The organism is Clostridium muellerianum, from assembly GCF_012926525.1.
Taxonomy (GTDB): Bacteria; Bacillota; Clostridia; order Clostridiales; family Clostridiaceae; genus Clostridium_AM; species Clostridium_AM muellerianum.
In genome coordinates this window covers 1-176,383 of the sequence record NZ_JABBNI010000006.1, presented here as the reverse complement: position 1 = coordinate 176,383, position 176,383 = coordinate 1, and the positions used below count along the sequence as shown (strand labels likewise).

Here is a 176,383-nt window from a genome sequence, read left to right as displayed (position 1 = left end):
TAAGCTAGTAAGACCCCTTGAAGAACACAAGGTTGATAGGTCAGAGGTGTAAGCATGGTAACATGTTCAGCTGACTGATACTAATAGGTCGAGGGCTTGACCAAATAAATTCACTGTGCAATTTTGAGAGGGCAAATGTCTAAATGACAATTGCCGGGTAATTTAGTCACGGTAGTGACGTTAAGAATTACCCCGTGCTTTTCAAACAACTAAATAAGAATCTGGTGATAATGACGTAAAGGTAACACCCGTTCCCATTCCGAACACGATGGTTAAGCTTTATAGTGCCGATGGTACTGCAGGGGAGGCCCTGTGGAAGAGTAGGTAGTTGCCAGGTAAGAAAAAAAGTACTAAGTAAAAACTTAGTACTTTTTTATATATAAACTAATTTTATTAAAAAAGGCATCCGTAAGAATGCCTTTTAAAAAATTATTATACAACTAAAAAGTAATTTTAAATTACACTGTTTAAAACTTTACCGATGCTGTCGTGTATGACTATATTGGCTTTATTATCATATGGTGTAGATGATTTATTGATTAAAACTAGGTTAGGTCCTCTAAAATAATCTATTAATCCAGCAGCAGGATATACTACAAGGGAACTACCACCAACGATAAGTAAATCAGCATTACTTATATGTTTAATAGAGTTATTAATAACATCCGTATTTAAGCTTTCCTCATACAGTACTACGTCCGGTTTTATAGTTGATCCACAAACATCACATTTTGGTACAGATGTTTTGCTATTTATTATATATTCTAAATCAAAGAACTTTTTGCATTTACAACAATAGTTTCTATGAATGGAACCGTGAAGTTCTAATACATTTTTAGAACCTGCCATTTGATGTAGTCCGTCAATATTTTGTGTCACAACAGCAGATAGTTTCCCGATCTTCTCCAGTTCTGCTAAAGCATAATGGGCAGCATTAGGTTTAGCATCTTTATAAATCATTTTTGATCTATAAAAATCAAAAAAGTCTTCAGTATGAGACATAAAGAAGCTGTGGCTTAACATAACTTCTGGAGGATATGAGTAGTTATTTTTAGTTTTATATAATCCAGCTTCAGATCTAAAGTCAGGTATTTTTGATTCTGTAGATACACCAGCCCCACCAAAAAATACAATATTGTTACTGGAGTTTATTACAGATTTTAATTCTGAATAATCCATGTTATCACCTCTTGACTATTATTATATCATATCAGCTAATTTCAATTAAGTGTATAATAAGGTAGTTTTATATGGTAAAATATATTGACAAATATTAATATTAATGATATTATAAAAAGCGTTGGAAGTAAAATATATTTATGGCGCTATAGCCAAGTGGTAAGGCAGAGGTCTGCAAAACCTTTATCCCCAGTTCAAATCTGGGTGGCGCCTCCAATAAAAAACCTCACAAATTATTGTGAGGTTTTTTTTAATTTATAACACCGTGAAGTACGTGTATTATACCACTCTTGCAATCCAATTTAATTTGTGCACCAATAGGAAGAGTGAGCTTAGGGTAGGAATGCCCTGATTGAAAATTAAGCACAGTAGGCTTATTTAATGAGAGAATTCTATCTTCAATTACTTCTTTTAAGGTAAGGCTTCTTTCATAGTGTGGAAGAGAACAATTTGTAAATTGACCTAAAATAAATCCTCTGCACTGCTGAAGTTTTCCAGATAAAATTAATTGAGTTAGCATTCTATCTATTCGATAAGGTTCCTCAGATACGTCTTCTATAAATAAAATTTTGTTTTTTGTATCTATTTCGTAAGGAGTACCTAAAGTACTAGATATTAGAGCTAAGTTTCCACCTACAAGTTCACCTGTAATAGAAGGTACATTAGAAAAACATTCAGTATTAAAACCTTCAGGGTTTTTTATGTCATATGGATTGTATGCATTCATAATACTATATAAAAAGCTTTCAAGTGTAATTTTATCTGAAAAATTAGAGTTAAACATTGGAGAGTGAAAAGTTACCAGGTTGCATTTTGAAGATATGGTGTTTAATAAGGTAGTTATATCACTAAATCCTGCAAATATTTTAGGGTTTTCTCTTATAACATTAAAATCTATAAGAGGAAGAATCCTCATAGCACCGTACCCACCTCTTATGCATAAAACCATATCTATATCTTCATCTAAAAACATGTTTGTAAAATCTTCTGCTCTATCTTTATCATTACCTGCAAAGTAGCCATACTTATCATATATATGTTCACCTTCCTTTATATTAAATCCTAAACTTTTAAAAAAGCTAATACTTTTTTTTATACTATCAGGATTATCAGCTCCAGCAGGTGATACAAGACCTATAGTATCACCAAACTTTAATCTTTCAGCTATCAATTATTACACCCCCATTATTAAAATAATCCTTTTTTCTTCAATATGATTATAGCAATTAAACATAACACTCCAGATACACCATAAGCAATCCAAAATGCATGAGGATTTGAAGCCATAGGTATACCAATAAAATTCATTCCAAATGAGCTAAAAATCATATTAGGAATAGCCATGACTATAGTTATAGAAGCCAATAGCTTCATTACTATATTTAAGTTATTTGATATTACAGATGCAAAGGCATCCATAGTACCAGTTAAGATATTACTATAAATATTGGCCATTTCTATAGCTTGCTTATTTTCTATAATAACATCTTCAAGTATATCTTGGTCTTCAGGATATTTTTGAAGTAGTTCAAGTTTCAACATTTTTTCAAGTGTAATTTCATTAGATTTTAAAGAAGTAGAGAAGTAAACTAAGGATTTTTCTAAAGATAATAGCTGAATTAACTCCTTATTTTTCATTGATTTATGAAGTTTTTGTCCAATAAGTAAACTTTTTTTGTCTATTTGTCTTAAATAAGTTAAATAGTAGCTTGCTATCCTATATAATATTTGGAGAATAAATCTTGAACGTTTAAAAGTAAAAAATGATTTAACTTTGTTATCTATAAAGTCGGTAAGCATTTTGCTATTTTTTAAGCATACAGTTATTATAGAAGATTCCGTATGAATAATTGCTAATGGGTATGAGTCATAAGTTAACGAGTTATCTTCCATTTCACTGAAAGGTATGTCTACTATGACAAGAAGATTAGTATCCTCTATATCAATACGAGAGGTTTCTTCTTCATCTAGTGCAGCTTTTAAAAAGTCTAATGATACTCCTGCTTTTTTAGATACAATAAGTAAATCTTCTTCAGAGGGAGCTACTATATTAACCCAGCATCCTGATTCTATGGTATCAATAGATTCTAATTTTCCTGATTCATCTAAAGTTTTATAAATTGAAATCATATGTTCCTCCCAAGTAAAAATTAATTTTAAGTATTTATATTTATATTATATCTTATAAATACCGAAAAACAAAAGAGACTTATTAATTAGTCTCTTCCGTTTTTCACATTAAAAAATTCTTTTTTTACTTGATTAAGTAAAGAAGCATTTTCTATTAAATCTAATCCAGTTAAAGCAAGTGCTTGAGCAACTTTTATAATTTTATCCTGTGCATAATAGGAGATAGTAGCTTCAGAAAATTCTTTTGAAGAATATTCTATATTTTTATCTTCACATATAGATATATATGGATGAATACAAGGTACAACTTGGCTTACGGTTCCTAAGCTTAATCCAGAGTTAGTGTCTTTAGGAGGATCTATATCTATTATGCCGCTTTCCTTTAAGTTATGACTAAATATTCTAGATAAGTTTTTATTCTGTATTAACTCATCATAAGGCAGTTCATATAGACACACACTGCAATCTACATTCATTAAGTAACTGGTAGTTTTAACCAACTCCTGTACTTTTTTTTCTATTTCACAGGCCATAGACATTTTTGGACATCTAATGTAAAATTTTGATTCTGTTTCAGAAGGTAAAAGGTAGGGAGAATCACCGCCCTTTAGTATTATCCCATCAATAGTACAATTGTCTTCAAATCCTTTAGAAAGTAAGCTTAAAGTGTTAAAAACAAATAAACAGGCATCTAATGCTGTATGTTTCTTTGTTTTTCTATAAGTAAATCCAGATTTACTTTTGTAGCTTATTTTCATTGGTATTATAGCCATAGAAGAACCACTTTCAGCAGTAATTACATCTGGATGAGCCATTAGTACAACATCTATATCATTAAAAGTTCCTTGCTTAGTCATGGTAACTTTGGAACTACCTAAAAATTCACCAGGACATCCAATAACTACAACACTACCGCCTATTTTTGGTATTATCTTAGATAATGATAAGGAAGCAGCTATAGACATAGCAGATATTAAATTATGTCCAACAACATGGCCTAAATCTTTAACAGCATCATATTCACATATGTAACATATTTTAGGATGACCTGTACCATATTGTGCATAAAAAGCTGTTGGTATATCAAGGTAATGTTCTGTAATGTTAAAGTTGTTATTTTTCAACATATTTATTATATAATTATATGCTTTGAATTCATGAAAACTATCTTCGGGGTTTTCGTGAATGTATTTTGATAGATTTAAAATATCATCTTTTATAGTGCTTAAATAGCTTGATATTTCTTGCCTCATAAAAAGTACCTCCTAAGTTTTACGTAAGTCAATAATAAAAAAATGTGGTTGTAAATCTGCTAAAAATTATTTAAAATTAGATATATGTCTTAATTGGTAAATATGTCTTTAGTAAAAACTAGTGTGTAAAACAAATTTAAGGGGGAATGGTTTTGGTAAACTGCAAGTTAATGTTAAAAAATTTCTGCAAAGTTATGATTGTAACTTTAATTAGTATTAACACAACATCAAAAGTTTATGCTCAAGGAAACTATCAAAGATATGGTGGAACTGATAGGTATGAAACTTCTATGAAAATTTCGCAAAAGTTTGATACAAAGTCAGGTTATGCAATAATTGCCTCAGGAGAAAATTTTCCAGATGCTCTTTGTGCATGTCCCCTTTCTAAAAAGTATGATGCCCCAATAATACTTACTACAGAAAACAAGCTGGACAGCAAAGCGGCAGAAGAACTTAAAAGAAGTGGAATAAAAAATGTTTTTATAATAGGTAATTCTATATCAAAAGACGTAGAAACTAGCATTAATACTATGGGAATAACTTGCGAAAGAATAGGTGGTAAAGATCGATATGAGACAGCTATGATGGTTGCAAACTATGTAGGTGTAAAAGATAGAATTGTAGTAGTATCAGGAGATAATTATCCAGATGCATTGTCAATTGCACCAATTGCTGCAAGTATTGATGTACCTATAATACTTGTAGAAAAAAATTCAGTACCAGATGTAGTAAAAAACTCATTAAAAGACAAACAAGTTAACAATACTTATGTTATAGGTTCAGAAGGAGCTATTAGTAATAGTACAAAAGATGAATTTAAAAACGCAGAAAGAATAAGTGGTACGGATAGATATAGTACTAATTTGGCTGTAATTAGTAGATTTAGAGATACTTTAGATTTAAGTACTGTATATTTGGCTTCAGGATCAAATTTTCCAGATTCACTTTCAGGATCAGCTCTAGCACAAAAGACTAAATCACCTTTAATACTAGTAAGCGAAGACATAAATGAAAATGAAAAGAATGATATTAAACAGATAATAGCATCAACTAAAAATGTTTCTCTATTTGGATTAGAAGGAGCAGTTTCATTAAAGGCATTATATTTAATAGGATTAGAAAAAGAACCACCAAAACCAGCACAACAAGGAGTTCAGCCACCTGCGTGGACAAGTTCTTTTAATATTATGAATGCAGGAGAAAGTGAAAGGGTTTATATAAAAAGTAGTCCAAGTTCTTCAGCATCAAATATAGGTTCAACTTATGGAAGTCTTCCAGAGGTTAAAATTTTGGGTAGTAGCGGTGGATATTATTATGTAGAAGTATTGGATTATGACACTTTAAATTACATAAAGGGTTATGTATCTATGAGTATGGTTAATACAGTAACACCTTCAGGACCTTATAATATACTTGTAGATAAGTCAAGACAAAGAGTATATGTATTTAATGGAGAAACTGTGGTTAAAGAATTTATATGTTCAACAGGAAAAGACGAAACTCCAACACCATCAGGTAGATTTTTAGTTGGAGCTAAAGGACCTAGTTTTGCAGCATCTGATACTACTGAATGTTATTATTGGACAAGACTAGATAATAATTATTTATTCCACAGTGCTATATATACCTTAAGTGGATATGCAGTACAATCTGAATATAATAAGTTAGGTTCTAAAGCTTCACACGGATGTATAAGACTTAAAATAGAAGATGCTAAGTGGATTCAAGATAATGTTCCATATAGAACTTTAGTAACAATAAAGGACTAAAATTTGTAAATATTTAATATAGAAATAAACTCAATACAATTGAAATAAATTATATTGAGTTTATTTATGTGGACAAAATAAATTTTGCAGTGAACATGAATATTATATATAAAAGAGGTAAGAATTTTAGATATAAAAAATGGACTAGGAGGTATTAAATGGGGAAGCAGGTTTGTATTATATGTGGAAAGACTTTAAATAATGGTATAATGATATATGGTAAGGGGATTTGCCCATGCTGTGAGAAAAGGTTAATAAATATGGATAGAGACACTGATTTCTATGAATATTATAAAGAATGTATAAGAAAAAATATAGCTGAGTTAGTTATAAGGGAAGAGGAGATAAATTGTCAGAGTTACCGATTTTAGAAGGCATTTTAAAATATGTAGAAAAAGATAACATACGATTTTGTACACCTGGACATAAGGGTGGAAGAGGTTTTTTAAATACTCCTATTGGCAAGGAGTTTATGGAACATTTTTTAGCATGTGATATCACTGAAGTAGAGGGTACAGATAACCTTCACAACCCTCAGGGTATAATAAAAAAATCTTTAGAGCTTTTAACAAAATTTTATGGAAGTAAAAAATCTTATTTTTTAGTTAACGGAAGTACATCAGGAAATTTAATTATGATGTTTAGCAGTTTTAAAGAAGGGGATAAGGTATTAATAGAAAGAAATTGTCACAGATCTATTTTTAATGCCATAATAATGAGGAAACTTAAGCCTGTGTATGTAAATAATAAGGTAAGTGATAAGCTCAATGCTCCAGTTTGTATAGATTTGGAGCATTTTTTAAAAGTTTTAGATGAAAATAAGGATGCTAAAGGTATAGTTGTTACATACCCTAATTATTATGGTATGTGTTGTAATTTGAAATATGTAATAGAACAAGCAAGAAAGTATGATATAAAAGTACTTGTAGATGCAGCTCATGGAGCACATTTTGGAATACATAAAGATTTACCTAAAAGCGCAGTAAAACTAAATGCAGATATGGTAGTTACTAGTACACATAAGACACTTTCTAGTTTAACTCAAACATCATATCTTCATGTAAATAATAAGGAAGATATAGAAAAAGCAGATTTTTATGTAAGTGCATTTTCTAGTACAAGCCCTTCTTATTTATTTTTAGGGTCCATGGATTATGCAAGATATTATTTAGAAACTTGTGGAGAAAAAGAATATGAAAAGTTATTAAGTATGCTAAATTTCTATAGGAATAAGATAAATTTAATAGAAGGTATAAATGTAATTAGTAAAGATGATGTTAAACAAAGCAGTATTTACGATATTGACAATACTAGATATGTAATAAACTTAGAAAAAGGATACAGCGGATATTTATTAGGTGATTATTTAAGAGAAAATAATATTGATGTGGAAATGAGTGACCATTCTAATGTAGTTTTGATTTTCTCACCATTTAATGAAGAATGGGAAATTAAAAAATTATATAATGTACTTAGAGAATGTGATTTGAATAAATTGAAAATAGAAGAGTTTAATTTACTAAATTATGACATACCTTTAATGGCTTATATGCCTTTTGAAGTTATGGATAAAAAAAAGGAGTATGTAAATATAAAGAATTCATTAGGGAGAATTAGTGCTGTAAATGTGGTACCATATCCACCAGGAGTGCCTATAATAAATATGGGGGAAGTAATAAGTGATAGAATTTTAAATGCTATTTGTTATTACAAGGATAGAGGAGTAGATATTCTAGGATTGGAAGAAAATAAAATAGAAGTAATTGATGAATTTGGTGGAGGAAGAAATGAATAGAGGAATTGTAATAGTAATAGAGGGTTGTGATGGTAGTGGAAAGGCTACACAAACACAAAGATTATATGAAAAGCTTTTAAAGGAAAATTATAAAGTTAAAAAGGTGGAATATCCAAATTATAAAAGTGATTCTTCAGCCTTGGTAAAGATGTATTTAAATGGTGAATTTGGTAGCAATCCAGAAGATGTTAATCCATATGTGTCATCTACTTTTTACGCTTGTGATAGATTTGCTTCCTATAAGACTGAATGGAAAGAGTTTTATGAAAAAGGGGGTATAATATTAGCAGATAGATATACTACTGCTAATATGGTGCATCAGGCATCAAAAATTAGAAACAAGGAAGAAAAAGATAAGTTTTTGGATTGGCTTTGGGACTTTGAGTTTAGAATTTTTGCACTACCTATACCAGATTGTGTTATATTTCTTGATATGCCTCCAGAATATAGTAGGAGTCTTATGAAAGAGAGAGCTAATAAGATTACAGGAGATGCTCACAAAGATATACATGAAAAGGATTATGAATATTTGATACATTCTTATGATAATTCTTGCAAAATAGCAGAAAAGTATAAATGGAATAGAGTAAAGTGTGTAGAAAATGGAAATATAAAAAGTATTCAATCAATTAGTAAAGAAGTATTTGATATAATAAAAGGGGAAGTTAGTAAGTAGTTTATAAAATTATGTTAAAATTGATTTAAGAGGGTATAAGTTAATCTAATATTTGTATAATTAAGAAAATATAATAATGGGAGATGAGTTATATGAAATTAGTAATAGCAATTGTTCAAGATGATGATTCTGGAGATTTAGTTGAAGTATTAATGGAATCAGGATTTAGAGTAACAAGGCTTGCTACAACAGGGGGCTTTTTGAAAGCGGGAAACACTACTCTTATGATTGGAGTAGAAGAAGAAAGAGTAAATAAAGTTATATCTCAAATAGAGGAAATATGTAAAACTAGGCAGCAAGTTGTAGCAACACCTTCGCCTGTAGCAGGTTCAACAGGGGTTTATGTTCCATATCCTGTGGAAGTTGAAGTTGGAGGAGCAACTATATTTGTTGTGGATGTAGATAAATTTATAAAAATTTAAACTGGAGGGATTGTGTTGAGCTTTGATATGATAATAGGGCATGAAAATGTAAAATTCCAAATTAATAATTCAATAAAACAACAAAGGTTTTCTCATGCACATATTATTGTAGGTGAAGATGGTATAGGGAAAAGTTTTATTGCCAGGGAAACTGCTGTTGAAATTTTAGGTAAATGTGAGGATAAACAGTATGCTGATATAGTAGAATTTAAATTAGCAAAAGGTAAGAAATCAATAGGAATAGATGAAATTAAAAGTATAATAGAAGAAACTAATAAAAAGCCTTATGAGGGAAACAAAAAGGTAATTATAGTGTATAATGCAGATAAAATCACGGAGACTGCTCAGAATGCGTTTTTAAAGACCATAGAAGAACCACCAAAAGGAATTTTTATAATATTACTATGTGAGAAGTTGGAATTAATATTAGATACTATAAAGTCAAGATGTCAAACTTATAAACTCAATAGATTGAGTGAAAAAGAAATTATACAGTTTATAGAAAGCAAGTTTACTAATTTACCCGAGGAAGAATTAAAATCTATTATTGCATTTAGCGATGGTATACCAGGAAGAGCTGAAAAGTTTGTTAATGATAATTCTTTAAAAGAAATTAGAGATACTACTATAAATGTATTAAAAGCATTAAGTAAAAGTAATTTAGAGGAAATTCTGCACAATGAGGATTTTTTCGTAAAGTATAAAAATGAATGGCAGGAAGTTTTAACTTGTATGTTAGCCTATATAAGAGATGTACTTGTGTATAAAGAAACATCAAATAGGGATTTAATAATAAATATAGATAAAATTGAAGATATAAAAGATATGACTGAAATGTTTTCATTTAATAAGTTAAATGGTATTATTAATACTATAAAAGATACTAGAATAAAGATGGAGAAGAACGTTAACTCAATATTGGTTTTTGACTCTATGTTGTTCAAAATGCAGGAGGTATAGTATGGTAAAAGTTGTAGGAGTGCGTTTTAAAAAAGCAGGTAAGATATATTATTTTTCACCAGATGATTTGAATATAGAAAAAGATAATAAAGTTATAGTAGAAACAGCAAGGGGAATAGAATTCGGAGAATGTGTTATAGGGTGTAAAGAAGTGGAGGAATCTGAAATAGTTCCACCGCTTAAAAGTGTTATAAGAATAGCTAATGAAGAAGATATAAAAAGACATAATGTTAATAAGGAAAAAGAGACAGAAGCTTTTCAGGTATGTTTAGAAAAAATTGAAAAACATCAATTAAAAATGAAGCTTATAGATGTAGAATATACTTTTGACAATAATAAAGTTATATTTTATTTTACTGCGGATGGAAGAGTGGATTTTAGAGAACTTGTAAAAGATTTAGCAGCTATTTTTAGAACTAGAATAGAGTTAAGACAAATAGGTGTAAGGGATGAAGCAAAAATGATAGGAGGACTTGGACCCTGCGGAAGAACTATGTGTTGTTCAACGTTTTTAGGTGATTTTGCACCAGTGTCAATAAAAATGGCAAAGGAACAAAATCTATCCTTAAATCCTACAAAGATATCAGGAATATGTGGTAGACTTATGTGCTGTTTAAATTATGAACAGGAAACATATGAACAGATTAGAAAAAAGCTGCCTAAGACGAATTCTATTGTGAATACTCCTTATGGAAAAGGAGAAGTAATTTCAAATTCTGTAGTAAAGGAAGAGGTAAAAGTTAAAGTAAAATCTGAAGATGGAGAAGAAATATTGGTGGAAGTTCCAATAAATGATATAGAATTAGTATCTGGAGGATTTGAAGGAAGTATAAGTGAGGATGAAATTAAAATAGATGTAGACCAAGTTGAGGATGTAGAAATAATCAAAGAATTATTTAAAGACAATTAAGGAGGAAAACTATGAAGTCTGTATTGAAGGTTCACAATATGAATACAGCTGAAGATGTTAATATGATAAGAGCGGCAGTTTCAAGTAATGAAGGTGTAGTAGCTTGCCAAATAAATAAAGACAAAGGTGAGATAAATATTGTATACGATGATTACTTTGTGACTAATGATAGATTAGTTCAATCTATAGAGGATTTGGGGGTATATAGTATTTTAAAATTATCTTTAAAAATCTGTGTAAACGTGGTAAAATAAAAAATAGATGTGAAACATCGAAATAAAAAAGGAGGTGTTACATAATGGCTTACAAAATTACAGATTCATGCGTAAGTTGTGGATCATGTGCTTCAGAATGCCCAGTTAACGCTATAAGCCAAGGAGATTCTCTATTTGTTATAGATGAAAATACTTGCATTGATTGTGGAAATTGTGCTAACGTTTGTCCAGTAGGAGCACCAGTTCAAGAATAATATTTTTATTAAAAAGACTGCTTATTAGCAGTCTTTTTGTTTTGGACATGCTTAGAAGCATGAAATAGATTATTTTGCTTGATTTCAGTTTTTAAGATTAATATAAATGTATAATTTGTATAAAGATTGGTTTTTTTTGTTCGATTATTTATTATATAAAGCAAAATTGTTGAATGGAGGATAAAAATGGACATATCTGTTATTGTTTTCATTTTGGTTGGATTTGGATCCATCGTAGCAGGATTTGTAATAGAGAAAGGAGTAATAAGTTCTCTTTTCTTACTTGCGCCAGCTGTAATAGTATTTGGTGGAACAGCAGGAGCAGTTGGACTTACATTTCCAGGAGAAATTTTAAAGAGATTGCCTAAGATATTAAAAGTAGCTATAAGTCCTAAAAAAATAGATTTATCATCACTTGTAGTATATTTTAAAGATGTATCATATAAGACTAGAAAAAATGGTTTATTAAGTCTTGAAGGAGAAATATCTAGTGACCCTAATTTAGATCCTTTTATTAAGAAGGGACTTCAATTAGTAGTAGATGGTGTTGATCCACAAGCAGTTAGAAGTATTTTAGAGTTGGAATTGGAATCTACATCTGAAAGACATAAAAAGGGAGCCGCTATTTTTGCGCAGGCAGGTGGATTTGCACCTACACTTGGTATTATAGGTACGGTAATGGGTTTAGTTCATATTTTAGCTGATTTATCAGACCCAAATACATTAGGTCCTAAAATAGCATCAGGATTTTTGGCTACGTTATATGGTCTTTCATCTGCAAACTTATTATTTTTACCATTAGCTACTAGATTGAAAGCGTTAGACGAAAAAGAGTTTGGAGAAAAGTCTCTTATAATTGAAGGAATATTATATATACAGGAAGGAATAAATCCTAATACTATAGCAGAAAAATTGAAAGGATTCTTAAGCAAGGAAGAACTTGCAAAATTTGAAGGAATGGATGGTAAGTCAGCAGAATGAAGAAGAAAAAAGAAGAAGAACATGAAAATAGTGAGAGATGGCTTCTTAGTTACTCAGATTTTATGACTTTACTTATGATACTTTTTGTTGTGCTGTATGCTATGAGCAATGTGGACAAGTCAAAATTTAGCCAGCTTTCCCAATCTATGAGCATAGCAATGGGTAATGGAAAGATTTTGCAGGGTGGCGAAAATGCGGTTAATATAACACCAACTTCAAGTCCAGAAAGCAGTGCATCACAAGCTGCAACAGAATCATCTAAAATGGAAGATTTAAAACAAAAAGTTGATAGTTATTTACAAAAAAATGGAATGAAGGATAGTGCTAACACAGAAATAGATGAAAGAGGCCTTGTAGTAAGTTTAAAGGATACTTTGTTTTTTGACACTGGAAGAGCAGAGGTAAAAGCAGATTCACAAGCAAAACTTATAGAGTTAGGAAAAATATTAAATCAACTAGGCAATTCTATGAGAATAGAAGGGCATACAGATAATGTTCCTATACATAATGAGCAATTTAATTCTAACTGGCAGTTATCTGTGTCTAGAGCAGCTAATGTTACTGAATTACTTATATCTAGTAGTAATGTAGATGCACATAAGCTTTCAGCAGTGGGATACGGAGAATATAGACCTATATTGGATAATTCCACAGAAGAAGGAAGAGCAAGGAATAGAAGAGTTGATATAATTATAGTAAGTAGTAAATATAATAAAATAGAAAACAATGGAATTAGCAGCAATCCTATAGGTAATGTAAATATAGGAGATAAACCCATAGGTGATAAACCTATAGGTGATAATCCTGCCAATGTTCCAAATATAAGTACTAAATAAAGGCCTTAAGATATATTCAATCTTAAGGCCTAATTTTATATAAAACTTAAGTTTAAAGTAAAAAAATTTGACAATTTAATTTATATAAATGATAATTGGTGATAAACATGGATAACACAATTATTAATTATATTATTAAAAAATTATAATGTGTAAGGCAATTATTTAACTATAGAAGTGAGGAAAAAAATTTATGGATGAAAATTTTTTGAAAGAAGATGAGACGCTGGATGATTTACAGCTTAAGGGTATTTGTGTAATACAAAAAAAGGATGCATTTAGATTTGGCGTAGATGCAGTATTACTTGCTAACTTTGCTAATATCAAGAGAAATGCAACGGTTATAGATTTGTGCAGCGGTACTGGAATAATTCCATTTATATTAGCAGGCAAAACAACAGCTTCTCAAATAATTGGAATAGAAATACAAGAAGAGATGACTGAAATGGCCAACAGGACTTGTAAACTTAATAATCTTCAGGATAAAATAAAATTTGTTAATAAGGATTTAAAGGATTTAGAGTTTATAAAAAGTTTGCCCAAAGTGGATGTAGTTACAGTAAATCCACCATACAAGTTAAAAAATTCAGGTATTATAAATCCTAATGATAAAAATGCTATTGCAAGGCATGAAATATGTTGTACTTTAGAAGATGTTATAAAGTCATGTAAGAGCGTTTTAAAGGATAATGGTAGAATGTATATGATACATAGGCCGGATAGACTTGCGGACATTATATGTCTTATGAGGAAATATAAAATTGAACCAAAGCTAATAAAAATGATTCAACCTAATTTTAAAAAAGCTCCTAATATGATATTAATTGATGGTCAAAATAATGGTGGAGCTTTTTTGAAATGGGATGAGCCACTTTGTGTCCATAATTTAGATGGTAGTTATACAGAAGAAATTAATAAAATGTATGGAAGATAGATGTCAATGAAGCTTACTTAGTAAGAGTGTTACAGTAGATATCCATCAGATAAAATTAAGATTTAAGTTGGAGGAGCATATATGAGTATTGGGAAACTATATTTAGTGCCTACACCAATAGGCAATTTAAAAGATATAACACTTAGGGCATTAGAAGTATTAAATCAGGTAGATTTAATAGCAGCGGAAGATACGAGACAAAGTTTAAAACTTTTAAATCATTTTAATATAAAAAAGCCATTAATAAGTTATCATCAGCATAATGAACAAGGTAAAAGTGAAAATCTTATAGATAAACTTAAGGATGGAAAAGATATAGCTTTAGTAAGCGATGCTGGAACTCCAGGTATATCAGATCCTGGAGCAGTAATAGTTTCTAAATGTATAGAAGAGAATATAGATTTTGAAGTTTTAACTGGAGCAACAGCAGTAACTACTGCACTGGTATATTCAGGTTTGGATACAACTAAATTTATATTTAAGGGATTCTTATCTAGAGATAACAAAGAAAGAAAACTTGTAATAGAGGACTTAAAAAGTAGAAAGGAAACTTTAATATTTTATGAAGCACCTCATAGGCTTAAAAGTACTTTAGAGTTTTTAAAAAGTAATTTGGGTAATAGAAGAATAGCCATATGCAGAGAACTTACAAAATTACATGAAGAAATACTTAGATTAAATTTAAGCGAAGCTATAACTTATTATGAGGATAGGGATGTAAAAGGTGAATTAGTACTTGTAGTTCAGGGAAAGGATGAAAAAGAAATATTAGATGAAGAAAGGGCTGAATGGGAAGGCTTGGGAATTGATGAACATATAAAAATGTATATTAAAGATGGTATAAGTAAAAAAGAGGCTATAAAAAAAGTAGCTAAAGATAGAAAATTGCCTAAATCTGAAATATATAAGTATTCAATTGACTTATAGAAAGTTCAATAAATAAAAAAATTCTATATATATATATTCATATTAAAATGAAGGCCTTTAATTTTTTAATAAATTAAAGATTTTCATAGTATAATATTAACGATTTTAAAAAAATACCATCGTAACATTGAGATTTGACATAAATTAATGATATAATATAAATATGCAGCTTTTGGATGAAAGTTTATTAAAAAAATAATTTAATTATTTGACAACGATATCTTAAGGATAATAAATGTTTTTTTATAAACACAGATGTTTTAAGTATATATATTAAGGGGTATTTTAGCGAATATTCATATATACTTGAAACTAAAACAAAGAACAATAAAAAATATTTTTAACTAAGGAGGTTAACGTATTGAATAAAAGGACTTTATCTGTTGCTGTTGCTTTAACATTAGCAGTAACATTGAGTGGACCTGTTTTTGCTGCACCAACAAGTACTAATCCACAAATAGCTCAAGTTCAACAGCAGAAACAAGATTTAGAAACAAAAGTAGAAAAATTGGACAACCAAATAACAGAAATAATGAAGCAAATAGATGGTAATAAGAAAAGCATTGAAAAAACTACAGCAGATATAAAAGCAACTCAGCTAGAATTAACTAATGCAGAAAACAGCATAAAAGGACAGCAGGATGTATTTAATAAAAGAGTTAGAGCTATGTACATAAATGGGGCAGATAGCTATTTAGGTGTCATATTAGAATCTGACAATTTAAGTGATTTTATATCAAGAGTAGATACTGTAAAAAAAATAGTAGGTTTTGATGAAAAGGTAATAAATGACTTAAAACAAAAAAAGGATACAATATCAAAGAAAAAAGAAGCTCTAAACAATGAGAATAATAAGCTTTTAGCACTAAAAGCAGATAATGAAAAGAAATTAGCAAGTTTTAATAATACTAGAAGTGAGCAAAAAAACTTAATTGCAAGCTTAGATGCTAAAGAAAAAGCACTTAAAGCTGCAGATGTACAAGCAAATAGTTTAGTTGCTTCAGCTCAAAGTCAAGTTGAAAGGTATAGTGCAGCTTCACCTGCATTATCAAGAGGAGCATCATCATCAGCTAGTGCAATAGTTGCATATGCATCAAATTTCCAAGGTGTACCTTATGCTTGGGGAGGAAATGGTCCAAGTTCTTTCGATTGTTCTGGTTTTACTTGCTATGTTTTTGCACATTTTGGAATAAGTTTACCAAGAATAGCATCAGAACAGCAGGGTGTTGGACAGTACGTATCAAGAGACCAACTTCAACCAGGAGACTTAGTTTTCTTTGGATCACCAGCACATCATGTTGGAATATATGTAGGTAATGGATGTATGATTCATGCGCCACATACTGGAGATGTAGTTAAGATTTCTGAATTACATTCTGATTTCAGTGGTGGAAGAAGAGTAAAATAGAATATGATTATTAATAGTACTTGTAGTATGTATAAAAGCCTTACAAATTATTAATTTGTAAGGCTTTTTTCATGGAAGGTTAAATTTAATTGGTAAGTAAAAAAGCTCACATGAGTTTTCATGTGAGCTAAAAAATTATTTACTTTCTTTTAATTCTTTTAAACAGTTTTTGCAAATGTTCTTTCCTTTATAGTTTACAACATCTATTGCATCACCACAGAATATACATGCAGGCTCATATTTCTTTAATATGATTTGCTCACCATCAACATATATTTCTAAAGCATCCTTTTCTGCAATATCTAAGGTTCTTCTTAGTTCTATAGGAATAACTATTCTTCCTAATTCATCTACTCTTCTTACTACTCCAGTTGATTTCATTTATAAATCCTCCTCTAACTCCATAATTCGACATATGTTTAATTAAATAATAGCAAATATGACATTAAAAGTCAATATAATTTAAGAAATAAATTTACAAATTTCTTATTCACTTCCATCTATAGTTAATATACTACCAAAATATACAAATGTCAATATGTTTTTATTACAAAATACATTTTTTTACTGTACGATAGAATGCTGATAAATCAATGGATATAGAAAAAACACAATAAAATGTTATAACTAATTATGGAAAAAAAGGAAGTAATATTAAGAAAAAATAAAATAGTAATTATATGGATAATAAAAAGCTAAATGTCGAAAGCTATTTAAAACAACAGGAAATGACTAGTTAATAGTTCTAATTAAGAGTATATTTACATTGAGAAAGTAAGTGATAAAATACATAATTTAAAAACTAGAATATGTAGATAATTTATTTGTAATCATGGGATGAATTTTTATGATATGTTTCTTTGTATTATGAAAAAACAAGTAAAATTTTAATTTCCATATAATTGTGTGTGTATGATAAAATAATGAGGAGTAGGTGATAATAAGTGAATAGTGTAAATGAATTTTTAAAAGTATTAAGAAATAGTTTGAATGAAGTAGGAGGTGAAGCATACATAGTAGGAGAGTTTGTAAGAGAAAAACTTATAAATTTTAAAAATCAGCCCGGAAATTTAAATATTTTATATGATGGGGACATAAATAAATTATTGATATCCTTAGAAGATGTAAAATACAAATTTTTGCCCATACAAGATAATGACGAAGTTTATATATATGATGATGGAAATATTAATTTTAATATAGAAAGGTTAAAGGAAAAAGGTATCGAGGAGTATTTGGGAAAAAGGGATTTTTCTATAAATTCAATCTGTGTTAAAATTTTAGGAAACAAAATAATTGATCCGTTTAACGGGAGAAGGGCTATAGAATGCAGGATAATTAAACATATAAATGATACTAGCATCGAGCAAGATCCAGTCAGAATTTTAAGAGGTATTAGATTTTGTATAAAATATGGAATGCATTTTAATTTGGAGACTGAAAAAAAAGTAGTAGAAATGGCTTCTAAATTAAAGGATTGTGATAAGCGAAGCGTATTTAATGAATTTATGAATTTAGTACAAATAGATAGTAATGGAAAGGCTCTTGAATTTTTGGATAATTATAACATTTTAAAGTATATTTTTCCCTATGTAGAAGAGTTAAAAACTATTGGAAAGTGTAAGCATCATGCAGAAGATGCATTTACTCATATGAACTTAACTTATGAAATATTTAAAGATATTATTAATGGAAAAATACAAATTAAAGGTTTTGACTTAGGATGTTTAGAAAATTACATATCTAACTTTAAAATCAAAGATTATGTAAGTGTTGCATGTTTTTTACATGATATAGGCAAGTTTAAATGTTACAAAGAGGAAGAAGATAGTGTAAGTTTTTTAGATCATGAAAAGGAAGGATCTAAAATAGTTAATGATATATGTTTAGATATGAAGTTTCCTAAAATATCAATAGAACTTATGGTAAAGTTAGTGGAAGCGCATATGTGTCCACTGGGAATCTTTAAAATGGATGAAAGTAAAAGAAAAGAAGCTGCATATAAATTCTTTGATAAATACAATGAGTATGTTTACTTCATATTAATTCTTTCTTTTTGTGATAACTATGCAACCTATGATTATTTAAGTGGAGATTCAAAGCAAAATTATAAAAACTTTATTGAAGATATGATTAGAGAGTATGGAATTTATAAATTTAAAGTTAAGGAATAAATAGGAATTACATTTGTGTGAATTGCAGAATAGTAAAAATATAGGCTTAACTGGCTAAAAAATATGGTATAATTAAAAATATAATTATATATAGGAGGAATACTTAGTTATGAAAATATTTATTGATACTGCTAACGTAGAAGAAATAAAAAGGGTAGCAAAGTGGGGAATACTTGATGGGGTAACTACTAATCCTTCATTAATTGCTAAGGAAGGCAGAGATTTAAAAGAAGTTATTGAAGAGATTTGTTCTATAGTAGATGGTCCTATCAGTGCAGAAGTTATAAGCTTAGAAGCAGATAAGATGGTACAAGAAGGTAGAGAACTTTCAAAATTACATAAAAATATAGTAATAAAAATACCTATGTGTGAAGAAGGTCTTAAAGCAGCATCAGTCTTATCCAAGGAAGGTATAAGAACTAATGTTACTTTAATATTTTCAGCACAACAAGCTTTATTAGCAGCTAAAGCAGGAGCAAGTTTTGTAAGTCCATTTATGGGTAGATTAGACGACATAGGAAATGCGGGAATTACAGTTATACAGGATATAGCTGAAATATTTGATTTCTATGGAATAGAAACAGAAATAATAGCAGCAAGTATAAGAACACCAATGCATGTTTTAGATTGTGCAAAAGCAGGAGCAGATATATCAACAATACCATATAAAGTATTGATGCAAATGCTTAAACATCCATTAACAGATGCAGGTATAGAAAAGTTTTTAGCAGACTATAATAAGTCACAAAAATAAAAATAATTTTATACAACTATATAGTTAAGTAGGTTTTACCATATTATAAAATAAGAGCTGCGAAGTTTAGGATATCATCTTAAACTTCACAGCTCTTATTTTATAATATGAAACTTATTTTACATGAAGTTTCACATATTTGATATTTCAAATAAGTTTGCTATGTCTGTACTAATAAAAATTATAATCTAGTAATATGCGACATTTATTAAGTGATATTAGACAAAAAAACAAAGTTATCAACAAACAAAGTTATCCACATTGTGAATAAAAAAGCATGATTTTAGGCGAAAATCAACTATATCAAAGCATATAACTTATCCACAAAATCTGTGCATAAATTCGCAAAAACTGTGGATAAGTTATATTTCATGTGAATAAGCTTATAGTATTAATATACAAATTAGCTGGATTAAGTTTCATCTATACTCTGAAAAGTTGATACAATAAAATCAAATTCTTCTGGATCAGTAATTTCACCATAAGTATCTTCAGATATTCCAGGATAATAATGAAGTATGAATTTTTCTTTATTCATTATGTTCTGAATTATAATATACTTATTATCTAGTTCTACATCTTGAAGAGTTGATAAAACTACATAGTTATCATCTTCACCTGTTCGATTATTAGTTAAGCTTAAAGTAAAGCTATCATGTTTTGTAACATTTATTTTTTTATGATCACAAGAAACAATACGTGAGTTATCTTTACAGCCTAAACAGCTATCAAATTTGCAATTTGCAGTACAATTTAAACATTGACATTTACTACACTTTTCTAACTGAATTAAAGTATCTAAATTTTCATTCTTATATTCTTTAATTAAATCAGTATATTTGTCATTTTTAAACATACCTAGGAATCCACTTTTATTTAATTCAGATAATGCAGCATCAATAAGTTCCATATATTTTTTTAAAATATGAACCTTAGATACATATTTTCTAGATTTTAATGTGTTTTCATCTAGAAATGGTGAGATATTATTAATAGCATAAGTTATAGCTATATATACATTGCCATATTTATCTTTTTCTATTTTGAGAAATTCTTCAGCTTTATTCATAATAAACCCACCTTAATTCTGTTTGTATTTTTTTAACTCTTCATCAAGATCAGTTTCTTTTAATTTTTCAAATTCTTTCTCTAAAGAGTTATCTTCTCTTAGGTCTCCTAGGCCTTCTGCTAATGATTCCTTTTTCTGAATCTTTCTTTCTATATCATCTAAGTTTATTTTGTTGCTTCCAGCATCTACATTTGATAAAATTTCATTAACCTTTTTACTGGCTTCTGCATTATTAAATCTTGCTGAAGCTTCATCTCTATAAGTTCTAGTTTTTTCTATTTCATTTTCTAATTCTCTAAGTTTTGCTTTTAACGCTTCGGCTTTTTTACTAGCTTCTTCGTAACTAGTTTTTAATGAATCGTAAGTTTTATCACACTCTAGTTTTTTTGCGAGAGCCTTTTTAGCTAAATCTTCATTACCCTTACTCATAGCAAATTTAACTTTTTCATCAAATTCATCTGAGTCTCTTTTAGCATTAGCCATTTTTTTCTCGATTTCATGTACATTACCTAAAATTTGAGCGGAAGATAATTTTGCTTTATTCAAACTTTCTTCCATATCTCTAATCTTTTGATCTAAAAGCTCTATTGGATTTTCAACTTCATCCAAAGCATTATTAACCTTAGCCTTAAACATATTAGATATTCTTGAAAACATTCCCATAATATAAAATCCTCCTTAAAATTACCTTCTTTTATTTTTTATTAATTTAATAATAAATAAGATTATTATTATAAAAATTATAAACTTAAATATGCTTCCTAACAAGCTGCCTGTCCCATGACCATAGCCATAACTAGATCCATGTCCCCAAGGTATAGGTATAGGTATTGGAATAGGGAAAAATGACCGTTTACTACTGCTGTTGTAATTACCGGATGTACTATTGCTTGTATTACTATTTGATGTTTGTGATTTATAATCTCCCGAAGAAGATTTAGGCGAATTTGAAAAACTTCCAGATTTAAAATCTCCAGTTGAAGATTTAGAGCTTCCAGAAGAAGAATTAGGTGAAGAAAAACTACCAGAACTACTGCCGGAACTACTAGAAGAAGATTTAGGTGCAGAGAAGCTTCCAGACTTAAAACTTCCACCAGAACTCTTGGAGTGTCCTCCCCCTTTAGCATAAGCTACAATGTAGTTATTGTTGTTCATGCCTAAAGTACTTGTTAGTTCAGGACTAAAAATATCTACAGACATAAATAAGAAAGCAAGTAGTACGCAAATAAACAATCTTTTTTTATTTATTTTGTTCACCCCCCAAGAAAATAGTATTACTTTTTATTATATGTTAGCATATTATAACTCATTATTGGATAGAAATAATAATAAATTTCTTAGAATTAACTATAAGAGCATTATACAGTATTGAATACTTCTTAACAATATTTAAATTAACCTGTTTTAACAGCTTTTAAACTATTTTTATAAGTTATTAAAAGTAGAGGTGCGTGTATCTCCATATATCTTCGTATTTCAATGCAATATGAAGTAGTATCGTATAATATTTAAGTTGTAAAAGGTTTATATTAACCTTATAATATAAGTGTAAACAATTATATATAGACTATAAAGTATTGTAAAATATGTTAATAATAATACTAATCAATAAATTATAAAAGAAAGGTGGTGAAGATTTGGTTCCTAATTTATGAATGAACATGAATTAAGAATCAAACTGTAAGGATGGAAAAGAATGATTTTGGTATAGAATATATAAACGAAGTTGCCAAGAAAATATCTAAAAACACTATAGTATCTTATGAGGATTTGCCAAGGTATGATCTATTCTTATCACAGGTTATAGATTATCTTAATGACAAATTTTTAGATGAAAAATATACTAATAATATAGTTCAAAACTATATTAAAAATGAAGTTATATCAAAACCAGAAGATGGTAAAAAGAGGGGGTATACTAAAGTCCATTTAGCTCAATTGGTACTTCTTAGCTATATGAGGCCTATACTTACTACTGAAGAGATAAAAAAGGTATTTAGATTAGCTTTTAATGAAATAAATGATAGGGATGATGATATTATATCCTGGGAAAAAGCTTACAAAAATTTTTCGGATATACAGAAGGATAGTTTTGAAGAATTTATAGCCAAACAACATTTTAATGAAGATAAAATTCAAAACATAGTAAAAGGTATGAACTTAAAAAATGAAGAACAAGAAAGAATAAAAGTTTTCTTTGTAGTGATGACTCTAATTTGTCAGGCTAGTGCTATAAAAAAATTAGTACAGGATATAGTAGATAATTATGATAATGGGGAAGGGTAACACGAATTTTATATGATTTAAAATTTATAATGCAAATGTATATATTTAAAAACACCTGGTAAATTTATCGGGTGTTTTTTATATAATAAATAAATTTGTGATATTTTTTTCGAAGGTAGTGGGCGATATTGACGTATAGTATCATTAAAAGTAAAATTAAATAAAAAGATATTGTGATGTGGTGTATATTTGGAGATGATAACATATGGATTTTCTTAGGGAAATGTTAAAAAAGGAGATAATCAAGGAAATATCAGTCTTTATGTTTTTGTTAATACTTTTTTATCTTTTAAGAAATATAATAGACCTGTTTTTATTAACATTTTTATTTACATACTTAATATATAGTTTAGAAAAGGTTATTATAATGGAGTTAGGAAAATACATAAAGATAAAAGAAGTATTTATAATTATAGCTCTATATTCTGTTATTTTTATATTTTTAACATATTTTATGTACAAGTATTTGCCGTTGATAGTAGATCAAGGAATAACAATAATAAATGAAATAGTTGGAGGAAAATCTCAATCTGTAACAAGCAAAATAGAGCAGTATTTATATCCTTTAGTAGGGAAGGTTGATATAGGGAGTTATGTTAAAGGTGAAGTGAATAGTATATTTCAAGTTGTTAGGAGTTTGGGCAAATGGGGTATAAATATAATTTTAGCTTTAATATTAAGTTTGTTTTTTATAATTGGACGAAAGACAATTAAAAAGTTTTTATACAAGTTTAAAGCTAGCAAAATTTCAATGATGTATGGATATATAGTGTTATTCGGAAAAGATTTTTTAAATTCCTTTGGTAAGGTTATACAGGTACAGATATTAGTTGCTGTTACTAATACAATTATTTCATTAATAACATTAAGTTTTATGAACTTTCCTGAACCAATTGCACTAGCCTTTATGATATCTATGTTTAGTTTAATTCCTATTGTAGGAATTATTATGTCGTTAATTCCTCTTTGTATTATTGCTTTCAATATAGGAGGAGTAGTTAAAGCTATATATGTATTCTTAATAGTGGCGCTTTTATATGTAGTTGAAAGTTATGTACTAGCTCCTAAATTTATGTCTTCAAAAACACAAATACCTGTATTTTTTATTTTCCTATTTTTAATAATATCTCAGCGCTTTATGGGTATGTGGGGACTATTAATGGGAATACCTTTATTCATGTTTATTTTGCATATGCTTGGTATAAATCTTAATGAAAAATGAGAAGTGCAGTAGGTACAATGTATTGCTGCATTTCTCATTTTTTATTAAATTTCTTTAAGTAAACAAACACTTTGTGCAGATATGCCTTCTCTCCTACCTGTAAAACCTAATTCTTCTTCTGTAGTTGCTTTTACACTTATTCTATCAAGATCTATTTTTAAGGCGTCTGATATGTTTTTTCTCATACTATCAATAAATGGTGATAGTTTAGGAGATTGAGCAATTATAGTAGAATCTATGTTTTCAACTGTAAATCCCTTCAACGCTATAAGCTCGTTTACTTTTTTTAGTAGGGTTAAGCTGGAAATATTTTTATAAGAAGGATCTGTATCAGGAAAATGCTTTCCTATGTCTCCTAATGCTAATGAACCTAGTAGACTGTCCATTATTGCATGCAAAAGTACATCTGCATCAGAATGGCCTAATAGACCTTTAATATGAGGGATAGTTACTCCACCAAGAATAAGAGGTCTATCTTCGACAAGTTTATGTACATCATAACCTATTCCTATTCTCATAATAAAACCTCCAAAATTTTTTAATTATATTTTATCATATAAATAAAAAAGGTGCCAAAATATTGCACCTTAAGATATATCTCTGTTATAGCGAATTATTTTTTTTGTATCATTTGGGTCAGATGGATTATTTGTAGAGCTAAATATCTTTATAAAAAAATTTTTCAATATAGATAATAGAGAATGTTTTTTTCTTTTTGTTTTAGTTTTAGTGAAATCTACAAAAATAACTTTATCTCTCATAATATTCCCACCCTTCATAAAAATACATACTATACTAAAATAATAGCATAAAAAAATGGAAAAGTTAAGAAAATTCAAAATAATAATATTAAAAATGCTTTAAAAGTTATATCTCATAATATAGCATAAGCTTAATCACCTAAAGTATGCATTAAAAGTGTAAAAAGATATTATAAATATATGCTAAGTGTCATATAACTGGCAGTTATAGAATTTAAATAGTAAAGTTTTAATGGCACTTAGCATTAAGAAAAAAAGATCAAGTAATTCAGTAAATAGGCTTTGCATAATACATTATATGATTTGAATATTATATGTGTTAAAATAAACTTAAAAAATTAATTTTCTTATATTTAAAGTTATCCACAAGTTGTCCACATAATTGTGGATAATGTGTATAAGATTCAGTGGCTTTTATGAAAAATTTATTGGATTTATTAATTAGTGTATAAATATTTAACAAAATCTTGTGAATTTCACAAGTTATGAACAAGCCATCTGTGGATAATGTGCATAAGTTAAAAAACATGGGGAAAAAGAAAAATTGATAATAAAACTATTATATGTTCAAAAATAGTAGATAATTTGTTATAAATTGTGGATTAAGGAAAAGTAGTAACAGAGTATAATGTATTATTTAGTAATATAAATGAAAAATAAGAGTAACTAATACTAACAAGTTATCAACATATAAAATGAAGACAATGTGGACAAACCAATAACTAAAGTTTACATGTTTATAGTACAAATAAAGGATGATTTATATTATAATAAGATTTATCTATAGAATACGACAGCACTTTGTAAGATAAAAGTAAAATTAGGAAAGAAGTGAAAGTATGAATAAAAAGTATAAAAAGGCAACATTATTAATTGTTATTGTTCTTATGATGGGCTTAATTGGATATAATTTTGTTAATGAAAAAAAGGCAAAATCCCAAGATCAAAAAACAACAAAGCAGCAGATTAATAGCACTAAAGAAAATGATAGCTCCAAAAATAAGGTTCAAACTGTAGCTAATAATGAAAAAAATAGAGAATTTAAAAATGTACCACTTAAATATAATAATAAATCTGTACCTGTGATAATGTATCATTCTATTGATTATGAAGAAGGAAATGAGCTTAGAGTGCCTAAAGAAAAATTTAGAGAGCAAATGAAATATTTAAAAGATAATGGATATACAACTTTAACTCTAGAAGAATTGTACAATTTTATGTACAATAATAAACCTATTCCTGAGAAATCTGTAGTTTTAACTTTTGATGATGGATACAAAGATAATTATGAGAATGCTTATCCTGTATTAAAAGAATTCGCATTTAAGGCTACTGTATTTATTATTACTAACTGTATAGATAAAGATAAAGGTTTTCTAACATCAGCTCAATTAAAGGAAATGGATAAAAATGGTGTAGACATAGAAAGTCATACTTTAGGCCATGATAAATTAAGTGAATTACCATATGATAAGCAGGTAGAAACATTAAAAGGTTCTAAGGACGTATTAGAAAAGCTTCTTAATAGAAAGGTAAAGTATATAGGGTATCCTTATGGAAAGAGTAATAGTGAAACTGTAAAAGCAGCTAAAGATACGGGATACAATATGGCCTTTACTACTGAAAGTGGCTGGTCTAATAAGAATCAGGGGATATATACATTAAATAGGGTATATATTTCGGCAAATCATAGTATTAAAGAATTTGAAAGAAGGATAAGTGATTCTAACTATAATATTAGTGTTTCTAGCAATGAAAAAAAAGTTAAAGTTCAGTAAATAGGGGCTTCTTTATCCGAAAAATTAATTATCGGATGAAGAAGCTTCTTCAGTTTTTATAGAATTAGAAATTAACTTATTTATAGTTTTAAGTTCATCTGAAGTTAGGTATCTCCATTTGCCTATAGGAATATCTTTTAATGTTACATTCATTATTCTAATTCTTTTTAGATTTAATACATTATAGCCCAGTGTTTCACACATTCTTCTAATTTGTCTATTTAAACCTTGTGTTAATATTATTCTAAATACATGGGAACCTTCCTTATACACTTTACAAGGTTTAGTTACTGTATTCAATATACTAACTCCAGATGCCATTTCCTTTAAAAATGAATTTGTAATACATTTATCCAAAGTAACAATGTATTCTTTCTCATGATTGTTGCCAGCTCTTAAAATTTTATTTACAATATCACCATCATTAGTTAAAAATATTAATCCTTCCGAATCTTTATCCAGTCTTCCTATATGGAATATTCTTTTAGGATAATTTACAAAATCAACTATGTTATTTTTAATTTTTTTTTCGGTAGTACATATTATTCCTGCTGGTTTGTTTAGTGCAATATAAACTTTGTCATCTTTTTTAGTAAGAAGTTTACCATTTACTCTTACTTCATCCACATGGGTAACTCTAGAACCTAATTCTGCAACAGTACCATTTATAGTAACTCTTTTTTCTTGGATTAATTTATCAGCTTCTCTTCTAGAACATATACCTTTTTCACTTATAAATTTGTTTATTCTCATAGAATCTAAATTCTCTTTATGATTTATTATATTCTTGTGCAACTGAACAAAACCTTCTTTCTTTTCATAGTGATTTAATTATGTGCAAATTTTAAACTTTTATTTATAAATAATATCAAATTTTTAAGTTAATTAGCAAGTTTTATGCAAATTAGACGAATATTCATAATGTGGGCAGATAAAAGTTGCATAAATAAGTATGAAAGTTTATAATATATTATTATATGGAAAAAAATGGAGGAAGGGTTATGAATAAAAATATAAAAATGTTTATCCTTACTATGGTGTGTTCTTTAGCTATTGTTACTACTAAAGTTTCAGCAGAAGATTTATCAATAGGAAGTCCAAAAGTTAACATTGTTACAAGTAAGGAATGGACTGTAAAGTTTAATGCCCCTTTAAAAGCTGATACTGTAAATAACAAAAATATAACTGTAAAAGATGAAAATAATAAAGTTATACCTGTAAGTATAAGCTTAGGAAAAAATTCTGATACTGTAATAATAAGTCCACAAGCTTCAGGTTATGACCCAAATAAAAAATATAGTTTGACAGTAGGATCAGATGTACAATCAGAATCAGGTAAGAAGCTTAAAAATTCGTTTCAAATGCAATTTTCTATCGACAACAAATATGAAGACGGTAGTAACTATGAAAGCTTACCACAAATAACTTCTTGTAAATTTCAGTATTCTCCACTTTTACCTACTCAAAATCAAGGTTTTATTTTAAATACGAAAAATGGACAAGATGTTGAGTATAGAATTTTTGTACATAGCTATTCTACGGATAAAGATAGTTATACAGAAATCACCAACGGTTATACTAAATCTTCAGATGGAAAAATAACAGCAGTTAAAACTTTAGACGCAGGATCAAGTGGTCAAAAATATAAAGTTTTAATATATGTTAAAAGATCAGGAAATTTAGGAGCACATAAAGATATTAACACAGATTATGATAATTATTATGTTGATTACTTTAGGTGTGTAAATGCTGTGGATACAAATAATAATGAAGATGAGAGTTATAATGTGTCCCTTGATCAGATGGTGGACACTCAAACAAAGTTAAATGATAAATCTGTATTTGTCGAAACTAATGATTTTAATAACGAAGCAAGCAAAAATCAAATTAAATATTATTTAGATCCTAATAATTTTATGGATTCCTATGGAAAATATCAATTTTTAAAATTGAGTTATACAGATGGAATGAGTGTGGATGATGTTAACAATATCTTAAAAGGTAAGGGAATCTTGGAAGGAAAAGGACAAGCATTCTTAGATGCAGCTAAAAACAATAATATAAGTATAGTCTACTTAATTTCTCATTCTTTATTAGAGACGGGAAATGGAACATCATTATTAGCCAATGGTGGACAAAAGGATAGCAGCGGTAAATATATTTTTGGTCAGCCTGTATATAACTTTTTTGGAATAGGTGCATATGATAAAGATCCTAATTATTATGGAACTAAGACAGCTTATGATAATAAATGGCTTACACCAGAAGATGCTATTAGTGGTGGTACGCAGTGGATTGCTTCAAAGTATATAAATAATCCTAGTGGAAAACAAGATACTTTATATAAAATGAGGTGGAATCCTTCTAAACCAGGTGAGCACCAATATGCTACAGATGTAGCTTGGGCTTATAAACAAATTCCTAATATGATAAATGGAATAAAAGACATTATAAATAATGTAAAAAATATAAAATTAAATTTTGAAATACCCAAATTTAAATAAAAGCTCATATTGTAACTAATTATAATAAAAAAGTCACTATTGAATTTATAAAATTCAATAGTGATTTTTTGTAAAAGTTAAATATTAATTTTTTACGAAAAATAATTTTAAAAGAGGGTTTTATTACTCAAGTAATCCTTCTTCTTTTAATATTATTTCTAATTTGCTTACTTTTTCTGTAAGAATCTTGAATTTTTCTAATATTACTTCTTTAGGAAGGTTTTCTTTACATAAGTTTTCTTCCATGTATTGAATGGTGTTTAAAGCCTCATCGATGTCCTTTTGAGCTAATTCTAAATTTCCTTCTTTCATTTATGATTCTCCTTTAGTTCAATATATTTTTAGCTTTTTTTAAACTATCATCATCTATAAATGGAGCACAAAATTCAAAACTCTTTTCATGTCCACAATTAGAACATATACAAGAGCATATGTCATATGGAATATCATCTATTATATTAATTTTTAAGTCTTCTGCTAAATATTCACCACCACATATTTCACAAGGAGTATCATTTATAACAGAATACTCACTTTCTATATACTGCATTATTTCCTTAATGGTCATTTCAAACCTCCGATTCTTAAAAAGTTACACATAATATAAATGGTAGCACTATTAAATTTTAATTTCAATAGTAATAATAACTTATAGCATCGTAACTGTAAAGTTAAATTTTTATTATAGTAAAAGTTGTAGATAAAAAAATAATTAAGCAATTTCAATGCAAATTAAACATATATATTAATGAGCTAAATAAAATCAATTAGTGTACAAGTATTTACACTAGATATGAAAAGGAGATAAGTAGATGATAAATTATATATGGTTTTTTATTTTAGGATTTGGAATAATGTTAGGTATTTTCAATGGGCGAGGGGCAAATATATCCAGGGCAATAGTGTCTTCTACAGAATCTACAGTAAAACTAACTATAAGTTTATTAGGCATAATGTGTTTATGGTGTGGAGTAATGAAGATTGCTGAAAAAAGCGGACTTACGGATAAACTAGCAAAGGTTTTAAAACCAATATTAAAGTTGATTTTTAAAGAAGCGTCTAAAGATGAAAAAGCAATGGGAGCTATAGTAATGAACTTAACTGCAAATATGATGGGACTTTCTAATGCGGCTACTCCTTTTGGAATTAAAGCTATGGAGGAATTAGATAGATTAAATAAGAAAAATACTTCAGCTAGTAATGATATGGCATTGTTTTTAGTAATAAATGCAGCGTGTATACAATTTATACCTACCACTGTTATATCAATGCGTGCAGCAGTAGGATCCCAAAATCCAGGAGAAACTATATTGCCCGGGATAATAGCTACTGGTACTGCAGCACTACTTGGAATAATATTTTGCAAAATATTGCAACGATATTTTTAAATTAAGTAGTGTTTAGCACATATAAAATTAAATGGAGGTGTAATTTTGGATTACATAATAAAGTCAATAGTTCCTATAATTATTATATCTATAACTGCGTATGGAATATTTAAAGGGGTTAAGGTATATGAATGTTTTGTAGAAGGTGCAAAAGAAGGACTTGCTATATGTGTTAGAATCTTTCCATACTTATTAGCTATGCTAGTAGCAGTGGGCGTTTTCAGAGAGTCTAAAGCTTTAGATTGCTTTATACTTATTATAAAACCTTTTGTCAAGATTATAGGGCTTCCACCGGAAGTTGTACCATTAGTATTAATAAAACCTTTATCTGGCAGCGGTGCTTTAGGTATTTTTGCGGAAACTCTAAATAAATTTGGAGTAGATAGTTACATAGGGAGAGTTGCTTCTATAATTATGGGATCTACAGAAACAATATTTTATACACTTACAGTGTATTTTGGTGCTGTAGGAATAAAAAAGATAAGACATACTCTTTGGGCAGCAGTTATGGCAGATTGTGTTTCAATTGTCATGGCAGTAACTTTAGCAAGGATTATGTTTTAGAATTACAAATTAAAAATAATGTGACATATTATTTTTAAGAGGACAATTGACAGAGGACAGAGGACAATGAAGGTAAGTTTTCTTCCTTACGTCAGAAAACTAATTTATTTTAAAGCCTCTTTTGCTAATGCAAAAGAAGCTTTAAATTTATATAAATCAGCAATGTTTTGCTTTATCAAAACGAGCATTCAAAAATTTAATTAAAGATTTTTTGTAGTGTAGCGGAGAAAAATCATCCTTCACTGTCCTATGTCAATTGTCCTATGTCCTCTAAAATGTTTTGTCGTATTGTACTTGTTTTGAAAGTGATCTAAATTTTCGTTTGAATAGAATAGCCATTACTATACCTTCAAATGCCCATTGAATAGTAGTAATCCACCACACATATACTACAGAAACTTTTAGTATATAAACGAAATAAAACATTAAAGGTAGTCTTAGTACCCAGCTAGAAACTAATGAAATAAGAAAAGGCGTTTTTGTGTCACCTATACCTTTAAGAGCACCCCCAAGTATCATGGAAATTGCCATAGGAATTTGTTCTGCAGCAGCTACCATAAGGCATAAAGTACCTAATCTTATAACATCTTTTTCTTTTGAATTTATAAAAAGATTTATAAAAAAACCAGGAAAAATTATATATAAAATAGCGCAAAAAGCCATTAAGATAGTGCCAAGTATCATACAAGTGTAAGCATATTCTTTAGCCCTTTTAAAGTTTTTTTCTCCAAATTTATGACCTGCTAAGGTAGTACCAGCTACAGCAAAACCCCATCCAGGCATATAAGAAACTGATTCTATAGTAGTTACAATTTGATTAGCTGCAAAAGCTATATTTCCAAGGTGCATAATCATAAATACACATAGTAATCTACTTGTAGAAAAAGCTGCTTCTTGAAAGGAAGCGGGAATACTAAGTTTTAATAACTCTTTTAACCTTTTTAAATTAAGATTGGTTATATATTTAAGTTTAGGCTTAATTTTAGATTTTTTTATTGTATAGAACAATATAAATAAAAATCCTGAAATTTGGGCAGAACAAGTAGCTATTGCTGCTCCTTTAACACCTAACGCTGGGAAGCCATAGTGACCGAAAATTAATAGCCAGTCCAAGCTTAGATTTACTATATTAACTAATATAGAAGCAATTAAAGGAGTCCTGGTGTTTTTACATCCTCTCAAAGTTGCATTTAATACATTCATAAGCATATAAAATAGAATTCCAAAGGAAGCTATTTTCATAAATACTTTTCCTGTATATATTACCTCACCTGTAGCACCTGCTACTTTTAGTATGTTATCACAAAAGAAAAATGTTAATAAAAATATAACAACAGATATTATTAAGGCGAGTAGAAAGCCTATGGATAAATATTCTTCTGCTAAATCAAGGTTTTTAGCGCCTATTTGTCTAGCGACTAAGGAAGTAATACCTACGGATAAACCCATAGCTATAAAAATATTGGAAAATGTATAGAGTATTTCCGAACCTAGTCCTACAGAACTTACAGCTACATTGCCTCCATATTGTCCTACCATCATAGTATCAAATACCCATATCATCATATATAGAATCATTTCACCTACTGCAGGAAATGCAAGGTCTAATACATCTTTTATAGTACTGCGGTCAAACATTTGTTACCTCCATAAGACATTTTTATAAATAATTAAATTATTATTCCAGTTAAATAAAGTTTTATAATAATATTATTATATGAAATTTAAGTAGTCATTTATCAAGTGATTTTTAAACTGAGGTGGAGTTTGCTTGTGAGGAATAACTTATTTTTAGGGCCAAAGTTTGTTAAATTACTGTAGTATAATATAAATGGTACTTTATTTCATAAAATAAAACAACATTATAATTTAAAGTTTGTTTTAAATATAAAATTTAAATACAATATAGATATCCAACTTGAAAATTTTAATCTTGTTATAGAATCAAAATTAAATTTTAGCATTTATCGAAGTAATGCAAGATTTAATTTTGATGTTGTATATCTATATTTAAAAAGTAATTTTAGATAATAACTATGGATGAGAGGTGGACAATTTGCTAAAGTGGAGAGAGTTGTATGACGAATGTATACAGTGTCACAAATGCAATTTAGGAGATAAAAGAAATAATGTGGTATTTGGGGATGGAAATCCAAGGTCAAAAATAATTTTTGTGGGAGAGGCTCCAGGAGCGGATGAAGATAGAATTGGATTGCCTTTTGTAGGTAGAGCAGGACAGCTTTTAACAAAAGGACTTACAGCGTTAAATTTAGTAAGAGAAGATGATTATTATATATGTAATATATGCAAGTGTAGGCCAGATAATAATAGAGTGCCTTATGAAGATGAAGTTGAAGCATGTTTACCATATCTAAGGAATCAGGTAGCTTTGGTTAAACCTAAAATTATAGTATGCTTAGGATCAACTGCTATGAAACATATTTTAGGAAATGATTTTAGAATAACAAGAGATAGAGGCAAATGGATAGAGAAAAAAGGATGCTATATTTTGGCTACTTTTCACCCAGCAGCTTTATTTAGAGATGAGAGTAAAAAAGTGTTGTTCTGGCAAGATTTAAAATCTGTGAAAAAAAAGTATGATGAAATTGAAAAAGGGTAAAATATATTAAAATACTATTGACATTATTAAACACATGGAATATTATAAAAATTGAAATGCTGAGAAGGAAAGAGTAGTAAATGAAAATATCTAAAGAGAGTCGGATTGGGTGAAAGCCGATGATAAAATAGTTTATGAACATGGCTCCAGAGCATGTTGATTGAAATTATAGTAAATTAACACGGAAGCAACCGTTATAGTGCAAAGTAATAAAAGACTCTTATAGTAGTTTGAGTTACTTATTGAGGTCTTTATTGTGAAATAAAGATAAAATAGAGTGGTAAAGTGTTACATACACCTCTATATGAAGAATTACTTCATATAGAGGTTTTTTATATTTCTTATTTAGAAATAATAAAAATAAGTTTTATATTTGGAAATTTGTAAATTTTTGAGGAGGAATAGGAAATGTGTAAAAAACCGTATTATATTACAACACCAATTTATTATCCATCAGCTAAGCTTCATATAGGAAACACATACACTACAGTTGCTGCTGATGCATTAGCAAGATTTAAAAGACTTACAGGACACGATGTAATGTTTTTAACAGGTTCAGATGAGCATGGACAAAAAATTCAAAGATTAGCAGAAGCAAAAGGTGTAACGCCTAAAGCTTATGTTGACGAAATAGTTGCAGGTATAAAAGATCTTTGGAAAATGATGAATATAAGCTATGATAAGTTTATAAGAACCACAGATGATTATCATATAAAAGCAGTTCAAGATATATTTAAAAAGTTATATGATCAAGGAGATATATATAAGGATTCTTATGAAGGCTGGTATTGTACACCTTGTGAATCTTTTTGGACAGAAACTCAGGCTGTAGATGGAAAGTGTCCTGACTGTGGAAGACCTGTTGAAAAAGCTAAAGAAGAAGCATACTTCTTTAAAATGTCAAAATATGCGCCTAAGCTTATAGAGTATATAGAAAATCATCCAGAATTTATTCAACCAGAATCAAGAAAGAATGAAATGATAAATAATTTCTTAAAACCAGGATTGCAGGATCTTTGTGTTTCAAGAACTTCTTTTGACTGGGGAATACCAGTAACTTTTGATGAGAAGCATGTTGTATACGTATGGGTAGATGCTTTAGCAAACTATATAACAGCTCTTGGATATGGAAGCAGTAATTCAGATTTATATAATAAGTATTGGCCAGCAGATGTTCATTTAGTAGGTAAAGATATATTAAGATTCCATACAATTTATTGGCCAATTATGCTTATGGCATTAGGTCTTCCACTACCAAAGCAGGTATTTGGCCATGGATGACTTTTAGTAGATGGGGGAAAAATGTCAAAATCTAAAGGAAATGTGGTAGATCCTGTACTTTTGGTAAATCATTTTGGCACAGATCCTGTAAGATATTATCTATTAAGAGAAATACCATTTGGAGCAGATGGGTTATTTAATAATGAAATATTTATAAAAAAGATAAATTCAGATTTAGCAAATGACTTAGGAAATCTTTTATCAAGAACTTGTGCTATGGTAGAAAAGTATTTTGATGGAATAATTCCAGCTTCAACAGCTAAGGAAGCATTAGATGATGATCTTATACAAATTGCACTAAATACTCCTAAAGCTGTGGAACAGTGTATAGATAATTTGAGAATTCCAGAAGCACTAGATAGTATATGGGAGCTTATTGGAAGAGCAAATAAATATATAGATGAAACTACTCCTTGGATACTTGCAAAAGATGAAAGTAAAAAGGAAAGGTTAGGAACTGTACTTTATAACTTATTAGAATCATTGAGAATAGTTTCAGTATGCTTATCAGCATTTTTGCCTGAAACTAGTGAGAAGGTAAATAAACAATTAAATACTCAAGTTGTAACTTGGGATAGTATAACATCTTTCAATGGAACTAAAGCAGGAAAAAAAGTAAGCAAAGGAGAGCTTTTATTTCCAAGAATAGATGTAGATGAAAAAATTGAGGAATTAAATAAACTTAAGGAACAGCAAGCTGCAGCTAAAGGACCAAAAATGCAGCCAGTGAAAGAAGAAATAACAATTGATGATTTTGAAAAATTAGATTTAAGAATAGTTAAAGTATTAGCTTGCGAACCAGTAAAGGGAGCTAAAAAACTTCTTAAATTGAAAGTAGATTTAGGTGGAGAAGAGAGACAGGTAGTTTCAGGAATAGCAAAATTCTATAAACCAGAAGAATTAGTAGGTAAAAATGTAATACTTGTAGCAAATTTAAAACCTGTAAAACTAAGAGGAGAACTTTCTCAGGGAATGATATTATCAGCAGCTACAGATGATGACAGTAAACTGTTTACAGCTACTATTGAATCAGAACTTCCTACAGGTAGTATTGTAAGATAATTTTAAAGGGAGCATGATATCAAGTGATTCTTAGGCTCAGGTGGAGTTTGCTTATGAGAAATACAATCGTAACCTGAACCTTAGAAGAACTTATCTAGGCGCGTAAAGTGCTTATCTCCCACTTTGATAGAAGGTAGGGGTTTTAGCAATGGTAGCGATCAGATAAGAATTTAAATTGAGTATTGAAAATGACTATTTATTTTAGCAAAATTTGAAATAAATAGTCATTTTTAAATTTTTTTATACTTATTTATTATTAATGTCATAAAAATTAATATGATTGAGTAAAACTTAGGTTTTCTCAGAAAAATGGACTATATTATAATAGCAAAGGGTTGACTATAAAATTAAATGTAATAAAATGGAAATATGCAATTGCAAATTTTTAATCATCAATATTCAATATTAAAACAAATTGAGTGAGGTCTGGTTCAGTTAAATTTATCTAGTAATTTAGCTAATATAATACTTTGCTTAATGAAAAATAAGGTTGATTTACTTAGATATATAGGATAAAAATTATACTTAAGTATTATAAATGGAGAGATACAATGGATAACAGTGTAGAATTAACTAATAAGAAAATAAGAATATTTGATGCTCATGCACATTATGATGATGAACAATTTGATGAGGATAGACAATCCATAATAAAAGAATTGAGACAAAATGAAATAGTAGGAGTTCTAAATTGTGGAGCATCTATAGAGGGAAGTAGAGCTTCTGTTGTGCTAGCAGATAAGTATGAATCTTTTTATGCAGCGGTAGGCATTCATCCTGAGTATGCTGATAAATTAACAGAGAAAACTATATTTGAATTAAAACAATTAGCTAAAAATATTAAAGTTAAGGCTATAGGAGAAATAGGTCTTGATTATTATTATGAAGAAAACCCTGATAGAGAAATTCAAAGAAATGCATTTATAAAGCAGATAGAACTTGCAAGGGAACTTAAACTGCCTGTAATTATACATGATAGAGATGCGCATAAAGATACATTAGATATTATAAAAAGTTTCCCTGAAGTTAAAGGAGAAATACATTGTTTCTCCGGTAGTGTAGAATTTGCAAGAGAGTGTTTAAAGCTAGGATATTATATAGGCTTTACTGGGGTAGTAACATTTAAAAATGCAAAAAAAGTTATAGATGTAGTAAAGGAAATTCCGTTAGATAGGATATTAGTAGAGACTGATTGTCCCTATATGGCACCGGTTCCTTTTAGAGGAAAAAGAAATAGATCCGAATATATAGCTTGTATAATAGAAAAAATAGCGGAAATCAAAGGTATAAGTAGTGAGGAGGTGAGTTCTAAAACTATTTCTAATATCCAAAGGTTGCTAAATATAGTTTAGTAGTGTAAAATTAAATTGCATTTTTTAAATTTTTTATTAATTCCATATTTAGGTAATTATATGTTGATTTGTATCATATAATTATAATGAGTTTCATAAAAATTCCACCAAAAGTATTTTTTAGACTGTTAATAAAAATTGCTATCATATTATATTTTATAATTAAGTTTTATGCAAAAATTTGCATTAGACGGTCTAAAATGTTAAGGCGATATTTGACAGAATTCGTCACTGCACTTATAATAGGAATGTCGTTCTTACCAGGAGGAGGTATTTTTGTGGTGGAAAAATTAAAAAATTATTTAAAAAGTTATTTTTCCAATGGTCCTAAAGCTATGTATACGTACTTGACTTTAATAGTTTTAATAGTTTCAGTAGTATTAATTAGCAGCGCAAGAAAGACAATAACAGTTTCTGTAGATGGTAAAGATAGGAAAATTACCACTTTAAGTGGTACTTATAAAAGTGCATTAGGTAATAATGGAATAACTGTAGGACCAAAGGACAAAACTACAATTAGCCTTAATAGTAAAGTTGAAAATGGCTCAAAAGTATCCATAAAAAGAGCAGTGAGTATTCAAGTCGCTGTAGATGGAAAAAAATTGGATATAAAGTCTGCGGAAGATAATGTTGAAAAAATGTTGCAGGCAGAAAAAATGGGGATTCATAAATCTGATAAAGTATATCCAAGTAAAAATTCAACTATTAAGGAAGGACTAAAAGTAGTAGTAACAAGAGTTCAGACAAAAGATGTTAAGGAAATTAAAACATTAGATTATACAACAGTAGTAAAAAAAGATGAAGAAGCAGAACAAGGAACTAATAAAATAATACAAGAAGGACAGTCTGGGGAAAAAGAAACAATGACTAGAATTGTCTATGAAGATGGCAAAGAAATTTCAAGAAAAGTAATATGTGAGACGATAAAAAAACAGCCAGTGCAAAAGGTTGTAGCTATGGGAGCATTAAGTGTTTATACTCCTTCTCGTGGAGTTAGAATTCCATATACTACAGTTATTAAAATGAGAGCTACTGGTTATACTTCAGACTATGAGAGTACAGGAAAAGGTCCTGGTGATCCTGATTTTGGAATTACGACTTCAGGTACTGTAGCAAAAAGAAATGTAGGTAGTTACAGTTCTGTAGCAGTTGATCCAAGAGTTATTCCCCTGGGCACTAAACTCTACATTGAAGGATATGGGTATGCTGTTGCTGAAGATACAGGTGGAGCTATAAAAGGCAATAGAATAGATTTATTCTTCGATTCTAATTCAGAAGCAGAAAATTGGGGCGTAAAGTGGGTTAATGTGTACTTAGTTAAATAGGAGCGAAGGCTCCTATTTTTTTCTATGTAGTAAGAATTAATATAGTAAAGAAGGAGGATGTTGACTTATTATTTTTTAATTTTTAAGTCAATAAAAACTTATGATTAAAGAAGTTATTGTTGTTGAGGGAAGAGATGATATTACTGCAGTAAAAAGAGCAGTAGATGCAGAAATTATAGCAGTTGGTGGCTTTGGTATTAATGCTAAAGTTATAGAAAGAATAAAGGAAGCACAAAAAAGACAAGGTGTAATAGTTTTTACTGATCCTGATTTTGCAGGAGAAAAAATAAGAAGAATTATATCTAAAAGAGTAAAGGGAATAAAACATGCGTATATAGCTCAAGAGGATGGAACGAAAAATGGTGATATAGGTGTTGAAAATGCTGAGCCAGATGTAATAATAAGAGCTTTAGAAAACGCTAAGTGCGAGGTAAAAGAAAAAGTAGAAAATTTCGACATAAATGATATGATTTTTTTTGAACTCACTGGAAACAATAAATCAAAAGAAAGAAGAGAATTTCTTGGTAAGGAGCTTGGAATAGGGTATTGTAATTCGGCTCAATTTTTAACTAGACTTAATAATTATGGTATTACTCGAGAAGAATTTATACATGCAATAAATAAGATAAATAAGGAGAAATAATATGGAAAATTTGTCTACTAAAGATATAGTAAAAAAATATGGATTTAAGTTTTCAAAAAGTCTTGGACAGAATTTTTTAATAGATGATTCTGTTTTGCAGGATATAGTTGATAATGCTAATGTTAATAAAGATGATTTGGTAATAGAAATAGGTCCTGGAGTTGGAACTTTAACAAAGGAACTTTTAAAAAAAGCAAAGAAAGTTTATGCTATTGAATTAGATTCTGATTTAATACCTATTTTAAATGAAGAGCTTAAGGAATTTGATAATTTTGAATTAATACATAAAGATGCATTGAAAACAGATTTTAACGAGCTTATAGGAACAGAAAACAGTACTAAGGTAGTAGCAAACTTACCTTATTATGTTACTACACCTATAATATCAAAATTGTTAAAGGAAAATTATAAATTTGAATCATTAACTATAATGATTCAAAAAGAAGTTGGAGAAAGGATTGCGGCAAAGCCTAGTACAAAGGAATATGGAGCTCTTTCTATACTTGTGCAGTATTATTGTGATGTGGAGATAGTAAGAAAAGTAAGTTCAGATTCCTTTATACCTAGACCTAAAGTTGATTCCATAGTTATAAAATTAAATAAACTTTCAGAACCTAAAGTAAAAGTTAAAAATGAAGAATTGTTTTTTAAAATAGTAAGAAGTTCTTTTAATATGAGAAGAAAAACTCTTTGGAATGGTCTTAAGAGTATAGGGTTAAATAAGGAACAGTTAGAGATGGCATTTACTAATGCAGGTATTGATTCTAAAAGACGAGGAGAGACATTATCACTAGATGAGTTTGGAAAATTATCAGATTCAATATATGATTTACAATAAACTTTTTACAATATTATAACTAGTTGTTCACTTTTTGAATTTTACTTCATATATTATAATGAATAAGATATATGGAGGTATAGGAAGTTGGCTCAAAAAAAGAGTTATAGTAGGTATTTTATAATACTACAAGAAGATGAAAAAGGATATTCAATATCTTCCGATAAAGTAGCTTCTGGGTACACAAAATTGGAGCTAAAAAACGATAAATGTAAAATATCGTATTATGTACAAAATCTAAAAAAAGAGAGTGCTCCTTATTATATGCTTTTAATTTGTAACAAGAAGGATATAAGGAAAGTTATAAAAATAGCACAAATAAACATAGATGATTATGGCAGAGCAGATATTTGTCATGAATATTTGGCAGATAATATAGCTGGCACTGGTATATCTATGGATAAGATTTCTGGTGCGGCTATAGTTAAATTTTTAGATTCAAATATAATACCTGTTATGAGTGGATTTGCAAGCACTGAAATACCTGAGTGGAAAACATTTAGTGTAGTTGATCTGAAAGTTAAGGAAGAGAAAGAACAAAAACCTATAGAAGCTCCTAATAGTATATTTGACAAATATGAAGAAAACATAGAAAATCTAAAACAAGAGAATAAGCCTAAGGAAATAAAAAATGTTGAAAATTTACCTAAAGAAAATAATATGAAAAAAGAAAACAAGGCAATTAAGAAAGAAGACATAAAAGAAAAAGTAGATGTAAAGAAAAAAGATAATGTAAAAGAAGAAGTTAATATAGAGAAAAAGAATAACGTAAAACAAGAAGCTAGTATAAAGAAAAATGATAATGTAAAAGAAGAAGTTAAAGTAAATAATAAAGACAATATAAAAGAAGAAGTGGTTATAAAAAAACAAGATAACATGAAAAAATCTGAAAACCTAAATATTGAAAACAATATAGAAAGAAGCAAGTCAAATAATCAACATAGTCAAGAAGAAAAAAGTAACTTAAGCAAAGAAGATAATATAAATAAACAATATAATTTGAAAGAGGATAATAATTCAATAAGACAGCATAAATCTAAGGAAAAACCTAAGAAGGATATTAACATAAGTCAGGAAAGAATTGAGAACTATCCTGGTATGGATGAAAAAACATTTTTTAGAAATTTAGTACAAGGGTTTGAGTGCGAAGGAGAAGTATGTTCTGAAATAAAACGATGTAAGTGGTATAAGGTGCCTGTAGATTCTCAAAGATCTATGTACGATATGTCCGATTATAGTAGATATTCAATGATATATTATCCTATGATAAATTACTATCAGTATATAAAAAAGCATCAGCATTATTTGATAGGATATAAACTTGATAAAAATGAAGAAATGAAGTATTTAGTATATGCTATAGCTGGAACTAAATCTAAGATGGATCAACCATATGGAGGTAGGTCTGGATTTGTTACATGGATGCCTTTAAATGGTGAGGATAATAGAGAAGATACAATAGGCTATTGGCTTATGTTCTATGACTTTAGAACTTCTACTATCATAATACCAGTAAAAAAGTAGTATGGAAAAAAATTTAGCGCCAGAAATATTTAATATTTTTGGTGCTATTTTCATATAATTAAATAAAAACTCTTATTTAAAATATAAGGTGGTATTAAGATGAAAGTAATAATAATAAATAGGAAGAGGCTGGGAGTAACTATAATTATAATTGGACTAATGCTTATTTTATTTGGTTTGGAAAAAAATTTCGATGATAGACTTAAGTTTACTGCATTAATACAAAATAACATAAATTCGTTAACACAATATGAGGCTCTAGATAAAAAATTTACTTATAAGTTACCATCAGAATGGATTACTAAAGAACAAAAGTTTTCGGGTAATGAAATCGTATATCATAATGATTTTAATAGCAAAGATTTAAAAATTCATGGATTTGTAGAAGTGTGGAATCTAAATACTGATTTAAAAAATTTTCTTGAAGAAAGTAAAAAGATATCCAGTGAGCAGAATTTATATAAAAATTATGATATAAAACCAGTTCAAATAAATAATAAAGATGGTTATTTAGTTAACTATACTATAATAACATCCAATAATAAATACTATAAAGGATATGAATATTTTATAAAAAATAAAAGTAAGTTTTTTAGGTTTTCTTTTTTTGTAAGGGAAGATAATTTTAAGGAAAGTATGCCAACTATATTTAAAACTATAGTAAAGACATTTAACTATAAAGGAGAATGATAAGTAAACTATGATTAAAAAACTGCATTGCAGTTTTTTTTTATGCTATAATATTGTTAAGATTTTCAATTAAATTAATGCATTAGCATTCATGGGAGGTTAACATACAGTTATGAGACCAGTACTTTTTAAAATTCTTGGGACTAATGTCTATGGGTATGGTATGATGATTGCTATCGGAATATGTTTTGCACTTGTTCTCTTAAGGTATAGAGCTAAAAAAAGAGGATATGATGAAGACAGCATATTGAACATGTCAATTATATCTATAATTACTGGTATATTAGGAGGCAAGCTTTTATATATATTAACAGAAATAAAAAATATAGTTAGTAATATAAACATATTGAAGGATATAGGCAGTGGTTTTGTAATATATGGAGCTATATTAGGAGGAGCTTTAGGCATAGTATTTTATAGTAAAAAGAAAAGGTGGAACTTACTGAAAGTTTTTGATTTAGTAGCACCAACTGTGATTTTAGCACAAGGCTTTGGGAGAATCGGTTGTTTTTTAGCAGGATGTTGTTATGGAAAAGAAACTGCATTACCGATAGGTGTTGATTTTGGAAATTCACTTTTTGCACCATCAGGTATAATGAGACATCCTACCCAACTGTATTCCTCTTTTTTTGATTTTATGGTTGCGTTTTTCTTATTGTATTATGATAGGAAAGAAAGAAGTGATGGAAAAGTATTTTCTTTATATGTTATATTGTATAGTATAGGAAGGTTCTTTATAGAATTTTTAAGAGATGATCCAAGGGGCAATGTGGGTATATTTTCTACATCACAATTTATAAGTATATTTGCTTTAATATTTGGAGTAATTCTTTATAATATAAGTAAATTTAAGAGTAAAAGCATTTAGAATTTTTAAAGTTCGGGAGGTAATTTATTTGAAAATGAAAATAGGAAAAATGAGGAACAATAAAATCATGATTCTAGCTATGGTTTTAATGTTTTGTTTTGTTACATCAGGATGTAGCAAAATTGATGAACTCAAAGTCAAAGCTGGACTTAAAAATAATGATTTTGAATATATAAAACAGGGTAAAATAGAAACAATAGTAATACAAAATACAAGGGATCAAGGATTTAGATTTACAGTTACAGATAAAAATGTTATTAATGAGATATACGATGTACTGTCTAAAGCAAAGGTATCCAGTAAAAAATCTTCATTGGAGCCTGATTATACATTTGAAATGAAGGAAAGTAACAATAAGATTCATAAATTTAGTTACATTACAGGTTTGGATAAGAAAGATGCTGGTAACTTCTATAGTGATAATAAAACATATATTGTATCTAAAAGAATAGATAGTGACATAATAAATACGTATTGGAATATAAGAAAACCAAAGAATTTTAAAGAAGTGTATTATAAATCAATAATAGGTGTTTTAGATCAATATTTAAAAGATTCAAATAAAAATAAAAGTATAGGGGTAAACTTAAAAAGTGATGTAGATTGTGCTAAATTTATACTATCTACGGATTTGCAGGATTTTAATAGTAATTTAAGCAGTAAGTTTAAAACTGTAAAAGTAGCAGATAAAGATAAAGATAATTATGATATCTGGTTGACTATAAAGACTGAAGGATATAAGTCTACAATGTACAAAGCCACTGTAACGTTGTGGGATAAAGAAGCAAAAACTGAAAAAAAATATTATATAGATGATAATTATAAAACTGGAAGTTGGGATTTAAATATTACAAATACCAAGCCTGATAAGTTTTAATTTATTTAAATATATATATTAAAAAAATATTTTTATATTATAGGGGAGGAAATTTTTTATGAGTAATTGCGATAGTTGTTCCAGTAAGGGGAATTGTAATAGTGAAGGAACAGGATGTGGTGGAAAGTTAGAGCCAAAGTATGGCAAAATAAAGCATATAATAGGTATTATAAGCGGAAAAGGAGGAGTGGGTAAGTCAACTGTTACAGGAATACTAGCAACAGAGTTAAGTAAAGCTGGTCATAGTGTTGGAGTATTAGATGGAGATATAACAGGACCTTCAATGCCTAGATTCTTTGGCATAAATAATAAGAGAGCAGAGATGATCCAGGTGGGGGATACTGAGGAAATAAAATTTAGGCCTGTAAAAACTTCAAGAGGGATTAAGGTTATATCCTTAAATCTTTTAACAGAACAAGAAGAACAACCAGTTATATGGAGAGGACCAGTTATAACAGGAGTTTTAAAACAAATGTATTCTGATACTGAATGGGAAGAGTTAGATTACCTTCTTATAGATATGCCTCCAGGAACTGGAGATGTTGCACTGACTATAATGCAGGAGCTGCCATTAGAAGGTTTAGTTGTAGTTTCAACACCTCAAGATATGGTTTCAATGATAGTTAAAAAGGTAATTATTATGGCTGAAAAAATGGGTATAAATGTAATTGGTGCAGTAGAAAATATGGCTTATATTAAATGTGGCAAATGTGGAGAAAAGATAAATGTATTTAGCAAGAAGTCTGCTAAGGAGCATGCTGAACATTTAGGAATACCTCTTCTTGCAGAAATGCCTATTAACTTAAACTTAGTTGAAAGTATGGAAAATGGAACAGTGGAAAAATTTCTAGAAGAATCAAATGAATATGAAGAATTAATACATAATTTTAAAGATAGGATAATGTAGGAGAGAACCGTTTTAAAATTATATTTTAAATTAAAAAGCTATGAAATTAAGTTAATGCTTTAATTTCATAGCTTTAATTTATATACTGTATTTATTTTAATTTTGCGGGATTTTTTTAGTCATCATGGTAGACAATTGTTTTACAGGTAATGCAGCAATAATTACTACACAAATAGCACCTTCTATACCTATAAAAATGCCTTGTGATACAAGTGAATACACGATAGGTGATGTACCTTTTGGAGCAAAGCTTCCGAAGAATATCACTCCTGATATAAAATGACACAAGAAACGAGCAAATGCTGCCACAATTGTGGCTAAAACTTTATTTTTTCTAAAGTATCCTGCTAAGCCTAAAGCTATAAATGGTAAAGGATAATCAAATAAAACTTGAACTGGATGAAGAATATAAGGATCTAGAATAAGGGTTATAATACCATATAGAAAACCAGTAATAAAGCCCACTTCAGGTCCGTAAAGCAAGGCCATTAAAATTATAGGAATCATACTACCTAAAGTTATACTACCGCCTTGAGGAAGATGATATATTCTAAATATTTTAAGTATGGTTGCTAGGGCTAAGGCAATTCCTATTTGAGTAATAAGATGAGTATTAAATTTTACGTTCTTTACTTTTGCTATAAAAAGTATAATTAGTATTAAAGCTAAAAGAGCGAATAAAGATGTTGGGTGTGAAATAATTTCTAGAAAATTTTTATTAAGTGACATGAAAATACCTCCTTGGTGCTATGAGGTACCTGAATAGGGAAATAAAAAACGTATACAAATATAGTATATAATTTTTGCATAGTTTTATGTATATCGCTTTCCTACGCTGGTATTATCCAGGTCAGGTATAAGGGTTAATAAAACATTTTATCTCTCAGCCTCGATGAGACACCCCTAGCACTATATTAACATGATAATTATAACATGGGTTACCAAATATTTCAACAATCTCAATGTTTTAAAATAGGTTTATAAGTTTATCGTTTTTTAGTTCAATATTTTTAGGATTAAAATTTATAGTATCACCTATTTTGCAGTTAGGTGGCAAACTAGAAATTCCTATGTCTAATGTGGTCCCGTCTTCAAAACTTATAAATGCATCTGTAAAACTCATATCTATAATTTTGCCAATCATAAAATATCACCTCAATGATATTTTTAGTATTTATTCATTAATTATTCAAAAAGTAAAAAATATCTCATAAAAAATAAATATCAAATCGTAATGTATAATAAAAAACAAAAGAATTTAAAGATAGATAAAACTAAATTGTGGTAAGATACCATTAACCCTAATTTAAAAATTGCTTAAAAAGTTTTCCCATAGTATAATATCAAAGTGCTTAACACAATATATTGTAGTTTGGAGGAATGGTGTATGCTACATGTTGTGAAGAGGGATGGCAGGAAAGTAGAGTTTGATTCCATAAAAATAACTAATGCCATAAAAGGCTCTTCAGAAGAAATAGGTTATGATTTAAAAGAAAGTGAATTTATAGAGTTAACGCAAAAGGTTATAAAGCAGTTAGAAGAACTTAATGCTGATGAAATAAATGTAGAACAAATACAGAATTTTGTTGAAAAAACACTTTTGAAAAATAATTACAGAGAAATTGGGACAGCATATTGTAATTACAGAAAAGAAAGAAATAAGATTAGAGAAATAAAATCAGATTTAATGAAAGCTATTGAAAAAATAGGTGTAGAGACTGATAGGGATAATGCAAATGTGGGTAATAATTTTAGTTCAAAGCTACTTAGAATAGCAAGCGAATCAAATAAGTGGCATAACTTATCTATTATGCCTAAATATTTAGCTAAGGCTCATGAAAACGGCGACATATATTATCATGATTTAGATAGTTATAATTTAACCACAAATTGTTTACATATACCTACAAAGGAAATACTAACAAGAGGCTTTAATACAGGGTATGGAAATATAAGACCTCCTAGAAGAATAGAATCAGCAGCAGAACTATCATGTATACTTCTACAATCAACTCAAAATGATATGTTTGGAGGACAATCTCATCCCAATTTTGACAATGATATGGGAGTGTTTATAGAACCAACAAGACAGGAAATAAAGAAAGAACTTATAGATTTAGGTATGGATGATAAAAAATTAAGTAATATTATAGAAAAGAAACTTAGGAGAGCTGTAGAACAATCAATGCAGGGGATCGTGTACAATTTAAATACCATGCATTCGAGAGCTGGTTCACAAGTACCTTTTAGTTCTATAAATATAGGAATACCTGATTCCGATAATTCAGCATTAGTTTGTGAAGTATTTTTAACAGAATATGAAAAGGGTCTTGGAATGGGCGAACAGCCTATTTTCCCTAACATAATATTTAGAGTAAAAAAAGGTGTAAATAAAGAACCAGGAGATCCTTATTACTACTTATTTAAGTTAGCTTGTAGAGTGGCTGCTAAAAGAATGAATCCTACTTTTATGAATTTAGATGCAGATTTTAATAAGTTTTACTATGATCAAGGAGTAATTCCTGCTACTATGGGATGTAGAACTTATGTATGTGCTAATGTAAATGGAAAACCAGGAACAGAAGGCAGGGGAAATATAGCACCAACAACTATAAATTTGCCTAGACTTGGAATTGTAGCTAAAAAGGACATAAACAAATTCTTTAAACTTTTAGATAGTAAATTAGAACTTGCAAAAGAATCCCTAATGCATAGATATGGTGTACTTAAGAGATTACGAGTTAAGGATTTGCCATTTGTAGCTGGACAAGGACTTATGAAAGGATCAGAAAACTTGAAGCCTGATGATTCTATAGAACCAATATTAAAGCAGGGAACATGGTCCATAGGATTTATAGGACTTGCTGAAACTTTAATAGCTCTAACAAGTAAACATCATGGAGAAGATGAAGAATCTAGAGAACTTGGAGTAAAAGTAATTACTCATATAAGAAATTATACAGATAAATTAATAGAAGAAACTCATTTAAATTGGAGCTGTTATGCTACTCCAGCAGAAGGATTAAGTGGTAAGTTTATAGCTCAAGATAAAAAGATATTTGGAATTATAAAGGGTGTAACAGATAAAGATTATTATACTAATTCTTATCATATACCAGTAGGATATCCTATATCTATAAAGGATAAGATTGATATAGAAGCACCTTATCATAAGTTATGTAATGCTGGACATATAAGTTATATAGAATTGGATGATTACCCTTCAGCGGAAACAATAATGGATATATTAAATTATGCTTATGATAATACAAATATAAGCTATATGGGTATTAACTTCCATATAAGGTATTGTAGAAACTGTGGAACATATCTTCATGATGAAGAAAACTGTCCTAAATGTGGAAGTGATAATATACAAGGAATATCAAGGGTAACAGGATATCTTTCTTTAGATGAAAGATTTGGAGCAGGTAAAGTAGCAGAAAGGTCAGATAGGTTATCTCAGGGAAGTAATAAACACGTTTATTAAATTATATATTGATATATTTAAAAGGCAGAGAACTTATATCTCTGTCTTTTAAAGTAAAAATTAAATTTGGAGGAGTTAAGATGAGTTTAGATAAAAAGATAAAGTTAGCAGGAATAGCTTATGAAAGCTTAGTAAATGGACCTGGATTGAGACGAGTGTTTTTTCACAGGGTTGTAAGCATAATTGTAAAGGTTGTTTTAATCCAACTACTCACTGCTCAGATGGTGGCGAGTTTAGAAATATGGATGAGTTATTGGAAGATGTAAGAAAAAATCCAATATTAAAAGGCGTAACATTTTCTGGGGGAGATCCTTTTGAACAAGCGGGCGAATTTTCTTATATGGCTGAGAAAATAAGAGAAATGAACTTAAATATATGGTGTTATACAGGGTATACCTTTGAATACATATTGCAGCACAAAGATGAACATAGGGGATGGGAAGAGTTGTTAAATAATATAGATGTACTAGTTGATGGAAAATTTGAAGAGGATAAAAAAGGTCATAATCTTAAATATAGGGGATCTAGTAATCAGAGGATTATAGATGTAAAAAAGAGCCTAAGCACAAAACAGGTGATAGTTTTAGAATTTTAATTAGAGATACAGCATATCTCTAATTAAAATTTAAAATCTTAACAGTATTTTCACTCTCAAGTGGTCCTTCTATAATTAATTTATTGCTGCCAACCTTTTCACCATTTTTCATACAAGTTAGAAAGTTTTCTAAACCTTCTAGTTCAAATGAAAGTAGGGGAGTTTTATAGTGCATAGGAATAATAATAGAACTATTTATAGCTTTAGCTACTTTAGAAGCTTCCTTACCATTTATGGTGTAATTACCGCCTATCGGAATAAGCAGTATATCTATATGTCCTAAATTTTCAATTTCATCTTGAGATAAAACGTATCCTAAATCACCCAAATGACAAACTTTATAACCATCTACGTCTAAAACAAAAATTACATTTTCACCTCTTTTTGCACCTTTAACTTTATCATGATAAGAAGGAATTCCTTTTACTGGAATATCACATAAATTGAAAAATCCTGATTTATCTATTAAGTTATTAAAATTCACCTTTTGTGTATAATCATGATCAAAATGATGGTGGCTTATTGTAACTAGATCTACATTGCCTTCAAATACTTTATATCCAACACTCTCATCAAAAGGATCTGTTAGAATCTTTCTTCCGTGAGAATCCTCTATTAAGAATGATGAATGTCCAAGCCAAGTTATTATCATAAAAACAGCACCTCTTTTAAAAATTATTAGTATGAACTTTCTAATTTATAAATGTTTTGTGAAAGTCCATGTATCAGCTATATTATATTATTATAGCTCTTTTTTATCTATTATATTTATATGCAAAAAGTAACTACAAAAAAGTTTTTAAGTGTAAAACTAACTTTTTTATATTATAATAATAGATAATATATCATTTTAAACCCATATTATTCATAATGCGACAATAATAATACTGTAAATATTACATATAACATATGTAGTAAGTAAAGTATTAGAACATTGTTCAAAGTATGGGAAACCATTTTGATTTATAAAGTATGTATAAATGGTGTTAATATAAATTTGGAGGTGGTTGTTTGAAACTTAAATGGTCAAGCATATTTATAGTTTTTAGTTTTTTACTATTTTTAAGCTCATTTGTTGCGGCTACACATGTCCAGGCAGATGAGATAATTGGTAATGGCATAAAGTCTGATGTGGATACAAATAAGTCATGGACAATAAAATTTAACAAGGAATTGAATAAAAGCACAGTAAATGAATCTAATTTTGTGGTAAAGGATGAAAGTGGACAAACAGTTCCTATAAGTTTAACTATAGGTAGTGATAATAAATCAGTAATAGTTTCTCCTAAGACACAATATGGATGTGGAAAGGGATATAGTCTTACTATAAATAATGTAAAGTCAGTGACAGGCAAGCAATTAGCAAATTCCGAGAAAATGGAATTTTTAACTAAGAGCAGTAGCAAAAATAGTGCATATACTGTTTGTATTGATGCAGCACATGGAGGGTATGACCCAGGAAATATTTCGGCATCTGGATTAAAAGAAAAGGATATAGATTTAGCAGTTGCTTTGAAAGTGGGAAAAGTATTAGAGAATAATGGGGTAAAAGTAGTTTATACAAGGACTAGTGATAGTGTATCCTGGAATAAGGATAATGATTTAAAGACTCGTTTCGACATAGCAAATAAAGCTAACGCTGATTATTTTATAAGTATACGCTGTAATACTTATCCAGAGAAACCTACCGCAAAAGGTACAGAAACCTATTATAGGGATTCAGATGATATAGCACAAAAATTAGCTCAAGCAGTTCAAGGTGAATTTATTAGTAAAACTGGTTCTACAGATAGGGGAGTAAAGTCAGGTTTATCTCAACATGAAATATTAAGAGGCACCAAAGGAAATGCCATAATGGTTGAGCTTGGATTTATGAGTAATGTGGAAGAAAGCTCACTTTTATCAACAAATGATTTTCAAAATAAAAGTGCTAATGGCATAGCGGGTGGAATATTAAAATCATTAAGTTTAGTAAATAAAAATGTTAATATAAGTTCTGTTTCAAATATAAGTGCTTCAGTAGACCAAGGTGGAGCATATGATCTTCCTATTAGTGTAAGTGCAGCTATGAGTGATGGAAGTACTAAAAAGGTTCCAATAAGTTGGAATAGCAAAAAAGCAAATACTTCTAGTGCAGGAACTTATACTTATGAAGGTACAGTACCAGGATATAGTAAAGTTATAAAGCTAATGTTAACAGTAGCAGGAAAACCTGTTCCAGTACCATCACCAAGTACAGATTCAGGTACAATAGTATGTATTGATCCAGGACATGGTAGAGGAAAAGATACAGGAGCTACTGGAATAAATGGTCTTCAAGAAGATGATGTTACTTTATCAGTAGGCTTAAAAGTAGGAAAAATACTTGAAAATCACGGAATAAAAGTAGTATATACAAGAACAACAGATGAAAGATCAATACCTATGGATGTTACAACTAGTTTGCAAAAGCGTTGTGACGTATCAAATAATGCAAATGCTAAGTATTTTGTGTGCATTCATTGCAATTCTTTTGATTCAGAATCAGCATTAGGTACAGAAACTTTGGTAAATCAGGATAATCCAGAGGCAGCTAAACTGGCACAAGCTATACAAAGTAGTATTGTAAATGAAGTAGGTACGTACAATAGGGGGTTAAAGGATGGAAATTGGCTCTATGTTGTAAAAAATACTAGGGCATCAGCGGTATTAACAGAATTAGGATTTTTGACAAATCCTTCAGATGCTCAAAAATTAAGCAGTGATGAATATAGACAAAAATTTGCACAAGCTATTGCGGATGGAATATTACAGTGTGTTGGAAAATAGAAAAATTATTATTAAATAATTGACAACTAAAAAACCTTATAATATAATAAGAGAAAATTATAATTAAAATTTAGAATATATTAAATTAAAGATGTTGAACAGGAAAAGTATTTAAACTAAGTTACTTACAGAGAGTGAAGAGTGGTGAAAATTCACAGGAAAGTTTAAAGAAAATCACCTGGGAGTTAAAAGGCAGAATAAGTTTTAGTGCTTTAGTAAGTTTTTTCGTTATCCTGCGTTAAAGGATAGAGTATGATTGTACTTAAAATTTTTTACCCATAGGTGGTATAACGAATATAACTTCGTCCTATTTTGGATGAAGTTTTTTTATATTGTAAAATTTTATAAAATAGTATAAAAAAAATAAAATAGCAAAAAATTACCTAATAAATAGAAAGGGGCTAAAAGCATGTACAAAAAAATTGATAACTCTAGAAGTTTCGTGGATATGGAAAAAGATATAATGAAATTCTGGGATGCTAAAGATATAATTAAGAAAAACTTTGATTTAAACGAGGACGGAGAATATTTTACTTTTTATGATGGACCACCAACAGCTAATGGAAAACCTCATGTAGGGCATGTACTAACAAGAGTAATGAAGGATTTAATTCCTAGATATAAGGTTATGAAAGGTTACAAAGTATTAAGAAAAGCTGGTTGGGATACTCATGGACTTCCAGTAGAACTTGAAGTTGAAAAAACTCTTGGTATTTCAGGAAAACCTCAGATTGAAGAATATGGAGTAGAAGACTTCATAAAAAAATGTAAAGGCAGCGTTTTTACATATGTGAGTCAATGGGAAGAAATGACTAAAAGTGTGGGTTACTGGGTTGACATGGAAAAACCGTATATAACTTATGATAATAATTATATAGAATCAGTTTGGTGGGCATTAAAGAGCATATGGGATAAAGATCTTTTATATAAGGGCCATAAAATAGTACCATATTGCCCAAGATGTGGAACAGCTCTTTCTTCACATGAAGTTTCACAAGGATATAAAGATGTAAAAGAAACATCAGTTTATGTTAAGTTTAAAGTTAAAAATGAAGATAAATATATTTTAGCTTGGACAACTACACCTTGGACACTTCCAAGTAATATGGCATTAGTAATAAATAAAAAGTATGAATATGTGGAAGTTATAAATAATGATGAGCATTTAATTTTAGCAGAAGCACTTTTAGGAAAACTTGAAGGCGAATATGAAGTTTTAAGAAAGTTCAGTGGTGAAGAATTATTAGGTGTAGAATACGAACCTATGTTTAATTTTGTACCATTTGAAGGAAAAGCACATTATATAGCTCATGGAGATTATGTAACATTAACAGATGGTACAGGAGTAGTCCATACTGCACCTGCATTTGGTGAAGATGATAACATGGTATGCAAACAAAATAATATACCATTTATTAATCCTGTAGATACAGAAGGAAAATTTACAGATGAAGTTACACCATGGAAAGGTATGTTTGTAAAAGATGCAGATCCTAAAATTATAGAATACTTAAAGGAAAAAAATATATTATATAAAGCAGAAAAATTTACTCACTCATACCCATTCTGCTGGAGATGTGATACACCATTATTATATTATCCAAGACAAACTTGGTTTATAAAAATGTCATCTTTAAGAGATAAGTTAGTTAAGAATACAAATAATACAAATTGGTATCCTGATAATATTAGAACAGGAAGATTTGGAAACTTTGTTGAAAATGTTATAGATTGGGGTTTAAGTAGAGAAAGATATTGGGGTACTCCACTTCCAATATGGGAATGTGACTGTGGTCATAAGGAATGTATAGGAAGTATAGAAGAACTTAAGCAAAAAGGAATAAATGTACCAGAAGGTATAGAACTTCATAAGCCATATATAGATAATGTAAAATTGAAATGTCCACACTGTGGAAAAGAAATGACAAGAGTTACAGAAGTAATTGATTGCTGGTTTGATTCAGGATCAATGCCTTTTGCTCAGCATCATTACCCATTTGAAAATAAAGAACTGTTTGAGCAAAATTTCCCAGCACAATTTATTTCAGAAGCTGTAGATCAAACAAGAGGATGGTTTTATACATTAATGGCTATATCTACAGTAATATTTGATAAGAGCCCATTTGAAAATTGTGTAGTATTAGGTCATGTACTTGATAAACATGGTTTAAAAATGTCAAAACATAAGGGGAATGTATTAAGTCCTACTACAGTGATTGAAAACGAAGGTGCTGATGCAACTAGATGGTATTTTTATACTGCAAGTGCTCCATGGCTTCCATCAAGATTTTATGAAGAAGCTGTACAGGAAAGTCAAAGAAAATTCCTAGGAACTTTGTGGAATGTATATTCATTCTATGTACTATATGCGGATATAGACAAATTCAATCCTTTAGAGTATAAAGATTTTGTAAGTGATAATGTAATGGATAAATGGGTTATGTCAAGATTAAATTCATTAATTAAAGAAACAGAAGACCATTTAGATAATTATAGAATTACTCAAGCAGCCACTAATATTGGAGAATTTGTAGATGAACTTTCTAACTGGTATGTTAGAAGAAACAGAGCAAGATTCTGGAGTGAAAGTTTAACAGATGATAAAATAGGAGCATATATAACTTTATATAGGGTTATCACTACATTAACAAAGATAGCAGGTCCATTTGTACCATTTATGACAGAAGAAATATATCAAAATCTTGTAGTTAATATTGATAAAGATGCACCTGAAAGTTTACATTTATGTAAATGGCCTGAATATAATGAAAACTTTGTAGATAAAAAGCTAGAAGAAGATATGGCAGAAGCTTACAAGGTGGTTAGATTAGGAAGAAGTGCTAGAAATTCAGCTAACATTAAGAATAGGCAGCCTCTTTCAGAAATGCTTGTAAGTTCAAAATCTCTTCCAGAATACTATGGAGATATTATAAAAGATGAATTAAATATAAAAGAAGTAGAATTTGGAGCTGATTTATCTAAATACGTTAATTTTGATATTAAACCAAACTTACCTGTAATTGGTAAAAAATATGGTAAATTAATACCACAGATAAGAAAAGAAATTTCAGCAATTAACCAAATGGAACTTGCACAGAAAGTAAGAGAAGGAAAGACAGTAATAGTTTATGTAGATGATAACGAAATAGAATTAAATGAAGAAAATCTATTAGTTACAATGCAGGGACTTGAAGGTTTTGCATTTGCTGGAGAAGGAACTATAGGAGTAGTACTAGATACAAATATTACTGAAGAGCTAAGAGAAGCTGGAAATGTTAGAGAAATTCTAAGTAAAGTACAAAATATGAGAAAAGAAAGTGGATTTGAAGTAGCTGATAAGATAAAACTATATGTATCATCAAATCCAATGCTTGAAGGTATAATTAAGAAATTTGAAGAGGAAATAAAGAAAGAAACATTAACAGTTGAAGTTATATACGGTGAAAATAAAGAATATAATAAGTGCAAAATAAATGGTGAAGATCTTGATATGTTTGTAGAAGTTGTTAAATAAGTATTTTAATAATTAGAATTGAAATGTGTATAAGATATAATAAAAATCTTATACACATTTTTTATGAATGGTATAATATTGAAGAAATATTATAAAGTAACTTGTAATGATAAGGGTTTATAAGTATAATAAATAAAAGAAAATATAACAGGAGTTGATAAAATGGCAGCATCAATAAAGGATGTAGCAAAAGAAGCAGGAGTTTCTATAGCTACAGTTTCTAGGGTTTTAAATGATGTAGACGTTGTAAATGAAGAAACTAAAAAGAAAGTTTTAGAAGCTATAAATAAGTTAGGATATAGACCTAATATAGTGGCAAGAAGTTTAAAAACGCAAAAAACAAGCACAATAGGAATAATAATACCAGATATATCCAGCCAATTCTATCCAGAGATAGTAAGAGGAGCTGAAGATGTAGCTAACATATATAATTACAATATAATGCTATGTAATACAGATTTGGATCCTGAAAAAGAAATGGAATACTTAAAAGTATTAAAGGAAAAAATGGTAGATGGAGTTCTTTATATGAGTAATTCACTGGAAGATAATATAGTGGATCTTATAAAAAATTTGCAAATTCCTATGGTACTTGTAGAGACTACTAGTAAGGAAGGTAATATACCTAGTGTAACTATAGATAATGAAAAGGCAGCATTGGATGCTGTAAATTATTTAATAAAAAAGGGCAATAAAAAAATAGCTTACATAGGAACGCATGAAGATGCAGTTAATGCTAGTGCATTAAGATATGCAGGCTACAAAAGTGCATTATCACAAAATAATATAAGTTTAAATGAAAAACTTGTACATTTTGGAGGATTAAAAGTATCAGATGGTGATGAGGGAATAAATGATATTTTAAAAAATGAAAACATTGATGCAGTATTTTGCTCTAGTGATGAAATTGCTATGGGAGCTATAAATGCATTAAGAGATAAGAATATAAAAGTTCCTGAACAGGTGGATGTAATAGGATTTGATAATATATATTCTGCATCAGTATTTTATCCAAAGCTTACTACCATAGGACTACCTATGTATGATATGGGTTCTGTTGGAATGAGAATGCTTATAAAAGTCATAAATAAAAAAGAAGTGGAAAATGAAAATTATGTCCTTGATTATGAGTTAATAGAGAGAAATTCCTGTAAAAAGTAATCTTTATTAAAGTATATACAATTTATCAACATTTATTTAATATAAACTTAACAGAAAAGTCTCTTTAAATGCTTTATAATTGTACTGTAAGTGTAAAAATTTATGAGTAACATTGATAAATACTTTTAATAAAGAAAGGAAAACGTATGGTAGAAAGTTTAATAACTGCAGTTATTTTGGTTTTAGATAAACTTGGGTACATAGGAATTTTCGTAGGAATGGCACTAGAAAGTGCATGTATACCAATTCCAAGTGAGGCAATACTGCCTTTTGGAGGTTACTTAAGTTTTACAGGAAGATTAAATTTAATAGCTGCAATACTAGTTGGAACTATTGGTGGAACTGTAGGTTCAATAGCAGCATATTATTTAGGTAAGCTTGGTGGAAGGCCTTTGGTAGAAAAGTATGCGGACAAACTGAGAATATCTAAAAGTAAGATAGAAAAAAGTGATGAATATTTTAATAAATATGGAGAAAAAATAGTCTTTTATTCAAGGCTTTTGCCTATAATAAGAACATTTATATCACTTCCAGCAGGTATAAGTAAAATGGACTTTAAAAAATTTACTATATATACTTTTTTAGGATCATTAATATGGAGTGTAGTGTTAGGCTATGCTGGATATAAAATGGGTCAAAACTGGATTATGATTCGTTCCTGGTTCCATATAGCTGATATAGCCTTAGTAGTGTGTATAATTGGGTTTATAATGTACAAATTAATAATGAAACGCAGAAATGTAAATACAGAAAATTAGTAAGTAACTTACCTAAAAGTAAAATGTTTTATATAAAGAACACTTTTGCTTTTTAGGTAAGTTTTTTTGCTTAAAAGTTTGCAAAATAAACCTGAGTTTAGATAAATATAGAAAAAGCGAGAAAACAATAGCAAAATGAAGGCAAGTTATAGTAAAAAGATTTGGTTTAAAAAAACTCCCTTAAAAGGTATTAAAAAACTTATTGACTGGTATTATTCACGATGATATAATGAGTACATAATTTGGATGGGGGGACTTAATAATGAAAAGTTTAAAAAAGTTAGTTACATTAGCAATTTCTATGACAATGGTTTCTTCTATTTTTACAGGATGTAGTTATGAGGGAAAATCACTTTCTGATGCTTTTACAAAAACACAAAAAGCCACTAGCTCCGAATTTAAAACACAAATTGGATTACGATTTAATGCAGAAAATCTTTCGGCAGAGGAACAACAGGAAATTGGAAAAGCTATTCCTATGATAAATGCTTCAAAGTTAACTATGAATGGTAAAATGAATCAAAGCAATAATGGGAAGAGTGGAAAGATGCAGGCAGATATGGCAGTACAGGTAGGAAATATGCCAATAAACATGGGACTTTGGATAGATACAAATACAGCAAATGATAAAGTTGATTTTAAAGAAATATTAAAAATGCCAGATGCGCAATCATCAAAAATGAATGGAAAACAGTACATTGTTTTAGATAGTTCAAATATAAATGAAAATGGTGCAGTTGGGGCTGATCTTGCAAAAACTAGTCAGGATATGCAAAAGAAGCTTTCAGAGCTTACAATAAAGAGTATGGCAAGCTTTGATCCTAAATTTAAGCTTATTACAGATGAAGGAACTCAATACTGGAATCTTGCAGACGGAGCAAGAAATGTTCATGTTTATGAAATTAAATTAAATGATAAAAATTTTAAAGATTTAATAAAATATACTTCAAACAGTATAGTAAATAGTAAGGAGACTAAAGATTTCTTAAAAGATTATTTAACTACAGTTACGAAGGTTTCTGCTGATAAGGGGCAAGCAGCAACTACTCAAGCAGAAATAGATAAGTCATTTTCAGATTTTGAAAAAGGATTACCACAGTTTACAACTAACATGAATAAAGTATTAAATGCTTTTGATGGAGTAACTCTTGTTGGAGACAAAGGAATTGTAATTGACTATGCAGTTGATAGTAATGGATACATTGTTGGAGAAAAAGGTAATATAGATTTAGTATTTGATTCACCAAAATTTATGTCAGTAGTTCAGGATTTAAGTAATACAAAAAATAATAATGCAGCAAATAAACTTACTGGCATATACAAATTAGGTATTGATTTTAATACAAGTATCTTTAATATAAATAAGAATGTGGAAATAAAATTCCCAGAAATAAATAGCCAAAATTCTATTAGATATGAGGATTTAATTAGTCAGAATAAAATTAAATAATTATAAAATAGCAGGATCAGAAATAATTGATCCTGCTATTTTTTAGTTATTGTATTCTAATAGATAACAAATTTGCAAATAGTATTTACTGACTAAATTAAATAAAGCACTTGATTTAGAAATTATTCATTAACTATAATGTATATAGAAAGTATAAACAATTATAGAAGATATTTAAAATGAAATTATATAAGAAAAGAGGAAAATAAAAATGAAATTCAGCGATAAAATTTATGAAACATTAAAAGAATTAGTTGCTGTTCCAAGTGTGTCAGGTACAGAGAAGGAAAACTTGGCATCTGAAAAAATATATGATATGTTGTCAAATATGGCTTATTTTAAAGAGAATAAGGGCAATTTTGGTATAGAAGAAGTTGAAGGAGATTACTTAAAAAGAAAATTTGTATGGGCTATAGTAAATGGAAAACAAAAATCAAAAAATACGCTAATTTTAACAGGGCATTTTGATGTGGTTGGTATAGAGGAATTTGGTCATTTAAAATCTGTTGCCTTTGATATGGAAGAATGTACAAAGAGAATTTCTCAATTAAATTTGGACAAAGATGCTTTAGAAGATCTTAAATCGGGTAAATGGATTTTTGGAAGAGGAACTGCAGATATGAAATGCGGTATTGCAATAAATATAGAGTTAATTAGAAAATTTAGTGAAGACCAAGATTTTAAGGGCAATTTGTTATTTTTAGCAGTACCAGGAGAAGAAAGTAATTCTGAGGGTATGGTAGCTGCAGTACCATTTTTATTGAAACTTCAGGAGAAAATGAACTATGATTATTGTGGTGCCATAATATCAGAATGTAGTATACCGCAAAATAAGAATGAAGAATTTAAGAGATTATATATGGGCAGTGTAGGCAAAATAATGCCGTTATTTTTATGTGTAGGTAAAGAAACTCATGTTGGAGAACCTCTTAAAGGATTAAATCCTAATATATTAGTTTCAGAAGTAAATAGAATTTTGGAAAATAACCCTGATTTTTCTGATCAAGTTAATAACATTACAACGCCACTTCCTATGTGCTTGAAGCAAATGGATTTAAAAGAATTATATTCTGTACAAAGTCCTTTATATGCAGCAGCATATTATAATTTATTTACACTTAGTATGTCAGAAGAAGAACTTATGAATAAATTAAAGAATTTAGCTTTAGAAGCTTTTAATAATGTGTTATATGATATTAAAAATAAAAGAGAGCGTTTCGTAAAAAAGAGTGGGAAGGAATTTCAATGTATAGAAATTGAACCTTGTGTTATGACTTATGAGGAATTACTTTTTGAGGTTAAAAGCAAGGATAAAAATTTTGGAGATTATATAAAAGAAAAAGTTGAACTTTGGAAAAAGCAAAATAAGGATAATCAAACTATAGCTATAAACATAGTTAAAGAGACTTGTGAAAAGTATGAAGATAAAAAACCTATGATAATAGTTTCATTTATTCCTCCTTATTATCCTCATAAGTATTTAGAAGGAAAAGATGAAAAAAGTAAAAATTTTATAGGTGCTATAGATAAAACTATAGAATATGCTTATAAAGAATTTGACGAAAAAATTATTAAAGAAGATTTTTTTATGGGAATATCTGATTTAAGTTATACTGGTATAGAGAAAAATCAGAATTTATCTAATTTATCTTCAAATATTGTTGGATATGGTACAAGTTACAATTTGCCACTAGAAAGTTTAAGCAAGCTTAATATTCCAGCAATAGTATTTGGTGGTGAGGGAAAGGATTTCCACAAGTATAGTGAAAGATTGAATGTTCCTTATACCTTAAATGTGACACCGGAGTTATACAAATACATGATTTATTCTTTATTAAAATAAGTAGTATATGAAAATAGAAGCTATAAAATATGGAGATAAACTCTATATTTTATGGCTTTTTAATTTAAAAGTGAAAATAAATTGTATTAGTTTTTTATACTTAAAGCTTTATTTTTATAACTTAAATAAGTCTAAAAACGGTGTCATTTTAATATGAAATATGTTTAACGAAAGATTTGGACAATAGAAAATAAAATGGTATAATTTAACATAAAAGTAAATATATCTATAAGTACGGTGTGGGGTGAAAAAATGGATTATAAAAAAAAGTTAAAGAAATATTTTCATATCTACTAAGTGTAAAAAATTTAAATGAAAAAATAGTAAGGAATGTCTCAGAATACGAAAAGCTATATTGGGAAAATGATTTGATAGCTGTTGATGGCTGCAGTGTAAATAAGATATCAAAGGTAGAGTGGTGGCTAGAAGTAACAAAGAAATGTAAGTCTGTATATGATCAATTATTTAAACTATATTTAGAAGTTCAAAAAAAAGCAGAAGGTATAGAAATAGTATGGGGACATGCTCTTCTTGTTTGGAGAGTTGATAATGAAAAGATAGTACATCCAGTGGTTACAACTAGAATGAAGCTAAGTTTTGATGTTAAAGAAAGTATATTTCATTTAACACCAATAAGTCCAACCTGCTTAGAAACGGGAATATTTGAGGGAATAAATGTATCGAATTTACATAGTATAATGCAGATGGAAAATGAGATAAGTAGCACTAATGTAGATCCTAGAAGTATGAATAATATTAAAAATATATTGGAGGATATAATATCTTACTTAAGTCCTAGTGGAGAAATAAAGAGCTGTGGGATAACTATGGACAAGCTAAAACCAGGTAAAAATCCTCTTATCTGTGACAGTCCTGTGATTTTAGTGAGAAAAAATAATGTAAGGTTATGGCAAAAGGAAATTATTAATATTAATAATAAAATAGACAACGGATATGTTATACCGGAAACAGTAAAGGCATTAGTATGTGATAAAAGAATAGAACAAAGTGATGCTGATGCTAAAGAGTGGGATAGTGTTGGAGAAGACATACTGTTTCCACTTGATACAAATTTTGAGCAGAAACAAGTTGTTAAAAAGTTATGTGAAAATTATGGAGTTGTAGTACAAGGGCCACCGGGAACGGGAAAGAGTCATACTATAGTTAATTTAATATGTCATCTTCTTGCACATGGCAAAAGTGTACTTGTAACAAGTCAAACAGACAAAGCTTTAAGAGTGCTAGTTGACATGATACCTGAACATATTAAGCCTTTATGTATGAGTGTGCTCGGAAATGATTCAAATTCTTTAAAGGAACTTAATGAAGCTGTAAGAAAAATAACAGATAATTTGTCTGTGGATACTAATGTATTAAGTAAAGAAATAGAAACATCAAAAAAAGAATTAGAGGAGTGCAGAAAAAAACAAAATCATTTATACAACAGGTTAACAGAAATTAAGAATACTGAAAGTGAAAGCATAAAATATAAAGGTCAGTATTATAAAATGATAGATATTGCAAAGTGGGTAAGAGAAAATAGAAAACAATATTCATGGATAGAAGATGATGTTAAGTATCAGCAAGCTATGCCTTTAAGTAAAGAAGAATTTTTAAAGTTAAAGGAACTTTTAAAATCTATAGATAAAGAAGAAAAGTTTTATTTTGATAGCATAAAAGGTTTATTAGATAAGATACCTACAGGAACTGAAATTTATGATAAAGTATCAAGATTTAATGCACTTAATAAAAATTATAAAGAAAATATGAAATTATTAAATAACTGGAGAATACCAGATAATAATAGATGCGATTATGGAGCTCTTTTAAGTATGCTTAAGCAGTGTAAAGATGAAATGGCAGATATAGAAAATGGCGGATTTAAAAACATGTTAGAGCTTTATTATAGTAGTAAAATAGCTCATGATCAATTTATGGATGTAGTTTTTAGAGGTAATAATTACCTTTTGATGCTTAGTAAGGACAAAAATAAGTTAAAAAATTATAATATAGAAATACCAAGCGATGTAGACATAGATAAGTTAAGCAAAGATTTTGATGTTGTATATAATAATTTTAATTCTAAAGGCAAGATTAAAAAAATTTTTAGGATTATTCATTCTGAGTATAATTATATTTTTACACAGTGTAAGGTAAATTCTATTGAAATAGAGAATTTAGATCAGGCATCTGTATTAAAAGTATATATTCATCAGCAAAAAGTAACTAAAGATTTAAAGATATTGTGGAATGACATAGCAAAGGAATATGGAGATTCATCGCAAGGGTGTAAGGAGGAACTAGAAGTAATAAATGTGGAACAAAATATTAAAAAGTTAAATTCTATAATTGATTGGGATGTAAAATGCAAGAGCAAAATAATATCTTTATTGGGGAGAATTTCAGTACCAGAAGATATAAATTGGCATACCTCAAAAAGCTACGGTTATTTAATAGAATGCGTACAAGCTATTAAAAAAATGGATGAATATAATGAACTTAAAGCTTATATTGAAGTATTAAAAAAGCTAATTTTATCTACAGATAAGTTAGATGAATTATATAATGCAATTGAATTGATGGATGTAAAAAAAATAAGAGAACAATCAAAAAAAATAGAATACTTTAAAGTAATAAAAAGTGATTTTGTAAAATTAGATGAATTTATAAATAGAATAGCAAAAGTATGTCCTATTACGGCTGGAAAAATAATTGATTCCTGGGAGCATGGTTTAAAAAGCTTTGAAGACTTTGAATGTGCATGGAAATGGTGTGAGTGGAATAGCTTGCTTAAGGATGTTTATAAGTTGAATTTAGAATTTATAGAAGAAGCAATAGAAGAAAATAGGAGAAGAGAAAAAATAATTATAAGAGATATAGTATCTAAAAAAACTTGGTATAATCAAATACTTAGAACTACTGAAGCTGAAAAAAGAAGCCTTTTTGCTTGGCTTCAAGCCATCAAAAGAATAGGTAAGGGCACAGGGAAAATGGTATCGGAGTATAGAAAGATAGCTCAAGATGAAATGGAGAAGTGTAAAGAAACCATACCTGTTTGGATCATGCCTATGAATAGGGTAATTGAAAATATAAAATTATCAAGAAAGTTATTTGATGTTATTATTTGTGATGAAAGCAGTCAGAGCGATATATTTTCTATATGCGCATTGATGAGGGCAAAAAAAGCAGTTGTAGTTGGAGATGATAAGCAGATTAGTCCTGAAACTGTAGGAATAGATCATGGGGTTATACAAGGACTTATTAATAATCATTTAAAGGATATCCCTCAAAGAGAGTGGTTTGATTTACAAACTAGTCTTTATGATACTGCACTTAGAGTTTTTCCAAATAGATTAATTCTTAGGGAGCATTTTAGGTGTGTTCCAGAGATTATTGGATTTAGTAATATGCTTTGCTATTCTAATGAAATAAAACCATTAAGATATCCTAAGTTTTCGGAAGTATTATATCCTCCTATTATAGCTATTAAAGCTGAGAATGGATACAGGGAGCATAATAAGCCTATAAATGTTCCAGAAGCGGAGCTTTTGGTAAGTAAGATAGTTGAATGTTGTAAAGATAGAAAGTACAAGGGCATGACTATGGGAGTTATATCTTTGCTAGGGGATATTCAAAGTGAATTAATTGAAAATATGATAAGAGAAAAAATAGGAGAAGAGGAGATGATAAAAAGAAGGTTGGTATGTGGAGATGCTTATTCCTTCCAAGGAGACGAAAGAGACATTATGTTTTTATCAATGGTTATTGGAAATAACGTCAAATTTGCTCCTTTAACTAGAGAATCAGATATAAGAAGATTTAATGTAGCAGCAAGTAGGGCAAGAAATCAAATGTGGTTATTTTATTCTGTAGAATTGGAAGATTTAAATAAGTCTTGTGTAAGATATTCTTTACTTAATTATTGTCTTAATTATGAGAAATATAGAAAAAGAGATGAGAATTTAGAATGGGTTTTTCAGTCTAAATTTCAGAGAGATATATATAATGGCATAAAGGATAAGGGATATAATGTAATGCCTCAAATAAAGATAGGAGGTTATAAAGTAGATTTTGTTATAGAGGGAGAAAGAAATAGAGCTGCAGTTATTTGTGATGAAGGCATGGTAGATAAAAACATGGATGTAAAGAAGAATATGGAGACAAGGTTAAGCTTAGAAAGAATAGGCTGGTCATTTTTTAGAATAAGAGGAAGTGAATTTTACTATAATCCTGAAAAGGTTATGGAAAAATTATGCAATAGGTTAAACAGAATTGGAATTGGAAAATATGATATAAAAAGAACTTCAAATGAAGCTCTTAAAGTAGTATAAAATAATTTTAAAATAACACTTGCTTATATTTATAATTATTAAGTAGGTGTTATTTTTGTGTAAAAAAGGTGGTTTAAGGATGTTAACAAAATGAGTAAGGGAGTCCATGATATTGAAATTATGGCCTTTTTTTTAAGAATAAAACGTTACTAAATGAAAAAACTAACTAAGAAGAAAGGTTATATTATAAAGGGAGTGCTAAAAGATGAGTAAATCTAAAAAAAGTAATGTAAATGCAAGGGAAGTTAACATAGGAACTAAAAGAACAGAGGATAGCAAAGTATTAGAAAAACAACATAAAAAACAAAGAAAGGTTGATTAATATGAATAAGGTAGAGAAAAGAGATTTGCAGAATGACTTTAAAAAAACACACAATAAACCAGGAAGTTATTCTACACCTGAAGAAGAGGGCAGAGAAATTAAAAAAGATAGAAATAGCGTTAGAACAACGGATTAAATGGTTTTAAACGTAAAAAATTAATTCATGTATTAAGCATAATGTGACGTAAAGGTGCAGTAGTAGTTTGGATTTTAACTTTTACTCCATGATATATGGTAAGTGTTTCATCACTGCTAAATGTTTTAATTATTCTAAAGCTCGAAATTTTTGAAAGCCTAAGAACTTTGTCAAACTCGGTTCCCTCAAACAGGACTAAAGTTCTAAGGCTTTCAAAAATTTTGAACTAAGAATAATACTAAAACAATTTAGCTAATGTGATGAAACACTTACCATATATCACTACATAAAAGTTAAAATCCAAACTAGTAACTTCAAGCGTACGCATATAATTAAATTGTCATAAGTTATTTTCTATTTTGCATAAATATTTCGAAAGAGATTGATCATAATGTATTATAAGCAATTTTTAATATTAAAATTACAATAGTTACTACACAACTTTTTAGGTGGAGGGAGCTTTTATACACCATATATTCAATGCGGACTCCACCTAAAAAGTTGCTTCGCAATATTTTTAAATTTAGGATTAATATTTTAAAACTATTAAAATTTAATATATAATATATGTAGCAAGTGAAATTTTAATTTATTTGTGTTAGGATGACGATAAAATGAAAAAATTAAGCAGAGACTTTTATAATAGAGATACTCTTATAGTTGCAAAAGAACTTTTAGGGAAGAATTTGGTACATGAAATAGGTGGAAAAAAACTAGTGGGTAAAATAGTAGAAGTTGAAGCATATATGGGACCATTAGATAAAGCAGCCCATTCCTATAGTGGGAAAATGACACCTAGAACAGAACCTATGTATGGAAAATCAGGAGTTGCTTATGTATATTTTATATATGGTATGTATTATTGTTTTAACATAGTTACACAAGAAGAAGGAAGACCAGAAGCAATTTTAGTTAGGGCAATAGAACCCGTAGAAGGGTTAGAATATATGGTTTTGAATAGGTATAACAAAACTTATGAAGACTTAACTAGATATCAAATAAAAAATTTAGTAAATGGACCAGGAAAATTGTGTATTGCTATGGGTATAGATAAGACATTGAATAAAGAAGATTTGTGTGGAAACAAGTTATATATAGAAGAAGGTAAAGATAATAGCTTTGACATAAAAACAGCTAAAAGAGTAGGAATAGATTATGCAGAAGAAGCAAAAGATTACCTGTGGAGATTTTACATACATGGTAATCCTAATGTATCTGTAAAATAGTTTAAAAGGAAACTTTATATGAATTACGTTTATATAATACAATGTTCAGATGGAACTTTGTATACTGGCTATACTAACAATTTAACTAAGAGAATAAAGACACATAATGAAGCAAAAGGTGCAAAATATACAAGAGGAAGATTACCGGTTAAATTAGTGTATTCTGAAGAATTTGCTACAAAAAGTGAAGCTTTAAAAAGGGAATATGCTATAAAAGCGATGAAAAGAAAAAATAAAATAGAACTTATTAATAGTATTAAGTAAATGTATACAGATATTTTTCACAATTATATAAAGAGTCACATATTATAACAATATAGCAAGCGTAATTTGGAGTGAAAGTATTGTTATATGCACTAATTCTTGCAGGTGGTAAGGGAACTAGACTTTTTCCACTTTCTCGATCTAAAAATCCGAAGCAATTTCTAAAGGTTGTAGATAATAAAAGTTTTTTAAGAAATACCGTTGATAGAATAATGCCTTTGGTAAACAAAAATAATATATATGTAGTTACTAATAAGGAATATATAGACAAGGTATATATAGAGTTAGGTGATATAGATAAGAATAATATTTTTATAGAGCCTGAAAATAAGGAAACAGCAACCTGTATAGCTCTTTCTGCAGCAAAGTTATTTAAAAAAGATCAAGATGCTACAATGATAATTTTGCCATCAGATCATTATATTGAAAATGAAAAATTATTTAAAAACACAATTTTACAGGCTGTAGGAATTGCTGAAAAAAAGCGAGGGTTAATAACCATAGGAGTAAAACCTACAAGAGCAGAGACAGGGTATGGATATATAGAAATGGGTGAAGAAGTAAATCCTGATATTAAGGCTTTCAAAGTAGAAAGATTTTTAGAAAAACCTAATGCTGAAGTTGCAAAGGACTTATTAATGAAAGGGACCTATTTGTGGAACAGCGGAATATTTGTATGGAGGGCAGATGTGTTTTTGAGGGAAATGCAGAAGTATCTTCCTAAAATGTATAAAAGTATTATGGTTATATATGATGAACTGGATACTAGTAATGAAGAAAAAACTATAAAGGAACAGTATAAAATTATAGATGGAATATCTGTGGATTTTGGAATAATGCAAAAAACAAGAAAGGCATATGTTATAAAATGTGATTTCACATGGGATGATATGGGGACATTTGCTGCATTATCAAGATTTCTAAAAAAGTACAAAAGTAATAATGTAATGGGTAATGTGTTTATGGAAGCTAGTGAAAATTGTAGCGTCTTTGCTAAGGATAGGTTAATAATAACTTTTGGAGCTAAGGATTTAATAATAGTGGATGATGGAGATGTAGTACTAGTTATGGATAAAAATAAGGATCAAGAAATAAAGTATCTTGTAAATTTATTGAGAAGTGAAGATAGTATGGATAAGTATTTATAAAACCATAAGGTTATGTAAAAAATATGTCATTGGAATATTATTTTTATAATCACATTTAGAGTAACCAGTGTATTTATAGTAAAAGCTATGAAAATAAGTGCTAAACTTATATTTCATAGCTTTTTAAATTATAGTTTTATTATTCTATTATCATTAGTTCTTTATCATATTTATTAAGAACTTCACAACCATCCTCTGTTACAAGAACTAAATCTTCTATTCTAACACCTACTTCTCCTGTTAGATAAATACCTGGTTCTATAGAGAATATTTGACCTGGTTGAACTCTATCAGTATTTGCAGATGAAACATCACCGAAGTCATGGACTTCTATACCTATTGAATGTCCAGTTCTGTGAGTGAAGTATTTTCCATAACCGTGATCTTCAATATAATTTCTAGCAGCTGCATCAATATCGCAGAAACGAACACCAGCTTTAACTACATCTATAGCACGTTTATTGGCTTCTAAGACTATGTTATATACTTCTTTTGCTTTATCTGAAGCATGTTTATAAAATACTGTTCTGGTCATATCTGCACAGTAGGAATTCTTTCTGCATCCTATATCTAGAATTACACTGTCACCTTCTTTAACTGTGGAATTATCTATTTCATGATGAGGGTCAGCAGCGTTTGCACCATAAGCTATAATAGGATCAAAAGAATGTCCTTCACAACCTAAGTCTTCATAAATGCTTAACAAAAGTTGTCCCATTTTCTTTTCAGAATGTTTTTCAGGAATAAGTTTAATTAGTTTGTCCACTGATATATCGTTTATTCTTGAAGCTTCTCTCATAAGATCCTTTTCTTTTTCATCTTTACACATTCTAACTCTATCTAGAATTGCAGAACCATTTACAAATGTGCTACCACCTTTTAATTCCATAAGTCTTAAAAGAAAACGTGCAGGCCAGTTTTTATCAACTCCCATTGGTTTTTCTTTATCTACATATTTTGAAACTATTTCTACTGCGTCTTGAGTATCATTAAACCATATTTTTTCAACACCTAAATCGTCTTGTACTGGGAATAATTCGTTGATGAATAATTTATGTGATCCTTTAAGATTTATATAAAGAGCTAGCATTCTTTCGCCAGGATGAATCCATTTTCCAGTTAAATAGAAAATAGCAGCTGAATCGGAAACTAGCATTTGAGGTATATTTTGGCGTTCCATTTCTTTCAGTAATTTATTAAGTCTTTGTTTATTCATGAATATTTCCTCCTTTAGTGATGATATATTTATATATTTAATTATGGGTTAAAGTAATAAAAATTGCAAATATTGAAAAATATAACATTGGGCAGTACAAGGTATTTATATATTTATATTATTACTTAGGGTCCCGTTTCCTTAAAAATTTTATTTTTCAATTTAGTATAATGTTTAAACATTAAAGCGACATATGATAGAATAGCAAGTGAAACTTAATGTTTTCAAATCTAAAAAAGTGAAAAATGGCTATGTAAATTTAAACACAAAATAACTAAAATAATAAGGGGTTGAATATTTTGAAAATACTTTATTATGATTGTTTTTCAGGGATAACTGGAGATATGAATTTAGGAGCTTTAATTGATCTAGGTGTAGATAAACAGTATCTTTTAAAAGAGCTTTTAAAGATGAATATTGATGGATATAAAATAGAAATAAAAAAATAGCTTTAGATAATGGTGTAGCTATAACTGAAGTATATAGAGAGATATTTTCTAAAATTTAAGAAGTTGGGTTATATGTAATCTTAGATTTATAAAAATGTAAATGAAAACTTAAATAATGAAAATGCATTAATAATTAATAATATACATTAGAAAAGAGTGATATTGTGGATATAAAGGAAACTAGGGAACTTTTAGAAAGTGTAAAAAATGGTTCATTAGATATAGAAAAAGCATTAAAAAAGCTTGAAGATTTACCATTTAAAGATTTAGGGTATGCTAAAATTGATAATCATAGAGAACTCAGAGTTGGATATCCAGAAGTTATATATTGTGCTGGCAAAACGGTTGAACAGGTTAAAGGTATAGTTGAATTTATGATTACAAAGGGAAACAATATATTAGGAACTAGGGCTTCAAAAGAGATCTATGAGGCTGTAAAACTTATATGTCCTAAAGCAGAATATAATGATAAAGCAAGAACTATAACTATAAAAAATAAGGAAGTAGAAACTAGCAGCACGTATATAGCCATAGTTACAGCTGGAACTTCTGATATACCTGTAGCGGAAGAAGCAGTAGTAACTGCAGAGATATTTGGAAACAAGGTAGAGAGAATATATGATGTAGGAGTGGCAGGAATACATAGACTATTTGATAGGTTAAACGTAATAAGACAAGCTAAAGTGATTGTAGTAGTAGCTGGCATGGAAGGTGCATTAGCTAGTGTACTTGGAGGACTTGTAGATAAGCCTATTATTGCAGTACCAACTAGTGTAGGATATGGTGCTAACTTTGGAGGACTTTCAGCACTTTTATGTATGTTAAACAGTTGTGCCAGTGGTGTAAGTGTGGTAAATATAGATAATGGTTTTGGAGCTGGTTATTTATCTAGCATGATAAATAAGTTATAGTTCATAATTAGGCAGTTGAAAGAGAACCCTGATATTTTATAGACATAAATAAAATAAATATGTATATAATCTTATAAAGGAATATTTAACCAATACGGGTTATTGGATAATTTACCTAAGCTTAGAGGGAGAAACAAATTCCCGCTAAGTAAGATTCATTTATAATTGAGTCTATATATCATTACTTATCAGGGGGAATAGTAAATGAAGGTAACTGAAAGGTTAAAGAAAGTTGCTAAAGATACCTTGGTGAAAAGTGCATTAGAATTGCTAGAGAAGAATCCTGAAAAAAATATTGATAAGTTATTTGATCTAGTAAAAAAAACCGTTTATAAAGACAAAGAAAATTTAGAAAGAATACAGCAAGTAGAAAAATACTATAATGAAAATCCTGCTACACATGATTTTATAATAAATATGCTAAAGACTACAGATAAAAAATGTATGAACAAGTTTTTTGAAAACTTCTTATCAAATGCAATATGGTATGGAATGCCAAAGAGGCAAAAGTTTTTAGATGAGAAAGGTATAAAAATACCATTAGTAATACTTATAAGCCCATCAATGAGATGTAATTTAAATTGTACGGGGTGTTATGCAGCAAATTACAGCAAAGAAGATGACATACCTTATGAGGAAGTGGATAGGATTATAAAAGAGGCTAGACAGCTGGGAATTTATTATTTTATAGTGTTAGGAGGGGAACCATTTTTTAATAACCACATGCTTAAGATATATGAAAAATATAGCGATTGTATATTTACACCTTTTACCAATGGAACTCTTTTTAATGAAGAGCTGGCTAATAAAGTAAAACAACTCGGTAATGTGGTACCTATGTTTTCGCTAGAAGGGTTTGAAGAAGATACAGATACAAGAAGAGGAAAAGGAGTATTTAAAAAGGTTACTCATTCTATGGAATTGCTTAAGAAAAGAGGAATATTATTTGGCGTATCTACAGCTGTAAGTAGAAAAAATATAGATAGAGTTGTTTCTGATAAGTTTGTAGATATGCTTATAGAAAAAGGAGCTAAAATGAGCTGGTATTTCATATTTATGCCAGTAGGAAAGGAACAAGATGTTGATTTAATGCTTACACCGGAACAGAGAATCAATTTAGGAAAGAGAGTTAGACAAATAAGAAACTCAAAACCATATTTTATGATAGATTTTTTTAATGATGCTCCGTATGTGGGAGGATGTATAGCGGGTAAGTTTTATTGTCATATAAATTCCCATGAAGATGTTGAGCCGTGTGTTTTTGCTCACTTTTCAGTAGATAATTTGAAAAATAAAAATCTTATTGATGTATTTAAATCAGACTTTTTTAAAGAATTAAGAAGAAGGCAGCCTTATAATCAAAACTTATTAATGCCTTGTATGATGATAGATAATACTAATGTTATACGAGAAGTTGTAAAAAAGACAGGAGCTAAACCTACAGATGAAGGTGCTAGGATGATGATAGAAAATAAAGAATTTCAAAAATCTATAGATAAGGTGGCAGAAGAATTTAAGCCTTTGGCAGATAAAGCCTGGAAGGAAGACTTTGGATGTAAGGGGAATTATAAGATGTCGAAAGGATAAAAAGTAAATCCTAAAGGTTTTAATATACTATTTAAATCTTTAGGATTTACTTTTTGTGCTTAATTTTGTAACCAAAAACTAGTAAATAAATTGAAAAAACTAAATAAGTTTGATAATATATACTGGAAACAAACTAAAATGAGTAATCTATAGAAAAAGAATACTGTCTAGGACAGGGGAGATATTATGAAAAAGGGTATAAAAGTTTTAACCATGGCTGTTTTACTAACTATGATTACCTCTGCTATTTCTTGTAAAAGAAACAATTATGTATCAAAAAATACTGATGAGTTACAAGGAAAAGTTACAATATTAACAGATAAAAATCATGAGCAATCATTAAAGATGGCAGTGCAGAGTTTTCAAAAGTTACATAAAAAAGTAAATATAGATTTAAAAGTGGATGATAACTCATATGGAAAGTTTGAAGAGAGCGTTAAAAACAAAGATAAAACAATAGATATAATAACAATAGATGATTCATATACTCAATACTATTTAAACAAATTACCAGGTGCTTTTTTAGATGTATCAGATGATATGGGTAATTATAAAAATAAGGTATCAAAGGGCAAGGTTGGAAATTTAACTCAAAAAAGTAAAGTATATGGATTTCCATGGAGTACTTCTCCTAAAGTAATTTTATATAGAAAAGATATATTAGATTCAGAAGGAATTAATATGAATGATACTAAAACTTGGGATGATTATATTGAAGTGGGGAAAAAAGTTATTCAGGATAAAGGAAAAAAGGTTATTGGGAATGTAGAAAATGAGAACAGTGATATATATTTATTATTAGCAAATCAATTGGGAAAGTCATATTTTAATGAGGAAGGTAAACCTAGTTTTAATGATAAAGAATGGATTAGTGTTGTAGATATGGTAAAAAAAATGTATTCTCAGGGTACAGTTTGCGATTATAATACTAAAGAGGAACTTATTAATGCGGCTAAAAGTGAAGAAATAGTGTCATTTATAGCAAGTCCTAGTGATATAAGCTATTTTGTTAATAATGTACCTGATCAAAAGGGAAAGTGGAGTGTAATGAAGCTTCCATCTTTTGAACCTGGTGGTAACAGAGATACATCCTTAGGTGGATGTAACTTAATGATAAGTAAAATGTCCACTAATGTTAAATTGTCAAAGGAATTTATAAACTTTACCATAAGTGATAAGGAAGTTGATTTAGATTCTATGTTGAAATGTGGAAGTTTTCCCGTAGTTAATGATATATATAATTTAGAGAAATTTAATAAATTTGAAGACTACTTTAATGCTACAGTTTGGGATTTACTTGGGAATGTAGAAAATGGAGCTTATGCTGTAACATATACCCCATACTTTTTTAATATAAGGTATGATGTAAAAAATGCATTAGCTCAGCCTAATTTAGTTAATAAAGATACAAAGACGGTGTTAGATTCTATTCAAAAGTATGTGGAGAAAAAATAATGTGGAGTAATATACAAACAAAACGTTTACAATTTGTTAATTATAGTATATAATGTTTTATTATAAGGGTTTAATCATGGTGAATTTTAAAATATAAAAATGAAATCTCTTGACTGGGAACGGGGCAGTCAAGGGATTTTATTTTTATATTTTTAAAATTTTCTCGTAAGCTTCTAAGGTTTTTTCAGAAGTCTTTTCCCAGGAAAACTTAGCTGCCTGTTTTAAGCTTTTTGTATTTAATTTTTTTATTAAACGTTCACTATTTAATAGACGTTCTAAAGAATTCGAAAGACTTTCTACATCAAATGGATCTATTAAAATCCCAGCATCAGAAACTACTTCAGGTATAGATGAGATGTTAGAGGTTATTACAGCAGTTCCGCAGCTCATAGCTTCCAAAGGTGGAAGCCCAAAACCCTCATATATTGATGGATATACAAAAACACTGCAAGCGTTATAAAAAATAGGTAAATCATCTTCTTCAACGAATCCAGTAAACTTTACATTTGAACGTATATTCAAATCGTGGCTTAAGTCTTTGAGAAGACGACTATCATCTCTATTTGCCCCAATAATAACTAAATCATATTTTTGGGGAAGTTTATTGTAAATCTTAGAAAAGGCTACTAAAAGGGATTTAACATTTTTCCTAGGACTAAAACCACCTATATAAAGTATAAAAGGTTTATTTATATTATAGGTTTTACTTATGAATTTTTGGCATTTGGATTTGTCTAAAGGCTTATATTTTTTATCGGCGGCTAAAGGTGTTACAAAAACCTTGGATTCATCCATAGGGAAAAATTTTAATATATCTCTCTTTGAACATTCTGATACAGTTATAATTCCATCACAAGTTTCCATTATTTTTGGCATTTCTTTTAAAAATTTAATCAAATATCCTTTACCTACGGTTTCAGGAAGTATATAAGGTATTAAGTCGTGGATAGTAACGACTTTTTTACAGCTAATATTTGGAGAAAGACCAATACCATTTTGAGGAATATGATATATGTCTATATTTTCATTTCTTAAATTATTAGGAAAATAATATTGTTCAAAAAATTTATAGTATTTTTTTGAAGTCATTAATATTTTTGAATTCTCACTTCTGAAGGATTCATAATCACCACCAGACCAATACATGTGGTAAAGATTTTCTTTATGAGAGTTAATCATATATCTTAAAATTTTATCCGTATAGGTTCCTATACCAGTACCTTTATACCAGTTCACCCCTCTTGCATCAATTCCAATTTTCATATAGCTACCAACCTCCATTTAAAATAACTTTGAGGCCTTTTAAAAACTTATTGTATTATATATTATTAATATTACGTTCAAAGTGTGTCATTTAGCACATACATAGGTAATAATTCATATACTACATATATAGAATTGTTTTGGAGGAAAAGTTTTGGATTTATGTAGGATAAAAGAATTAGTAGAAGAAAATTATAAGCTTAATGTGGAACTTATAGAAAAGATAAAAAGTATATATAAAATTAAAACAAAGAATAAAAATTATTGTCTCAAATTTATTAAATATGATTTTGGACATTTTTTATTTATTATATCTGCTATAAAACATCTGCAAAACAATAAATTTGAATATATTCCTGAAATAATATTAACAAGTAAGCAAAAAGATCATGTGAACTTTCAAAATGAGTATGCCTATTTAACTCCCTGGATAGATTCAAGACAATTAAATTATAACAATCACCAGGATATATTACTTGCTTCATATAAACTAGCAGAACTTCATAAAAAAAGTAGTGGATTTGAAGTTACACCAGGTATGAATCCTAGGATAGGATGGTTTAAATGGATAAAAGTATTTGAAACAAGAAAAAATGAAATTTTTTCTTTTAAAAAAATAATAGACAATAATCAAAATCCTACAGAATTTGATTATGTTTATTTAAATGTTATGAAAGAAGAATTGGAACGAGCAGAGAGAGCTATAAAAAATCTTATAGAAACTAGGTATGTAGAAAGTATGGGGGAACAAATATTAAATAAGGGGTTCTGTCATCATGATTTTGCTAATCATAATTTATTGATGTCTAAAGATAGCAAATTAAATATTATAGATTTTGATTATTGTATATTAGATTCACATCTTCATGATCTTAGTAGTCTGCTCTTACGATGTATGAAATACGGAAAATGGAATATGGATACTGCATTAGATATAATTGATGCTTATAATTCAGTAAACGAAGTAAAAAGTGATAATATACCTATAATGGCATCATTTATGGAATTTCCGCAAGATTATTGGCAAACTGGAATACAATATTATTGGGAGAAACAGCATTGGGGAGAAGAATTCTTTTTAAATAAACTAAAAAGGATAGAGACGGATAGGCAGCAAAAACAAGAATTTATAGATGAATTTAGATTTAAGAAATATGATTAATTATTGCGGGAGGGTGAATTTATGGGAGGTAAAGAAAAATCTCATAAATGTATTAATGAAAATTTAAATGATATGGATCTAGAAAATTATGAAAATAAGTTAGAAAATTTGAAAAGATCTGTAAAGTCTTTAGAAGAAATTAAAAAAAGAAATAAGAAGATTTCAAAGCTGGAAAGAAAGCAAAAGAAAATATTGAAAGAAATAAAAAATAAAAGACATAAATAGCAATTCCAAGGAGGTTTGCTTGTGTATTATGAGAATGTTACAGAGTCATTCATAAAGTATTTGGAGTCAAAAGGAATCTATTGTGTAGAAAGTTTTTCAAATAGAATTAAATATAAAGATGTAAATGATGATATGATAAAAAATCAGGTTTATATAATAAGTGAATTTCATAGAAAAACTTTAGGATATACAGGATATATGAATAAAAGACTTAGTAACAATATTGGGAGAGTGGTGGAACAGTATAAAGTTAATATTAAAAGGCTTAATAAAGATCTAAAAAGGATACATCAAAATGGAGTAGATAATAAATTTGAAAAGGTACTTTTGAAAAGTGGTGAGTTTTATATAGATAGGGCTCAAAAGTGTATTGAAAGTATATACAAAAATGATTATATAGGTTTAATAATGAGAAGTACAAAAAGAATAGAAATGTGTATTGGAAACACTTATTTTAATAATTTAAGAAAATCAGAAAGTATAGAAGTTAAAGATATTGAAGGTTGCTGTTATAACATGGTTGAGATGGATTTAGCTTACCTCTTAAGTAAAATGAAAAGAAAGGGACTAGAAATAGATTTTAATAGTTTAACAAATGAGTTTTGCACATTAGAGAATCTTGATCAGAATAGTTCTAAGTTTATACTAGCAATTATATCATATCCATATGCATTTATGAAATGGTGTAATAGATATAGAGATAAAAGTCAGGAGTTTAATGAGGAAGAATATTTTTTGAAGCTTAAAAAAGCTATGAAGGAAGATGGAAATAGCTTAATTTAAAGAGGTGTTAAAATGGCAGACAAATATAATGAAAAAATGTATTTAACTAAATATGACCTATGTGTAGATTTATTTAACGAATTTGATTTAGTTATTAATGATGTAGTTCCTTTAAGAAGTGTTTATATGGTGTCTACGGATAAGGGAGAAAAAGTATTAAAAAAAGTAGAGTACACTGAGGAAGAATTAAAGTTTATATATAATGTAGCTAGTTATATAAGAAGTAAATTTCCAAGGGTGATGGATTTTGTAAAAAATAAAAGTAATGAAATTTACACCATATGGGATGGAAATATGTATTGTATAATGGATATGGTTGTAGGAACAGAATGTGATTTTAGCAGTCCTGTGGATTTAGACATTGCAGCAGAAGGTCTTGGAGAATTACATTTAGCCTCAGAGGGGTTTAAAACCAATTTATCCAATAGATGTAATACAGGAAAGCTTATAGATCAATTTAAGAGAAAAATTCAAGAAATGAATTTTTTCAAGAGCATAGCTAGTGCATATGAAAATAAAAGTGAATTTGATGAAATATTTGTAAAAAATGTAGACTATTATATAGAAGAAATAAATAAGAGTGTTCAAATGCTGGAGAAATCATACTACTATAAACTTTGCAGTGAGGAAGATAAAATAGTTGTATGTCATCATGATTTAGCACATCACAACATATTAATAAATCATGATAAAGCTTATTTTATAGATTTTGATTATGCCATAATAGATTTAAAAGTTCATGACTTATGCAATTTTATAAATAAAGTAGTAAAAAACTTTGCATTTGATATAGAAAAGTCAAAAAGAATACTAGAAAAATATTGTACAAAAAACACTTTGAACAAAAGAGAATTAGAAGTACTTAGTGCTATGTTAACCTTCCCGGATGATTTTTACAGTATATCTAAGGATTACTATACAAAACGTAAGGATTGGAATGAAAATGTGTTTTTAGAAAGAATGAAGAAAAAAAGCGGATATAAAGAAGATAGAGAAGAATTTTTACAACAATTTAAAAAGTTAGTTTAAAAGGTTAAAGAAGTAAGTTATATTTAAATTTACTTCTTTAACCTTTTAATGTATATTTATAAGTCTTTTTATTGAATTTGTAGAAGGCGTATGGTAAAATTTTAACAGTCAGTATTTATTATGAAACTGAACCTATATGTGTAATAAAAATTTTAATTTCCGACTTATATCCAATAATGGAATGAGAGCGAGGTAATGAAAGATGATTGAAAATGTTCTGTTAAGAGGAAAATTTAAGACTAGGCAGGTGACAATAATAGGAATGTTGTCTGCAGTAACTATAATTTTGGGAGCTACAGGTCTTGGATTTATTCCTATTCCACCGTTTAAAACTACAATTATGCATATTCCTGTTATAATTGGAGGTATAGTTGAAGGACCGGTAGTTGGTGCTTTTATAGGGTTGATGTTCGGGATTTTCAGCATTATACAAGCTATTAATACTCCAACCCCAGTATCATTTATATTTATAAATCCTTTGATTGCTATATTACCAAGAATGTTAATAGGAGTTACATCTTATTATGTTTATAAGTTGTTATGCAAAAAGTCCAAGAGCTTTGGAATAATATGTGGTACTGTAGTTGGGTCTTTTACTAATACTCTAGGCGTATTAGGACTGATTTATGTGATTTATATAAATGCTTATGCTAATGCATTGCATATAAGTTATAAAACCGCAGTAAATAGTCTTTTAGCTTTAGTTTTAAATGGCTTTATATCAGCAGGTATGGCTGTTGCAGTTTCTTTCCCAATAGTAATGGCACTAAAAAAGGTAAGAAAATAGTGTTGTTTAATTTTAAATTTTCATAAATAATACTGATATAAACGGCAAGCATATAATGTTTGCCGTTTCTTTTAACATGTCTACATTTTAATGATTTAAAGTTTTATCATATGCTAATAAGGTTTGTTTTGCTGTCTTTTCCCAGGTTAATTTTGAAGATCTTACGAGTCCTGAAAGAATAAGTTCTTCTCTTAAGTTTTTATCATATAATATTTTAAGCATGGAATTGCATAATTCATCTATATTATTAGGATCAATTAGTAATCCACTATTGCCAAGTACTTCAGGTACAGAAGTAGAATTAGAGCCTATTACAGGTATACCACAGGACATAGCTTCAATAGGAGGAAGGCCAAAACCTTCATAAAAAGAAGGATAAACAAATAATTTTGAAGCGTTATACAAGTAAGGTAAATGATCTATTAGAATGAATCCAGGAAAAATTATTTTATCAGATATATTTAATTCTTCCGCTCTTTTTTTATATAGTTCATAAGATTTACCCCTTTTACCTGCTATAACAAGTTTTATATCATTTTTGTAGTAGTTTAACAATTTACTAAAACCTTCAATAAGTCCGATAATATTTTTTCTAGGACTAAATCCACCTACATAAAGTATAAAATCTCCGTCTATAGAGTAGTTTTTTTTAATAATATTTTTACTTAACGCTTTATTTAAAGGCTTATATATATCTTCAGCTGCAAGGGGAGTTACATAAACTTTGTCTTCAGGAAAATTAAAAGCTTCTACAATATCTTTTTTTGAGTGGTTAGATACAGTAATTATTCCATCGCATTTAGAAACAATCATAGGAATTTGTTCAGAAAAGATTTTTAAGTATCTATGGCTTACTGTTTCAGGCATTTTGTATGGAATTACATCGTGAAGAGTAATAATGAAGCTACATTTTTTATCGTAAGGAAGACCCACTCCATTTTGTGGTATATGGTAAAGATCTATATCCTTATTTTTTAAAATGTTTGGAATGTTTACTTCATCCCAAAAACTACCTTCAGATTCTTCACTAATACTGCTTAGTTTAAAATTGCTTTTAAGAGGTATAGTGCTTTGTGAATTTTCGGGTGTAAAAAGTAAATAATCATTTGTATTATCAATTTTATTTAAACAATTAATTAATTGATAAGTGTAAGTACCTATGCCAGTTCCCCTATACCATTTCGCTGCCCGAGCATCAATTCCTACTTTCATAAGATTGTTCCTTTCAAATTTGTTATATTCTATTATATTAAAATCACTTTGAAAATGTTAATAATCTTCTAAATTACATTTCTACTTCATATAAATTTAATAGGGGTGATTAACATGATGAGAGAGTTTGAAATAGAAAGACAATTCAACATTAAAATTGAAAATATAAAGCCAAATAGGGGAGTATATCTATTAAAAAGTGATCAGGGTACAAAGTGTTTAAAAAAAATAAGTTATGGAACACAAAAACTTTTATTTGTTTATGGTGCTAAGGAACATTTGATAAAAAATGGGTTTCCAAATGTAGATAAATATTGTTTAAATGTAGATGGAAGTCCATATGCTATTATAAACGAGGATATATATACTCTTTCTGAGTGGATTCAAGGGAAAGAATGTGACTTTAAAAATAAAGAACATTTAATTAAAGCAGCTAAAAGTTTAGCACGTATGCACATAGCATCAAAGGGTTACGAACCACCTGAAAATAGTAAATTAAAAACAGATTTAGGTAGGTGGCCTAATCTTATAGAAAAAAGAGTAAAATCTATGGATAAAATGAGGGATATGGGAAGAAAAAAAAGCGTAAAAAGTAAGTTTGACTTAAATTATATGAAGACAGTGGAGTTCTATAAGGATCTTGGAAAAAGGTCTCTGAATGTAATTTTGGAATCAAGTTACATGGAATTATGCAGAATTGCAGAAGAAGAAAAAACATTTTGCCACCATGATTTTACTTATCATAATATAATAATTGATGAAAAAGATGAAATAAATGTAATAGACTTTGACTATTGTAAGAGGGAAATAAGAACTTATGATATATCGGCATTTATTATTAAAGTACTAAAAAGGTTAGATTGGAATATTGATTTTGCTAAACTTATAATTGATGCTTATAATGAAGTAAGTCCATTAAAGCATGAAGAGTATAGGGTATTATTTGGTTTCTTATTATTTCCTCAGCGATTTTGGAGGTTAGCAAATAGGTATTATTATAACGAGGTTAATTGGCCGCTGAATACTTTTAATAATAAGATGGAGGAATTGATTTCTGAACAGGAAAAGTATATTAATTTTATTAATCAGTTTAAAGATATGTATATTTAGGAAAAGGGTAAACTTATATAAAATTCATATTTAGGCATATAGCACATAGTAAATTAAAATATGATGCTAATATGTCTATTTATTTTTTCCAATTTATTAATGAAATTAACTAAGCTTAATAAAAATAGTAGTCATAAATGTATGATTTATGTAATATTCACCATTTATAAAAATAGAACATAGTATATACCATAGTCTTATATTGTGAGGGGTATATATGAAAGTAGATGATGTTGTTGTTAGAAAATCATATGGAAAAGATATTACTTTTAAAATTATAGATATAAATGAAGTTGATAATAATATTATTTATACATTAAAGGGAATAAACCTAAGAATAATTGCAGATTCTCCAGAAGAAGATTTAGAAATTGTACCTGATAATACGAAAACTCAGGAAGAAGAGGTGTTTAGTAGAAAGGTAAATGGATCAATTAAAAATGTTTTAGCAGGTAGAGAAGTAGTTGAAAGAGTTGAGAGAGGCTATAGAAGTTCAAGAGTATCTAGTACTTCTAACAAGGAACTTAAATTTGGAAGGCCAGGTAGGATATTACATGTAGATGGAGATGCAGAATACTTAGATGTATGTCTTAAAGTATATAAACAATTAAAATTAGATGTGGTAGGGAAAAATGTTGTTGAAAGTGAACAGCCTAGAATCATATTAGATTTGGTAAAAAAAGTTAAACCAGATATAGTGGTAATTACAGGACATGATTCTATAAGTAAAAATGTTAGAGACTATATGAATTTAGATAATTATAAAAACTCAAGGTACTTTGTTGAGTGTGTATCGGCACTTAGAAACTATGAAGCTAGTTATGACGATTTAGTTATATTTGCTGGAGCATGTCAATCATGCTATGAAGCTATACTAGATGCAGGTGCTAATTTTGCAAGTTCTCCTAAAAGAATATTAATACATTGCTTGGATCCTGTATTTTTAAGTGAAAGAATAGCTTATTCAAATATAGAAAAAGTAGTATCTATACAAGAAGCATTGGAAAACACTATAACTGGTACTAAAGGAATAGGTGGATTGCAGACAAGAGGTAAATATAGAGAAGGATTTCCTAAATCATCATATGTGTAAATTTTAGGGTTTTTAAAAATAGCTGTATATATGAGGAACTCTAAGGGAATAATACCTAAGGTATTAAAAAAATAAATATTTTAGTCAGTTAACAAAAAATTAATATTGACAAAACAAATTGTTAACTGATAAAATAAAATGTTTAGTTGACATTATATATGTTAGGATATATAATATAAAATGTGGAAAGAGGGTGTTTGTTGTGGAAAGAGGAAATGTATTGGCCTCCATAAAAAAAGATATTGAAGGTCATGTTGGCGATAAAGTAACTCTAAAAGCAAATGGTGGTAGAAGAAAAGTTTTTGTAAATAGTGGTATAATAGAAAAAGCTTATCCAAGTATATTTGTAATTAGATTAGAAAGTGACACCCAAAGGAAAGTGACTTATAGTTATTCGGATGTTTTGACAAAAACGGTTCAACTTGTTTTTGCAGTATAGTATTGGTACTAGGTTTTAGTACCAATTTTTTTTGCCCATTTTTAGAAAAATAAAAGATTAACTTAATGTGGAATACATAAATGAAATGCATATTTCTATTTGTGAGATGAATAAATGAATAGCTTTAAATTATAGATTTTAGATATTTACGCAACAAAAGAAAGATGGGTGGTTCCATCTTTCAACTATGGTATAAAAGGGTATTGAGAATTTATGAGAGGTTATATGGTCAACAACCATTTTTAATATTACCTGAAAATTTTGCAAATGTCAATATAGATAAACAGCATGCGACAGCATAAATTGAACAAAATATCAAAAAATGATGAATTTTGTAACAAATCAGCATAATCCCATTGCTTATTTGTTTAAAAACAATATAAGTTTTTATCATATTTTTTAGTTACTGTTTATATAAATAAATAGTAGGTTTTTATGGGAGGTAGATATAATATGGCTATGGAGCTGGTTAAAGAAAATATAGAATGTGAACAACTTTTAACAGAAAATTTTTGTGATACGGTAGTTAAATCAGAATATGTTATACCAGACACTCATCCGGATGTTATTCAAGTATTAATGATTAATGCTAAACCTAATATTACAAGCAAAGACGTAATGCAGGATAAAATTTTGGTAGAAGGTCAAATAGAGTATACAGTACTTTATTTAGCAAAGGAAGAAGAAGGAACGGGAGTTTACAGTACAAATTATACAGGTAGTTTTTCAAATTATGTAGATGTACCGGGAGCTGAACATAAGATGATATGCGATTGTGATTGTTATATTGAACATATAGAATGTGTAATAGTCAATGAAAGAAAGGTAGCTATTGAAGGAATCATAAAACTGAAAGCAGAAGTATTTAAAAATTATGATTTTAAGATAATAAAAGATGTTACAGGCTCGGAAGATATACAAATGTTAAAGAATCCTATGACTATGGATAAAATAGTTGGTACAGTTTCAGGAGATTTAATAGCTAAGTCTCATATAGAGGTTCCTATGGAAAATCCTCAGATAGGCAATGTACTTAAATGTGATGTTAAAGTTCACGATAAAGAGGTTAAGGTTCTAGACGAGAAGGTTTCAGTTAAGGCTAATGTTTTGGTATCGGTGCTTTATAGAGGTAAGGATTCTAAGGATATAGTTTATATTGAGAATAATGTTGACGTGGAAAAAGAACTAGACTTGAAAGAAGTAAGTCCTATGATGGATAGTTACAGCAGCTTCAAAGTTGATGCTATGGAATATAATGTAAAAGAAGACGATTTGGGAGAAAGTAGAATTGTTGATGTAGAGGCTATAATAAAATCAGATACAAAAGTTATGTATAAGGAAGAAATGGATATAGTTCATGATGCATATTCTCCTTCTGAATTAATGCAAATGGATAGAAAAGATTATCAAGTTAATGTTATACATGGACAATCCAGTTCAAAAAATCTAGTAAAGGGTACTATTGAATTAAGTAATAAACCTAAAGTTTCAAAATTAATTATGTGCTGTGGAGAAACATGTATTACAGATAAGAAGATAGTAGAAGATAAGGTAATCGTAGAAGGAGTTTTAAATGTAGAAACATTATATAAAACTTTTGATGAAGAAAATTATATATGTACAATTAATGAAGAAATACCATTTAGCTATGGGGTAGATATACCTGGTTGTAAAATTGATATGCAGTGTATAGCTAAAATGAGTCTTGAAAACTTAGAGGCATCTATTGAATTGGATAATATAGAAATAAAAGCTATAGTAGATATATATGCCAGAGTTAATTACTCAACGCATAAAGAGTTTTTAGTGGATATGGTTCCTGTAGAAGGAGAAATTCCTAAGAAAAAAGCTAGTCTTACTATTTATGTTGTACAACATGGAGATACACTATGGAAGATTGCAAAGAAATATTATACAACAATAGAATCATTAGTGGAACTTAATGATATAGAAGATGTAGATGCTATAAAAATTGGAGATAAACTTATAATACCAGGAAGAGCTGTAATATAAGCACATTGCGACACAACTTTTTCTAGAGGACATTTGACAGAGGACAGAGGACAGAGGACGGTGAAGGAGTATTTTTCTTCGCTGTGCTACGAAAAATCACATTGCATTGTCCTTTGTCCTCTGAAAAAATATTGTGTCACAATATTTTTAAATTTAACTACTAATTTACACTTTGTATGTATAAAGTCGTGGGTTTCCACGATTTTTTTCATATGCATAATAATTAAAAATGTGGTAATTATATAAGGTATCTATAAAGTACTACTTAAATCAGAGGTGAAATTTGTTTATGTGAGGTTTAATTTTGAAACAATTATTTAATTAGCAACAGTGCTTATCTCTCCGTTTTATAGAAAATGAAAATATTAAAAAACGGCTAGATGAAGAGGAGGCATATACTTTGGAATTAGAAGAAAAATTAGAAGGAAATTTAATAATAATAGGTGGTGCAGAGGATAAAAAGGGTCCTAAGGTGATATTAAAAGAAGTATGTAATAGGCTAGACAAAGAAAAAAGTATGTTAGTAATAGCTACTATTGCTTCAGAACTACCAGAAGAACTTGGAAGCGAATATACAAATATTTTTCAAAATTTAGGAGTGAAAAATATAAGAGTTTTAAACATAATGAATAGAAAAAGTGCTTTTGATAGAAATAATATACAAATGCTAGATAATGCTTCTTTAATCTTTTTTACAGGAGGAGATCAACTAAGAATAACAAGTTTAATAGGTGGAACACCATTGTATATGAAGATGAAGGAAATTTATGAAAAGAAGTGCATTTTTGTAGGGACTTCAGCAGGAGCTTCAGTTATGAGTGATACTATGATAGTAACAGGTCCTAATGAAGAATCTCCTAGAAAATGCACACTAAAGATGGCACCAGGACTAGGATTGATTAAGGGTGCAATAATAGACCAGCATTTTGCGCAAAGAGGAAGAATAGGAAGATTATTGGTGGGTATAGCAGAAAACCCTGAAAGCTTAGGAATAGGTATAGATGAAGACACTGCCATTGAAGTTTATGATAGTGGAAAGTTTAAAGTAATAGGCTCTGGAGCTGTATATATAATAGATGGAAATGGTATAACTTATAGCAATGTGTCAGAACAACATCCAGATGATATATTATCTATGTTTAACGTAAAATTACACATACTTAAGTGTGGAGATACATTTGATTTAATCAGCAAAAAACCAATTAGTAAATATGATATTTAGATATAGGAGGAAAATATATTCAAAAATGAAGATAGATGAGATTAAGGCTTTTGATGGTAGAAATATATATTCTCATAAAAAATGTATAAAAATTAATGTGGATTTGGAAGGATACAGTGATATTCCGACTAAAGAAATAAAAGGTTTTAATGAGAAATTAATTGAAATGATTCCTCAGTTGAAAGAACATAGATGCGGTATAGATGAAGACGGAGGATTTGTAAAAAGGCTTAAAGAGGGGACATATCTTGCCCATGTGTGTGAACATATTATAATAGCACTACAAAATATCTTGGGAATGGAAGTATCTTATGGAAAGGCTAGGGAAATATTTGGAGATAAATATTATATAATATATCAATATATATACAAAAATACAGCGGTGGAAACAGGTAAGGTAGCAGTAGGCTTAATAAATTCATTAATAAGAGATACAGCATTTGATTTAGAAAGTGATTTAAACTTGCTAAAAAGCATATTAAGAGAAGAAGAGTTAGGACCGAGCACGTTAAGTATAATAAAGGAAGTTAAAAAAAGGAATATACCTATTACAAAATTAGGCGAAGGTAGTATGTTTCAATTGGGTTATGGTAGAAATAGCAAAATTATGGAAGCAACAATTGATGGTAATACTAAAACTGTAGCGGTGGATATAGCTTGTGATAAGTTATTGACCAAAGAGCTTTTATATAATCAATGTTTGCCTGTAGCAGAAGGCGGATTAGTAAGAAATAGTTTAGAATTATTGACTAAGGCTAATAGGATAGAATATCCTGTTGTTTTGAAACCTAGGTATGGGAATCAAGGTAAAGGTGTAATTGTTAATATAAAAAATGATAAAGAAGCTATTAGAGCTTATAGAAGTTTATCTGAAAATTTCGACAACATAATAATCGAGAAAAACATATTTGGAAAAGATTATAGGGTATGTGTTGTGGATGGTGAGGTAGTGGCAGTATCTCAAAAAATACCACCTTACGTTATAGGCGATGGAATAAGAAGTGTAAAACAGCTTATAGATCAATTAAATAAAGACCTAAGAAGGGGAGAAGGGCATGAAAAGCCGTTAACTAAAATAAAAGTAGATGAAGAGCTAAAAATAACTATTCTAAAAAAAGGATATAATTTAGAAAGTGTTATAAGAAAAGGAGAAAAGTTAATATTAAGAGAGACTGCTAATTTATCTACTGGAGGAGAAGCCATAGATTGTACAGATGATATATGTGAAGAGAATATAGAAATGTGTAAAAGAGCAGCAAAAACTATAGACCTTAATATATGTGGTATAGATGTGTGCTGTAGCGATATAAGCAAACCTATAGGCAAAGATGGAGCTATAATAGAAGTAAATGCAGCACCAGGAATAAGAATGCACCATTATCCAAGTAAGGGAGCAAGTAGAAATGTAGCAGGGGCTATAGTGGATATGATGTTTAAAGATACTCCTAAAAGCACACCTATTATATCTGTAACAGGTACAAATGGTAAAACTACAACAACAAGACTTATAGCACATGTAATGAGTTTAGCAGGATATAATGTAGGTATGACTACTACAGGAGGAATATATATAAACAATAAGTGTGTAGAAAAAGGTGATACTACAGGGTATGATAGTGCTAAAGTTATTCTTAGCAGTAAGGAAATAGATGCGGCAGTATTAGAAACGGCCAGAGGCGGTATGATAAGAAGAGGCCTTGCGTATGATTTGGCAGATGTAGGAGTTATAACAAACATTACTGAGGATCATTTAGGTATAGATGGAATAGATACAATAGAAGATTTAGCGTATGTAAAATCATTAGTTGCAGAAGCTATCAAAAGTAAGGGATATGCAGTTATAAATGCAGATGATCCTGTTAGTGTTACGATTTTGAATAGAATTAAAAGCAGCATAATCATGTTTTCTAAGGATAAGTATAATCCTATACTTATAAATAATATAAAGCAAGGTGGATATGGCATATATACACATGAAGGAATTATATATGTTGAAAATCAGGATCAAATACTGCCTATAGTGAAAGTAGAAGATGTAATGATTACATTAAATGGTAAGTTAGCATACAATGTAGAAAATGCTATGGCTGCTTGTGCGGCACTTGTAGGGCTTAAGGTTAAATATTCTACTATAAGAAAAGGGTTAATTAGTTTTTATGGAGATGAAAATTGTAATCCAGGAAGATTTAACATATACAATGTAAATGGAGCTAAAGTTATATTAGATTATGGGCATAATATAGAAGGATATAAAGCTGTAATTAATGGTGCTAAAAGTATGAAACATAAGAGGCTAGTAGGAATAATAGGTGTTCCCGGAGATAGAACGAATAGTAGTACAGAATATATAGGTGAAATTTCAGGAGAAAGTTTTGATTATATCTATATAAAAGAGGATATGGATAAAAGGGGAAGAAAAACTGGTGAAATTGCAAGTATATTAAAAAAGGGTGTTATAAATTCCGGCTTTGATAAAAGGAAAGTTGAGGTTATATTAGATGAACAGGAAGCTTTAAGGAAAGCTATAGATAATGCAGTAATAGGAGATTTAATTATAATATTTTTTGAAAAGCTAGAGCCATTAGCAAAATTAGTAAAAGAAAAAGTAAATACAGATAAAAAACAGGTTGCAGTAACTATATAATTAAATGGTAAGTTTCAGAAAAATTAAAGCCGTGCCTTTGAAAATTTATTTTTAAAGGTATGGCTTTAATTTTAATCTTGTATTATACTATTTTTTAGTATTATATTTATATACCTCTGGAGGATAAAGATGTTAATAAAGGCTTATGCAAAGATTAATTTATCATTAGATGTAGTAGGAAAAAGGGAAGATGGATATCATATTTTAAAAATGATAATGCAGACTATAGATTTATATGATTTAATAAATATAAAAAAGACATGCAAAGGCATTAATATAAGTTGTAATAGACAATATGTGCCTACAGATGAAAGAAATTTAGCATATAAGGCAGCAGATCTTTTTATGAAAACTTATGATGTAAATGAAGGCGTAGACATATATATAAAGAAATATATACCTGTTGCAGCTGGATTAGCAGGTGGGAGCGCAGATGCAGCTGCGGTGTTAAAGGCTATGAAAAGCATGTATAGACCAGATGTAAAAGATGAAGAAATTATGCGGTTAGGATTGAATATAGGGTCAGATGTACCATATTGTGCTGTTGGAGGAACAGCGCTTTGCGAAGGAATAGGAGAAGAAATTACAAGGCTTAATAATTTTAAAAATCATATTTTAGTTGTTGTAAAGCCGCCTTTTGGAGTATCTACAAAAGAAGTGTATAAAAACTTAGATATAAATAAAATAAAAAGACATCCTAATACAAAGCTTTTAATATCAGCAATAGAAGAAAATAATTTGCACACTTTGGCAAGAAATATGAAAAATGTTTTAGAAAATGTTACTTTAAGTAAACATATAATATTGAAGGGTATAAAACAAGAAATGATTAATATGGGTGCAAAAGGTACATTGATGAGTGGCAGCGGACCTACAGTATTTGCATTCTTTGATGACATGTTAAAAGCTCAAATATGCTATGATAAAATGAAAAAAAGATATAGAGAAACTTTTATAACAAGAACTATTTAATATTAGTGTATAAGGAAATATGTGAAAGAAGAAATTAATTTCTTCTTTCACATATTTCCTTTATTTTTATATTGTGAATAAATATTTTTATAAAAGTTAAAAATAAGCTAAGATTACCTAAAAAGTTAGAGGTGATATGGTGAGAATAATAAAAATATTTAATTTGTATTTTTTAATACTAATGATCATACAAGGATTAGTATTAGCTTTTTTTGACTCTAAAAGTTTTGATAGAAAAAATTTAAGAGATACAGGTAAAAAGGCAAAGATTATGGGTATAGGTTTTATCATAATATCTATCTCTCTGTATTTAGTTAGTACATTTACAATTTGAGGTTATATTAATGAATTTAAGGAAGTGATAATTGTTGAAGGAAGAAATAAAAGATGAAATAGCTGAAAAGGTTGATGATAATATCTCTTATATAAAAGATTTATTAAAAGGAAGCTCTGATATAGTTTATAGAGAATTTTATATAGGAGAATTTAAATCAGCATTAGTATATGTAGATGGTATGGGAGATAAGTTACTGTTAGATGATTATGTGTTAGAAACACTTATGATAAGAGGAAGTAGGATAAAAAAAGTAGATGAAATAAAAAATAGAATACTAACAGTTTCTGATTTAAGAGAAGTAAGAAAACTTGGTGAAGGCATTAATGCAGTACTTTCTGGCGATACATTGATGTTTATTGAAGGACTTGAAATTTGTTATGTTATAGCTACTCGTTCATGGCCTGCGAGAGGGGTATCAGAGCCATCAGGAGAAACAGCAATAAGGGGAGGCAGAGATGGGTTTACAGAAACTATAAGATTTAATACTGCATTGATTAGAAGAAGAATAAGAGATACTAGGTTGATGATATCATCTAAAAGTGTAGGAACAAGATCTAAAACAGATGTAGTAATAATGTATATTGATGATATTGTAAATGAAGATGCTTTAAAGGAACTTTTGAAAAGAATAAATAACATAAATATAGATGCTATATTAGATAGTGGATATGTTGAGCAACTTATCGAAGACAGCACATTTTCTGTATTTCCACAGATACAAAGTACAGAAAGACCGGATGTGGTGGCAGCTGCGTTGTACGAAGGAAGAATAGCTGTATTGGTAGATAATTCTCCTTTTGTAATTATAGTGCCTGCAACTCTTCCTAATTTATTTCAGGCACCAGATGACTATTATCAAAGATGGATTCATGGGTCGGTAGTAAGGCTTATAAGGTTTTTTTCAATAATTATATCATTAATACTTCCGTCATTATATGTTGCAGTTACATCTTTTCATACATCTATAATTCCTACAAAGTTGGCTTATTTTATTGCATCATCTAGAGAAGGAGTACCTTTTCCAGCTTTTGTAGAAGCGTTAATTATGGAAGTAAGTCTTGCTTTTTTGCTTGAAGCTATAGCAAGATTGCCTAAACCAATAGGAGCAACTATTGGTATAGTAGGTGGCCTTATAATAGGTCAGGCGGCTGTAACAGCAGGAATAGTAAGTCCTATAATGATAATTATAGTATCAATTACTGCAATAACAAGTTTTACAACACCTAATTATGAAATTGTATCAGCCTTTAGAATATTAAGATTTTTACTGATAATAGCATCATCAATAGTAGGACTTTATGGAATGATGATAGGGTTAATATGTATTCTTATACATTTAGTAAGGCTTAGAAGTTTTGGAGTACCTTATTTAGCACCATTAGTTAACCCTCGAATAAGTGATTTTAAAGATATGTATGTAAGATTTCCATTAAAATACTTTAAGAAGAGACCGCAATACATGGATACAGGAGATAAAGTACGACAAAAATAGAGGTGAGTACATTTTATGAATAATAAAAATTTTATTACATCTTATGGATTATTTTCTACCATTGTTGCAGCTATTGTAGGAATAGGAGTATTTTCTTATCCCAGAGAATTAGCTTCTACTGTTGGTAATGATGGATGGATTGTAACACTATTGGTTGGAGTTATATGTTATGGATTAGCATATTTGATATATAAAGTAGTAAAAATTAATAATTTCAATAGATTTTACAATTTAATGGAGAATAACTTTGGAAAAATATTTGGAGCAGTTCTTTCAATAATTTTTGCAGCATATACTATTTTTTCAATGTCAATAGGAATGAGGTCATTTGTAGAAGTAATAAAAATGTATCTTTTAGAAAATACCCCTACAGAGTTTTTAATTATGATAACTATAATTACGGGAAGTTATCTTATAAGAGGAGAAATTGATAATTTAGTAAAATTTAATGAAATTACTTTTGCAATAATGTTTTTACCTATACTTTTGATTCTTTTATTAACATTGAATCATTTGGATTTTACAAATATTTTCCCAATGTTTATGAACACTCCGGTAGACTATTTAAAAGGTATAAATACTGCTGTATATACATTTACTGGATTTGAATTGATGTATTTATTTTTGCCATTTGTAAAAAACAAAGCTGGGGTAAATAAATGTATTTTAAAAAGTATTGGGTTTGTAACAATTTTTTATGCAATTATAGTAGTGTTTTGTATATCAATTTTTTCAAAGGAACAGACGAAAACGTTGTTATGGCCTACTATAACCATGATAAAGTCTATAAATATTCCTGGAGCTTTTATAGAAAGATGGGAAGGTATAGTAATGGCGATGTGGGTAATATTTTACTTTACAACCTTTATTAATTACTACTATTTTTCTGCAGATATAATTAAGGACGTATTTAGATTAAAAGATGTAAAATTATCAATATTAATTATAGTTCCTTTTATATATGGTATAGCAATGTATCCTCAAAATATATCAGAGCTTTACTATATAGGAAGAATAGGAACGCGAATATTTGCTTTGTATGTTTTAATTATACTTCCCTTACTTTTACTTTTAGTAAATAAACTTAGAGGAAGGCGAGAGAGGGAGGTTGAATAAAATGAAGCTTAAAAAGTTTGTACCTTTAATATTAATTTGCTGTATTTTTAGTGGATGCTGGGATAAAGTTGAAATAGATAGAAAAACCTTTATATCTATCCTAGGAGTAGATGCTGGAGAACAGATAGATAAAAAGCCTAAAGAGGTAAAGTCAGATGAGCCATACACAGGTATGAATGTAAAAAAGCTACATATCACTTTAGGAGCTCCAGATATAAGTAAATTAGGACCGGATAAGGGAGGTACAGCTGAAGATATATATATAGATACAGATGCTTATTCTATGGAAGATGCTATAAGTAAGGCTAGCGCTAAAAGCAGCAGAACTATAAAATTCAGTCACATAAAACTTTTAGTATTAAGTAATGAACTTTTATATCATCAAGATGCTTTAAAGGAGATTGTAGACTACCTACAAAGACAACCTTCATTAGATAGAATGATGATGGTGACTATAGGAAAAGGAAAAACAGAAGATTATATAAAATATAAACCTAAGATGGAAAAGAATGTTGAAAGTTATATCACTGGCTTGGTAGAAAATGATACGGGAAATGCTGTGGTTCCTGTAACATTAAATGAATTTCTTGTTTCACTTAATGAAAATGGCAATGCAGTGCTGCCAGCTATGGAAATAGATAAGGATAAAAAGGAGCTGAAGATAAGTGGAGTGGGTATAATAAAAGATTACAGATTAAAGGGATATCTATCACCTACACAAACTGCTAATTTGCAAATGTTAAAAGGTAAACTTCGTGGGGGGAAGAAAGCAATATATAAAGATGGGCATCCTATAGATGTTTCTTTTAACAGTACAGGTACAAAAGTAAGAGTGAAAGATGTTGATGGAAAACTTGTATTTAATGTGTATGTTAATTTAGAAGGAGAACTAAAGGAATATCATATAAATGGTAACTTGGATTCAAAGGATGAATTAAATCTTATAGAAAAAGATTTTAATAAATCATTAAAAGAAGAATGTGAACAGTTAATCAAGGTTACTCAAAATGAATTTCAGGTAGATCCAGTAGAATTAAAAGAATATGTAAGAAAGTATCATCCGGCCATATGGAGTCAAAAGAAAAATAATTGGCCTGAAACATATAAAAATTCAGTAGTAAATGTTGATGTAACCACGAAGATAAGAAGAATAGGAGTATCAAAATAAACAGAGTTCCTGGTATCAGATAAATAATGTTAAGGTGAATATAACTAAGATATATGGCAATAATACTAATAACAAATTATAAAATGGGGGATATAAATTATGAAAAGGTTTTTAATTATTTTTGTTTGTATTTTAGGTATGTTTTCCTTAGCTACTAATAAGTCAAATGTAAGCAGCGCTCCTGTTCAAGAGGATATAGCTTCTAAAATTATAAGGTTTCATGTAATAGCTAATAGTGATTCAAAAAGTGACCAAGCTCTTAAATTAAAAGTTAGAGATAAGGTTTTAGAATATATGCAGCCTAAATTAAAAAATTCTAAGAGTATAGATGAATCAAGAGAAATAATTAAAAAAAATAATAATGAAGTAATAGAAATAGCACAAAGTGTAATAAAAGAAAATAAATATAATTATACTGTTAATACAACATTATCTAATGAAAACTTTCCTGTAAAAACATATGGAAATATAACACTACCTCAGGGAAGATATGAAGCCTATAGAATAATCATAGGAAATGGTCAGGGGCAGAATTGGTGGTGTGTAATGTTTCCTCCTCTATGTTTTGTGGATGTTACAAAAGGTGAAGTTTCCTATAAAGAAACGGAAAAGGATATGAAGAAGGTTTTGTCTCCAGAGGAATATAAAATGGTGGATAATCAGATATGTAATTCTGGAGATAAAAGTAATATAAAAGTTAAACTTAAAATTTTAGAATTATTAAAAAACAAGAAAAATCCAGCTAAGTAATTACTGGATTTTTTAATTATTTGCAAAAATTTTAATTGCTGTTTTCATAAAGTATTCTTCAACAGATTTAAAAAATGTTTTAAGATTATTATCTTTGTAATAATCTTTATCAAAGTTTTTTAAACCGGTAACGTTATTGCTTTTTATCAAATATTCTATAAGTTCAACTATTTTATAACCACTATCAGGTTTTGAAAATTTACTACAGTTTGCTTTCATGACTGTTAATTTATCTTTAAATTCTAATAGGTTTTCTATAGTTTGCTGACACTTATTAGTATCGGATAGATTAATAGCTAAATTGTGGTTTAAAAGGAACTCTGCATTTTTTTCTTCCTGCCCTGGTATTGGTGAAAAAATACCTAAAGGTATTTTGCATATAAGAGCTTCTGTTATTGTAAGACCACCAGGCTTAGTTAACAGTAAGTCGGAAGCTTGCATATATTTATTAACTGTATCAGTAAAACCTATTATTTTGGTAGGTTTTGTAGAAGTTTCTTTTAACATTAACAGTTCGTTATGCAACTTTTCATTTTTACCTGTTATTACGATTATTTGAATATCCTTATTTACTTTGATTAACTCTTGATATACATCTGTAATTTTACCCATACCTAAACTACCACCCATAACAAGGATAGTAAACTTAGAGGTACATAAATCTAATTCTTTGAGTGTCTCCTCTTTTTTATATTTTTCTATAAAATTAGGTTTTACAGGGATACCCAAATCATGAATTGTGTTTCTGGGTATTCCTTTAGATACCATGTCTTCAACCATATCTTTGTTTGAAACTACGTGAGCATCTATGTAAGGATGTAGCCAAGAACCATGAGAATAATAATCTGTAATTATGGAAATAGCAGGTATAGTTAAGTTGTATTTAGCTTTCATTATGGATACCATTTCTGTTGTAAATGGATGAGTAGATATTAAAATATTTGGGGAAAGCTCATCTATTAATGGCATCAATTTGTAAGTCATAATTTCATTAAATTTAGCACTAATTGTATTGGCGATTCCATAGTCGCCTTCCGAATGATTGTATAATTTGCCATAAAGAGAAGGCGTAACTTTTAAAGTTTTTAAATAACTTCCAATTACTACCTTATCTATTATTGGATTTATATATTTTAAAGTATCTATAATTTTTATTTCTGATTCAGGAAATTTTAAATTTATATAATCTTTTAATGCTTCTGCAGCATGACCATGTCCGCCGCCTGCAGAAACCGAAAGAATCAAAACTTTCATTTAATCACCCTCTGGTTAAGTATGTAATAACATTATATAAAATATAAGAAGAATAATAAACAAGTTTGGCTAACAATTAAGAAAAAATTAATATAAGTAAGAAAAAGTTAATATTAAAATATCAAATTTTTAATATTTCCATATATATTGTAATGTCCAAATTTATTTTACAGTTATAATTTATTATTAACACTGAAATATGGCCTTATTCATAATTATTAAGAAAACAATTATATAATGAATAACAATTAATTAAATATAAATAATATAAATGAGTCTATATTTAAAAATAAATACTTTAGGAGGAGTTTTCATGAAGTTTACTAAAAAGAGAATAATATATACATCTGTAGTTGCATTGATAGTGGTTTTTTCCAGTACCTTTGCCATTCTTATGACTCTTGAAAGAACAGATTACAGGAATTATCTTCAAGGTGAATATAGCAAAAATATGTATGATCTTATAAGTTCAGTTCAAAATATAAGAGTGGATTTGGGAAAAGCAAATATAGTTGGATCTAAAGAACAAAGTATAGTTGTTTTTGAAGATATATTTAGATATTCATCTATGGCAAATGATAAACTTAATTCTTTACCAGTATCACAGCAAGTTACAGGAGATACCAGCAAATTTTTATCTCAAGTAGGTGACTTTTGCTATAGTTTAACAAAAGTATCTACTGAAGGAAGAGCATTAACTGAACAAGATTACGGTACAATAGATAGGCTAAAAAATCAATCTTTTACTTTAGAACAACAATTGAAAAAAGTATCTGATGATATAAATAATGGAAAGGTTAGATGGGGGGATATAAGAAAGAAAACTAGCAGTGTACTCGCTAGTAATAAAGAACCAGGAATAGGTGAAAAATTTCAAGGTATACAAAAACAAGTAACGCAATATCCTGCTTTAATTTATGATGGCCCATTTTCGGATAATACGTTAAAAATAAATCCTAAAATAAATTTACAGAAGGAAGTTTCACAAAAAGAAGCTGAACAAATAGTTATAAAGACTATAGGAAAGGATAAAGTTCAAGCTGTAGAATTAAAAGTGAGCACAGGTAAGCAAAATATAGATTCATACAGGTTTTCTGTAACAATTAAGGGAAGGAAAGATAACAATGTAATTTGTGAGATAAGTAAACGTGGTGGCAAAGTATTATATTTACTTGATAGTAGAAGTATAAACAAAACTAATGTAGATGTTAATAAAGCGGTAGATGTTGGAGCTAAGTATTTGGAGAACTTAGGATATAAAGACATGGTACCTACATATACGTTGAATTATGGAGATACTGCTGTAATAAATTATGTATATAGGCAGAAAAATATTATAATATATCCAGATCAGATTAAATTAAAGATAGCTTTAGATGATGGAAGCATAATAGGAATTGAATCAGAAAAATATCTTATGTCTCATGAAGAAAATAGAACTATATCTACACCTAAAATAAGTGGGGATCAAGCAAGAGAAAAAGTAGGAAAAAGACTTAATATAAGAAATGAAAGACTTGTTATAGTTCCAACAGAAATGAATAAAGAAGTACTATGCTATGAATTTTCAGGGAATTATAAAGAAGACAATTTTATAGTATATATAAATGCAGAAACAGGATATGAGCAGAAAATAGTTCAAATTATAAATACTCCAAATGGTAAACTTACAATGTAAAAAAATGCGAAGCAATATTTTTAAGAGGACAGAGGACAATTGACAGAGGACAGTGAAGGAGGATTTTTCTCAGCTATACTACGAAAAATCTTTAATTTAAAAGAAATTACTGATTTTTTGTTACTCAGGAGTGCTTTCTGAGTAAGTGATCATCTGAAAGTTATAGATTTTAGATGCTTGCTTAAGCGATGTTTTGCATTAGCAAAACAAGTTTAAAAAATAAATTAGTTTTCTAACGTAAGGAAGAAAACTTACCTTTACTGTCATCTTTCCTCTGTCAATTGTTCTCTAAAAAATGCTTCGCATTTTTTTGTAATACAATCTAAAATTTCTTATAGTTTTGCGAAAAATATACTATTATAAAAATTAATCTATTGATAAAGTATTAAAAATTAACTAAACTATTACTTAGAAGTTTGAAAAATAAAAGCAGGACTAATTTTATAGTCCACAGGAAAGGTGATTAATATGACAAAAGCACTTGCAATGATGTCTGGAGGACTAGATAGTGTATTAGCAGCAAAACTTATAAAAGATCAGGGTATAGAAGTAATAGGAATATGTTTCAAATCTTATTTTTTCGGACCTGAAAATGCCATAAGAATGGCTAAGCAGATAGATGTGCCTTTAGAAGTTGTTGATTTTTCAGAGGAACATTTTGAAATGGTTAAGAATCCAAAGCATGGTTATGGAAAAAATATAAATCCTTGTATTGATTGCCATGCATTAATGATGAATTATTCAGGTAAAATGTTAGAAAAGTATGAAGCTGATTTTATAATAACAGGTGAAGTTTTAAATCAAAGACCTATGTCGCAGAATAAAAGTTCATTAGATGTAGTAAAAAAAGAATCTGGATTTAGTGAAAAAATACTAAGACCTTTATGTGCTAAAAATCTTGCCCCAACAAAGATGGAGTTAGAAGGATTAGTTAATAGAGAAAATCTTATGGATATATCAGGAAGAAGTAGAAAGGTTCAAATGGAATTAGCAGAGAAATGGGAAATAAAGGACTATCCATCGCCAGCTGGAGGATGTAAACTTACTGAGCCTAATTATTCAAAAAGGCTAAGAGATCTGTTAGATAAAAAAGAAAATATAGTTAAGAATGATTTGGAAGTTTTAAGATTTGGAAGACATTTTAGAGTATCAGAAAAAGCTAAAATTATTTCAACAAGAACTGCAGAAGAGGCACAGGAAATAAAACAGTATTTAAGTAAGAACGATATGATATTTTTAGCAAAAAATTTTAACGGATCTATGGTAATAATATTAGGAGAACCAAATGAAGAAGATATAGAATTTGCGGCAAAGATTACAGGAAGATATTGTAAGGGTAAGAATGAAGAAAAAATAGAAATTAAATATGGTTACTTCAAACAACCTTTAGATAAATGCTTAGAAGTCAAAGCTGCTACTGAGGAAGAATTAAGTAAATATATATTATCATAGTTGTTCAAAATATAATTTATATTTTGAACTAACATAAAGGATGTGAACTTTGTGAAAAAAAAGGCCATTATATCTGTATCAAGTAAACAAACTGAAGATGTAGATGATGTTATTGAAGTGGTAACACCAGGAAGTTTTTATAAAAGAGATGATACTTATTATGCTATTTATAAAGAAACTAAAATTTCAGGAATGGAAGGAACAACAACTACGTTAAAGGCAAGTCAGGATAAATTTTCGCTTATAAGATCAGGAAGTACTACTAGTAAAATGGAATTTTATAAAGGAAAAGAAAATATATCTATGTATGATACTCCTTATGGAACACTAGAATTAAAGACACAAACAAAAAAATTAATTGTTAATTTAGATGATGATGGAGGAAAAATATTCATAGACTATACTATGAGTATATCAGGGAATAAACCTCAGGATACATTATTAGAGATAAACATAAAAACGCAGCAGGATTAAAATGCTGTGTTTTTCTATTTATATGGTACTAAAGTTTATTAATTCAAAATTATGGCAATATTAATATTAAGTATATAAATAAAAATAAGAAGGTGTTAATGTGCCAAAGTATTTTAATGATAAAAGGGAACAATATGAAAAAATAATAAATATTTTATGTGAATATAAAGGTATAAATAGGGAAAAGTTATTTCGGATTTTAAAGGATAAGGAATGTAAATATCTTTTCTTCTTGCTAATAAAAAAATATGGTTGCGATGATATGGAAATGATACAGGAGGATTTTCCTAGTGTAAATTCAAAAAATATAAATAGTAATGTTAGAAAAGCAAAGGAGAAGATATTACTGAATAGAAAGATAAGGAGCATGTATTTTGAAGCAGAGAATATATTAGAGAAAATAGAATAAAATAATTTTAAAAGAAACGCAAAAAAAGTATGGCATAACAAATAGAAATGTGATAGTATATTAAGTATGTTTTAAAACACAAAAATGCCATTATATATTATATAGGGTATTTTTTATTATAAAACTAATAAAAAAGTTTGTCAACAGGTATTTTAACATAATTATATAAAATTTAGAATAAGCAGTAAACTTATATTTATGAAATAGTTTGCTCAGAATCGTTTCTTTGTCACAATTAGAAAGATAAAATTTCAAATATTATAAAACGCAGGGGGTGAAGACTGCTTTTTAAGCAGGAATTTTTATGAGTACAAAATATGTGTTTGTAACAGGAGGAGTAGTATCCTCATTAGGAAAAGGAATAACAGCAGCTTCTTTAGGAAGACTTTTGAAGAATAGAGGCTTTAAAGTTTCTATTCAAAAATTTGATCCATACATAAATATAGATCCAGGAACAATGAGTCCATATCAACATGGAGAGGTTTTTGTAACAGATGATGGTGCAGAAACAGATTTAGATTTAGGACATTACGAAAGATTTATCGATGAAAACTTGAGCAAAAATAGTAATGTTACTACAGGAAAAATTTATTGGTCTGTAATTTCAAAAGAAAGAAAAGGAGATTACTTAGGAGGTACTGTTCAAGTAATTCCACACATAACTAATGAAATAAAATCAAGGGTATATAGGGTTGGAAAAGAAAGAGATGTAGATGTAGTTATAACTGAAATTGGTGGAACTATTGGAGATATAGAATCACTACCATTTTTAGAGGCTATAAGACAGATAAAGTATGATGTAGGAGTAGAAAATGTATGCTTTGTACATGTTACTCTTGTACCATATCTAGGAAAGTCAGGAGAACTTAAAACAAAACCTACACAACATTCAGTAAAGGAATTAAGAAGCATAGGTATACAGCCAGATATAATAGTTTGTCGTTCGGAAAAACCTCTTTCTGATGATTTGAAGGAGAAAATAGGATTATTTTGTAATGTAGATAAAAATGCTGTAATACAAAATCTGGATGCAGAAAACTTATATGAAGTTCCTTTGATGCTTAATAAAGAAGGGTTAGATACTTTGGTTTGTAATAAGCTAAACTTAAATTGCAAGCCAATAGATAATACAGAATGGATTAGTATGGTAAACAATATTAAAAACCTTTCTAAAAATGTTACTATAGGATTAGTTGGAAAGTATGTTGAATTACATGATGCATATATATCAGTAGTTGAAGCTTTAAACCACGGTGGGTACGCTAATGATGCTAATGTAAGCATTAAATGGATAAATGCAGTGGATGTTACAGCAGAAAATGCATCTGAGTATTTAAAGGATCTAGATGGAATTTTGGTTCCAGGTGGATTTGGAGATAGAGGCGTAGAAGGAAAAATAGAAACAATAAGATATGCAAGAGAAAACAATGTACCTTTCCTTGGCATATGTCTTGGAATGCAGTGCGCTGTAATAGAGTTTGCTAGGAATGTAGTAGGATATAAGGAATCACATAGTGCAGAATTTGATGAGGATACAAACTATCCTGTAATTGACTTAATGCCAGATCAAAAGGATATAGATGAAAAAGGTGGCACTATGAGATTAGGAGTTTATCCATGTAAACTTTTGAAAGATACTAATTCATTTGAAGCTTATGGTGAAGAAGTAATATATGAAAGACATAGGCATAGATACGAATTTAATAATGAGTATAGAAAAGTATTAACAGAAGCAGGACTCACTTTATCGGGAACAAGTCCTGATTCTAGACTTGTTGAAATTGTTGAATTAAAGGAACATCCTTGGTTTGTAGCAGTTCAATTCCATCCTGAATTAAAGTCAAGACCTAACAGACCACATCCTTTATTTAGAAATTTTATAAAAGCTTCTTTAGATAATGGTAAATCTGAATTTTAATTAAGGCATATTCAAAAAAATAACAAGTCAGTATGTTAGTATATTTTGCGCCATACTGCGTCAACAGAACCCTTTGATAGAACAACTATCAACGGAACTTGTTTCCTTGTCTGACACAAAATATACTAACATCTTTGACTTGCTATTTTCTTTCATATGCCTAAAAGATTAATATAACATAAAAAACCTATTTGGTTAAAGATTGTTTAATACATAATGTATATTAGATACTGATTGTGAAAACGCAGGTCAGATGTAATATATAGTATTAAAGTTAAGTTTTTAACTAAATAGGTTTTTATTTATTTTGTAAAAAATTAATACTAAGAGATTATAACGCATCGTTTTTGTTAAAATTATTCTGTTTTGTCGAAAAAAATGTTATATCAAAATAATAATTGTAGAATTTTCATGAAGGATTTTAACAATATATATAGAAATAATATATATAAAAATTTTCTAGAGAAGGAAGGGGTGACTTTTATGTTATTAGATATGGATATAACTATTGCATTGAAAAATTTTTATGGTTCTTATGATATTAAAAGTTTTTCTTTATTTGAATCAAGCAAAATTAATGAAAAATTCCCTTCTTTAAAATTAAAAACAGTGAATAAAGGAATTAGTATAGAAGTTAAATGTTCCATTTGTGGAAATTTTCATTGCTATAGATATAGTTTCTATGAGATTATAAAAGGTGATTTGATAGTTGGAGGATGTGAAGCACTAGGTATGCCTTTATTTTATATAGGAAACTATGATAAGGTGAAACAAAAGGTAGATAGATGTAACAATGTGAATAAAAGTTTATATGCTATGATGTAAATAATCAATAGCATTAAAAACCAGTTACTATGAAAGGTAAATTATTAAAATATAATATTTAATGTGAAAAATGTGGATTAAAATAAAAAAAAGGGGTATAATGTATTGTACGGTATATTCTTTTAAATTGAAATTCTCTTAAACGTTTCCCTAAGATTATAATAAATTGTGAAAACTTAATATTGTGAGGTGTTATTTTTTGGTGACTAAGGATATAGAGGGCATGACTGTTGCCGAATTGAAAGTGTTGGCAAAAAGTCTTGGAATTAAGAATATATCTAAGTATAAAAAATCTGAATTAATAGAAGAGGTTAAAAAAGTTTCTCCTGCATCTATTGAAAAGGATGGAAAGATACTTAGAGAAAAAATAAGCCCTAAAAGCGAAACGGTAGTTAATGACAATGAAGTTCAGTCAGGAAAAGAAACAAAAAATCAAGAAACAAAAGTATCAACTGATAAAGTTGAAGAACATAAAACTAACGAAGAAGAAAAAAGAGAAAAACTTAAGGAAATGATAAATGAATCAGATACAGCAAGAGGCGTACTGGAAATAATAGAAAATAATAATTATGGATTTTTAAGAGGAAAAAATTATTTAACAGGTCCAGATGATATATATGTATCTCCATCTCAGATAAGGAGATTCAATTTAAAAACTGGTGATGAAGTCCAAGGAAAAGTTAGAACTCCAAAAGAAGGAGAAAAGTTTAAAGCACTGCTTTATGTAGAAAGGGTAAATGGTGAGAACCCTGAAAGAGCAGTTGGAAGGAAACCATTTGAAACTCTTATTCCTATCTATCCAAATCAAAGATTGAATCTAGAAACTACTCAGGGAATTTTATCAACAAGACTTATGGATATAATATCTCCTATAGGTAAAGGTCAAAGGGGAATTATAGTTGCTCCACCTAAAGCTGGTAAAACCACTCTTCTAAAAAAAATAGCTCAAAGTATATCTATGAATCATCCATTAGTAAAGCTTATAGTTGTTTTAATAGATGAAAGACCAGAAGAAGTTACAGATATGCAAAGGTCTATCAAAGGTGAAGTTATTTACTCAACATTTGATGAGGAACCGGAGCATCATACAAAAGTAGCATATATGGTACTTGAAAGAGCAAAAAGAATGGTAGAACAAGGTCAAGATGTAGTAATCTTATTAGACAGCATAACAAGACTTTCTAGAGCGTATAATTTAACTATAACTCCTACAGGAAGAACTTTGTCAGGAGGATTAGATCCAGGAGCATTAATAATGCCTAAAAAGTTTTTTGGTGCAGCAAGAAATATTGAAGAAGGCGGAAGTCTTACCATACTTGCCACAGCTCTTGTAGAAACAGGAAGTAGAATGGACGACATGATATTTGAAGAATTTAAGGGTACAGGAAACATGGAAGTACATCTTAACAGAAGACTTCAAGAAAGAAGAATATTCCCAGCTATAGATATATATAAATCAGGAACAAGAAGAGATGATTTATTGTTTGAAAACCCAGTAGAGAAGGAAGCTGCATTTAACATAAGAAAAGTTTTATATGATGAAAACAATACTCAAAATGTTACAGAGCAGTTAATTAGTCTTTTATCAAAGACAAAGAATAATGAAGAATTTATAAATTTAGCAAGTAAAATGGATATGACTAAAAATTCAGAGAAATAATAAAACCTGTCCTTTAAAGTAAAGGACAGGTTTTGCAATAAGCTTTAAAAATTAAAGCTTATTTATTGTCTTCCATAGTTAAGTTGAATTTCTTCATGAATTTATCAACTCTTCCACCAACGTCAACTAACTTCTGCTTGCCAGTGAAGAATGGATGGCATTTAGAACATATTTCAACCTTTAATTCTTTCTGAGTTGAACCAGTTGTAAAAGAGTTTCCACATGCACACTTAACTACCGTATCATGATGGTATTCTGGATGTATGCCGTTTTTCATATTTTTCACCTCTCTTGATTTGAGGATTTACCTCTATTTTTAACTACTGTATTATAACATAATAACTAAGATTAAGTCAATGAACAAATTATTTTGGTGATATTTGCAATTTGGATTTTACATATATGAGCTTATCTAAACTTAAAGTAGTCTTGAATGAACACCTATAGAAAGTCCATTCATATTTAATTTGTGAATTGAATGTTAAGAATATAAGTTGCTCAAAACAACTCTTTAATATATATAGTAGGTCTGTTAAAATATATTTGTTTAGAAAAAATATTTTAAAAAGTTAAGATACAGGGGTGTTAATTGTATGAGTAAATTATATTTCAGATATGGGGCTATGAATTGTGGTAAGTCTACTAATTTACTTCAAGTAGCTCATAACTATGAAGAAAGAGGAATGAGGATTATTATAATAAAACCTTATACTGATACTAAGGGAGGTAATAAAATTGTTTCAAGATTAGGAATAAGTAGAGAAGTTGATATGCTACTTGATAAAGATGAAAATGTATATGAAGAAGTAGAAAAATATATTGATAAGAATGGAAATTTGGATTGTATTTTAGTGGATGAAGTTCAATTTTTAAAAAGAGATCAAATAGATCAATTATTTAAAATAGCTGTAATTAAGGACATTCCAACTATATGTTATGGACTTAGGACGGATTTTCAAATGAATGGATTTGAAGGTAGTGAAAGATTACTTTTATTAGCACATAGTTTAGAAGAGTTAAAGACTATATGTAATTGTGGCAAAAAGGCGCTTGTAAATGGAAGAAAGATAAATGGCAAATTTGTATTTGAAGGCAAGCAAGTGGCGATTGATAAAGAAGATAACATTGATTATGAAGCATTGTGTCCAAAGTGCTATTTTGAGAATAAAATGCAACACGAAAATGAGGTGAAATAATGCCAGGTAAAACTTCAGTTGGCGGACAGGCTGTAATTGAAGGCGTAATGATGAGGGGCATGAAGGGTATATCTACAGCTGTAAGAAAACCTAATGGTGAAATTGTCATAGATAGAAAGGAATGTGTACCTTATACAAAGAAAAATAAGTTGTTCGGATTACCTATTTTAAGAGGATTTGTATCACTAATAGAATCATTAATAATAGGTATAAATACATTAAATTATTCTGCATCTTTTTTCGAAGATACACAAGAGGAGGAAAAACCTAGCAAATTAGATAAGTGGTTTGAAAATATATTTAAGGATAAAAGTGATAATGTAATTATGGGTTTAACATTGTTTGTATCCTTAGGTATAGCTACTCTATTATTTTTTATACTTCCTACTTTTGCAGCTAATATTTTTAAAAAAATAGGCATTTATAGTACTGTAGGTTTAAATATAATTGAAGGTCTTATAAGAGTAATTATATTTTTAGTTTATATATACCTTATAGGAAAGATGGAAGATATAAATAGAGTTTTTCAATATCATGGGGCAGAACACAAAACTATATTTTGTTATGAAAGCGATATGGAGCTTACACCAGAAAATGCTAAAAAATTTAAGAGATTTCATCCTAGATGTGGAACTAACTTCTTATTTTTGGTTATGATAGTAAGTATAGTGTTGTTTTCATTTACCGGATGGAATAGTTTGTGGCAAAGAATACTTTATAGGTTGTTGCTCTTACCTATAGTTTCGGGTACCACTTATGAAATTATTAAGTGGATGGGAAAAAGTGATAGCGTTTTATCAAGAGTAACTGCCTACCCAGGTCTTATGCTTCAAAAGCTTACTACAAGAGAGCCTGATTTGGAACAATTAGAAGTAGCTATAAAGGCTCTTAAATCAGCAGAAGGTATAGAAATAGTAGAAAGTAAAGAATTAGAAATTGATGGTTAAGATAGTTTACTAAAATTCAGCAAAGTAATATAATTAAGAATGGAGAAAAATGTATGGAGAAGGAACAGTTAAATATTGGCCAACTCTTAAAATTTGGATATGAAACTTTGAAGTCATCGGGGATAGATAGCTATCAGATAGATTGTGAACTCCTTCTTGGAAAAATAATAAAAAAGGATAGGCTTTTTATACTACTAAATAGGGATTACAAAGTAAGTGCTGATGATCAAAAAGAATATTTTGATTTAATTGATCTTAGAAAAAATAAGATGCCTATAAAATATATATTAGGTCAGTGTGAATTTATGGGAGTTGACTTTTATATAAAAGAAGGAGTATTGATTCCGCGACCTGATACAGAAATTTTAGTAGAGACAGCTTTAGAGTGCATAAAAGGAAATAAGTTAAAAAGCCTATGTGATGTGTGTTGTGGAAGTGGAATAATAGGTATATCCATTGCAAAATTTGTAGAAGATATTAAGGTTAAATGCAGTGATATATCCACTACTGCTTATGAGGTTACGTCTGAGAATATTAAAAGGTTTGAACTTAAAGATAAAGTTGAAGTAATAAAGAGCGATTTGTTAGATTATTTTATAGATAATGACGAAAAATTTGATATAATAGTTTCAAATCCACCATATATTAAAAATGATGTTATTCCGACTTTAATGGAAGATGTAAAAAACTATGAGCCCTATGAAGCATTAAGCGGAGGTCAGGATGGCCTGGATTTTTATAGAAAAATCACATTGCAAAGTTTAAAGCTGCTAAATAATAATGGATTTCTATTATTTGAGATAGGATATGATCAAAAAAGTTCTGTAAGCAGCATATTAAAAAAGAATGGATTTACAGATATAATTTGCATAAAGGATTTAGCGGGAAGAGATAGAGTTATAAAAGGAAAAAGGGAAATCAGTTGATAGTTATAAAAGTATTGTGATATAATTATTAATTGTGAAAATATTAATACGGAGTGATAAAAAAGTATGTTAAAAAGACTTGAGTTTATAGAAAATAAATACGAAGAATTATCCATAAAGATAAGTGATCCGTCGGTTATGGCAGATCAAAAAGAATGGCAAAAATTATGTAAAGAACACGCAGAATTAGAAAACGTAGTAATGAAATATAGACAATATAGAAAAGCTGAAGAAGAATTAGAAGATAACAAGGAAATGCTAAAAGACGAATCAGACAAAGATATGAGAGAAATGGTTCAAGAGGACATAAAAGCGCTTGAAGCTTCTATGGAAGAAACTTATCAGGAATTAAGAATATTACTTTTACCTAAAGATCCTAATGATGATAAAAACGTATTTGTAGAAATAAGAGGTGGAGCAGGTGGAGAAGAAGCAGCATTGTTCGCTGCAAACCTTACAAGAATGTATACAAGATATGCAGAACGTAAAGGTTGGAAAATTGAAACCATAAGCTTAAATGCTACAGATATAGGTGGATTTAAAGAGATTGTATTTATGATAAAGGGTGCAGGAGCGTATAGCAGGTTGAAATATGAAAGTGGAGTTCATAGAGTTCAAAGAGTTCCTGATACAGAATCAAGTGGAAGAATACATACATCAACAGCTACAGTAGCAGTTTTACCTGAAGTTGATGATGTTGATTTGGTTATAAGTGCTAATGACATAAGAATAGATGTATTTAGAGCATCAGGGCATGGTGGACAGTGTGTTAATACTACCGATTCGGCAGTAAGAATTACTCATTTACCAACAGGACTTGTAGTTTCTTGTCAGGATGAAAAATCTCAACTTAAAAATAAAGAAAAGGCTATGAAGGTTCTTAAATCTAGATTATTTGAAAGAGCTGAAGCGGAAAGAAGTGCAGGTATAGCTGAAGATAGAAAAAGTCAAGTTGGAACTGGAGATAGAAGCGAAAGAATAAGAACTTATAATTATCCTCAGGGAAGGGTTACGGACCATAGAATAGGACTTACTTTATATAAGTTAGATTCTTATTTAGATGGAGATATAGATGAAGTTATAGATGCTCTTATAACTACAGATCAAGCAGAAAAGATGAAGGCAATGGGAAATAATGAATAATTAATTTTATTTATTAATTTTTAGGAAAAGAGGGAAACTATGAATATAGATAAAGCCATAAGAAAGCAGAAAAAATCTTATAAAAGATTTATGCTATCTATGAGCTTTATTTTTTTTGTAATGCCAATAATACTTATTTTATCAAAAAAGTTTTATTTGTTTTACATATTTTATTTAGTGGTTATAGAATTACTTATACTATTAGCAGTTTGCATAAGAATTAATAAGGAATCACTTACTTTCCAATATGATAATTATAAGTTGAAAATAAACTTAGGATTAACTAGAAAGACTATTAATATAGGTGGAGATAAGGTGATTTTAGTTCATGTAGAAAATTTTATATTAAAAGATACAAGAGAAAAGGATTTTAAAATTATATTGTTATCTAAATCTAAATTTAGAAGCGATAGAATGATGCCTATTAGTATTAATTTTTTAAAAAAGCATCCATATGTAGCTTGTCAATATAATAGAATTAAAATTGTACATCCTGAGAATGAATACTATTATACTATAATAAAAAGAGGAGGTATTAATAAATATCCTCTTTTAGATCTTATATATAAAAGTTGCGTTTATGCTGAATTTACAGAAGAAGCAGTAGAAAAAATAAAGTTTTATCGTGAAAACTCCGAGTCATACAAAGTTTAAGTGCAATTTAAATTCCTGGCATATATGTCAAGTTAAATAAATACAATAGTTTATATAGTAATAAGTAAAAGAGTGATTTTTTGGGTGATAGTACAATTTATCTCGTAGTTATAGGAAGTATTGTATCCTTAGTAGGCACGATGATAGGTGCTTCTTTAGGGGTAATGGTAAAAAAACCATCGGATAAAATGTTGGGAACTATGATAGGTTTTGCGGGAGGGCTTATGTTATCTGTAGTAGTGTTTGATTTAATACCAGAAGCTCTTAATAAATGGAACTTTGGTGGAACCTTATTATTTTGCATAATTGGGATTGCAGTTATAGCTTTTATTGACAATAAGGTAAACATAGGTAGTATAAGTGGACATTTGAAGATTGCTTTTATGGCTGCAATAGGCCTCGCAATTCATAATTTCCCTGAAGGAATTATTATGGGGTGTGGTTTTGCAGCAGGGAGTACTCTTGGTATTAAGATGAGCATAATAATAGCGGTTCACGATATACCAGAAGGAATTGCTGTTTCAGCGCCGCTTGTAGCATCCAGAATGAAGGTATCTAAAATATTATTTTACGCCTTTGTAACAGCTTTCCCTACAGCTATAGGTACTTGGGTCGGCGCATACATAGCTAATATATCAACTAATGTATTGGCTGCTTGTCTATCATTTGCTTCAGGTATAATGCTGTATGTAGTTTGTGGAGAAATGATACCAGAATCTTCAAGATTGTGGGAAGGTTTAACCAGTACCATTGGAGTATTAGGCGGAGTAATAGTAGGTCTTACAATGGTAAATGTTTTATAAATTATTTATGGACTGTTGAAATTTAAAATTAAGTTTCCAGTCTTTTTTTTACTAAAATTACGATTGTAAGCTTGTATGATGGTTGAAATTTAAGTATTATTGAAGTATAATTATAAATTAAATCTGAAATTGGTATTAGTATTTACATAAAATACGTATTTTAACTTTTGTTCATTGGTAAAACAATTTTTTTAAAAGGGTGGTAAGTTTAGAAATGAATACAAAGATACAAATGCTAGATGAAGAAAATTTAGATAGAAATATTTTAATGGAAGCAGCGAAAGTTATAAAAGAAAGTGGGCTTGTGGCTTTTCCAACGGAAACTGTTTATGGACTTGGAGGTAATGCATTAGATCCGATTGCTGTAAAAAAGATTTTTGAGGCTAAGGGAAGACCTCAAGATAATCCTGTAATAGCTCATATAGCAGATTTTGAAGAAATAAAGCCATTAGTTAAAGAAATACCGGAAGTGGCAAAAAAGCTTATGGAAAAGTTTTGGCCAGGTCCTATGACATTGATACTTCATAAATCTGAAGCTATACCAGAAGTTACAACTGCTGGATTAGAATGCGTTGGTATTAGAATGCCATCAAATATTATAGCTAGAGAGTTTATAAGAGCATGTGGTGTTCCTATAGCAGCACCATCGGCTAATATTTCAGGAAGACCAAGTCCTACAGATGTAGAAAGATGTATAGAAGATATGGATGGAAAAATTGACTATATTATCGGAGGGCAAATGTGTGATATTGGAGTAGAGTCAACAGTAATAGATTGTACTGTACAACCAGTTTGTATTTTAAGACCTGGTGGAATAACTCTTGAGATGTTAAAAGAAGTAGATAAAGATGCATACATAGATCCTGCTATAATGAAAAAACCTGATAAAGATTTCAAGCCTAAAGCACCTGGAATGAAGTACAAACATTATGCACCAAAAGCACAGGTGAAAATTATTGCAGGTGATTTACAAAAAACTATTGCAAAAATCAATGAAATGGTGCAAAATTATATAGGTGAAAATAAATCTGTGGGCATAATGGCTACAGATGAAACAAAAGAGTGTTATAAAAATGGAATGATAATATCTTTAGGAAGCAGAAAAGATATGATAAGTATATCCAAAAATTTGTTTGAAACACTTAGAAGTTTTGATGATAAAGGTGTAGATATAATAATTTCTGAAGCCTTTGAAGAAGTTGGGGTTGGAGTAGCAGTAATGAATAGACTACAGAAGTCTGCTGGATTTGATATTATGAGAGTTTAAGTTTTACATTTAGGAGGTTAAGCATGAAAAGCATACTATTTGTTTGCACGGGAAATACTTGTAGAAGTTGCATGGCAGAATCAATATTCAATTATTTATGTGATATTGAAAACGTAAAAGCTGTTTCTGCAGGAGTATCTATAGTAAAAAATAGTAAAACCTCTGAAAATTCTGCTGAAGTTGTTAAAGAAAAAATAGGGATTGATATAAGTGATAGAAAAGCTGTTAAAATTACTTATGATATGGTGAAAAATTCTGAAATTATTTTAACTATGACTGAGGGCATTAAAAATGTTTTATATGAGTTTTTTTCTGAATTTAAATATAAAATATTTACTCTAAATGAATATGTTTCAGTAAATGGTGATATAGTTGACCCATTTGGCAGTAATATAGAAGTGTATAGAAAAACTTATACTCAATTAAAGAGTAGTATTATTTTGTTGTTAGGTAAATTAAAGGAAGATATAGGCATTAGTTAAATGTTATTATCTTCTTTTTTTGCGGCTTAATGGCATTTAAATATTGAATTTAGTTTTACAAATTTATTTGGAGGTGTTTATATGAAAATTGCTTTAGGAAGTGACCATGCTGGATTACCTTTAAAAAAGGAAATTATAGAACATTTACAAAACAAAGGCATGGAAATTAAAGATTTTGGTACTTATACAGAAGCGTCATGTGACTATCCTGAATTTGCGCTAAAGGTTGCCGAAGAAGTTACAGCTCAAAATTATGAGTTTGGTATATTAGTTTGCGGTACAGGTATAGGAATAAGCATAGCAGCCAATAAGGTTCCTGGTATAAGAGCTGCAGTATGTGGCGATACATTTAGTGCTCATGCTTGCAGACAGCATAATAATGCTAATATACTAGCGTTAGGACAAAGAGTGGTTGGTGTTGGATTAGCATTGGATATAGTGGACATTTTCTTAGAGACAGAATTTGAAGGTGACAGACATCAAAGAAGAATAGATAAAATTTCAGAAATAGAAAAAAAGTATTGTAAATAATTAGGGGGAATAGGAATGAGTAAAGTAACACAAATAGCACATCCATTAATATTACATAAGTTAGCGTTTATAAGAGATAAAAATACAGGGTCTAAGGATTTTAGAGAATTAGTAGAAGAAGTAGCAATGCTTATGGCTTATGAAGTAACTCGTGATTTTCAATTAGAAGAAGTAGAAATAGAAACGCCTATATGCAAAACTAAATGCAAGATGCTTGCAGGTAAGAAAGTAGCTATAGTGCCTATATTAAGAGCAGGTCTTGGAATGGTTGATGGAGTGTTAAAACTTATACCAGCTGCAAAAGTAGGACATATAGGTCTTTATAGAGACGAAAAAACGTTAAAACCAGTAGAATATTTCTGTAAGCTTCCACAGGATATAGGAGATAGAGAAGTTATAGTTACTGATCCTATGCTTGCAACAGGTGGATCAGCTGCAGATGCTATAACTTTATTAAAGAAGAAGGGTGCTAAAAATATAAGATTAATGTGTCTTATAGCAGCTCCAGAAGGTGTAAAAGCGGTTATGGATGCACATCCAGATGTAGATATATATGTTGGATCAGTAGATGAAAAATTAAATGAAAGTGGATATATAGTACCTGGTCTTGGAGACGCAGGAGATAGGCTATTTGGCACTAAATAAAGTAAAAGGCGGTGATATTTTCACTGCTTTTTATTTTTTAATGTAAAGTAAATTTTAAGCTTAATGGTTAATGAGGCTTTTAATTGCATTGTTTTTGGTATAAAATAATAAGGGAATATCTATGTGATTCATAATATGAAACTTTGTTTGATTTTGGAATTAACTCTATGTAAGTTTTACTTGGTATATAGAATTGCAGCTTTTATTATTTTTTAGTATAAGAGAAGTTATATTATAGATAGTTAGTTATTATATAAAGTGTTGATAAATAAATTTGTTAAGGCATGGAGGATAACATGGAGAGAATTGGTAAGGATAATTATTACTTGGATATATGTGAAACTGTTTTAGAAAGAGGTACCTGTATAAGACGTAATTTTGCAGCTATAATTGTTAAGAACGACGAAATAATGTCTACAGGATATACAGGAGCACCAAGGGGCAGAAAAAATTGCTGTGATTTAGGATACTGCAAAAGAGAACATTTAAATGTACCTAGAGGAACAAGATATGAATTGTGTAGATCAGTTCATGCAGAGCAAAATGCCATTATATCTTCTAGAAGACAGGACATGATAGGTTCTACTATGTATTTAGTAGGTAAAGAACAGAAAACAGGTGAGTATGTGTATAATGCGTCCCCCTGTGCATTATGTAAAAGGTTTATAATAAATTCGGGAATTGAAAAGGTTATTATAAGAGATACTAAATCTCATTATAGGGAAATATACGTTAGTGAATGGATTGAGAATGATGATTCATTAAATGGAGAGGGATCATATTAGTAAATTGTTAATATGAAATAAAAGTTAAGACTCATAAATGAAGAATTCTCAGTTAATAAAGGAAGGTTAATATATGGATAACTTATATATTTTGGCAATAGTCTCAATAATACTTTCGGCAGTACTTACTCCACTGGTAAAGAGATTTGCTGTAAAAATAAAAGCTATAGATATTCCTAAAGATGATAGAAGAGTACATAAAAAACCTATACCACTTCTTGGGGGACTTGCTATATATTTTTCATTTGTTATTACAGTAATATTAAAAGCAGGAAGTTTAACTAGATCAGAAAAAGGAATAATAATAGGAGCAACGATAATAGTTGTAGGAGGTTTATTAGATGATAAATTTGATATAAAACCATGGCAGAAATTATTATTTCAAGTAGCAGCAGCCTTGTCTTTAGTTATTTATGGGGTAAATATAGTAAGAATAACTAACCCTTTAGCTGCACCAGGCATAGATACATATGTAAATATAGGAATACTTTCTATACCTTTAACTATAATGTGGGTAGTTGGAATTACCAATGCATTTAATCTGATAGATGGATTAGATGGATTAGCATCAGGTGTTGCATTTATATCTGCATTCACTATTTTTATAATAGCTTTGTTAAATTTAAATAATAGAATGGATGCAGCAGTATTAACGTGCATATTATCTTGTTCGATATTAGGATTTTTACCATATAATTTTAATCCAGCTTCTATATTTCTAGGGGATACGGGTGCACAGCTTTTAGGTTTTTTACTTGCTGCTATATCAATAGAGGGCGCTATAAAATCTGCAGCAGCCTTTGCTATAGCAGTGCCTATACTGGCATTAGGAATACCTATATATGATACTCTCTTTGCTATGATTAGAAGAAAAATAAATGGTAAGCCAATTATGCAGGCGGATAAGGGACATTTACATCATAGATTATTGGATATGGGACTTACTCAAAGACAAGCAGTTATAATAATGTATTTAATAAGTGCAGTTCTTGGTAGTTTTGCAATAATTGCTATGCAAATAAGTACACAAAAGTCTTATTTCTTATTAGCTATGGTTATGATAGTGCTAGTGATAATAGCATGGAAATTTGGACTTTTTAAACATAGAGAATAAAATAATGGAGGTATACTCATGGATAAAGTTAAAGTCATAACAATATTTGGTACAAGACCTGAGGCTATAAAAATGGCTCCTCTTGTTAAAGAACTTCAAAAAAAGAAACAAATAGATACTAAGGTTTGTGTAACCGCACAACATAGAGAAATGTTAGATCAGGTTTTAGAACTCTTTGATGTAAAACCAGATTTTGACTTAAACATAATGAAAACAAAGCAAAGTCTTACTGGTATAACTACAAGGGTTTTAGAGGGATTAGAAGAAATATTTGAGAAAGAAAAGCCAGATTTAATTTTAGTGCATGGAGATACAACAACAACTTTTGCTGGAGCGTTAGCAGCTTTTTATCAAAAGATAAAGGTTGGACATGTTGAAGCTGGACTTAGAACTTATGATAAGTATTTTCCGTTTCCAGAAGAAATGAATAGAAAGCTTACAGGTGCTGTAGCTGACATGCACTTTGCACCAACATTAGGATCGAAGACGAATTTACTAAAGGAAGGAGTAGATGAAAAGTCTATATTTGTAACAGGTAATACAGTAATAGATGCTATGGAATTTACTGTAGATAGTGAGTATGTGTTTAAAAATGATGAACTTAATAACATAGATTATAATAATAAAAAGGTAATAATGGTGACAGCCCACAGAAGAGAAAACTGGGGTCAGGGAATAGAAAATATATGTTCTGCTCTAAAAAGTATTGTAGAACAGAATAATGATGTAGAATTAGTATATCTTGTGCATTTAAATCCGGTGGTTAAAAATGTTGTATATAAAATTTTAGGAAATGTAGAAAGAATTCATCTGCTTACACCACTAGATACAAAAGAAACTCACAATTTAATGAATAAGTGTTATATGGTTATGACAGATTCAGGTGGACTTCAAGAAGAAGCACCTCACTTAGGTAAACCTGTACTTGTACTAAGAGATGTTACCGAAAGGCCAGAAGCGGTAAAAGCAGGAACTGTAAGGCTTGTAGGAACAGATATAAATGTTATAGTAAAAGAAGCTAATGAATTGATCAAGAATTGTGAAGAATATGATAATATGAGTAAAGCTATAAACCCTTATGGAGATGGCAAGGCATCTCAAAGAATAGTAACTTCAATATTGAAATATTTTAAAATAAAAAGTGATGAAAATTAATATGAATATGAAGAATTCAGCTAGAAAATATAAATTTCTAGCTGTTTTTTTAAAATGTGAGACTTTATATGCAAGTTAAAGGTAATAAGTATTATAAAGTTGCAGATGTATAGAATTTAAGATGACAAAAATTTAGTCGATTTATAGTAGATTCTAAAATAATTTTCCAGTTGATATAAGTATAAAAATTATGTATATTTAAATCTAAGAAGCTGTATAATATTGAAAGGTTTTAAGCTATGATTTTAATAATTAAAAAAATTAATTGTTATGCAAGGTTAATAAGTTTAATTGTAATTCAAATTGACAAAATTAAGCGAAATGAAGATAAAATATAAATATATTGTTAAAAAAACAACTATAAAAGCTAAATATCAATGGAAAAAGCAAATTGCAGGATTTTATTTATATTTTTTTATGTTATATAATAGATTATCATGTAAAAAACATAAAGAGTAAATCTAACGTATCTTCAGAAAATTTCAAATTTAGGAATATTATAAATTTTTAATAAAATATATTAACTACAATGACTAGCTAGTGGAGGAATATGAATTGGATAAAGAAATTATAGATATGATAAAAAAAGTATCTATTATCAATTTTATACTTGGAAGTATAATTGCTATTGCTATTCAGATGTTAATGAAAAATTATGGAGTATTTGCATTTGTAGGAACTATAATTGCAATAATTAATTTTAATGTTAACGGCATAATAGGTGGATTGATATTTGGTAAATTGAAAAATTCATCTACATCTTTGTATATATTGAGTTTTATTTTCAGAGTTGTACTTGCTGTAGGAATAGGATATGTAATTTTTAAGTATAATAATTACAATGTAGTTCCATATTTATTTGGATATACATCTCACTTAGTGGGAGTATATATATATTCAGTTATCAAAAATAATCAAGAAAGGATGTGAGAAAGTGGATGAATTGCAACCATTGTTTTCGATAAATCTAGGGTCATTTAAATTAGGAATAACTTCTAGCATTATTACACAATGGATTATAATTATTCTTGTAGCTATTTTAGCTAAAGTTTTTACACAAAACTTAAAAAAAGTGCCTGGCAAGAGGCAAAGTGTTGTTGAAATGTTGTTTGAAACAATAAGAAATGTAGTTAGGGATAATATGGGCGAAGAATATATTGGCTTTGTACCATACATAGGAACTCTTGCAATTTTTATTTTAGTTATGAATATTGGTCCATTAATTGTTGGAGCTAAAGCACCAACAGAAGACTTAAGTGTAGCAGCAGGTTTGGCATTAATAACATTTGTTATTGTACAAATTAATGCTGTAAGAAAAGTTGGTTTTAAGAAATACTTAGTAGCATATGCTCAGCCAGTAGTACCATTATTACCGCTTAATATTGTTGAAAGATTAGTTCTTCCAGTTTCATTAAGTCTTCGACTATTTGGTAATATGACTGCAGGTGCTGTAATAATTTCAATGATGTATCAAGGATTGGGTCATATAGCGTGGTTTTCTCAATTATTAATACCTATACCTTTCCATGCTTTCTTTGACTTATTTGATGCATCTATACAGATGGTAGTGTTTGTTATGTTAACAATGATGAATATAAAGATTATAGCTGAACACTAACGATAATTTATTATTAAGGAGGATTTTTTATTATGAATTTAGATGCGCATTCATTTGTATCAGGTATGGCAGCAATCGGTGCAGGTTTAGCTGCTATAGGATGTTTAGGTGGAGGTATTGGAGTTGGTACTGCTGCAGGTAAGGCAGTTGAAGGAGTTTCAAGACAGCCTGAAGCAAGCGGTAAAATACTAAGTACTTTCTTCGTAACTGCTGCATTATCAGAAGTAACAGCTATCTACAGTTTATTGATAGCTATCATGTTAGTATTTAAAGTTACAGTTTAAAGTTTAATTTAAACTAATTACCTCACCAGTTTACATATATTTAGAGGGGAGGAGTGAAATTCAATATGAATATTGATATTGGAAGAGTTGTAATAACTATAATAAATTTTATAGTACTATATTTGATTTTAAAACATTTCTTCTTTAAAAAGGTTGATGATACAATTACAACTAGACAGAATGAAATTGAATCTAAAATCAAAAATACCAATGAAAATGAACAAAAATCTAAACAGTTAGTACTTCAACATGAAGAATTATTAAAGAACTCTAGACAAGAGGGAAAAGGTATTGTTGAAGATTATAAAAATAAAGCTGAAAAAGTTTCCTCAGACATATTGAAAGAAGCTCATGAAGAAGCTGAAACTATAGTTAAAAGAGCTAAAGTTGAAGCTGAAAGAGAAAAGGAAAAAGCAGCAGATGAAATAAAGAATCAAGTTGTAGATTTAGCTGTTTTAGTATCTTCAAGAGCTCTAGAAGAATCTATAGACGAAGATCAGCATAGGAGACTTATTAAAGACTTTATAGCTAAGGTAGGTATCTAACTATGCATGAATATTTAGATAGAAGATACGCTCTTGCTCTTTATGAAATTGCAGAGGAAAAAGAAAAAGTAGAGCAGTATTTACAAGAATTAAAGGAAATAGTAGCTCTAATAAATGAAGATAAAGACTTTATGGGATTAATAGAACACCCACAAGTTAGCACTTCAGCTAAAAAAGAACTTTTCATTAAGGTATTTAAGGGTAAAGTAGACGAAGATTTATTAGCTTTTTTATTAGTTCTTATAGAAAAGGGAAGAATACTTCAACTTGAAGGTATACTTAACCAAATGCAAAATATTTATCTTGAAAAGAATAATACAGCTGTAGCTAAGGTAAAAACAGTTGTTGCCTTAAAAGATGATGAAAAGAAAGATTTAGTGCTACAATTAGAAAAAAAATATAATAAGAAGATTTTATTGGAAGAAGAACTAGACGAAAGCATAATTGGTGGAGTTTATGTTCAAGTAGGAAATGAAGTAATAGATGGAACAGTAAAATCTAAAATTGATGAAATGAAAAAATTAATGCTTAAGAGAGATTAGAGGTGAGCCCATGAATATAAAACCTGAAGAAATAACTTCAATTATAAAACAAGAAATACAAAAGTATGAAAAGAAAATAGAAACAGTTGATTCAGGTACAATAATTCAAATTGGTGATGGTATAGCCAGAGTTTATGGTCTTAACGATTGTATCGCTGGAGAGCTTCTAGAGTTTCCAAATGATGTCTATGGCATGTCTCTAAACCTTGAACAAGACAACGTAGGTTGTGTTCTTCTAGGTTCTGAAAAAGGTATAAAAGAAGGGGACATAGTTAAAAGAACTGGAAAAGTTGTTGAAGTACCAGTTGGAGATGAAATAGTAGGAAGAGTTGTAAATTCTCTTGGACAGCCTATAGATGGTAAAGGTCCTATTAAAACAACAGAAACAAGAGCAGTTGAAATTAAGGCACCTGGTGTTATTCAAAGACAATCTGTTAAACAGCCATTACAGACAGGTATAAAAGCTATAGATTCATTTATACCAATAGGAAAAGGTCAAAGAGAACTTATTATAGGAGACAGACAGACAGGTAAAACTGCAATAGCAACAGATACAATAATTAACCAAAAAGGCAAAGACGTAATTTGTATATATGTTGCTATAGGACAGAAACAATCTACTGTTGCTCATATAGTTAACAATCTTACTGAAGCAGGGGCTATGGATTATACAATAATTGTATCATCATCAGCATCAGAAACAGCACCATTACAGTACATTGCACCATATGCAGGATGTACTATGGGTGAGTATTTTATGCATCAAGGAAAAGATGTACTTATAATATATGATGACTTGTCTAAGCATGCAGTTGCTTATAGAACAATGTCATTATTACTTCGTAGAGCACCAGGTAGAGAAGCGTTCCCTGGAGATGTTTTCTATTTACATTCAAGATTGCTTGAAAGAGCTGCAAAACTTTCAGATAAGCTTGGTGGAGGATCACTTACAGCTCTTCCTATAATAGAAACTCAAGCAGGAGACGTTACAGCGTACATACCAACTAACGTTATCTCAATAACAGATGGTCAGATATTCCTTGAATCAGAATTATTCAACGCAGGACAAAGACCAGCAGTTAATGCCGGTATATCAGTATCCAGAGTTGGTGGTAATGCTCAAATTAAAGCAATGAAACAAGTTTCAGGAACACTAAAACTTGATCTTGCACAATATAGAGAACTTGCTGCTTTTGCACAGTTTGGTTCAGATCTTGATGGAGAATCAAAGAGAAGACTTGAAAAAGGTAAGAGACTAGTAGAAATACTAAAACAGCCTCAGTATAAGCCAGTACCAGTGCAAGATCAGATAATGATCATGTATGCAGCTGTTAACAATAAGTTAATGGATATTGAGGTAGAAAGTATAAAGAAATTTGAAAAAGAATTCTTAGAATATATGAATACTCATCATAAAGAAATTGGTGAAGAAATAGTAACTAAAAAAGTATTATCAGATGAGTTAAAAGAAAAACTTAGCAGTGCTATAGAAGAATTCAAAAAAATATTTTTAGCAGAGGTATAATTCCCTTTGCGGGAGGTGAATTATGGCAGGGGCAGGACTTGTTGAAATTAAAAGAAGAATTAAGTCAGTAACTAGTACCCAGAAAATAACAAATGCCATGTGTGTTGTTGCCACCTCAAAACTTAGGAAAGTCAGGACCCAATTAGAGGTAAATCAGAAATACTTTGATGCTTTCACAAAAATTGCTAATGATATTGCAAGCGGCGTGGAAGGAAGAAGTATTTATGTGCATGGTAATAAAAGTGATAAAAAACTTTATATTACACTTAGCTCTGATTCAGGACTTTGTGGAGGATTCAATGCTAATGTAGTAAATAAAACTGCAGAATTAATATCAAGTGATAAAGGAAACTCTGTATTAATGTCAGTAGGTCAAAAGGGAAGAATGTATTTTAATAGATTACAATGTGAAACTGCGGCAGAATACGTAGATATACCTGATATACCTACTCTAAAAGAAGCAGAGGCTATAACTTACAAAGCACTTGATATGTATAGAAATTCTGAAGTTGGAGAAGTGTATGTAGTATATACCAAATTCTTTACAACTGTAAAGCAATCGGTTGATGTACAGAAAATACTTCCTTTGGAAAATAAAAGTGGCGAATCAACAGCACGTTTTGTTAAGTTTGAGCCACCAATTGATCAAATAATAGATGATGTGGTGGTTATGCAGTTAAAACAACAAATATTAAATTATATGCTTCATTCTAAGTCCAGTGAACAAGGTTCAAGAATGGCAGCTATGGATGGAGCAACTAAGAATGCTAATGATTTAATAGACGATCTAAATCTTAAATTTAATAGAGAAAGACAAGGCGCTATAACTCAAGAAATAACCGAAATAATCGGCGGCGCAGAAGTTCAAAAATAAGGGAGGGACACTAATGCCAAATGTGGGCAAAGTTGTTCAGGTTATAGGACCTGTAGTAGATATAAAATTTAGTACAGAACACCTTCCTAATATATATAATGCCATAGAAATAGATATGGGAGATGCTGGTAAACTTATTACTGAAGTAGAACAGCATGTTGGAGACGATATAGTTAGAACCGTATCTATGGAAGGAACAGATGGCTTAAGAAGAGGTGTAGATGCAGTAGATACAGGTGCACCAATATCTGTACCAGTTGGAGAGGAAGTTTTAGGAAGACTTTTCAATATGTTAGGACAGCCAATAGATGAATGTGGAGATTGTAATGCTAATATGACATATCCTATTCATAGACCAGCACCAAGTTTTGAAGATCAATCTGTTTCACCAGAAATGTTTGAAACAGGAATTAAAGTTATAGATCTTATAGCACCATACCAAAGAGGTGGAAAAATAGGACTATTTGGTGGTGCCGGTGTTGGTAAAACAGTTCTTATTCAAGAACTTATAAACAATATAGCAAAAGAACACGGTGGATTATCAGTATTCACAGGTGTTGGAGAAAGAACAAGAGAAGGTAATGACCTTTATTATGAAATGAAGGAATCTGGCGTTATAGACAAAACTGCTCTAGTATTTGGACAAATGAATGAACCACCTGGAGCTAGAATGAGAGTTGCTTTAACAGGACTTACTATGGCTGAGTATTTTAGAGATAAAGGTCAGGATGTGCTTCTATTTATAGATAACATATTCAGATTTACTCAGGCTGGTTCTGAAGTTTCAGCCTTACTTGGTAGAATACCTAGTGCTGTTGGATATCAACCAACACTTGCAACTGAAATGGGTGCTCTTCAAGAAAGAATAACATCCACAAAACAAGGATCTATTACATCTGTTCAGGCTGTATATGTGCCTGCAGATGACTTAACAGACCCAGCACCAGCAACTACATTTGCGCATCTTGATGCTACAACAGTTCTTTCAAGATCTATATCAGAGCTTGGAATATATCCAGCAGTTGATCCTCTTGAATCAAGTTCAAGAATATTGGATCCAAGAATTGTAGGCGAAGAACATTATGAAATAGCTTCAAGTGTAAAACATATACTTGAAAGATATAGAGAGCTTCAAGATATAATAGCAATACTTGGTGTAGATGAACTTCCAGAAACAGATAGATTGGTAGTTGTAAGAGCTAGAAGAATTCAAAGATTCTTATCACAACCATTTAGCGTTGCAGAACAGTTTACAGGCATGAAAGGTGCTTATGTTCCAATAAAAGAAACTATAAGGGGTTTTAAAGAAATACTTGATGGTAAATATGATAATTTACCAGAAGCAGCATTCCTTTTTGCTGGAACTATAGAAGAAGTTGTTCAAAAAGCTAAATCTATGATGGAAGAAAGCTAATCCTTTTAGTTTTAAGTTAGACAGATTATTACTGTCTAACTTAATAATTTATTTGTGAGAAGGAGATTAATATGGCAAATGCTTTTAAGTTAACTATCCTTACTCCCGAAAAAGAATTTTATACTGGAGAAGTGGTAGAGTTAATAACAGGTACTACCCAAGGTCGTATAGGAATTCTTTCAAATCATATGCCTTTAGTGACTCCTTTAAGACCTGCTATCACAGAAATTACTACAAGTGATGGTAAAGAACTTAAAGCATTTACATCCAGTGGCATACTTGATGTAAAGGATAATGTAGTAGAATTCTTATGTGATTCTTGCGAATGGCCAGAAGATATAGACTTAGATAGAGCAAAATCTGCTAAAGACAGAGCTGAACATAGATTAAATGAATCAAAACATGACGTTGATGTAAAGAGGGCAGAATTAGCTTTAGCTAGAGCTATGGCTAGAATTAATTTAAAATAAATTTATATAAAAATAACACGAAACTAAGTTTCGTGTTATTTTTTTATCATAAAATTAATTATAAGAAGTTTTGCACATTTTGGTAAGTGTTTTTATATATTGATAGTATCTTAAGACACCCCTTAATAGTACACTAATCAAATTCAGATGATTTTCTATAGCATAGATTGATACAGGATCACGAAGTGAATATTTTGGTATAAATTAGTCAATAATGTTAAAGGATAAAAAGGGGGTGACAAGCTCTTTGGTATAAGCTGCTGAAGAGTATTTTATGAAAAAGAAGAAGGTTATGATTTTAATAGTTTTTTTAATAATTGGTGTTATATTCTTATTTAGCGATTTTTCATTAGCCAGTAATAATTCTGATTTATTTAATGATATTTTAAAAGAAACTAATAGCAGGACTGTTGAATGTGGTATAACAGCATCATTTATAACAGATGAAAATGGAGAGAAAGTTTGTAATGATATATTAAAAAAAATGGGATATTTTGATACAAGATATAAGTCTATGTTAAAAAACGAAAAAATTTATTGTATAGAATTTGGCAAAAATAATGTAAATGGTTACATAGAAACCATGAAATATGAAAATCATAATATTATAACAATAAATTTATTAGAAAAAAGTAATAGTAATCTACTAAGTAATATGAAAAGTGATGTGCAAAAGTGCATAGGTGGTAAAAACATAACCATAAAATATTTCCAATATCTAAAGGCGCAAGTTTGTAATAATAACATCGATGCAATAAATAAAGAAGTTTTAAAAATACTCAGAAATCATGGAGCATCTAATATTAATACAGTAGCTTTAAAAAATGGATATAGCACTACAGCTTATACAGGCATATATAATGCAATTCAGATTAATGGTAAGTTAATGGATTTTAATTATGCTGTATGTAAGTATCAGTCAGGCAATTATATAATTCTTGGAACACCTGAAATACTTACAACATATTAGCAATTGTAGAATGGAGGATAAATATGAATAAAATATCAGTAAGGGGAGGAAGAAAGTTACAAGGAGAGGTAAATATAAGTACTGCAAAAAATTCTATTTTACCAATTATAGCGGCTAGTATACTAAGTGGAGATAAATGTGTGATTGATGAAGCGCCTATGTTAGAAGATGTATTTGTTATAAGTGATGTACTTAGATCAATTTCAGCAGACATAAATATTAACGAGGAAGCTAATAGAATAGTAATAGATACTTCTAATATAAAGGATGATTCTGAGCCTTCAAGCAATTTGGTAAAAATGATGAGAGCATCTTTTTTAATTATGGGTCCTATGATATCTAGGTTTGGCAAGTTTAGATTATCTCTTCCAGGCGGGTGTAACATAGGAACAAGACCTATAGATTTACACTTGAAGGGGTTTAGTGCATTAGGTGCAGAAGTAAATGTAGGGCATGGATATGTGGAAGCTCAAGCTAAGAAGCTTATAGGAAATAAGATATATTTAGATTTTCCATCGGTAGGAGCAACTGAAAATGTAATGATGGCTGCAGTTATGGCTGAAGGTGAAACTATTATAGAAAATGCGGCTGAAGAACCAGAAATTCAAGACTTAGGGAAGTTTTTAAATAATATGGGAGCAAATATTATTGGAGCTGGTACAGATACTATTCGTATAATCGGAGTTAAAAATATGAAAGGAACTACTCATAAGCCTATATGTGATAGGATAGAAGCAGGAACATTTATGATTGCAGCTGCTATAACTAGAAGTAAAATTAAAATAAATGGAGTTAACGAGGAGTATTTAAAACCAATTATTGCCAAACTGACTGAAGTAGGTGTAAAAATAGCTTTAGATGGAAATAGCATGTATGTAGATGCAGATTCAGATCTTAAACCTATTGATATTAAAACCATGCCTTATCCAGGTTTTCCAACAGATATGCAGTCCCAAATGGCAGGTCTTTTATGCACTATAAAAGGTACTAGTGTAATTACAGAAACAATTTTTGAAAATAGATTTATGCATGCAGCTGAAATGAAGCGAATGGGAGCAAATATAAAGATTGATGGTAGAAGTTCTATTATTGAAGGTGTAGATAAATTAACAGGTGCAGAAGTTAGGGCTACAGATTTAAGAGCAGGAGCTGCACTGATACTTTGTGGCTTAGCAGCAGAAGGAGAGACAGAGGTTACAGACATATATCATGTAGATAGAGGATATGTTTCTATAGAAAAAAAATTACAAGGATTAGGTGCAGACGTTGAAAGAATAACGGGATAAACGTCCACGATATTAATATATTAACAGGAAGAGAAGATTAGAACAAAATCTTCTCTTTTCTTTAGTAATAATTTCCCCAAACTCTTAATAATATTATACTGATGTACTTTAACGAAAGTAAGGGGAGATACTTATATGAAAAGGGTTAGTGGTTTAATGTATTTAAAAAAACTTATGCTGTTAATTTTTATTGGGATAATTTTGGTTATAGCATTGTCACTGTTTATATTGGAGATAAGTGAAGGAGGCATAGGAATTAATAGGTCAATACCAAAATTCCTCATTAAATCCAACGACGTAATATTTAATAAACAAAATGTAGGAGACATAAAAATAAAGGTATATATTACAAAAGAAAATAAAGTGGAAGAAATGTGTTTGGAGGAATATGTAAAAGGAGTTGTGTCAGCTGAAGAACCAGTTGAATTTTCTTTAGAAGCCTTAAAGGCACAAGCTGTAGCAGCTAGAACCTTTGCATTAGCCCACATGGAGTCTTTTGGAGGGCATAAATATAAAAGTAATACTGGAGCGGATGTGTGTGATACAACTCAGTGTCAGGTTTTTAGACATAAGGAAGAGCAATTAAAATTATGGGAAGCTAATAAAAGAGATGAATATTGGAATAAAATAAGTAATGCAGTTCAGCAGACTTCGGGTGAATTTTTGGTATATGATAATAAGTTAGTAATGGAACCATATTACTTTTCTGTAAGCAGTGGTAAAACAGAAGATTGTTTAGATGTGTTCTCTAGTAATCTTCCTTATTTAAAAAGTGTGAGCAGTTTGGGAGAGGAAGGTGCATATAAACGTGAAAGTTCGATTAAAGTATCGTATAGTGAATTTATTAATAAAATAAGTTATAAATATACCAATTGTGGTTTATCGACAGCTAATATAAAAAATGAAATTCAAATAAAATCTAGAACTAAAGGCGGGTCAATAAAAGAAATGGCAATAGGAAAAATTACTATATCAGGTACTGAATTCAGAAGTATTATGGGATTAAATTCTGCTAATTTTAATATTAAATATAATGATACTGGTATGGAAATAGATTGCAAAGGATATGGACATGGAGTGGGTATGAGCCAGTGGGGAGCAAATGCTATGGCAAAGTCTGGAAGTAATTATAAAGAAATTTTAAAACATTATTATAGCGGAGTAGAAATTAACAAAATTTCTAGGTAAAGGGGCTTTGCCCTTTTTTTTTGTATGAAATATGTAAAAAATAATAGAAAAATTTTTATAAAATATGTATTTTTTACTATACTCTGGACAAACTACAAAAAGGAGGTGTTCATATGGACAAAAAATTTTTAAACAAAACAACTAACTTTTTTAAGAAGGAGGGCTTTTATGTAATACTATTTGTTTGCTTATGTATTGTAGCTACAGCAGCAGTTTTAACTGTTAAGTCTAATAAGCATAATGCGTTAATGCAGCAAAATGCCCAAACACAAGAAAAAGTGAAGAAGCAGACAGCCAAAGCAAATAATGAGTCATCTTTAAATTATGACAATGCTCTTCAGGTAAAGAAAAATTCTAAGGCACAAGTAGTTGTACCTAAAAATGAAGCAAAGTCACAAAGTGTTTCTAATACAGCAAGCACTTCGTTAAATAAACCAGTGGAAGGCAGTCTGGCAAGAGCTTATTCAGAAGATCCTGTATATTGGGAATCTACATCAAGTTACAGACCTAATCTTGGTTTAGATATAAAAGCAGAGATAGGTAAACCAGTATTTGCTTCTATGGATGGAAAAGTAGAAGAGATTAACAGCGCTACTCAAGATGGAGTAAAAGTTGTTATAAATCATCAAAATGGATTAAAAACAGTTTACTCTAATTTAGATGAAAAAGTAAAGGTTACCAAAGGCCAAAATGTAACAAAAGGTATGGTTATAGGAGCAGTAGGTAAAACTACGTTGAGATCAGCTTATGAAAAGTATGGGGACCATTTACATTTCCAAGTTTTAAAGGGAAATGATTTTGTCAATCCAGCAAAATATGTAAAATATTAATTTTGGGTCATTTTCCGATATATTTATCGGAAAATGACTAACCTGATGAATTTAAAAATTATAAACAGCATATTTATAAATATAGAAGGATTAGGGAGGTAGCATCCTTGAAAGATTACATTGAAGAAAGAGTTTTAGAAGTAGCAAATTATATTATAGGTTCAAAGGCTACAATAAGAAAAACAGCCAAGGTTTTTGGAGTAAGTAAAAGTACTATACACAAAGATATGACAGAAAGGTTACCTAAAATAAATCCTCAAATCGCTAAAGAGGCCAAGACTATTTTAGATTATAATAAAGCAGAAAGACATATAAGAGGTGGAAAAGCAACAAAAATGAAATATAAAGCTATTGAAGGTTAAAAACATTCCTATTATAATTAAATAAGTAGATATAATAAAAGTAGACAAAATTCACATTTTTATTATAAATAAAGAATGGGAAGAGTAGGAGTGAGCATAGGAATGTTTTTTAGTATAGGAACCGATATGGGAATTGATTTAGGGACAGCCACGGTGCTTGTTTATATTAAAGGCAGAGGAGTAATTTTAAAAGAACCTTCAGTAGTTGCTGTAGATAGAAGTAGAAATAAGGTATTAGCTGTAGGTGAAGAAGCATGGCAAATGATTGGTAGAACGCCAGGAAATATTGTAGCAATTCGTCCTTTGAGAGATGGAGTTATATCTGATTATGACATAACTGAAAAAATGCTAAAATATTTTATAACCAAGGCTTGCGGTAAAAAAAGAATGTCTGCACCAAGAGTAGTAGTATGCGTTCCCTGCGAAGCTACAGAAGTTGAAAAAAGAGCTATAATTGATGCAGCTAAAAATGCTGGTGCAAAAAAAGTATTCTTAATTGAAGAACCATTAGCAGCAGCTATTGGGTCAGGTCTTGATATAACAAAAGCAAGTGGAAACATGGTCATAGACATTGGAGGAGGTACTACTGATGTTGCAGTTATTTCTTTAGGTGGAATAGTTGTAAGAGCTTCCATAAAAATGGCAGGAGACAAGTTTGATGAAGCTATTATGAAATATATAAAAAAAGAACATAAATTAATGATTGGCGAAAGAACATCAGAGGACTTAAAAATAAATATAGGTTCTGCATATAAGAGAGAAGAAAAAATGATTATGGAAATAAGAGGAAGGGATTTAATTACAGGTCTTCCCAAAAATATAACTGTATCCTCAGATGAAATGAGGGAGGCATTGAAGGAAACAGTAAATGCTATAGCTGAAACAACCCATGCAGTGCTTGAAAAGACACCACCTGAATTAGCATCAGATATAGCTGATAAGGGTATAATTATGACTGGTGGAGGAGCACTACTTAATGGACTTAGTGAGTTGATACAAGAAGCAACAAAAGTTCCAGTATATGTAGCAGAAGATGCAGTGTCTTGCGTAGCGCTAGGAACAGGAAAGGTTTTGGAATATTTGGACAAAATGGAAGTTACTTTTACAGGTGATGATATAACGTTAATAGATTAAAAATAAAAGCAAAATCCTATAGAATTTAGGATTTTGCTTTTTTTTATGTGAACATACATACAAATTATAAATGGGTTGTTATTATAATGAAAATTTGGTGTTGTTATATAAATAATAAGTGTGTATAAGAGAGTGAGTTATAGCTTCAGCCATGTTTAATATTAAGTTTAGTCGTATATTATTACTAGTAAATATTTCGTCACTGTCATTAGAATCAACTATACCTATTACAGAACATTCCCCTACATTAGGAAGAAATTTACCGACGCCTTTACCAGGATGTACAGGATAATCTCTCGCTTGGATTTCTCCTATACTAGACTCATCACCAAGACATGCATCTATTCCTATTAAATTATTATATGGATGCATGAGTTTTATTTCTTTTAGTTTTTTATCGATATTTAAAGCATGTATCGGATCTGAAATAGTTCCATATACAGGTAGAGGGAAACCTTTAGCTTTTAGTAGAGTACCTACTAATGGCCCAAGACAATCACCTATGCATCGGTCTGTTCCAATACATACTATAACAGTATTTTTATTCATATAGTCTTTTAAAAAATATGCAATCTCATAATAACACATTGGATTTTTGTAATTAGATTTTACTTTATTCAAGAACTCACCTCCTATCAATAATTTATATGAAGATAATTTAAAAAATATCATTATTTAAAGAATAAAAAAAGAAAAAATAGTGAATACTAATAAAAGGTGTTTGCATAATACAAGGAGGCAAAATATATGAAAAAAAGGATACTGTCATTCGTTGTAATTTTATGTACCACAATATGTGTAGGTATAATGATTTATTCAAGTAGAATAGATGTTAATGAGAATTCAATAAAAGGAAAAGTCGAGGTAATGAATACAAATAATAAAACCAATAGTGCAGAAAGTAAAATACAGAATGACAAAAATAAAGGTAAAAGTGAAGAAAAAAGTAAAGATAACATTACGAATAGCCCTCAATCAAAAAGTAAAGAATTAATTAGTATGACAGATAGTTACAAAAAAAATAAGATGGATATGATAGCAGATAAAATAGATGAGGACAAAAAAGAAATTTTTTCACAATACGATGAGAAAGTTGACAAAGAAAATCAAAGAACAAAATCTAATAATGATGATAAAAATAATGATAATTTGAATAGTGAAAAAGATTTACCAGTATTTAAGGTTTCAAGGTCAAAAATAAAAGATAGTTTAACTATTGCCGATAAAGAAAAGCTTCTGTCTGTAGGAAGTAAGTTATCAGCTGTGGACTATGAAAAAGTAAATCAATATTTAAAAAATGGTAGTGATGAAGATATAAAAAACACTATAAAATTACTTAAGCAAAGATTATCTGACAAAGATTATGGAAAAGTAGAACAGGTAGTTAAAAAATTTATAAACATGGAATCAGTTAATCGATAAGATAATTTTATGATATAAGAGAATTATTAAATTTGATTAAATAAAAATAACTGAGTGTGATTTATAAAGATAAACAGAGATTAGTAGAGGTATACAGAGTAGAACTTGTTATACTGTAGATTTTGAACTTGAAAATAACAACTGAACAATGTATACTAATCCATGTTGAAGCCGTTACTGGTGAAAACATGGATAATATGAAATGTGCTGGCATAGCTCAGTTGGTAGAGCAACTGACTTGTAATCAGTAGGTCGAGGGTTCGACCCCTTCTGCCAGCACCAAATATGGAGGAATTCCCGAGCGGCCAAAGGGGGCAGACTGTAAATCTGTTGTCATCGACTTCGATGGTTCGAATCCATCTTCCTCCACCAATAATGTGGGCGCATAGCTCAGCTGGGAGAGCATCTGCCTTACAAGCAGAGGGTCACAGGTTCGAGCCCTGTTGTGCCCACCACATTAAAAATTAAATAGTATGTGCTGGCATAGCTCAGTTGGTAGAGCAACTGACTTGTAATCAGTAGGTCGAGGGTTCGACCCCTTCTGCCAGCACCAAATGCGGAGGAATTCCCGAGCGGCCAAAGGGGGCAGACTGTAAATCTGTTGTCATCGACTTCGATGGTTCGAATCCATCTTCCTCCACCAAGAAAAGCACTATTAAGTGCTTTTTTTCATGCAGAAATTTTCTGCTTTTAAATAAAAACGCTCCGTAAGTAGTTGAAAACAAATAGTTGTTACGCTTGGGGGGAACATTGAAAGTAAAAAGGTATAAGTAAAGTTGATGTAAAAAACGCGTTCAGGAGGACACTTATGTTCTTATTTTAATATGTAATGCTAGAAAAATAAAGTTTACATAGGTGTTGACACTAAAACTTACTTATGATAATATAATACGGTAATAATTGAATAAAACTCTTATCAAGAGAGGCGGAGGGAAAGGGCCCGATGAAACCCGGCAACCAGTGAATATTCACTAAGGTGCCAATTCCTGCAGTATCAATCTGCGAGATAAGAGAGTCGTTAAGTTTATTTAACCTCTTCTTACTGAAGAGGTTTTTATTTTTAAAAAGTTGGAGGGAGAAACTTATGAGAAGATTGTTTACTTCTGAATCAGTTACTGAAGGACATCCAGATAAAATGTGTGACCAAATTTCAGATGCTGTTCTTGATGCTATATTAGAGCAAGATCCTAATGGAAGAGTAGCTTGTGAAACAGCAACTACTACAGGAATGGTTTTGGTTATGGGAGAAATATCAACTAAATGTTATGTAGATATTCCTAAAATCGTAAGAAAGACTATAGAAGAAATAGGATATACTAGAGCTAAATTTGGATTCGATTGTTCTACATGCTCTGTAATTACTTCTATAGATGAGCAGTCTGCCGATATAGCTATGGGGGTTGATGAAGCTCTAGAAGCAAAAGAAGGTAAAATGAATGAAATAGAGGCTATAGGTGCAGGAGATCAAGGGATGATGTTTGGTTTTGCTACAAACGAAACAGCTGAATATATGCCTATGCCAATAAGCTTAGCACATAAACTTTCAAGAAGATTGACTGAAGTTAGAAAAAATGGAACTTTGAATTATTTAAGACCAGATGGAAAGACTCAAGTTACAGTAGAATATGAAAATGATAGACCTGTTAGAATAGATACTATTGTAATATCAACACAACATGATCCAGAAGCAACACTTGAACAGATTAAAAGAGACCTGATAGAGCAAGTAATAAAACCAATTATTCCAGTTGAGCTTTTAGATGAAGATACTAAATATTTTATAAATCCAACAGGAAGATTTGTTGTTGGAGGTCCTCAGGGAGATTCAGGATTAACTGGAAGAAAGATTATAGTTGATACTTATGGTGGATATGGAAGACATGGTGGTGGAGCTTTCTCAGGAAAGGATCCAACTAAAGTTGATAGATCTGCTGCATATGCTGCAAGATGGGTAGCTAAAAATCTTGTTGCAGCAGGAGTTGCTGACAAACTTGAAATACAACTTGCATACGCTATTGGTGTAGCACAACCCGTATCTATAACAGTGGATACATTTGGAACAGGAAAGATATCAGAAGAGTCAATAGTTGAAGTAGTTAAGAAAGGTTTTGATTTAAGACCAGCAGCTATTATAAGAGATTTAGATTTAAGAAGACCAATATATAAGCAAGTTGCTGCTTATGGACACTTTGGAAGAACTGATATAGATGTTCCATGGGAAAAATTAAATAAAGTTGAAGAAATAAAAAAGATTCTTTGGAATAGAAATGTTTAAAAATTAGGGTTATTTTGCAAGTAAGATTCATTGATGGTGAATCAACCTTTTAATAATTGTTAAGCAGATAATATGTTCAAATAAGAGCTGTGAAATTAAGATTATGTCTTAATTTCACAGCTTTTTAAATTACAATTAAGATTTATACTAATTTTATTTTTTAAATTATATTTTTAATAGTTCTTTTTAAAAATGTAAATGTTTTGTTTCTTCTGTATATTTGAAAACCTCATATGATATAATTAAAAATAAAAGATTACAAAAAATTAGGAGCGGTTTTATGCAGCAAATACAAGGTGTGGTTGAAAATATAGTTTTCCAAAATGAAGAAAATGGATATGTTGTAGCAAAGATTAAAGAAAAGAGCGAAAATGTAACAGTAGTGGGTTGCATACCTTATATTATAGAAGGACAAAATTTAAAGCTTATAGGTGAATGGGTTCTTCATCCACAATTTGGACAGCAGTTCAAAGTTTCTGGGTGTGAAGAAGTAATACCAAGCTCTGTTGTTGGTATAGAAAGATACTTATCTTCTGGAATAATATCAGGTATTGGACCAGTTACAGCAAAGAAAATAGTAGAGAAATTTGGAGAACAAACATTAGATATATTAGATAATCATATCGAAAGACTTAAAGAAATAGAGGGTATAGGTGCAAAAAAAATAGCATTAATAGATGATTCATATTCTAAGCAAAATGAAGTAAGAAACATAATGGTTTTTCTTCAGACTTATGGTGTAACTCCAAATCAATGTGTAAAAATACATAAGAGGTTTGGCTCAAATTCTATAAAAGTTGTAAAAGAAAATCCATATGTTTTAACAGAAGAAATATCAGGCATAGGATTTAAAACAGCAGATAGGATTGCAAGGAGTCTTGGAATAGAGACAAATTCTCCTTTTAGGATACAAAGTGGAATAAAGTATATTATAAATCAGTTCTGTGGGCTTGGAAATACGTATATGCCTTTAGATAAGTTAATTAAAGAAGGAATTGATATACTAGGTGTGTCTAAAAAAGAAATCGAAGAAAATATATATGATAGTTCTGTCAGTGGAAAGCTAAAGTTAGATAAGTTTCAAGATGAATTTTGTGCATTTACACTTTCATACTATTATTGTGAGCTTGGAGTTACAAAAAAGATAGTCACATTAGCTGCAAGTAACTATGATGATATAAAAATAAATGTAGATGAAGAAATAGCTTGCTTTGAAAATGATAATTGTATAAAGTTTGCGGCATCTCAAAAAGAAGCTATAAAAGGTGCTGTGGAAAATGGAGTTGAAATAATAACAGGAGGGCCAGGTACAGGAAAAACTACTATTATAAATTGTATAACGGAAATATTTGAAAAGTTTAAGCTTAGAGTTTTTATGGCAGCACCAACAGGAAGGGCAGCCAAGAGAATGACAGAATCCACAGGCCGAGAGGCTAAAACTATTCATAGGCTTTTAGAAATGGGAGTAGGTGAAGATGACTCAAATGTATTGTTTTCTAGAGGGGAAAATTCGCCTTTAGAGTGTGATGCAATTATATTAGATGAAGCTTCCATGATAGACATTATGCTTATGAATAATTTATTAAAAGCAGTTTCTATGGGGACTAGAATTATAATTGTAGGAGATGTAGACCAACTTCCGTCAGTAGGGCCTGGAAATGTGCTTAGTGATTTAATCGAAAGCAAGTGTATTAAAGTTGTTAGATTGAAAGAGATTTTTAGACAATCGAAAGAGAGCATGATAGTAGTTAATGCACACAAAATAAATAATGGTGAGATGCCTTTAATAAACCAAAAAAATAAGGATTTTTATTTTATAAAATGTGAAGGCTTAAATGAAATAACTAATACGCTGATATCTCTTATAGATAATAGGCTGCCTAGATTCAATAAAAAATGGGATAAAATGAAGCATATACAAATCCTTTCTCCTATGAGGAAAGGTGTTTTAGGAGTTTCTAATTTAAATAAAAAACTTCAAGATATTTTAAACCCTAGGGATGAAAATAAAAAAGAGAAAGAATTTAAGGATATTGTATTTAGGGTTGGAGATAAAATAATGCAGACTAAAAATAATTATTCCTTAAATTGGGCTAGGATTTCAGGAGAAGGCGAAAATGAAGGTACAGGTATTTTTAATGGAGATGTTGGGTTTATACAGGACATAGATGAAGATAAAGATACTGTAACTATAATATTTGATAACGAGAAGAAAGTTATATATGATAATATGTATTTGGATGAAATAGATTTAGCATATGCAATAACTATTCATAAGAGTCAAGGAAGTGAGTTTCCTGTGGTAATTATGCCGGTCTTTATGGGTGCACCGTTATTAATGAATAGAAACTTGTTATATACGGCTATTACTAGAGCAAAACAACTAGTTGTTTTAGTAGGAGATTTAAAAGCAGTAAAATTCATGATAGATAATAATAGAAGTTTCGAAAGATATTCATTATTAAAACATAGAATAATGGATATAATGGAGAGTGAAGTAGATGCTGTTATTTCAGAAGATGAAACTAAATAAGGAAAAAGAAAAATTAAGTGAGTCTATACTAAATTGGAGTATGGGAAGTGATAAGTTTCTTAATATAAGATCATTACCTTATAATTCAGCTGAAATATTTATAAAAGTTATAATGTACTATGTATTAAATAACAAGAAGATAGCGTATATTACAAATGAAACATCTAATAAAGTAGATGTCATAGAAAAAATAAAGAAATATACCGAATTTAGAAACTATGCTTATTTAAGAGGAAGCAAAATACAATCAAGTGCATTATTAAAAGTGGGAAACTTGTATAATATATGCAGCCTAAGAGAAAAATTTGATTTGATAATTTATGATGATATAAATAGTTTTCCTATAAAAAATGCTCATGAAACAGTAAATTTCATATCAAAAATATCTAAGTATAATACTAAGGTTATTACCTATGCAGTAGAAAGCATATTAAGGAGTCAAAAAGAATTTTTACTTCCTGTAAAAGACAACAAAAATCCTGTAATAGAGCCAAGAACTATACTTACAAGAATAGATATAAATAAAGATATACCTTTTATGGTGTATGATTATTTAAAATGGTCAATAAGCTGTGGGAGAAAGGTAATTATATATGTGCCTGATAAAGAAAAGGTTCAGAAAGTACACGTTTATGTAAAAAGATATTGTTTAAGTTTTACTAAGAGTGTAATGAAATTATACAAAGAAAATGATTATAATATTAATAAAAGAATAATTAATAACTTTGAAAAAATTAAAAACTCTATAGTGATTACAAACAGTTTTTATGAAGTTTTTTCAAATATAAAAAATACTGATATAATGGTGTATTTTGCAGATAATCCTGAATTTGATTATAAGAAACTTATTTATCTTTGTGCAAGTGTAGGAAGGAGTGAAAGAGACTTAAAAGGAGAAGTTATATTTTTGGCTAATGAGGAAACAGAAGATATGGAAAAGGCAAAAAATATGACGAGAAACTTTAATAAAGAAGCATGGGAAATGGGATTGTTAAAAATCTAATATTTTTAAAAGATTGTCTATTAGAAACTATATATTCAAATGATGAAAAGTGCATATGCTGTGGAGAAGAAATATATAATGGTAAATACATATGCAGCAAATGTGAGAAAACGATAAGGTTTTGTAATTATGGTTTTGATATACAAAAGGAAAAGGTTAGTTTTAAATGTTATAGTATATCCTATTATTCTGGTCCTATTATGAACTTGATATTACAGTTAAAATATAAGGGTAATTTCTTAGCTGGACAGGTAATATCTGAATACATGATAAATTTAATTAAAAGTAAAAAAATTAAATGTGATTATATAACTTATGTTCCAATGACTAAAAAACGATTAAAAAGCAGAGGATATAATCAAACTATGTACCTTTCAAAAATGTTATCTAAATCAATAGATATTCCTGTTATTAATTGTTTAAAAAAGATAAAAGATACTAAAGATCAAATTGGTTTAGGGAAAGAGGAACGATGGAAAAATATTAAGGGAAGTTTTAAGTTTTCAAAAAAATACTGTATTGAAAATAAAAATATATTAATAATTGATGATGTTATAACTACTGGTGCTACTGCTGTTTCATGCGGTTTAGAATTAAAAAAATATGGAGCGGCAGAAATTACTATATTGACTGCAGCGAAAAGTAGAGTATAATCTTATTATATGAAAGTCAGGTTTGTGGTTGAAAGTCGATGCCAGTCGCAGGCAAAACGATCCACGTAAGTTAAATAAAATGTTTAATGAGCATGGTGCGGTTTAGAAGTAAGTCCTGCCGTTATATAATAGCGAGAGGGTTAGTAGTGAGAGGTTAATTCCCGGTAGCGAGGACTCCAGCAGGCGAGTGTGGGGTCAAAGACCAGGTCAACTGACTTTATATAAAAGTTCTTAATCTAATTGATTAAGAACTTTTAATTTTTTTTTGATTTTTGAATATAATATTAAGTGAAACAAGAAATCAAGAATAAACAAAGAATTTTAAGCAATATTAACTTAAACTTGAATAATATTCTGACAATTCCTTTTAATGGTGTTGTGTTTTGCAAAAATCAGTATTAAAATGAAACTAACAAAAATCAAAAATCAAAAATCAAAACATTCTTAATATTGCAATACAATAAAATTTGCAATATTACAAGGAAGGGGCTGAAAGTATGAGAATAACAGTAAGTGGAAAAAACATTGAGGTAACTAGTGCGCTAAGAAATACAGTGGAGAGGAAGTTATCAAAACTTGAAAAGTATTTCAACCCTGATGTAGAGGTGTATGCTACATTAAGTGTTCAAAAGAATAGACAAATAGTAGAAGTTACGATACCTTTTAATGGTGTTATATTAAGAGGTGAAGAAGAGAATGATGATATGTATGCATCTATCGATTTAGTTGTAGATAAATTAGAAGGTCAAATAAGAAAGCAGAAAACAAAACTTCAAAGAAGAAATCATTCAGATTCACTTAAATTCCAGTTCATACCTGATGTAGAACCAAAGGACAAAGATGAGTCTAAAATAGTTAAGACAAAAAAGTTTGCAATAAAACCTATGTCTTCAGAAGAAGCAGTTCTACAGATGGAACTTTTAGGACATAATTTCTTTGTATATAAGAGTGCAGAAGATGGAGAAGTAAATGTGGTTTATAAAAGAAAAGATGGTAATTATGGTTTGATAGAACCTGAATTTTAAATTTAAAAAATGGAGGAAGCGTAATGCTTCCTCTTTTTAAGGTTTATTTTAAAAAATGTATATTAAATGTAACAAATTTTTAAACTATGATAAGTATCCAATATATAAAGTTGAATAGCAAATGATTAGGTGTTATAATCTATAAGGTGTAACTTTATAAAAATTTGATATGTGAGGATGAAAACAATGAATATTTTTCAGAAAATGTTTGGTACATATAGTGACCGAGAAGTTAAAAGGATAATTCCTATTGTTAATAAAATAGATGCTTTAGATTCTGAAATTCAAAAACTAACTGATGATGAATTGAAAGCTAAAACAGTTGAATTTAAAGAAAGAGTAGAAAAAGGGGAAAGCTTAGATGACATATTACCAGAAGCTTTTGCCGTAGTTAGAGAAGCTGGATTTCGTACTATAGGATTAAAGCATTTTAGAGAACAACTTATAGGTGGAATAGTTCTTCATCAAGGAAGAATATCAGAAATGAAAACAGGTGAAGGTAAAACTTTAGTAGCTACTTTACCTGCATATTTGAATGCACTTAGTGGAAAAGGAGTTCATATAGTTACAGTAAATGATTATCTTGCTAAAAGAGATAGAGATACTATGGCACCAGTGTATGAATTTTTAGGACTTAAAGTAGGTGTAATTCTTCATGATTTAAATCAATCTCAAAGACAAGAAGCTTATAATTGTGATATAACTTATGGTACTAACAGTGAATATGGATTTGATTATTTAAGAGATAACATGGTTATATATAAAGAAGAAAGGGTTCAAAGAGGCTTAAATTATGCCATAGTAGATGAAGTTGACTCTATATTAATAGATGAAGCTAGAACACCTCTTATAATTTCAGGTGAAGGTGAAAAATCTACTGATTTTTATAAGGTAGCAGATTATTTTGCTAAATCATTAGTAAAAGAAACAGATCTTAATATTGATGAAAAAGCTAATGCAGTAATGCTTACTGATGATGGTATTGAAAAAGCAGAAAAATTCTTTAAATTGGAGAACTTTGCTGACCCTGAACATATGGAAATACAGCACCATGTAGTTCAAGCGTTGAAAGCTAATTACATGATGAAGAGAGATAAAGACTACATGGTAAGAGACGGCGAAGTAATGATTGTAGATGAATTTACAGGAAGAATGATGGAAGGTAGAAGATATAGTGATGGCCTTCATCAAGCTATAGAAGCAAAAGAAGGAGTTAAAGTAGAAAGAGAATCAAAAACTCTTGCAACTATAACATACCAAAACTATTTTAGAATGTTTAAAAAACTTTCAGGTATGACAGGTACTGCTTTAACAGAAGAAAATGAATTTAGAGAAATATATGGATTAGATGTAATAGTAGTTCCTACTCATAAGCCAATAGCTAGACAGGATTTACCTGATGTAGTATATAAGACAGCAAAGGGAAAATTTAAAGCAATAGTAGAAGACATAGTAGAAACTCATAAAAAAGGTCAGCCAGTGCTTGTAGGAACAGTAAGTATAGAAAAATCAGAATTACTTTCTGATATGCTTAAGAAAAAAGGAGTGCCTCATCAAGTACTTAATGCTAAATTCCATGAAAAAGAAGCAGACATAATATCTCATGCAGGAGAACCTGGAACAGTTACTATAGCTACTAATATGGCAGGTCGTGGTACGGATATAAAACTTGTAGAAAGTGTTGTAGAAGTTGGAGGCTTAAAGATTATAGGTACTGAGAGACATGAGTCAAGAAGAATTGATAATCAGCTTAGAGGACGTTCTGGTCGTCAAGGAGATCCAGGAGCATCAAGATTCTATGTTTCATTAGAAGATGATCTTATGAGAATATTTGGTTCCGATAAACTTCAAAGTTTAGTTGGAAAATTAGGACTTGGTGATGACGAAGCTATAGAAAGTAAGATGGTTTCAGGTGCTATAGAAAATGCACAAAAGAAAGTTGAAGGAAATAACTTTGACATAAGAAAAACAGTAGTTCAATACGATGATGTAGTAAATAAACAAAGAGAAATTATATATAAACAAAGATCAGAAGTGCTTGAAGGAGAAGACTTAAAGGAACAAATTCAGAACATGATTAAGGATTTAGTTTCTACTGTAGTAGATTCTCACATGTCAGGTGTAGATGAAGAATTTGAAAGTGATTTAGTAAAACTTATTCATTATATGGAAGAACTTTATGTTCAAAAGGATTTTATTAAATTAGAAGATTTAGAAAAGCTATCAAATGAAGAAATTAAGGAAAAATATATAAGTATGGCTCAAGAGATATATTCACATAAAGAAGAAGAGTTCGGCGAAGAACAAATGAGAGAAATAGAAAGAGTTATTCTTCTAAGAGTAGTAGATACAAAATGGATGGATCATATAGATGATATGGAACATTTAAAGAGAGGAATAGGACTTAGAGCATACAGACAGCAGGATCCAGCTCAAGCTTATCAGTTTGAGGGAAGTGAAATGTTTGAAGAGATGATATACAACATCAAAGTAGATACTGTTAAGTATTTATTACATGTTGAAATACAGAAGGCTCCAGAAAGAGAAAGAGTAGTTAAAGAAGTTCATACAAATCAAGCAGAAGATGATTCAGTAAAGAAACAACCAGTTAGAAAAGAAAAGACAGTTGGAAGAAATGATCTATGCCCATGTGGCAGTGGTAAGAAGTATAAAAACTGCTGTGGAAGATTTGAGTAGTGAAGGATTGTATTCTAGAAAAACTTTTTGCAAAGGCAAAAAGTTTTTCTTATATTTTAATTATAAAAGGGAAGTGTGATTAAGTGATAATTCAATTAGAAGAAGTGTTAAGTTCTTTGAATAGTTTAAATCAAATCATAAAAGAAATTAGGGATTCACTTTGACGTAGAAAGCATTAATATAAAGGTAGAAGAATTGCAAAGAAAAATGCAGGAACCTAACTTTTGGAGTGATACGGATAAAGCACAGGAAGTAACAGGTGAAGAAAAGTTTCTTAAATCAAGATTAGATAAGTATAAAGATCTTGAAATTAAGATACAAGATGCTGAATTTTTAACGAAGCTTGCAATGGAAGAAAATGATTTTTCATCATCAAAAGATATAATAAATGAAGTAGGAGAAATTCAAAATGAGATAGAAAGATTTAGAATTGAAGTTCTACTTTCAGGGGAATATGATAAGAACAACGCTATAATGAATATTCATGTAGGCGTTGGGGGGACTGATGCTCAAGATTGGACCGAAATGCTCCTCAGAATGTATACAAGATGGGCAGAAAAAAAAGGATTTAAAATAGAAACTATAGACATTTTGCCAGCAGAGGATGCAGGTATTAAAAGTGCTACTTTAAGAATAGTAGGGGAATTTGCTTATGGTTACTTAAAAGCAGAAAAGGGAATTCACAGATTGGTTAGAATATCGTCTTTTAATGCTAATGGAAAAAGACAAACTTCCTTTGCATCTATTGAAGTATTGCCAGAACTAACTAATAATCAAGATATAGATATAAGGCCAGAAGATATAAAGGTTGATACTTATAGATCTAGTGGTGCAGGTGGTCAGCATGTAAATAAAACAGAATCAGCTATTAGAATAACTCATACTGCTACAGGAATTGTGGTGCAATGTCAAAATCAAAGAAGCCAGCATCATAACAAGGAAGAAGCAATGAGAATGTTAAAATCCAAACTTGCGGAACTTAAAGAAAGAGCTCATAAGGAAAAGATAGAAGATTTAACTGGAGAGCTTAAGGATATGGGATGGGGAAGTCAAATAAGGTCCTATGTATTTCAACCTTACACTATGGTAAAAGATCATAGAACATCTGTAGAGTCTGGTAATATAAATGCAGTAATGGATGGAGATATAGACCAGTTTATAAATGAATATTTGAAGCAATATAATTAGATATTATTAAATAAAACAGCATCGCTTTTGCGATGCTGTTTTATTTAATAATATATGTATATATAGATTGGTAAAAAAACAGTGCTATTTGACAAAATTACATGATTGGCATATTATTAGTATAGCAATTATTTTTATACAAAATATTAGTACACAATATAAAGGAGGAAGAAATGATTACATCTCTAGATAAGTCTATTGGAATGTCCATAAATTATGTTAATAGAAAAATACAAAGGTTTTTATCTGGAAATCTTGAAAGCTATGATATTACTACGGAGCAATGGGCAGTATTGTTAAAATTAGTTGAGAAAGAAGGAATTAATCAAAAATTACTATCTAAGGAAGTAGAAAAAGATCAAGCAACGTTAACAAGAATATTAGATATTTTGGAAAGAAAAAGTTTGATTATAAGAAAAAAATGTGATGAGGATAGAAGATCATTTTTAATTTATGCTACTGATAAAGGTAAAAAACTCAAAAAAGAAGTGTATCCTTTTATTGAAGAACTATTTAAAGATATGATATATGGTATTCCAAAGGAACAATTGGATTTGTTTGTAGACATACTTGACAAAATTAATGAAAATATGTGTACGAGAGAGCAAAAAACAAAACAATGTATTAAAAAGTAATTGAAAAACATTTTAATAGGAGATTGATATAATGGAAGAAAAAACAGAAGAAATTCAATGTGAAGAGAAAGTTTTTAAAGTAGTGCCAATTAGTATAGCATTAATAACTGCAGGCTTTTTTTGTATGCTAAATGAAACAGTATTAAACATGGCTTTAAAAAATTTGATGGTTCAGTTTAGTATAAATGCAAATACTGTTCAATGGTTAAGCACAGGATATATGCTTATCATGGGTATTTCTATACCTATTTCAGCATATCTTACTCAAAGGTTTACAACTAGGCAATTATTTTTAACTTCTGTAGTTATATTTGTACTTGGAACAATTATATGTGGAAGTGCTCCCACTTTTTCAATTTTATTAATAGGAAGATTAATTCAAGCTGTAGGGACAGGAATTTTGATACCTAATATAATAAATACTTTAATAATTATTAATCCTATAGAAAAACGTGGAAGAGCACTTGGAATATTTAATCTTGTTATGTTTTGTGCACCTGCTGTTGGACCGACTATTTCAGGATTAATCATACAATCGCTTAATTGGAGATGGTTGTTTTTTAGTATAATGCCTTTTTCTGTTATTGCACTTGTTATTGGACATATTTACATAGAAAATGTAACAGAGGTATCAAGGCCAACTCTTGATATTGCGTCAGTTATATTATCAACTATTGGTTTTGGTGGATTTATATATGGAGTTAGCAATATAGGAGGTTCATCTAATACTACAATGGTTGTTCCTATGGTTGTTGGATGCATTGCATTAGCAATATTTGTAGTACGTCAATTAAATATGAAACAACCTATGCTGGACATGCGTACATTTAAGTATCCAATGTTTACCTTGGGAACTATCCTTATTATAATTATGCACATGGTTAATTTTGCAACTATGCTTCTTTTGCCAATGTTTCTTGAAGGAGCATTGGGATTAGCAGCTTTTACAGCAGGGCTTGTTATGCTGCCAGGTGGACTTATTAATGGAATTGTATCACCTATTTCAGGACATCTTTATGATAAATTTGGCCCTAGAAAATTAATTATTCCGGGATATATAATTTCAACTGTTGTATTCTTTATATTTTCTAGAAGTCTATCACTTAGTATAACTATTCCAACAATTATTATTTTGCATTGTCTTTCATTAATAGCTGTAGGATTGATAAATACTCCAACTCAAACTAACAGTTTAAATCAGTTACCACCAGAATATTATCCTCATGGTACTGCTATAATGAATACATTACAACAAATAGCAGGGGCATTTGGAACATCATTATTCGTTGCTATTATGTCTGCTTATCAAAGAAATTACTTAATGACTGTAAATAATCCTAACGATACTAAGCATCAAGCAGTATCACTAGTTTTAGGAGTAAGACATAGCTTTTCAATTGAGGTAGGAGTACTTATTGTTGCTGTAATAATATCTTTATTTATTAAAAACAATATAAAAAAAGCTATAACAAATTAAGGTTAAGAAAGTAATAAGATTTAGTGTAATTTGAAGTTAGTTTATATTAATTTGCCAAATGCTGTGTCGGTGGTGTAATATATTATTAGTTATTTTTAATAAATAAAAATTGCTATTTATAATAGCAGAATATATGCATTAGGCACCTTTTATCTATTAATATTTTAAAAGGTGCTTAAATTAAGATAATAAGGTTGGAGGCAAGTATAAGTAATATGAAAAGTATAGTGGATAGATTGGTAGAAGAACTTAACTTAAATAAGAAAAATGTTGAAAGTGTAATAGAACTTTTGGATGGGGGAAATACAGTACCATTTATAGCTAGATATAGAAAAGAAGCAACTGGCAATATGGATGATGTAACTCTTAGAAATCTATTTGAAAGGCTTACATATTTAAGAAATTTAGAGAGTAGAAAAGAAGATGTTGTAAGGCTTATAGATGAACAAGGTAAGCTTACAGATGAACTAAAAACGGTTATAATGAAATGTGATACTTTAACAGAAATAGAGGACATATATAGACCATATAAGCCTAAAAAGAGAACAAGAGCTATAATAGCAACAGAAAAGGGGCTAAAGCCATTAGCTGAAGTAATATGGAATGGTGAATTTAAAGATGATATAAACGCATATGCTGGTAAATTCATAAATGAAGAAAAAGAAGTGAAATCAGAAGAAGAAGCACTTCAAGGAGCTATGGATATAATAAGTGAAATTATATCTGATGCAGCTGAATATAGAAAATGGATTAGAAACTTAGTTAAAAATGAAGGGCTTATAGAAACTACAGGGGAGAATAAAGACAATGAGACTACTCCTTATGAAATGTATTATGATTATAAAGAAGCTGTGAAAAACATTCCAGCACATAGAATACTTGCTATAAACAGAGGGGAAAAAGAGAAGATACTTTCAGTTAAAATAACTGCAGATATGGAAAAAATAACTGTTTACTTAAAATCAAAATGCTTAAAAGGCAATAATGTCACAGATATGTATATAGAAGAAAGTATAAAAGATTCATTAAAAAGACTTATATATCCATCCATTGAAAGGGAAATAAGATCTGAGCTTACAGATATAGGGGAAGAAGGAGCTATAAAGATATTTAAGGCTAATTTAAAAGCATTGTTAATGCAGCCACCTATTAAAGGGAAAGCTGTATTAGGTTATGATCCTGGATTTAGAACAGGATGCAAAATAGCAGTTTTAGATGATACAGGTAAATTGTTAGACACATCTACAGTGTATGCTACAGTACCTAAAAATGATGTAGAAGGTGCTATAAAGATACTTAAAGAATTAGTATATAAGTATGATGTAGGGGTTGTATCTTTAGGAAATGGTACTGCAAGTAGAGAATCTGAAGAAGTTATTGTAAGGTTAATAAAAGAAGTCAAAGCAGAAAAGAATAAAGAACTCTACTATGTCATTGTATCAGAAGCTGGAGCATCAGTATATTCAGCATCAGAACTTGCAGCTAAAGAGTATCCAGATATAAATGTATCCTTAAGAGGAGCTATATCCATTGGAAGAAGACTACAAGACCCACTAGCAGAGCTTGTAAAAATAGATACTAAATCTATAGGAGTAGGACAATATCAACATGATGTTGCACCTAAGAAATTAGATGAGTCTTTAAAAGGAATTGTAGAGGATTGTGTAAATAGCGTAGGCGTAGATTTAAATATAGCTACTCCATCACTTTTAAGTTACATTTCAGGAATAAATGCAACAATAGCACAAAATGTTGTAGGATATAGAGAAGAAAATGGTAAGTTTAAAAGCAGAAAGGAACTTTTAAAGGTTAAAAGATTGGGAGCTAAGGCTTTTGAGCAGTGTGCAGGATTTTTGAGAGTTATGGAGAGCAAAGAACCTTTAGATAACACATCAGTTCATCCTGAATCTTATGAAGCTGCAAAGGCTTTATTAACTACACTAGGATATAAAATGGAAGATTTGAAAAATGCAAATTTAGCAGATATAGATGATAGAGTAAATAATATAGGTATTGACAGTTTGGCTGAAAAATTGGAAATAGGTGTTCCTACACTTAAAGATATAATAAAGGAAATGAAAAAACCAGGAAGAGATCCAAGAGAAGAAATGCCTAAACCTGTATTAAAAACTGGAATTATAGAAATGTCTCAATTAAAACCAGGTATGCAGCTTACAGGAACTGTAAGAAATGTAGCGGATTTTGGAGCATTTGTTGATATAGGTGTTCACCAAGATGGACTTGTACACATAAGCCAATTATCAGATAAATTCGTAAAGCATCCATTAGATGTAGTTCAGGTAGGAGATATTGTTGAAGTAGTTGTACTAGAAGTGGATGAAAAAAGAAAGAGAATAGCGTTAACTATGAAAAAATAATTATTAAATGATGATTTTAATTTTTAATGTTATATATCTTGAATTTTAAGAAAACTTGTACTATAATGTAACCATAAAAGTTAATAAAATTAATCTTCAGGGCGGGGTGAAATTCCCCACCGGCGGTATAGCCCGCGAGCCTTAATAGGTATGATTCGGTGTGATTCCGAAGCCGACAGTAAAGTCTGGATGGAAGAAGGTAAAGTGTAATGTTTATTCGCCCTGGTATAATATACTAGGGCCTTTATTTATGCTATTACTTAATTAAATTTAAATCCCAAAGAAGATAAATTTATTTTAAGTTTTTAAATTTAGTTGGAGGATGATAAATATGAGGAATGGAAGATTAAACAAGTTAGTAAAAGTATCTTTACTTGGGGTAATTGCATTTATACTTATGTTTGTGGAGGTAGCTACACCGTTATTCCCGAGTTTCTTAAAAATTGATATAAGTGATTTACCAGCTTTAGTAGGAGCCTTTGCATTAGGACCTATGGCAGGTATAGCTATAGAGTTTTTAAAGAATTTACTTCATGGTTTATGTGGAAGTAGTACAGCTTTTATAGGAGAATTAGCAAACTTTGCTGTAGGATCAGTTGTAGTTGTAGTTGCATCATGTATTTACGGTCAAAGTAAGACTAGAAAAACTGCTGTAGTTGGTTTAGTTATAGGTACAATTGCCATGTCATTAGTGGCTAGTGTTTTAAATTATTTTATACTATTACCTTTATATGAGAAAGTGCTTCATTTTCCTATAAGTGCTATAGTAGCAATGGGTAATAAAATTAATCCAAATATAAAAGATTTAAATAGCTTTGTGGTTTTAGCTATCCTACCTTTTAATTTGATTAAAGGAGTTATATTATCTGGATTAACATTTGCTATATATAAAAGTGTATCACCAATACTTTATGAAGAAAGAAATAGAAAAACAGAATTTGTAAAGAATAATTAGTGTAAAAAGTCCAGGAAACCCTGGATTTTTTTTTGTTTACATACGATAATATAAAAAAGAGGTGATACTATGGCAGGAATTTGGAATGTAAATAGTACCTATAATGTTAACACCAAAAGGATTTTTAGCAAGTTGTCCTTTGAAGTAGGTCAGAATTTTGCAGCTAGAATTATGAATTTAGATAAATTAACAGGAGAAGTTTTATTAAAACTTTTAGATGGATGGCAATTTTCAGCAAAGCTTCAAAAGGGTATAGATATATTACCAGAAGGTTTAATAAGGTTTCAAGTAGAAGGTTTTGAAGATGGAGAACTCCAATTAAAAGTATTAAATCCTGACAATAAAAAATCTGATACAGAAAAAGATTCTATAGATTTTTTATTAAAAAGTAAGAGTATTAATGTAGATAAAAAAGATTATACGCTTTTAAGTAAGATGGTAAAACATGAAATACCTTTAACTAAAGAAAACATATCTAATATGAAAACTATAGTAGATTTTATGGATAAAATAAATCAAAATCCTGAAGAAGAAACTGCGTTCATAGATAGATATATGCAGAGTAAAAATATATCTCCAAGCAGTGCTAAGGGACAAGAAATTAAGGAAACTTTAAAAGGTTTTTTTAGTGAGTTAAAAAATCTTTCAGAAGAAGATGTACTTATTTTTGCAGAAAATAACATTGAGTTAACAGAAAAAAACATAAAAAGTTTTAATGACATATTTAAGAAACCAGGAGGACTTTACAAAGAAATCAAAAATATGGGTCAGGAGATTTCGGGTAAAAATCCTCAAGAAACAATGAATAAGCAAGATAGTAACATAAAAGGTGAGAAAATATATGTTCAAGCTGAACAAAAAGGTGAAGTTTTAGAGAATGGCAGTAAAAATATAACCTACAAGGATATAACTGAGAACGCAAATAAAACTGAAAATGTAGTTCAAAATAAAATTCAAGATGTAAATAAAAATAATGTTGAAAGCGAAAACAAGAGTGTAAATAGTAGTAAAGGTGAAAATGTAAGCAATAGTAATGCTCAAGGTAATGTTCAAACTAAAGTAGAAAATAAAGTTGAAAAACAATCTCAAAGTGAAAATCAGCTTAACAAAGAAATATCTAATAAAGAAATAGAAACAAATAATACCAATAAAGAGGAGTTTAAAAGTTATTTAAATAAAAATAATGTGGATAGTAAAGAGCAGATTGTAGAAAAAATTGCAAAGGCTATAAAGGATCAAATAAGTGAAAAGACACAGGAAATGAAGAATATAATAAGAACTGCATTAGAGAGCAATAGTGAAATGAAGTCTGAAGCATTTAGTAATATTCAACAAGTTTTAGATAAAAGCATAAATGACTTTAAGGTTTTTAATACTGTATCAAATTCATATTACTATTTAGATTTACCTTTAAATGTGGATAATTCAGAATATCAATGCAAGCTTATGATAAAGGACGAAAGAAAAAAAGGTAAGAAAATTGATTCTACTAATGTAAAAATAGCTGCATCCGTTAGCACAATTAACATGGGAGTAGTTGATGCTTATATTAAGGTAAATAATTTTAATATGGATATAGATATAAAATGTGATAGTAACTGGATTGATACATTGGACAATGGTAAAGGTAGGATTTTTGATGAATTAAATGATATAGGATATAATTTAAATATATATGTAAATGAAAAAAAACAAGAAATTAATATTGTAAATTGCAGAGAGTTTTTTGAAGATGACAATTTAGGTATAATAGATAGAAAAGTTTAACTTAAATATAAAGTTGATTTACAATAGAAGTTTAACAATTTATAATATATATTGTAAATTTAAAAAATCCCCTTATTAATTGAGAGGTGTTTATTATGAATAAAAGAAAAAAAGCTGCAGCCTTAAGATATGAACAGGGGTATGAGGCGCCTATTGTAACTGCAGCAGGAATGGGATGTGTTGCAGACAAAATAATAGAAAGTGCAGAAAAAGCTAATGTGCCAATTGTATATGATAAAGAGCTAACGGATCTTTTAAGTAGCGTAGACGTAGGAGATTCTATTCCATTTGAATTATACGATGTAGTAGCAAAAGTAATAGCTTATGTAATGGATATAGATAAAAATATAAAAAAGTAGAAGGTGGTTGGGTGGCATTATTTGCAATGTCTGATTTGCATTTAGATTTAAATGGTGATAAGCCAATGGATATATTTGGGGATAACTGGTTTCAACATGACAAAAAAATTAAATGTAATTGGATCGGAAAAGTAAAGAAAGAAGATGTAGTTCTTGTAGCAGGTGATATATCCTGGTCAATGAAGATAGAAGATGGTATGCAGGATTTAGAATGGATTCATAAGCTGCCAGGTACAAAAGTTATGGTAAAAGGTAACCATGATTATTGGTGGGTAAGTATTACAAAGTTGAATGCAATGTATGAAGATATGAAATTCATACAAAACAATTTTTTTGTTTATGAAGACTATGCTATATGCGGTACTAGAGGATGGGTGTGCCCAGGAGGGGATAATTTCTCAAGTCATGACGAAAAAATATATAAAAGAGAGCTGGGAAGACTGAAATTATCTTTAGATTCTGCTGTGAAAGCTGGATTTAAGAATTTTATTGTTATGCTTCATTATCCACCAATAAATGATAAAAATATGGATTCCGGATTTGTAGATATATTTAAAGAGTATAATGTAAAGCGTGTTATATACGGTCATCTTCATGGTGCATCTTTATCAAAAGCAATAAAAGGAAAAATAGATGAAATAGAATATATTGTTACATCAGGAGATTATTTAAATTTTAATCCTATAAGAATTTTATAGTATGGTTTCTAATGGCTCTAATATTATATTCTAAGGTAGAATGATATTATTAGAGCTTATATTTTACAAATGTGGTTTTATTAACTGAAAAATCTTGAAAAAAAGCCCTTCTTTTCTTTTGTATTTTGTTTTTCAGAACTATTAACATTATTCAATTTATCAACACCTTTTTCTAATTCTTGAGCTTCTTTTATTAAGTCTCTTTGATCCCTGCTGCGGTCTTTTAGTTTTGAAGGAACTCCATAAGTAGTTATTAGTTGGCTAAACCATTTTGAACCCTCATCGTTATTTCCTAATCTTCTATTAAGTTCACCTATAATATACATAGAAGTAAATTTATCCATGTTATATAAAGGAAAGGCTTCATTAAAAAAAGCCGAATTAAATCCTTCTAAGGCCTGTTTTAAAAACATAGACTCATTTTCCGTATCTTTTAATAATCTATACATCCAGGCTAGCTTCAAACAATTCATAGCTTTTTTACTAGGTTTTGAATCTGTTACATAATAATTTAATAAGGAAAGCTTAAATCTTTCTATGGCGATATTAACATTGTATACATCAGGGTAATTTTTAGGACGCCATTTTGGTTGAATTTTTTCTTTTACTAAGTCAATTTGATAGCCTCTAAGTTTATTAAAGTCACTTTTCATAGCAGAATAGCCACATTTATTGCAAATCCATACATCATAAAAATAAGGATTTATAACATCATATCTGATGAATGAATCGGAATCTCTCCCTGACATTCTAGCAGCTGAAGTTTTAACTGCCTTAGCCTTAAAAACATTATCGCAAACAGGACACGTAATTTCACGATCATACAATAATTTTATTTCTTTTTCTTCATCAGTTAATTCAAGAAGTTCTTCTTTTTTTATCTCTTTCTTCTTCGTATTGTATAAATCTATTTCATCTATATCATCAAATCCTAAATCTTCCAGACCGGAAAATATGCTTTTTGACATTAGAGCATCACCTTCAATACTTAAAAATTTTCACATAATTTATTATATCAAAAAAGCAGATCAAATTAAATTATATTATTATAGTTATATGTAAGTGCTGATTTAATACTTAAATAGGGAAAATTTTAATAAAATCCTGGAGATCTGTTCTATTATTAAAACTATTATTTATACAAAAAAGTATGCATATTTAGAGTGTATAGTGTATACTGAGGATTGAAGTTTTAGTTATAAATAACGAAAGTAGTAGTATAATATAAGGGAAGACTAGGTTAAATCAACTGTATAGGGGTGAGTGCATATGGCTATAGGGGAATGGAAAACATTTTTAATACCTTATGAGCAAGCAGTGGAAGAATTAAAAGTCAAGTTTAGAAGTATAAGAAAAGAGTACAGAGGGAAGAATGAATATTCACCTATAGAATTTATTACAGGCAGAGTAAAGGAAGTATCCAGTATATTAGAAAAAGCTAATAAGTTTAACATACCTTTAGATAGAATAGATCGTGAAATAGAAGACATAGCAGGTATACGAGTTATGTGCCAATTTGTTGATGATGTTGAAAAGGTTGTTGAAATAATAAGGTGCAGAAAAGACATGCAGATACTGTATGAAAAAGATTATGTAACAAATGTAAAGGAAAGTGGTTATAGAAGTTATCATGTAATTATAAAATATCCTGTAAATATGGCAGATGGTGAAAAAGATATTCTAGCAGAATTTCAAATAAGAACTTTAGCAATGAATTTTTGGGCAACTATAGAGCATTCGCTTAACTATAAATATAAGCATGAAATACCTAATAATATAAAATTGAAATTGAAAAGTGCAGCAGATGCAGCTTTTCAATTAGATGAGCAAATGCTTGAGATAAAAGATGAAATAAAAGATGCTCAAAAATTGTTTGAAGTAAAGTCTAGTCTTATTTCAGATATAATGAATAATATTATAACACTATCTTCTATGGGAAAGTTGTCTGAAGCTAAAATATATCAATCTAAATTAAACAAGCTTATAGAAGAAGGAGAAGTAGCCGAACTTACTAGTTTGCTAAGAAGTACGGAAAAAGTTCTTGAAATGTATAAATAATTTTGGAGATATTGTAGAAATTATAAGATTTCCATGAAAATATAAAAACCATGCATAAGTAGAAAAATTTTCTTGTATGCATGGTTTTTTATTTGCTAAAGTTTGAAAGTAATTTTTTAACTTTAGCTTTTAATAAGTTTAGTCCTTATAGTTATAAATGAGTTATTTTACTACTATGTTTACAAGTCTTCCCTTAACTACAATAATCTTTTTAAGTTCCTTATCTTTAATCATAGATTTTATATCATCGTTATTAAGTACAATTTCTTTTATTTCATCATCAGATAAACCTGTAGCTATATTAATTTTAGATCTTACTTTTCCGTTAATCTGAATTGCAATCTCTACTTCATCTTTTATTAATGCACTAGAATCAAATTCAGGCCATTTTTCATTAAATATAGAGAAAGGCATACCTATAAGATTCCACTGTTCTTCTGCAAAGTGTGGAGCAAATGGTGCAATAAGTTTTACAAAATCAATTATAGTATCCTTTAAGAAAGTAGCATTCTTTGTATCCTCTGATAAATACTTAGAAAGAGCATTTGTGTATTCCATAAGTCTTGCTATAGAAGTATTAAACTGGAATTTGTTAGCATCTTCTGATATAGATTTAATAGAGAAATTTCTTACATAATTTAATGCTTTTTCTGCTTTATCTAATGAAGTTTTATCATTTTTAGTGGTATTAATTATTTCTCTACAAGAATCCATAATTCTTTCAATTCTATCTACGAATCTTCCTATGGATTTTATACCATCATCACTCCATGCACCGCCTTCTGTATAATCAAATCCAAACATAAGATACATTCTAAATACATCTGAACCAAATTCCTTAATGTAATCATCTGGTGATATAGTATTTCCTTTTGACTTACTCATTTTTAATCCATCTGGTCCAAGAATTAATCCCTGATGTCTTAATGATAAGAAAGGTTCACCAAAGTTTAAGTATCCCATATCTCTTAATGCTTTTGTTATAAATCTAGCATATAAAAGATGCATACACGCATGTTCTGGTCCGCCTACATACATATCTACAGGAAGCATCCTGTTTATTTTTTCAGTATCAAAAGCTTTTTCTGAATTTTTGTTATCAGGATATCTTAAGTAATACCATGAAGAGCAAACAAAAGTATCTAAAGTATCGGCTTCTCTTTTAGCAGGTCCTCCACATTTAGGACAAGTAGTATTTGTAAATTCTGGGGATTTTGACAAAGGCGATTTTCCATCAGGTGAAAATTCAACATCATAAGGAAGTTCTACTGGTAGATTTTCTTCAGGTATAGCTACTGTTCCACATTTTTCACAATATACTATAGGAATAGGAGCACCCCAATATCTTTGTCTTGAAACTAACCAATCTCTTAATCTGTAGTTAACTTTCCATCCACCAAGATTTATGCTTTGAAGTTTTTTTACTACAGCTTCTTTACCTTCGCTTCCAGAAAGACCGTTAAATTCTGAGCTGTTAATCATTTTACCGTATTCAGTATATGGAAGAGAATCTCCTCCCTCAATAACTCGTTCTATTGGAAGATTGTATTTTGTAGCAAATGCAAAATCTCTTTCATCATGAGCAGGAACTGCCATAACTGCACCAGTACCATAAGTATTTAAAACATAGTCCGCAACCCATATAGGAACTTTTCTTCCGTTTATAGGGTTAATAGCATATGAGCCTGTAAATACTCCAGTTTTTTCTCTTGTAATAGATTGTCTTTCTATATCTGATTGTTTTTTAGCATCCTCTTTATATTTAGATACTGATTCTTTATATTTATCAGTAGTAAGTTCGTCTACTAGATCATTTTCAGGGGCTAAAACTACGTAAGTAACACCAAATAGAGTATCTACTCTAGTTGTAAATACTTTGAATTCAACAGAAGATTTATCTACTTTGAAAATAGCTTCAGCACCTTTTGATTTACCAATCCAATGTCTCTGCATAGCCTTAGTTTTTTCAGGCCAATCCAACTTGTCTAAGTCTTGTAATAATTCTTCAGCATAATCTGTAATTTTAAGAAACCACTGAGTTAAATTCTTTTTGGCAACTTCAGTGCCGCATCTTTCGCAAGCACCTTCATGTACTTGTTCATTAGCAAGTACTGTATTACAACTAGGACACCAATTTACAGGTGCTGCGCTTCTGTAAGCTAAGCCTTTTTCGTAAAGTTTCAAAAATACCCATTGAGTCCATTTATAGTAATCTGGAAGGCATGTAATTACTTCATTTTCCCAGTTAAACATAGCTCCCATAGCTTTTAACTGTTTCTCCATAGTTTCAATATTTTTCATAGTAGAGTCTTTTGGATGAATTCCTGTTTTTATTGCATAATTTTCAGCAGGAAGACCAAAAGCATCAAACCCCATAGGCTGAAACACATTATATCCTTGCATTCGTTTCATTCGAGCCCAAGAATCTACAGGTCCATAGTTAAACCAGTGTCCTGCGTGAAGTTTGCTTCCTGATGGATAAGAGAACATTTCAAGTGTGTAAAGTTTTTCTCCTGGATTATTTTCATCGAATTTATAAATTCCTGATTCTTCCCATTTTTTTTGCCACTTTTCATCAACGTTAGTACCATAGTTACCCATGTTATCGCTCCTTTTCACATTTTTATCTATTAGCTAAATATTACTAATTTATAATTGGTATTATTGACAATACTTAAATAAAATAAAAGACCCCTCGTCTATATAAGAGACGAAAGGCCAAAATTCCGCGGTACCACTCTAATTAAACCCTATAAAGGTTTCACTTAAAAATGTAACGGTTTTAACCGTATCTACTTTTTAGCAGATAAGCTCTAAGGTGAGTTCATATTTTATCAACACTGTTTTCCACCAATTTAACAGCTCTCTTTTGAAGATATAAATATTACTACTCCTTTTCAAAGCCTTATAATTAACTTATTCTAAATTTTATAATAATAGAAACGCTTTGTCAAGGTTTATTATTTGAAACATAAATAAAAAAAGAATCCTTAAAATTAAGGATTCTTTAATGGCTGCCCATGCTGGATTCGAACCAACACAGTGCCTGCTCCAGAGGCAGGTGCCTTACCATTTGGCTAATGGGCAATATTTTTATCAACACAAAATATTATACCATATATGACTAATATGTCAATAATATTAAGAAAAAAGTTTTAAATTTTAAGTTTTCTATTTATTATATCTATAAATAAAGTTAAAACATAATCATATATTAAAAATACAAATTGACTGCCTATAATTACTAAATATATTGATATGTTTAAATTTAACACATTGGGAAAGAAAAACTTGTAAATAAGAAACATAGAAAGCATAGCCATATTAAAGAAAGCCAATTTTAATAAAATTTCTATATACATTTTTCTTATTTTTTCAATATAATATTTTAACACACCATATAAACCAAAAAAGATTATATAAGATATAACTGTAACCTTAATACCACATATAAGTATAGATAGAATGCAGGTAGAGACATATATAATTAGTGCATTTTTTATATTTGTTGTAACTACGGACAGTGGTATAATACAAGAAGCTATTGCCAGTAAATAAAGCTTATTTACTGGCATTACAGTACTTAAATATATACAAATAACTCCAAAAGCTGTAAGAAGGCCTCCTTTAGATATGAAGGAAGCTTTAGTATTTTTACTATCCATATAAATACACTCCTAACTTTAACAGCAGCTTATAAGATCACCACCACTACATTCACAGCAGCAGTCAAGGCAGTACAAAGTAGCACATATATCGCATAAGCTAGTGTCTTTTCTTCTATTGTTATAATAAGGTTCTCTATAAGAATTATTCATGTTATTTAATCTACTAAAAGCTTCTCTATATTTCATGTTTCCAGGATTTAAATTACAAGCCATACTTAAATTATTGTAGGCATCATTATACCAGCCTCTTTGAAGATTAAGAAGTCCCATTAAGTAATTCCATTCAGCATCTCTTGTAGTAATGCTATTTAGTTTTCGTTCAGCTGAAGAAAAGTTACCATTTCTAATCTCCATTTCGATTGATTGATATGAAGAATTATTATTAGAGCTTCCATTGTAATTATTAGAATAAGAAGTATCAGGTGTATTTTTCATTAAATAATCATAAGCTTCATTTAATTCTCTCATTTTATCTTCAGCTAGATCTTTTAGTGGATTATTACCATATTGGTCTGGATGATATTTCTTTGCTAATTCCCTGTAAGCCTTTTTAATTTCATCTTTTGAGGAGGTTTCCTTTACTCCTAATATTTCATATGGATTTCTCATCTTTATCAGCACTCCTTTTAAATACTTTATCCATTTTTTCTAGAAGACCATATTGCAGAATGTTATATAATAGGCCCTCATTTTTTTTAAGTTGTAACTTGTTCAAAAAATAAATACATTGTGAAGCACAAGTACCTAAAATAAAATCGATTCGTTGCTGTATTTGTTTTGAAAATTCTTCATAACAAAGGTTATCCTTGTTAAAACAAAAATTTACAGCATTAAATTTACCATGAGCTATATCATCTTTTAAATCATCAAAGGCATCTATAATGTAAATCCATTTGCCAAGATTATATCCAAGCCAATATAATGGCTCTTTATTATCATCATTATTGTATGAGGATAAAATAAATCCTGTAAGATCTGCAAAATGATGGGCTAGGGAATCTATTGATGAATCTATAGCATTGGCTTCAAGCTTATACAGTCTGGTTAGTATATTTTCTATTTGAGTAATATGTTTTTTAAAATTTGTTGGGGTTTTTTTTAAGTAATTTTTAAAAAGTAGTGAAAAAATTTTACTTTTAGCAGAGTTATCATCATTTACGTTATCTAGAAATTTGTAATAGCTTAAAGCTGTATTACAAAAAGCAGCATAATCCAAACAAGAGTTATTTTTTATTATAACTTTACCTTTAAAAGCATGTATAGCACATTTTTGTTTTGTGTAAATAGGGTCTATATCATTTAATGAGTCCAATAGTATGGCCAAAAAAGTCATATCATAATTAAGGGCCATTCTTGGAAGGTTACCTATATTAGTTTTTATAGATTTACACAGACCACAATAATAGGCTTTAAATTTTTCATAATCTTTTACTTTAAGCTCCATTTTGCATGGAGTGACATAACCGAACATATTTAATTCTCCAATTCTAAAGTCCTCTTTCCTCTAATATTTTAAATATAGTTTTTGATGTGGTATCTTTCATAGTATAACCAAGTAAAGAGAGTACTTCTTCTAATTCTTTATCATCGGATGTTTCTATTTCTATATAAGGAAAAGGACAAAAACTTTTGTCATTTATGTCAATTTCTATTAGAGTGTTCTTATATTTATAGCTTTCTCTATATTTTTTTATTGATTGAACAAGTTCTAGACCAAGTGATTTAAATATATTTTCACCAGAGGTAGCGTCTAGTATTTCAGTTTCATTTTCTTCCATTATTTTATATGTTCCCTGACTTAATAATTTCTTTGTAGTCATATAATAATGAGTAGAATTATTAAGTAAGTCATCAACTATTCTTATTCTTGCATATCCTTTGTTATTTATCAATGCTCTATTATTGAAATCATATATATTATTTATTTGATTTTCTTTTTTTACATTAGTTGCATTTATGTTTTCTAGTTTTAATTTTATATCTTCAACATTTACATCAATTATTCTTGTTTCAAATTCGTTCATATAAAAACTCCTTGTAAAATATTACTTGTAATTTGAATTATAACATAAATATCTACTTTAAGGGTAAACGTGTTTATTAATATATTGAAAAATATAGATATAAATTTATCAATTAGTTATATTTTATGCTTTGACAGGCAGTTACAAATATAATTTGTATCATACTTATAAATGAAAAAATGTAAATATTTACATTGAAAATAAAATTAATATGAAATAAAATGTATTGGAAACCATATTTACTCATATTTTGTAATTTGGAGGGAGGTATACTTTAAAATGGTAAGTGTATTAGTTGTTGAAGATGATTATGTACAGAGGAAAAATCTTGTAGAAATGATATGTGAATCAGATAAGAATTTAGACATATATGAAGCTCAATCTATGCAAGAAGCATTAAAAATATCAAAGGAAACTTATATTAATTTTTTTTATATAGACATTATGTTGAAAGATTCATCAGGATTAAATTTAGCTTCAGAATTAAGAAAAATGGAGATATATAAGTTTACTTGGATAATTTTCATAACCACACATGTTAAGTACATGCTTCAAGCATTTAAGGAAATTCATTGTTATGATTACATAATTAAGCCTTATAAGAAAGAGGAGATAATTGAAACAACAAGATTTCTTGTTTCAGGCAAATACAGGTATAGTATTAAGGAAAATGAAAATAAATATGTAGTTTTTATTTTGCAGGATAGCATTAGTGTAAAATTAGACGTAGATGAAATTTTTTTCATTGAAGTGAATTTAAGAAAAGTTACTTTACATACTAAAAAAGGAAAATATCAACCTAAAAAAATGTCTTTAGCAAAAGCTTTAACTATTATTAATAGTGATTATATATTGCAAAGCCATAAATCGTTTGCGGTAAATGTAAAACTTATAGATAAGATAGAGTCCATATCAACAAAGCTATGGAAAGTAAGTTTTGTAAATTATAAAGAAAAGGCTCTTTTAAGCTACAAGTTTAAAGATGCTGTTGCAGAAATTTTAACAAAAAGTATTTAATAGATATAAGATTTAAGTCTTTAATATTGGGAGATAATAAATGGAAATAGTTAAAATGTTTGTTATTACATTTTTTGAAATAAGTTCTTTTATGATTTTATGGTGTAAATTTAGTTTAAATAAAGATAAAAAAATATTAAATAACTTATGTATAGTGTTTTTTTATTCATGTGTACAAACTATCGTTTGTTCCCTTTTTACATACTATGGAATACTTATTAAATATATAATTCTGGCTCTTTTAATTTGTTTTTTTTATGGTAAAAGTTTCATAGAATCTTCAATGGAGGTTTGTATATATTCTATAGTAATAATTATTTTGCAGTTAATTACAATATATGTGTTGAAAGTTCTTGTTAAAGATTTCAATTATATATTTTTTAGATTTCAATTAAGTGTACAGGTAGTTTTGTTGTTATTTTCCATAGTAATAAATTATTGTGTACCAAATAAAAAAATATATAGTATTACAAAAATAAATTCAAGAATAGTGTACTATATTATATTAAATTTTGTTGGATATATATTGGTTTTTAAAATAATTTGGCAGTATAATAAAAATTTAATATTGAATAACATGATAACATTTATTATTATGCTTATATTTATAGTTATTTTAAATTTTTTCTTGTGCTATTATATTGCTAAAGTAAGTGAAGAGAAGAAAATTGTAGGAATGTATGAAAAGTACCATCCTATTGTTGAAAACATTATAGAAGAGATAAGAGCTAAACAACATGATTTTAAGAACTACTTAAATACTATAAATGGAATAATTCAAGTTTCTAAAGAAGAGGAATTAAAATCTGTTTTATTGAAATATATAAAAAGTGTGAATTATTCTGCTAAATGTATTGATGATATTATGTATATAGATAATTCGATAGTAAGAGCTATAATATACAGTAAGCGTTGTGAGGCAGAAAAAAAGAATATAAATTTTTCATATTATATAAATAATAACCTACTTGAATGGAAATTAAAGGAATATGAACTTTCAGACATATTAAATAATATTTTAAACAATGCTTTTGAAGCTGTAAGTGATGATTCAGATAAAAGTGTTATACTAAAAATATTTAAGGATAAAGATAAAAACATTATAGAAACTAAAAATAGTGCAATTTCATTGGCAATACCTAGCATTAATGAAATGTTTAATAGGGGATTTTCTAGCAAGTCTGGAAAAAATCGAGGATATGGATTATATAATATAAAAAAAATAGTACAGTCTAATGGAGGCAATATTGAACTATCATTTGACAACTATTATGTATGCTTCAAAATATCAATTTAAAATATAAATGCATAAAAGTGAAAAAAACGAACATAAAAAGACTTTAAATAAAAAAAGTCTTTTTATGTTCGTTTTTTTCCTTTTTAGGCAAATTATATTGAATTACATAAAATTATATATAAAATAGATGATGAATGTGTTTAGATTATGTATAATTTTACAATTTTTAATTGCAAAATGTAGGGGGAATTAATTTTGAAGAGTACAAATCAAGTAATGATAGCATTATCATTAGCAATGGGGATAACATTAGGAACTAATAAACATGTATATGCTCAAGGTGTATCAATTAAGACTATAAATAAACAAGATCAATGTATTATAAATAAGAATTTTAATAGAATAGTTAAGTTTGGTGATAAAGGAAATATTGTAAAACAAATTCAAAGTGCATTAAATTTATATAATGGAGCTGGTCTTGTAGAAGATAGTATATATGGTAAAGATACAAAGGAAGCTGTACAAAAGTTACAAAGAAAATTACACATACATGAGGATGGAATATTTGGTCCTACAACAGCTAAGGGGCTATTGTCATATAATAATAAGTTTTCAGTAGATGATAATAATGGATTTACTCCAGTATCTACAGATATTCAAAAACAAATGATGGATTTAGGTTATAATATAAAGGCAAATGGGGACTTAAATAGTGTTGATACAGTAGAGGTTGTAAAAAGGATACAAAAAGAAAATAATATGAAGATAACAGGAAAAGTGGATGAATTATTTATAAGTAAAATACAAGAAGAAATTAAGAGACGATTAAAAGAAACACAAAATTTTGAGTCAGATACTAATTATTACATATTGGTCAATTTGGATGATCATGTATGTACAGTTTATAGAAGAACGCGACATTTGTGGAAAAAAATTAGAGTTTTCAATATTGTATCATCTGATGATATACAGAAAGGAAACTATAAAGTGGGAATTAAGGGGAAAAACCTTTCGTTGAATTATATAGATGCAGGTTATTTTACACAGATAACTGGATTGGATACGTTTTATTATAGTAAAGAAAATATAGGCTTTGGACTAAGGGTTTCCAAAGAAGATGCGGAATTTATAAACCAAATTCCAACAAAAACAACTATAAAAATATTCTAAATGTATAGTTTTACACAATATTATAAAATCTTGTTTTTATTTGTTTTATGCTAACCACCTCCAAAGTTGTATGGTTTTGCTATATACAATACATTTTATAAATATTTAAATTATTGGAAGTTTAAATATTTATGGCATATTGAGGAATAATAGTACAGAATTCTATGATAATATATAAATAAATGTTTTAGAAAGTATTATTTCTCTTTGGAGGTGTTTTTAATGGGTAAAGAACTAAGTATTGACTGGAAGAACTTGGGCTTTAATTATATTAAAACAGATTTGAGGTATATTTCAAGATGGAAAGATGGAAAATGGGATGAAGGACAATTAGTTGAAGATAATATGATTAGTATAAGCGAAGCTTCTACTGCTCTTCACTATGGGCAAGAATGTTTTGAAGGGCTAAAGGCTTATCGTACAAAGAATGGTGAAATTCAACTTTTTAGACCAGATAGCAATGCAAAGCGTATGCAAGATAGTTGTAGACGTATTTTAATGCCAGAAGTGCCTGTAGAAAAATTTATAGATGCATGTATTAAGGTTGTTAAAGCAAATGAGCGATATGTACCTCCTTATGGTACTGGAGCAACTCTTTATCTTAGGCCTTTCGTAATAGGCGTAGGAGATAACATTGGTGTTAAACCAGCTCCTGAATTTATATTTTCTATATTTTGTATACCTGTAGGACCTTACTTTAAGGGCGGTCTGACTCCTGTAAACTTTAATATAGCAGAATATGATAGAGCTGCTCCATATGGTACAGGTGCAGCAAAAGTTGGAGGTAACTATGCAGGGAGTCTTTATCCACATGAATTAGCAACTAAAAAAGGTTTTGCAGATTGTATTTATCTTGATCCGGCTACTCATACTAAGATAGAAGAAGTTGGAGCGGCTAATTTTTTTGGAATAACAAAAGGTAATAAATTTGTTACTCCAAAATCACCATCAATTCTTCCAAGTATAACTAAGTATTCATTACTACATATTGCAAAAGAATATTTAAATATGGAAGTAGAAGAAAGAGATGTTTTAATTGAAAACTTAGATGAATTTAAAGAAGCTGGTGCATGTGGAACTGCTGCAGTAATAACTCCGATTGGTGGAATAGAGCATAAAGGAAATTTGCATGTATTTCATAGTGAAACAGAAGTAGGACCTGTAACTAAAAAGCTTTATGATACGCTTTATGGAATTCAATTTGGAGATATAGAAGCTCCAAAGGGGTGGATTGTAGAAATTAGTTAATGATTGACGTGGTTTTACAATAACAATATTTACTTTCCATAGCTAATGTTATATTTAAGCCATTCCCTGTTGATATTTTAAGCTTTAGATCAAAGCAAAATAATTATATGTCAAAGGTATGGCTTAAATATATTCTACAATTAATTATACTTAGATTTAATATAAATTATAATTAAAAAGTTCTTCTTGAAGGTTAGTTTTTGCTGGGTGTTTGCTTATTAAGAAGTACAATATTGGAGTTCAGATTGTTCTGCAATACTTTTACTGCTATTTTTTTTGCTATGGAATTAACACTGGTTTTAAAATCGTTTTCTACAATAATATCTGCATTTTTAATTACTTCACTTGCAGATTTTTTTATTATATAATTTTTTGAGTTATTTACCATTATGAAAAATCCAGGATTAACAACAGTACAAAGACTGTTAGATTCGCAAATTATTAAAGTGTTTTTAGGAATTTGTAGCATAAATTGTTCAATTCCGCATTGAATATGAGATTTCAAACATTTAAGCCAAAATACTTTTTCAGCACCTGATAATAATAAAAGTGAAGTGTCTTTTTGAGTGTTTCTATTAGTTTCTTCTAATAGTTCAAAGTTCCCCTGCATATTAGAGCAGGTTCCACATCCATTCCCACCTCTTGGGCATTTGCTATTTTTTTGTTGAATTGTAGTTACTTTTAATCCAATAATGTGATAACTATTTTTTAGTTGATTAATTAATTCAGTAGCAAGAGTGGTTTTTCCACTGTTACGACTTGATGAACCAATCAAAATCATTTGTGGAATATGTAATAAATCCTTCTCCATTTAGTTTGTCTCCTTTCTACTGTTTTGTATAGAACAGTTATATATTAATTTTTATTATACGATATTTATTTGTGATTTATCAAATACCATAAATTAGTAAACTGTGCTACAATGTTATCAAAAGGTTTATATAATATTTTCTAAAATGTTTAACTTCAATGTGTTATTTAATAATGGATAGGAGGTAAATGAAATGAATAGTTATTATAAGCAATTGGTTACTACGTATAAAACAGTTCAATATAAATCTTTATCATCAGTGACAGTGGTAGGATTTATACTGGCACTAATTATGGTGGTAACATATCAAATGATTCCAGCGGTAGTATTGGCAGCTGCAGCTATTGGAGCTGGCTATTTTAAAAGATATTTATATGTTGAATATGAATATGAATTTAATAAAGATGAAATAAGCATATGTAAAATAATCGGCAAGGTCAGTAGAAAAAAGTGTATTGAGTTTAATATAAAGGATATGGAAATTTTAGCTACTGAAAGTAGTAAGCATTTAAAGGCTATAAATAATTTACCCAAAAAAAAGTTAAAGTTTTATCCAGTAACTTCAAAAGCAGAAATTTACTCTGCAGTAGTAAAGTATAATGGCGAAAGGGTTCAACTAAAGTTTGTACCAGATAATCAATTCATAGAACTATGTTATAAACATAATTCTAAATGTGTAAAAAAAGAATTAACAAATTAAAAATAAAATGATACAAGGGGCAGTAAAAGTTAAAATCAAAACTAGTAATTTCAGTTGTACATGTAATTATTGATAATTTTATAATTTAGCTCTTAAAAATTAAGGCGAATCCTGCTATTTTATTATACTACGTAAAAATTAAATATCTATTTATAAATAAAAGTTCCTTAAAGAAGGCTTAGCCTTTCTTTAAGGAATTTTTAAGTATTATTTTAAAGAATCAGTTGAACCAAGTACATCTGAAATTTTGTTTTCAACAACTTTTTGAATATAATCTCTTCCAGCTCCGCAGTACTTTCTTGGATCAAATTCCTTTGGTTTATCTCCGAAAGTTTTTCTTATAGCAGCAGTCATAGCCAATCTTAAGTCAGTATCCATATTAATTTTACATACAGCCATAGAAGATGCTTTTCTAAGCATGTCTACAGGGATACCTTTAGCGCCAGCTATATCTCCACCATATTTATTACAAGTTGCAACAGCTTCAGGATCAACAGCTGAAGCTCCATGAAGAACTATTGGGAAACCTGGTAATTTTGATTGTATTTGTTCTAATATATCAAATCTTAATTGAGGTTTAAAATCTACTGGGAATTTAAATGCGCCATGAGAAGTTCCGATAGCTATAGCTAATGAATCAACACCTGTTCTTTTAACAAAGTCTACAGCCTGATCTGGATCAGTGTATATATGTTCAGCAGCAACAACATCATCTTCAATACCAGCTAAAACACCAAGTTCAGCTTCAACAACAACACCTCTAGCATGTGCATAGTCAACAACTTCTTTTGTTTTTGCCACATTTTCTTCATATTCATAATGTGAACCATCAAACATAACTGAAGTAAATCCAGCATCAATAACTTGTTTAACAGTTTCAAAATCAGGACCATGATCTAGATGTAAAGCAATATCAATTCCAGTTTCCTCTATAGCAGCATCTACCATAGCCTTTAAATATTTTGCGCCAGCATATTTTATTGCTCCTGCAGAACATTGAAGAATAACAGCTGAGTTTTTAGCTTTTGCGCCTCTGACAACACCTTGAAGTATTTCCATGTTGTTGATGTTAAAAGCTCCTATTGCATATTTACCTTCATAAGCTTTTTTGAACATTTCCTTAGTAGTAACTAATGCCATTTTGTATTCCACCTTCCAAATTTTTTTCATATTTTGATGGGATACGAATATTAAAAATACTCATATCCGTAAATAGCTATATCTTCAATAGAACGGGACTGATTGAGGCCCGGCGGGACCTATCCGTTATATATACATTATAGTCTATTCAGTTTATATTTTCCATAGTTTAATTATAAATTATTTTGTGAGATTTTTAAAATACATTTTGAATATTTACTTTTTCCATGTTAATTATATGTTTGAGTAAAAATTTTATTACATGATTAGAAGCTAAAGATTCATCTTCATTATGGCATTTAGTGTATTGAGTAAGTTTCCATATTTCATTGTTAATATTGTCTATTTCAGCATGGTTTACAAAAATGGAAATTTTGCGGGTACAGTTATCCCAATTATCTAAAAGAATTAAAGATTTATTATAAGCTTCATCCCAAGATTGAGTATCTATGGAGCGTTCTATTTGTGCATTAAGTGTATCTAATTTGGTACAAGCACGACCTAAATAGTTTATGGAAAATATCAAAGATAGAAGCATACTAGTGAAAATTATAAAAGCAGCTAATAAATTTCTCATTTAATCACATCCCTTTACTTTATGGCATTTTTTGATAATAAAAACTACCTTTTGAATCTATAAGGGCTATAAAAACTTCTTTAGAAGAATTTATATTAAGTTTTTTTAATTTTTCATTAAGCCAGGTTTCATCTTTATTTAGTATTTTTAAATTATCGTGATTTATGCTTCCATCTAAGATTAAAGTAATAGGAATTGTATCTTGTTTAAATGGTACTTTTAAATCACCTTTTGTAGCTGGAGCAAGGTCAGTTTTTGGTATAACAGATACTTGCCCGCTAGTTTCCAGTATGACATAGTGTACATCATCTAAATTATAGTAACCTTGAAGCCTAAGTTCTTCCATTAAATCATTTATGTTGAATTGTTGGCGTTTTAATTCTTTAATATCTATTTTTCCGTTATTAATTAAAATACTTGGCTTACCATTTAGCAGAAGTCTAATTTTTTCACTTTTAAGTTCAAGTACAGATAAAAATGTTTGAATTAGTAGCAGTGTGATAATAGCTATAACTCCATGTATAATTGGTATTCTAGTATCTTGAATTGCAAATGAAGCTAATTCAGAAATCATTATGGTAACAGCAAGTTCAAAAGGTTGAAGCTCACCTATTTGTTTTTTACCCATTAAACGCATTGATATAATGACTAAAAAATATAGTATAGCTGTTCTAATAAGTACAGTAAACATCCACATACCTCCGTAGAATTAGATTTTATGAAGTTTAAGCTAAAAGTATATATAAATTACTTTAACTCCTAACATATATTTTCTGTATAATGTAAAAAAATATAACTGAATTTGAACATTTTTAATAAAATGACGTATAATAATAGTACACAAAAAAATGGGGGGAATGGAGTATGTCTAAATTAAAGGTTAGAATAAATGGTAACGAATTGTTAGTTGACAAGGGAACTACCATATATGATGTAATTAAACAAGTTGATTGCAAAGACAATATTCCCATAGTACTTGGAAAGGTAAATGGAGAATATTGTGAACTTTTATCAAAAATTGAAAAAGATGCAGATATAGAAACTGTAAATATTACTGATAAACTTGGAAGTAAAACTTTTATAAGAACTCTGCAGTTTATTCTTATCAAATCAGTTTTAGATTTGTTTCCTGAAGCTCAAATAACTATAGAACATGCTTTAAGCAAAGGTTTGTTTGGTGAAATTCATAAAGAAGTTCCTTTAAGTGAAGAAGATATTCAAAAAATAAAAGTAAGAATGAATGAAGTAATCCAAAAAGATATTCAGATTAAGAAAGTATGTATGAATAGAGAAGAGGCTATAAAAATATTTACTTCATATAAAATGGAAGATAAAGTTAGATTATTAAATCATGTAAATACAGATACTGTTAAACTTTATGAACTAGATGGTAGATACGATTATTTCTATGGTTCTATGGCTTATTCTACAGGAGTAATAAATTTATTTGATTTGAAGTATTATGAACCAGGTTTCTTACTTAAATATCCTATAGAAACAGATCCTTTCAATATGCCTAAATCAACGGAATATAAAAAGCTAAGTAAAATATTTAGAGAAACAGAACAATGGGGAAATATATTAGGAGTTGGGGATGTTGGATCCTTAAATGATAAAGTTGAAAATAAGGAAATTGTAGATATAATAAGGGTAGCAGAAGCACTTCATGAAAAAAAGATAGCTTATATAGCAGATATGATAAGCGAAAGGGAAAATGTTAAAATAATATTAATAGCAGGTCCTTCGTCTTCAGGTAAAACTACTTTTGCTAGAAGGCTTGGAATACAGCTTAGAGTTAATGGACTTATACCAGTTCCCATATCATTAGATGATTACTTTGTAAATAGAGAGAGTACTCCTAAGGATGAAAATGGAGAATATGATTTTGAATCCATATATGCTCTAGATTTAGAGTTATTTAATAAAAATTTAGAACAACTACTTAATTATGAAGAAGTAGAAATACCTTCTTTTAATTTTAAAACAGGAAGTAGAGAATGGATAAATCAAAAAATTAAACTTCCTAAAAATGGAGTGCTTATAATTGAAGGAATACACGGTTTAAATGAAATGCTTACTAGTTCAATACCTAAAGAAAACAAATTTAAAATATATATAAGTGCTCTTACACAATTAAATGTAGATAATCATAATAGAATAGCAACTACAGATGTAAGAATTATAAGAAGAATAGTAAGAGATTACCTTTCAAGGGGATATGGCGGAGAAGATACTTTAAAAATGTGGCCATCTATAAAGCGTGGAGAAGAAAAAAATATATTTGTGTTTCAAGAAAATGCTGATGTTATGTTTAACTCAACTTTGCTATATGAATTATGCGTATTAAAGCAGTATGCATTAAAGGAATTAGAGAAAATAAACTCTAAAAGTCCTGTGTATTATGAAGCTTTAAGATTAAAGAGCTTTTTGCACTTTTTTAAAAATGTAGAGATGGATTTAGTACCAGATAATTCCATATTGAGAGAATTTATTGGTGGAAGCTGTTTTTATAAATACTAGTATTTAAATAATTAATATATTTGAATAATTGGGAGCTGTCCTATTAAGCAATTCACATACAATATGTTGTATGAAGTATTCTTACTATGACAGCTATTTTTGTATATAAAATGAATTTAAAATTTGTTAAAATCTTGGCAATTAGAATGATTTAATTCATATAAATAAAATATTAAGGAGATTTTCCATCTAAATTTTATAAATTTCTACAAAAAAGTTTCAAAAAATGTATGAAAACGATAAAAATTATTGTATAATTAAGTTGAAGCAAATGCATTATTACAATAATTTTTGTAATTTTTATAGAAATAGATAGATGGAAAGGTTGGGTTATAAAGTGAGAGAATACAGTGCTTTTGATATTTTGGGACCTATAATGATAGGACCATCTAGTTCTCATACTGCAGGAGCAGCAAGATTGGGAAAAGTTGCTAAGACTATAGCTGGTGGAGAAGTTAAAAAAGTGCAATTTTTCCTTCATGGATCCTTTGCTAGCACATACAAAGGACATGGAACAGATAAAGCTTTAGTTGCAGGAATACTTGGAATGGATCCTTGGGACCAAGGATTAAAAACTTCTATGGATAAGGCTAAAGAAAAAGGCATTGAAATAGAATTTATACCAACAGATCTTGGAGATGTACATCCTAATACAGTTAAGTTCGTAATAACAAGAACTGATAACAAAATAGTAGAAGTAATAGGATCATCTATAGGAGGAGGAAACATAGTAATAACAGGTATAGATGGAGAAAATATAGAGTTTACAGGAGCATATCCTACTATACTAATAAATCACATAGATATACCAGGAATGGTGGCTAAGGTAACTGCAGTATTATATGATTATGAAATAAATATTGCTTTTATGAGAGTTTACAGAAGTGGAAAGGGTTCAGCAGCAGCAATGGTATTTGAAGTGGATAATGTTGTGTCTCAAGACCTAATAGATGAAATAGTAAAAATACCTAATATAAAAAATGCAAGAGCTATAAATCCTGTAAAGGAGGAGAACTAAGATTATGGTTAATTACGGATATGAGCTTATAGAAGTATGTAAAGAAAAAAATTTAAGTATATGGGAATATACTATTGAAGAAGAAGCTAAAGCTTCTAATAGTACTACTGAAGAAGTTTTTGAAAAGATGAGAAAAAATTTAAATGTAATGCAGGAATCTGCTGAATATGGATTAAAAAATAAAGTTACATCAGTAAGTGGTCTTATAGGTGGAGATGCTTATAAGTTAGATAAATATTCTCAATCTGGGAAAACGTTAACAGGGGATTTTATGGTTAAGGCAATGGCAAGAGCGCTTTCTTGTTCAGAAGTAAATGCAGCTATGGGAAAAATAGTAGCTGCACCTACAGCAGGTTCTTGTGGTATAATGCCAGCTACAATAATAAGTGCTGGAGAGAAATTAAATAAAACAGAAGATGAATTGGTTAAGGCATTATTTACAGCTACTGGAGTAGGCATAATAATAGCTAAAAATGCTACTATGGCAGGAGCAGAGGGTGGATGTCAAGCTGAATGTGGTTCCGCAGCAGCTATGGCTTCCGCAGCAGTAGTAGAAATGATGGGTGGAACTCCAGAACAGGCGTTAAATGCATCAGCTATAGTAATAAAAAATATATTGGGATTAGTATGTGATCCTATAGCTGGATTAGTAGAAGTACCTTGTGCAAAAAGAAATGCTTCAGGTACAGTTAGCGCACTAACTACAGCAGATATGGTTATGGGAGGAGTTTGTAGTAAAATACCTTTTGATGATACTGTTTCAGCTATGTATAAGGTTGGAAAGCAACTTCCATGTGAATTAAGAGAAACAGCACTTGGAGGATTAGCAGTTACAGAAACAGGATTAAAATTAAGAAAGCAGGTACTTGGAGAATAACATTATATAAAATTAATTTTAGGAGAATTAGGGTTTTAAATCTAATTCTCTTTTTTAATATTTTATATATGCTAAATTTTAATATTTTGAATTAATTTGAGTAAAGTTAAATATATTAGTATTGGTATCAAATTTTACATGGTGGAGTATTTATGGCATATAGAAAGATTATAGAAGATTACTATAATGATACAAATAATTTAACTGATTATTTATCAAAATTAGTTAATTCATATAGACTGCTAGTAGGTGCAGCAGGGGAACTGAATGATATAGCATTAGCACATAAGAAGGAGGTAAGAAAGGCTATAAATACATCTAATGACCTTTTAAATGTAATAGATGAGGTTATAGATGTTTTGGAAAAGACAAGTTTTGGATACATGGATTATTGTAAAATAAAGGGCAAAATAATGCAATCTACTATGCAGGTTCAGTATATACAAACAGAAATTGACAATGAATTAAAGTTACAGAATTCTGAAAAAGGTGCTTCTGATAATTCAGGAGATGTTATTGATACTGAAAGAGAGGTTTTTAATACTCAAAAAGATATGCCTATCAATGAAAAAGATACTGATAATAGTGAAGAAGATGGTTCTAACAATGGGAAAGATGCTGTTAGTAATGAAGAAGATACTTCTAGTAGTGAAAAAAATATTAATAATAATGGAAAAGAGGTGTGAAAATCACACCTCTTTAGAATTTCTTAAATCTGTGTTTGCATACCATAAGGTAAGATAAAACTACTAACAATACAATTGTAAGTTCAACAGGTGCAAGAAAGTTCATTGTAATTAAACAATATATAGCCATAAACATACCTGCAAAAGTTATAGGTATACCAAAAAATTGTCCATCAAATTCAGTAACATTGAATCTAGCAAGTCTATAAGCGCCAGCTATAGGTAATAATAATACTAGAGAGTATCCTAATAATCCAAAGTTAGTTAAGCCATAAAGATTAAAAGCAAGGATGGAAGGTGCTACTCCAAAAGAAACTAGATCTGCAAGAGAATCTAATTCTTTTCCTAAATTACTAGATACATTTAAAAATCTTGCTACTCTACCATCATATCTATCAGCTAGACATGCAAGTAGTATGAAAATACCCGCCCATTTGTAATTTTCTTGAAATGTCATCATTAAAGACATTACACCGCAACCTAAATTAGCAAACGTAAAAACATTAGGTACAGCACTTTTAGCTATTTTAGCCATTATAATCACTCCTAAATAATATAATAAGTATTGTATTAATTATAAAATCACATTGTGTATTTAGAACTATTATAACGCATTTTAATAAAATATTTAAGTGTATATATAATATTTTTTATAGAAAAATTATAAATTTTTTGTTAAAATGAATTTAATAAGGAAAAACAATTAAAAATAGAGAGTTGAGGAGCTTAATGAAAAAAAATAAAATAAGAGTATTACAGTATTTTACTGCAGCCATATTAATTATAATAGTTGCATACATTATGATCAAATACGGAAAAAGATTAACACATTTGAGAGTAAGACATGTGAAACATTATATTTTAAGCTATGGTAGATTTGCTTCAGTAATTTTTGTGCTATTGTATTCTATAAAACCTGTAGCTTTAGTAGTTCCAGTCTCGCTTTTATCAATTGTAGCAGGAAATGTTTTTGGACCTTATAAAGCACTTTTATTAAGCATGATAGGTTGTTTTACATCAGGTACTTTAGCTTTTTTCTTAGCACGATTTTTAGGTAGATCTTTTGTAGATAAACTTTTAAAAGGCAAAGCTATGAAGTTGGATTCAAATATTGAAAAGCATGGAACTATGATTATGTGTATAATGAGATTATCGTTTATATTTCCATATGATCCATTAAGTTATGCTGCTGGTTTAACTAAAATGAAATATAAGGATTTTATTATAGGAACTATGATAGGTGTTTTTCCAGAAATGATTTCTTATTCGGTTATAGGAAAAAGTTTAGAACATCCTTTTTCAATTAAGTTTTTTATTCCAATAATATCAATAATGGTTATAGCTTTTACTGCATTAGCTATATATAAATCATCAAAGAAAACTAAAAGTTTGTAAGAAATACTTTCTATAAATTTACGCTTATATTCAATTCATTATAAGGACACAATAGTTTTGAAGTGTAAATTTTGAAGAGAGGTGTTTTTTATGAAAGTTAAAGATGTAATGACTAAATGTATTGTTAGCTTGAATGCTGAGGACAATGTTGAAAGAGCGGCACAGCTTATGAGAAAACACAATGTAGGTTCAATTCCTGTATGTAATGGTGATAAGGTGATAGGAATAGTTACAGATAGGGATATAGCTATAAGATCTGCAGCAGATGGAGAAAATTCTAAAAAGCAACCTATAAGGGAAATTATGTCTTCGAATCCTGTTACGGGAAATCCTGATATGGATATTCAAGATGCATCTAGAGTTATGAGTGAAAGACAAATTAGAAGACTACCTATAGTAGAATCTAACAATTTAGTTGGAATAATATCTTTAGGAGACATAGCTATTGAACCTAATCTTCAACACCAAGCAGAACAAGCACTTAGTAATATTTCTGAACATACTACACCAGAAATTTAAAATTTAATAATTTATGAATAAATCCACAAGAATCGTTGATAATCTTGTGGATTTATTATATAAGGTGTTATAATATAATAGTTAATTATCAAAAATGGATGTACATTCCATTTTAAGTTTAGCCTAAGTTACATATTTAGTCTAGATAATAAACTTTATTAAAAGTAGGAGAGTTTTATATGAAGAAAGTAAAGTTTATATATAATCCATACTCAGGTGAAAATACCATAATAGGGAATATTGATAAGGTTATAAAAATACATCAAAAATATGGATATGAAGTTATACCCTATAGAATTAGTTATGAACATAGTATAATTGAAGCTCTTAAAGGGGTAAATAAAACTTATAAATATATTCTGATAGCTGGTGGTGATGGTACTATTGATGAAGCTGTAAATCAGATGAAAAACCTGGATTTAAATATTCCAATAGCAATACTTCCAGTAGGCACTGCTAATGATTTTGCAAAATTTATTGGAGTTCCAGAAGATGTAGAGGAAGCCTGTGAACGAATATTGAACAGTAAGCCTAAAAAGCTGGATTTGGGAAAAATAAATGATAAATATTTTTTAAATGTAGCAAGTACGGGTCTTTTTACAGATGTATCTCAAAGAACAGATGTAAATTTAAAAAATACAATTGGTAAGCTTGCTTATTACATTAAAGGATTAGAACAGCTTGCTAGTCTTAGAAAGCTTAAAATAAAGGTAACATCTGAGAATTATGTATTTGACGATTATATGTATTTAATGATGGTATTCAATGGACAGACTGCTGGAAATCTAAAGTTTGCGTATAAAGCCGAATTAGATGATGGAATGCTGGATGTAATAATAATAAAAGCAGGAATGATAAAAGATATGATAGCCCTCTTTATAAAGATGTTTAAAGGGGAGCACTTAGAAGGCACAGAAGGTCTTGTATACTTTAAGTCTAATAGAATAGAAGTAGAATGTCATGAAGACATAGTAACGGACATAGACGGTGAAAGAGGACCGGACTTTCCATTAGTTATAGAATGCATAAAAGAAGGAATACAAGTTTTGGGAACTAATATATCCTAAAAAGTGCTTTTGAGTTAAATAATTATATATTTAATTCAAAAGCATTTTTTAGTAATATAACCTTAATTCTTATAATAGATATAAAATAGTAGTAATGTATCAGGAGGTAGTATGTTAAAGTTTTATATCTATATTTCTTTGCTACTTATTGTAATTTTACTTTTATTTAAAAGCATTCATTTAGATTTACACTGTCCTAAAAAGATTAAGACTATAGCGCGTATTGCAATAATAGCTATGAGTTTAAGATATGCTGCACTTTTAATACTATTTTTAGTTCGGAATATAAGATATCTTTATTTATTAAAACCTTTGTTTTTTATGAATTTAATTGCTGTACCTTTAATAATTCTAATTGTATTGTACATATTTGTGAAAGGACATACTATAAATTTTTCTTATGTATTCATAATAGCAGGAATTTTGATAGCGTTGTATGTTTTTATTATGATCAGATGTACATGCTTTTTAAGAGGTTATAATAACTTAGGATACACTATGATGTTTATACAGCATGCGTATATATATTGGGGTTATATTGTAATAAATACTATTACATTATTTATTGCTGTAGGATTTATTTCTAAGAAAAGTATAAATAAAATAGGAATGAGTTTAGTAATTGTCTCTTCCATTATAACTATAGCAGAATATATAATGTGGGTTACAGGAATTACTTTTATTACGCAGAATATAACAGGAGATATGTTGTGGATGTTAACTTTAGTATATGCTTTGAATAGGGTGAAAAAATAGGTATATTATACAAAAAACACACTCTGAAGTGTTGAATAAAACTTCAGAGTGTTTTAACTTAAAAGTTATTTTTTAAATTTGCTTTTAAAAGTTTTTTTAGTTTTTTTGCTTTCAGGTCTAACTTTAGTATTAGATTTATCAAATTTTTTATTTTTTGATTTAATACCAGAGGATTCTTTACTAGAATGCCTTCTTTTTCTAGGTGCTGTTTCGGGAATAAGACATTTTGGTCCACTTCCAATTAAATCCTCACGATGAGCTTTAATTAAGGCTTCTTTTACAAGGTTATAATTTTCGGGCATAGAAAATTGAAGTAAAGCTCTCTGCATATTTTTTTCTTTTTGTTCTTTAGGCACATAAACTTTTTCATTAGTTAGCGGATTAATTCCTGTATAATACATTGTAGTTGACAAGCTTCCTGGTGTAGGATAAAAATCTTGAACTTGTTCAGGCATATATCCCATATCTTTAATATAAAGGGCCAATTCTATAGCAGCATTTAAGTCACTGCCAGGATGGCTGGACATAAGATAAGGCACTAAATATTGTTTTTTATCTATTTTTTTATTTATCTCAAAATATTTTTTAGCAAATCTATCATATACGCTGCGACTAGGTTTCCCCATTTGCTTAAGAACCTTGTCGCTTATATGTTCTGGTGCTACTTTAAGCTGGCCGCTTATATGATGTTTACAGAGTTCTTCAAAAAAGGCAGTATTTTTGTCATAAATAAGATAATCGTATCTTATTCCTGAACGTATAAAAACCTTTTTAACTCCAGGAATTTGTCTCATTTGTTTTAAAAGGCTTAAATATTCTCTATGATCCACTATTAGGTTTTTACAAGGACTAGGAGAAAGGCATAACCTATTTTTGCAAACTCCATGAGTTTCTTGGGGTTTACATGCTTTATGTCTAAAATTTGCAGTAGGTCCACCTACATCATGTATGTAACCTTTAAAATCATCTAATGTGGTTAAAAGTTTTGCTTCATCTAAAACAGAAGTTTGACTTCTAGTTTGAATAGTTCTCCCTTGATGAAAAGTAAGAGCACAGAAGGAACAAGCTCCGAAACATCCTCTATGACTTGTAATAGAAAACTTAACTTCTTTAATAGCAGGAATACCACCCTTTGCCTCATATATAGGATGATACGCTCTAGTATAAGGAAGATTATATACTATATCCATTTCTTCTTCAGTTAAAGTGAATTGAGGAGGGTTTTGAACAATATAATGATCCCCATGTTTTTGTACTAAAGTCTTTCCACTTATAGCATCCTGTTCATAATATTCTATTTTGTAAGCTTCTGCATAGCTTTTTTTATTTTCAGATATTTCTTCAAAAGAAGGAAGTTCTATAAAATCATTTAAATTATTTGTTTCTTTACATGAATATTCTGTTCCTCTTACATTTGTTACATTATTAATTTCCATACCATATTTAAGAAGATTAGCTACTTGAACTACGGTTTTTTCTCCCATACCGTATATTAAAAGATCTGCCTTAGAATCAATTAGTACACTTCTTCTTACTTTGTTGTCCCAGTAATCATAATGTGCAAACCTTCTTAAACTTGCCTCTATACCACCAATTATAATTGGCACATTTTTATAAGCCTCTCTAGTTCTATTGCAGTATACAATAAGGGCTCTATCAGGTCTGTGACCGCCTTCCCCACCTGGAGAATATAAATCATCATGACGCTTTTTTTTGGAGGCTGTATAATAGCAATAGGTAAGCTTTTGATAATTAACTTTGAATCTATCAAAATTAACTGTTATATTTCTCCAGCTTTTCCCCTGCTCCACACCGTACGTGCGACTTTCATCGCATACGGCGTTCCATCAATT

At 29.3% G+C, this 176,383-nt stretch carries 162 protein-coding genes, 7 tRNA genes, 2 rRNA genes, 4 pseudogenes, 3 riboswitches and 3 other annotated features; of the genes and pseudogenes, 139 read left to right on the top strand and 36 right to left on the bottom strand.

From position 1 onward, the window contains the following. Together HBE96_RS02870 and rrf are read left to right on the top strand one after the other, a co-directional pair. Positions 1–104 (top strand): 23S ribosomal RNA (locus tag HBE96_RS02870); the annotation flags it as partial. Positions 105–220: 116 nt separating this feature from the next. Then, positions 221–337 (top strand): 5S ribosomal RNA (gene rrf / locus HBE96_RS02865). Positions 338–453: 116 nt separating this feature from the next. On the opposite strand, the gene HBE96_RS02860 is transcribed toward rrf, so the two are convergent. Continuing rightward, on the bottom strand, positions 454–1,179 hold the full coding sequence (locus HBE96_RS02860; RefSeq protein ID WP_169296257.1) for an NAD-dependent protein deacylase: 726 nt from the start codon (positions 1,177–1,179) through the stop codon (positions 454–456). A 142-nt stretch (positions 1,180–1,321) separates the two neighbouring features. On the opposite strand from HBE96_RS02860, the gene HBE96_RS02855 reads away from it, so the two are divergent. Beyond that, positions 1,322–1,395: transfer RNA gene (locus tag HBE96_RS02855), tRNA-Cys, on the top strand. A 34-nt stretch (positions 1,396–1,429) separates the two neighbouring features. On the opposite strand, the gene HBE96_RS02850 is transcribed toward HBE96_RS02855, so the two are convergent. From HBE96_RS02850 to HBE96_RS02840, 3 genes are all read right to left on the bottom strand, one after another. After that, positions 1,430–2,350, bottom strand: a complete 921-nt coding sequence (locus HBE96_RS02850; RefSeq protein ID WP_169296256.1) for a S66 peptidase family protein — start codon at positions 2,348–2,350, stop codon at positions 1,430–1,432. A gap of 17 nt (positions 2,351–2,367) precedes the next feature. Then, on the bottom strand, positions 2,368–3,309 hold the full coding sequence (locus tag HBE96_RS02845; protein WP_169296255.1) for a magnesium transporter CorA family protein: 942 nt from the start codon (positions 3,307–3,309) through the stop codon (positions 2,368–2,370). 86 nt (positions 3,310–3,395) lie between these two features. Beyond that, positions 3,396–4,562, bottom strand: coding sequence for a zinc-binding metallopeptidase family protein (locus HBE96_RS02840; RefSeq protein ID WP_169296254.1), 1,167 nt, complete (start codon positions 4,560–4,562; stop codon positions 3,396–3,398). A gap of 152 nt (positions 4,563–4,714) precedes the next feature. Between HBE96_RS02840 and HBE96_RS02835 the strand changes: the two genes are divergently transcribed. The 14 genes from HBE96_RS02835 (at position 4,715) to HBE96_RS02770 (ending at position 16,649) form a co-directional block, all read left to right on the top strand. After that, entirely contained in the window at positions 4,715–6,331 is a 1,617-nt protein-coding gene (locus HBE96_RS02835) for a cell wall-binding repeat-containing protein (protein ID WP_169296253.1), read from the top strand. Between the two features lie 158 nt (positions 6,332–6,489). Next, entirely contained in the window at positions 6,490–6,702 is a 213-nt protein-coding gene (locus HBE96_RS02830; RefSeq protein WP_169296252.1) for a sigma factor G inhibitor Gin, read from the top strand. Then, entirely contained in the window at positions 6,681–8,126 is a 1,446-nt protein-coding gene (locus HBE96_RS02825) for an aminotransferase class I/II-fold pyridoxal phosphate-dependent enzyme (RefSeq protein WP_169296251.1), read from the top strand. The genes HBE96_RS02830 and HBE96_RS02825 overlap by 22 nt, the downstream gene beginning before the upstream one ends. Further along, a complete protein-coding gene (locus HBE96_RS02820) occupies positions 8,119–8,802 on the top strand; it encodes a dTMP kinase (RefSeq protein ID WP_169296250.1) in 684 nt (227 codons plus the stop codon). The genes HBE96_RS02825 and HBE96_RS02820 overlap by 8 nt, the downstream gene beginning before the upstream one ends. 92 nt (positions 8,803–8,894) lie before the next feature. Next, complete coding sequence (locus tag HBE96_RS02815; RefSeq protein WP_169296249.1) at positions 8,895–9,224, top strand: cyclic-di-AMP receptor; 330 nt, start codon at positions 8,895–8,897, stop codon at positions 9,222–9,224. 15 nt (positions 9,225–9,239) lie between these two features. Beyond that, on the top strand, positions 9,240–10,184 hold the full coding sequence (locus HBE96_RS02810; protein ID WP_169296248.1) for a DNA polymerase III subunit delta': 945 nt from the start codon (positions 9,240–9,242) through the stop codon (positions 10,182–10,184). Between the two features lies 1 nt (position 10,185). Then, entirely contained in the window at positions 10,186–11,094 is a 909-nt protein-coding gene (locus HBE96_RS02805) for a PSP1 domain-containing protein (RefSeq protein WP_169296247.1), read from the top strand. 11 nt (positions 11,095–11,105) lie between these two features. After that, the gene (locus HBE96_RS02800; RefSeq protein ID WP_169296246.1) at positions 11,106–11,348 is read left to right on the top strand and encodes a heavy-metal-associated domain-containing protein; all 243 of its coding nucleotides are present in this window, start codon (positions 11,106–11,108) and stop codon (positions 11,346–11,348) included. Positions 11,349–11,392: 44 nt separating this feature from the next. Next, positions 11,393–11,563: a DUF362 domain-containing protein gene (locus HBE96_RS02795; RefSeq protein ID WP_169296245.1), complete on the top strand. Its 171-nt coding sequence runs from the start codon at positions 11,393–11,395 to the stop codon at positions 11,561–11,563. 186 nt (positions 11,564–11,749) lie between these two features. Then, positions 11,750–12,544 (top strand): flagellar motor protein, encoded by a 795-nt coding sequence (locus HBE96_RS02790; protein ID WP_169296244.1) that lies wholly within the window; start codon positions 11,750–11,752, stop codon positions 12,542–12,544. After that, complete coding sequence (locus HBE96_RS02785) at positions 12,541–13,380, top strand: OmpA/MotB family protein (RefSeq protein WP_169296243.1); 840 nt, start codon at positions 12,541–12,543, stop codon at positions 13,378–13,380. Before HBE96_RS02790 ends, HBE96_RS02785 begins: the two co-directional genes overlap by 4 nt. A gap of 193 nt (positions 13,381–13,573) precedes the next feature. Further along, entirely contained in the window at positions 13,574–14,314 is a 741-nt protein-coding gene (locus HBE96_RS02780) for a tRNA1(Val) (adenine(37)-N6)-methyltransferase (RefSeq protein WP_169296242.1), read from the top strand. A gap of 81 nt (positions 14,315–14,395) precedes the next feature. Then, positions 14,396–15,241 (top strand): 16S rRNA (cytidine(1402)-2'-O)-methyltransferase, encoded by an 846-nt coding sequence (gene rsmI, locus HBE96_RS02775; protein WP_169296241.1) that lies wholly within the window; start codon positions 14,396–14,398, stop codon positions 15,239–15,241. 361 nt (positions 15,242–15,602) lie between these two features. Next, positions 15,603–16,649, top strand: a complete 1,047-nt coding sequence (locus tag HBE96_RS02770) for a C40 family peptidase (RefSeq protein WP_169296240.1) — start codon at positions 15,603–15,605, stop codon at positions 16,647–16,649. A gap of 135 nt (positions 16,650–16,784) precedes the next feature. Here the strand turns inward: HBE96_RS02770 and HBE96_RS02765 are convergent, their stop codons facing one another. Then, positions 16,785–17,030, bottom strand: a complete 246-nt coding sequence (locus tag HBE96_RS02765; RefSeq protein ID WP_169296239.1) for an AbrB/MazE/SpoVT family DNA-binding domain-containing protein — start codon at positions 17,028–17,030, stop codon at positions 16,785–16,787. Between the two features lie 563 nt (positions 17,031–17,593). On the opposite strand from HBE96_RS02765, the gene HBE96_RS02760 reads away from it, so the two are divergent. Together HBE96_RS02760 and fsa are read left to right on the top strand one after the other, a co-directional pair. After that, on the top strand, positions 17,594–18,823 hold the full coding sequence (locus HBE96_RS02760) for an HD domain-containing protein (RefSeq protein ID WP_169296238.1): 1,230 nt from the start codon (positions 17,594–17,596) through the stop codon (positions 18,821–18,823). A gap of 109 nt (positions 18,824–18,932) precedes the next feature. Then, the gene (gene fsa / locus HBE96_RS02755; RefSeq protein ID WP_169296237.1) at positions 18,933–19,577 is read left to right on the top strand and encodes a fructose-6-phosphate aldolase; all 645 of its coding nucleotides are present in this window, start codon (positions 18,933–18,935) and stop codon (positions 19,575–19,577) included. Between the two features lie 412 nt (positions 19,578–19,989). On the opposite strand, the gene HBE96_RS02750 is transcribed toward fsa, so the two are convergent. The 3 genes from HBE96_RS02750 to HBE96_RS02740 are packed head-to-tail and all read right to left on the bottom strand — an operon-like array spanning position 19,990 to position 21,903. Beyond that, a complete protein-coding gene (locus HBE96_RS02750) occupies positions 19,990–20,646 on the bottom strand; it encodes a DUF1292 domain-containing protein (RefSeq protein ID WP_169296236.1) in 657 nt (218 codons plus the stop codon). A 12-nt stretch (positions 20,647–20,658) separates the two neighbouring features. Then, positions 20,659–21,309 carry a PspA/IM30 family protein gene (locus HBE96_RS02745; protein ID WP_169296235.1) on the bottom strand — a complete coding sequence of 217 codons (651 nt, stop codon included), beginning with the start codon at positions 21,307–21,309 and terminating at the stop codon, positions 20,659–20,661. Between the two features lie 21 nt (positions 21,310–21,330). Further along, the gene (locus HBE96_RS02740; protein WP_169296234.1) at positions 21,331–21,903 is read right to left on the bottom strand and encodes a hypothetical protein; all 573 of its coding nucleotides are present in this window, start codon (positions 21,901–21,903) and stop codon (positions 21,331–21,333) included. Positions 21,904–22,332: 429 nt separating this feature from the next. On the opposite strand from HBE96_RS02740, the gene HBE96_RS02735 reads away from it, so the two are divergent. Together HBE96_RS02735 and HBE96_RS02730 are read left to right on the top strand one after the other, a co-directional pair. Further along, a complete protein-coding gene (locus tag HBE96_RS02735; protein ID WP_169296233.1) occupies positions 22,333–22,932 on the top strand; it encodes a DUF1836 domain-containing protein in 600 nt (199 codons plus the stop codon). 205 nt (positions 22,933–23,137) lie between these two features. Then, the gene (locus tag HBE96_RS02730; RefSeq protein WP_169296232.1) at positions 23,138–24,154 is read left to right on the top strand and encodes an AI-2E family transporter; all 1,017 of its coding nucleotides are present in this window, start codon (positions 23,138–23,140) and stop codon (positions 24,152–24,154) included. A 44-nt stretch (positions 24,155–24,198) separates the two neighbouring features. Here HBE96_RS02730 and ispF read toward each other — a convergent pair whose 3' ends face one another. Together ispF and HBE96_RS02720 are read right to left on the bottom strand one after the other, a co-directional pair. Further along, positions 24,199–24,672: a 2-C-methyl-D-erythritol 2,4-cyclodiphosphate synthase gene (ispF, locus tag HBE96_RS02725; protein ID WP_169296231.1), complete on the bottom strand. Its 474-nt coding sequence runs from the start codon at positions 24,670–24,672 to the stop codon at positions 24,199–24,201. A gap of 69 nt (positions 24,673–24,741) precedes the next feature. Next, complete coding sequence (locus HBE96_RS02720) at positions 24,742–24,915, bottom strand: hypothetical protein (protein WP_169296230.1); 174 nt, start codon at positions 24,913–24,915, stop codon at positions 24,742–24,744. Between the two features lie 839 nt (positions 24,916–25,754). Here HBE96_RS02720 and HBE96_RS02715 point away from each other — a divergent pair. After that, complete coding sequence (locus tag HBE96_RS02715) at positions 25,755–26,693, top strand: polysaccharide deacetylase family protein (RefSeq protein ID WP_169296229.1); 939 nt, start codon at positions 25,755–25,757, stop codon at positions 26,691–26,693. Positions 26,694–26,717: 24 nt separating this feature from the next. Here the strand turns inward: HBE96_RS02715 and rluF are convergent, their stop codons facing one another. Beyond that, positions 26,718–27,446, bottom strand: a complete 729-nt coding sequence (rluF, locus tag HBE96_RS02710) for a 23S rRNA pseudouridine(2604) synthase RluF (RefSeq protein ID WP_206154808.1) — start codon at positions 27,444–27,446, stop codon at positions 26,718–26,720. 248 nt (positions 27,447–27,694) lie between these two features. Between rluF and HBE96_RS02705 the strand changes: the two genes are divergently transcribed. Continuing rightward, complete coding sequence (locus tag HBE96_RS02705; RefSeq protein WP_169296227.1) at positions 27,695–29,197, top strand: Ig-like domain-containing protein; 1,503 nt, start codon at positions 27,695–27,697, stop codon at positions 29,195–29,197. 123 nt (positions 29,198–29,320) lie between these two features. Here HBE96_RS02705 and HBE96_RS02700 read toward each other — a convergent pair whose 3' ends face one another. Together HBE96_RS02700 and HBE96_RS02695 are read right to left on the bottom strand one after the other, a co-directional pair. After that, a complete protein-coding gene (locus HBE96_RS02700; protein WP_169296226.1) occupies positions 29,321–29,509 on the bottom strand; it encodes a hypothetical protein in 189 nt (62 codons plus the stop codon). 13 nt (positions 29,510–29,522) lie between these two features. Then, on the bottom strand, positions 29,523–29,765 hold the full coding sequence (locus tag HBE96_RS02695) for a metal-binding protein (RefSeq protein ID WP_169296225.1): 243 nt from the start codon (positions 29,763–29,765) through the stop codon (positions 29,523–29,525). Between the two features lie 244 nt (positions 29,766–30,009). On the opposite strand from HBE96_RS02695, the gene HBE96_RS02690 reads away from it, so the two are divergent. Further along, entirely contained in the window at positions 30,010–30,585 is a 576-nt protein-coding gene (locus HBE96_RS02690) for a nucleoside recognition domain-containing protein (RefSeq protein ID WP_169296224.1), read from the top strand. 45 nt (positions 30,586–30,630) lie between these two features. Continuing rightward, complete coding sequence (locus tag HBE96_RS02685) at positions 30,631–31,149, top strand: spore maturation protein (protein ID WP_169296223.1); 519 nt, start codon at positions 30,631–30,633, stop codon at positions 31,147–31,149. A 270-nt stretch (positions 31,150–31,419) separates the two neighbouring features. On the opposite strand, the gene HBE96_RS02680 is transcribed toward HBE96_RS02685, so the two are convergent. Further along, on the bottom strand, positions 31,420–32,787 hold the full coding sequence (locus tag HBE96_RS02680; RefSeq protein ID WP_169296222.1) for an MATE family efflux transporter: 1,368 nt from the start codon (positions 32,785–32,787) through the stop codon (positions 31,420–31,422). A 418-nt stretch (positions 32,788–33,205) separates the two neighbouring features. Between HBE96_RS02680 and HBE96_RS02675 the strand changes: the two genes are divergently transcribed. The 11 genes and pseudogenes from HBE96_RS02675 (at position 33,206) to HBE96_RS02625 (ending at position 45,136) form a co-directional block, all read left to right on the top strand. After that, positions 33,206–33,769, top strand: coding sequence for a uracil-DNA glycosylase (locus HBE96_RS02675; RefSeq protein WP_169296221.1), 564 nt, complete (start codon positions 33,206–33,208; stop codon positions 33,767–33,769). Positions 33,770–33,821: 52 nt separating this feature from the next. Beyond that, positions 33,822–34,074: a binding site (T-box leader), on the top strand. 103 nt (positions 34,075–34,177) lie between these two features. Further along, positions 34,178–36,112 (top strand): annotated as a pseudogene (metG, locus tag HBE96_RS02670) (methionine--tRNA ligase). Between the two features lie 551 nt (positions 36,113–36,663). Beyond that, on the top strand, positions 36,664–37,464 hold the full coding sequence (locus tag HBE96_RS02665) for a TatD family hydrolase (RefSeq protein WP_169296220.1): 801 nt from the start codon (positions 36,664–36,666) through the stop codon (positions 37,462–37,464). Between the two features lie 278 nt (positions 37,465–37,742). After that, on the top strand, positions 37,743–38,789 hold the full coding sequence (locus tag HBE96_RS02660) for a 3D domain-containing protein (protein ID WP_169296219.1): 1,047 nt from the start codon (positions 37,743–37,745) through the stop codon (positions 38,787–38,789). A 100-nt stretch (positions 38,790–38,889) separates the two neighbouring features. Continuing rightward, complete coding sequence (gene rnmV, locus HBE96_RS02655; protein WP_169296218.1) at positions 38,890–39,432, top strand: ribonuclease M5; 543 nt, start codon at positions 38,890–38,892, stop codon at positions 39,430–39,432. Positions 39,433–39,442: 10 nt separating this feature from the next. Next, positions 39,443–40,270, top strand: coding sequence for a 16S rRNA (adenine(1518)-N(6)/adenine(1519)-N(6))-dimethyltransferase RsmA (gene rsmA, locus HBE96_RS02650; RefSeq protein ID WP_281064322.1), 828 nt, complete (start codon positions 39,443–39,445; stop codon positions 40,268–40,270). Between the two features lie 87 nt (positions 40,271–40,357). Beyond that, positions 40,358–41,794 carry a hypothetical protein gene (locus tag HBE96_RS02645; protein WP_169296216.1) on the top strand — a complete coding sequence of 479 codons (1,437 nt, stop codon included), beginning with the start codon at positions 40,358–40,360 and terminating at the stop codon, positions 41,792–41,794. A 99-nt stretch (positions 41,795–41,893) separates the two neighbouring features. Beyond that, the gene (locus HBE96_RS02640; RefSeq protein WP_169296215.1) at positions 41,894–42,484 is read left to right on the top strand and encodes a hypothetical protein; all 591 of its coding nucleotides are present in this window, start codon (positions 41,894–41,896) and stop codon (positions 42,482–42,484) included. 112 nt (positions 42,485–42,596) lie between these two features. Beyond that, positions 42,597–43,352 carry a prolipoprotein diacylglyceryl transferase gene (locus tag HBE96_RS02635; RefSeq protein WP_169296214.1) on the top strand — a complete coding sequence of 252 codons (756 nt, stop codon included), beginning with the start codon at positions 42,597–42,599 and terminating at the stop codon, positions 43,350–43,352. 34 nt (positions 43,353–43,386) lie between these two features. Continuing rightward, entirely contained in the window at positions 43,387–44,229 is an 843-nt protein-coding gene (locus tag HBE96_RS02630) for a YhfM domain-containing protein (protein ID WP_243186811.1), read from the top strand. Positions 44,230–44,287: 58 nt separating this feature from the next. Then, on the top strand, positions 44,288–45,136 hold the full coding sequence (locus HBE96_RS02625; RefSeq protein ID WP_169296213.1) for an Mrp/NBP35 family ATP-binding protein: 849 nt from the start codon (positions 44,288–44,290) through the stop codon (positions 45,134–45,136). A gap of 96 nt (positions 45,137–45,232) precedes the next feature. Here HBE96_RS02625 and thiT read toward each other — a convergent pair whose 3' ends face one another. Both thiT and HBE96_RS02615 read right to left on the bottom strand, forming a co-directional pair. Further along, the gene (gene thiT, locus HBE96_RS02620; protein ID WP_169296212.1) at positions 45,233–45,865 is read right to left on the bottom strand and encodes an energy-coupled thiamine transporter ThiT; all 633 of its coding nucleotides are present in this window, start codon (positions 45,863–45,865) and stop codon (positions 45,233–45,235) included. Positions 45,866–45,946: 81 nt separating this feature from the next. Next, a riboswitch (TPP riboswitch) is annotated at positions 45,947–46,051 on the bottom strand. Between the two features lie 52 nt (positions 46,052–46,103). Then, positions 46,104–46,280, bottom strand: coding sequence for a hypothetical protein (locus HBE96_RS02615; RefSeq protein ID WP_169296211.1), 177 nt, complete (start codon positions 46,278–46,280; stop codon positions 46,104–46,106). Between the two features lie 243 nt (positions 46,281–46,523). Here HBE96_RS02615 and HBE96_RS02610 point away from each other — a divergent pair, with 243 nt between their 5' ends. Together HBE96_RS02610 and nrdG are read left to right on the top strand one after the other, a co-directional pair. Then, positions 46,524–48,626, top strand: a complete 2,103-nt coding sequence (locus HBE96_RS02610; protein WP_169296210.1) for an anaerobic ribonucleoside triphosphate reductase — start codon at positions 46,524–46,526, stop codon at positions 48,624–48,626. 80 nt (positions 48,627–48,706) lie between these two features. Further along, positions 48,707–49,221 (top strand): annotated as a pseudogene (nrdG, locus tag HBE96_RS02605) (anaerobic ribonucleoside-triphosphate reductase activating protein). Between the two features lie 19 nt (positions 49,222–49,240). Here the strand turns inward: nrdG and HBE96_RS02600 are convergent. After that, positions 49,241–49,873, bottom strand: coding sequence for an MBL fold metallo-hydrolase (locus HBE96_RS02600; protein WP_169296209.1), 633 nt, complete (start codon positions 49,871–49,873; stop codon positions 49,241–49,243). A gap of 359 nt (positions 49,874–50,232) precedes the next feature. Between HBE96_RS02600 and HBE96_RS02595 the strand changes: the two genes are divergently transcribed. The 11 genes from HBE96_RS02595 (at position 50,233) to HBE96_RS02550 (ending at position 68,182) form a co-directional block, all read left to right on the top strand. Next, the gene (locus HBE96_RS02595; protein ID WP_169296208.1) at positions 50,233–52,029 is read left to right on the top strand and encodes an N-acetylmuramoyl-L-alanine amidase; all 1,797 of its coding nucleotides are present in this window, start codon (positions 50,233–50,235) and stop codon (positions 52,027–52,029) included. A gap of 85 nt (positions 52,030–52,114) precedes the next feature. Further along, positions 52,115–52,342, top strand: a binding site (T-box leader). 96 nt (positions 52,343–52,438) lie between these two features. Beyond that, complete coding sequence (gene ileS / locus HBE96_RS02590) at positions 52,439–55,543, top strand: isoleucine--tRNA ligase (RefSeq protein ID WP_169296207.1); 3,105 nt, start codon at positions 52,439–52,441, stop codon at positions 55,541–55,543. A gap of 162 nt (positions 55,544–55,705) precedes the next feature. Then, positions 55,706–56,704 (top strand): LacI family DNA-binding transcriptional regulator, encoded by a 999-nt coding sequence (locus HBE96_RS02585; protein ID WP_169296206.1) that lies wholly within the window; start codon positions 55,706–55,708, stop codon positions 56,702–56,704. A 146-nt stretch (positions 56,705–56,850) separates the two neighbouring features. Beyond that, positions 56,851–57,462 (top strand): DedA family protein, encoded by a 612-nt coding sequence (locus HBE96_RS02580; protein WP_169296205.1) that lies wholly within the window; start codon positions 56,851–56,853, stop codon positions 57,460–57,462. A gap of 262 nt (positions 57,463–57,724) precedes the next feature. After that, the gene (locus HBE96_RS02575; RefSeq protein WP_169296204.1) at positions 57,725–58,912 is read left to right on the top strand and encodes a hypothetical protein; all 1,188 of its coding nucleotides are present in this window, start codon (positions 57,725–57,727) and stop codon (positions 58,910–58,912) included. A gap of 211 nt (positions 58,913–59,123) precedes the next feature. Beyond that, positions 59,124–60,755: a M20/M25/M40 family metallo-hydrolase gene (locus HBE96_RS02570; RefSeq protein ID WP_169296203.1), complete on the top strand. Its 1,632-nt coding sequence runs from the start codon at positions 59,124–59,126 to the stop codon at positions 60,753–60,755. Between the two features lie 368 nt (positions 60,756–61,123). Then, positions 61,124–65,086 (top strand): AAA domain-containing protein, encoded by a 3,963-nt coding sequence (locus HBE96_RS02565; protein WP_243186808.1) that lies wholly within the window; start codon positions 61,124–61,126, stop codon positions 65,084–65,086. 323 nt (positions 65,087–65,409) lie between these two features. Beyond that, entirely contained in the window at positions 65,410–65,544 is a 135-nt protein-coding gene (locus HBE96_RS26590) for a hypothetical protein (protein WP_281064321.1), read from the top strand. Positions 65,545–66,158: 614 nt separating this feature from the next. Further along, positions 66,159–66,770 carry a DNA-3-methyladenine glycosylase gene (locus tag HBE96_RS02560; RefSeq protein ID WP_169296202.1) on the top strand — a complete coding sequence of 204 codons (612 nt, stop codon included), beginning with the start codon at positions 66,159–66,161 and terminating at the stop codon, positions 66,768–66,770. 18 nt (positions 66,771–66,788) lie between these two features. After that, on the top strand, positions 66,789–67,034 hold the full coding sequence (locus tag HBE96_RS02555; protein WP_169296201.1) for a GIY-YIG nuclease family protein: 246 nt from the start codon (positions 66,789–66,791) through the stop codon (positions 67,032–67,034). An 80-nt stretch (positions 67,035–67,114) separates the two neighbouring features. After that, entirely contained in the window at positions 67,115–68,182 is a 1,068-nt protein-coding gene (locus HBE96_RS02550; RefSeq protein WP_169296200.1) for a mannose-1-phosphate guanylyltransferase, read from the top strand. A 139-nt stretch (positions 68,183–68,321) separates the two neighbouring features. On the opposite strand, the gene HBE96_RS02545 is transcribed toward HBE96_RS02550, so the two are convergent. Then, positions 68,322–69,398 carry a M24 family metallopeptidase gene (locus HBE96_RS02545; RefSeq protein WP_169296199.1) on the bottom strand — a complete coding sequence of 359 codons (1,077 nt, stop codon included), beginning with the start codon at positions 69,396–69,398 and terminating at the stop codon, positions 68,322–68,324. A gap of 296 nt (positions 69,399–69,694) precedes the next feature. On the opposite strand from HBE96_RS02545, the pseudogene larC reads away from it, so the two are divergent. From larC to HBE96_RS02525, 4 genes and pseudogenes are all read left to right on the top strand, one after another. After that, a pseudogene (larC, locus tag HBE96_RS02540) lies at positions 69,695–69,844 on the top strand (nickel insertion protein); the annotation flags it as partial. A gap of 224 nt (positions 69,845–70,068) precedes the next feature. Next, positions 70,069–70,758, top strand: a complete 690-nt coding sequence (gene larB / locus HBE96_RS02535) for a nickel pincer cofactor biosynthesis protein LarB (RefSeq protein ID WP_425350699.1) — start codon at positions 70,069–70,071, stop codon at positions 70,756–70,758. Between the two features lie 204 nt (positions 70,759–70,962). Further along, positions 70,963–72,345: a radical SAM protein gene (locus HBE96_RS02530; protein ID WP_169296197.1), complete on the top strand. Its 1,383-nt coding sequence runs from the start codon at positions 70,963–70,965 to the stop codon at positions 72,343–72,345. Positions 72,346–72,531: 186 nt separating this feature from the next. Then, the gene (locus tag HBE96_RS02525) at positions 72,532–73,800 is read left to right on the top strand and encodes an ABC transporter substrate-binding protein (protein ID WP_169296196.1); all 1,269 of its coding nucleotides are present in this window, start codon (positions 72,532–72,534) and stop codon (positions 73,798–73,800) included. 144 nt (positions 73,801–73,944) lie between these two features. Here the strand turns inward: HBE96_RS02525 and HBE96_RS02520 are convergent, their stop codons facing one another. After that, on the bottom strand, positions 73,945–75,063 hold the full coding sequence (locus HBE96_RS02520) for a glycosyltransferase family 4 protein (RefSeq protein WP_169296195.1): 1,119 nt from the start codon (positions 75,061–75,063) through the stop codon (positions 73,945–73,947). A 154-nt stretch (positions 75,064–75,217) separates the two neighbouring features. Here HBE96_RS02520 and HBE96_RS02515 point away from each other — a divergent pair, with 154 nt between their 5' ends. The 5 genes from HBE96_RS02515 to HBE96_RS02495 all read left to right on the top strand — a co-directional run bounded on the left by HBE96_RS02515 (position 75,218) and on the right by HBE96_RS02495 (position 79,049). Further along, positions 75,218–76,225, top strand: a complete 1,008-nt coding sequence (locus HBE96_RS02515) for a CotS family spore coat protein (RefSeq protein WP_169296194.1) — start codon at positions 75,218–75,220, stop codon at positions 76,223–76,225. Positions 76,226–76,246: 21 nt separating this feature from the next. After that, positions 76,247–76,450, top strand: coding sequence for a hypothetical protein (locus tag HBE96_RS02510; protein WP_169296193.1), 204 nt, complete (start codon positions 76,247–76,249; stop codon positions 76,448–76,450). 21 nt (positions 76,451–76,471) lie between these two features. Continuing rightward, complete coding sequence (locus HBE96_RS02505) at positions 76,472–77,233, top strand: spore coat protein (RefSeq protein ID WP_169296192.1); 762 nt, start codon at positions 76,472–76,474, stop codon at positions 77,231–77,233. Between the two features lie 12 nt (positions 77,234–77,245). Then, positions 77,246–78,262 (top strand): CotS family spore coat protein, encoded by a 1,017-nt coding sequence (locus HBE96_RS02500; protein ID WP_169296191.1) that lies wholly within the window; start codon positions 77,246–77,248, stop codon positions 78,260–78,262. 202 nt (positions 78,263–78,464) lie between these two features. Next, the gene (locus HBE96_RS02495; RefSeq protein WP_169296190.1) at positions 78,465–79,049 is read left to right on the top strand and encodes an ECF transporter S component; all 585 of its coding nucleotides are present in this window, start codon (positions 78,465–78,467) and stop codon (positions 79,047–79,049) included. A gap of 87 nt (positions 79,050–79,136) precedes the next feature. On the opposite strand, the gene HBE96_RS02490 is transcribed toward HBE96_RS02495, so the two are convergent. Next, positions 79,137–80,261, bottom strand: a complete 1,125-nt coding sequence (locus HBE96_RS02490; protein ID WP_169296189.1) for a glycosyltransferase family 4 protein — start codon at positions 80,259–80,261, stop codon at positions 79,137–79,139. A gap of 114 nt (positions 80,262–80,375) precedes the next feature. On the opposite strand from HBE96_RS02490, the gene HBE96_RS02485 reads away from it, so the two are divergent. From HBE96_RS02485 to spoIIR, 12 genes are all read left to right on the top strand, one after another. Continuing rightward, positions 80,376–81,371, top strand: a complete 996-nt coding sequence (locus HBE96_RS02485) for a CotS family spore coat protein (protein ID WP_169296188.1) — start codon at positions 80,376–80,378, stop codon at positions 81,369–81,371. A gap of 217 nt (positions 81,372–81,588) precedes the next feature. Beyond that, complete coding sequence (gene yabG, locus HBE96_RS02480) at positions 81,589–82,464, top strand: sporulation peptidase YabG (RefSeq protein WP_169296187.1); 876 nt, start codon at positions 81,589–81,591, stop codon at positions 82,462–82,464. 202 nt (positions 82,465–82,666) lie between these two features. Then, entirely contained in the window at positions 82,667–82,903 is a 237-nt protein-coding gene (locus tag HBE96_RS02475) for a Veg family protein (RefSeq protein WP_035775371.1), read from the top strand. Between the two features lie 453 nt (positions 82,904–83,356). Further along, complete coding sequence (locus HBE96_RS02470; protein WP_169296186.1) at positions 83,357–84,916, top strand: DUF3794 and LysM peptidoglycan-binding domain-containing protein; 1,560 nt, start codon at positions 83,357–83,359, stop codon at positions 84,914–84,916. Positions 84,917–85,316: 400 nt separating this feature from the next. Next, positions 85,317–86,138 (top strand): cyanophycinase, encoded by an 822-nt coding sequence (locus HBE96_RS02465; RefSeq protein WP_169296185.1) that lies wholly within the window; start codon positions 85,317–85,319, stop codon positions 86,136–86,138. A 25-nt stretch (positions 86,139–86,163) separates the two neighbouring features. Next, positions 86,164–88,782 carry a cyanophycin synthetase gene (gene cphA / locus HBE96_RS02460; protein WP_169296184.1) on the top strand — a complete coding sequence of 873 codons (2,619 nt, stop codon included), beginning with the start codon at positions 86,164–86,166 and terminating at the stop codon, positions 88,780–88,782. 129 nt (positions 88,783–88,911) lie between these two features. Continuing rightward, on the top strand, positions 88,912–89,754 hold the full coding sequence (ispE, locus tag HBE96_RS02455) for a 4-(cytidine 5'-diphospho)-2-C-methyl-D-erythritol kinase (protein WP_169296183.1): 843 nt from the start codon (positions 88,912–88,914) through the stop codon (positions 89,752–89,754). A 136-nt stretch (positions 89,755–89,890) separates the two neighbouring features. Next, a complete protein-coding gene (locus HBE96_RS26930) occupies positions 89,891–90,088 on the top strand; it encodes a CLC_0170 family protein (RefSeq protein ID WP_425350698.1) in 198 nt (65 codons plus the stop codon). A 34-nt stretch (positions 90,089–90,122) separates the two neighbouring features. Next, on the top strand, positions 90,123–91,583 hold the full coding sequence (locus tag HBE96_RS02450; RefSeq protein ID WP_169296260.1) for a spore germination protein: 1,461 nt from the start codon (positions 90,123–90,125) through the stop codon (positions 91,581–91,583). Between the two features lie 15 nt (positions 91,584–91,598). Further along, the gene (locus tag HBE96_RS26130) at positions 91,599–92,699 is read left to right on the top strand and encodes a GerAB/ArcD/ProY family transporter (protein WP_243186807.1); all 1,101 of its coding nucleotides are present in this window, start codon (positions 91,599–91,601) and stop codon (positions 92,697–92,699) included. A 1-nt stretch (position 92,700) separates the two neighbouring features. Next, a complete protein-coding gene (locus HBE96_RS26125) occupies positions 92,701–93,867 on the top strand; it encodes a Ger(x)C family spore germination protein (protein WP_243186806.1) in 1,167 nt (388 codons plus the stop codon). Between the two features lie 99 nt (positions 93,868–93,966). Then, entirely contained in the window at positions 93,967–94,617 is a 651-nt protein-coding gene (gene spoIIR, locus HBE96_RS02440) for a stage II sporulation protein R (RefSeq protein WP_169296182.1), read from the top strand. A gap of 12 nt (positions 94,618–94,629) precedes the next feature. Here the strand turns inward: spoIIR and HBE96_RS02435 are convergent, their stop codons facing one another. Further along, the gene (locus HBE96_RS02435; RefSeq protein WP_169296181.1) at positions 94,630–95,871 is read right to left on the bottom strand and encodes an MGDG synthase family glycosyltransferase; all 1,242 of its coding nucleotides are present in this window, start codon (positions 95,869–95,871) and stop codon (positions 94,630–94,632) included. A 313-nt stretch (positions 95,872–96,184) separates the two neighbouring features. Between HBE96_RS02435 and ypeB the strand changes: the two genes are divergently transcribed. The 7 genes from ypeB (at position 96,185) to rho (ending at position 104,287) form a co-directional block, all read left to right on the top strand. Then, the gene (ypeB, locus tag HBE96_RS02430) at positions 96,185–97,549 is read left to right on the top strand and encodes a germination protein YpeB (RefSeq protein ID WP_169296180.1); all 1,365 of its coding nucleotides are present in this window, start codon (positions 96,185–96,187) and stop codon (positions 97,547–97,549) included. A 468-nt stretch (positions 97,550–98,017) separates the two neighbouring features. Beyond that, positions 98,018–99,001 (top strand): tRNA 4-thiouridine(8) synthase ThiI, encoded by a 984-nt coding sequence (locus HBE96_RS02425; RefSeq protein ID WP_169296179.1) that lies wholly within the window; start codon positions 98,018–98,020, stop codon positions 98,999–99,001. 51 nt (positions 99,002–99,052) lie between these two features. Continuing rightward, positions 99,053–99,475, top strand: coding sequence for a DUF1934 family protein (locus tag HBE96_RS02420; protein WP_169296178.1), 423 nt, complete (start codon positions 99,053–99,055; stop codon positions 99,473–99,475). Between the two features lie 100 nt (positions 99,476–99,575). Further along, entirely contained in the window at positions 99,576–99,884 is a 309-nt protein-coding gene (locus HBE96_RS02415; RefSeq protein ID WP_169296177.1) for a ribose-5-phosphate isomerase, read from the top strand. A 304-nt stretch (positions 99,885–100,188) separates the two neighbouring features. Next, a complete protein-coding gene (locus tag HBE96_RS02410; protein ID WP_169296176.1) occupies positions 100,189–101,802 on the top strand; it encodes a CTP synthase in 1,614 nt (537 codons plus the stop codon). A 483-nt stretch (positions 101,803–102,285) separates the two neighbouring features. Then, positions 102,286–102,627 (top strand): hypothetical protein, encoded by a 342-nt coding sequence (locus HBE96_RS02405; protein WP_169296175.1) that lies wholly within the window; start codon positions 102,286–102,288, stop codon positions 102,625–102,627. A gap of 199 nt (positions 102,628–102,826) precedes the next feature. Further along, positions 102,827–104,287: a transcription termination factor Rho gene (rho, locus tag HBE96_RS02400; protein WP_169296174.1), complete on the top strand. Its 1,461-nt coding sequence runs from the start codon at positions 102,827–102,829 to the stop codon at positions 104,285–104,287. A 58-nt stretch (positions 104,288–104,345) separates the two neighbouring features. Here the strand turns inward: rho and rpmE are convergent, their stop codons facing one another. After that, positions 104,346–104,564 (bottom strand): 50S ribosomal protein L31, encoded by a 219-nt coding sequence (gene rpmE / locus HBE96_RS02395; protein ID WP_169296173.1) that lies wholly within the window; start codon positions 104,562–104,564, stop codon positions 104,346–104,348. 316 nt (positions 104,565–104,880) lie between these two features. On the opposite strand from rpmE, the gene HBE96_RS02390 reads away from it, so the two are divergent. The 28 genes from HBE96_RS02390 (at position 104,881) to mreB (ending at position 128,977) form a co-directional block, all read left to right on the top strand. Next, entirely contained in the window at positions 104,881–105,483 is a 603-nt protein-coding gene (locus HBE96_RS02390; protein WP_169296172.1) for a thymidine kinase, read from the top strand. Continuing rightward, positions 105,483–106,430 carry a DUF1385 domain-containing protein gene (locus HBE96_RS02385; RefSeq protein WP_169296171.1) on the top strand — a complete coding sequence of 316 codons (948 nt, stop codon included), beginning with the start codon at positions 105,483–105,485 and terminating at the stop codon, positions 106,428–106,430. The genes HBE96_RS02390 and HBE96_RS02385 overlap by 1 nt, the downstream gene beginning before the upstream one ends. A 53-nt stretch (positions 106,431–106,483) precedes the next feature. Then, a complete protein-coding gene (prmC, locus tag HBE96_RS02380) occupies positions 106,484–107,356 on the top strand; it encodes a peptide chain release factor N(5)-glutamine methyltransferase (protein WP_169296170.1) in 873 nt (290 codons plus the stop codon). Positions 107,357–107,422: 66 nt separating this feature from the next. After that, positions 107,423–108,499 (top strand): peptide chain release factor 1, encoded by a 1,077-nt coding sequence (prfA, locus tag HBE96_RS02375; RefSeq protein WP_169296169.1) that lies wholly within the window; start codon positions 107,423–107,425, stop codon positions 108,497–108,499. 39 nt (positions 108,500–108,538) lie between these two features. After that, positions 108,539–109,153 (top strand): hypothetical protein, encoded by a 615-nt coding sequence (locus HBE96_RS02370; RefSeq protein ID WP_169296168.1) that lies wholly within the window; start codon positions 108,539–108,541, stop codon positions 109,151–109,153. Between the two features lie 80 nt (positions 109,154–109,233). Next, the gene (locus HBE96_RS02365; protein WP_243186805.1) at positions 109,234–109,956 is read left to right on the top strand and encodes a ZIP family metal transporter; all 723 of its coding nucleotides are present in this window, start codon (positions 109,234–109,236) and stop codon (positions 109,954–109,956) included. A gap of 214 nt (positions 109,957–110,170) precedes the next feature. After that, positions 110,171–111,223 carry an L-threonylcarbamoyladenylate synthase gene (locus HBE96_RS02360; RefSeq protein WP_169296167.1) on the top strand — a complete coding sequence of 351 codons (1,053 nt, stop codon included), beginning with the start codon at positions 110,171–110,173 and terminating at the stop codon, positions 111,221–111,223. Positions 111,224–111,246: 23 nt separating this feature from the next. Beyond that, positions 111,247–111,705 carry a low molecular weight protein arginine phosphatase gene (locus HBE96_RS02355; RefSeq protein ID WP_169296166.1) on the top strand — a complete coding sequence of 153 codons (459 nt, stop codon included), beginning with the start codon at positions 111,247–111,249 and terminating at the stop codon, positions 111,703–111,705. Positions 111,706–111,786: 81 nt separating this feature from the next. Further along, entirely contained in the window at positions 111,787–112,236 is a 450-nt protein-coding gene (gene rpiB, locus HBE96_RS02350) for a ribose 5-phosphate isomerase B (RefSeq protein WP_169296165.1), read from the top strand. Between the two features lie 15 nt (positions 112,237–112,251). Further along, complete coding sequence (upp, locus tag HBE96_RS02345) at positions 112,252–112,881, top strand: uracil phosphoribosyltransferase (protein ID WP_169296164.1); 630 nt, start codon at positions 112,252–112,254, stop codon at positions 112,879–112,881. A gap of 296 nt (positions 112,882–113,177) precedes the next feature. Continuing rightward, on the top strand, positions 113,178–113,666 hold the full coding sequence (locus HBE96_RS02340) for a deoxycytidylate deaminase (RefSeq protein ID WP_169296163.1): 489 nt from the start codon (positions 113,178–113,180) through the stop codon (positions 113,664–113,666). A gap of 73 nt (positions 113,667–113,739) precedes the next feature. After that, positions 113,740–114,780 carry an MraY family glycosyltransferase gene (locus tag HBE96_RS02335; RefSeq protein WP_169296162.1) on the top strand — a complete coding sequence of 347 codons (1,041 nt, stop codon included), beginning with the start codon at positions 113,740–113,742 and terminating at the stop codon, positions 114,778–114,780. An 18-nt stretch (positions 114,781–114,798) separates the two neighbouring features. Then, complete coding sequence (gene wecB / locus HBE96_RS02330; RefSeq protein WP_169296161.1) at positions 114,799–115,935, top strand: non-hydrolyzing UDP-N-acetylglucosamine 2-epimerase; 1,137 nt, start codon at positions 114,799–114,801, stop codon at positions 115,933–115,935. A gap of 555 nt (positions 115,936–116,490) precedes the next feature. Continuing rightward, positions 116,491–116,865 (top strand): ATP synthase subunit I, encoded by a 375-nt coding sequence (locus HBE96_RS02325; RefSeq protein ID WP_169296160.1) that lies wholly within the window; start codon positions 116,491–116,493, stop codon positions 116,863–116,865. 4 nt (positions 116,866–116,869) lie between these two features. Further along, complete coding sequence (locus HBE96_RS02320) at positions 116,870–117,553, top strand: F0F1 ATP synthase subunit A (protein ID WP_169296159.1); 684 nt, start codon at positions 116,870–116,872, stop codon at positions 117,551–117,553. 32 nt (positions 117,554–117,585) lie between these two features. Beyond that, the gene (gene atpE / locus HBE96_RS02315; protein WP_169296158.1) at positions 117,586–117,837 is read left to right on the top strand and encodes an ATP synthase F0 subunit C; all 252 of its coding nucleotides are present in this window, start codon (positions 117,586–117,588) and stop codon (positions 117,835–117,837) included. A 65-nt stretch (positions 117,838–117,902) separates the two neighbouring features. Further along, entirely contained in the window at positions 117,903–118,382 is a 480-nt protein-coding gene (locus tag HBE96_RS02310) for a F0F1 ATP synthase subunit B (protein ID WP_169296157.1), read from the top strand. Positions 118,383–118,384: 2 nt separating this feature from the next. Beyond that, positions 118,385–118,924: a F0F1 ATP synthase subunit delta gene (locus HBE96_RS02305; RefSeq protein WP_169296156.1), complete on the top strand. Its 540-nt coding sequence runs from the start codon at positions 118,385–118,387 to the stop codon at positions 118,922–118,924. A 10-nt stretch (positions 118,925–118,934) separates the two neighbouring features. Beyond that, entirely contained in the window at positions 118,935–120,449 is a 1,515-nt protein-coding gene (atpA, locus tag HBE96_RS02300; RefSeq protein WP_029159213.1) for a F0F1 ATP synthase subunit alpha, read from the top strand. A 22-nt stretch (positions 120,450–120,471) separates the two neighbouring features. Then, on the top strand, positions 120,472–121,323 hold the full coding sequence (gene atpG / locus HBE96_RS02295) for an ATP synthase F1 subunit gamma (protein ID WP_169296155.1): 852 nt from the start codon (positions 120,472–120,474) through the stop codon (positions 121,321–121,323). A gap of 13 nt (positions 121,324–121,336) precedes the next feature. After that, complete coding sequence (atpD, locus tag HBE96_RS02290; RefSeq protein ID WP_169296154.1) at positions 121,337–122,737, top strand: F0F1 ATP synthase subunit beta; 1,401 nt, start codon at positions 121,337–121,339, stop codon at positions 122,735–122,737. A 71-nt stretch (positions 122,738–122,808) separates the two neighbouring features. Next, positions 122,809–123,207 carry a F0F1 ATP synthase subunit epsilon gene (locus HBE96_RS02285; protein ID WP_169296153.1) on the top strand — a complete coding sequence of 133 codons (399 nt, stop codon included), beginning with the start codon at positions 122,809–122,811 and terminating at the stop codon, positions 123,205–123,207. Between the two features lie 274 nt (positions 123,208–123,481). Next, complete coding sequence (locus tag HBE96_RS02280) at positions 123,482–124,177, top strand: YwmB family TATA-box binding protein (protein WP_169296152.1); 696 nt, start codon at positions 123,482–123,484, stop codon at positions 124,175–124,177. A gap of 23 nt (positions 124,178–124,200) precedes the next feature. Further along, positions 124,201–125,463 carry a UDP-N-acetylglucosamine 1-carboxyvinyltransferase gene (gene murA, locus HBE96_RS02275; RefSeq protein ID WP_169296151.1) on the top strand — a complete coding sequence of 421 codons (1,263 nt, stop codon included), beginning with the start codon at positions 124,201–124,203 and terminating at the stop codon, positions 125,461–125,463. A 135-nt stretch (positions 125,464–125,598) separates the two neighbouring features. Further along, positions 125,599–126,651 (top strand): stage II sporulation protein D, encoded by a 1,053-nt coding sequence (spoIID, locus tag HBE96_RS02270; RefSeq protein ID WP_169296150.1) that lies wholly within the window; start codon positions 125,599–125,601, stop codon positions 126,649–126,651. A 113-nt stretch (positions 126,652–126,764) separates the two neighbouring features. Further along, positions 126,765–127,481, top strand: a complete 717-nt coding sequence (locus tag HBE96_RS02265; RefSeq protein ID WP_169296149.1) for a M23 family metallopeptidase — start codon at positions 126,765–126,767, stop codon at positions 127,479–127,481. A 107-nt stretch (positions 127,482–127,588) separates the two neighbouring features. Continuing rightward, entirely contained in the window at positions 127,589–127,843 is a 255-nt protein-coding gene (gene spoIIID / locus HBE96_RS02260; RefSeq protein ID WP_169296148.1) for a sporulation transcriptional regulator SpoIIID, read from the top strand. A 102-nt stretch (positions 127,844–127,945) separates the two neighbouring features. Then, a complete protein-coding gene (gene mreB / locus HBE96_RS02255) occupies positions 127,946–128,977 on the top strand; it encodes a rod shape-determining protein (protein WP_169296147.1) in 1,032 nt (343 codons plus the stop codon). Positions 128,978–129,058: 81 nt separating this feature from the next. Here the strand turns inward: mreB and yyaC are convergent, their stop codons facing one another. Beyond that, positions 129,059–129,598: a spore protease YyaC gene (gene yyaC / locus HBE96_RS02250; RefSeq protein ID WP_169296146.1), complete on the bottom strand. Its 540-nt coding sequence runs from the start codon at positions 129,596–129,598 to the stop codon at positions 129,059–129,061. A 126-nt stretch (positions 129,599–129,724) separates the two neighbouring features. Here yyaC and HBE96_RS02245 point away from each other — a divergent pair, with 126 nt between their 5' ends. The 20 genes from HBE96_RS02245 to HBE96_RS02150 all read left to right on the top strand — a co-directional run bounded on the left by HBE96_RS02245 (position 129,725) and on the right by HBE96_RS02150 (position 150,042). Then, positions 129,725–130,399, top strand: a complete 675-nt coding sequence (locus HBE96_RS02245; RefSeq protein ID WP_169296145.1) for a hypothetical protein — start codon at positions 129,725–129,727, stop codon at positions 130,397–130,399. 206 nt (positions 130,400–130,605) lie between these two features. Continuing rightward, positions 130,606–130,681: transfer RNA gene (locus tag HBE96_RS02240), tRNA-Thr, on the top strand. Between the two features lie 5 nt (positions 130,682–130,686). Continuing rightward, positions 130,687–130,771 (top strand) — tRNA-Tyr (locus HBE96_RS02235). A 7-nt stretch (positions 130,772–130,778) separates the two neighbouring features. Beyond that, positions 130,779–130,854, top strand: a tRNA-Val gene (locus tag HBE96_RS02230). Between the two features lie 22 nt (positions 130,855–130,876). Continuing rightward, positions 130,877–130,952 (top strand) — tRNA-Thr (locus tag HBE96_RS02225). Between the two features lie 5 nt (positions 130,953–130,957). Continuing rightward, a tRNA-Tyr gene (locus tag HBE96_RS02220) sits at positions 130,958–131,042 on the top strand. A gap of 267 nt (positions 131,043–131,309) precedes the next feature. Beyond that, positions 131,310–131,412, top strand: a riboswitch (SAM riboswitch). Positions 131,413–131,483: 71 nt separating this feature from the next. Continuing rightward, on the top strand, positions 131,484–132,674 hold the full coding sequence (gene metK / locus HBE96_RS02215; protein WP_169296144.1) for a methionine adenosyltransferase: 1,191 nt from the start codon (positions 131,484–131,486) through the stop codon (positions 132,672–132,674). 280 nt (positions 132,675–132,954) lie between these two features. Then, positions 132,955–135,207, top strand: a complete 2,253-nt coding sequence (recD2, locus tag HBE96_RS02210) for an SF1B family DNA helicase RecD2 (RefSeq protein ID WP_169296143.1) — start codon at positions 132,955–132,957, stop codon at positions 135,205–135,207. After that, a complete protein-coding gene (locus tag HBE96_RS02205) occupies positions 135,194–136,210 on the top strand; it encodes a hypothetical protein (protein WP_243186804.1) in 1,017 nt (338 codons plus the stop codon). The genes recD2 and HBE96_RS02205 overlap by 14 nt, the downstream gene beginning before the upstream one ends. Further along, the gene (locus HBE96_RS02200) at positions 136,183–136,863 is read left to right on the top strand and encodes a ComF family protein (protein ID WP_169296141.1); all 681 of its coding nucleotides are present in this window, start codon (positions 136,183–136,185) and stop codon (positions 136,861–136,863) included. The genes HBE96_RS02205 and HBE96_RS02200 overlap by 28 nt, the downstream gene beginning before the upstream one ends. Before the next feature lie 497 nt (positions 136,864–137,360). Next, complete coding sequence (gene hpf, locus HBE96_RS02195) at positions 137,361–137,888, top strand: ribosome hibernation-promoting factor, HPF/YfiA family (RefSeq protein ID WP_169296140.1); 528 nt, start codon at positions 137,361–137,363, stop codon at positions 137,886–137,888. A 186-nt stretch (positions 137,889–138,074) separates the two neighbouring features. Beyond that, a complete protein-coding gene (gene secA, locus HBE96_RS02190) occupies positions 138,075–140,585 on the top strand; it encodes a preprotein translocase subunit SecA (RefSeq protein ID WP_169296139.1) in 2,511 nt (836 codons plus the stop codon). Between the two features lie 83 nt (positions 140,586–140,668). After that, a protein-coding gene (prfB, locus tag HBE96_RS02185) for a peptide chain release factor 2 (protein WP_342590147.1) occupies positions 140,669–141,773 on the top strand; the annotation gives its coding sequence in 2 pieces (ribosomal slippage) (positions 140,669–140,731 and positions 140,733–141,773; 1,104 coding nt in all). 173 nt (positions 141,774–141,946) lie between these two features. Continuing rightward, on the top strand, positions 141,947–142,408 hold the full coding sequence (locus tag HBE96_RS02180) for a MarR family winged helix-turn-helix transcriptional regulator (RefSeq protein ID WP_169296138.1): 462 nt from the start codon (positions 141,947–141,949) through the stop codon (positions 142,406–142,408). Positions 142,409–142,439: 31 nt separating this feature from the next. Next, positions 142,440–143,885 carry an MDR family MFS transporter gene (locus HBE96_RS02175; protein ID WP_169296137.1) on the top strand — a complete coding sequence of 482 codons (1,446 nt, stop codon included), beginning with the start codon at positions 142,440–142,442 and terminating at the stop codon, positions 143,883–143,885. A gap of 215 nt (positions 143,886–144,100) precedes the next feature. Continuing rightward, the gene (locus HBE96_RS02170) at positions 144,101–146,263 is read left to right on the top strand and encodes a Tex family protein (protein WP_169296136.1); all 2,163 of its coding nucleotides are present in this window, start codon (positions 144,101–144,103) and stop codon (positions 146,261–146,263) included. Between the two features lie 88 nt (positions 146,264–146,351). Beyond that, a riboswitch (FMN riboswitch) is annotated at positions 146,352–146,468 on the top strand. Positions 146,469–146,594: 126 nt separating this feature from the next. Then, the gene (locus HBE96_RS02165) at positions 146,595–147,218 is read left to right on the top strand and encodes an ECF transporter S component (protein WP_169296135.1); all 624 of its coding nucleotides are present in this window, start codon (positions 146,595–146,597) and stop codon (positions 147,216–147,218) included. A 69-nt stretch (positions 147,219–147,287) separates the two neighbouring features. Then, positions 147,288–148,985: a ring-infected erythrocyte surface antigen domain-containing protein gene (locus HBE96_RS02160; RefSeq protein WP_169296134.1), complete on the top strand. Its 1,698-nt coding sequence runs from the start codon at positions 147,288–147,290 to the stop codon at positions 148,983–148,985. Between the two features lie 95 nt (positions 148,986–149,080). Beyond that, positions 149,081–149,344 carry an EscU/YscU/HrcU family type III secretion system export apparatus switch protein gene (locus tag HBE96_RS02155; protein ID WP_169296133.1) on the top strand — a complete coding sequence of 88 codons (264 nt, stop codon included), beginning with the start codon at positions 149,081–149,083 and terminating at the stop codon, positions 149,342–149,344. 11 nt (positions 149,345–149,355) lie between these two features. Further along, positions 149,356–150,042 carry a metallophosphoesterase gene (locus HBE96_RS02150; RefSeq protein ID WP_169296132.1) on the top strand — a complete coding sequence of 229 codons (687 nt, stop codon included), beginning with the start codon at positions 149,356–149,358 and terminating at the stop codon, positions 150,040–150,042. Between the two features lie 80 nt (positions 150,043–150,122). Here HBE96_RS02150 and HBE96_RS02145 read toward each other — a convergent pair whose 3' ends face one another. Continuing rightward, a complete protein-coding gene (locus tag HBE96_RS02145; protein WP_169296131.1) occupies positions 150,123–151,010 on the bottom strand; it encodes a DUF2225 domain-containing protein in 888 nt (295 codons plus the stop codon). Between the two features lie 301 nt (positions 151,011–151,311). Here HBE96_RS02145 and yjbM point away from each other — a divergent pair, with 301 nt between their 5' ends. Continuing rightward, on the top strand, positions 151,312–152,100 hold the full coding sequence (yjbM, locus tag HBE96_RS02140) for a GTP diphosphokinase (protein WP_169296130.1): 789 nt from the start codon (positions 151,312–151,314) through the stop codon (positions 152,098–152,100). A gap of 162 nt (positions 152,101–152,262) precedes the next feature. Here the strand turns inward: yjbM and leuS are convergent, their stop codons facing one another. The 6 genes from leuS to HBE96_RS02110 all read right to left on the bottom strand — a co-directional run bounded on the left by leuS (position 152,263) and on the right by HBE96_RS02110 (position 157,792). Beyond that, a complete protein-coding gene (gene leuS, locus HBE96_RS02135; RefSeq protein WP_169296129.1) occupies positions 152,263–154,701 on the bottom strand; it encodes a leucine--tRNA ligase in 2,439 nt (812 codons plus the stop codon). A gap of 102 nt (positions 154,702–154,803) precedes the next feature. After that, positions 154,804–155,010: a binding site (T-box leader), on the bottom strand. A gap of 101 nt (positions 155,011–155,111) precedes the next feature. Further along, a tRNA-Gln gene (locus HBE96_RS02130) sits at positions 155,112–155,187 on the bottom strand. A gap of 68 nt (positions 155,188–155,255) precedes the next feature. Next, the gene (locus tag HBE96_RS02125; RefSeq protein ID WP_169296128.1) at positions 155,256–155,765 is read right to left on the bottom strand and encodes a hypothetical protein; all 510 of its coding nucleotides are present in this window, start codon (positions 155,763–155,765) and stop codon (positions 155,256–155,258) included. Between the two features lie 18 nt (positions 155,766–155,783). Continuing rightward, a complete protein-coding gene (locus HBE96_RS02120) occupies positions 155,784–156,377 on the bottom strand; it encodes a J domain-containing protein (RefSeq protein ID WP_169296127.1) in 594 nt (197 codons plus the stop codon). After that, the gene (locus HBE96_RS02115) at positions 156,361–157,239 is read right to left on the bottom strand and encodes a DUF5685 family protein (protein ID WP_169296126.1); all 879 of its coding nucleotides are present in this window, start codon (positions 157,237–157,239) and stop codon (positions 156,361–156,363) included. The genes HBE96_RS02120 and HBE96_RS02115 overlap by 17 nt, the downstream gene beginning before the upstream one ends. Before the next feature lie 16 nt (positions 157,240–157,255). Beyond that, positions 157,256–157,792: a class IV adenylate cyclase gene (locus tag HBE96_RS02110; protein ID WP_169296125.1), complete on the bottom strand. Its 537-nt coding sequence runs from the start codon at positions 157,790–157,792 to the stop codon at positions 157,256–157,258. A gap of 279 nt (positions 157,793–158,071) precedes the next feature. Here HBE96_RS02110 and HBE96_RS02105 point away from each other — a divergent pair, with 279 nt between their 5' ends. The 4 genes from HBE96_RS02105 (at position 158,072) to HBE96_RS02090 (ending at position 162,464) form a co-directional block, all read left to right on the top strand. Further along, on the top strand, positions 158,072–158,809 hold the full coding sequence (locus HBE96_RS02105) for a LytR/AlgR family response regulator transcription factor (RefSeq protein WP_169296124.1): 738 nt from the start codon (positions 158,072–158,074) through the stop codon (positions 158,807–158,809). A gap of 40 nt (positions 158,810–158,849) precedes the next feature. Further along, positions 158,850–160,106, top strand: coding sequence for a sensor histidine kinase (locus tag HBE96_RS02100; RefSeq protein WP_169296123.1), 1,257 nt, complete (start codon positions 158,850–158,852; stop codon positions 160,104–160,106). A 195-nt stretch (positions 160,107–160,301) separates the two neighbouring features. Next, positions 160,302–161,216: a peptidoglycan-binding domain-containing protein gene (locus tag HBE96_RS02095; RefSeq protein ID WP_169296122.1), complete on the top strand. Its 915-nt coding sequence runs from the start codon at positions 160,302–160,304 to the stop codon at positions 161,214–161,216. A 222-nt stretch (positions 161,217–161,438) separates the two neighbouring features. Then, positions 161,439–162,464 (top strand): branched-chain amino acid aminotransferase, encoded by a 1,026-nt coding sequence (locus tag HBE96_RS02090; RefSeq protein ID WP_169296121.1) that lies wholly within the window; start codon positions 161,439–161,441, stop codon positions 162,462–162,464. Positions 162,465–162,657: 193 nt separating this feature from the next. Here the strand turns inward: HBE96_RS02090 and HBE96_RS02085 are convergent, their stop codons facing one another. Next, entirely contained in the window at positions 162,658–163,275 is a 618-nt protein-coding gene (locus tag HBE96_RS02085; protein WP_169296120.1) for a hypothetical protein, read from the bottom strand. 193 nt (positions 163,276–163,468) lie between these two features. Between HBE96_RS02085 and HBE96_RS26120 the strand changes: the two genes are divergently transcribed. Next, positions 163,469–163,975 (top strand): hypothetical protein, encoded by a 507-nt coding sequence (locus tag HBE96_RS26120; protein ID WP_243186803.1) that lies wholly within the window; start codon positions 163,469–163,471, stop codon positions 163,973–163,975. A 207-nt stretch (positions 163,976–164,182) separates the two neighbouring features. On the opposite strand, the gene fba is transcribed toward HBE96_RS26120, so the two are convergent. From fba to HBE96_RS02065, 3 genes are all read right to left on the bottom strand, one after another. Continuing rightward, complete coding sequence (gene fba, locus HBE96_RS02075; RefSeq protein ID WP_169296119.1) at positions 164,183–165,115, bottom strand: class II fructose-1,6-bisphosphate aldolase; 933 nt, start codon at positions 165,113–165,115, stop codon at positions 164,183–164,185. Positions 165,116–165,311: 196 nt separating this feature from the next. Further along, positions 165,312–165,692: a DUF4363 family protein gene (locus HBE96_RS02070; RefSeq protein WP_169296118.1), complete on the bottom strand. Its 381-nt coding sequence runs from the start codon at positions 165,690–165,692 to the stop codon at positions 165,312–165,314. Positions 165,693–165,711: 19 nt separating this feature from the next. Next, entirely contained in the window at positions 165,712–166,383 is a 672-nt protein-coding gene (locus HBE96_RS02065; protein ID WP_169296117.1) for a DUF421 domain-containing protein, read from the bottom strand. 173 nt (positions 166,384–166,556) lie between these two features. Between HBE96_RS02065 and HBE96_RS02060 the strand changes: the two genes are divergently transcribed. From HBE96_RS02060 to HBE96_RS02045, 4 genes are all read left to right on the top strand, one after another. Continuing rightward, positions 166,557–168,212 carry a nucleoside kinase gene (locus HBE96_RS02060; protein WP_169296116.1) on the top strand — a complete coding sequence of 552 codons (1,656 nt, stop codon included), beginning with the start codon at positions 166,557–166,559 and terminating at the stop codon, positions 168,210–168,212. A gap of 337 nt (positions 168,213–168,549) precedes the next feature. Next, positions 168,550–169,230 carry an L-serine ammonia-lyase, iron-sulfur-dependent subunit beta gene (gene sdaAB, locus HBE96_RS02055; protein ID WP_169296115.1) on the top strand — a complete coding sequence of 227 codons (681 nt, stop codon included), beginning with the start codon at positions 168,550–168,552 and terminating at the stop codon, positions 169,228–169,230. 4 nt (positions 169,231–169,234) lie between these two features. After that, positions 169,235–170,107: an L-serine ammonia-lyase, iron-sulfur-dependent, subunit alpha gene (sdaAA, locus tag HBE96_RS02050; RefSeq protein WP_169296114.1), complete on the top strand. Its 873-nt coding sequence runs from the start codon at positions 169,235–169,237 to the stop codon at positions 170,105–170,107. Between the two features lie 152 nt (positions 170,108–170,259). Beyond that, positions 170,260–170,793 (top strand): hypothetical protein, encoded by a 534-nt coding sequence (locus tag HBE96_RS02045; RefSeq protein ID WP_169296113.1) that lies wholly within the window; start codon positions 170,260–170,262, stop codon positions 170,791–170,793. Positions 170,794–170,806: 13 nt separating this feature from the next. On the opposite strand, the gene pssA is transcribed toward HBE96_RS02045, so the two are convergent. Then, positions 170,807–171,328 carry a CDP-diacylglycerol--serine O-phosphatidyltransferase gene (gene pssA / locus HBE96_RS02040; RefSeq protein ID WP_169296112.1) on the bottom strand — a complete coding sequence of 174 codons (522 nt, stop codon included), beginning with the start codon at positions 171,326–171,328 and terminating at the stop codon, positions 170,807–170,809. 194 nt (positions 171,329–171,522) lie between these two features. On the opposite strand from pssA, the gene HBE96_RS02035 reads away from it, so the two are divergent. The 4 genes from HBE96_RS02035 to HBE96_RS02020 all read left to right on the top strand — a co-directional run bounded on the left by HBE96_RS02035 (position 171,523) and on the right by HBE96_RS02020 (position 174,530). After that, positions 171,523–172,188, top strand: coding sequence for a TVP38/TMEM64 family protein (locus tag HBE96_RS02035; RefSeq protein ID WP_169296111.1), 666 nt, complete (start codon positions 171,523–171,525; stop codon positions 172,186–172,188). A 90-nt stretch (positions 172,189–172,278) separates the two neighbouring features. After that, entirely contained in the window at positions 172,279–172,707 is a 429-nt protein-coding gene (locus tag HBE96_RS02030; RefSeq protein ID WP_169296110.1) for a CBS domain-containing protein, read from the top strand. A gap of 179 nt (positions 172,708–172,886) precedes the next feature. Then, positions 172,887–173,774 (top strand): YegS/Rv2252/BmrU family lipid kinase, encoded by an 888-nt coding sequence (locus HBE96_RS02025; RefSeq protein WP_169296109.1) that lies wholly within the window; start codon positions 172,887–172,889, stop codon positions 173,772–173,774. Between the two features lie 111 nt (positions 173,775–173,885). After that, the gene (locus HBE96_RS02020; RefSeq protein ID WP_169296108.1) at positions 173,886–174,530 is read left to right on the top strand and encodes a hypothetical protein; all 645 of its coding nucleotides are present in this window, start codon (positions 173,886–173,888) and stop codon (positions 174,528–174,530) included. A gap of 65 nt (positions 174,531–174,595) precedes the next feature. Here HBE96_RS02020 and HBE96_RS02015 read toward each other — a convergent pair. Then, positions 174,596–176,260: pseudogene (locus HBE96_RS02015) on the bottom strand (YgiQ family radical SAM protein); the annotation flags it as partial. Positions 176,261–176,383: the final 123 nt, after the last annotated feature.

What these genes read in the sequence shown, in the direction of transcription:
- HBE96_RS02860 (WP_169296257.1), bottom strand. Translation starts at nt 1,179, where the DNA reads ATGGATTATTCAGAATTAAAATCTGTAATAAACTCCAGTAACAATATT.
- HBE96_RS02845 (WP_169296255.1), bottom strand. Translation starts at nt 3,309, where the DNA reads ATGATTTCAATTTATAAAACTTTAGATGAATCAGGAAAATTAGAATCT.
- HBE96_RS02840 (WP_169296254.1), bottom strand. Translation starts at nt 4,562, where the DNA reads ATGAGGCAAGAAATATCAAGCTATTTAAGCACTATAAAAGATGATATT.
- HBE96_RS02830 (WP_169296252.1), top strand. Translation starts at nt 6,490, where the DNA reads ATGGGGAAGCAGGTTTGTATTATATGTGGAAAGACTTTAAATAATGGT.
- HBE96_RS02820 (WP_169296250.1), top strand. Translation starts at nt 8,119, where the DNA reads ATGAATAGAGGAATTGTAATAGTAATAGAGGGTTGTGATGGTAGTGGA.
- HBE96_RS02815 (WP_169296249.1), top strand. Translation starts at nt 8,895, where the DNA reads ATGAAATTAGTAATAGCAATTGTTCAAGATGATGATTCTGGAGATTTA.
- HBE96_RS02805 (WP_169296247.1), top strand. Translation starts at nt 10,186, where the DNA reads ATGGTAAAAGTTGTAGGAGTGCGTTTTAAAAAAGCAGGTAAGATATAT.
- HBE96_RS02800 (WP_169296246.1), top strand. Translation starts at nt 11,106, where the DNA reads ATGAAGTCTGTATTGAAGGTTCACAATATGAATACAGCTGAAGATGTT.
- HBE96_RS02795 (WP_169296245.1), top strand. Translation starts at nt 11,393, where the DNA reads ATGGCTTACAAAATTACAGATTCATGCGTAAGTTGTGGATCATGTGCT.
- HBE96_RS02790 (WP_169296244.1), top strand. Translation starts at nt 11,750, where the DNA reads ATGGACATATCTGTTATTGTTTTCATTTTGGTTGGATTTGGATCCATC.
- HBE96_RS02785 (WP_169296243.1), top strand. Translation starts at nt 12,541, where the DNA reads ATGAAGAAGAAAAAAGAAGAAGAACATGAAAATAGTGAGAGATGGCTT.
- HBE96_RS02780 (WP_169296242.1), top strand. Translation starts at nt 13,574, where the DNA reads ATGGATGAAAATTTTTTGAAAGAAGATGAGACGCTGGATGATTTACAG.
- rsmI (WP_169296241.1), top strand. Translation starts at nt 14,396, where the DNA reads ATGAGTATTGGGAAACTATATTTAGTGCCTACACCAATAGGCAATTTA.
- HBE96_RS02765 (WP_169296239.1), bottom strand. Translation starts at nt 17,030, where the DNA reads ATGAAATCAACTGGAGTAGTAAGAAGAGTAGATGAATTAGGAAGAATA.
- fsa (WP_169296237.1), top strand. Translation starts at nt 18,933, where the DNA reads ATGAAAATATTTATTGATACTGCTAACGTAGAAGAAATAAAAAGGGTA.
- HBE96_RS02750 (WP_169296236.1), bottom strand. Translation starts at nt 20,646, where the DNA reads ATGAATAAAGCTGAAGAATTTCTCAAAATAGAAAAAGATAAATATGGC.
- HBE96_RS02745 (WP_169296235.1), bottom strand. Translation starts at nt 21,309, where the DNA reads ATGGGAATGTTTTCAAGAATATCTAATATGTTTAAGGCTAAGGTTAAT.
- HBE96_RS02735 (WP_169296233.1), top strand. Translation starts at nt 22,333, where the DNA reads ATGGAAAAGAATGATTTTGGTATAGAATATATAAACGAAGTTGCCAAG.
- HBE96_RS02730 (WP_169296232.1), top strand. Translation starts at nt 23,138, where the DNA reads ATGGATTTTCTTAGGGAAATGTTAAAAAAGGAGATAATCAAGGAAATA.
- ispF (WP_169296231.1), bottom strand. Translation starts at nt 24,672, where the DNA reads ATGAGAATAGGAATAGGTTATGATGTACATAAACTTGTCGAAGATAGA.
- HBE96_RS02720 (WP_169296230.1), bottom strand. Translation starts at nt 24,915, where the DNA reads ATGAGAGATAAAGTTATTTTTGTAGATTTCACTAAAACTAAAACAAAA.
- HBE96_RS02715 (WP_169296229.1), top strand. Translation starts at nt 25,755, where the DNA reads ATGAATAAAAAGTATAAAAAGGCAACATTATTAATTGTTATTGTTCTT.
- rluF (WP_206154808.1), bottom strand. Translation starts at nt 27,446, where the DNA reads ATGAGAATAAACAAATTTATAAGTGAAAAAGGTATATGTTCTAGAAGA.
- HBE96_RS02705 (WP_169296227.1), top strand. Translation starts at nt 27,695, where the DNA reads ATGAATAAAAATATAAAAATGTTTATCCTTACTATGGTGTGTTCTTTA.
- HBE96_RS02700 (WP_169296226.1), bottom strand. Translation starts at nt 29,509, where the DNA reads ATGAAAGAAGGAAATTTAGAATTAGCTCAAAAGGACATCGATGAGGCT.
- HBE96_RS02695 (WP_169296225.1), bottom strand. Translation starts at nt 29,765, where the DNA reads ATGACCATTAAGGAAATAATGCAGTATATAGAAAGTGAGTATTCTGTT.
- HBE96_RS02690 (WP_169296224.1), top strand. Translation starts at nt 30,010, where the DNA reads ATGATAAATTATATATGGTTTTTTATTTTAGGATTTGGAATAATGTTA.
- HBE96_RS02680 (WP_169296222.1), bottom strand. Translation starts at nt 32,787, where the DNA reads ATGTTTGACCGCAGTACTATAAAAGATGTATTAGACCTTGCATTTCCT.
- HBE96_RS02665 (WP_169296220.1), top strand. Translation starts at nt 36,664, where the DNA reads ATGGATAACAGTGTAGAATTAACTAATAAGAAAATAAGAATATTTGAT.
- rnmV (WP_169296218.1), top strand. Translation starts at nt 38,890, where the DNA reads ATGATTAAAGAAGTTATTGTTGTTGAGGGAAGAGATGATATTACTGCA.
- HBE96_RS02640 (WP_169296215.1), top strand. Translation starts at nt 41,894, where the DNA reads ATGAAAGTAATAATAATAAATAGGAAGAGGCTGGGAGTAACTATAATT.
- HBE96_RS02635 (WP_169296214.1), top strand. Translation starts at nt 42,597, where the DNA reads ATGAGACCAGTACTTTTTAAAATTCTTGGGACTAATGTCTATGGGTAT.
- HBE96_RS02630 (WP_243186811.1), top strand. Translation starts at nt 43,387, where the DNA reads ATGAAAATAGGAAAAATGAGGAACAATAAAATCATGATTCTAGCTATG.
- HBE96_RS02625 (WP_169296213.1), top strand. Translation starts at nt 44,288, where the DNA reads ATGAGTAATTGCGATAGTTGTTCCAGTAAGGGGAATTGTAATAGTGAA.
- thiT (WP_169296212.1), bottom strand. Translation starts at nt 45,865, where the DNA reads ATGTCACTTAATAAAAATTTTCTAGAAATTATTTCACACCCAACATCT.
- HBE96_RS02615 (WP_169296211.1), bottom strand. Translation starts at nt 46,280, where the DNA reads ATGATTGGCAAAATTATAGATATGAGTTTTACAGATGCATTTATAAGT.
- HBE96_RS02610 (WP_169296210.1), top strand. Translation starts at nt 46,524, where the DNA reads ATGCTACATGTTGTGAAGAGGGATGGCAGGAAAGTAGAGTTTGATTCC.
- HBE96_RS02600 (WP_169296209.1), bottom strand. Translation starts at nt 49,873, where the DNA reads ATGATAATAACTTGGCTTGGACATTCATCATTCTTAATAGAGGATTCT.
- ileS (WP_169296207.1), top strand. Translation starts at nt 52,439, where the DNA reads ATGTACAAAAAAATTGATAACTCTAGAAGTTTCGTGGATATGGAAAAA.
- HBE96_RS02585 (WP_169296206.1), top strand. Translation starts at nt 55,706, where the DNA reads ATGGCAGCATCAATAAAGGATGTAGCAAAAGAAGCAGGAGTTTCTATA.
- HBE96_RS02580 (WP_169296205.1), top strand. Translation starts at nt 56,851, where the DNA reads ATGGTAGAAAGTTTAATAACTGCAGTTATTTTGGTTTTAGATAAACTT.
- HBE96_RS02575 (WP_169296204.1), top strand. Translation starts at nt 57,725, where the DNA reads ATGAAAAGTTTAAAAAAGTTAGTTACATTAGCAATTTCTATGACAATG.
- HBE96_RS02570 (WP_169296203.1), top strand. Translation starts at nt 59,124, where the DNA reads ATGAAATTCAGCGATAAAATTTATGAAACATTAAAAGAATTAGTTGCT.
- HBE96_RS26590 (WP_281064321.1), top strand. Translation starts at nt 65,410, where the DNA reads ATGAATAAGGTAGAGAAAAGAGATTTGCAGAATGACTTTAAAAAAACA.
- HBE96_RS02560 (WP_169296202.1), top strand. Translation starts at nt 66,159, where the DNA reads ATGAAAAAATTAAGCAGAGACTTTTATAATAGAGATACTCTTATAGTT.
- HBE96_RS02555 (WP_169296201.1), top strand. Translation starts at nt 66,789, where the DNA reads ATGAATTACGTTTATATAATACAATGTTCAGATGGAACTTTGTATACT.
- HBE96_RS02545 (WP_169296199.1), bottom strand. Translation starts at nt 69,398, where the DNA reads ATGAATAAACAAAGACTTAATAAATTACTGAAAGAAATGGAACGCCAA.
- HBE96_RS02530 (WP_169296197.1), top strand. Translation starts at nt 70,963, where the DNA reads ATGAAGGTAACTGAAAGGTTAAAGAAAGTTGCTAAAGATACCTTGGTG.
- HBE96_RS02525 (WP_169296196.1), top strand. Translation starts at nt 72,532, where the DNA reads ATGAAAAAGGGTATAAAAGTTTTAACCATGGCTGTTTTACTAACTATG.
- HBE96_RS02520 (WP_169296195.1), bottom strand. Translation starts at nt 75,063, where the DNA reads ATGAAAATTGGAATTGATGCAAGAGGGGTGAACTGGTATAAAGGTACT.
- HBE96_RS02510 (WP_169296193.1), top strand. Translation starts at nt 76,247, where the DNA reads ATGGGAGGTAAAGAAAAATCTCATAAATGTATTAATGAAAATTTAAAT.
- HBE96_RS02500 (WP_169296191.1), top strand. Translation starts at nt 77,246, where the DNA reads ATGGCAGACAAATATAATGAAAAAATGTATTTAACTAAATATGACCTA.
- HBE96_RS02495 (WP_169296190.1), top strand. Translation starts at nt 78,465, where the DNA reads ATGATTGAAAATGTTCTGTTAAGAGGAAAATTTAAGACTAGGCAGGTG.
- HBE96_RS02490 (WP_169296189.1), bottom strand. Translation starts at nt 80,261, where the DNA reads ATGAAAGTAGGAATTGATGCTCGGGCAGCGAAATGGTATAGGGGAACT.
- HBE96_RS02485 (WP_169296188.1), top strand. Translation starts at nt 80,376, where the DNA reads ATGATGAGAGAGTTTGAAATAGAAAGACAATTCAACATTAAAATTGAA.
- yabG (WP_169296187.1), top strand. Translation starts at nt 81,589, where the DNA reads ATGAAAGTAGATGATGTTGTTGTTAGAAAATCATATGGAAAAGATATT.
- HBE96_RS02470 (WP_169296186.1), top strand. Translation starts at nt 83,357, where the DNA reads ATGGCTATGGAGCTGGTTAAAGAAAATATAGAATGTGAACAACTTTTA.
- cphA (WP_169296184.1), top strand. Translation starts at nt 86,164, where the DNA reads ATGAAGATAGATGAGATTAAGGCTTTTGATGGTAGAAATATATATTCT.
- ispE (WP_169296183.1), top strand. Translation starts at nt 88,912, where the DNA reads ATGTTAATAAAGGCTTATGCAAAGATTAATTTATCATTAGATGTAGTA.
- HBE96_RS26930 (WP_425350698.1), top strand. Translation starts at nt 89,891, where the DNA reads ATGGTGAGAATAATAAAAATATTTAATTTGTATTTTTTAATACTAATG.
- HBE96_RS26130 (WP_243186807.1), top strand. Translation starts at nt 91,599, where the DNA reads ATGAATAATAAAAATTTTATTACATCTTATGGATTATTTTCTACCATT.
- HBE96_RS26125 (WP_243186806.1), top strand. Translation starts at nt 92,701, where the DNA reads ATGAAGCTTAAAAAGTTTGTACCTTTAATATTAATTTGCTGTATTTTT.
- spoIIR (WP_169296182.1), top strand. Translation starts at nt 93,967, where the DNA reads ATGAAAAGGTTTTTAATTATTTTTGTTTGTATTTTAGGTATGTTTTCC.
- HBE96_RS02435 (WP_169296181.1), bottom strand. Translation starts at nt 95,871, where the DNA reads ATGAAAGTTTTGATTCTTTCGGTTTCTGCAGGCGGCGGACATGGTCAT.
- ypeB (WP_169296180.1), top strand. Translation starts at nt 96,185, where the DNA reads ATGAAGTTTACTAAAAAGAGAATAATATATACATCTGTAGTTGCATTG.
- HBE96_RS02425 (WP_169296179.1), top strand. Translation starts at nt 98,018, where the DNA reads ATGACAAAAGCACTTGCAATGATGTCTGGAGGACTAGATAGTGTATTA.
- HBE96_RS02410 (WP_169296176.1), top strand. Translation starts at nt 100,189, where the DNA reads ATGAGTACAAAATATGTGTTTGTAACAGGAGGAGTAGTATCCTCATTA.
- HBE96_RS02405 (WP_169296175.1), top strand. Translation starts at nt 102,286, where the DNA reads ATGTTATTAGATATGGATATAACTATTGCATTGAAAAATTTTTATGGT.
- rpmE (WP_169296173.1), bottom strand. Translation starts at nt 104,564, where the DNA reads ATGAAAAACGGCATACATCCAGAATACCATCATGATACGGTAGTTAAG.
- HBE96_RS02390 (WP_169296172.1), top strand. Translation starts at nt 104,881, where the DNA reads ATGAGTAAATTATATTTCAGATATGGGGCTATGAATTGTGGTAAGTCT.
- HBE96_RS02385 (WP_169296171.1), top strand. Translation starts at nt 105,483, where the DNA reads ATGCCAGGTAAAACTTCAGTTGGCGGACAGGCTGTAATTGAAGGCGTA.
- prmC (WP_169296170.1), top strand. Translation starts at nt 106,484, where the DNA reads ATGGAGAAGGAACAGTTAAATATTGGCCAACTCTTAAAATTTGGATAT.
- prfA (WP_169296169.1), top strand. Translation starts at nt 107,423, where the DNA reads ATGTTAAAAAGACTTGAGTTTATAGAAAATAAATACGAAGAATTATCC.
- HBE96_RS02370 (WP_169296168.1), top strand. Translation starts at nt 108,539, where the DNA reads ATGAATATAGATAAAGCCATAAGAAAGCAGAAAAAATCTTATAAAAGA.
- HBE96_RS02360 (WP_169296167.1), top strand. Translation starts at nt 110,171, where the DNA reads ATGAATACAAAGATACAAATGCTAGATGAAGAAAATTTAGATAGAAAT.
- HBE96_RS02355 (WP_169296166.1), top strand. Translation starts at nt 111,247, where the DNA reads ATGAAAAGCATACTATTTGTTTGCACGGGAAATACTTGTAGAAGTTGC.
- rpiB (WP_169296165.1), top strand. Translation starts at nt 111,787, where the DNA reads ATGAAAATTGCTTTAGGAAGTGACCATGCTGGATTACCTTTAAAAAAG.
- upp (WP_169296164.1), top strand. Translation starts at nt 112,252, where the DNA reads ATGAGTAAAGTAACACAAATAGCACATCCATTAATATTACATAAGTTA.
- HBE96_RS02340 (WP_169296163.1), top strand. Translation starts at nt 113,178, where the DNA reads ATGGAGAGAATTGGTAAGGATAATTATTACTTGGATATATGTGAAACT.
- HBE96_RS02335 (WP_169296162.1), top strand. Translation starts at nt 113,740, where the DNA reads ATGGATAACTTATATATTTTGGCAATAGTCTCAATAATACTTTCGGCA.
- wecB (WP_169296161.1), top strand. Translation starts at nt 114,799, where the DNA reads ATGGATAAAGTTAAAGTCATAACAATATTTGGTACAAGACCTGAGGCT.
- atpE (WP_169296158.1), top strand. Translation starts at nt 117,586, where the DNA reads ATGAATTTAGATGCGCATTCATTTGTATCAGGTATGGCAGCAATCGGT.
- HBE96_RS02310 (WP_169296157.1), top strand. Translation starts at nt 117,903, where the DNA reads ATGAATATTGATATTGGAAGAGTTGTAATAACTATAATAAATTTTATA.
- HBE96_RS02305 (WP_169296156.1), top strand. Translation starts at nt 118,385, where the DNA reads ATGCATGAATATTTAGATAGAAGATACGCTCTTGCTCTTTATGAAATT.
- atpA (WP_029159213.1), top strand. Translation starts at nt 118,935, where the DNA reads ATGAATATAAAACCTGAAGAAATAACTTCAATTATAAAACAAGAAATA.
- atpG (WP_169296155.1), top strand. Translation starts at nt 120,472, where the DNA reads ATGGCAGGGGCAGGACTTGTTGAAATTAAAAGAAGAATTAAGTCAGTA.
- atpD (WP_169296154.1), top strand. Translation starts at nt 121,337, where the DNA reads ATGCCAAATGTGGGCAAAGTTGTTCAGGTTATAGGACCTGTAGTAGAT.
- HBE96_RS02285 (WP_169296153.1), top strand. Translation starts at nt 122,809, where the DNA reads ATGGCAAATGCTTTTAAGTTAACTATCCTTACTCCCGAAAAAGAATTT.
- HBE96_RS02280 (WP_169296152.1), top strand. Translation starts at nt 123,482, where the DNA reads ATGAAAAAGAAGAAGGTTATGATTTTAATAGTTTTTTTAATAATTGGT.
- murA (WP_169296151.1), top strand. Translation starts at nt 124,201, where the DNA reads ATGAATAAAATATCAGTAAGGGGAGGAAGAAAGTTACAAGGAGAGGTA.
- spoIID (WP_169296150.1), top strand. Translation starts at nt 125,599, where the DNA reads ATGAAAAGGGTTAGTGGTTTAATGTATTTAAAAAAACTTATGCTGTTA.
- HBE96_RS02265 (WP_169296149.1), top strand. Translation starts at nt 126,765, where the DNA reads ATGGACAAAAAATTTTTAAACAAAACAACTAACTTTTTTAAGAAGGAG.
- mreB (WP_169296147.1), top strand. Translation starts at nt 127,946, where the DNA reads ATGTTTTTTAGTATAGGAACCGATATGGGAATTGATTTAGGGACAGCC.
- HBE96_RS02245 (WP_169296145.1), top strand. Translation starts at nt 129,725, where the DNA reads ATGAAAAAAAGGATACTGTCATTCGTTGTAATTTTATGTACCACAATA.
- metK (WP_169296144.1), top strand. Translation starts at nt 131,484, where the DNA reads ATGAGAAGATTGTTTACTTCTGAATCAGTTACTGAAGGACATCCAGAT.
- recD2 (WP_169296143.1), top strand. Translation starts at nt 132,955, where the DNA reads ATGCAGCAAATACAAGGTGTGGTTGAAAATATAGTTTTCCAAAATGAA.
- HBE96_RS02205 (WP_243186804.1), top strand. Translation starts at nt 135,194, where the DNA reads ATGAAACTAAATAAGGAAAAAGAAAAATTAAGTGAGTCTATACTAAAT.
- HBE96_RS02200 (WP_169296141.1), top strand. Translation starts at nt 136,183, where the DNA reads ATGGGAAATGGGATTGTTAAAAATCTAATATTTTTAAAAGATTGTCTA.
- hpf (WP_169296140.1), top strand. Translation starts at nt 137,361, where the DNA reads ATGAGAATAACAGTAAGTGGAAAAAACATTGAGGTAACTAGTGCGCTA.
- secA (WP_169296139.1), top strand. Translation starts at nt 138,075, where the DNA reads ATGAATATTTTTCAGAAAATGTTTGGTACATATAGTGACCGAGAAGTT.
- HBE96_RS02180 (WP_169296138.1), top strand. Translation starts at nt 141,947, where the DNA reads ATGATTACATCTCTAGATAAGTCTATTGGAATGTCCATAAATTATGTT.
- HBE96_RS02175 (WP_169296137.1), top strand. Translation starts at nt 142,440, where the DNA reads ATGGAAGAAAAAACAGAAGAAATTCAATGTGAAGAGAAAGTTTTTAAA.
- HBE96_RS02170 (WP_169296136.1), top strand. Translation starts at nt 144,101, where the DNA reads ATGAAAAGTATAGTGGATAGATTGGTAGAAGAACTTAACTTAAATAAG.
- HBE96_RS02165 (WP_169296135.1), top strand. Translation starts at nt 146,595, where the DNA reads ATGAGGAATGGAAGATTAAACAAGTTAGTAAAAGTATCTTTACTTGGG.
- HBE96_RS02160 (WP_169296134.1), top strand. Translation starts at nt 147,288, where the DNA reads ATGGCAGGAATTTGGAATGTAAATAGTACCTATAATGTTAACACCAAA.
- HBE96_RS02155 (WP_169296133.1), top strand. Translation starts at nt 149,081, where the DNA reads ATGAATAAAAGAAAAAAAGCTGCAGCCTTAAGATATGAACAGGGGTAT.
- HBE96_RS02145 (WP_169296131.1), bottom strand. Translation starts at nt 151,010, where the DNA reads ATGTCAAAAAGCATATTTTCCGGTCTGGAAGATTTAGGATTTGATGAT.
- yjbM (WP_169296130.1), top strand. Translation starts at nt 151,312, where the DNA reads ATGGCTATAGGGGAATGGAAAACATTTTTAATACCTTATGAGCAAGCA.
- leuS (WP_169296129.1), bottom strand. Translation starts at nt 154,701, where the DNA reads ATGGGTAACTATGGTACTAACGTTGATGAAAAGTGGCAAAAAAAATGG.
- HBE96_RS02125 (WP_169296128.1), bottom strand. Translation starts at nt 155,765, where the DNA reads ATGGATAGTAAAAATACTAAAGCTTCCTTCATATCTAAAGGAGGCCTT.
- HBE96_RS02120 (WP_169296127.1), bottom strand. Translation starts at nt 156,377, where the DNA reads ATGAGAAATCCATATGAAATATTAGGAGTAAAGGAAACCTCCTCAAAA.
- HBE96_RS02115 (WP_169296126.1), bottom strand. Translation starts at nt 157,239, where the DNA reads ATGTTCGGTTATGTCACTCCATGCAAAATGGAGCTTAAAGTAAAAGAT.
- HBE96_RS02110 (WP_169296125.1), bottom strand. Translation starts at nt 157,792, where the DNA reads ATGAACGAATTTGAAACAAGAATAATTGATGTAAATGTTGAAGATATA.
- HBE96_RS02105 (WP_169296124.1), top strand. Translation starts at nt 158,072, where the DNA reads ATGGTAAGTGTATTAGTTGTTGAAGATGATTATGTACAGAGGAAAAAT.
- HBE96_RS02100 (WP_169296123.1), top strand. Translation starts at nt 158,850, where the DNA reads ATGGAAATAGTTAAAATGTTTGTTATTACATTTTTTGAAATAAGTTCT.
- HBE96_RS02090 (WP_169296121.1), top strand. Translation starts at nt 161,439, where the DNA reads ATGGGTAAAGAACTAAGTATTGACTGGAAGAACTTGGGCTTTAATTAT.
- HBE96_RS02085 (WP_169296120.1), bottom strand. Translation starts at nt 163,275, where the DNA reads ATGGAGAAGGATTTATTACATATTCCACAAATGATTTTGATTGGTTCA.
- HBE96_RS26120 (WP_243186803.1), top strand. Translation starts at nt 163,469, where the DNA reads ATGAATAGTTATTATAAGCAATTGGTTACTACGTATAAAACAGTTCAA.
- fba (WP_169296119.1), bottom strand. Translation starts at nt 165,115, where the DNA reads ATGGCATTAGTTACTACTAAGGAAATGTTCAAAAAAGCTTATGAAGGT.
- HBE96_RS02070 (WP_169296118.1), bottom strand. Translation starts at nt 165,692, where the DNA reads ATGAGAAATTTATTAGCTGCTTTTATAATTTTCACTAGTATGCTTCTA.
- HBE96_RS02065 (WP_169296117.1), bottom strand. Translation starts at nt 166,383, where the DNA reads ATGTTTACTGTACTTATTAGAACAGCTATACTATATTTTTTAGTCATT.
- HBE96_RS02060 (WP_169296116.1), top strand. Translation starts at nt 166,557, where the DNA reads ATGTCTAAATTAAAGGTTAGAATAAATGGTAACGAATTGTTAGTTGAC.
- sdaAA (WP_169296114.1), top strand. Translation starts at nt 169,235, where the DNA reads ATGGTTAATTACGGATATGAGCTTATAGAAGTATGTAAAGAAAAAAAT.
- HBE96_RS02045 (WP_169296113.1), top strand. Translation starts at nt 170,260, where the DNA reads ATGGCATATAGAAAGATTATAGAAGATTACTATAATGATACAAATAAT.
- pssA (WP_169296112.1), bottom strand. Translation starts at nt 171,328, where the DNA reads ATGGCTAAAATAGCTAAAAGTGCTGTACCTAATGTTTTTACGTTTGCT.
- HBE96_RS02035 (WP_169296111.1), top strand. Translation starts at nt 171,523, where the DNA reads ATGAAAAAAAATAAAATAAGAGTATTACAGTATTTTACTGCAGCCATA.
- HBE96_RS02030 (WP_169296110.1), top strand. Translation starts at nt 172,279, where the DNA reads ATGAAAGTTAAAGATGTAATGACTAAATGTATTGTTAGCTTGAATGCT.
- HBE96_RS02025 (WP_169296109.1), top strand. Translation starts at nt 172,887, where the DNA reads ATGAAGAAAGTAAAGTTTATATATAATCCATACTCAGGTGAAAATACC.
- HBE96_RS02020 (WP_169296108.1), top strand. Translation starts at nt 173,886, where the DNA reads ATGTTAAAGTTTTATATCTATATTTCTTTGCTACTTATTGTAATTTTA.